Origin of the sequence: Bacillus shivajii (assembly GCF_020519665.1) — a bacterium.
In the GTDB taxonomy this organism is placed as follows: Bacteria; Bacillota; Bacilli; order Bacillales; family Salisediminibacteriaceae; genus Bacillus_CA; species Bacillus_CA shivajii.
In genome coordinates this window covers 3,748,654-3,979,339 of the sequence record NZ_CP084703.1, presented here as the reverse complement: position 1 = coordinate 3,979,339, position 230,686 = coordinate 3,748,654, and the positions used below count along the sequence as shown (strand labels likewise).

At 39.0% G+C, this 230,686-nt stretch carries 184 protein-coding genes, 22 tRNA genes, 3 rRNA genes, 2 pseudogenes and 2 riboswitches (1 of these 213 cut by a window edge); of the genes and pseudogenes, 174 read left to right on the top strand and 37 right to left on the bottom strand.

Going from position 1 to position 230,686, the window contains the following annotated elements; genetic code table 11:
* The first annotated feature begins 17 nt into the window (after window positions 1–17).
* The 3 genes from LGQ02_RS19155 to LGQ02_RS19145 all read left to right on the top strand — a co-directional run bounded on the left by LGQ02_RS19155 (window position 18) and on the right by LGQ02_RS19145 (window position 2,408).
* Complete coding sequence (locus LGQ02_RS19155) at window positions 18–914, top strand: DMT family transporter (protein ID WP_226515879.1); 897 nt, start codon at window positions 18–20, stop codon at window positions 912–914.
* Window positions 915–1,073: 159 nt separating this feature from the next.
* Window positions 1,074–1,544 (top strand): VanZ family protein, encoded by a 471-nt coding sequence (locus LGQ02_RS19150; RefSeq protein ID WP_226515878.1) that lies wholly within the window; start codon window positions 1,074–1,076, stop codon window positions 1,542–1,544.
* Window positions 1,545–1,826: 282 nt separating this feature from the next.
* Window positions 1,827–2,408, top strand: coding sequence for a hypothetical protein (locus LGQ02_RS19145; protein ID WP_226515877.1), 582 nt, complete (start codon window positions 1,827–1,829; stop codon window positions 2,406–2,408).
* Between the two features lie 154 nt (window positions 2,409–2,562).
* Here the strand turns inward: LGQ02_RS19145 and LGQ02_RS19140 are convergent, their stop codons facing one another.
* Window positions 2,563–3,558 carry an HD-GYP domain-containing protein gene (locus LGQ02_RS19140; protein ID WP_226515876.1) on the bottom strand — a complete coding sequence of 332 codons (996 nt, stop codon included), beginning with the start codon at window positions 3,556–3,558 and terminating at the stop codon, window positions 2,563–2,565.
* Between the two features lie 288 nt (window positions 3,559–3,846).
* Between LGQ02_RS19140 and LGQ02_RS19135 the strand changes: the two genes are divergently transcribed.
* The 8 genes and pseudogenes from LGQ02_RS19135 to LGQ02_RS19100 form a co-directional block, all read left to right on the top strand.
* Entirely contained in the window at window positions 3,847–4,644 is a 798-nt protein-coding gene (locus LGQ02_RS19135) for an HAD family hydrolase (RefSeq protein ID WP_226515875.1), read from the top strand.
* A gap of 466 nt (window positions 4,645–5,110) precedes the next feature.
* Window positions 5,111–5,248 (top strand): sigma-70 RNA polymerase sigma factor region 4 domain-containing protein, encoded by a 138-nt coding sequence (locus LGQ02_RS21545; RefSeq protein ID WP_404802369.1) that lies wholly within the window; start codon window positions 5,111–5,113, stop codon window positions 5,246–5,248.
* A 313-nt stretch (window positions 5,249–5,561) separates the two neighbouring features.
* Window positions 5,562–5,723 (top strand): hypothetical protein, encoded by a 162-nt coding sequence (locus LGQ02_RS19125; protein ID WP_226515874.1) that lies wholly within the window; start codon window positions 5,562–5,564, stop codon window positions 5,721–5,723.
* Between the two features lie 392 nt (window positions 5,724–6,115).
* Window positions 6,116–6,472: a response regulator gene (locus tag LGQ02_RS19120; RefSeq protein ID WP_226515873.1), complete on the top strand. Its 357-nt coding sequence runs from the start codon at window positions 6,116–6,118 to the stop codon at window positions 6,470–6,472.
* Between the two features lie 698 nt (window positions 6,473–7,170).
* Window positions 7,171–7,653: a chemotaxis protein CheX gene (locus LGQ02_RS19115; protein ID WP_226515872.1), complete on the top strand. Its 483-nt coding sequence runs from the start codon at window positions 7,171–7,173 to the stop codon at window positions 7,651–7,653.
* Window positions 7,654–7,720: 67 nt separating this feature from the next.
* Window positions 7,721–8,041: a hypothetical protein gene (locus LGQ02_RS19110; protein ID WP_226515871.1), complete on the top strand. Its 321-nt coding sequence runs from the start codon at window positions 7,721–7,723 to the stop codon at window positions 8,039–8,041.
* Between the two features lie 707 nt (window positions 8,042–8,748).
* Window positions 8,749–8,833: riboswitch (cyclic di-GMP riboswitch) on the top strand.
* A 196-nt stretch (window positions 8,834–9,029) separates the two neighbouring features.
* Complete coding sequence (locus LGQ02_RS19105; RefSeq protein WP_226515870.1) at window positions 9,030–9,311, top strand: hypothetical protein; 282 nt, start codon at window positions 9,030–9,032, stop codon at window positions 9,309–9,311.
* Window positions 9,275–9,826 (top strand): annotated as a pseudogene (locus LGQ02_RS19100) (methyl-accepting chemotaxis protein); the annotation flags it as partial. The gene LGQ02_RS19105 and the pseudogene LGQ02_RS19100, both read left to right, overlap by 37 nt.
* 257 nt (window positions 9,827–10,083) lie before the next feature.
* Here LGQ02_RS19100 and LGQ02_RS19095 read toward each other — a convergent pair.
* Window positions 10,084–11,184, bottom strand: coding sequence for a hypothetical protein (locus LGQ02_RS19095; RefSeq protein ID WP_226515869.1), 1,101 nt, complete (start codon window positions 11,182–11,184; stop codon window positions 10,084–10,086).
* Window positions 11,185–11,245: 61 nt separating this feature from the next.
* Window positions 11,246–12,313, bottom strand: a complete 1,068-nt coding sequence (locus LGQ02_RS19090) for a hypothetical protein (protein WP_226515868.1) — start codon at window positions 12,311–12,313, stop codon at window positions 11,246–11,248.
* A gap of 559 nt (window positions 12,314–12,872) precedes the next feature.
* On the opposite strand from LGQ02_RS19090, the gene LGQ02_RS19085 reads away from it, so the two are divergent.
* Complete coding sequence (locus tag LGQ02_RS19085; protein WP_404802435.1) at window positions 12,873–18,776, top strand: pullulanase; 5,904 nt, start codon at window positions 12,873–12,875, stop codon at window positions 18,774–18,776.
* 156 nt (window positions 18,777–18,932) lie between these two features.
* Here LGQ02_RS19085 and LGQ02_RS19080 read toward each other — a convergent pair whose 3' ends face one another.
* Both LGQ02_RS19080 and LGQ02_RS19075 read right to left on the bottom strand, forming a co-directional pair.
* A complete protein-coding gene (locus LGQ02_RS19080; protein ID WP_226515866.1) occupies window positions 18,933–20,225 on the bottom strand; it encodes an NCS2 family permease in 1,293 nt (430 codons plus the stop codon).
* Between the two features lie 112 nt (window positions 20,226–20,337).
* A riboswitch (purine riboswitch) is annotated at window positions 20,338–20,439 on the bottom strand.
* Between the two features lie 149 nt (window positions 20,440–20,588).
* The gene (locus LGQ02_RS19075; RefSeq protein WP_226515865.1) at window positions 20,589–21,815 is read right to left on the bottom strand and encodes an S-layer homology domain-containing protein; all 1,227 of its coding nucleotides are present in this window, start codon (window positions 21,813–21,815) and stop codon (window positions 20,589–20,591) included.
* A gap of 191 nt (window positions 21,816–22,006) precedes the next feature.
* Between LGQ02_RS19075 and LGQ02_RS19070 the strand changes: the two genes are divergently transcribed.
* The 5 genes from LGQ02_RS19070 (at window position 22,007) to LGQ02_RS19050 (ending at window position 25,898) form a co-directional block, all read left to right on the top strand.
* The gene (locus LGQ02_RS19070) at window positions 22,007–23,110 is read left to right on the top strand and encodes an NAD(P)/FAD-dependent oxidoreductase (protein ID WP_226515864.1); all 1,104 of its coding nucleotides are present in this window, start codon (window positions 22,007–22,009) and stop codon (window positions 23,108–23,110) included.
* Window positions 23,111–23,264: 154 nt separating this feature from the next.
* On the top strand, window positions 23,265–23,645 hold the full coding sequence (locus LGQ02_RS19065; RefSeq protein WP_226515863.1) for a CidA/LrgA family protein: 381 nt from the start codon (window positions 23,265–23,267) through the stop codon (window positions 23,643–23,645).
* The gene (locus LGQ02_RS19060) at window positions 23,636–24,289 is read left to right on the top strand and encodes an LrgB family protein (RefSeq protein ID WP_226515862.1); all 654 of its coding nucleotides are present in this window, start codon (window positions 23,636–23,638) and stop codon (window positions 24,287–24,289) included. The genes LGQ02_RS19065 and LGQ02_RS19060 overlap by 10 nt, the downstream gene beginning before the upstream one ends.
* 353 nt (window positions 24,290–24,642) lie before the next feature.
* Entirely contained in the window at window positions 24,643–25,431 is a 789-nt protein-coding gene (locus LGQ02_RS19055) for a SurA N-terminal domain-containing protein (protein ID WP_226515861.1), read from the top strand.
* Window positions 25,432–25,583: 152 nt separating this feature from the next.
* Window positions 25,584–25,898, top strand: coding sequence for a hypothetical protein (locus LGQ02_RS19050; RefSeq protein ID WP_226515860.1), 315 nt, complete (start codon window positions 25,584–25,586; stop codon window positions 25,896–25,898).
* 93 nt (window positions 25,899–25,991) lie between these two features.
* Here LGQ02_RS19050 and LGQ02_RS19045 read toward each other — a convergent pair whose 3' ends face one another.
* Window positions 25,992–26,177: a hypothetical protein gene (locus tag LGQ02_RS19045; RefSeq protein WP_226515859.1), complete on the bottom strand. Its 186-nt coding sequence runs from the start codon at window positions 26,175–26,177 to the stop codon at window positions 25,992–25,994.
* A gap of 191 nt (window positions 26,178–26,368) precedes the next feature.
* Between LGQ02_RS19045 and LGQ02_RS19040 the strand changes: the two genes are divergently transcribed.
* The 10 genes from LGQ02_RS19040 (at window position 26,369) to LGQ02_RS18995 (ending at window position 40,454) form a co-directional block, all read left to right on the top strand.
* Window positions 26,369–27,244, top strand: coding sequence for a hypothetical protein (locus tag LGQ02_RS19040; protein ID WP_226515858.1), 876 nt, complete (start codon window positions 26,369–26,371; stop codon window positions 27,242–27,244).
* Between the two features lie 874 nt (window positions 27,245–28,118).
* A complete protein-coding gene (gene ltrA / locus LGQ02_RS19035) occupies window positions 28,119–29,390 on the top strand; it encodes a group II intron reverse transcriptase/maturase (RefSeq protein WP_226515160.1) in 1,272 nt (423 codons plus the stop codon).
* Between the two features lie 635 nt (window positions 29,391–30,025).
* A complete protein-coding gene (locus LGQ02_RS19030) occupies window positions 30,026–31,042 on the top strand; it encodes a LacI family DNA-binding transcriptional regulator (protein ID WP_226515857.1) in 1,017 nt (338 codons plus the stop codon).
* 45 nt (window positions 31,043–31,087) lie between these two features.
* Entirely contained in the window at window positions 31,088–32,038 is a 951-nt protein-coding gene (locus LGQ02_RS19025; protein WP_226515856.1) for a nucleoside hydrolase, read from the top strand.
* 91 nt (window positions 32,039–32,129) lie between these two features.
* A complete protein-coding gene (rbsK, locus tag LGQ02_RS19020; RefSeq protein WP_226515855.1) occupies window positions 32,130–33,029 on the top strand; it encodes a ribokinase in 900 nt (299 codons plus the stop codon).
* 193 nt (window positions 33,030–33,222) lie between these two features.
* Window positions 33,223–34,563 (top strand): sugar ABC transporter substrate-binding protein, encoded by a 1,341-nt coding sequence (locus LGQ02_RS19015; RefSeq protein ID WP_226515854.1) that lies wholly within the window; start codon window positions 33,223–33,225, stop codon window positions 34,561–34,563.
* A 149-nt stretch (window positions 34,564–34,712) separates the two neighbouring features.
* Window positions 34,713–35,579, top strand: coding sequence for a carbohydrate ABC transporter permease (locus tag LGQ02_RS19010; RefSeq protein WP_226515853.1), 867 nt, complete (start codon window positions 34,713–34,715; stop codon window positions 35,577–35,579).
* Window positions 35,580–35,598: 19 nt separating this feature from the next.
* Entirely contained in the window at window positions 35,599–36,438 is an 840-nt protein-coding gene (locus LGQ02_RS19005; RefSeq protein WP_226515852.1) for a carbohydrate ABC transporter permease, read from the top strand.
* 365 nt (window positions 36,439–36,803) lie between these two features.
* Window positions 36,804–38,423: a glutathione ABC transporter substrate-binding protein gene (locus LGQ02_RS19000; RefSeq protein WP_226515851.1), complete on the top strand. Its 1,620-nt coding sequence runs from the start codon at window positions 36,804–36,806 to the stop codon at window positions 38,421–38,423.
* A 414-nt stretch (window positions 38,424–38,837) separates the two neighbouring features.
* Window positions 38,838–40,454 (top strand): glutathione ABC transporter substrate-binding protein, encoded by a 1,617-nt coding sequence (locus tag LGQ02_RS18995; protein WP_226515850.1) that lies wholly within the window; start codon window positions 38,838–38,840, stop codon window positions 40,452–40,454.
* Window positions 40,455–40,839: 385 nt separating this feature from the next.
* Here the strand turns inward: LGQ02_RS18995 and LGQ02_RS18990 are convergent, their stop codons facing one another.
* A complete protein-coding gene (locus LGQ02_RS18990) occupies window positions 40,840–42,084 on the bottom strand; it encodes a polysaccharide deacetylase family protein (RefSeq protein ID WP_226515849.1) in 1,245 nt (414 codons plus the stop codon).
* A 229-nt stretch (window positions 42,085–42,313) separates the two neighbouring features.
* Here LGQ02_RS18990 and LGQ02_RS18985 point away from each other — a divergent pair, with 229 nt between their 5' ends.
* A complete protein-coding gene (locus LGQ02_RS18985; protein WP_226515848.1) occupies window positions 42,314–43,714 on the top strand; it encodes an N-acetylmuramoyl-L-alanine amidase in 1,401 nt (466 codons plus the stop codon).
* A 388-nt stretch (window positions 43,715–44,102) separates the two neighbouring features.
* On the top strand, window positions 44,103–47,315 hold the full coding sequence (locus LGQ02_RS18980; protein WP_226515847.1) for a leucine-rich repeat domain-containing protein: 3,213 nt from the start codon (window positions 44,103–44,105) through the stop codon (window positions 47,313–47,315).
* A gap of 170 nt (window positions 47,316–47,485) precedes the next feature.
* On the opposite strand, the gene LGQ02_RS18975 is transcribed toward LGQ02_RS18980, so the two are convergent.
* Window positions 47,486–47,944 (bottom strand): hypothetical protein, encoded by a 459-nt coding sequence (locus LGQ02_RS18975; protein ID WP_226515846.1) that lies wholly within the window; start codon window positions 47,942–47,944, stop codon window positions 47,486–47,488.
* 364 nt (window positions 47,945–48,308) lie between these two features.
* On the opposite strand from LGQ02_RS18975, the gene LGQ02_RS18970 reads away from it, so the two are divergent.
* The 8 genes from LGQ02_RS18970 (at window position 48,309) to LGQ02_RS18935 (ending at window position 58,435) form a co-directional block, all read left to right on the top strand.
* A complete protein-coding gene (locus tag LGQ02_RS18970; RefSeq protein WP_226515845.1) occupies window positions 48,309–49,670 on the top strand; it encodes a glycosyltransferase family 4 protein in 1,362 nt (453 codons plus the stop codon).
* Window positions 49,671–49,720: 50 nt separating this feature from the next.
* Complete coding sequence (locus LGQ02_RS18965; protein WP_226515844.1) at window positions 49,721–50,749, top strand: LacI family DNA-binding transcriptional regulator; 1,029 nt, start codon at window positions 49,721–49,723, stop codon at window positions 50,747–50,749.
* 78 nt (window positions 50,750–50,827) lie between these two features.
* Window positions 50,828–52,153, top strand: coding sequence for an ABC transporter substrate-binding protein (locus LGQ02_RS18960; protein ID WP_226515843.1), 1,326 nt, complete (start codon window positions 50,828–50,830; stop codon window positions 52,151–52,153).
* 146 nt (window positions 52,154–52,299) lie between these two features.
* Window positions 52,300–53,208: a carbohydrate ABC transporter permease gene (locus LGQ02_RS18955; RefSeq protein WP_226515842.1), complete on the top strand. Its 909-nt coding sequence runs from the start codon at window positions 52,300–52,302 to the stop codon at window positions 53,206–53,208.
* 10 nt (window positions 53,209–53,218) lie between these two features.
* On the top strand, window positions 53,219–54,043 hold the full coding sequence (locus LGQ02_RS18950) for a carbohydrate ABC transporter permease (RefSeq protein WP_226515841.1): 825 nt from the start codon (window positions 53,219–53,221) through the stop codon (window positions 54,041–54,043).
* Between the two features lie 307 nt (window positions 54,044–54,350).
* Window positions 54,351–56,099, top strand: a complete 1,749-nt coding sequence (locus LGQ02_RS18945; RefSeq protein WP_226515840.1) for an alpha-amylase family glycosyl hydrolase — start codon at window positions 54,351–54,353, stop codon at window positions 56,097–56,099.
* Window positions 56,100–56,109: 10 nt separating this feature from the next.
* Window positions 56,110–57,237 carry a glycerate kinase gene (locus LGQ02_RS18940; RefSeq protein ID WP_226515839.1) on the top strand — a complete coding sequence of 376 codons (1,128 nt, stop codon included), beginning with the start codon at window positions 56,110–56,112 and terminating at the stop codon, window positions 57,235–57,237.
* A gap of 406 nt (window positions 57,238–57,643) precedes the next feature.
* Complete coding sequence (locus LGQ02_RS18935; RefSeq protein WP_226515838.1) at window positions 57,644–58,435, top strand: ZIP family metal transporter; 792 nt, start codon at window positions 57,644–57,646, stop codon at window positions 58,433–58,435.
* A 381-nt stretch (window positions 58,436–58,816) separates the two neighbouring features.
* Here LGQ02_RS18935 and LGQ02_RS18930 read toward each other — a convergent pair whose 3' ends face one another.
* Window positions 58,817–59,365 carry a helix-turn-helix domain-containing protein gene (locus LGQ02_RS18930; RefSeq protein ID WP_226515837.1) on the bottom strand — a complete coding sequence of 183 codons (549 nt, stop codon included), beginning with the start codon at window positions 59,363–59,365 and terminating at the stop codon, window positions 58,817–58,819.
* A gap of 767 nt (window positions 59,366–60,132) precedes the next feature.
* Here LGQ02_RS18930 and LGQ02_RS18925 point away from each other — a divergent pair.
* Window positions 60,133–60,720 carry a transposase gene (locus LGQ02_RS18925; protein ID WP_226515836.1) on the top strand — a complete coding sequence of 196 codons (588 nt, stop codon included), beginning with the start codon at window positions 60,133–60,135 and terminating at the stop codon, window positions 60,718–60,720.
* A gap of 534 nt (window positions 60,721–61,254) precedes the next feature.
* Here the strand turns inward: LGQ02_RS18925 and LGQ02_RS18920 are convergent.
* Window positions 61,255–61,578: a hypothetical protein gene (locus tag LGQ02_RS18920; RefSeq protein ID WP_226515835.1), complete on the bottom strand. Its 324-nt coding sequence runs from the start codon at window positions 61,576–61,578 to the stop codon at window positions 61,255–61,257.
* A gap of 419 nt (window positions 61,579–61,997) precedes the next feature.
* The gene (locus tag LGQ02_RS18915) at window positions 61,998–63,065 is read right to left on the bottom strand and encodes a sulfite oxidase (protein WP_226515834.1); all 1,068 of its coding nucleotides are present in this window, start codon (window positions 63,063–63,065) and stop codon (window positions 61,998–62,000) included.
* Window positions 63,066–63,426: 361 nt separating this feature from the next.
* Here LGQ02_RS18915 and LGQ02_RS18910 point away from each other — a divergent pair, with 361 nt between their 5' ends.
* From LGQ02_RS18910 to LGQ02_RS18820, 19 genes are all read left to right on the top strand, one after another.
* Complete coding sequence (locus tag LGQ02_RS18910; protein ID WP_404802368.1) at window positions 63,427–65,607, top strand: glycoside hydrolase family 3 N-terminal domain-containing protein; 2,181 nt, start codon at window positions 63,427–63,429, stop codon at window positions 65,605–65,607.
* 96 nt (window positions 65,608–65,703) lie between these two features.
* Window positions 65,704–69,048 (top strand): GH36-type glycosyl hydrolase domain-containing protein, encoded by a 3,345-nt coding sequence (locus LGQ02_RS18905; RefSeq protein WP_226515832.1) that lies wholly within the window; start codon window positions 65,704–65,706, stop codon window positions 69,046–69,048.
* Window positions 69,049–69,191: 143 nt separating this feature from the next.
* Window positions 69,192–70,190 (top strand): LacI family DNA-binding transcriptional regulator, encoded by a 999-nt coding sequence (locus LGQ02_RS18900; protein WP_226515831.1) that lies wholly within the window; start codon window positions 69,192–69,194, stop codon window positions 70,188–70,190.
* A gap of 392 nt (window positions 70,191–70,582) precedes the next feature.
* Entirely contained in the window at window positions 70,583–71,812 is a 1,230-nt protein-coding gene (locus tag LGQ02_RS18895) for a sugar ABC transporter substrate-binding protein (protein WP_226515830.1), read from the top strand.
* A gap of 122 nt (window positions 71,813–71,934) precedes the next feature.
* Window positions 71,935–72,834, top strand: a complete 900-nt coding sequence (locus LGQ02_RS18890; protein WP_226515829.1) for a carbohydrate ABC transporter permease — start codon at window positions 71,935–71,937, stop codon at window positions 72,832–72,834.
* 44 nt (window positions 72,835–72,878) lie between these two features.
* A complete protein-coding gene (locus tag LGQ02_RS18885; RefSeq protein WP_226515828.1) occupies window positions 72,879–73,706 on the top strand; it encodes a carbohydrate ABC transporter permease in 828 nt (275 codons plus the stop codon).
* A 565-nt stretch (window positions 73,707–74,271) separates the two neighbouring features.
* Complete coding sequence (locus LGQ02_RS18880) at window positions 74,272–75,327, top strand: ABC transporter substrate-binding protein (RefSeq protein ID WP_226515827.1); 1,056 nt, start codon at window positions 74,272–74,274, stop codon at window positions 75,325–75,327.
* A gap of 74 nt (window positions 75,328–75,401) precedes the next feature.
* On the top strand, window positions 75,402–77,090 hold the full coding sequence (locus tag LGQ02_RS18875) for an ABC transporter permease (protein ID WP_226515826.1): 1,689 nt from the start codon (window positions 75,402–75,404) through the stop codon (window positions 77,088–77,090).
* A gap of 2 nt (window positions 77,091–77,092) precedes the next feature.
* Entirely contained in the window at window positions 77,093–78,205 is a 1,113-nt protein-coding gene (locus tag LGQ02_RS18870; protein ID WP_226515825.1) for an ABC transporter ATP-binding protein, read from the top strand.
* 15 nt (window positions 78,206–78,220) lie between these two features.
* Window positions 78,221–79,015, top strand: coding sequence for an inositol monophosphatase family protein (locus LGQ02_RS18865; RefSeq protein ID WP_226515824.1), 795 nt, complete (start codon window positions 78,221–78,223; stop codon window positions 79,013–79,015).
* Window positions 79,016–79,028: 13 nt separating this feature from the next.
* Window positions 79,029–79,835, top strand: a complete 807-nt coding sequence (locus LGQ02_RS18860) for an HAD family hydrolase (RefSeq protein WP_226515823.1) — start codon at window positions 79,029–79,031, stop codon at window positions 79,833–79,835.
* 74 nt (window positions 79,836–79,909) lie between these two features.
* Window positions 79,910–80,740 (top strand): sugar phosphate isomerase/epimerase family protein, encoded by an 831-nt coding sequence (locus LGQ02_RS18855; RefSeq protein WP_226515822.1) that lies wholly within the window; start codon window positions 79,910–79,912, stop codon window positions 80,738–80,740.
* A 171-nt stretch (window positions 80,741–80,911) separates the two neighbouring features.
* Window positions 80,912–81,943 (top strand): inositol 2-dehydrogenase, encoded by a 1,032-nt coding sequence (gene iolG / locus LGQ02_RS18850; protein WP_226515821.1) that lies wholly within the window; start codon window positions 80,912–80,914, stop codon window positions 81,941–81,943.
* An 81-nt stretch (window positions 81,944–82,024) separates the two neighbouring features.
* A complete protein-coding gene (gene iolB, locus LGQ02_RS18845; protein WP_226515820.1) occupies window positions 82,025–82,843 on the top strand; it encodes a 5-deoxy-glucuronate isomerase in 819 nt (272 codons plus the stop codon).
* Window positions 82,844–82,922: 79 nt separating this feature from the next.
* A complete protein-coding gene (iolC, locus tag LGQ02_RS18840; RefSeq protein ID WP_226515819.1) occupies window positions 82,923–83,924 on the top strand; it encodes a 5-dehydro-2-deoxygluconokinase in 1,002 nt (333 codons plus the stop codon).
* 59 nt (window positions 83,925–83,983) lie between these two features.
* Entirely contained in the window at window positions 83,984–85,441 is a 1,458-nt protein-coding gene (locus LGQ02_RS18835; RefSeq protein ID WP_226515818.1) for a CoA-acylating methylmalonate-semialdehyde dehydrogenase, read from the top strand.
* 73 nt (window positions 85,442–85,514) lie between these two features.
* The gene (gene iolD / locus LGQ02_RS18830; RefSeq protein ID WP_226515817.1) at window positions 85,515–87,440 is read left to right on the top strand and encodes a 3D-(3,5/4)-trihydroxycyclohexane-1,2-dione acylhydrolase (decyclizing); all 1,926 of its coding nucleotides are present in this window, start codon (window positions 85,515–85,517) and stop codon (window positions 87,438–87,440) included.
* A gap of 23 nt (window positions 87,441–87,463) precedes the next feature.
* Window positions 87,464–88,360: a myo-inosose-2 dehydratase gene (iolE, locus tag LGQ02_RS18825; RefSeq protein WP_226515816.1), complete on the top strand. Its 897-nt coding sequence runs from the start codon at window positions 87,464–87,466 to the stop codon at window positions 88,358–88,360.
* 90 nt (window positions 88,361–88,450) lie between these two features.
* A complete protein-coding gene (locus LGQ02_RS18820; RefSeq protein WP_226515815.1) occupies window positions 88,451–89,437 on the top strand; it encodes a LacI family DNA-binding transcriptional regulator in 987 nt (328 codons plus the stop codon).
* A 120-nt stretch (window positions 89,438–89,557) separates the two neighbouring features.
* On the opposite strand, the gene LGQ02_RS18815 is transcribed toward LGQ02_RS18820, so the two are convergent.
* A complete protein-coding gene (locus LGQ02_RS18815; RefSeq protein WP_319003494.1) occupies window positions 89,558–90,382 on the bottom strand; it encodes a Gfo/Idh/MocA family protein in 825 nt (274 codons plus the stop codon).
* Between the two features lie 157 nt (window positions 90,383–90,539).
* Window positions 90,540–91,535, bottom strand: a complete 996-nt coding sequence (locus LGQ02_RS18810) for a Gfo/Idh/MocA family protein (protein ID WP_226515814.1) — start codon at window positions 91,533–91,535, stop codon at window positions 90,540–90,542.
* A 254-nt stretch (window positions 91,536–91,789) separates the two neighbouring features.
* On the opposite strand from LGQ02_RS18810, the gene LGQ02_RS18805 reads away from it, so the two are divergent.
* The 25 genes from LGQ02_RS18805 (at window position 91,790) to LGQ02_RS18685 (ending at window position 121,231) form a co-directional block, all read left to right on the top strand.
* Complete coding sequence (locus tag LGQ02_RS18805) at window positions 91,790–93,163, top strand: 6-phospho-beta-glucosidase (protein ID WP_226515813.1); 1,374 nt, start codon at window positions 91,790–91,792, stop codon at window positions 93,161–93,163.
* Window positions 93,156–94,082, top strand: a complete 927-nt coding sequence (locus LGQ02_RS18800) for a carbohydrate kinase family protein (protein ID WP_226515812.1) — start codon at window positions 93,156–93,158, stop codon at window positions 94,080–94,082. Before LGQ02_RS18805 ends, LGQ02_RS18800 begins: the two co-directional genes overlap by 8 nt.
* A gap of 129 nt (window positions 94,083–94,211) precedes the next feature.
* Window positions 94,212–95,141, top strand: coding sequence for an AraC family transcriptional regulator (locus LGQ02_RS18795; RefSeq protein ID WP_226515811.1), 930 nt, complete (start codon window positions 94,212–94,214; stop codon window positions 95,139–95,141).
* Complete coding sequence (locus LGQ02_RS18790; protein ID WP_226515810.1) at window positions 95,134–95,829, top strand: PIG-L deacetylase family protein; 696 nt, start codon at window positions 95,134–95,136, stop codon at window positions 95,827–95,829. Before LGQ02_RS18795 ends, LGQ02_RS18790 begins: the two co-directional genes overlap by 8 nt.
* 81 nt (window positions 95,830–95,910) lie before the next feature.
* Complete coding sequence (locus LGQ02_RS18785; RefSeq protein ID WP_226518377.1) at window positions 95,911–97,167, top strand: ABC transporter substrate-binding protein; 1,257 nt, start codon at window positions 95,911–95,913, stop codon at window positions 97,165–97,167.
* 63 nt (window positions 97,168–97,230) lie between these two features.
* The gene (locus LGQ02_RS18780; protein ID WP_226515809.1) at window positions 97,231–98,172 is read left to right on the top strand and encodes a carbohydrate ABC transporter permease; all 942 of its coding nucleotides are present in this window, start codon (window positions 97,231–97,233) and stop codon (window positions 98,170–98,172) included.
* Between the two features lie 79 nt (window positions 98,173–98,251).
* On the top strand, window positions 98,252–99,013 hold the full coding sequence (locus tag LGQ02_RS18775) for a carbohydrate ABC transporter permease (RefSeq protein WP_226518376.1): 762 nt from the start codon (window positions 98,252–98,254) through the stop codon (window positions 99,011–99,013).
* Between the two features lie 190 nt (window positions 99,014–99,203).
* The gene (locus tag LGQ02_RS18770) at window positions 99,204–100,391 is read left to right on the top strand and encodes an ROK family transcriptional regulator (RefSeq protein ID WP_226515808.1); all 1,188 of its coding nucleotides are present in this window, start codon (window positions 99,204–99,206) and stop codon (window positions 100,389–100,391) included.
* An 18-nt stretch (window positions 100,392–100,409) separates the two neighbouring features.
* The gene (locus tag LGQ02_RS18765) at window positions 100,410–101,339 is read left to right on the top strand and encodes an ROK family protein (RefSeq protein ID WP_226515807.1); all 930 of its coding nucleotides are present in this window, start codon (window positions 100,410–100,412) and stop codon (window positions 101,337–101,339) included.
* A 59-nt stretch (window positions 101,340–101,398) separates the two neighbouring features.
* A complete protein-coding gene (locus LGQ02_RS18760; RefSeq protein WP_226515806.1) occupies window positions 101,399–102,745 on the top strand; it encodes a hypothetical protein in 1,347 nt (448 codons plus the stop codon).
* A 481-nt stretch (window positions 102,746–103,226) separates the two neighbouring features.
* Window positions 103,227–104,183 carry an aldo/keto reductase gene (locus LGQ02_RS18755; protein WP_226515805.1) on the top strand — a complete coding sequence of 319 codons (957 nt, stop codon included), beginning with the start codon at window positions 103,227–103,229 and terminating at the stop codon, window positions 104,181–104,183.
* Between the two features lie 24 nt (window positions 104,184–104,207).
* Window positions 104,208–104,996, top strand: coding sequence for a sugar phosphate isomerase/epimerase family protein (locus LGQ02_RS18750; RefSeq protein ID WP_226515804.1), 789 nt, complete (start codon window positions 104,208–104,210; stop codon window positions 104,994–104,996).
* A gap of 244 nt (window positions 104,997–105,240) precedes the next feature.
* Window positions 105,241–106,608, top strand: a complete 1,368-nt coding sequence (locus LGQ02_RS18745) for an ABC transporter substrate-binding protein (RefSeq protein ID WP_226515803.1) — start codon at window positions 105,241–105,243, stop codon at window positions 106,606–106,608.
* A 74-nt stretch (window positions 106,609–106,682) separates the two neighbouring features.
* Window positions 106,683–107,618, top strand: coding sequence for a carbohydrate ABC transporter permease (locus LGQ02_RS18740; protein ID WP_226515802.1), 936 nt, complete (start codon window positions 106,683–106,685; stop codon window positions 107,616–107,618).
* 2 nt (window positions 107,619–107,620) lie between these two features.
* A complete protein-coding gene (locus LGQ02_RS18735; protein WP_226515801.1) occupies window positions 107,621–108,472 on the top strand; it encodes a carbohydrate ABC transporter permease in 852 nt (283 codons plus the stop codon).
* Complete coding sequence (locus LGQ02_RS18730) at window positions 108,469–109,767, top strand: CehA/McbA family metallohydrolase (RefSeq protein ID WP_226515800.1); 1,299 nt, start codon at window positions 108,469–108,471, stop codon at window positions 109,765–109,767. Before LGQ02_RS18735 ends, LGQ02_RS18730 begins: the two co-directional genes overlap by 4 nt.
* Before the next feature lie 6 nt (window positions 109,768–109,773).
* On the top strand, window positions 109,774–110,823 hold the full coding sequence (locus LGQ02_RS18725) for a LacI family DNA-binding transcriptional regulator (protein WP_226515799.1): 1,050 nt from the start codon (window positions 109,774–109,776) through the stop codon (window positions 110,821–110,823).
* Between the two features lie 68 nt (window positions 110,824–110,891).
* Window positions 110,892–111,707, top strand: coding sequence for a 5-deoxy-glucuronate isomerase (iolB, locus tag LGQ02_RS18720; RefSeq protein WP_226515798.1), 816 nt, complete (start codon window positions 110,892–110,894; stop codon window positions 111,705–111,707).
* Window positions 111,708–111,741: 34 nt separating this feature from the next.
* Window positions 111,742–112,743, top strand: a complete 1,002-nt coding sequence (gene iolC / locus LGQ02_RS18715; protein ID WP_404802367.1) for a 5-dehydro-2-deoxygluconokinase — start codon at window positions 111,742–111,744, stop codon at window positions 112,741–112,743.
* Between the two features lie 57 nt (window positions 112,744–112,800).
* The gene (locus LGQ02_RS18710; protein WP_226515797.1) at window positions 112,801–114,261 is read left to right on the top strand and encodes a CoA-acylating methylmalonate-semialdehyde dehydrogenase; all 1,461 of its coding nucleotides are present in this window, start codon (window positions 112,801–112,803) and stop codon (window positions 114,259–114,261) included.
* 118 nt (window positions 114,262–114,379) lie between these two features.
* Window positions 114,380–116,314, top strand: a complete 1,935-nt coding sequence (iolD, locus tag LGQ02_RS18705; protein WP_226515796.1) for a 3D-(3,5/4)-trihydroxycyclohexane-1,2-dione acylhydrolase (decyclizing) — start codon at window positions 114,380–114,382, stop codon at window positions 116,312–116,314.
* A gap of 136 nt (window positions 116,315–116,450) precedes the next feature.
* Window positions 116,451–118,559, top strand: coding sequence for a DUF5054 domain-containing protein (locus LGQ02_RS18700; protein ID WP_226515795.1), 2,109 nt, complete (start codon window positions 116,451–116,453; stop codon window positions 118,557–118,559).
* A 214-nt stretch (window positions 118,560–118,773) separates the two neighbouring features.
* Window positions 118,774–118,881 (top strand): putative holin-like toxin, encoded by a 108-nt coding sequence (locus LGQ02_RS18695; RefSeq protein WP_226515794.1) that lies wholly within the window; start codon window positions 118,774–118,776, stop codon window positions 118,879–118,881.
* A gap of 947 nt (window positions 118,882–119,828) precedes the next feature.
* Window positions 119,829–120,650, top strand: a complete 822-nt coding sequence (locus LGQ02_RS18690; protein WP_226515793.1) for an alpha/beta fold hydrolase — start codon at window positions 119,829–119,831, stop codon at window positions 120,648–120,650.
* 194 nt (window positions 120,651–120,844) lie between these two features.
* Window positions 120,845–121,231 carry a GNAT family N-acetyltransferase gene (locus tag LGQ02_RS18685; protein ID WP_226515792.1) on the top strand — a complete coding sequence of 129 codons (387 nt, stop codon included), beginning with the start codon at window positions 120,845–120,847 and terminating at the stop codon, window positions 121,229–121,231.
* Window positions 121,232–121,248: 17 nt separating this feature from the next.
* Here LGQ02_RS18685 and LGQ02_RS18680 read toward each other — a convergent pair whose 3' ends face one another.
* On the bottom strand, window positions 121,249–121,695 hold the full coding sequence (locus LGQ02_RS18680) for an NUDIX hydrolase (protein ID WP_226515791.1): 447 nt from the start codon (window positions 121,693–121,695) through the stop codon (window positions 121,249–121,251).
* 166 nt (window positions 121,696–121,861) lie between these two features.
* Between LGQ02_RS18680 and menC the strand changes: the two are divergent.
* From menC to LGQ02_RS18665, 3 genes and pseudogenes are all read left to right on the top strand, one after another.
* A pseudogene (menC, locus tag LGQ02_RS18675) lies at window positions 121,862–122,970 on the top strand (o-succinylbenzoate synthase).
* A 295-nt stretch (window positions 122,971–123,265) separates the two neighbouring features.
* Complete coding sequence (locus tag LGQ02_RS18670; RefSeq protein ID WP_226515790.1) at window positions 123,266–124,069, top strand: GNAT family N-acetyltransferase; 804 nt, start codon at window positions 123,266–123,268, stop codon at window positions 124,067–124,069.
* A complete protein-coding gene (locus LGQ02_RS18665) occupies window positions 124,062–125,216 on the top strand; it encodes a M20 peptidase aminoacylase family protein (RefSeq protein ID WP_226515789.1) in 1,155 nt (384 codons plus the stop codon). Before LGQ02_RS18670 ends, LGQ02_RS18665 begins: the two co-directional genes overlap by 8 nt.
* 67 nt (window positions 125,217–125,283) lie before the next feature.
* Here the strand turns inward: LGQ02_RS18665 and LGQ02_RS18660 are convergent, their stop codons facing one another.
* From LGQ02_RS18660 to LGQ02_RS21360, 6 genes are all read right to left on the bottom strand, one after another.
* The gene (locus LGQ02_RS18660) at window positions 125,284–125,850 is read right to left on the bottom strand and encodes a 2-oxoacid:ferredoxin oxidoreductase subunit gamma family protein (RefSeq protein WP_226515788.1); all 567 of its coding nucleotides are present in this window, start codon (window positions 125,848–125,850) and stop codon (window positions 125,284–125,286) included.
* Window positions 125,847–126,605 (bottom strand): thiamine pyrophosphate-dependent enzyme, encoded by a 759-nt coding sequence (locus LGQ02_RS18655; protein WP_226515787.1) that lies wholly within the window; start codon window positions 126,603–126,605, stop codon window positions 125,847–125,849. Before LGQ02_RS18655 ends, LGQ02_RS18660 begins: the two co-directional genes overlap by 4 nt.
* Window positions 126,602–127,669: a 3-methyl-2-oxobutanoate dehydrogenase subunit VorB gene (locus LGQ02_RS18650; protein ID WP_226515786.1), complete on the bottom strand. Its 1,068-nt coding sequence runs from the start codon at window positions 127,667–127,669 to the stop codon at window positions 126,602–126,604. The genes LGQ02_RS18655 and LGQ02_RS18650 overlap by 4 nt, the downstream gene beginning before the upstream one ends.
* A gap of 41 nt (window positions 127,670–127,710) precedes the next feature.
* The gene (locus tag LGQ02_RS18645) at window positions 127,711–127,938 is read right to left on the bottom strand and encodes a 4Fe-4S dicluster domain-containing protein (RefSeq protein ID WP_226515785.1); all 228 of its coding nucleotides are present in this window, start codon (window positions 127,936–127,938) and stop codon (window positions 127,711–127,713) included.
* Between the two features lie 16 nt (window positions 127,939–127,954).
* Window positions 127,955–128,641, bottom strand: a complete 687-nt coding sequence (locus tag LGQ02_RS18640) for a hypothetical protein (protein ID WP_226515784.1) — start codon at window positions 128,639–128,641, stop codon at window positions 127,955–127,957.
* A gap of 492 nt (window positions 128,642–129,133) precedes the next feature.
* Complete coding sequence (locus tag LGQ02_RS21360; protein ID WP_264183992.1) at window positions 129,134–129,265, bottom strand: hypothetical protein; 132 nt, start codon at window positions 129,263–129,265, stop codon at window positions 129,134–129,136.
* Window positions 129,266–129,455: 190 nt separating this feature from the next.
* Here LGQ02_RS21360 and LGQ02_RS18635 point away from each other — a divergent pair, with 190 nt between their 5' ends.
* Entirely contained in the window at window positions 129,456–130,484 is a 1,029-nt protein-coding gene (locus LGQ02_RS18635) for a polysaccharide deacetylase family protein (protein ID WP_226515783.1), read from the top strand.
* A 404-nt stretch (window positions 130,485–130,888) separates the two neighbouring features.
* Here LGQ02_RS18635 and LGQ02_RS18630 read toward each other — a convergent pair whose 3' ends face one another.
* Window positions 130,889–131,848, bottom strand: a complete 960-nt coding sequence (locus tag LGQ02_RS18630; RefSeq protein WP_226515782.1) for a dimethylarginine dimethylaminohydrolase family protein — start codon at window positions 131,846–131,848, stop codon at window positions 130,889–130,891.
* A gap of 134 nt (window positions 131,849–131,982) precedes the next feature.
* Here LGQ02_RS18630 and LGQ02_RS18625 point away from each other — a divergent pair, with 134 nt between their 5' ends.
* The 20 genes from LGQ02_RS18625 (at window position 131,983) to LGQ02_RS18530 (ending at window position 150,649) form a co-directional block, all read left to right on the top strand.
* On the top strand, window positions 131,983–133,026 hold the full coding sequence (locus tag LGQ02_RS18625; protein WP_226515781.1) for a M42 family metallopeptidase: 1,044 nt from the start codon (window positions 131,983–131,985) through the stop codon (window positions 133,024–133,026).
* 206 nt (window positions 133,027–133,232) lie between these two features.
* The gene (gene hutP / locus LGQ02_RS18620; RefSeq protein WP_226515780.1) at window positions 133,233–133,676 is read left to right on the top strand and encodes a histidine utilization transcription antiterminator HutP; all 444 of its coding nucleotides are present in this window, start codon (window positions 133,233–133,235) and stop codon (window positions 133,674–133,676) included.
* 129 nt (window positions 133,677–133,805) lie between these two features.
* On the top strand, window positions 133,806–135,323 hold the full coding sequence (gene hutH / locus LGQ02_RS18615) for a histidine ammonia-lyase (protein WP_226515779.1): 1,518 nt from the start codon (window positions 133,806–133,808) through the stop codon (window positions 135,321–135,323).
* 77 nt (window positions 135,324–135,400) lie between these two features.
* Window positions 135,401–136,702: a Na+/H+ antiporter family protein gene (locus LGQ02_RS18610; RefSeq protein WP_226515778.1), complete on the top strand. Its 1,302-nt coding sequence runs from the start codon at window positions 135,401–135,403 to the stop codon at window positions 136,700–136,702.
* Window positions 136,703–136,813: 111 nt separating this feature from the next.
* Window positions 136,814–137,011, top strand: a complete 198-nt coding sequence (locus tag LGQ02_RS18605) for a helix-turn-helix domain-containing protein (RefSeq protein WP_226515777.1) — start codon at window positions 136,814–136,816, stop codon at window positions 137,009–137,011.
* Window positions 137,012–137,856: 845 nt separating this feature from the next.
* On the top strand, window positions 137,857–138,804 hold the full coding sequence (locus LGQ02_RS18600; RefSeq protein WP_226515776.1) for a DNA-binding transcriptional repressor DeoR: 948 nt from the start codon (window positions 137,857–137,859) through the stop codon (window positions 138,802–138,804).
* A gap of 20 nt (window positions 138,805–138,824) precedes the next feature.
* The gene (locus LGQ02_RS18595) at window positions 138,825–139,478 is read left to right on the top strand and encodes a phosphate propanoyltransferase (protein ID WP_226515775.1); all 654 of its coding nucleotides are present in this window, start codon (window positions 138,825–138,827) and stop codon (window positions 139,476–139,478) included.
* Complete coding sequence (locus LGQ02_RS18590; RefSeq protein ID WP_226515774.1) at window positions 139,478–140,215, top strand: hypothetical protein; 738 nt, start codon at window positions 139,478–139,480, stop codon at window positions 140,213–140,215. Before LGQ02_RS18595 ends, LGQ02_RS18590 begins: the two co-directional genes overlap by 1 nt.
* The gene (locus LGQ02_RS18585) at window positions 140,212–140,517 is read left to right on the top strand and encodes a EutN/CcmL family microcompartment protein (RefSeq protein ID WP_226515773.1); all 306 of its coding nucleotides are present in this window, start codon (window positions 140,212–140,214) and stop codon (window positions 140,515–140,517) included. The genes LGQ02_RS18590 and LGQ02_RS18585 overlap by 4 nt, the downstream gene beginning before the upstream one ends.
* Before the next feature lie 3 nt (window positions 140,518–140,520).
* Window positions 140,521–141,945, top strand: coding sequence for an aldehyde dehydrogenase family protein (locus LGQ02_RS18580; protein ID WP_226515772.1), 1,425 nt, complete (start codon window positions 140,521–140,523; stop codon window positions 141,943–141,945).
* Between the two features lie 178 nt (window positions 141,946–142,123).
* Window positions 142,124–142,402, top strand: coding sequence for a BMC domain-containing protein (locus tag LGQ02_RS18575; protein WP_226518374.1), 279 nt, complete (start codon window positions 142,124–142,126; stop codon window positions 142,400–142,402).
* Between the two features lie 10 nt (window positions 142,403–142,412).
* Entirely contained in the window at window positions 142,413–143,264 is an 852-nt protein-coding gene (gene tpiA, locus LGQ02_RS18570; RefSeq protein WP_226515771.1) for a triose-phosphate isomerase, read from the top strand.
* A gap of 3 nt (window positions 143,265–143,267) precedes the next feature.
* Window positions 143,268–143,732, top strand: a complete 465-nt coding sequence (locus LGQ02_RS18565) for an RpiB/LacA/LacB family sugar-phosphate isomerase (RefSeq protein ID WP_226515770.1) — start codon at window positions 143,268–143,270, stop codon at window positions 143,730–143,732.
* 9 nt (window positions 143,733–143,741) lie between these two features.
* The gene (locus LGQ02_RS18560) at window positions 143,742–144,014 is read left to right on the top strand and encodes a EutN/CcmL family microcompartment protein (RefSeq protein ID WP_226515769.1); all 273 of its coding nucleotides are present in this window, start codon (window positions 143,742–143,744) and stop codon (window positions 144,012–144,014) included.
* A gap of 13 nt (window positions 144,015–144,027) precedes the next feature.
* Entirely contained in the window at window positions 144,028–144,303 is a 276-nt protein-coding gene (locus LGQ02_RS18555; protein ID WP_226515768.1) for a BMC domain-containing protein, read from the top strand.
* On the top strand, window positions 144,304–144,567 hold the full coding sequence (locus LGQ02_RS18550) for a EutN/CcmL family microcompartment protein (protein WP_226515767.1): 264 nt from the start codon (window positions 144,304–144,306) through the stop codon (window positions 144,565–144,567).
* A 588-nt stretch (window positions 144,568–145,155) separates the two neighbouring features.
* The gene (gene deoC / locus LGQ02_RS18545) at window positions 145,156–145,803 is read left to right on the top strand and encodes a deoxyribose-phosphate aldolase (RefSeq protein WP_226518373.1); all 648 of its coding nucleotides are present in this window, start codon (window positions 145,156–145,158) and stop codon (window positions 145,801–145,803) included.
* 503 nt (window positions 145,804–146,306) lie between these two features.
* Entirely contained in the window at window positions 146,307–147,533 is a 1,227-nt protein-coding gene (locus LGQ02_RS18540) for a M14 family zinc carboxypeptidase (protein ID WP_226515766.1), read from the top strand.
* Between the two features lie 272 nt (window positions 147,534–147,805).
* The gene (locus LGQ02_RS18535; RefSeq protein WP_226515765.1) at window positions 147,806–148,813 is read left to right on the top strand and encodes a BMP family ABC transporter substrate-binding protein; all 1,008 of its coding nucleotides are present in this window, start codon (window positions 147,806–147,808) and stop codon (window positions 148,811–148,813) included.
* Window positions 148,814–148,828: 15 nt separating this feature from the next.
* Window positions 148,829–150,649: a sensor histidine kinase gene (locus LGQ02_RS18530; RefSeq protein ID WP_226515764.1), complete on the top strand. Its 1,821-nt coding sequence runs from the start codon at window positions 148,829–148,831 to the stop codon at window positions 150,647–150,649.
* Between the two features lie 68 nt (window positions 150,650–150,717).
* Here LGQ02_RS18530 and LGQ02_RS18525 read toward each other — a convergent pair whose 3' ends face one another.
* A complete protein-coding gene (locus tag LGQ02_RS18525; protein ID WP_226515763.1) occupies window positions 150,718–151,191 on the bottom strand; it encodes a GNAT family N-acetyltransferase in 474 nt (157 codons plus the stop codon).
* Between the two features lie 259 nt (window positions 151,192–151,450).
* Between LGQ02_RS18525 and LGQ02_RS18520 the strand changes: the two genes are divergently transcribed.
* From LGQ02_RS18520 to LGQ02_RS18425, 20 genes are all read left to right on the top strand, one after another.
* Window positions 151,451–151,894 carry a pyridoxamine 5'-phosphate oxidase family protein gene (locus LGQ02_RS18520; protein ID WP_226515762.1) on the top strand — a complete coding sequence of 148 codons (444 nt, stop codon included), beginning with the start codon at window positions 151,451–151,453 and terminating at the stop codon, window positions 151,892–151,894.
* 156 nt (window positions 151,895–152,050) lie between these two features.
* The gene (locus LGQ02_RS18515) at window positions 152,051–153,865 is read left to right on the top strand and encodes a XylR N-terminal domain-containing protein (RefSeq protein ID WP_226515761.1); all 1,815 of its coding nucleotides are present in this window, start codon (window positions 152,051–152,053) and stop codon (window positions 153,863–153,865) included.
* 284 nt (window positions 153,866–154,149) lie between these two features.
* Window positions 154,150–155,700 (top strand): 4-hydroxyphenylacetate 3-hydroxylase family protein, encoded by a 1,551-nt coding sequence (locus tag LGQ02_RS18510; protein ID WP_226515760.1) that lies wholly within the window; start codon window positions 154,150–154,152, stop codon window positions 155,698–155,700.
* A gap of 72 nt (window positions 155,701–155,772) precedes the next feature.
* Complete coding sequence (locus LGQ02_RS18505) at window positions 155,773–156,546, top strand: dioxygenase family protein (RefSeq protein WP_226515759.1); 774 nt, start codon at window positions 155,773–155,775, stop codon at window positions 156,544–156,546.
* An 18-nt stretch (window positions 156,547–156,564) separates the two neighbouring features.
* Complete coding sequence (locus tag LGQ02_RS18500; RefSeq protein ID WP_226515758.1) at window positions 156,565–157,416, top strand: CoA transferase subunit A; 852 nt, start codon at window positions 156,565–156,567, stop codon at window positions 157,414–157,416.
* A complete protein-coding gene (locus LGQ02_RS18495) occupies window positions 157,413–158,180 on the top strand; it encodes a CoA-transferase subunit beta (RefSeq protein ID WP_226515757.1) in 768 nt (255 codons plus the stop codon). Before LGQ02_RS18500 ends, LGQ02_RS18495 begins: the two co-directional genes overlap by 4 nt.
* A gap of 28 nt (window positions 158,181–158,208) precedes the next feature.
* Complete coding sequence (locus LGQ02_RS18490; protein WP_226515756.1) at window positions 158,209–159,351, top strand: muconate/chloromuconate family cycloisomerase; 1,143 nt, start codon at window positions 158,209–158,211, stop codon at window positions 159,349–159,351.
* The gene (locus LGQ02_RS18485; protein WP_226515755.1) at window positions 159,348–160,547 is read left to right on the top strand and encodes a thiolase family protein; all 1,200 of its coding nucleotides are present in this window, start codon (window positions 159,348–159,350) and stop codon (window positions 160,545–160,547) included. The genes LGQ02_RS18490 and LGQ02_RS18485 overlap by 4 nt, the downstream gene beginning before the upstream one ends.
* A gap of 52 nt (window positions 160,548–160,599) precedes the next feature.
* Window positions 160,600–161,073 (top strand): DUF3237 domain-containing protein, encoded by a 474-nt coding sequence (locus tag LGQ02_RS18480; protein WP_226515754.1) that lies wholly within the window; start codon window positions 160,600–160,602, stop codon window positions 161,071–161,073.
* 21 nt (window positions 161,074–161,094) lie between these two features.
* Complete coding sequence (locus LGQ02_RS18475) at window positions 161,095–161,928, top strand: alpha/beta fold hydrolase (RefSeq protein WP_226515753.1); 834 nt, start codon at window positions 161,095–161,097, stop codon at window positions 161,926–161,928.
* Between the two features lie 38 nt (window positions 161,929–161,966).
* Entirely contained in the window at window positions 161,967–162,494 is a 528-nt protein-coding gene (locus tag LGQ02_RS18470; protein ID WP_226515752.1) for an FAD synthetase family protein, read from the top strand.
* 240 nt (window positions 162,495–162,734) lie between these two features.
* Window positions 162,735–163,805, top strand: a complete 1,071-nt coding sequence (locus LGQ02_RS18465) for an SDR family oxidoreductase (protein ID WP_226515751.1) — start codon at window positions 162,735–162,737, stop codon at window positions 163,803–163,805.
* A gap of 82 nt (window positions 163,806–163,887) precedes the next feature.
* The gene (locus LGQ02_RS18460; RefSeq protein ID WP_226515750.1) at window positions 163,888–164,163 is read left to right on the top strand and encodes a hypothetical protein; all 276 of its coding nucleotides are present in this window, start codon (window positions 163,888–163,890) and stop codon (window positions 164,161–164,163) included.
* A gap of 596 nt (window positions 164,164–164,759) precedes the next feature.
* Window positions 164,760–166,298 (top strand): AbgT family transporter, encoded by a 1,539-nt coding sequence (locus LGQ02_RS18455; RefSeq protein WP_226515749.1) that lies wholly within the window; start codon window positions 164,760–164,762, stop codon window positions 166,296–166,298.
* A gap of 294 nt (window positions 166,299–166,592) precedes the next feature.
* On the top strand, window positions 166,593–167,792 hold the full coding sequence (locus LGQ02_RS18450; protein WP_226515748.1) for a M20 metallopeptidase family protein: 1,200 nt from the start codon (window positions 166,593–166,595) through the stop codon (window positions 167,790–167,792).
* A gap of 5 nt (window positions 167,793–167,797) precedes the next feature.
* A complete protein-coding gene (locus LGQ02_RS18445) occupies window positions 167,798–169,105 on the top strand; it encodes an amidohydrolase (RefSeq protein WP_226515747.1) in 1,308 nt (435 codons plus the stop codon).
* Window positions 169,106–169,186: 81 nt separating this feature from the next.
* Window positions 169,187–169,363, top strand: a complete 177-nt coding sequence (locus LGQ02_RS18440) for a hypothetical protein (protein WP_226515746.1) — start codon at window positions 169,187–169,189, stop codon at window positions 169,361–169,363.
* Window positions 169,317–170,579 (top strand): M20 family metallo-hydrolase, encoded by a 1,263-nt coding sequence (locus LGQ02_RS18435; protein WP_226515745.1) that lies wholly within the window; start codon window positions 169,317–169,319, stop codon window positions 170,577–170,579. The genes LGQ02_RS18440 and LGQ02_RS18435 overlap by 47 nt, the downstream gene beginning before the upstream one ends.
* A 10-nt stretch (window positions 170,580–170,589) precedes the next feature.
* Window positions 170,590–171,912 carry a helix-turn-helix domain-containing protein gene (locus LGQ02_RS18430; RefSeq protein ID WP_226515744.1) on the top strand — a complete coding sequence of 441 codons (1,323 nt, stop codon included), beginning with the start codon at window positions 170,590–170,592 and terminating at the stop codon, window positions 171,910–171,912.
* Between the two features lie 117 nt (window positions 171,913–172,029).
* Complete coding sequence (locus LGQ02_RS18425; RefSeq protein WP_226515743.1) at window positions 172,030–172,767, top strand: sulfite exporter TauE/SafE family protein; 738 nt, start codon at window positions 172,030–172,032, stop codon at window positions 172,765–172,767.
* Window positions 172,768–172,833: 66 nt separating this feature from the next.
* Here the strand turns inward: LGQ02_RS18425 and LGQ02_RS18420 are convergent, their stop codons facing one another.
* Window positions 172,834–173,829, bottom strand: coding sequence for a peptidoglycan recognition protein family protein (locus LGQ02_RS18420; protein ID WP_226515742.1), 996 nt, complete (start codon window positions 173,827–173,829; stop codon window positions 172,834–172,836).
* Window positions 173,830–174,070: 241 nt separating this feature from the next.
* A complete protein-coding gene (locus tag LGQ02_RS18415; protein WP_226515741.1) occupies window positions 174,071–174,328 on the bottom strand; it encodes a hypothetical protein in 258 nt (85 codons plus the stop codon).
* A 58-nt stretch (window positions 174,329–174,386) separates the two neighbouring features.
* On the opposite strand from LGQ02_RS18415, the gene LGQ02_RS18410 reads away from it, so the two are divergent.
* Window positions 174,387–175,619, top strand: coding sequence for a CapA family protein (locus LGQ02_RS18410; RefSeq protein ID WP_226515740.1), 1,233 nt, complete (start codon window positions 174,387–174,389; stop codon window positions 175,617–175,619).
* 385 nt (window positions 175,620–176,004) lie between these two features.
* On the opposite strand, the gene LGQ02_RS18405 is transcribed toward LGQ02_RS18410, so the two are convergent.
* The 4 genes from LGQ02_RS18405 to LGQ02_RS18390 form a co-directional block, all read right to left on the bottom strand.
* Window positions 176,005–177,963 (bottom strand): tetratricopeptide repeat protein, encoded by a 1,959-nt coding sequence (locus LGQ02_RS18405; RefSeq protein WP_226515739.1) that lies wholly within the window; start codon window positions 177,961–177,963, stop codon window positions 176,005–176,007.
* A gap of 486 nt (window positions 177,964–178,449) precedes the next feature.
* On the bottom strand, window positions 178,450–179,892 hold the full coding sequence (locus tag LGQ02_RS18400; protein WP_226515738.1) for a zinc ribbon domain-containing protein: 1,443 nt from the start codon (window positions 179,890–179,892) through the stop codon (window positions 178,450–178,452).
* Window positions 179,893–181,371 carry a hypothetical protein gene (locus tag LGQ02_RS18395; RefSeq protein WP_226515737.1) on the bottom strand — a complete coding sequence of 493 codons (1,479 nt, stop codon included), beginning with the start codon at window positions 181,369–181,371 and terminating at the stop codon, window positions 179,893–179,895.
* A 73-nt stretch (window positions 181,372–181,444) separates the two neighbouring features.
* On the bottom strand, window positions 181,445–181,945 hold the full coding sequence (locus LGQ02_RS18390; RefSeq protein WP_226515736.1) for a zinc ribbon domain-containing protein: 501 nt from the start codon (window positions 181,943–181,945) through the stop codon (window positions 181,445–181,447).
* A 230-nt stretch (window positions 181,946–182,175) separates the two neighbouring features.
* Between LGQ02_RS18390 and LGQ02_RS18385 the strand changes: the two genes are divergently transcribed.
* Window positions 182,176–182,595, top strand: a complete 420-nt coding sequence (locus LGQ02_RS18385) for a DUF1284 domain-containing protein (protein ID WP_226518372.1) — start codon at window positions 182,176–182,178, stop codon at window positions 182,593–182,595.
* Window positions 182,596–182,764: 169 nt separating this feature from the next.
* A complete protein-coding gene (locus LGQ02_RS18380) occupies window positions 182,765–183,154 on the top strand; it encodes a hypothetical protein (RefSeq protein WP_226515735.1) in 390 nt (129 codons plus the stop codon).
* 200 nt (window positions 183,155–183,354) lie between these two features.
* On the opposite strand, the gene LGQ02_RS18375 is transcribed toward LGQ02_RS18380, so the two are convergent.
* A complete protein-coding gene (locus tag LGQ02_RS18375; RefSeq protein WP_226515734.1) occupies window positions 183,355–183,870 on the bottom strand; it encodes a hypothetical protein in 516 nt (171 codons plus the stop codon).
* Window positions 183,871–184,489: 619 nt separating this feature from the next.
* Here LGQ02_RS18375 and LGQ02_RS18370 point away from each other — a divergent pair.
* Complete coding sequence (locus tag LGQ02_RS18370) at window positions 184,490–185,320, top strand: SGNH/GDSL hydrolase family protein (protein WP_226515733.1); 831 nt, start codon at window positions 184,490–184,492, stop codon at window positions 185,318–185,320.
* Window positions 185,321–185,486: 166 nt separating this feature from the next.
* Here LGQ02_RS18370 and LGQ02_RS18365 read toward each other — a convergent pair whose 3' ends face one another.
* The gene (locus LGQ02_RS18365) at window positions 185,487–185,765 is read right to left on the bottom strand and encodes a hypothetical protein (protein WP_226515732.1); all 279 of its coding nucleotides are present in this window, start codon (window positions 185,763–185,765) and stop codon (window positions 185,487–185,489) included.
* Window positions 185,766–186,176: 411 nt separating this feature from the next.
* Window positions 186,177–188,174, bottom strand: a complete 1,998-nt coding sequence (locus LGQ02_RS18360) for an N-acetylmuramoyl-L-alanine amidase (protein WP_226515731.1) — start codon at window positions 188,172–188,174, stop codon at window positions 186,177–186,179.
* 403 nt (window positions 188,175–188,577) lie between these two features.
* Here LGQ02_RS18360 and LGQ02_RS18355 point away from each other — a divergent pair, with 403 nt between their 5' ends.
* The 5 genes from LGQ02_RS18355 to tagD (LGQ02_RS18335) all read left to right on the top strand — a co-directional run bounded on the left by LGQ02_RS18355 (window position 188,578) and on the right by tagD (LGQ02_RS18335) (window position 197,984).
* Entirely contained in the window at window positions 188,578–190,890 is a 2,313-nt protein-coding gene (locus tag LGQ02_RS18355; RefSeq protein ID WP_226515730.1) for a cell wall-binding repeat-containing protein, read from the top strand.
* A gap of 528 nt (window positions 190,891–191,418) precedes the next feature.
* On the top strand, window positions 191,419–194,451 hold the full coding sequence (locus LGQ02_RS18350; RefSeq protein WP_226515729.1) for a CDP-glycerol glycerophosphotransferase family protein: 3,033 nt from the start codon (window positions 191,419–191,421) through the stop codon (window positions 194,449–194,451).
* Window positions 194,452–194,633: 182 nt separating this feature from the next.
* Entirely contained in the window at window positions 194,634–195,086 is a 453-nt protein-coding gene (gene tnpA, locus LGQ02_RS18345; RefSeq protein ID WP_226515728.1) for an IS200/IS605 family transposase, read from the top strand.
* Window positions 195,087–195,295: 209 nt separating this feature from the next.
* Complete coding sequence (locus LGQ02_RS18340) at window positions 195,296–197,446, top strand: bifunctional glycosyltransferase/CDP-glycerol:glycerophosphate glycerophosphotransferase (protein ID WP_226515727.1); 2,151 nt, start codon at window positions 195,296–195,298, stop codon at window positions 197,444–197,446.
* A 142-nt stretch (window positions 197,447–197,588) separates the two neighbouring features.
* Window positions 197,589–197,984, top strand: coding sequence for a glycerol-3-phosphate cytidylyltransferase (gene tagD, locus LGQ02_RS18335; protein ID WP_226515726.1), 396 nt, complete (start codon window positions 197,589–197,591; stop codon window positions 197,982–197,984).
* Window positions 197,985–198,319: 335 nt separating this feature from the next.
* On the opposite strand, the gene LGQ02_RS18330 is transcribed toward tagD (LGQ02_RS18335), so the two are convergent.
* The gene (locus tag LGQ02_RS18330; protein WP_226515725.1) at window positions 198,320–201,235 is read right to left on the bottom strand and encodes a CDP-glycerol glycerophosphotransferase family protein; all 2,916 of its coding nucleotides are present in this window, start codon (window positions 201,233–201,235) and stop codon (window positions 198,320–198,322) included.
* Between the two features lie 185 nt (window positions 201,236–201,420).
* Between LGQ02_RS18330 and tagD (LGQ02_RS18325) the strand changes: the two genes are divergently transcribed.
* The 8 genes from tagD (LGQ02_RS18325) (at window position 201,421) to LGQ02_RS18290 (ending at window position 210,447) form a co-directional block, all read left to right on the top strand.
* Complete coding sequence (gene tagD, locus LGQ02_RS18325) at window positions 201,421–201,819, top strand: glycerol-3-phosphate cytidylyltransferase (protein ID WP_226515724.1); 399 nt, start codon at window positions 201,421–201,423, stop codon at window positions 201,817–201,819.
* A gap of 17 nt (window positions 201,820–201,836) precedes the next feature.
* On the top strand, window positions 201,837–203,042 hold the full coding sequence (locus LGQ02_RS18320) for a CDP-glycerol glycerophosphotransferase family protein (RefSeq protein WP_226515723.1): 1,206 nt from the start codon (window positions 201,837–201,839) through the stop codon (window positions 203,040–203,042).
* Window positions 203,014–204,195, top strand: a complete 1,182-nt coding sequence (locus LGQ02_RS18315; protein WP_226515722.1) for a CDP-glycerol glycerophosphotransferase family protein — start codon at window positions 203,014–203,016, stop codon at window positions 204,193–204,195. The genes LGQ02_RS18320 and LGQ02_RS18315 overlap by 29 nt, the downstream gene beginning before the upstream one ends.
* A 197-nt stretch (window positions 204,196–204,392) precedes the next feature.
* Window positions 204,393–205,214: an ABC transporter permease gene (locus LGQ02_RS18310; protein ID WP_226515721.1), complete on the top strand. Its 822-nt coding sequence runs from the start codon at window positions 204,393–204,395 to the stop codon at window positions 205,212–205,214.
* A gap of 17 nt (window positions 205,215–205,231) precedes the next feature.
* Window positions 205,232–206,014: a teichoic acids export ABC transporter ATP-binding subunit TagH gene (gene tagH / locus LGQ02_RS18305; RefSeq protein WP_226515720.1), complete on the top strand. Its 783-nt coding sequence runs from the start codon at window positions 205,232–205,234 to the stop codon at window positions 206,012–206,014.
* A gap of 208 nt (window positions 206,015–206,222) precedes the next feature.
* Window positions 206,223–206,960, top strand: coding sequence for a WecB/TagA/CpsF family glycosyltransferase (locus tag LGQ02_RS18300; RefSeq protein WP_226515719.1), 738 nt, complete (start codon window positions 206,223–206,225; stop codon window positions 206,958–206,960).
* Between the two features lie 236 nt (window positions 206,961–207,196).
* Window positions 207,197–208,267: a glycosyltransferase family 4 protein gene (locus LGQ02_RS18295; protein ID WP_226515718.1), complete on the top strand. Its 1,071-nt coding sequence runs from the start codon at window positions 207,197–207,199 to the stop codon at window positions 208,265–208,267.
* 128 nt (window positions 208,268–208,395) lie between these two features.
* Window positions 208,396–210,447: a S8 family serine peptidase gene (locus LGQ02_RS18290; RefSeq protein WP_226515717.1), complete on the top strand. Its 2,052-nt coding sequence runs from the start codon at window positions 208,396–208,398 to the stop codon at window positions 210,445–210,447.
* A gap of 23 nt (window positions 210,448–210,470) precedes the next feature.
* On the opposite strand, the gene LGQ02_RS18285 is transcribed toward LGQ02_RS18290, so the two are convergent.
* Window positions 210,471–211,118 carry a hypothetical protein gene (locus LGQ02_RS18285; RefSeq protein WP_226515716.1) on the bottom strand — a complete coding sequence of 216 codons (648 nt, stop codon included), beginning with the start codon at window positions 211,116–211,118 and terminating at the stop codon, window positions 210,471–210,473.
* 268 nt (window positions 211,119–211,386) lie between these two features.
* Window positions 211,387–212,403 carry an LCP family glycopolymer transferase gene (locus tag LGQ02_RS18280; protein ID WP_226515715.1) on the bottom strand — a complete coding sequence of 339 codons (1,017 nt, stop codon included), beginning with the start codon at window positions 212,401–212,403 and terminating at the stop codon, window positions 211,387–211,389.
* A 324-nt stretch (window positions 212,404–212,727) separates the two neighbouring features.
* Here LGQ02_RS18280 and LGQ02_RS18275 point away from each other — a divergent pair, with 324 nt between their 5' ends.
* On the top strand, window positions 212,728–213,660 hold the full coding sequence (locus tag LGQ02_RS18275; RefSeq protein ID WP_226515714.1) for a hypothetical protein: 933 nt from the start codon (window positions 212,728–212,730) through the stop codon (window positions 213,658–213,660).
* A gap of 233 nt (window positions 213,661–213,893) precedes the next feature.
* Here LGQ02_RS18275 and LGQ02_RS18270 read toward each other — a convergent pair whose 3' ends face one another.
* Entirely contained in the window at window positions 213,894–214,529 is a 636-nt protein-coding gene (locus LGQ02_RS18270) for a YigZ family protein (protein WP_226515713.1), read from the bottom strand.
* Between the two features lie 364 nt (window positions 214,530–214,893).
* Between LGQ02_RS18270 and LGQ02_RS18265 the strand changes: the two genes are divergently transcribed.
* From LGQ02_RS18265 to LGQ02_RS18130, 28 genes are all read left to right on the top strand, one after another.
* Window positions 214,894–216,021, top strand: a complete 1,128-nt coding sequence (locus LGQ02_RS18265) for a sensor histidine kinase (protein ID WP_226515712.1) — start codon at window positions 214,894–214,896, stop codon at window positions 216,019–216,021.
* Between the two features lie 134 nt (window positions 216,022–216,155).
* A complete protein-coding gene (locus tag LGQ02_RS18260; RefSeq protein ID WP_226515711.1) occupies window positions 216,156–216,857 on the top strand; it encodes a response regulator transcription factor in 702 nt (233 codons plus the stop codon).
* A gap of 748 nt (window positions 216,858–217,605) precedes the next feature.
* Window positions 217,606–219,160, top strand: a 16S ribosomal RNA gene (locus LGQ02_RS18255).
* A gap of 432 nt (window positions 219,161–219,592) precedes the next feature.
* Window positions 219,593–222,528 (top strand): 23S ribosomal RNA (locus LGQ02_RS18250).
* A gap of 68 nt (window positions 222,529–222,596) precedes the next feature.
* Window positions 222,597–222,713: ribosomal RNA gene (gene rrf / locus LGQ02_RS18245) — 5S ribosomal RNA — on the top strand.
* Together the 16S, 23S and 5S rRNA genes with 22 tRNA genes alongside form the textbook arrangement of a ribosomal RNA operon.
* 49 nt (window positions 222,714–222,762) lie before the next feature.
* Window positions 222,763–222,838, top strand: a tRNA-Ala gene (locus tag LGQ02_RS18240).
* Between the two features lie 35 nt (window positions 222,839–222,873).
* Window positions 222,874–222,950: transfer RNA gene (locus LGQ02_RS18235), tRNA-Met, on the top strand.
* Window positions 222,951–222,959: 9 nt separating this feature from the next.
* Window positions 222,960–223,052 (top strand) — tRNA-Ser (locus LGQ02_RS18230).
* A gap of 11 nt (window positions 223,053–223,063) precedes the next feature.
* A tRNA-Asp gene (locus LGQ02_RS18225) sits at window positions 223,064–223,139 on the top strand.
* A 170-nt stretch (window positions 223,140–223,309) separates the two neighbouring features.
* A tRNA-Tyr gene (locus LGQ02_RS18220) sits at window positions 223,310–223,394 on the top strand.
* Between the two features lie 6 nt (window positions 223,395–223,400).
* A tRNA-Trp gene (locus LGQ02_RS18215) sits at window positions 223,401–223,474 on the top strand.
* Between the two features lie 16 nt (window positions 223,475–223,490).
* Window positions 223,491–223,566 (top strand) — tRNA-His (locus LGQ02_RS18210).
* A 13-nt stretch (window positions 223,567–223,579) separates the two neighbouring features.
* Window positions 223,580–223,654: transfer RNA gene (locus LGQ02_RS18205), tRNA-Gln, on the top strand.
* Between the two features lie 5 nt (window positions 223,655–223,659).
* Window positions 223,660–223,734 (top strand) — tRNA-Gly (locus LGQ02_RS18200).
* A 16-nt stretch (window positions 223,735–223,750) separates the two neighbouring features.
* Window positions 223,751–223,825: transfer RNA gene (locus tag LGQ02_RS18195), tRNA-Cys, on the top strand.
* A 30-nt stretch (window positions 223,826–223,855) separates the two neighbouring features.
* A tRNA-Leu gene (locus LGQ02_RS18190) sits at window positions 223,856–223,944 on the top strand.
* A gap of 40 nt (window positions 223,945–223,984) precedes the next feature.
* Window positions 223,985–224,061, top strand: a tRNA-Arg gene (locus LGQ02_RS18185).
* Between the two features lie 5 nt (window positions 224,062–224,066).
* Window positions 224,067–224,143, top strand: a tRNA-Pro gene (locus LGQ02_RS18180).
* 205 nt (window positions 224,144–224,348) lie between these two features.
* Window positions 224,349–224,422 (top strand) — tRNA-Gly (locus LGQ02_RS18175).
* Window positions 224,423–224,434: 12 nt separating this feature from the next.
* Window positions 224,435–224,511, top strand: a tRNA-Ile gene (locus LGQ02_RS18170).
* Window position 224,512: 1 nt separating this feature from the next.
* Window positions 224,513–224,587, top strand: a tRNA-Asn gene (locus tag LGQ02_RS18165).
* 6 nt (window positions 224,588–224,593) lie between these two features.
* Window positions 224,594–224,668: transfer RNA gene (locus LGQ02_RS18160), tRNA-Glu, on the top strand.
* Window positions 224,669–224,730: 62 nt separating this feature from the next.
* Window positions 224,731–224,805 (top strand) — tRNA-Glu (locus tag LGQ02_RS18155).
* A 151-nt stretch (window positions 224,806–224,956) separates the two neighbouring features.
* Window positions 224,957–225,032, top strand: a tRNA-Val gene (locus tag LGQ02_RS18150).
* Window positions 225,033–225,038: 6 nt separating this feature from the next.
* Window positions 225,039–225,114, top strand: a tRNA-Thr gene (locus tag LGQ02_RS18145).
* A 229-nt stretch (window positions 225,115–225,343) separates the two neighbouring features.
* A tRNA-Lys gene (locus tag LGQ02_RS18140) sits at window positions 225,344–225,419 on the top strand.
* A gap of 7 nt (window positions 225,420–225,426) precedes the next feature.
* A tRNA-Leu gene (locus LGQ02_RS18135) sits at window positions 225,427–225,511 on the top strand.
* A 394-nt stretch (window positions 225,512–225,905) separates the two neighbouring features.
* Window positions 225,906–226,466: a DoxX family protein gene (locus LGQ02_RS18130; protein WP_226515710.1), complete on the top strand. Its 561-nt coding sequence runs from the start codon at window positions 225,906–225,908 to the stop codon at window positions 226,464–226,466.
* A 62-nt stretch (window positions 226,467–226,528) separates the two neighbouring features.
* Here the strand turns inward: LGQ02_RS18130 and LGQ02_RS18125 are convergent, their stop codons facing one another.
* Entirely contained in the window at window positions 226,529–228,571 is a 2,043-nt protein-coding gene (locus LGQ02_RS18125; RefSeq protein WP_226515709.1) for a tetratricopeptide repeat protein, read from the bottom strand.
* A 47-nt stretch (window positions 228,572–228,618) separates the two neighbouring features.
* A complete protein-coding gene (locus LGQ02_RS18120; RefSeq protein WP_226515708.1) occupies window positions 228,619–229,236 on the bottom strand; it encodes a transposase in 618 nt (205 codons plus the stop codon).
* A gap of 422 nt (window positions 229,237–229,658) precedes the next feature.
* Here LGQ02_RS18120 and LGQ02_RS18115 point away from each other — a divergent pair, with 422 nt between their 5' ends.
* Window positions 229,659–230,504, top strand: a complete 846-nt coding sequence (locus LGQ02_RS18115) for a DegV family protein (protein ID WP_226515707.1) — start codon at window positions 229,659–229,661, stop codon at window positions 230,502–230,504.
* A gap of 147 nt (window positions 230,505–230,651) precedes the next feature.
* Window positions 230,652–230,686 carry the beginning of an ATP-dependent helicase ComFA gene (locus LGQ02_RS18110; protein WP_319003491.1) on the top strand. Its footprint extends 1,732 nt past the window's final position, so the window shows 35 of its 1,767 coding nt (coding positions 1–35); the start codon lies at window positions 230,652–230,654; its stop codon lies beyond the right edge, outside the window.

Genomic DNA, 230,686 nt, shown 5'->3' with positions numbered 1-230,686 from the left:
TTGCGAGGTGGAGAAAGATGAAAATGGCATTATTATACATGATGTTAATCGTAACAATGGCTATATGGGGTTTTAATATTGTTGCTATTAAAGTTCTTGTCTCGACTTTTCCTACTTTAACGATCACAGCATTGAGAGTTTTTTCAGCTTTACTTTTCATTTTGCCTTTACTTTTCATTCGACCCTCATGGAAAAAGATCTCGAGGAGGGATGGGTTATTTTTAATCGGTATTTCTCTTACTACAATCGTAGGGCATCAAGTGTTCATGTCGGTAGGGCTAAATTACACTTCTGCTGTTAATGGCGGGCTAATACTTGGTACGGTGCCAATCGTTACATCAATAGGAGCGGCATTGTTTCTGCAAGAACGCTTTAATATACATAAAGTAACCGGTGTTATTTTAGGGTTTTGTGGTGTGGTCGTCATTATTTTAGCGGGTTCGAATTACAAGTTTACGATCTCACTAGGGGATTTGTTGTTTTGCTGCACAGTTATTGTTCAAGCGATTGGCTTTATTTTAGTCAAAAAGATATCAGATACTGTGGACACCTTTGTTATTACAGGAATCAGTCAATTTTTCGGTGGGGGCATACTATTTTTTGTAAGTGTCTTTGCTGAACCTGCCGGTATTTACCAACTTGGTCAAGGAAATTGGCAAATTTGGATGGTATTTATCTTTTCGGGAGTCATTGCAACTGGAGCGGGCCATTATTTGTATAATCTTTCAATACGAGAGATTGGTGCAGGAAAATCGGCTATTTTCTTAAACCTTACACCGTTTTTCGCCATTTTAGGATCTTACATCTTTTTAAAAGAATCGATATTACTGGGACATTGGCTTGGTTTTTTTCTAGTCGTAACAGGTGTGTTGTTTGGGACAGGGGTCATAAAGAGTATTTTTATAGCCGGGTGAGGAGTAGGATGCCAGTCACTATTAGGGGGCTTGGGCTGATTGGGTACCTGATCCCGGGACGTTGTGGGTAGGAAGCATGGGGACGGTTCTTGTGCTTCCGAAGCAGTGGAACCGTCCCCACGCTTCCCCTTAGATTTTCATGAAAAGGAATTGAGTTGTATGTTTAAAGTCATTTCTTGGGTCGCTGTCATTCTTTGGATGGCGTTGATCTTTTATTTGTCTCATCAGCCGGCGGGGGAATCAAGTGAGCTTAGTTCAGGAGTAACGGCTTTGATTCTATCAATCATTGAGGGTATTGTTCCTGCTGCCGTAAATGTGGACTTCGACATTTTTCATTTTTATATTCGAAAAGGGGCACATTTCGCCGCCTATTTTGTGCTCGGCTTATTCGTTGTCAATGCTTTGTATGCGAGCGGTGTTAAGGGCTTGCGCAGTGTATTGGTGGCCCTTCTCATTAGTGTGTTGTATGCCGCTTCGGATGAGTATCACCAGACATTTATACCGGGAAGGTCTGGAGAGGTGAGTGATGTTCTTATAGACGCAATCGGATCCGCGACAGGGATTGTTTGCTATTTGCTTGCAGTGAAACTGAAGCACTTGGGGACGGTTCGTCTGCTACGAAAACGGTGATGTCATGTTAGTACAAAACACTAATGATATGGGGAATGCTCGCAGGTGTGTTGAAGTATTAATATGCAAATTTAATATGATTTTCAAATGTGGACGAATGGGTGAGCTCATTCGTCTTTTATTTTTTAGAGAGATTGAGAGAATTGGGGTTGGAGAAGCTCATTACTAAGAAAGTTGTAAAGAGAGCTGGGATAAAATTCACATAATGTTCAAATCTACCTATACACAACAATGGTTCTATAGTATCATAATGATATTAATTTTTTCAAAAGGAGGAAAAATATGAAAGCACCTTTTAGTTCTAGATTTATTAAACGAATTCTACTATTTTTTGGTTTATATTTTGGGGTTCTTATTATTTCAAATACTATTTTCTCTTCGATAGTAGCAGTTTTCGGTATGTCGCTCTCGATGTTATTGATCCCTGGTTATCCGCTTTATTTTATTATCAAGCGTAATAAAGATCAGATGAAATGTTCTTCTTTAATAAGGGAACAGTATCAACAACAGACGAGGTATATAGCAGAAGCTTATCACCCTTCATTAGAATGGGGATATCTTACGTTAACGGACTCTTCTCTTATTTTTATTCCGAAAAAAGGGGGTATCATGAATATTGGCTTGAACAATATTAAGAATTATGGCTCTAAAGCCTTGGGTACTGGGGATTTTACTACGACAACAGCGCCTATTGGTGGAGGTATCCATATGAGTGGGACGAGTGAAAACAAGTCTCCAGTCTTCTATGTTGAAGCAAATGGTGAAACTCAATTTTGGCATTGTCAGAAAAACAGTAAAATGTTTGATAAAGTTAAAAGTTACCGTGGTGACAATAAGCCAGGTGAAGCTAAAGTTAATTTTTAATAACATAAGGTACATATAGGGTAAGAAACAATCAAGCATTGTTTCTTACCTTTTTTTATTATCCATTAGGCGTAAAGGTGCTTTATTTCAATTTTAAAAATATAAATCACGAACCTTAAACAACTTTCCCTACCATTAGACAACGATTCTACCACTACTTGATTTCGTTCGTTTCTTCTGGTAGTACTTTTTCGATCATGATCGTCGGTTGTTGATTTAATGATACTTCTTTTCCCACTTTATGTACCCGAACGACTGGACGATGTGGATTATCGATGACTTTCGTAACAATTCCATCCCCAATATTTAATTTCACATTCGTACCAGGAGGATAACTTATGATTCCGCGGTGAAAGGCTAAAACGATATCGTGGGTATACTTCCTATTAGAATAAGTCATAATTTTCTCGATAGCTTCGTCCGGGGATAAAGCTTCGTTAGAAATCGCATTTTCATAGTCGTTAGCAATACTACAAATTTGAGCGAATTCCAAAACATCCTTACCCTCTATCTTCCTTGGAAAGCCTTTGCCATCTAACGTTTCGTGATGTTGATACGCAACATGAGCAGAAATTAAACTAATTTCTCGGTTTGCTCGTATGATGTTAAAACCTGTTTCTGGATGTTCTTCCCGGTTATCAGTCTTTGCTTTTCCTATATCATGTAATAAACAGCCAAAGGCTAAGTCATGAAGTTGTAGGCCGTTATATCCTAACTTTTTACCGATTTGTAAAGCGAGTAATGTTACGTTTACCATATGTGCAAAAGGTTTGAGGGAAGCACTAACTGTTGTTGTTGGGATAAGTATAATTGCTTTATTTCTGCTAACCTCTTCTGTTAGTCGTTTTACTGACTTGTTTAGTTCAATCATTGGCAAAGGGTTATTTTCTTTAACGTCTTTAAATGTTTTTTCTACTACAGCAATGATGTCCATCCAAGTTGGCATATCCATCATTTCATCTAAAGAAATTCCCTTAGACTTAGCATCTTCTATAAATAGGTAACGAATCCCTAATTCTTTGAGTTTTGACAGATATTTTTCGTGTATTGTAGAACCTGCACCAAGTAATACTCTCCTTTTTTCATCTTGCACAGGTTTTGCTAGTTGCATGGTCTTTTCATTATAGTCATCAATATTGACCATTCTCATTATGGATCACCTTTTCTTTTTCTTTAGGTATATTAAGCTTGTTATTACATATGGGGTTTAATATATTAATATATTTATTTCGGGATATTCTGAGTAGTACTATAATACCACATACAAGTTCCTAGTTTAAGTGAATGAAGTAAATTTGAAAAAGGGGGATTGTAAATTATCCCTAGAATTTTCTAGCTTTTTGCGCTTCTATAAAATTAATAAATGAAACCAAACCTAACAGTAATTATATGGCACATTTGTTATAATTGAACGAAGTTCTATATAAGGAGTGTACATATGCCGAGCTATAAAATTTTATTTTTGGACATAGATGGAACGATTTTAACCCCTGATGATACGATTGAAGCATCGACGAAGGAAGCTGTTAAACAGGTGAAAGACAAAGGGGTAGACGTCTTTCTTGCAACTGGGCGTCCTCTCCATGAAATTCAGGAGATTGGAGAAGAACTAAACATCGAGTCATTTATTGGCTATAACGGAGCTTACGCAGTACATAGAGGAAAAGATGTATTTTTGGAACCGATGGAAGCGGAGACGATTCAATTTTTTCTCGACACCGCAAAACAAAAAGGACATGAAGCTGTCATGTATACAAACGGTAAGAATCTTTTTACGAACGGTGATTCGAAGCTGACGAAGGAATTTATCAAGACGTTTCATTTAAAACAGAATGAGCCGTTTGATGCAAAGTATATCGATGACATTTTAGGAGTGACTTTACTGAACGTAGGTAAAAACGAGCCTTCCTTGTATGAAAAAGAGGGGAGTATCCATTTATCAACGGTCAATGTTGCAGGTGTAAAAGACCATGCATATGATGTCATTCGTGATCATGTTAATAAAGGGATCGCGGTTCAACAAGTGTTGGACTTGCTTGGCATAGACAAGAGTGAGGCGATTGCTTTCGGTGATGGCATGAATGATAAAGAAATGCTTTCACTCGTTGGGGAAGGCTTTGCGATGGGGAACGCACACCCTGATTTACATGAGTTTGCGAATCGCCAAACAACGGACGTCACGGATTCAGGAGTTTATAACGGGTTGAAGGCTCTAGGAGTTGTTAGGGTAGACTAAAAAGTGGAGAAGGAATTAAAGCTGGAATTTCAACTTGATAGGAATTCTAGCTTTTTTGCATTATGTACTGAGACGGTACTTGTGCAATTAAGATGGAATGCTCGCGGAATAGAAGAGGATACTAGCAGCTAAGGTTGAGTTACTGGCAACTCGGCTCGCAGGTGCAGGTATTAGCAGTTTAGCTGAGAATACAAGCAACTTTGGAGGGAATACAAGCAACTTGGGTGCGATACGATCAACTTAACATGAAGAAATTTTCACTTTATATTTCGTATTTCCAGTCGTATAAAGAGACTTGATTTATAACTTGTGTTGAGAGCTTCACTACCTCACTATGGACTTATTTCATAGTGGGATATTTTTTTATTTCAATAATTATTTTTAACGAAACGTCAATTTTTCTATTGAAAAAAACCTTTAATGAGCCCAGCTGACACAACGGGAACGGACGTGTGCGAAAAAAGCCTTGATACACGGATATAAACCAAAGGAAATCGCTGAAAGGTACGGCCTCAGCGTCCACGCTGTAAAGCAATGGCGCAGACAAGTACTGATCAAACTGAAGCGGGAGGTGCCAGTCACTTCCCGAGATTTGTCGAACTAGGATGCAAGAGGGGGGAGGTTTAGGATACGAAGTAAGTTTGGACGGGATACTGGCAACTTTGGAGTGAATACGATCAACTTTCATGCAAATACAATCAACTTTCATGCAAATACAATCAACTTTCATGCAAATACAATCAACTTTCATGCAAATACAAGCAACTCGATTGGAAATACAAGCAACTCGATTGGAAATACAAGCAACCCTCAGAATACAATATTATATTTTCGAATAGAGGTTTAATATGCTAGAAATCCGAGGGCCGGTTACCAAAGAAGAGCTGTTATGTTAACGGGGGATCGACTTAGCGGTCGTGTTTGATCAAATGATCTATTGGTCAGGTTATGCTGCTGACCTTGACCTATGGATCGAAGAGCAGAAAAAAAGGAGAAGTAGAAACGTTAATTTAACACCGACTGACGGTTGGTTTTGTAAGACAGCAGATAATTGGTTTGTCTCCGAAAGAAATGAATGAGCTTTAAATAGATTAATAGAAGCGGGATGGCTTGAGCATAGGGGGAATCCTCGATATGAGAAGATATGGTGGTTGCTTTTGTGTTTATTAAAATCCAGTTGTTTGTTGGGGGACATTGGGTGCTTTCAAACACTTACAATATCTTTTATAGGTAATAGAATTTCACATAAAAAAACGTGCTGAGGTATTTGTTTACGGTAGCCTGTTAATAAAATAATGTTTTTGATATCCGCCCAAATAGATAGAATTTTCAGTCTAATTCGTGTATAATGGAATAGTAAAAAAGTTACATAAATAGAAGCTTAATAAGTCTAACAACCTATCCTTACTCTACATCGATTAGTGATTTGAAAGTACTAGAAAGTTATTAACATATTGAAAGGGTGATCTAATTGGCAAAAGTATTAGTAACTGATGATGCAGCCTTTATGAGAATGCATTTAAAAAATATTTTAAAGAAAATCGGACATGAGGTCGTTGGTGAAGCTGAAGATGGTCAGGAAGCTATTGAAAAGTACCGAGAATTGCAACCTGATTTAGTTACGATGGATATTACAATGCCAATTATGAATGGAATAGAAGCGATAAAAATAATTAAAAATGAAGATCCTAATGCAACTGTTATCATATGTTCAGCAATGGGGCAACAACAGATGGTTGTCGAGTCGATACAGGCTGGGGCTAAGGATTTTATCATCAAGCCGTTTTCGGATGAACGGGTTGAAGAGGCTATACAAAAGGTATTATAGGTAAAAAGTCAGGCGTAACTTTGTTGGCTTAGGTTCATCAACATCCCAATTCACTAGATACTTTTGAATACGTTTTCTCACAATGAGATATCAAAGTGCTATACATGCCCTTGAGGCGTTAATGAATTCATATGGTCACAGAGTAAATATTCTAAACAGTAGTTACACTTATTTAAGTGTAGGAGTAGCGTTAAACAATACACATTTACCACTTTTTTTACATATAAACACAATTCTCTAGAGTATGATTGTGTGAAAAACACCTGGACATTAGTACAGGTGTTTTTTTGTAGCAAATGATGTACTGATTTTTATCAGGGTGGTAGTCCTTAGAGTTACTTCGATTTAATTTGATAATATTCGTTCAACAATTAATCTAACTCTTTAATAGTCCCGTCTTTACCATTGATGTATTAATGAAAAAATTGCTGCCATCGCTTCTTGTTAAAACAAACATAAAGAATATTATGAAACACTTTTGTAGAAAAGTAGCATTGATGGTTATAAATACCTATGGTAAGATTTTTCTCGGCATATAAGTAGTTCTATATGACCATGCGCAAAGCATTAGATATATAAGAAGGAGTCACTCAAATATTTTACTTCTAAAAATGACATGACATTGGTCGATGGTGTAGTTATTACAAGTGACAAAGAAGTAATTTAGAAGGGTGAATGAAAAAAGGACGGTGGGGTAAGTGATCGAAACAATTGTGAAAAATAAGTATGATGATTCATTAAAAGAAAGTATAGATGGGATGGTGCAGAGTGTAAAAGATGTCATTCCAATTCAGGTAGAGGTAAATGAACCAACATTAACTGAAAAACCTTATTACCTACGTGAGATAGGGGTTCTTATAGGTATTACTGGTGATTTAAATGGCCAAGTCCTAATTGAGGGTGAGACATCGACATTCGGCTTAATTGCTCAAGGGATGTTCGGCTCAATAATTGAGGGAGAAATGCTAGAATCATTTATTGCTGAACTTGGCAACATGATTTCAGGTAATATGGCAACAAGTATATCTTTAAGAGACATTAGACTTGATATTTCACCACCAGCTGTAATCTCAGGTAATTCAAAATTTACAGCATTTAATCATGCTGTCAAGATTCCGATTAATGTTACAAGTGATGAAACAATCAACATCATTATGATGATGAAAAGGGAAGCATCATAATCTCAAATAGGAAAATCGCAGAATCATTGGGCATTTAGAAAAACAAAAGTGGAGTAGGGGATTAGTTATGAAATATATAACGATAGGATTTATGGTTCTCTTATGTTTAGGAGTATGGGGGTTATTTTTTTGGCTAATTTTTGGAAGTAATAATTCTAGTGAAACAGCGGTTATTAATGAAGTACATCAAGAGAAAACTTCAAGTACAGAGCGATTCATTTTAGATGAAGAAGTAAAAAAAGAAGACATCGAAAACGTTCAGGTGCAAGCAGAGGGTACAACTGAACCCAATATTCAATCTGTTCATCCATTAGAAGATAATCCGTTTATAAGTATAGGTGAAGGTGTTTCAATTTATGAATTACTAGATCAGTTGGAAAGTGAATAAGCTCCTGCTGCAAGAAGTCATAAGTTTGAACGAATCAGATTGGCCACTACTCTATGTATTATGAAATAAAGACCTACAAGAATTTTTGATAAGAAGAAAAATGACCGAAGTGACGGTTCTAAGGTTTACTTGTCAACACTTTTATACAAAATTAACGCGTGTTATCTATGCTGCGAAGGTGCTTAAGCATATTCGTGGCTTTCTTTGAGAGTAAAAAGTATAAAATTTCTCACTCTCGCTAGGTGTCTAGCTCCAGGCGCCATCGGCTCGAGGTCACTTCGCCCAGTCAATTGAAGTCTAAGAAGATCGACTTCTTCTTGCCGGCTATTCCAAAGAACGTTTCATCACGAGTAAGCTTCGAATTGCCTCGACGGATAGGACATCCTAATGCCGCGCATGCCACAGGACGTGGCGTATTGCGCGGTGGACGGATAAACTACAAAGCAGCGCTAGTAGAGAAAGAGGCAGTGCTTGTCGCCGATAGGCGGTCGCCTTGCGCTTTTCTTATATACTGCAGTTCAAATCTTCTCCCCTCTCATGACATCAAAATGCCTATACTTTACAAGGGGATGTCCTATATAAATGAGAGGAATTGTAAGGTGTCAGAATTTATTAAATTCTCCTTGAAAAATATGTCGAAATAGATAGAAATTTAGCGCGAGGATATGTATAATGAAGTAGTCAAAAAGTTTCAAATAGGTAATGTTTAACGATAATAGCAAACTTATTGAAAGATAAGGACGCAAAGCTACGAGCCTAAGGTGGAAGCACTATGGCAGTCGGGTTGCCGAAAAAACAAAAAAGATGGGTACTTTCTGTGTATCGATCTTTTTTTATGTTTATAGACCTATTGTCACGAGTCAATTATCTATTTTTTGTCTGAACTTCAGCTGATTTGATTGAAATGGGGGAGAACGACAATAGACAAGAACGATTTCGTTCAAAGATTTAGACGAGGAAGTACTAGAATATTGGAGGGGAAAATAAAATGGAGAAAAAAAGAGGGATAGGAAAGTTAAATGGAAGGAACGTCAGGCTTAATTTACAAGCGAAATTAACGATCATGATCGTCATTCTGATTTTTGTAATTACATCACTAAGTGCAACTGCCTCCGAGATTGCACAACATTATATTCAGAATGTGTTAGCGGTAAATATCGTCACAACCGGGGTTAGCATTCTATTAGGAGCACTAGGCGCATATGTCATTATTCGCTTTATTCTAAAAAAACAATTATTAATGGGATTGCTGAACAAACAAATTTATTAGCATTAAATGCTTCGATTGAAGCTGCAAGGGCTGGAGAGAATGGAAAAGGTTTTGCTGTCGTAGCTGATGAGGTAAGGAAGCTTGCAACACAGTCTAAAGATTCAACTGAACAAATTCAGGAATTAATTAGTGAGATTCAAAATGGCATCGAAGAAATTGTTGATGATACGAAAGTAAGTGGTCATGAGATTGATGGAATGGTAGAAGAAGTCGAGCATACCGAAAAGGCAATTCGAGATATTAATCAATCAACAGGTTCTATTAAGGAACAAACAGCTGAAATAACCGAAACGATCAAAGAACTTACTGAAAGTAGTGAACAGGTGAATGGATCGATTAATAACACTTCCGCTGTTGTAGAAGAATCACGAGCAAGTACAGAAGAAATTGCTGCTTCGACAGATCAACAAACCTCAGCAATGAACGACCTTACAAATATGAGTACAGAATTGCAGGATTTATCTACTCAATTGGATCAACTCGTTAAGAAATTTAAAGTAACAAATCGTACGTAATAAATGATCTTACAACAATTAGTTATAAAACCCAACAATGTTAGTATTCTGAACTTTGAAGGAAAAGATAAATATCTTTGAAGAATACTAAGGGAGATATTTACTGCTCATACATATAAAATGATTAAACTCACTATGGGACAACATCATAGTGAGTTTTTTATGCCACATAACCTCTAGAGCTAGGTGTTATGTTTATGATCTAAAAATCTTTCCATGAATAAGTTACGATAATTCGTCGAGAGAAAACACCTATTTTATTCTTCTCCATCCCGTACTCTTTGCAAATATCGATCGTCATCTTCCATATAGGACACTGACTTAGAGTCATAGGTCGGATCGTATGTCTCGTATTCTCCTGTTGCAATTTTTCTTTCGTGCTCTTGTTGGCCTAGGTCCATTAACATTCCTAATTCACTAGACACTTTTGGATACGGTTTAACACCGTTATTTTCGTGTGTGTCAGGTTTAGTCTCTTGTATTTCCCAATCTCGCACTCTCAACTCTCTCCAATCTTCTCGTTGGGGAGGGACGCAGAGATTGACTTTTTCTGCCGCTTTATGAAGACTAATATTGCTTAATACTATTTCAGTATAATAGTATTTTGTTTTTACAGCGTCTAAAGCTTGTAGATATTTGGATGACTTCTTTTTATACATCATACTAAGTGATGGGTCTGAATCATCAATCCCGAACTTGCGCTTAACATCATTTTTTTCCTTCAATATATCTTGTGGATTTCGGTCTCGAACGAGCTCATATCCACCAATATAAACGACATTTTCATATTCTCCATCAAATGGAAATAACGAATCGAATAAGTGATGGTATATAGGAGTAAAAACGTTGTCTTTGGCATTCTTCGTATTTTTTAATGCAAAACGATTGTTACTTCTCGATAAAATCATCGGCTGGTAAGCAGAAAATCGAATACTAGTCATCGGAACCTTCATTTTAACAATGGTCGGTATGTTGGATTGATTCTGTAGCTGTTCGGAAATGTCTTTCGTATCTAAATACTGCCCGTCGATGACATTGATCTTTTGGTTGAGAAAATAAGGAGTTGCCTCCTTAATAAAGTGTAATTTTATACTTAAGTAAGGATAATCCTCATAAAACTCATCTTTTCGATGAAAAACGGTTTCGGTTCGATACTGAACGTCTGTAATATAGCATTCATATTTAGTAGACTCATCAGCTAGCATACTGCTCACTTCTTCGTTCAAAGTGGTTATATAATAACCCTTCAAATGATAAACCTTGATCTGTTGATTCTCATCTTTTATGAGCACAACTCTATCATTCTCTTCTACGTGTTTTTCTGTGCTGACTGTCATTGTAAAGTTTGATAAAAACATCTCTTCACCTCTATTGTGGGAGGTGCCAGGCACTTCCCGGATTTTGTCGAAACGGCCACCCCTATCTAACATGACTAATCTCTGTTTCTAGCTTTCGAAGTTCATCAAGGCGTCGCTCTCTATATTGTTGATGGAAGGTGTTCCATGTGCTTTTATCAAAGACGCCGTCATCTACATATTGATAAATCGATTGTAAATAAAATTGGCTCTGTGTGATGTACTCATGGAACTGATTTTCTAGTGTCAGTAATGCTGGATTGTCGCTATAGAGGTGATGTACCTGTTCTAAAATGAATTCGACAATATTAAGCCCTTCGTCAATAATGATTGTTTCTTGATAGTCTTGAAGTTTGGGTTGGTTATCTAAAAACGAATCAACCGTTGTTTCATATTGAGCGATCTTATTTTCAAGTTGGTCCTTGATGTTTGTAATTCTCTGTATGTATTCGTGATCAACGGAATCTAGGTCTAGAGCGTCATCCGTATTTTTACCAAAATCACTAGTTGTTTCTTCTTCCTCTACTTCTATCGCTGCAAAAACTCTTATATCAATGCCGTCAAAACGAAGGCGGTAGTTTACATCGGTACTGCTCATACGTTCACTTTTATACAATTCTTTAAAAGATTGATAAGAGTGTCTTGCATGATAGCTTTCTGGACCTTCTAAAATTTTTGCGAGTAACTCAAACATTTCTTCCATATCGGTCATGTGAAAAGTATCATATCCATCTCCCTGTAACATTGCAGCATAACTGGAAATCGTCGAATAACCTAAATAAATACCGGGACGGACTTGAAATTTTTTCATTTCTAATAAATCAGGGTAAGCGAGCTCATCGTCTGAAACGAGTGGGACATCATATTCTGGAGCGAGAAAATTATAGATTCGCCAAAACTCTTCTGTCGTTAACCCGTTTGAACGATCAATTTCTTCTTCTTTCATCCAAGAGGATAAATCAGAGGAGTGATTCGGTTGAGCAGCAGAGGCGCTTGATATTTCGTCTTTTTCAACCAACTCTATCGATTGCCCTGTAAAGGTCAAATACATATATATCCCCATCGATATTAAGATGATGATAAAAAATGTCATCATCAATGACACACCAATAACATGTGAAGCTTTCATCATATACACCTCCTTTGTGGAAGCGTGGGGACGGTTCTTGTGCTTCCTTCGTACTATCTCAGATAAAATCATAAAACTAGTATATATTGACTAGAGTGATAGTGCCAGTCACTTCCTGAGATTTGTCGAACTTGTTAATTAAAGCATTTAAGTGTATTGGGCCTTGAAACTATTTATAAGGGGGATTTTATATTAGTGTCAAAATTAAACTTAGGTACTATAAAACCAAAAAGTTAGACAGGCGCTACTAGTACTTCTTAACTAAATTGAATTTTCTGATATATTTAATTGATTTATAAACTTACTGAATATAAAATAAATATCAAAGAAAGCGTTTGCACAAAGACTGAAATCTACTATTTTTGTCAAACGTGCTTTTTTTTACCCTTTGTGCAATCGTTTGCGCATGAAGGTTTTATAAGTAAGCTTGGTCCATGATTGCACATGAAAAGCCAAAGGAGGGGGTTGTGCCACTTTAGTTTTTACTAGTTTTAACAATAAAAACGAAAGGGAGGAAAAGGCGTTGTATAGTAGGAAAACGAAACGACGTTCAGCTTTATTTATGATTGTTGTCATGCTGCTTAGTTTATTCCCATCTACCTTATCGGTTAGTCAAGTTAGTGCGGAGGAGGAACTGACCAACGATCAAGACCAACGTGAGGTCCGCTTAACGTATGAACGGGACGATGCGGATTATGAAAACTGGGATGTCTGGGTTTGGAACACAGGTGTGCAAGACGACAATATTGATTTTACGGAGTTTGAAGACGGTTTAGCTACGGCTTACATTGATGTTGCTTCTACAACAGAAGAAATTGGTTTTATTATTCGTAAAGGGGACTGGGAGGATCGCGAACCGAATAGTCAAGAAATTGATCGCTACATTCAAGTGAACCAACAAGATCCTTTAACGAAAGTGCATGTAACAGAAGGAGAAGAGGATTTTCATCTTGTACCGGGAATTTCAAAGCCTGAAGTATCAGGGGGAACGGCTACATTTTTTTACAGAGATCAAGATCTTTATTTAGCTGACGAGATGGATGCGATTGATAGCGTTGAGCTGCAAGTTGATGGCGAAACGATTGCGATGGAATATGAGGAAATGAATGAGCGATTCGTCTACGAATATGCTGATTTTCCTGAAGGGACTTACGAATACTCGTTCCTTGTGACAAAAGATGGTGAAACAGTTGAGGTGACAGACCCTTATTATGAGGAGTCGACGATTGAAAATCATCAAGTCGAGATAGCGGTGACGGGTGAGGTGGAACCGGCAGCGATTGATTATAATGAAAACGCGGTTTTAACACTAGATATTGAAAATGAATTCGACGCTGGCATTCGTAGCATGTATGCTGATGTTTCAGCGCTGGGTGGTTCTGAACAGCTAGCAATTGATCCAGAACTTGAAGAAATTACGATTTCAGTGGCGCACGACGTAACGGCTGGGGTGAAAGAAATCCCGCTAACAGTCGTTGATGAATTTGGAAACACGCATCATGGCGTGACAGAAATTGAAGTGAAAACTCGTCAATTCGTTGGTGATGACGACTTTGATTGGGATGAAGCACTTATTTACTTTCTGTTGACAGATCGCTTTTTTGACGGAGATGAGTCGAATAACGATCCGTATGACATGGATTATGAGCAATATGATGAAAATCTGCGTGGTACATACCAAGGCGGGGACTTTAAAGGGATCACCGAGAGGCTTGATTACTTAGATGATTTAGGAATTAACACGATTTGGATTAGCCCGATTGTCGAAAACATTCGTCATGACGTGAGGTTCAATGCGGATGATGAACACCCTAGTGATCACCCGTATTTCGGTTATCACGGCTATTGGGCGTTAAACTTTGAGGAGCTCAATCCTCATTTTGGGACGATGGAAGATTTCCATGAGCTCATCGATGAAGCGGCCGATCGTGGTATGAAAATTATGGTTGATGTTGTGTTGAATCATACAGGGTATGGTTTGAAAGAAATTGATGGTGAAATTCCAGAGGAAGAACAACCACCAGGTTTTCCAACGGATGAAGAACGAGCGTTTTTCAGTGACATGCTTCGTCAAGGGGATGATGTTGGTCATGATGAAGTGACAGGCGAGCTAGCAGGGCTTCCTGATTTTATCACCGAAGATCCAGAAGTTCGTGAACAAATTATCGATTGGCAGACAAGTTGGATCGAAAAATCACGTACGGAAAAAGGCAATACAATTGATTACTTCCGTGTTGATACGGTCAAACATGTGGAAGACACGACATGGATGGCGTTTAAAAATGCGTTAACGAGAGAAATGCCTGAATTTAAAATGATTGGTGAGTCATGGGGCGCAGGACAGAGTGATGACCATGGTTACTTGGGTACTGGTATGATGGACTCGTTACTTGATTTTGAGTTTAAATATACGGCACGAGACTTTGTGACTGGTAGTCTTGAACGTGCAAATAGTCGCCTTGAAACAAGAAACAGTCAGCTTGATAACACAGTGACTCTTGGGCAGTTTTTAGGAAGTCATGATGAGGAAGGCTTTTTAGAGAGAGTCGACGGTGATTTCGGAAAACTGATGACTGCGGCTTCTTTACAAATGACTGCGAAAGGCCAGCCTGTCATTTATTACGGTGAAGAACTTGGCTTAAGTGGGGCGGACAATTACCCATATTATGATAATCGTTATGACATGGCATGGGACAAAGTCGAGGATAATGACATTCTCGAACACTATCAAAACGTTTTATCCTTTAGAGGAGATTATTCTGAAGTTTTCGCAAGAGGAGATCGTTCGAAAGTTGCAGGATCTGACGAAGAGGAGTTCTTGTTATTCGAGCGAAGCTATAACGACGAGAGTGTGTATGTTGGATTAAATGTCGCTGAAGAGACTCAAGAAGTCACATTAACGGTTGATTCAGAAGACGTTACGGTGACCGATTATTATAGCGGTGTGACATATGACGCATCCGAAGAACGTGAATTGACGCTGACAATCCCTGCAATGGCAGATGGCGGAACCGTGCTACTCTCTGCCACTGGTGGTGAGATTGTTGGTGAAGGTGATATTTCTGATAACATGTTACGCGTTCATTATGAGCGTGAGGATAATAACTTTGAAGGGCTTGGCCTATGGGTTTGGGGAGATGTCGTTGAACCGTCAGAAGATTGGCCGCACGGGGCAATCCCATTTACAGACGATCAGATGACAGACTACGGTGCCTATGTTGATGTCGCATTAATTGATGAGGCAAAAACGGTTGAAATGCTTGTAAATACCAGTGACGGTGACAACTTAACTGGAGATATTGAGGTTGACGTTACTGGCGGCGATATCGATGAAATCTGGTTGTCAGGAAGCGGCGATGTGTTTTTTGAAAAACCTATGACGGACATTCCAGAAAATACATTGCGCGTTCATTATGAAAGAGAAGACAACACCTTTGAAGGCTTTGGTCTTTGGATTTGGGAAGATGTTGCTACTCCGTCAGAGGACGTCGGAGGCTGGCCAGATGCAGCTAAGCCATTTACAGAAATGACTGACTATGGTGCTTATGTTGACGTTGAGTTGATTGATGGTGCTGAGAGAGTTGGCTTACTTGTTAATCATAGTTCCGGGGAGAACGTGACGGGCGATATTTTCGTTGACCTTCTTTCTGAAGACATGAAGGAAATTTGGTTGTCTGAAGACGGTAAGGTTTCGTTATACGAGCCGATTGACCTTTCAGAAAACACAGTACGCCTCCATTACAAAAAAGATGATGGCGCGTACGAACCTTGGGGCGTTTGGACATGGGGAGATGTTGCAGAACCAACTGAAAACTGGCCAACAGGGGCTCACCCATTCTCAAATGACCAAACGAATAAGTACGGTGCTTACGTTGACATTGAGGTAACGGAAGACGCTGATGAAATTGGATTTTTATTTGTCAATCGTGAAGATGAGGGTCAAACAGGAGACATGAGTTTTAGCGACCTAAACAACCATCAGCAAATTTTCACGCGCGAAGGAGACGAAACGGTGTACACGAATCCGTACTACGTTTTTGAAGAGGGCCTAGAGTTTGGCGAGCTTGTAAGTGAAGAGGCGATGGAACTTACTTTCACATCAACGGTTGGTTTTACTGTTGAAGAACTGACAGAAGGCTTAGAGATTGTAGATAAAAACGAGAGTGAAGTCTCAATTTACGATGTATCAAAACACGATGATGGCAAAACGGTCACGGTGGAAGGAGAATTCAGTGTTGATCAAACGCCATATGACGTTTCATTCATGGGTAGATCGATTCAAGTGATCACGAGCTGGCGATTAATCGATGAGAAGTATGGCTATGAAGGAGACCTTGGGGCAACGCTTCATGAAGACGGATCAGCGACGTTAAAACTTTGGTCGCCAAGTGCTGACAACGTGTCAGTTATTTTATACGACCGCGACGATCAGTATGAAGTTGTTACAGATGAGGTTGATATGACCTTAGGTGATCGTGGCGTTTGGGAAGTCACGTTAAATGAAGGGAATACCGGTGTTTCTGACCTCACAGGTTTTTACTATCATTACGAAATCGAGCGTGACGGTGACAAGGTGCTTGCCTTAGATCCATATGCGAAATCAATGGCAACATGGGATAGTGGCAATGTTGACGAAGTGCCGATCGGAAAAGCGGCGATTGTCGACCCTTCGGCGATTGGACCAGAACTAGATTTTGCAGAGATTGAAGGGTTTGAAAAACGAGAAGATGCGATTATTTATGAGATCCATGTTCGTGATTTTACGTCTGATCCAAGCATTGATGACGAACTAGAAGCACAGTTTGGGACATTCGCATCATTCGTTGAAAAGCTAGATTATATTGAAGATTTAGGTGTGACGCATATTCAGCTACTCCCTGTAATGAGCTATTTCTTCGCTGATGAATATAATAACGATGAAAGATTACTAGATTATTCGTCGACGCAAAACAATTACAACTGGGGTTATGACCCTCACAGTTATTTTTCACTAACGGGGATGTATTCTGAAAACCCTGATGATGCAGAAAAGCGTATTGAGGAATTTAAGCTTCTCATTGACGAGATTCATAGCCGTGGGATGGGTGTCATCTTAGATGTCGTATACAACCATACGGCTCGTGTTGAAATTTTCGAAGATTTAGAGCCAAATTATTATCACTTCATGGATGCTGATGGTACGTCAAGAACGAGTTTTGGTGGCGGACGTCTTGGTACAACGCATGAAATGGCTCGAAGAATTTTAGTCGACTCGATTATGTATTGGGTGGAAGAGTTTAAAGTCGATGGCTTCCGTTTTGATATGATGGGTGACCATGACGCAGAAAGTATTCAGATCGCTTATGACAAAGCGAAGGAGGCCAACCCGAACATCGTAATGATTGGTGAAGGGTGGAGAACGTTTGTCGGTGATGAAAACGGTGGTGACATTATGCCAGCAGACCAAGATTGGATGCAGCATACGGAAAGTGTCGGATCTTTCTCTGATGACTTCCGTAATGAGTTAAAATCTGGTTTTGGAAGTGAAGGCGAACCGCGTTTTATCACAGGTGGTGCGCGTGATATACAACGCATATATGATAACTTAACGGCAAACCCGCATAACTTTACCGCAACAAACCCAGGTGATGTTGTTCCTTATGTTGCCGCGCACGATAATTTAACGCTTCATGATGTGATTGCGCAATCGATTCAAAAGGATCCAGAGTATCATCAAGAAGAGATTCATAAACGAATTCGCCTCGGGAACACGATGGTGTTAACCGCTCAAGGAACGGCGTTTATCCATGCGGGTCAAGAGTTTGGACGAACGAAACAGTTCAGAGCGGAAACCGATGAAGCGCCGTATAAGTCGACGTATATGACAGATGAGGAAGGAAATCCATTTGAGTATCCGTATTTCATCCATGATTCGTATGATTCAACGGATGCGATTAATATGGTCGAGTGGGAAAAAGCGACAAATGAAGAGGCTTATCCAATTAATAACTTAACACGCGAATATTCAACAGGATTGATTGAGTTGCGTAGGTCGACAGATGCCTTCCGCTTAGGAACGATGGAAGAGATCGATTCGAATGTATCGATGATTGAAGCACCAGAAATAGAAGAGTGGGATTTAGTGATTGGTTATAAAGCAGAATCTACTGATGATACGGGAACGTACTATGTTTTCGTAAATGCAGATGACAAAGAGCGAACACTCACGTTAGAGGACATTGATTTGACAGAAGGAACCGTGATTGTTGATGGGAATGAAGCGGGGGTTACGGAAGTTGCGAACCCAACTGGCTTTGATATTACATCTGGTTCAATCACAATCGATGCTTTAACAGCAGTAGTCGTAAGAGTAGGTGGAGATTTCGGTCCTGGTAAAGGGAATGGAAATCCGCCGCCGCATGCAGGTGAACAAGGTCCACCACCTCACGCAGGTGAACCAGGGCGCCCACCACATTCAAGAAGGTAAGGTGCCAGGCACCTCCCGAAATATGTCGAACAAAACAAAAGGTGGGCTGCGTAATGCAGCCCACCTGTTTGTGTTTGAGAGGACCAATTAATCCCAGGTACCTGACACCTGGAAATTACTAGGGGGGAGGGGCATGTGTGAATCTGTAAAAGTTCGTTATACGATATACGCAAAATAAACGAGAAAGACGAAGGAGAGCCCGTACATAATTGGGTGGACCATCTCTCGTTTTTTTACGGCTAGCATCATGATCGGATATAAGATAAACCCGAGCGCGATACCTGTAGCGATGCTGAACGTAAGTGGCATCATAATAATTGTGACAAATGCCGGAATCGCAACTGCGTAGTCATTCCAGTTCACTAGGCGGACTTGAGAGGCCATCATGGCACCCACGATAATAAGTGCAGGAGCCGTTACATGGGCGGTAAAAGCTATTAATAATGGCGAGAAAAACAAGGCGAAAAAGAAAAAGATTGAGATGACAACGCCTGTAAATCCTGTTCGTCCTCCAGCAGCAATCCCAGCAGAAGATTCGATGAGTGATGTTGTCGTCGATGTGCCGAATACAGCCCCAGCTGTCGTTGCTGTCGAATCCGCAAACAGTGCGCGTCCAGCGTTTGGAATTTTATTATCTTTCATCAGCCCTGCCTGAGACGAGATCGCAATTAATGTTCCTGCTGTATCGAAAAAATCAATAAATAAAAACGTAAAAATAACGATGAGTAACTCAAGAGTAAAGAGGTTATGGAGTTCAGCGAACGCGGCTCCAAAAGTCGGTGTTAAACTTGGAATGCCACTTACGACTTGTGTCGGTGCATCCACGAGACCAATAGCGATACCGATCGCGGCCGTTAATACCATCCCGTAAAAAATCCCGCCTTTAAAGCCTTTCACTAAAAACACAACTGTAATGATAAAGCCAACAATCGAAAGAAGTGGTGCGCCAGTTAAACTCCCAATCCCTACAAATGTGTCTGGATTGCCGGTCACAATCTCTGCATTTTTCAGTCCGATAAAAGCGATGAAAAAACCAATACCGGCGGCCGTTGCATATTTTAAATCTTTCGGAATGACGTTAATGATTTTCTCTCGTATTTTTAGCACGGTAATTAAAATCATAATTAACCCAGATACGAATACACCGGCAAGAGCAGTCTCCCATGATATCCCCATTGTCAGTACGACGGTGTAGGTAAAAAATGAATTGACGCCAAGACTAGGAGCAAGGCCAATCGGGTAGTTGGCAAATAGCGCCATCATTAGCGTTCCAAGGATTGCAGCAAGTGCTGTCGCTGTAAAAACGGCGCCTGTATCCATCCCTGTTTCTCCTAAAATCATTGGGTTTAATGCGAGAATATATGCCATTGATAAAAATGTAGTTAAGCCAGCTACAAATTCAGTCCGATAATTTGTCCCTCGCTCCTCAAAACGGAAAAACTGCTTCACAAGAAAAACCTCCAAATTATATTAAAATAAAAAAAGCTCAGGTAAAAGTTACCTGAGCATAACGTACGAAGGAATGGAGGAATATACACAGGTGGACGAGGCCACTGCGTGATTTTCCATAAATTCCCCTCGTAGTTAAGCCATTTACGGTAGCTTAGTAGAAACTTTCAAGCCATATCCTTGAGATTATACGATGGTATATGATGTTTTTCGACAATAATATTTTCATATTCTACAAGAAGGATAGGGTGGAGTCAAGTACCAGTTTGGAAGCATGGGGACGGTTCTTGTGCTTCCTTCAAGTGCCAGGCACTTCCCGAGTTTTGTCGAACAGTGCTTAAACCGCCCCTATGATGACCATGCTCAGTAGTTTAATAGGCTGTCTTCGTCTTGGGCGATAATGATGCGGGCATGACTACCGAGCTCCTGCATAAGGTAGCGCATTTTACTTTCGGGTACAGAGACGCATCCGAGTGTTGGTGTGCTATTAGAGACGTGTAGGAAAATAGCACTTCCTTTCCCTGGAACAGGATCTTCCATGTTATAGTCGATCACAATCGCATATTTGTATTGGTCACGATATGCGATTAAGTGCTCATCATGTGGGTGAGAGGTGCTCCTCTCCTGCCATGTGTTATATTGCGGGTCATTGACATTTGATATCCAGTAGGACGTGTTTGTGATCTTCCAGTAGTCTATTTTTGTACCAGGGTTTTCTGTACCAAATGCAAACGGCATAGCGTATGAACCGGTTGGCGTTTTCCGATCCCCTTCAACTTTATTGTCGGAAACGCCGTTAGAACCGACAAAGCCTTCGACAAACATTTTTCGCTTCCATACACCATTTGTTTTCTTCCAATATTCGATGTCTGCATGACCACCACCTGTACTGACTACGGTGACAATTTGATCTGTTTCTTTCGCTGTCTTGGTTTTCGCAACGGTAGGTAAAGGTGGAGGCTGAGCAGCTTCTACTCTGAAGTCCTCATAAAGTGCTCTGGCAAGAAATAGCGCCATTTCCAAACGTGTCACGTCGTTAGAAGGTCGAAATGTATGGTCTGGATAGCCGTTTGTAATGCCTGAAGCAGCAATATTTTGGATGCTATCGTAAGCAAAGTAACCCTTATTAAGGTCGTGAAAATCTATCGTCATCCCCTCATCTCTTTTTAAATCTGGAAACGCTCTGCTAATGATTGCACTCATTTGTCCGCGGGTTAACACCTCACTTGGTTTAAACGTCCCATCAGGAAAACCTTGGATAATCCCTTGTTCTACAGCTTGCTTTATGTATCCTGAAGCATGATTTTCTTTCCTTACATCTGAAAATTCCGTTTCAGTTTGGTCACCATTTAACTGTAATGCTCTCCCGATCATTGCCGTAGCATCATCTCTTGTAACGGGATCATTTGGCTTAAATGTTCCATCTGAAAAACCCATAATAATCTCCTTCGCTATTAGAAAATTTATTTCATCCTCATATTTTTTTGGCAAGTCTGGAAAGGAACTCTCACCGAAAGCTATTTTACTAAAAGTAAACTGAACAGCTGCTACTAGGAAAACTAGAAGTATAGTGTGTTTGATTATAGACACAAAATCGCTCCTTTATGGAAAACTAATTTGTCTTCCTTTTCTACGTTTGTATCAGTATAGAATATACTTTTTGAAATATTCCCTTATGGAAAAGAGAAGTAACCTTTGTTGTATATCTTTTTAAATTTTCATAAAATTGAAGGGTAGTTAGGGAAATGATCGTAAGTTTTATCATAAATGGAGGGAATAGGATGAAGTATGTAGTCATAGGTGGGGGCATTGTTGGAGCTTGTGCAGCTTATTTTTTATCGAAAAAAGAATGTGACGTCACGTTAATCGATAAAGCGTTTGATGGGAAGGCGACATCAGCTGGAGCGGGAATCATTTGTCCATGGATTTCAACAGTGGATGACCCAGACTGGTATGCGATCGCAAGTCGTGGGGCGCTTTATTATCCAGAACTGATCGCTTCACTTAAGGAAGACGGTGAAATCGAAACAGGCTATCGTTTTACAGGGGCTTTGGCAACGAGCGAGGACCTCGCCGAGTTAAAGGAGTTAAAGGAAAAAGTTGACGAGAAAAAAGCCGTGCAATCGGAAGTAGGGGACGTTCAAATACTAGAGGCACCAGAAGCACAAAAGTTATTCCCACCACTAGATAAACACTTACATGCGTTGTACGTTTCAGGGTCTGCTAGACTTGACGGTAAGTTACTAGCAAACGCGTTAGTGGAAGGATTTAAGAAAAATGGCGGCAAGTTCTTCGAAGAAAAGGTTACGCTCTCAAAGCAAGAAGATGGCAAAATAGCGGTAGACACTTCTGAAGGGACTGTTACCGCCGACCAAGTGATTGTCGCTGGCGGAGCATGGACGAACGATTTGTTAAATCCGTTAGGGTTGAACATTAATGTGGAGGCACAACGCGGTCAAATCGCTCATTTAACTGTAGGTGAGGATACATCGAACTGGCCTGTTGTTTTGCCACAAGATAGTAGTCATTACATGGTTGCATTTGATGATAATCGAATTGCTTTTGGCGCAACACGGGAAGTCGGGAGCGGGTTTGACTATCGTTTAACTGCCGGTGGCGTTCAAGAAGTGTTAAATGAAGGACTCGGTGTGGCACCAGGTTTAGCTGATGCGACGTTGAAAGAGGTAAGAGTTGGTTTCAGACCGATGAGCCCTGACCTAAAGCCGTTATTAGGGAGAGTCCCTCAGTATAGCAATTTAATTATCGCCACGGGATTAGGTGCCTCAGGTCTGACGATGGGCCCCTACGTCGGTTCACTCGCAGCGAAACTTGCCTTAAATGAACAGATCGAACTCGATTTAGCACCATATGACCCAATGAGGTGAGAGGGGTGCCAGTCATTTCCCGGGTTATGTCGCAATTTGTCTGTGTGGGATCGTTCAAGCGAATTTCTATGACGGTCTTCGTAAAATAAATGACTTCAAGATGGATCACTATTCAATTAAGGTAGTGATTCCTTTCTTTTATGAGGTGAAAAAAATGATAGATTTTTGGAAATTAGCAAGAGGGCTGCTCTTGATTTTTGCCGTTTACATCGTTGGTATGCAAATCAATAGCCACATCCTTCCGTGGGTACCAGGCAGTATCATCGGTATGCTTCTCATGTTCACATTACTTATGATTTTTGGCGAAAAATTAAGTGTCTGGTTACAAGACGCAGCCAAACTACTAATCAAGTATATGCCTCTCTTTTTTGTACCTGTCACAGTCGGGATTATTCAGTATGAAAATTTAGCGAGTGTATTTGGTGTCTTTTTTTTCGGACTCATGATGGTAAGCTCACTACTTATGATTTTTCTTGTTAGTGTCGTACTAGATCAAGTCGAAGCGAAAAAGGAGAAGGCCGTATCATGGGATTAATTGCAACACTCATCATTTTTGCCATTGCTCAGTTTGTTTATCTTAAATATAAGCGCAATTATTTATTACCTGTTTTTACGACCACAGTGATCTTGGTTGCGATCATTCTCATGACGGATACGAATTATGAAGCGTATTACGTATCGGCGCAGTGGATTGATTGGCTGCTTGGCCCGGCGGTTGTCGCTTTAAGTTTTCCTCTCTATAAACATCGGAAAATGTTGTTTAAATATAAGAGAACCATTGTTTCGTGGGTGTTTATTGCGGCTGTTATTGGCATTGTGAGCGGGGCAGGCGTTTTAGCGCTGTTTCCGGTTGCTGATAGCTATATCGTTACGGCGATGCTAAAAAATACAACGGCACCCGTTGCGATTGAAATCGCGAATATTTACGGAGGGATTCCTGCATTAACAGCAGTCATTTGTACACTTTCTGGAATACTAGGGGCGGTCGTTGGTCCGACGATTTTCGATAAGTTTTCTGTAAAAAGCAGTCTTGCAAAAGGAATAGCGATGGGAGCGACATCGCATGCAATCGGCACGGCGAGATTAATGGAAGAAGATGATTATGCTGGTGCAATCAGTACGATCGCCTTTCTGCTCATGACGATTATTATGACAATGTTGACGCCATTGGGGGCTTGATATGGGATGTTTACTCACTGTGAAGTTGATTCATAGTGAGTATTTTTGTAAAGGGGTAGGAAAATACAAGCAACTCGGGTAAGAATACTGGCACTTCGGTGTGAATACAAGCAACTTTAGGTGGAATACAAGCAACCCGACTCAAAATACGTTCGGTTTTTATTGTATCGTACTGAAGACATAGTTTTTTGTAACTTTTACACATTTTCAAAAAAGCTTGTTCTCCTGCCTATTATGACGGTGTTCTTTTTACCATATTTTTTTACCTCGTTGTTTTTTTGCGTGGTGGCTCCATGTACAAACTTTGTGTGTATGTTAAAATGCCAACAGCACGAATAGAAAGGGGAATGACATTGAAGAAAAAATGGTTTTTAAGTTTATCACTTGCTACACTTGTGGCGGTATCAACTGCATGTGGTGATGTTGATGAGACAGAAGAAGGAAATAACGAAGGCATAGATACGCAGGAGGAAGAGCCTGCTGAAGATAGCGAAGCAGCAATAGGAGGCGCAGAGGATGAAATGCCTCAGCCCGACTTAGATGGAATTCCTGATGTTGTTGCAGAAGTAAATGGAGAAGAGATCTTGCGAGATGAGTTTGTCACTGCTTATGAAGGGCAGTATATGCAAGCGATGATGCAAGCACAAATGACAGGTCAAGAGATTGACGAAGAACAATTAAAAGCACAAATTGCTGATAGTATGGTTGGACAACAGCTTCTTATTCAAGAGGCAGAAAGATCTAGCATAGAAGTTTCAGACGAAGAGGTGAATGCCCTACTTGCTGAATTGGCTGCACAAAATGGACTTGGGTCAGAGGAAGAGTTCCTTGCTGCATTAGAGGAACAAGGCATGAGTGAAGAGGAAGTTATGACTCAAATCGAACTTCAAGTTAAAATTGACGAAGTGATTGCAAATGAAGCAGGTAACATTGAGCTAACAGACGAAGAGCTAGAAGAAGCTTATGATATGATGGTTGCACAGCAATCACAAATGGGTGAAGAAGCTGAAGCAGAAATGCCATCATTTGAAGAAATGAAGCCAGAGATTGAACAACAATTAATGATGCAAAAAGAAGCTGAAGTAACTCAAGCGCTAGTTGAAAGACTTCGTGAAGATGCTGACGTGACGGTGCATCTATAAGGTGCCAGGCACCTCCCGGATTTTTGTCGAATAAAGTTTATCATAAACCAGGTCCATTTTGGGCCTGGTTTTATCATCGTTTTTTAATAAGTCGTGGTAAAATATGTTATATTTGATTTACTAGACTTTCGGATACGTAAGGAGTTTCAAATATGGAAAACTTAAAGAGAACATTTATTGAAAATAGTTTTAAAGTAACAAAGGGGACAACAAAATCTATTGAGTTTGCGCATGTCACAAGTGGCGAAGTTATCTACTTACTGCCAAACCAAGAGATCACGATTGTCTTAGATCCACAAACAACAGAAGCAAATGAGTTGGTAGATAGGTCTTTTAGTTTGTATCATAATACTTCTCTTAAGCAGTTCCCTAAACGGCGTAATAAAGGCAAAGAAGAGATTCCTTATGGTTACTCGTTTAAATTTCAATCAAACGATGAGTTAAGTAGTTTCTTAAAGTGCTTGTAACTTCTTAATCCTATTTAGAAATAAATATGTATTGGAAAAATTTAATGGACAATAAATGAAGTCCGCCTTTACATAGGTGCGCTTGTGTTTATTTTAAAAGTAAATGAGATACCCCATAGAAAAATGGACAAAAGCGAAAGTGACGAGTGCAAATGCTAGGGCTACCTTTGCACGAGCCCCACCGTTAGGCATAAATCTTCCTATTCCAAAAATAATGCCGATAATCCCACCGATGAAAGTCACAAAATATAATATCGCAACAAATAATAGACTGATCATTTTGAAGCTCCTTTCATTTTATTAGGGAAAGTATAGCATAGATAACGTCCTTTACGTGCAATCAAGGTGGAATACGGGCAACTTAGTGTGAGAGTTTGAAAAGCAACAAGACCAAATATGAATATTTAATCCATGTGCTATGATATTACTTGAGATATTTATCAAAAATATTAAAACGAGAAGTGATTTCAATGTTGTTAAAAAAATCAGCTGTAACAGGAAAGTCTATTATTGCTTTTATTCTGTTATTGTTTTTATGGCCAGTTGTCATGAATCTTGGTAGTAGTCAGTTAGAGGGAGTCATGCCCCTTGATGAAATTTATAGCTTTGTCTTACTTTTTACTATTTATGGTGTGCCGGTTATTCTATTGATTGGCTTTCCAGTGACAATATTTGCGGGAATGATAACGAAAAGATTACGTGGCTATGTAAGGGTCACTGTCAATTTTGCCATTCATACTTTTAGTGCTGCGGTGGCTGGATATATCCTTTTTGGTGGGGTTAATGAGATTGCGGTTTTGCCAATTATCGTTGCGACATGTTTTTTTGTTTTTGACGAGTGGAAGAATGTGAACTCCACAAAGCTGAAGGCCGCATTATCTGCAGCGCCACTAGCAATGGTTGTTATAACAGTAGCACTGATATGGGTGAATAATTATCAAGTAGAACAAGATCTACAACGGCTTGATGAAGTAGGCCATCCAACCCCTGTTGTAATGATTAATGGTGAACAAGTGGAAGAGATTGATCCTGCGAGCAGCTATAGCTCGACGGAAATTGGTGACCGGAGTACAAATGCCCCTTATCTGTTACCGAAAGGGATATTGAATGATTCAGAGTATACAGTTTGGGACGTTGAAAAAGGAGACACGATTTCTGTTTACTTTGAAAATAAACCAAATGACAATTTTGAAATTGAAGTTACATACTTATTAAATGGACAGACGCAAAAGGAAACATTGTCTGGTCATGAGTTTCTCGTGCCTGAAGATCTCGAACCACAGTCGATTTTTATCACAGGTGTTTGGCAGCGTCATATGGTGTCGTTTGGAATTTTTGTTAAGTGACAAGATGGCAGAGAGTCTCATTTTTAAACGGTTACTCTAATTAAATGGGGATGGATCAATTGAATAGATAAATGGTCTATATTTTTCACCCGTATATATTTACTAATATTTCTTTAATCTCCCTTTTTACTGAAAAACGTGATTCTTATAGAATCGCGTTTTTTTTCGCGAGTGGCAGCACATGTGCTAAAGGGTGAGAGTCCCGAATGCATCGGCCAGCCGGCAAGCATTAGCTGACAGATAGTGCGTTGACTGTGAAGTAGCGTGCGGAGGATCTGAAGGCAAACCTCTGAACAGAGCTGATATCCCATGTTGGCACGAGAGTTGGATGACTGTGCAAGAGAACAGAAAGTCCGAATAGCTGGAAACTCAAAGTGTTATGAGGGCTGGATTAGAGGGAAAGTACATGATGTGACCCATTGAGATCTCCCTGCTTCCTAAAGTAGGTATTGATGTTACAAGGCTAAGCCAAGGACACAAGATGAGCTTTAAAGGGAGAAGTCAGAGATCGCCATAGTAGTGGAGAAGCTCATGCCAATGACCTACTGGCGACAGTAGCGAGGACAGCACATGAGTGAAACTGTACACAGATACAGTTGCGAACCTATACCCAAAAGGTGAGGAATCGTGCGAAGGGCGTGACCCATAGAAGAACAATGTGAGTAGGCTTACTTATGACTGCGGAAATAGACAGAAGCTGGACAAGAGCCAAGGGGGCTGATGCCAGGGTGGAACAGAAGGGTACACCGTCTATCGCCGAAATGTGAAATATAAGGTATTGCCATCGGCTACCAACCTTGATATGTTCGACATTTCATATGGAGAAGCAGAAGCAAAGGAAGAAACGAAAGCAGTGGCGTAAGGGGAATAACAGATGGAAAGACGTGTATGGTACAGTTTGTACGACAAAGTGTACAAGAAAGCGAATCTAGTAAGTGCCTTTTATCAAGTAAAGAAGAACAAAGGTGCACCAGGGGTCGATAAAGTAACAATTGAAGGATATGAAGCAAAGCTGGAGGACAATCTAGAAGTGCTCCAACAGAAGCTAAAAGGTAAACGATATCGACCCAAACCTGTTCGACGAAAGATGATCGATAAAGATAATGGGAAGAAACAACGTCCACTAGGGATACCAGCGGTGGAAGATCGCATCGTACAAGCTTCTCTACGGAATGTATTGGAACCTATCTTCGAAGAAGAGTTTCTTCCGTGTAGTTATGGTTTCCGCCCAAGGATAAGTGCTCATATGGCTCTAGACAAAGTTACTGAACACTTGAGAGCAGGATACCATTATGTCATTGATGCCGATCTACAGTCCTACTTTGATACGATTCCACATGATAAATTGGAACAACAAATAAGGAAACGAGTGACGGATGGGTCTATTATCGAACTCATTCACCGTTTTCTCAAAGCAGGTGTCATGGTAGAGGATCTTTACGAAGATACTCCCGAGGGAGCTCCGCAAGGTGGTGTGTTAAGTCCGTTACTTTCGAACATCTACTTACATCAGCTTGATCAACTGATGACCGAACGTGGTCACCGTATCGTCCGCTTTGCGGATGATTTTATCATTCTTTGTAAAAGCCCAAAAGGTGCAGAAAGAGTCATGCGAAGTGTCTCAAGATTTCTTGAGAAAGAACTAAGTTTAACTGTCAATCAAGAGAAGACTAAAGTTGTCGACGCCATGAAAGAGCCATTTACATTCTTAGGGTATGAATTCATTGGCAATATTCGAAGAATAGACCCTAAGAAAGAGGTAAAATTCAAGGAGCGAGTGAGAGAAATTACTCGTAGGAACCAAACAGTTGATATCCAACTCCTTATCCAAGACAAGCTGAACCCCTACATTCGAGGTTGGGCAAATTATTTCCGCTACGGCAATGTGAAGAACAAATTCAAAGAGTGGGATAGTTGGATAAGAAGAAGGTTAAGAATGGTACAACTTAGAAGTTGGAGACATATAAAGAACCTCCATCGCCTTCTTAGAAGGAAGGGATGGAGGGAAGAAAACCTCAGAGGAATCCGTATGTTTGCTTGGCGAAGTTCCAAAAGTCCAATGGTTCATGCGGCGTTAGACAATGAGTTCTTTTCAGAGCTGGGACTCGTAAGTTTATCATCTGTTCATGATGAACGTTATCTCTAGAAGGGATATATGGGAAGAGCCACATGCGAAGATCCGCACGTGTGTGCTCTGTGAGAGGCGTGGTCAGTAATGGCGACGCCTACTCGGTTATTAGATGAAAAAGCTTATTTGAAGGTATGGATAATCTATGGAAGTAGACTTTTTATTTTATTATGAATATTTAAACTCCTAACAGAATAGAGTCTTATTAAACGAACAAGATTCTTTCAGTGAGAGGCTTATTTCCACTCATTATAAAAAAATGAAGTACTGCAATAAAAACCGAATGGGGAGTTACTCGCTCTAACATGTAAGGAAAAACGTTAAAGTAAAACGTTAAAGTAAAACGTTAAGGTAAAACGTTAAAGTAAAACGCTAAAGTAAAACGCTAAAGTAAAACGCTAAAGTAAAACGCTAAAGTAAAACGCTAAAGTAAAACGTTAAAGTAAAACGTTAAGGTAAAACGTTAAAGTAAAACGCTAAAGTAAAACGCTAAAGTAAAACGCTAAAGTAAAACGCTAAAGTAAAACGCTAAAGTAAAACGTTAAAGTAAAACGTTAAAGTAAAACGCTAAAGTAAAACGTTAAAGTAAAACGTTAAAGTAAAACGTTAAAGTAAAACGTTAAAGTAAAACGTCAAACGATGAGGTAGAACAGATGAATATTACGATAAAAGATATTGCAAAAAGAGCTAATGTTTCTATAACTACAGTATCGAGAGTAATTAATAATCAAGATGGTATTGGTAGCGACACTCGGAGAAAAATATTAGAAATCATTGAAGAAGTAGGGTATCGTCCTAATTCGATTGCTAGAAGTATGGTAACGAAGCAAACGAAAACGATAGGGCTAATTATTCCAGATGTTCGTAACCCATTTTTTCCTGAGTTAGTCAGAGGGGTAGAAGATATTGTAAACCAATCAAATTACAGTGTGTTTTTGTACAATACTGACGGAAACGAATCGAAAGAATTGGAATCTTTAAGATTGATAAAAGAAAAAAAAGTAGACGGTATTGTATATATGTGTACTTATGGAAAAGCAAATAGGAAATTTCAAGATGTCGTGAGTCAATCTGATATACCGGTTGTTCTATTGGACCGAGGGTTAGATAACAAAATGTTTCACGGGGTATACGTGAACAATGAGAAGGCAGGATATATTGCTACAAAGCATTTAATAGATTTACATCATAATAAAATTGGATGTATTACAGGTCCTGACCATATTATGAACTCGAAAGAACGACTTAATGGATATTTGAAAGCCCTTACTGAATCCGAGATTAAAGTTGATAAGAATCTCATTGTACCTGGTGATTACCAAATGGAGGGGGGATATATAGCAGCAAAAGAATTACTAGTTCAAGAAAAAGTCACCGCCATTTTTGCATTAAATGACTTAATGGCTTTCGGTGTATATCAAGCTGCTACAGAATTAGGGGTACGAATACCAGATGATTTATCTGTTGTAGGCTTTGATAACCTCAAATATAACAAGCTATTAAACCCTAAGCTAACAACAATTGATCAGTTAGCATATCAAATGGGGGAAGTTGCTGCAAAAATGCTACTAAGACAAATAAATAAAGGTAGAGACATCGTTCAACATTCCATTTATTTAGAGCCTGAACTAATTGTTCGTAATAGCACTAAAGAGAATACGATCTGTTAAATCTAGTTTATTTCTAATTATCGAGCTATTTTAAGGGAGAGAAACATGATGAAAAGAGAATTAATCTTTGACTGTGACCCAGGTCATGATGATGCAATGGCATTGCTGTTAGCTTTATCTTCTGATGCTTTAGACGTGAAGTTGATTACGACAAGTGCGGGGAACCAAACGCAAGAGAAAACATTAAAAAATACTCAAAAGCTACTTAGTTTTATAGGATTAAATGATATTGAAATAGCGAAGGGAGCAGAAAAACCATTAGTTCGTGACCTAATCATTGCAGATAACATCCATGGAGAATCTGGCTTAGATGGAGCGGATTTAGGGGTTCCTACTTTTAATATAAGCGAACGTTCTGCACTAGACGCAATGAAGGATGTGCTTATAAAAGCTGACCAAAAGATTACGATCGTTGCAACAGGCCCACTGACCAATGTCGCTATTTTATTAACCTCTTACCCAGAGCTAAAGGGAAAAATTGATTGTATTTCCTTAATGGGAGGAGCAGGATTCGGAGGGAACTGGACTCCTACAGCTGAGTTTAATATTTTCGTGGACCCTGAAGCTGCAGATATCGTTTTTCGTTCTGGTGTACCTATTATAATGAGCGGGTTAGATGTGACATCAAATGCAAAATTGTTGCCAAAAGATATCGATAGAATTGCAGAAGTGGGAAATGAAACTAGTGAGATTATGGCTTCATTATTAAGATATTTTTCAGTACATTCACCGCCATACTATATATCTAAGGATGGTTATTTCAAAGGGGCTCACATGCATGACCCTTGTGCAGTTGCTTACCTTATTCAACCGGATTTGTTTAGTGGGGTTGAGTGTCATGTTGCCGTGGAAACGGCAGGGAAGTTAACAACAGGAGCAACCGTCGTCGATATTAATCATCGCTCAGGTAAAGATAAAAATGCTAAAGTTTTGTTCGATATTGATCGTAAGCGTTTTGTTGATTTGCTCGTGTCAGCGATCCAATACTTTAGATAATAACGGTTGGAAATATCCGAAAATACAGAAAATAAAACAGATTACAGTTCGTTTCTGGTGCGTTACACTTTTTCGGTCTGGGGGGGATCATTTGGGGAATATTCTCGTTATTGGTAGTTTGAATGTGGATCTTGTTTCAAAAGTACCACATTTGCCGAAAGTTGGTGAAACGATTTTAAGTACAGATTTTCATCAAAGTTATGGGGGAAAAGGAGCAAATCAAGCTGTAGCAGCCGCAAATCTGGGGGCTAACGTCTCTATGATCGGTAAGGTAGGTACAGATGAAAATGGTAAAGGACTTATTAATAGTTTAGTCCAAGCCGGAGTTTCAACCTATGGTTTAAAACAAGATGGTACAACAGGTATGGCTTTTATAAACGTAGATGGCAAAGGTGACAACCAGATCGTCATTGTTCCAGGTGCTAATGATCAACTAATAATCTCTGATATAGATGAGATGAAAAGCCTAATCGAACAGAGCGACTATATATTAATTCAGTTAGAAATTCCACTAGATGTCGTAGAATATTCGATTAATTTAGCAGTTGACATGGGCAAAGAAGTCATCCTTAACCCTGCACCTATGCAGGAAGTCCCAAACGAAATATTACGTAACCTATACGCACTTATTCCGAATGAAACTGAATTACAAGCCCTTACAGGCAAGCCGGTTGCAACCATACAGGAGATCGCAGTCGCTGCTAAACATTTGCAGGCAAAAGGGGTAGGGAGAATTATTGTGACGATGGGGAGTCGAGGTTCCTATTTAATTAATGATGACGAAGAAAGGTTAATCCCGGCATATCAAGTAAATGCCGTTGATGCGACTGCAGCAGGAGATGCTTATATAGCTGCATTTGCAGTTGGAAAAACAAAGGGACTGAGCGATCGAGAAGCTGCTGAGTTTGCGAATAAAACTTCAGCGATTGTTGTCACTAGAAAAGGTGCACAAACTGCATTGCCTACTTTAGAAGAAGTTGAACAGTTTTAAAAGAAGTATTTTTTATACTATATAGTTACATCGAAGGAGGTGGCTTCAAACAGGTATCCTAGTTCATCTTTTGTGTGTAACTAAGTGATTATTGGCTTCTTTTTAGAATGGAGTAAAACTTTGGTTTTAATTAGTGGTAATACGAGGGGTTTAGCAGCAGGATATTTACAAAAATTAAGGGGGTATTTCAAAGATGAAATCCACATCAAAATTCATAGTATTTTTAAGTATTTTTATGATCATCGCTCTGATCGTTGGATGTTCTGGAGGAGAAGAAGAGGTCGATAGTGGTGATTCAGAAGAAACAGCTGGAGCAAATGATTCAACTGGAACTAGTGGAGACACAGAAGAATCACAAACGGTTAACTTACTTGCGCACTCTAACTATGAAGTTGGTTTGAATGCAGTGATTGAAGCATTTGAAAATGAAAATCCTAATATTGAGGTTAACCTAGAACTTGCTCCATTTAATGAGTTAATGGAAACGATTGAAATAAGACTGTCCGCTCAATCATCAGATATCGATTTATTGTTTGTTGATGCTCCCTTAGTTGCCAATTATACACTAAAAGGCTATCTCGAGCCGTTAGATGAGTTACTAGGTTCTAGTGCAAAAGAAAATTGGGTCACTTCAGCTGTAGAGACGGTAACATATAATGACGAAATTATGGCTGCACCAATGAACAATTCAAGTCAAGTTCTCTTCTATAATAAACGCCTATTCGAAGAAAATGACATCCCGTTTCCTGGTGAAGAGGAGCGGTTAACATGGGAAGAAATTACAGATATAGCAAAACAACTGACAGATAGAGATGAAGGTGTATATGGTTTTACATTTGACCGGTTAGACCGAGCTTACCAATTACTTCCTTTAGCTGATAGTTTAGGAGCCTCTATGCTTAGTGAAGATGGACTTACTTCAAAAGGGTATACAAACTCGTCTGAAGCTGTTGAAGCATTTACTTTCTATTATAATTTGTTCAACGAATGGGGTATTAGTCCGAGGATCAATGAAGAAGAATCTATTGATTATTTTACATCAGAAAGGGTTGCGATGTTCCTGGGCTTATCTCATGGTTTACCAAGACTACTAGATAGTAACGTCGACTTTGGTGTAACGTTACACCCTTATTTTGAGGGAGGAGAAGTGGCGACTCCGACAGGGTCATGGAGCATCGGTATATCTAAATTCTCTGAGAATAAAGACCCGTCCGCAAAGTTCTTAGAGTATTTAACATTAGGTGATGGAGCAGATGTCATGTTTGAAGAAGGAGCTACGTTACCTGTACATGTTGATTTGATCAATGAAATTAATGATGACCCGATGTATGATGAGTTTCCGAATAATGTACTGCGTATGGCAGCGCGTGAATCAGAAGAAACAGCGTCACCACGACCGCTTACACCTGGATATTTGGAATGGGATACAAACATGAACAGAGCATTACAAGATATAAAGAATGGTACTGATCCGCAGGTTGCACTTGATAGCATTGTTGATGTTATAGATAATTTGCTAATTAGATACGAATAGTAACTCAACTTGTTTGATGTAGGTATTTTGTAGTGACCAATATTCCACAGACGTTATAAGCTTTATTGAAAAACAAAGTGCATTCGTTGTGGATTTTGGTCACTATATTTTTGCTATAAATATGCTGTTTATGAAATGTAGGTGATTATATGAAAATGCTAAAAAATATATCAACACCATACTTATTTTTGTTACCAGCAATTACAGGTTTAATTTTATTCAAAATTTATCCTATATTTAGTGCATTCATACAGAGTTTATACACAATGGAGTTTTTAACAGCTGAATTAAAATTTGTAGGGATTGCAAATTATCTCTCACTTTATACTGATCCTGTTTTTTGGAATTCACTAAAAGTTACTTTATGGTTTAATTTACTCATCAATCCACTTCAGATTGTTCTCGCTTTTGCTTTGGCAATCTTATTAAATTATAAAATTAGATCAATTGCATTTTTTCGTGGCGTAAATTTTATCCCTGTTTGTGTTTCAATCCCTACAGCTGCAATATTGTGGGATATTATGATGAGTCCCGAACAAGGTGTTATTAACTCAATATTAATTTCACTTAACTTGGACCCACAGCCATTTTTAGCTAGTGAATCACAGGCACTTGGTTCACTCATAGCAATTGCATCTTGGAGAGGTGTAGGATACTGGGCATTATTTTTTCTAGCTGGACTTCAAGAAGTACCTAGATCTTTATATGAAGCAGCTTCGATTGATGGAGCTAGCCGTTGGCAAAAATTTAAAAATGTTACTTATCCAATGATGAAGCGTCCATTAACGTTTGTTGTTGTATCAGTAACCGTAGCTAATATGTTACTTTTTTCCCCCATGTATATATTAACCAATGGCGGACCGAATCAAAGTACAAATGTACTTATGCTTGAGAGTTATAATAGCGCATTTCTTTACTCGAATATGGGAAGAGCTTCAGCGATCGTAGTTACAATTTTAATCTTGACTATTATCATTATTACCGTCCAATTTAAGTTATTAAGACCTAAGCATTAATAAAAAAGGAGTCACACTTATGCGTAAAAAGTCTGGGTTTCCTTGGTTGATTTATTTAATCCATGTTCTAATAGCGTTCATCGTTATAATGCCTTTAGCCTTTGGTTTTGTGTCATCATTCCGACACTTAGATGATATTTTTAGATATATGTCACCTATAACGTGGAGGACCTTTATACCTACTGATTTAACGTTGGATGCTTATATTAATCTATTTTCTGTTCGAGGTTTTGGTAGAGTCTTATTTAATACTTTTTTTGTAACGACAGCAACGATCATTTTTGGTTTGTTTGTTTGCTCCATGGCTGCGTTTGCGTTAAGTGTATTTGAGTTTAAGGGGAGAAATGTGTTATTTGTGTTAGTTTTGCTTACATTTATGATTCCAGAAGAGGTCATTGCGATTCCATTATATAGCTTAGTAAACAGCCTTGGCTGGATCAACACTTACTATGCTTTGATTGTACCAGGTATTGCAAATGGACTTGTAATCTTTTTGTATCGACAGTTTTTTATGGATATCCCCAAGCCCTTGTTAGAGGCTGCTAGAATGGATGGAGCATCATGGTTTAGGATTTACTTTAATATTGTCTTACCGTTATCAAAACCCGTCACAGTAACTGCTGCTTTACTTTTCTTTATTCAGCAATGGGAATCATTCATGTGGCCGTTAATTGCGACAAGAACGCAAGAATTCAGAGTTATTCAAGTAGCTTTAAGTGACCTGAGGACTGAGACAGGAACTTATTGGAATGAATTGTTTGCTGCAGCACTCATTTCTATTATCATTCCAGTTCTCATTTTGTTACCGTTACAACGTTATTTTGTTCAAGGGATTACCAATACAAGTACAAAAGATTAATGGTGTTGTTTAATAAACAAACGATATTGATACAAAACAGCTTGGAGGTATAGTGTGTTGTATATCCTGGGCTGTTTTTTGATGTGATTTTATAAAAAATGAAACGAATCTTTCACCAACTTTTATATTCGACAAAAAGCGGGAAGTGGATGGTCCCGTAAATGATTTTTTAAAATAATAATATAGTCCTATGTAAGCGTTTCACCACTTGTCAGCGCTAAAGGTTTTCATAATTAAATGCGTATTTCTAACAGTCTAAAAAAATGAAATTATCAAAAAATAACTTTACAAGTCTATTTGAGTATAGTAATTTGGAATACATCATTTTATTTTTTGAAAATTTTACGTATAGGGAGATGTATTGCATGTTTAAAAGTAAAGGATTAAAAGCGGGTGCTTTTTCTGCAGCATTGGCGCTTGTGCTTATAGGTTGTGCAAGTGAACCAGACGAAGAAGCTAGTACTGAAGTAGAAGCAGGGACCGAGACTGAAATAGGAACAGAAGATATTGTTGCTGGGGATAACGACCTAATCATTGGTAAGCTCTCTGATGCAACGTCACTCGATCCTCATACCTCAAGTGATATTCCATCCGGGAATATTCAGACAAATCTTTATGAAACATTAGTAAGGTATGACACGGACATGGTGCTTGAGCCTTACCTTGCAACGGAATGGGAAGCGGTCGAAGAAGATGTGTGGGAGTTTACGCTTCGTGAAGATGTTTATTTCCATGATGGTACAGAGTTTAATGCAGATGTCGTAAAAGCAAATATTGAGAGAATACTAGACCCAGATTTAGGTTCTCCACGTGCAATTTTATTAGAAATTATCGATGACGTGATCGTTGTTGATGATCATACCGTTCAGTTTGTCACAGAAGATCCTTTTGCTCCTCTTCCTGCACATTTAGCACACTATTCAATTAGTATGATTAGCCCAGATGTCATTGAAGGTGATTATGCAGCAGTTGAAGATGGTGCTCAATATGGTGACTACGTAAACGAACACCCATACGGAACTGGTTTCTTTACGTTTGACACTTGGGAGAGCGGATCTCAAATTACTTTACAACCAAATGATGAATATTGGGGCGATCATGTTCGCGTTGATTCTGTAATATTCAAAGTTGTACCAGAAGATTTAACGCGTATTGGTGAACTTGAAACAGGTGCTTCTCACATCATTGACCCAGTTAACCCGGCTGACCTTGCCCGTTTAGAAGCGTCTGATGGTGTTGCGCCGTATGTTCGTAATGCAGCGAGCATTACATATCTTGGTTTTAATGTTGAAAAAGAGCCATTTGATGATCCGAAAGTACGTCGAGCGGTTGCAAAAGTTGTTGATAAAGAAGCAATTCTTGATGGAATTGTTGAAGGTACTGGAGAAGAAGCAGTCGGGCCAGTAAACAATACTAACTTCGGATACAGTGAAAATGTTGAAAAATTAGAGCGTGACATCGAAGCTGCGAAAGAATTACTTGCTGAAGCAGGTTATGAAGATGGTTTTGAAACAACGATCTGGACAAACGATAACCGTGAGCGTATTGACATTGCTGAGCTAACACAAGCTGAACTAGCACAAATCGGTATCGATGTTGAAATTGAAGTTCTTGAGTGGGGTGCCTATTTAGATGCAACTGCTGCAGGAGAGCACGATATGTTCATCTTAGGTCTAACTCTTGGAACAGGTGACGCAGACTATCCAATGCACATGCTTTTCCACTCTGATAGTATCGGGAACGGGAACCGCTCTCAAATGAATGACCCTGTTTTTGATGAAATGCTATATGAAGCACGTATCGAACAAGACGAAGATACTCGACTAGCTTTATATGAAGATGCAACGAACTACTTGCTTGAACAATCGCCAATGGTATTCTTATACCACCCAGCACATACAATGGGAGTAAGTGATCAAGTAGAAGGATTCTGGGCAGACGCATCAGGCCTTTACCAACTACAAGACGTAGAATTAAATAATTAAGGTACCGGGGACTTCCCAAGTATTGTCGAAAAAGAGAAAAAAAGTGTGGATTTTGAAGCACCAGGCATTATGCCTGGTGCTTTTTTGAGGTGCCAGGCACCTCCCGAGTTTTGTCGAAAGGAGTGAAGGGTTCATAATTGGTGCATAATTTTTTTGAAGTTAAACGTATTTTTTACCATGACATTCTACTAATAAACTATGAATAGTCATGAATAAAAATAATGAACAGTTAAGGCGATGAGCTGGATCTATCCGCCTTTTCAACATTGTATAGTCGGATTTTAGGTAGCGCGACTCAGACTAATAATACATAAAAATGTTTAAAAATACACTTTACAATGTTCTGATAGTATAGTAAATTTGTATACATAATCATATTCGAGAATAATTATACCGATCAGGAGGATTTATCATATGTTTAAAAGTAAGACGCTAAAGGCCGGTGTTTTTTCAACAGCATTGGCACTTGTACTAATAGGGTGTGCGAGTGAACCAGAACAAGATGCTACAGCAGGGGCTGAAGGAGAAACAGAAATAGACACAGGAACAGAAGAATTAGATGTAGGAGAAAACGACCTTGTCGTCGGTGTACAATCTGATGCATCATCATTAGATCCGCATCTAACGAGTGATGTTCCTTCAGGAAACATTCAGTCGAATATTTATGAAACGTTAACAAAACATAATTCAGATATGGAGCTTGAACCGCTTCTAGCAACAGAATGGGAAGCAATCGAAGAAAATGTTTGGGAATTTACGCTTCGTGAAGATGTCTATTTCCATGATGGGTCTGAATTTAATGCAGAAGTTGTAAAAGCAAACATAGAGAGAATCTTAAGTGATGAAGTTGGCTCCCCACGTACAATTCTTGTTGGGATCATTGAAGACGTTAATGTCGTTGACGAATATACCGTGCAGTTTGTAACAGAAGATCCATTTGCACCACTTCCGGCGCACTTTGCGCACTATGGCATTAGCATGATTAGTGGCGAAGTGATTGAAGGAGACAATGAAGCTGTCGCTGATGGTGGTCAGTATGGTGACTATGTGAACGAAAACCCAGTCGGGACTGGTTACTTCACGTTTAATACGTGGGACAGCGGTTCCCAAATTGTTTTGGATAAAAATGAAGACTACTGGGGTGAAAAAGTAAGTGTTGACTCTGTCACATTTAAAGTTGTCCCAGAAGATTTAACGCGTGTTGGTGAATTAGAAACTGGCGTATCACATATCATCGATCCGGTAAACGCGAGTGACATCTCTCGTTTAGAAGGTAATGATCGTGTTAGTCCTTACATCCGTAATGCCGCGAGTATTTCTTACCTTGGTTTTAACTTAGAAAAAGAACCGTTTGATAATCCGAAAGTACGTCGCGCAATTGCAAAAGTAATTGATAAAGAGGCCATTCTTGATGGAATCTTAGAAGGTACTGGGGAAGAAGCATTCGGACCAATTAATGATACAAACTTCGGTTACAGTGAAAACGTTGATAAAATTGAGCGTGACGTTGATGCTGCGAAAGACCTTCTCGCTGAAGCAGGCTATGAAGATGGTTTTGAAGCATCATTATGGACAAACGATAGCCGCGAGCGTATTGATATTGCAGAGCTTGCGCAAGCGGAGTTAGCGCAAATTGGAATTGATGTAAGCATCGAAGTGCTTGAGTGGGGCGCGTTTCTCGATGAAACAGACGCTGGTGCACACGACATGTTAATTCTTGGCCTATCTCTTGGGACAGGTGATGCAGACTATCCGTTACACATGCTCTTCCACTCTGACAATATCGGAATTGGAAACAGTGTAAGAATGGCAGACCCTGTATTTGATGAGATGTTATACGAAGCACGTATCGAACAAGACCAGGATACTCGATTAGCTCTATATGAAGACATCACAAACTATTTAATTGAAAAAACACCAAAGGTATTCTTATATCACCCATCTCACGTGATGGGAGTGAGTGACCAAGTCGAAGGATTCTGGTCAGACGCATCAGGGATTTATCAACTGCAAGATGTAGAGTTGAACTAGGTGCCAGTCACCTCCCGAAGTTTGTCGAATGGAATAAAGAAAGTGCCGGGCATATGCCGGGCGCTTTTTTTGCCTTACCTCGTTTTCAGTTAATAAGAGATACGAGGTACCTTCGAGATATACCTCGTATAACATATAGCCACTGAAAAAGTTATTATGTCCGTTTGAAAAATCCTTCGCTTTCGGTAGGCTATGCTTCAGATTTCTTGCGGAACTACGCCACTTCCTGTGGCATGCTCGGTATTAGGATGTCCTGTCCGTCGAAATATATCGTAGAATATTTCTTGGAGTAAATACTCTTAGCTATTGTTTTTACTGCGAGAGTCTCCTGATTTTTGAAGGACATTCTTTTCTTTTATTAAATGTTTTCAGTGGCCTCTATAACTTACCTAGGTTCAGTATTCAATAATTTTTCAATTAAAGTTTTGCCTGTGAAGTACTCTGGGACGTTGATGCGATGTACAAGTTGATCATTCAATCCTTCCCGTGTATTGACATTGTAGTGGATCGTAAAAAATGTATCGTAGCCAACATTTTTAGCTACTTCAATTAATTTTTCATTATAATACCCGTAAGGGAAGGCGAGCGAATGAACAGTCGGTCCTAACTCTTCCTCGATTCGTTCTTTAGCTAGTATAAGGTCGAATTGGATCCTTGTTAAATAATCGTCAATTGATTCATTGTGTTTCCGGTTAATATAGATTGCACGTTCTATTCCATCGTACCCTTCAATGAAGTGGTGGTGATCGTAAGAGTGTGTTTGAATATTAATGACTCCAGAGGAGGTCATTTCTCTCATTTGATCCCACGTTAAGTATCTTTCATTTTCTGAATCATTCCTTTCAACATTTGGATAGATTGTTGCTCTGTACCCTAGTTCCTTTAATATTGGATAAGCGTATTCATAATTACTTCGGTAACCGTCATCGAATGTAATTAATAGGGGTTTTTGTGGTAATTTATAACTAGAATCCTCTCGATATTTTACAATGTCTTCATCGGAGATTGTCTCAAATCCTGCATCTATGAGAGCCTCGATTTGTTCAGTAAAACGTTCGGGACTAACTTGTGTATATTCTGTACTTATATTTTTTTTGGGGGCGATGTCATGGTACATCAAACAGTATATATGTTCAGGCTGATAATGATATGCGCTAGTCATAGGCTTAACGTGGATTGTCAATTCAGTTTGTTTGTTGGTGACATGAATTTTATTGTTTTTACTATCATTATGAAAAGGAATATTTAAGGAGTCGAATAAATACCTTGCCGGAATGTATAGCTGTTCATGAATTAGTACCGGCTCTGTCAGCATTTCATGAATCTCGAGATCTGTTGTATAGTACGGTTTATTAACGTAAAAGTTTACTTCTTGTTTTTCTAAGGTAATATCGACTATGCCATCAACGCGATTATATTCGAAATTAGCTTCTAAATGCTCGGAGATAGCTTGAACTGGAATGAGCGTTCGTCCATCTTTTACATATCCGTATATCGTTCTATCCCCGTCTGACTTTGTGGTTGCGTGTACAGAGTTAGCTGTACTGTCAAAAGTAAAAAAAACGATAAATGTCGAAAATATAATGAAAGCAGTAGTAAATATAGAAAAGCTCGTTTTTAGTAAAGCCATCTTTACTTTACTCCCCTCTGTCAGTAAGTTGTTCCTCCCAAATTGTATTTGTACACAAAAATTTCTTACTTATAGTATGAACAGTTTTTATCGATAAATGTAAATTGCATGTGAAGAGGATTTTTTTAGCATTTTTAAGACGTAATTACCAAAAAGTGGCCAGCGGGCTTTCTAGTGTTTAATGATAGAATTGTATCAGAGTATGCTAGAAAGTGAGGAGAACACGGTGTTGGTTAAAAAAAATCATAGTAGGATTGTTGTATTTTTCCTGTTTTTTGTTGTATCTACGATATTAATTGTGCCAAGTGCAGCAGCTAATAATTTTTCTGATGTAAATTTAGATGAGATTAATAGATTAACAGATGATGAGTTTGTAAGTGGTTTTCCAGATGGGAAGTTTCACCCTAATCGTTCGGTTACTCGTGCAGAAGCAATTGCGATGATTGCTCGTACGTTAGACCTGAATGAAGAGCAGAGAACGACACCGTTTATAGATGTGCCTGATTCTCATTATGCATCCGGGGTGATCGCTTCGGCCTATGAGACAGGCCTTGCTGTTGGAGTTTCAGCGGAATTGTTTGAGCCTGAGGCTGGACTAACAAGAGCTCAAGCTGCGGCATTCCTTACTAGGGCTTATGATATGGAATCGATTCAAAGTCGCGTATCGTTTAGAGATGTACCTAAAAGTCACTTTGCTTATGATGTTATCGGTGAATTATCAAGCAGTGGAGTGACAGTAGGTTTTACTGATGGTACGTTTCGCCCTGATGAAAACATTACGAGAAGAGATTTCGCTGTTTTATTAGCAAGAACGATTTATCCGGAATTACGAAGAGAGTATACACCTCCTAGGTTTCAACCGAATCCGAATACGATAGCTACAGCCGAGGTCGTGAACGCACCAGATGGTTTAAACATTCGTACAGGTCCAGGGGCTAGTTATGGTGTTCTTGAGAAGTTGACAAATCATACTAAAGTTCGAGTTCTAGATACAGTAAATAATTGGGCAAAGCTTGATTATAAAGATGGCGTAGCTTATGCCTCACTAAGTTACTTGCAAGTGAAATCTACAACAGATCTTGCACCACTTTTAGGAAAAACAATAGTCGTTGACCCTGGACATGGTGGAACAGACCCAGGAGCTGTCGCAAACAACTTAAGAGAAAGTGATGTCGTTCTTGATATATCCTTAGTTTTACAAAGGAAACTGCAAATGGCAGGTGCTAACGTTGTGATGATACGCGAAACAGATGTATATCCAACAATTACGCAGAGGGTTAACCTTGCAAACAGTTCGACTGCACATGCTTTTGTAAGTGTTCACGCGAATGCATCAATTTATGAATCTGCTCATGGTACAGAAACGTTCTGGAATGACAATCATCATGGTGCGGCAAGCCAGCAACTAGCTGCGTATGTACAACGGCATTTAATCGATCAACTACAAACAAGAGACCGTCGTGTTAAACACGGTGGGTTCGGTGTAATTAGTCATACCATAATGCCTAGTATCTTGGCTGAGGTTGGTTTTATTACAAATAGAGCTGAAGCTGACCGAATTCGTACCTTTGAATTTAAGGAAAAATCAGCAGAAGGTATCTATAAAGGTCTCATTGAATTTTTTAATTAAAATTTAGCAACAATAGTAACCCCCGAGTGTCAATGACACTTGGGGGTTTTATAGTAAAAAAAACAATCCATACTTATTCCCTTAAGCTTTATACCTTATAAAAGTCCTCTCATAAGAGCATACAGAAGGAACATAGCTAGTTTAGTTTAAAAGTCTACTAAGTTGCTCGTCAATGAGAAAGGGTGTTAAATTGATTTAATTGTGACGTGGGAGAGATAGACTATTTGTTATCGTTAGCAATTCTTTGATTTTGTGAGATTTGAACGTTGAGGGGCTATATTACAAATATGTTACTGATACCTTTTGATTACAGAAGTTTATATATAATTATATCCTATGATAGACTACTAAAGTCTTAATGTACGATAATTTCATAAAGGATGATACGATGTTAAAAAAGAGATTTGTAAATGTATTTTTATCATTATTACTACTATTTCCTTTTGCATTACCTGTATTAGAAGAACAGGTAAATGCTGCGGAAGGTGGGGATGACAGTGAGCAAGCTATATTGTCGGCGCAAGATATAGAAGTTGTTAATGAAGCTGTTTTTTTAGTCTGGTTCTTAAAAGGAAATAAGATTGATGCTGCAGATTTTACGATCACTATTAATGAGGAATTGATGGAGGATACTGAATCTGAGTTAAGTATTGAAAAGAATCCTGATGATGAGTATTGGCAATATACATATCAACTGAGAAGCGAGCACTTTCAAGACATAAAGAATTATGAAATGATTGTGGAAAGTGAATATCTAGAAGGCGGACAAATTGACTTTTTTTTAAGTGAGGAAGGTATTCCGTATTTATTTGGAGATAATGATGAATCAGAAAGTGAGCAAAGTACTGAGGATCAGGCAGAAATATACGATAGGTCTATTTCTTATCAAGGTGAAGAAGTTGTCCTTACGTGGAATGTGCACTTTCATAAAGAAATTAACCGTAACGATTTTCACTTAAGCTTAATGGGGGAATCACTCGATGATGAGATTTATGTAAATCATTTATCTGAAGATCATTGGGACTATACATATCATCTATCTACTGATCATTTTGAAAGCGGATGGACGTATGACGTTGTTCTTTGGAGTGAAAAGTTAGCCCAGACAGAAGTGTTTTTTGAAATCGATACTAGTTATATGGACCTTCCTGAAGAAAATACTGATTCGCAACAGCCGACAGATGCTGAAGAATATGATGAAGAGGATATTGTAACAATTCCTAATGAAGAACTTAGAGCTGCGATTTACGAACAATTAAGTATGGAAATTGGTGCAACAATAACGAAACAGCACTTAGAGCAGCTGACAAGTTTCCATTTTTACGGAAGCAACTACGATCTAACTGGTTTAGAATATGCAACTGAACTTGAAGGGCTAACTTTATATAATGAGGAGAGCTTGGACCTAAAAATACTATCGGATTTCTCGAACTTAACGTATTTGTCTATAGATGCACCTAATGTTAGCAATAAAGAAGTTATTTCTGAGTTAACGAGTCTTCAAACTTTACGTTTCTATGCCGGAGAATCATTTGATGATCTTTCTTTAGTTGAACCGTTAGAAAATTTAACGTTACTTTCTTCTCCAGGTGGATCTATTCAAGACTTAACACCACTAAGGGACTTACATAAACTGGAAAGGTTACAATTACCTAGAAATGAAATTACAAATATTGAACCCTTAAAAGATTTAGTAGAATTGGAAGTGCTGACATTGGGTTCAAATTTTATTAAAGACATTTCTGCACTTTCAAATTTAAATGGTCTTCAGCAATTATACTTAGAATCTAACGAAATTAAAGAAGTTAGTCCAATTAATGGTTTAGATAACCTATACTATTTAACCCTTGAAGATAATATGGTTTCGCAAATAGAAGACTTATCAGGTGTTTCAAACTTACAGCACTTAGACTTAAGTGAAAACAACCTTCAGGACATTTCTTTTGTTCAAGGTTTGGATCAATTAGAATCACTTTCATTAAGTGAAAATCGAATAGTTAACGTAGATGCCTTGAATGAATTAAGTCGTTTAAGTTCGGTAGTATTGGATGGCAACTATATTGAAGATATTAATTTGTTACCTAACACCCTTTTTCAATTAAGGGTTGAAAATAATTCTATATCGAATATTGAACATTTAGCTGAGTTATCAGATCTAGCTGTCCTTTCAATTTTTCATAACGACCTTGATTTATCTGATGAATCAACATCAAATTTGCTAGCTCAATTAAGTGAAAGCTTATTTTTCATAAAGTACGAAGATTACATTTATATTCAAGAAGTCACCTCTGAAAGTGTAACGATCATGATTAATGAACAAGAAGCAGAAAATATGGAAAAATTGGTTATTAGAGTAGGGGATCAAGAGAAAAAAGTATTAAAAAACGACTTCGGAAATTTTGAGTATACAATTAATGATCTTAAACCTTCAACGGATTATGACGTTGTTGTAAAAATGTACTCTTCAACGTATGGCGAAAGTGAATATTCTCGTCGTGTATCTACTTTAAGTAGTCCAAAGGAAGAAGAGCCAAAAGAAGAGGAAGAACCGAAAGAAGAAGAGCCAAAAGAAGAGGAAGAACCAAAGGAAAGTGAACCAGTAGTCATTAAGCCTGTCGTAAGCGAAGACCGTATTGCTGAGATTAGTGACGATGATGTGGCGAGTGCTGTAGAAGGGACGTCTTTTTCAGTAGATGTATCCGAGTCTGAGGCAACGTCAGAAAGAGTGGAAGTTAAGTTCTCTAATAAACAAATTGATAGTTTAAGAGAACGCAATGTTCCTACAGTTGAAGTAAATAAAGGCAGTGTAGGTATGGACATTCCCCTGAATCATCTGAATACAGATGAAGGTGAGACAAGTTTCCGTATGGAAAAAAGAGAAGCTGCAGAGCGTCCTTCATTTAAGGCAGTTGGTGACATTTATTCTTTTAATATACAAAAGTCCGGAAAAGATGTCAGTGATTTTGGAGATGAGCCAGTAACTCTTACCTTCCCTGTTAATATTGATGAAATAACAAGCAGTGGTCATTTAAGTGTCTGGTATTACAATGAAGAAACAGATGACTGGGAAGATCAAGGCGGTACGTATCAGGATGGCGTTGTTACAGCACAGGTACATCACTTCAGTACTTTTGGTGTATTTGAGTCAGCAACTTCAGAAGAAGAGGAAAAAGAGAATAAAGATTCTGAATCACAAGAGCCTGAAAAAAGTGAGGACGAATCAGCTTCTTCACCTGAAAGCGGGATTTCTGAAAGTGACTCCTCAGACGGGCAAATAGAAGATGAAGAGGAGCGTGATGTAGAGGGAGAATTCTTATCAGTGAATGATGAACGTGTCTCAAGCGACGAAGTGAACACTGATGGAGAAACCTCAGCTGAAGATGCTGACTATGATGAAAAAAACGATGATTCCACGTCAGAAAGTGATAAAACTGATAGTACACCTTCAGGTGAAACCACCCAAGAACCGGAATCTGAAGGAGCGTTATCAGCGAATGAGGAATATAATACGTCAAATGGCTTTTTGTACATTTTTGCAGTGGTCATTATGTTAGCAGCAGGAGCAGCAATATTTATCTATAAAAGAAAACAAGCAGCATAGATTTAAACGGAAGGTATGTCGTACCTTCCGTTTTTGTTTCACTAGAGGAGAATAATAATAAGGGGTTAGAAAATCATTATACTAACACTTTTGGTTCAGCTATTTAACTTAGACAGAATATAAAGATTAACGTACAAAAAGAAGTCACAATGATAAAGTGACTTCCTTTTCTATTGCCCCTTATAGTCCCAAAGGATTTTCCATTTGTTATCTTCTTTTGCAGCAAATACATCTTGGATCATACGGAAATTGCCATATTTTCCTTTATATTTTTTCGTGACCGTCACTTTATACACCGTAAGAGGCTCTGATTCCTCCATTTTTCGCCAATTATTGATTTTTTTCGCTCGGCTTAACGAATATGAGAATGTATCAACGCCAAAGTGATTCATGAAAACGTGGGAGCGGTCTTGAATATAGTGTCCTCTTGTAAAACGTTCCTTCATTTGTGGATGGAGCATATTCCATGACGATGAAAAGTCCCACTCTTGCTCTAGACTGTAGAATTTATCCACTGCATTTTTTGCTTGGTGTGATGGTGAAAAAAAGAGTACAAGCATAACGATGATCGCAATAACCATCGCAGTACCGATTACAAATAACAACTTAAAAGAAGATCTCCTGTACATACGATTTCCCTCCTTCCCTGTTAAGGGAGGGTTGTATTACATACTATTCGTCCTTATGGAGGATTATGTTATGTTGCGAAGCTAAATGAAGAAGTGGGGTTTAACTTTTTTGGATTCGTGTAAGCTTAAGTGAAGTTCGCTCAACTGTTAGTGGGAATACAAGCAACTAGAAGAATTCGCCTCGGAAACGATTCTTTTATCACTTATGAAATGCTAGTGTGGTCTTAGTTTTCCATGATTTATGAAATGTTTCAAATGTGAATTCACTAGTTTGCCATAAAAGTTTTTATATACAGAAAGCGCTTTCCATAGTATAATTGCCATCGATGGCAAAAGTTTAACACATTTAAGCTGAGGTGATAGAATGAAGGTGGCATTAGCGCATTTTCGTGTAGGGGAGACGGATGGTGTTTCTCTTGAAATGGAAAAATGGAAGTTAGTCCTTGAGCAGTTAGGACATGAAGCTTTCTTTATAGCTGGAAGTAGTGGTGAGTCAGAGGCATATGTGATTGAGGAACTTCATTACCAAAATCCAGTTAACAATAAGTTCGTGAAAAACTGTTACGATCGTCTAGAAGACTATGACACGGCCGACGGATTAAAAGAAGATATTTTAAATTATGCGAAGATTATCGAGGATAAGCTCGTTTATATGATCGAAAAAGAAAGCGTTGACATGCTTATCCCGAATAATATTTGGTCTTTAGGATGGGGCTTGCCAGCTGGCATTGCTTTTACAAATGCCGTTAAAAAGACAGGTGTAAAAGTGGTTGCGCACCACCATGATTTTCACTGGGAAAGGGAGCGCTATTCGAATCCGACGTGTGAATTTGTTAATGACTTACTAGAAGAGTACTTCCCTCCCGACTTACCACAAGTGACACACGCAGTCATTAACCGAATCGCTCAAGGTGAGCTGAGAGAACGCAAAAATATTCCTTCAAATGTCGTTCCAAACGTCTTTGATTTTACAGAAGACCCATGGGGCGAAGATGAGTATAACCGTGACTTCAAAGAAAGTATTGGTATAGGTGAGAATGATGTGTACGTTTTACAAGCAACAAGAATTGCTGAAAGAAAGGCAATTGAGCTTGGGGTTGACGTTGTTAGTGAGTTGCAAAATGAGGAAAACTTGAAGCAACTAAAAAAGTTCGGTTTATATGACGGAAGGTCGTTTAATGAAGACAGCAAGATTGTTTATGTAATGGCAGGTTTGCCTGAGGCAAGTGACGAGTACATCAAACAGCTCATTGAAAAGGCGAAAAACGCTGGTGTCGATATGCGTTTCGTAAATGATAAAATTGAGTCGGCTCGTACAACAGTTGATGGCGATAAGAAATATTCTTTATGGGATGCGTATGTTCATGCGGACTTCATCACTTACCCAAGCATTCTAGAAGGATGGGGAAACCAACTTTTAGAAGGGATTTATGCGAAAAAGCCGATGGTTATTTACGAATATCCTGTGTATGTGACTGACTTGAAAGATAAAGGGTTCCAATTTGCGTCTTTAGGTGATACGCACGAGGGTGAAGAGACTGAAATTGTTACCGTTTCTGAGGAAAAAGTACAAGAAGCAGCTAGTGAAGTTTTGAAAACATTGATCGACCCAGAGTATAGAGAAAATGCCGTTCAAAAGAACTTTGAAATTGGTAAAAAACATTTCTCGTATGCGGCTTTGAAAGACTGTGTAGAAAATTTAGTAGGTTTAACAAAAAAACATTGACTACGGGTGTTGAAAGCGTTATCATCTAATTAAATAAAGTTTTGCTATCGATGGCAAACAAAGAAGCAGAGTTGATGATAATGAAAAGAGTAACAATTAAAGACGTAGCAAAAGCGGCTTCAACATCTGAACGAACAGTCTCAAGAGTCATAAACAATGATGAGAATGTAAAAAAAGAGACTCGTGAAAGAGTGAAGCAAGTCATTGATGAGCTAGGCTTTGAAGTAAACATGGCTGCAAGAATGCTCAAAGAAAAGAAAACAAAGCAAATTGTCGTTTTCATAGACAGGCATGAAGGTTTATATTGGGGCTCCTTCCATAACGAGATCCTCCAAGAGATTCACTTGTCTGCAAGAAAACACGGGTACAGGATGCTCATATCTTCTTCATCAGCAACGAGTTTTGAAGAAGATGAAAACGATGGTTTTTACTTATTGAAAAATGGCCTTTGTGATGGGGCAATTATCTTTGATAGTAAGCCTGGAGATGAGCGGGTTAAATATCTTGCCAACAACAAAACTCCCTTTGTCATTATCGGTAAAGATAATGAAAGGTATGACAGCTCTTATGTCGACCTTGACAACGAATATGCCGGATACCTTGGCGCAAGCTATCTTCACTCAAAAGGATATAAGAAGATTAGTATGTTGCTGGGTAACAAGGACTTCGTTGTTAATAAAGAGAGAATAGCTGGGTTTTTAAAGTACTGTAATGAAAACGATATCATAAGCGAATACAATACAGGGATTTCTAGTATGGAGAGCGCTTATGAAGCGATGAAGCAAATTCTCGAAAACTCTGATCACCGCTGTATTTTTATCTCAGGTGATGAACGAGCGATGGGCATTTACAGAGCTGTATTTGAAGCAGGCTTGAAAATTCCTGACGATGTTGCTGTTCTAGGGATAGATAACATTAAATTGGGTGAATATATGTGCCCACCAATTACAACGATTGATCAACCAAAAAAGGACTTCGGCACAACAGCATTTCAAATATTACTAGATCAATTGAATGGTAGTAAAAGTGCAAAACGGGTGATAATCGCCCCTGAAATTGTGGAAAGATCTTCAGTTTAAGAAGGTCTTCACTTAATTAACTTTTTGCCATCGTTGGCAAATATTATATGTTTTACCAATTAACAAGGAGTGAGAAAAATGAAGAGATCAAAATGGTTAGCTTCCTTAGGGATGGCATCGGTTCTAATGTTAGCAGCATGTGGTGGTAATAACAACGACAATAATGAAGCTACTGCAGAGGAAATTGAAGATGTTGAAATCCGCATGCAAATTGCTTGGGCAACCGATTCAGGTCGTGGCCAAGCGATTCAACGAATTGTTGATGAGTTTGAAGCACAAAATGAAAATATTTCTGTTGACCTTGTTGGAAGTACGCAAGATAACGAACGTTTACTTACACAAATCTTAAGCGGGGATGCTCCAGAAGTTTTACAACTTGCTTATCGTGAAGTACGTAGCTTAGGTGCAGAAGGTGCATTTGTTGACTTAACAGAAGACATGGCTGACGAGCAAGAAAACTATTACGAGCAGCTTTGGGAGTTAGGTTCTGTAGGTGACACACTTTACGGCTTCCCGTGGTTAGGCCATACAATTCAACTTATTTATAACAAAGATATGTTCGAAGAAGCTGGAATTGAAAGTGCTCCAACGAACTGGGATGAGCTATATGAAACAGCAAAAGCTCTTACTTTAGACACAAATGGTGACGGCAACATTGATCAATACGGTTTAGGATTAGTTGGACGTCAATCTCATGATATTACTTGGATGGTTAATATGTTCGTTAACCAAGCTGGCGCGGACTTAGTTGAGACAGATGAAGATGGCAACCACACAGTTGCATTAAATTCACCTGAAGGAAAAGAAGCGCTAGAGTTTTATAAGAAGTTAGTTGACGAAGTTGCACCTCCAGATACTGTAAATAAAGATGGTGGAGAAGTAATGGGAGACTTCCGTAACGAGATTGTGGCAATGGAATTCCAAGGTCCTTGGGGGGTAACAGATATTTGGCAAAACGGAAATCCGTTTGAAGTAGGTACTGCAATGATGCCAGAAGGTCCTGCTGGATCTGCTTCTGAATTAGGTCCATACATGCTGTCAATCCCGACAGAGCTTGAGCCTGAAAAAGAAGTAGCTGCAAAAGAGCTAATTAAATTCTTAGGTTCTAAAGAAGCACAAGAGATGGTTATGTTAGGTGAAAAAGGTGAAGATGGTGAGTACTACCCATTCCGTGTTCCAATGAGAAAAGACTTAGCTGATATGGAATACTTCCAAGAGAACCCTGAGTTTTTAGTATTTATCGAAGGACTTGAGTACCCAAGTATCTCAACTCCAGTTGAACCTTGGTTACAAGTAGAACAAGAAATCTATCAAAGCTTACTAAACCAGCTAGTAAATGGAACAAAATCAGCTGAAGAAGTATTAGAAGAGTTAGAGGAACAAGGAAACCGCATATTAAATTAATTGAATGTCACCTGTCTCTCATTGGTGGGGGCAGGTGACTTCTTTATACTTTTCATCATCTAAATGATAGGATGGCCGCTGTTTTTCAATTAAATGTCTGATCATAAGGAAATGAAGGCTGCTATTTTCTATAAGGGGGATTTATTATGAGTAAACTTGTCCAAAAGTTCAAACAAAATGACTGGACAGGTATCGCCTTTCTTTTGCCAGCCGCAATCACTTTGCTGCTATTTTTAGTCTATCCGATCATCTGGGCTTTTCTAGTCAGTTTTCGTGATATTCGTCCCCTAGAAATGAGGGGAACAGGGTTATTTGAAATGCCGGGTCAGTTCGTCTGGCTCCAGCAATATATTGAAGTTTTTCAAAACCCGCTGTTTTTAAAATCACTAGGTAATACGCTATATTTTGGAATTATTTATATTCCTATTACATTAGTTGCATCAGCTTTGCTTGCTGTTCTTTTAAATCAGCAAATGAAGGGAGTTAACTTCTTCCGTACTGTATTATTTATCCCTTATATTATTTCTGTTGTTAGTGCCAGTTTAATCTTTATGTTCTTGTTTAATGGCGATCGAGGGATGATAAACGCTATATTAATGCAGTTTAATATTGCAGGACCGAACTGGCTTGCAGACTCGCTACTTGCGATGCCTGTTATTGCGATTATGACTGCGTGGAAAAAAATCGGGTATTTTATGCTCATCTATTTAGCAGGGTTACAAAACATTCCGCACACTTTATATGAAGCGGCAAAAATTGATGGAGCGAACGCTTTTCAACGTTTCTGGTATGTAACGTGGCCAATGCTTGGACGCATCACGCTTGTCGTTAGTGTACTGCTTATGATTGACACACTTAACGTTTTCCAAGAAGTTTACGTTATGACTGGCGGTGGACCTGCAGATTCAACAACAACCGTACCGTTTTTAATTTATAACGAAGGGTTCCAATACTTCCGATTTGGTACAGCCTCAGCGATGTCATATGTCTTATTTGTAATCGTTGTTGTAATCACTATTTTACAAAAACGCGCAGTAGATAAACGTTTAGGGTAGGAGGTAGTTAATGATGGATAAGAAAAAAAACCTTGGGTTACAAGCCATGCTTTGGACGTTATGTATAATCTTTCTGCTACCACTATATTGGCTATTCGTATCCAGTTTGAAAAGTGATTCAGAGATTACTCGTTTTCCACCAACATTTTGGCCTGAGGAATTTTATTGGAGTAACTTTGTTGAAATATGGGGTCGTTTAAACTTTACACAAACATTCATGAACTCGATTATTGTTAGTGTATCGGTGACGATTTTAATCGTTATTTTCTCGACGATGGCAGGGTACGCTTTGTCAAAAAAGAAAATTATTGGTAAAAATATGATTCTTGTTGTATTAGTTGCAACAATGACTGTACCTCCAACAGCGCTTTTGCTACCTTTATACTTTATCATCACAAAGTTTGGGATGTATGACTCGCTGCTCTCATTAATCATTCCCTTTGGGGTCACAGTTTTCGGGGTCTTCTTTATGAAGCAATATATGGATGATGTTCCAGACGAATTAATCGAAGCATCACGAATAGACGGCTGTAGTGAATTTCGGATCTTCTGGCAAATTATTGTGCCACTTGTAAAACCAGCGATTGTTACATTAGTGATTATCGAATTCGTAAACAATTGGAATTCATTCACAATGCCGTTAGTACTTCTGCAATCAGAGTCAAACTATACATTACCGCTGCAACTAGGGATCATTGCTTCTGAAAGCGTTGCTATCCCATGGTCACAAATTCTTGCAGCAAACTTATTAACTGTATTACCTGTTGTTGTTTTATTCTTAGTGCTACAAAGACAGTTTATTAAAGGAATTATGGAAGGTGCTGTTAAAGGCTAAGGCATATTTCTAATAAAGAGAGAATGTATACCCCATTAGTTGCGATACGAGCAACTAATGGGTGTTTACAAGCAACTTTGGAGTGAATACGAGCAACTTCGGTATAAATACGAGCAACTTTTGGTTGAATACGAGCAACCTCGGTATAAATACGGAGCAACTTGATGAAAAGTACGCTCAACTATCTTTTATTTTTTTCAAAAACTGTATGTCTGAAAGAGTTAATGCTCAACGGTGAGCAATGTTGTACTTGAAATTAAGAAAGTCTTAATAAAAAATGTGATGTTTACCAAGGATGGTGTTCTTAATGGAAAAACGTTGGGAAATTCCGAGCGAAATGAAAGATCAAATGGAGTCAAAGTTAGTTGCGATATACGGTGAGGAAAAAGGGAAGCAAATTTATCCTCAATTAGAAAAAAGATTACAGCAGTTTAAAGGTTCTGCTTTTCATGAAGAAGGCAAGACATGGGTCGATGAGTCTGATGTAATGCTCATTACTTACGGGGATCAAATTAAAGAAAACGATAAACCGAATTTACAAAGCTTGCATGAATTTATGAATGAGTATTTAGATGGAGTTGTTTCGGCTGTTCATATTCTCCCTTTTTATCCTTACTCTTCAGACGACGGATTTTCTGTTATCGATTACTTTGAAGTAAATCCGGAGTTAGGTGAATGGAAAGATGTTGAAAAAATGGCTGAAGACTTCGAAATTATGTTTGACGCGGTCATTAACCACATTTCTGCGAAAAGCGACTGGTTTGAAAAGTATTTAGCTGGTGATGAAACATATAAGAAGTATTTCATTGAAGCTGACCGGAATGCAGATTATAGTACAGTGACTAGACCACGCGCACTTCCGCTTTTATCTGAATTTGATACGGCAGAAGGAAAGAAGTACATTTGGACAACATTTAGTGCAGATCAAATTGATTTAAACTATGAAAATGAAGAAGTTTTATTAAAAATCGTTGAGCTTCTTCTGTTCTATGTTGAAAAAGGTGCAAAAATGCTTCGCTTAGATGCGATCGGCTATATGTGGAAAGAACTTGGCACAAGCTGTATTCATTTAGAAGAAGCGCATAAGTTAATTCAACTGTTCCGCGATATTTTCGAAACAGTGTCGCCAGAAACGATTATGATAACTGAAACAAACGTACCGCATAAAGATAATATTTCTTACTTCGGTAATGGCTATAATGAAGCACAAATGGTTTATCAATTCCCACTCCCACCATTAACGCTTCATTCTTTCCATACAGGAGATGCATCTTATTTATCAAAGTGGGCAGCTGGCTTAGAAAGAATTTCCGACCAGACTACTTACTTTAATTTTCTAGCATCACACGATGGTATTGGTGTTATGCCAGCGAAAGGTATTTTATCTGAAAAACAAGTAAATGATATGGCAGAAAAAGTTCGTTCACACGGTGGTAATGTGTCGATGAAAGCCAATGGTGACGGAACGGAAAGTCCATATGAGTTAAACATCAACTACTTTGAAGCGTTATCACATCCAGATGAAGGTCAAGAAGTGAAAGTGAAGCGATTCCTAGCATCACAAAGTGTCTTGTTGTCTTTAATCGGTGTACCAGGCATTTATGTTCATAGTTTATTAGGATCTAATAACTATCATGATGGTGTTGAGGAAACAGGTAGGTTCCGTACAATTAACCGTGAAAAACTAAACCGTGAACAATTAGAAAGTGAACTAGAAACAGATGGGTCACAAAGAAATCTAGTATTCAACCGTTATAAAGAACTAATCAAGATTCGTAGACAAGAAAAAGCGTTTGACCCGAACGGAGAGCAAGACGTCTTGTTCTTAAATGACTCTGTTTTTACTTTAAAACGTACGAGCAAGGATAAGCAGGAAGAAATCGTTGCAATGGTGAATGTATCAGAAGAGCAGCAAGATGTAACAGTTATTAATAACAACTGGAAACAAGGCACGACAGGAATGAAAGACCTAATTAGCGGTGAGACTTTCAACTGTGATGGTGACCAGCAATTTACGTTAGCCCCATACTCCTTTATGTGGCTAAAGGGAGAATAAGGAGATTGTTATGAACATTTTCATTGCGCCAGATTCATTTAAAGGTTCGATGTCGAGTATTGAAGCTGCAAATGCGATTCATAAGGGGATTGAACGCAGTTCAGTGTCCGCCAATATTCAAACATTGCCAATGGCAGATGGCGGCGAAGGCACTGTTGATGCACTTATTCATGCACTTGATTGTGAAAAAGTTGTGGAAAAATCAATTGATCCTCTTGGTAGGCAAATTGAATGCTATTATGCGTGGAATGAAAAAAGAAAGCTAGCGATCATTGAAACAGCTGCAGCTTCGGGGATAACGCTTTTAGAGGAAGGCGAATTAAATCCGTTTAAAGCATCTACTCACGGAACAGGTGATCTTGTGAAGTCTGCTTTAAATAAAGGTGCTAAGGAGATTGTTATTGGCCTTGGCGGTAGTGCGACTGTTGATGGCGGTACTGGTTTTCTTCAAGAGCTCGGTGTAAAGTTTTTAGATGAAAATGATAATGCTGTAGAGCGAGTCAACGGTGAATTATCCCGCATTCATGAAGTTGACATTTCAGGCATGGATGAACGGCTCTGCGAGGTAAAAGTAACAATCGCATCGGATGTGGAGAACCCACTACTTGGATCGAATGGGGCAGTCGCAGTTTTTGGTCCACAAAAAGGTGTTGAGCCTGATCAACTTGATCTATTTGAACGAGGAATGAAAAAATTTGCTGATTGCACAGTTCAAGCGATGCATAAAGACTATCGCGAGCATGCAGGAGCAGGGGCTGCCGGTGGATTCGGATTTGCTTTATTATCGTATTTGAACGCAGAAATGCAAAACGGTTTTGACCTTGTTGCGGAGCTTACTTCGATGGAAGAAAAAATCGAGTGGGCAGATCTCGTAATAAGTGGAGAAGGTAAGCTAGATGAACAAACGTTTTTTGGCAAAGGGCCAATGGGGGTTGTTCGTTTAGCTGAGGAAAAAAATAAGCGTGTCATTTTGTTCGCTGGTTCGATCTCAAAAGGATTTGTTGAAAAAGAAAAAGAACTTAGTCACCTCGTTGCATTCCCAATTATTCATGAGCTCATTTCATTAGAGGGGGCGATGGAACGAGGGCCAGAACTATTAGAAGAAGTCGTTTATAAAGTGATGAAGGTATGTCGATAGAACTTGATACTTTATGATAAGCTGTTGAGATTCAACAGCTTTTTTTGCAACTTGTATTAGGTGGGATACAAGTAATTTCGGAGTTAATACGAGCAACTTTGAAGTGGATACAAGCAACTTTGATGTGAATCGATCAACTTATAAAGAAATACGATCAACTTTGAAGTCGATACAGGCAACTATGGACTGAATACAATTCAACTTTATGTAGAAAACGTGCGACCAGCATACCTTGCATACCTTGTTATGAAAGGCTGTATGATTCACAGTATAATTTCCAATGATTTGCAGAAAGTAAAAGAAAATCATCTTTCTTTATTTTTGCTGCACTGTTTCAGGGCATTGCTCTAGTTTTACCCGAAAAGGTGCGGCATTTCGTCATACTTACATTTAGGAGGCATCCGCCATGTGGAATGCCCTTTTTTGGGGGACGTTTGCGGCTTCAGCGACGATGTTTGGGGCAATTATGGCACTGAAATTATCGATCCCGAAGCGAATCATTGGATATATTATGGCGCTTGGTACTGGTGCACTTATTGGTGCAACGACGTACGAGCTTTTGCAGGAGTCGCTTGAAATTAGCGGCTTTATGGAGGTGGCGATCGGCTTTTTAGGCGGAGCAATCATCTTTACGATATTAGATATCTTAATTTCGTATAAAGGCGGTGGGCACCAGCGGAAACAATCAGATCGTGCCTATAAAAAAGATGGAACGTTGTTTTCAGATTCGGGCATCGCTTCCTCAGCGTCTGGCCAAGGTGGAGGGAAAACGTCAGGAATGGGAATTTTTATCGGTTCGGTGATGGACACGTTGCCTGAGTCAGCGATGATTGGAGTGAGTTTAATTGGTGGTCAGTCTGTTAGCCTAGCGCTCGTTGTCTCGGTGTTTATTAGTAATATTCCTGAGGGCTTGTCGAGTACAGTTGGCTTAAGGAAAAGCGGTTTTTCGCGGAAAAAAATATTGATTATGTGGGCACTTGTTGTATTTTTCTCTGCGCTTAGTTCGTTAGCCGGTGCGACACTATTGGATGATGCATCGGACAGTGTGATAGCGATCGTCAGCAGTTTTACTGGCGGTGCGATCATTGCAATGGTCGCTTCGACGATGATGCCAGAAGCCTACAAAGAAGGAGGTCCAACTGTTGGTATCGTCACGTCGATGGGCGTCTTCATCGCCCTTTGGCTGCATTATATTTAGGGGGCCAGTGACCTCCCGGGTTTTGTCGAATGGCGACTAATAGATCAAATGAATAATAAGGAGATGACGTCTTCGCTCATTTTTTGTGGGTGGAACGTTTATTATGTGAGATTATTACCAATACTTCCTAAAGAAAGGTGGAGGTTGGTAAGAATGGACGATGGAAATTTCTTTAAAGGCCTCTTTTGGGGAACGCTATTGAGTCTACCGATTTGGGTAGCCATCATAGCGCTTTTCTAAGGTGCCAGTCACCTCCCCAAATATGTCGAAGACTTTGGTTGGTAAGTAAAAAAACTCCCAGCGGAACATTTCGTCCGTTGGGAGTTTTTCGATTGAAAGAGTAATTGTGAATTTAATTTTTCTTTTGAGATGCTTTTTTAGCTAATATTTCTTTTTTGTTCGTTCGGCATCTTCGTACATTTTCTCAATCACCTCATCACCTCTACCAGGTACTATTTCATCAATTGATACGTTAAGAGCACGAGCGATTAAAGATCCATCATAAACTTCGAGTTCGCTTATGCCTTCTTCAATGTTCTTCAACTTATCCTCAATTAGACATGATAAATCCGCTAATTGTTGTATTGATAGGCCTTTTTTCATTCGGTTTTTACGGATGTTGTTACCGATTATAGCGCTGTGCTCTCGTCGTAGATCTTGATCGTTCATTTTTTTACCTCCAGGTTGTTCGTTTTCTTTCAATTTACGTTGTATTATTAGATATATTTCAGGTACCTCTATCTCAAGAGCTAGGGCTTTATCGTATATATCAGAGGCGTTGGGTTCTCTCTTTCCTTGTTCTATTTCTTCTAAGTGTTTTTTATCTAACTCTGATTTATTTGCTAATTCTTTGATGGACATACCGCGTTCAGATCTTAGAGTGTGGATGGTTTGTCCGGCAATGTATAGAAGTTCTTCTCTATTTACCAATTTGAATTCACCTCAGTTTACTAAAACTTTGCATGGCTGATTATTAATACCTGAATCCGTGATAATAGATTTTGATATGCTTTCCACCTGCTCGCTTTCCGCGGGCGAACCGTGAGCCTCCTCGAACTCCACTCCGTTACGTTCTGCTGGGTCTCACCAGGCTCGCTTTTCCTGCAGGAGTCTCCCAGGTTCCTATCATATCAACGTTATTGGTATTTTATTTGTTTTCAAAATTACCAATTAAACCTTACAAAATTAATTTTTGTAAGATAGAAAATTATATAATTTTAGGTGCTTGAATCAATTTCATAATTCCGCTTTTGCGCAATGAAACCAATGATATTATAAATTTACCATTAAATGTACGTTTTATTTTGAAGTGATCGTAACGAAAGGGGGCGATTCCCAGAGGGTCAGCGACGAGCAATACTTCTTCGAACTGCTTCGAGCTGCGACGAGTAACCGCAGGAGTACTGTTTATCTGTGACGAGTAATCGCAGGAACAACGAGCTGAAGATCCACTTAGGCGAAGGGTAATCGAGCCTAAGTTAGCTGAAGACAAGCCCTCGGGAAAGCGTCCGCCAGTAACGAATTCGAGTAAAAGAATAAATTATTTCATCACTGATTCAGGTAATATATATATATTGGAAAAATATGCTATAATCATTATTACCTTTATTATCCTCATCAACAACCCTCGAGACTTACTTTTTCACTTTTATTTTTCCAAACTAACCTTAAAAATTCAATAAGAAAGGTGGATAGGCGTGGGTAGGAAACGTAGAATTTGGATTCCTAATCAGTTTGTTCATGTAGTTAGCCGTGGTGTGAGGCGTGATCCTTTGTTTTTGGATGAAAATGATCATGTTGAAGCTTTTTATATGTTAAGCGATGTGTATGAAAAGGCACCGTTTGAAATGATTTCTTATTGTTTTATGACGAATCACTTTCATTTTTTGATTCGGACGAGCGAGCAGCCAGTTTCCAAGGTGATGGCCCTTTTTAACAAACGGTACGCGAATTACTTTAATATTAAGTATTGTTTCTCTGGGTACGTGTTTGAGAGTAGGTTCCATTCGACTCCTGTCAATGATGAGCGAGGCATATTGGAAGTGAGTCGGTATATTGATCTCAATCCAGTGAAGGCGAAGATGGTGGAGTACCCAGCAGAATACCCGTGGAGTAGCTATCATTTTTATGCGTCTGACATTGGTGTCCCTCCAAAATACTTCAATCAAAATTTGATCCTAGGCTTTTTCTCAGGCGCCGAGGAAGAACAGAGAAAAGCTTACCGAGAGTGGGTGAGTGGTACCAGAGACCTCCCGAAAAATGTCGAACAACCGTTGAGTGTATGATGTAGGTATAGTTATACACAGAAATTGTGGATTGTGTGGGTATCCTGTGCACAATATGTTAATTAATTTCGATATCTGTTGATAACATTTGTGGTAATTTATAAAGATATGAATATTTTCACTCTATAGTGGCTACTTATTAACAAATTGTTGATAAGTTGTTTCAAAGTTGTGGGTAACTTGTGGACAAGACAAATTTGAAATATCTTATGTTAAATTAACTATCCTCAAACGATTTCCACACAATTTCCAGGTGTTTGACATCTGGAAAACACCTGGGAATTCACAAAAAAACATGGGGTGTTGGGTTTTTAGTGCCTTTTATAGTCTTAGACGAGCCGCTTATTTTGTGTCGGAGGCTTTTTGGTGTCTTGCATCTCGTAATAATAAAATCTTGGAAGCCCATAGTAGATCCAGTAATCATGGAGTAAGGATGTGCTGACGAAGGCGACCATTTGCAAATCTATCATTTTCATGAAAGCACCTCCTTGATTTTGGCACGGTTAGTCAAGAGTGCACCGCTATATCACTCATTTACTCGATTGTAAACGTCCCTTCTGTTAACAACTCGTCATTTACGAAAACACGAACGACATAATCACCAGTTTCTAAAATTCCGTGGTAGTTTGGCTCATGAAAGATGCCGAATGAGTGATCCCAGGTAGGATCTACTTCTTCTTTCCAACGGTCAAACAGTTGTTCACCACCGCCAGCAGAGGCTTTTAGTAAAAAGACTTCGTATGTGCTTGTTCCATAAGAGGAGCTTAGTGAAATCTCATCATAAATGGTTTCGTATTGAGAAAATGTACTTTGTTCACCAGTCACACCATCATCATTCATTCCTGTACCGAATATCATTGTCGCACCCTCACTGCAGCCTGTTATCAACAACATAGAGACAATCGCACAAAAGATAAAACTCCAGAATCTTTTATTCACAGTTATGACCAATTCCTTTCGACTAATAAGGTATTTTCTCCAATGTATGTTGTGGTGTCATTGTCCTATGCGAGGTGGGGGTGATCCTGTCAGTAATGACATGAACATTTCATATTCTCAGTTAAACTAATATCCCTACTACCGACGGCGGAACGTGGAAAATGCTGCAAATTTCTTCTCGTGAAAATCGTCGGCTCTCTATGAAATCCATTTCTGCCGGTGTTCACAATGTTTTTATGTAATGAAGAAAATCGAGCGATCGTGAAAAAAATCGTTGACCAAGTTCGCCCGATAGATTCGTTCTGTTTATCCACCGGGCTCAGGATTCATGAAGAACGTCACTCCACCTTCACTTTCACTTCATCCTGCGCGTTATAGCCAAACCCTTTTCGATTCCACATCGCTTCCTTCGGCTGTACCCTACCTGTAGAATCCGTAGCTCTTGAGAGAATGTTGTACTCTCCTTCTTCGTGGACATCCCAATCATAGTGCCAGCGTATCCAACTATATTTTTCTGGCGATGGAGTAAGCTCGCAAGGGTTCCAAGTCTTTCCGTCGTCAAAACTAACATCAACATTTGTGATATGTCCTTTGCCGGTCCAAGCGATTCCATGGACGCGGTGAGTTCCTTCGTCTAACAATTGCATATCTAAAGGCTGCTGGATCGTAGAATTGACATTCATCGTTGTGACGGGCATTTTCCCGCGGTCACTGTCTTTGTCAGGATAATAGACGTAATCGACCGTTTGGTAGGGGCCCTTAAAAGGTCGATCGACCACCGTTATTTGCTTGATCCACTTTACTGAGGCCATTGCATACCAATCAGGTACGATGAGACGCAGTGGATAACCGTGTTTAAACGTGATCGCTTCATTGTTATATTCGTAAGCAACAATCGTATCGGGATGTAGCGCCTTTTGAAGCGGTAAGCTTCTTGCAAAATAGTGGAGCTCATTTGAGTCCTCGCGTTTTCCGAAATCATACCCTTCAAAAACGACTTCCTTTGCTTCGTCCGCAATGCCAGTATGTTGTAGGAGTGTTCGTAAAGGGACGCCTCTCCAAACCCCTTGGCTAATTGCTCCTTTTCCCCATTGCTCCCCAAACACTTTTGGTTCGAAAAATTCGCGTTTATTACCAGAGCATTCTGAAACTGTTTTAATCGTTTTGGCAGGCAGTGACATCATTTCTTGTATGGAAAAAACTTTTGGTGTTTGTACAGAACCGCTAATTGGAAGCCAGTAAAAAGAGGATGTAAAGCTCGGGTATGCAAAGTGGTTCCGTCTAAAAAACAAGCTTTTATGGATGACGTTCCCTTTTAAAAACTGAATCGGTGTTTCTTGGTTTTCAGGCATCAACTTCTTAGTCGTTAAGTACGGTCTACCTTGAGGACGGTTTGAATGGTTCATAGGGCTCCTTTCATAACAAAATTTTTGCTATTCATTATATGAGTTTTACGGGGAGGGCATGACAGTTGCGACGTCAGCAGCTCTATGTTTTTTAAAATAAGGACCTTGCTTGGATTCCCTCACCCGTACTTTCTCGATCTCACATTTTTGTGATTAATTGGCACAAAATGATAAATCCATGAAAGATATTGAAATCGCTTTCTATATATTTTATACTATTAATAATTGAAACGTTTCACCACCATTCCTGTATGTATAAACAAACATATAACGAAGAACAAGACTTCGCATTATAGAAACGTTTCTTCAATAAAAATAAAACATTTTGATTACATAGATTCCATAGGGATTGAAGGGGGATATGGTTTTGCAAAGAGCAGATTTACTTTCACTATTAGATAAACTGACAGTAGAAGAAAAGATTGGCCAGTTGATTCAATTGGCTCCGCCATTTTTTGAAGGGGCGAAAAGCGAAGGAGATATTACTGGTCCACTTGCTACAATGGGTGTTACGAAAGAGGATGCTCGTTATGCTGGATCGGCGTTAGGGGTAGCTGGAGCAGATGAAGTGAAGGCGATTCAAGATGCTTACCTAGAGAAAAGCCGCCACAAAATTCCATTGCTGATGATGGCTGACGTCGTTCACGGTTATGAAACGATCTTTCCGGTTCCATTAGCGATCGGTTGTTCTTGGGATTTAGAACTTGCAAAAAAGAGTGCGGAAATTGCTGCAAAAGAAGCGACGGCTTCAGGTATTCACGTCACTTTTGCCCCGATGGTTGATTTAGTTAGAGATCCAAGGTGGGGAAGAGTGATGGAATCAACAGGGGAGGACCCACTGTTAAATAGCTTATACGCAAAAGCCTTTGTGAAAGGGTATCAAGGAGAAGATTATCCCGAGAGTCATGACCATCTTGCCGCTTGTGTGAAACATATGGCAGCTTATGGTGCACCTGAAGGCGGGCGTGATTATAATACGGTCGACATGTCAGAAAGGCAGCTTCGTGAATATTACTTGCCGGCATATAAAGCAGCATTAGATGAAGGTTGCGAAATGGTGATGACTGCTTTTAATACTGTTGATGGCATTCCGGCAACAGGCAATAAAAAGCTGATGCGTACGTTGCTTCGTGATGAATGGGGTTTTGACGGTGTCGTGATTTCTGATTGGGGCGCAGTGAAGGAAATGATTCCTCATGGCGTTGCAGCTGATGAAAAAGAAGCGGCATTAAAAGCGATCAATGCCGGTGTTGATATCGAAATGATGACAGCTTGCTACGTCAACCACTTAACAGAGTTAATTGAAAGCGGAGACATTTCAGAAACACTACTCGATGAATCGGTTTTACGAATTCTTGAGTTGAAAAATAAATTAGGATTATTTGAAGATCCGTATCGAAGTGCTACAAAAGAAAAAGAGACACAAACTGTTTTTTCAAAAGAGCATCGTAAAGTAGCACGTGAACAGGCAGAGAAATCTTGTGTCTTATTGAAAAATGAAGAAGGGGTTCTGCCTCTAGAAAAATCGAGTAAAGTGGCGGTAATCGGTCCTTTTGCAAAAGGGAAGGACATTCTTGGACCGTGGTCGATGCAAGGAAAAATTGAAAATGCAGTCCCTCTTGTAGAAGGGATGCAAACGTATTTTTCACCAGATCAACTAGTCGTTGCAGAAGGTTGTGGCATTGAAAATGGTACGCCAGAACAGCTTGAAGAAGCCCTTCATGCTGCAAAGCAAAGTGATGTCGTTGTTCTTGCCCTAGGCGAATCTTCTGATATGAGCGGGGAAGCCGGTTCATTAGCAGATATTCGCTTACCTAAAGTGCAACGTGAACTAATTAGAAAGGTCAAAGAATTAAATAAGGAGCTCGTCGTTGTTCTCTTTAACGGAAGACCACTCGACTTAGATGGGGTTATTCATGAAGCGGATGCGATTCTTGAAGCGTGGTATCCAGGTACAGAAGGTGGAGCTGCGGTTGCTGCCTTACTAACGGGTCATGCTAATCCATCTGGACGTTTATCGATGTCGATTCCTTATTCTGTCGGACAAATTCCCGTTTATTACAATTCCTTTAATACAGGGCGCCCACAAGGGGCACCGAATGCACAAGAGCGTTACGTATCACAATACTTGGACATTCCGAATGAACCGCTGTTCCCGTTCGGGTATGGAATGAGCTACACGACTTTTGAATATCGTGATGTGGCGTTATCGAGTACTACGTTAACCCAAAATGAACCAATCACGGTGACGGTGAAAGTCGCTAACACTGGAGGCGTTGAAGGGGAAGAAGTCGTTCAATTGTATGTCCGTGATGTTGCAGGAGAAGTGATTCGTCCGGTAAAAGAGCTAAAAGGGTTTGAAAAGGTCACCATTGCGCCAGGTGAAGAAGAGACAGTGGAATTCACAATTGAAGAAAAAGATTTAAGGTATCACCATAGTGATCTTGAGTTTAGTAGTGATAACGGTGAGTTTGTGGCTTATGTCGGTTCGAATAGCCGTGATACAAAGGCGTACCCGTTTACGTTAGTTTCTAGTAAATAACGAATCAAAAGTTCAGCAATCTCGCTAGAACAATGTGGATTCAAAAGAGCGTTTACGGAAAAATAAAATGAAGCAGTCATAAAATGGGGGAGACAAATGACAAAAGTGACAGTCGATCAAGTAAAACATGAAGTGAAGTCAGGGCAACATCGCTTTACATTTTTAAATAGTGGCGACCTATACAATGTGTTTTATGCAAACACAATGATTAATCAATGGTTCTCAAATCCGATTGATGGTGCGTTAAATAATCTTTATTTACGCATTTATGAGGGAGAATCGATTAAACAAGTTGAGCCGCTTTTAGGCGTTCAATCAAAAAGCGAAGTGGCTTTCGGTGAATCAACAGTTGTTTGGCAAGGAGAGGTTGACGAGCTAGCTTATACGGTAACATTCTCTTTATCAGAAAAGGGATTTTGGTTTTGGGAAGTGGAAGTGAATGCCGAAGAAGCGGTCGTGGATGTTGTTTATGGACAAGATGTCGGGTTAGGAAATCCAGGCATGGTGAGAACGAACGAAGCGTATACATCTCAATACATTGACCATACCGTTTTTAACGATGAAAAAAGAGGATATGTCGTTTGCAGCAGACAAAACCAGCCTCAAGATGGTCAATTTCCTTATTTACAGCAAGGTTCTTTAGCAAAGACAGTTGGTTTCTGTACAGATGGATTCCAGTTTTTCGGCAAGTCTTATAAAGAAACGAACAAGCCTGAGATTTTGGCAGCAGTAGAATTCCCGAACGAAACGTATCAATACGAGTTTGCTTATATCGGGCTAGTCACTGAGAAGATGATGGTGAAAGGTACAGCGGTTATCCCGTTTTACGGTTTGTTTAAAGAGGATCATCCTGAAGCAATTAACGAACTCGAGTTTCAAGATGAACTGACTGAAGCTTGGGCAGAAGTTCAAGCAAAATCTGCCGAATTTAAAAGTGAGAAGACACAAGCCGTACAAACAAAGATCGGTGAACCGGTAAAAACGTTAGACATGACAGAAGAGGAAATTGCGGAATATTTTCCTCAACGCCAGCTAGAAGAAAGAGAAAATGGGAACTTACTCGCTTTCTTTACGGACAGCTATGAACATGTCGTTTTAAAGGAAAAAGAGATGATAGTTGAACGACCACATGGGCACATTCTTATGTCAGGGAACAACCATGATCTCGACACAGATGTATTAACGTCAACGTCTTATATGTACGGAATTTTCAACGCTCAACTTGTCGTTGGAAATACGAATTTTAATAAAATGATGACAAACGTAAGAAGTCATTTAAATGTGATGAAAACATCAGGACAGCGAATTTATATCGAGGAAAATGGTTCGTATCATTTATTAACGATGCCTTCTCTTTATGAAATGGGCTTTAACTTTAACCGTTGGTATTACAAAACGGAGGATGACCTAATAATTATTACGAATTATACAGTTGTTGATTCAGCCGAACTTCATTTACATGTTCAATCGACACAAGGGAAGCAGTATCGTTTTGTCGTGACAAATCAAATAAGTTTAAACAACAACGAATATGATGCGCCATTCCATTTATCTGAACGAGACGGGAACTTTGTTTTTACTGCAGATGAAGCATCGGAAAGTTATAACATTTACCCTCGTTTACAATACAGTCTTTCGTTTGATGCTGAGAATGTAAGCGTTGGTGATGAAACGGTATTAGCGGAAAATGTCGATCAGGGTGCGGCTTCATTAGTTGTGTTTGAACTTGATCCGACTGATGAGTGGTCGCTAACTGTTGTCGGATCCCTTGATGGAGAGGCGACACCAGCTGAGAATCGTGATTTCACGACGGAAGTAAAGAGGTACCGTAACTATTATCAAAGCATGTTAAACGGGTTTGAACTTTCGTTTGGCGAGGAAACTTCTGAAGAATTGAATAAAATGAATGCTCTTGCGTGGTGGTATACGCACAATATGCTCGTACACTATTCCGTTCCTCATGGCTTAGAGCAATACGGAGGAGCGGCATGGGGCACAAGAGATGTGTGCCAAGGGCCGACGGAGTATTTCTTTGCGACGCAAAAATATGAACAAGTGAAAGACATTTTACGAAAAGTATACGCTCATCAATATGAAGATCAAGGTGACTGGCCGCAATGGTTTATGATTGATGACTATTACAAAATACAGCAAGATGACAGCCATGGCGATATTATTGTTTGGCCATTGAAGGTCGTAAGCGATTATTTAACGATCACAAAGGACTATGATTTCTTACAAGAAGAGATTCCTTATACTTCACGTGAGACATTTGGTTTTACGGAAAAGAAAGAAACATTACTCGATCATGTGAAAAAACAACTGGCTTATATTAAAAACCATTTCTTACATGATACTCACCTTTCTTCTTATGATGATGGAGATTGGGATGATACGTTACAGCCGGCCAATCAAGATTTAAAACAATATTTAGTGAGCAGCTGGACCGTTGCTTTAACGTATCAAGTCATTCATCAGTTAGGCAATGTGATGGAGGAAGCGGACCCAGCTGAATCTGCAACATTAAAAGATCTTGCTGCGGGAATTCAGAGTGACTTTGAACGTTATATTCTTGATAGTGATGTCATCCCTGGTTTTCTTTACATGGAAGACCAAGAAAAGCCGGAGAAAATGTTGCATCCAGAAGATACAAAAACAGGGATTGATTATCGTTTATTACCAATGCAGCGAAGTATTATCAGTGAGTTAATTTCTCCAGAGAAAGCAAATGCTCATTATGAATTAATTAAAGAGCACTTAGCTTGTCCAGACGGTGTTCGACTCATGAATCAACCAGCGAAATACACCGGTGGAGTGAGCAAACACTTTAAGCGTGCCGAGCAAGCGTCGAATTTCGGACGAGAAATTGGCTTACAGTATGTTCACGCACATATTCGTTTTGTGGAGGCGATGGCAAAGCTTGGAAAAACGGATGAAGTGTGGAACGGTCTGCAAACGATTAATCCAATCGGAATTAAGGATGTCGTGCCAAATGCTGAGCATCGCCAAAGCAATGCGTACTTTAGTAGTTCGGACGGGAAGTTCAATACACGATATGAAGCGGCTGAAAAGTTTGGTGAGTTGAAGAAAGGTAATGTCCAAGTGAAAGGCGGATGGAGAATTTACTCGAGCGGCCCGGGGATCTATCTAAATCAGTTAATCTCACAATGTCTTGGTATTCGTCAAGAAGGCGGAGATTTAGTGATTGATCCAGTATTGCCTGAAACCTTTGATGGGCTTACATTGAAATATGAGTTTGATGAAAAACAAGTCACGTTTGTTTATCACTTACGTGCGAGTGAGAATGAACTAACGTTAAATGGTGAAAAAGTTCATTTCGAGACGCTCGAAAATCGCTATCGTGAAGGTGGCTTTAGATTGAATAAGGATGCAGGCTTTGTTCAAGATCGTGAAAACAAGGTTGATATTTATTTGAAGTAGAAAAATAAAAGTAAAAGCGGTATAGTCGATGGAGGTTGATATGTATATGTCAGCCTCCATTTGACTTTTGAAAACGTTTTACATAAAATGAAATGAGATATTCGAAACGTTTCACCCTCTTTTGACGGGAAGGAGAAAATAAAATGGCTACGATAAAAGATGTTGCCAAATTAGCTGGAGTGGCTGTATCAACAGCATCCTATGCACTTAACGGCACGAAGAAAATTAGTGAAAATACAAGAAGAAAAGTGATGGCTGCAGCCAAAGAGCTTAACTATCAAAAGAATGGTTATGCCATGGATTTGAAAATGAATAAAACGAATATGATTGCGCTTATATTAAGCGACTTAATCGGTCCTTTCTATTCAGAGCTCATTCAAGGTGTTCAAGAGGTCGTTATGGAGCACGGATATGACTTAGTCGTATGTAGCTCTTACGGTGATGAAAGTTCAACAGCAGCAAAGTTTTTGCGTGAAAAAAGAGCCGATGGTGTCATCCTGTTAGCTCATAATATCGACACACAGTTGATTGTCGATTCTTCTAGAAAAGGGTTTCCGATTATTGTATTGGATCGTGAAATGCCTAATGAGCAGGATATCATTAGTGTCAATGTCGATAACTCAGCAGGTTCGTATTCGGCAGCAAACTATTTGGTCAATCAAGGGCATAAAAGCCTTGCTTTTATTAGTGGACCGAAAACATCACTAGATAGTCAATTAAGATTGGAAGGATTTAAAAAGGCTCTAACAGAGAACGACTTGCCGTATTATACGAAGTGGAATATAAACGGAAAGTTTACGAAACAAGGTGGATATCAGGCGACAAAGATGCTTATCCATCAAGGGGAATTACCCGAGGCTGTTTTTTACGCCAATGATGAAATGGCGATTGGCGGACTAGAAGCGTTTAAGGAAAATGAAATTGATGTGCCAAATGATATTTCAATCATTGGATTTGATGATATTCAACTCGCTCCTTATGTACAGCCACCGTTAACGACTGTTAAACAACCGATGTATGAAATGGGAAAATTATCTTCACATTTAATCTTTCAAGTCCTAGAAGGTGAAGGTGTGAAAAACGCTTATTCACTTGAGACGGATATGGTGATTCGAGACTCTGTGAAGGTTTTAAAACCGTAAGTGGTAGGTTGATCAAAACGAATAAATACGTTCTTTTCATGTGATAATGATAATGAAAGGTTTCATGAGGAAATCTTTCATTTTTCTTTTTTTTAAAAGTGTATAAAAACATATTGAAAACGGATACATGTTCATTTATAATGAATTTATCGAAACGTTTCAACTAACTTTTTTCAACGATACTGATTTCTATCAACTGATGTTGAAAAAAGAAGGGGGAGGAGCATAGGTCAAGAGATAATGAGAGAAAAACATTACATATTTAGACGTATGTAATGGAAATGACTATTGTTTTTCACATTTTTATTTTGTAATAAAATGAAACGTTTCACAGGAAGTGTAACTTTGAATGATGTAATCTAGTCAATATTATAAAAAAGGGGAGAAATACGATGTTTAAAAAGTTCCAATTACTTTCAACTTTATTGATTGGTGGAGCAATGTTGTTAACTGCATGCGGTGGTGGCTCAGAAGAAGATCAAGAGATCAGAGTCTGGGCAATGGGTGAAGAAGGAACATTACTTCCGGAATTAGCGGAAAAATTCGAAGCGGAAAACCCAGATATATCAGTAAATGTTCAAGCAATTCCATGGGGACAAGCTCATGAAAGACTATTAACAGCTGTTGCATCTGGTGAGGGGCCTGACGTTCTTCAACTAGGAACTTCATGGGTACCTGAATTTGGTGATGTAGGGATGATGCTTGATTTATCTCCTTACCTTGATGAATACCCAGAGTTTAATAAAGAGAATTACTTTGATGGTGCAGCTGAATCAATGGAATATAATGATGAGCTTGTAGGTATTCCATGGTATGTTGATACACGTGTTTTATACTACCGAACAGACTTATTAGCTGAAGTTGGTTATGATGAAGCTCCGGCAACTTGGGAAGAATTAAAAGATGCTGCAACTAAGCTTGCAGATCGTGGTGAAGACTACTACGGTTTTGACATTGACCAAAATGACCAGTTCGTTCCATTTATGTTTGCTTGGCAAAATGGTAGTGACTTCATTGATGAAAATGGAAACACTGACTTTACAAGCCCTGAATTTGTGGAAGCGATGGAATTTCACCATAGTTTCTTTGCAGAAGGTGTAACACCAACATCAGGCCAGTTAGAAATTGTCCAATCATTCAGCAGCGGTGTACAACCGATGTTCCAAAGTGGACCTTGGATGGTTAACATCCTTAATAATGAAGCTCCAGAAATTGAAGGAGACTGGGCTGTAGCGACTCTTCCTGCAAAAGAGACGAATACTTCATTTATTGGTGGATCGAACTTAACTGTTTTCCATAACACAGAAATGGTAGAAGAATCTCTAGAATTCATTTCATTCTTAGTTGATGAGCAAACGCAACTAGAGTGGTATGAAATCTCAAATACATTACCTTCTAATGTCGATGCATGGAACGACCCAGTATTAGAAGAAGATGAAATGCTCTCTGTTTTTGGTGAGCAGCTTGAAGAAACAAAAGCATCACCTCAACTTCCAGAATGGGAAGCAATTGCTCAAGAGATGATTAGATCCATGGAACGAGTAAATGTAGGTGGAGAAGATTTACATGAGGAACTGGACAAGTTCAGAGATAAAGTTGAAAATGACATCTTGTCTGAATAAACAGGTATAATCGATTAGGTGGGGAGCTGTCGATTAGTCATTGGTATCAAACCAGCTAATAGGCGGCTCTTCCCTTTATATTAAGAAAAAAATCATTGTTTAAAATGTTAGGGGGGAGAAGGTTGGGAAGCTTTTTTAAGACCCTTTATAGAGATCGACATCCATACTTATTTATAGCTCCTGCATTTCTGTTGTTACTAATGTTCAGTCTGATTCCTATCGTAGTTGCCTTTTTTATCAGTTTTACAGACATTAACTTGAGGGGATTAGCTGATTGGTCTCAAATTAGCTTTGTTGGACTTGAAAACTATATAAAGTTATTTAACGATAGCGTCTTTATCACTTCGATTTTCAATACGTTATTTTACGTAATCCTTGGTGTACCACTAGTGATTGTATCTTCACTTAGTGTTGCATTACTACTTAACTATGGAAAAGAAAAGATTTTTAATTTCTTCCGGGCAGTCTACTACATGCCGTCGATCACGAATATCGTAGCTGTTGCAGTTATTTGGGGATTTTTATATAACACGCACTATGGTCTCTTTAACTATTTTCTATCTCTTGTTGAGATCGGTAGAGTACCATGGCTTGAACAGCCTACTCTGGCCAAAATATCATTAATTCTTCTTGCCGTTTGGAAAGGGATCGGAATTAATATGATCATCTTCTTAGCTGCATTACAAGGGATTCCGAAAGAATACTATGAAGCAGCGAAAGTGGATGGGGCCAACCGTTTACAGATTTTATGGCATGTCACGATTCCACTTTTACGCTTTGCAACGTTCTTTATTACGGTAACAACGTTGATTGGATGGCTTCAGTTCTTCGAAGAGCCATACGTTATGACGAATGGTGGACCGTTAGATGGAACCTTGTCAATGGCGTTATTTATTTACAGAAGCGGTTTCCGATTAAGTGAATTTGGCTATGCAGCTGCTGCATCCTTTGTGTTATTCTTCATGATTATTATTGTGACATTAGTTCAATTTAAATTCCGAAAATCTGATGTGGAATATTAATGTTATGAAATCAGATTCGTTGCTAATGTGGGGGTGAAACGACGATGTCATCAGTAACAAAGCAGAAATTAGAAAAGGGTTTTATGATTTTCTTGTTGGTGGCAGGAGGAATTATTATTTCCATCCCATTTATGTGGATGTTATTGAGCTCCTTTAAACCATTAAATGAAGCGGTACAAATGCCGCCAACATTTTTACCACAAAATCCTACCATTGAAAATTATATCGCATTATTTACAAACTTGAACTTTGGTCTTTATTTAAGAAACACTCTCATCATTGTTTTCTTCTCATTTATCGGCCTACTCTTTAATGGTATGGCAGGGTATGCTTTTGCGAAGTATGAATTTAAGGGTAGAAAATATATTTTCTATACCATTCTTGCGACAATGATGATTCCTGGTCAAGTAACAATGATCCCAGTATATTTAATTCTTAACCAATTGGGATTAACGAATACGATGACAGGGATTATTTTACCTGGTCTTGCTGTAGCATTTAGTATCTTTTTATTCAGGCAGTTTATGATGACGATACCGGATGACTTAATTGAAGCTGCGAGGCTTGATGGGGCAGGAGAATTTTATATTTTCTTTAGACTTATCATTCCGATTGCAAAGCCAGTGTTTGCGGTACAAGCGATCTTAACATTTATCGCCGCGTGGAACAGCTTCTTATGGCCGTTAATTATTGCGAGCGATCAGCGTTTGTATACGTTATCTGTAGGTCTTGCTCTATTAGAAGGACAGCATTCTAGTAATTTTGCTCTACAAATGGCTGGTGCGGCGTTTATGGTCATACCAATTATTATCATCTTTGCGTTCTTCCAAAAGTATATTATTGAAGGCTTTACGATGTCAGGGTTGAAATAAGTATAGTATTAAAATATTAAGAACGATAATTCATGTAAAAAACTCCTAACCATTAATAAATGGTTAGGAGTTTTTTGTGATCTAGATATTGAAGAAGAAACTAGAATTAACTAAACCTTATCTGTGCTTGTTACAATACTCTTTGACAATAAACACTCTTTATTTTTTGTAAAAGTATTTATTTTTAGAAAATTGTGTGTTATCTTATTAATCAAGTAAGCGCTTTACCAAAAAAAGGTGTCATTTAGGGTGGTGGTTTTAAAAGAATTATTTCCGATATGAGAGAATCATGAGGAGGGTGCATAGGAAACATTCATGCAAACTATAAACCTTGAGTAAGAAGAAGTTAATGTTAAAGGGATTAATTGTAAGCGTTGCCATTCAATTACTCGGCTGTGAATGTTGATTAATGCAGACTCATTATTCTTTTTCTCGTAATAGATTTACTAATAAAAAACACACCTAGTCATAGCAATGATAAATATCATATTGGAGAATGTGACATTTTTTTAAAGTGTAAGGAAAGCGCTTCCCTATATTTAAACTAAAATTCAGGAGGGTAACGATGATTAAAAAGTATTTACTTATTCTAACTGCAATAATGATAGGTATTATTTTGGCCGCATGTAACTCAGAGTCAGATGCTAGTGGTGATGGAGAGGTTGAACAGTCAAATGACTTGACTGTATATGCAGCTTTCCCTGAACAAGAGTCTTTGTATTACCTTCAAGCATTTGAGGAGGAAACAGGGATTAATGTCAACTTTGTTCGTTTGTCTGCTGGGCAAATTTTAGCGCGTGTTCAAGCGGAAGAGAACAATCCACAAGCATCCGTTTGGTATGGTGGTCCTTCTGATACGTTTATCGCAGCAGCACAAGCAGGACTTTTAGATAGTTATGAGCCTGAAGGGGCGGAACTGTTGCCAGAAGAATTTGTTGACGAAGACTGGAACTGGTCTCCGTTTTATGTAGGTGCTCTAGGATTTGCATCTAACTCAGATTGGCTAGAACGTAATGACTTAGACCCTCCATCAAGCTGGGATGATTTATTAAAACCAGAGTTTGCAGACAATGTTAGTATTGCTCACCCGGCATCATCTGGAACAGCGTATTCTGTTCTTGCAACGTTAGTGCAAATGAAAGGTGAAGAAGAAGCATTCGAATATCTACACAAACTAGATGATAACATCAGACAATATACACAATCGGGATCTGCGCCTGCAAATAACGCAGGATTAGGGGAAGTTGGAGTAGGGATTGCATTTGCTCACGATATTCTCTCGCCAATGCAAGAAGGTTATCCAATAACTTTATCATTCCCTCAAGATGGAACAGGATATGAAGTTGGTGCGGTAGCATTAATTAAAAATGGCCCTGCCGATGAAGTAGACAATGCTCAGAAGTTTATTGATTGGGCAGTTAGTAAAGAATCACAAAACTTATTTGAAACTTCTGGACATTACAGATTACCAGTAAACCCAGAAGCGAATGTACCTGATGGCGCTACACCTTTATCAGAGTTAGATATCATTGATTATGATGCGGTCTGGGCAGGGGAAAAGCGTGACGAGTTAATTAATCGCTTTGATGATGAGATCAGAGGCGAGGAATCTGCACAATAAAGGGGTAATTTTTAATATGTCTTGGAAGAAGGCGTAGAGCCTTCTTCCACTTATAGAAGGGAGAAGGTGTCACTTTGCAACTTTCTACTAATGTCAAAAAAGGCTTAGAAGTTCAAAAAACGCAGTTAAAAAGGTTATTTAAACAGCCATTATTATTACTAGTTCTCGGTTTAGTTTTTACCTTCTTCTTTATCTTTGCTGTATATCCCTTATTTCAAGTATTTAAGGTTGCGGTATCTGGAGAAGAAGGGTTTAGTATCTCTCACTTTACTGGAATGTTAACGAATAATTTCTTTTTACAAACGCTATGGAATAGTGTGCGTTTAGGTTTAATGTCAGCATTCTTTGGTACTTTGATTGGCTTTATTTTTGCTTTTGCAATAACAAGAACAGAAATGAAAGGGAAGAAGTTCTTTCACCTCATTGCACTACTTCCAATTATTTCACCGCCATTTGTAATAGCGCTTTCAATGATTTTACTATTTGGAAGGAATGGTGCAATTTCTAATGGTGTGTTTGGGATCATCGATTCAAACATTTATGGGCTTGGAAGCCTTGTATTTATTCAAACATTGGCTTTCTTTCCAATTGCATACTTAAGCTTAAAAGGGGTATTAGAATCCATTGACCCAGCGTTGGAAGATGCAGCATTAAATATGGGAGCATCACGTTGGAAAGTATTTAAAACGATTACGTTCCCACTAGCATTACCGGGTGTTTTTAGTGCATTACTTCTAGTATTTATCAAGTCAATTGAAGACTTTGGAAACCCGATGGTTATAGCAGGTGATTACAATACATTAGCTGTGCAAGCTTATTTACAAATTACAGGAATGTATAACATAGGCACAGGTGCATTTTTGGCCATGGCTTTACTACTTCCATCGTTAACAGCGTTTTTAGTTCAAAAATACTGGATTAGCAAAAAATCGTATGTAACTGTAACAGGAAAACCGAGCCAATCGTCCATAAAAATTCATGAAAAATATATTGTTTATCCTCTTTATGGGTTGTGTATCGCCATTACAGGAGCGATTCTACTATTTTACGGTGCAGTTGCGTTCGGTTCATTTGTAAGAGTGTGGGGTGTCGATCATACATTTACACTTGATAACTTTATATACGTATTTACATTAGGGTTTGATTCAATTAAAAATTCACTAACTTTAGCAATTATTTCAACACCTATTACCGCTTTATTGGGGATGCTAATTGCATACCTTATCATTCGAAAGGAGTTTATCGGTAAAAAAGCTCTTGAGGTATCGACAATGTTATCGTTTGCTGTACCGGGAACGGTAATCGGTATTGGTTACATTCTTGCTTTTAATCAGCAACCACTTCTTTTAACTGGAACTGCAGCAATTTTGATTTTTGCTTTTGTTGTAAGGAATATTACGGTAGGGATTGAGGCTGGTACGAATAGTCTCAGACAAGTCGATAAATCGATTGAAGAGGCATCAACGAACCTTGGGGCAAATAACTTTACAACGTTTTGGAAAATATCTTTGCCTTTAATGCGATCTGCATTATTTTCAGGATTAGTTTATTCGTTCGTTAAATCGATGACACAAATTAGTGCAGTTATTTTCCTCGTTTCAGTAAATTGGAATTTGATGACCGTTTCAATTCTTTCACAAATTGAATCGAGTCGAATGGGTGCTGCAGCTGCTTATGTCATGATCTTGATTACGATTATTTTAGTGGCAATTGGTATATTGCAATTATTGGTAAATAGACTAGGTCCAACAGGGAGGAAGTAATCATGACTACAACAATAAAAACAACAACTTCACCAGTAAAATTAAGTCAATTATTAAAAGTATTCCCTTCACACTCTGGTGCAGCAGAGCATGTTGCGGTTGATTATATTGATTTAGACATTGAATCAGGAGAGTTAGTAACATTACTAGGTCCTTCCGGGTGCGGGAAAACGACAACATTAAGGATGCTTGCAGGGTTTGAGTACCCTAGTGATGGTAAGATCTATATTGGAAACGAAGATGTTACGAGTGTTCCTGCAAATAAACGGGATGTCGGAATGGTGTTTCAAAGCTACGCACTATTCCCTCATTTAACAATCTATGAAAATGTTGCGTACGGATTGAAAATTAAAGGTTTAGCTAAAAAAGAAGTAAAAGAAAGAGTAGAAAAAGTTTTAGAGCTCATGCACTTACAGCAATTTAGAGACCGTTCCCCTTCGCAATTATCAGGCGGACAGCAACAACGAGTTGCATTAGCTCGGGCTGTTGTTACGGAACCGAAAGTTTTACTTTTTGATGAACCGTTATCAAACCTAGACGCGAAGCTTAGAGTGTATATGAGAGAAGAGCTTAGAAAGCTGCAACAACGATTAAACATTACAAGCTTGTATGTTACACATGACCAGACAGAAGCCATGGCAATTTCTGATAAAGTTGTCATTATGAATGATGGCAGAATTGAACAAGTTGGATCCCCGATTGAAATTTATACAAAGCCTAAAAATCAATTTGTTGCAAACTTTATGGGAAAAGCTAACTTCATAGAAGGGGTTATTGAAGTAGTAGATCCACTAAATGTAACATTCGTATTTGATGGTTATTCAATCATTGTAGAAAATGACAAAGATACTGATTTTGAAGTTGGAGATAAAGTGCATTGTGTGGTTAGACCTGAATTTTGGGTGATAGAAGAAGATGGCAAATATGAAGCAGAGGTCTTAAGAACGACATACTTTGGTTCGTTCGTTGAATATGAAGTCGAAGTTGGAAACCAAACGATTATTATAGAAGATTACAATCATATCATTAATGGAATATATGAACCAGGTGATAAGGTTCGAGTGAATATTAAAGATCGTTGTGCAAAAGTACTTTCATACGATCCAGAATATTAATAAGGAAGTGGAGAAATGGGTTATATTAACTTAGCACTTCGTATGGCAAGAGAGGCCGGGGAACTAATAAGAGAATATGTTGACGGCGAATTTACCGTTGAAGAAAAGTCCTCGAAAGTTGATTTAGTTACAGAGGTTGATCAAAAATCTGAAAATTTTATAAGAAATAGAATTCATGAATACTACCCAGACCATAAGATTGTTGGAGAAGAGGGGGTTGCTGGAGGCGATGATTTAAATGTCATTGCTGAAAGTGACGATTATATTTGGATTATTGACCCGATAGATGGAACAACAAATTTTGTCCATGGCTTACCTGGTTATACGGTGTCTATCGCTTTAAGTTATAAAAAAGAGGTAATTCTTGGTGTAATATATGATCCTACACTTGATGAAATGTTCTGGGCAGAAAAAGGAAAGGGGTCGTTCTTAAATAGTAAAAGGATGACTGTATCTGAAAAGGATCATATGGAAGGTTGTGTCCTTGCTACTGGTTATCCTTCTGATGTAGAAGGAGACCGGGCAAAAGTGATCGAGAACATTCATGCGTTAGGACCTGTCTGCAGCAATATCCGTACATTTGGTTCCGCTGCATTGCATTTAGCCTATACCGCTTCTGGTAGAATGGAAGGTTTTTGGGAGCATGGCTTAAATGTTTGGGATGTGGCAGCCGGTTACCTGATCGTAAAAGAGGCAGGAGGGGCGGCAACAGCCATAACTGGAGAAGCATATAGTCTCACAACAAGAGGGATCGTTGCAAGTAACGGAAACATTCATGAAAATTTGATAGAAAGTATTAATGAAAACTAAAGGGGGATTTTCATTGAATAATAAATTAATCATTACTGACTTAGATGGAACCCTTTTAGATCCTAACCAAAAAATAAGTCCGGAGAATAAAAAGGCGATCGAAAGGTTTAAAGGTGATGGCGGGTTATTTACTTTCGCCACTGGCCGAATGGAGCATGCGGTAAAAGACTTTGTTGAACAATTAAACGTTGATATTCCTTTAATCTTATACAATGGGGCTAAGATTTACTGTCCTATATCAAACAAGATTCTCTATGAGAGAGAATATGATCTGAACATGAGTTTTTGGGAAAAATTAATAGAACTCTCAGATGATCAAGTGAGTCTGCTCTTTTACCAAAATGGTGGTATATACACTCACGAGAAAAATGCAGTGACAGAAGCTTATGAAAAAAAAGATTCTGTCCACGTAAAAGTTCGCGATGATGTTTATAACGAACCAGTTACGAAAATCCTTATCATTGCCGAAGGAAAAAAGCTCGAACAATACGAGAAATTTGTTCAAGGAAGTCCATTTGATTTTACCCTCGTTTATTCTGAAAGTAATTACTTAGAAATTTTACCGAAGGGCGTTTCAAAAGGTGAAGCGGTAAAAGAATTAAAAAAAATATTAAACCGCCCATCCATTGAAGCGATTTGTATTGGAGATAATCTCAATGATTATACGATGGTGAAAACAGCGGATAAAGGAATTGCCGTAGGGAATGCTCACCCTGAACTGAAAGATGTAGCCTCAGAAATTACGGTTCACCATGAAGAGCATGCTATCGCAAAGGTGATATCAGACTTAGTTGATGAACGGGACCCTGTTCACGAATGATGTGACCTTATTGGTGAATAAGTATAGGAGATGCTTTACCAAGAAATTATTCACTGTTATAGAAGGGGGAAGCTATGAAAATAGGTTTTAATCAAGCGACAACGTTAGATTCATCGAACTTAAAAACTGACATGCAGCTTTGTGAAAAATATGGATATGATTTTATTGAAATACGTCTTGATAAATTAAAAGAATACTTGCAAACAAATACAGTTGAGGACCTTAAGGCATTCTTTAATCAAGCAAAATTAAAGCCTTTGGCTTTTAATGCAATTGAATTTTTCACCTTTCAAAATGATACAATATTTGAAAATCAAAAAAATGACTTAAGGTTTCTGCAACGCATAGGGAAAGAAATCAATTGCGATACAATCGTCGTCGTTCCAACGTTTGAAGTACCAAACCCATCTAAAGCGGAAGTTCAACGAGAGACAGTCGACAAGCTAAAATGTTTATTAGAGGTCCTAGATTCAGATATGAGGCTTGCATTTGAATTTGTTGGCTATCCGCATTGTTCAGTTAATACATTAGAACAAGCGTACGACATCGTGAAGGAAGTCAACGATCCGAGAGTCGGACTTGTGGTCGATTGTTTTCACCTTCATGCCATGAATTCTAATATTGCTTTATTAAAGGATATTGATAAAGAAAAAATTTTCTTATTCCATATTGATGATAGTGAGGATAAAGTTCCAGGAAGCTTGAGAGATCACCATCGATTATGGCCTGGTGACGGAGTCATCGATTTAGAGATAATTTTGCATACCTTGCACGAAAAGGGGTTTAAAGGACCTGCATCATTAGAGTTATTCCGTCCAGAATATTGGTCACTTTCCCCAGATGAATGTATAAGTACAGGGATTGAAAAAACGTCGAAAATGCTAGCAAAGTGTCTCGCAAAATAAATAGAGAATTGTCCCATGAGTTTTGTTCAAAGTACAATTTAAAATGACAAAAAACTAGGAAGAGAGTACACTGTGGTTAAGCGCTTACCTGGAGTGGGGCAATAAAAAAAGACTAAAAAGGTGAGACAGCTGGTAAACGGCATGGTTTTAAAAGAAATGGAGGGGTTGTTATTGGAAAAATTAAATCTTGCAATTATAGGAGCGGGGCGAATTGGTCAATTGCACGCAAATAACATTTTACAAATGAATACAGCAAACCTTGTTGCTGTATCTGATGTGTATCTTGACCACATTAAAGGCTCGACGATAGAAAAAGCAGTAAATTATGTAACGACTGATTATACCGAAATTCTTGAAGATAAAGAAGTTGACGCAATATTGATTTGTACGTCGACAGATACTCACGTTCAAATCATTGTCGAAGCAGCTTCAGCCGGTAAGCATGTTTTCTGTGAAAAACCAATCAGCTTTAGTATTGAAGAAACGAAGAAAGCGCTTCAAGCTGTATCTGAAGCAGGGGTGAAGTTACAAATTGGTTTTAATAGGCGTTTTGATAAACACTTCCGCAAAGTCTATGAAACCGTAGATGCAGGAGTAATTGGTGATCCTCATCTATTAAAAGTTACCTCCAGAGACCCGGAGCCGCCACCAAGATCATACATTGAACGCTCAGGAGGATTGTTTATCGACATGACGATCCATGACTTCGATATGATGAGATATTTATCAGGGACGAATGTAAAAGAGGTTTTCGTAAAAGGCGCTAATTTAGTTGATCCTGAAATTGGCGAGTGCGGGGACATCGATACAGCAATCATTACATTAACATTTGAGGATGGTTCTCTTGGAGTCATTGATAATAGTCGAAAAGCGGATTACGGCTATGACCAGAGGGTTGAAGTATTCGGAAGTCAAGGTGCTGCCAGTGCAAACAATGAACGGCTGACAAATGTAGAAGTGAGTACAAACCAATCTGTCGTCATTGAAAAACCAAAGCATTTCTTCCTCGACCGTTACCATGACGCATTTGTTGAAGAACTGCACTCTTTTGTTGATGCAATTATTACAGATAAGCCAGTTCGATGCAGTGGTGAGGATGGATTCAAAGCTGAGCTGTTAGCACATGCAGCAAACCTTTCATTACGAGAAAATCGATCCGTTAAAATTAGTGAAATAGAGGATAAACTCTTTAAGACTATTTAATCTTTATAACAAGAGTACTAGATATAAAAGTTCGTACCGTAAAAAAAGAAAGATTTTTAATAAAACAGGAGGAATTCAATCATGTCTGAATTAATTGTAAAGCCTGCATCCCCAGATAAAGATGGGAAAGTTTTATCTGTCACCCCAGAATCAGCTGGCTGGGATTATGTTGGATTTGAAGTGTATTCGTTAAAACAGGGAGAGAGACTTCATAAGCAAACAGAAGGGAATGAAGTTTGTCTCGTATTATTAACTGGTAAGGCTGACGTGCATACTTCAAAGGAACAGTTTAATCAGATCGGAGAGAGAATGAGTGTTTTTGAAAAAATTCCTCCATTTTCTGTCTATGTTCCAAATGATGATGAATATGAAGTGACTGCCTTAACGGATCTAGAGTTAGCTGTTTGTGCTTCACCTGGCAAAGGGACGCACGAAGCGCGCTTAATTAAGCCACAAGATGTGGGGACAGCTGACCGCGGTTTTGGAAAAATGTCACGAAAAATCCATAACATTCTTCCTGAAGATGAACCAGCGGACTCGTTACTTGTTGTTGAAGTTTTTACGCCGGATGGAAATACGTCTAGTTATCCGCCGCATAAACACGATAAGGATAATTTCCCTCATGAAACGTATTTAGAAGAAACGTATTTCCACCAGGTTAACCCTGAACAAGGCTTTGTTTTTCAGCGAGTATACAACGATGACAGAAGTTTAAATGAAACACTCGCGGTAGAAAACAAAAATGTCGTGTTAGTTCCTGAAGGGTATCACCCTGTATCTGCTATTCCTGGGTATGAATCATATTACTTAAACGTAATGGCGGGCCTAGTAAGAAAATGGAAATTTAACAATGACCCAGACCATGAATGGTTATTTGAAAATGTGATGGAAAAGAAATAATCAGCTAATTCAAGTTCACAAATGTGCGGGGCAGGATCGTTTGATCCTCGCAAACTGAAGCAAAGGAGTGTTCGTAACGATGAATGGATTAAGTTTTGAACAAAATAGGCCTATAGATATTATTGGAATTGGCCGCTTATGTGTTGACTTAAATGCAAATGAAATACATCGTCCAATGGAAGAAACAAGAACGTTTACAAAGTATGTAGGTGGTTCTCCAGCAAACATCGCGATCGGGTCCAGTCGTCTTGGGCTTAACGCTGGTTTTATTGGGAAAGTTTCGGACGATCAAATGGGACGTTTCATAACAAATTATCTTGAAGAAAACAAAATTGATACATCAAATGTTTCAACTGATCACACTGGAGCTGTAACAGGATTAGCATTTACAGAGATTCTTAGTCCGGAAGATTGCAGTATTCTCATGTATCGTGATAATGTAGCCGATCTTAAATTATCAACAGATGATGTATCAGAAGAATATATAAAGCAGGCAAAAATTTTACTCGTCTCAGGAACAGCACTTGCTGCAAGCCCATCAAGAGAGGCAGTTTTCCTAGCACTTGAATATGCACGAAAACACAATGTCACAGTGATTTTTGATGTGGACTATCGTCCATATACGTGGAATTCTTCAAAAGAAACAGCGGTTTATTATAGTTTAGCTGCGGAAAAATGTGATGTCATTATTGGAACACGAGAAGAGTTCGATATGATGGAGCAGTTTATAAAAGATTACGAGTCTGATGACAAAAAGACAGCTCAAAGGTGGTTTGATTATCATGCTAAAATCGTCGTGATTAAACATGGATCAGAAGGGTCTATTGCCTACACGGCAGACGGATTATCGCACCGTGGCGGGATTTTTAAATCAAAAGTGCTGAAAACATTTGGTGCTGGAGACTCTTATGCATCAGCCTTTATTTACGGACTATTACAAGGCTGGGAGATTCCAAGGGCAATGGAATTTGGAAGTGCATCTGCATCCATTGTGATTTCCAAACATAGCTGTTCAGATGCAATGCCAACAGTCGATGAAATCAATGAATTTATGAAAACAGCAGAAAAAGTGCACGCATAAGCGAACAAGTCATTAATTTATAAATTTGAACGTCAACTATTATATTAGGAGGCTTTATTATGGCAGTTACATCAGTACAACACTTGAAAAACTATATCGGTGGACAGTGGGTTGATTCATCAAGCAAGACAGAAGAAGTGTACAATCCGGCTACAGGAGAAGTGATTGCCCATGTACCACTTTCAACATTTTCAGAGTTAGATCATGCAGCAGAAGTAGCAGAAAAGGCATTTGAAACATGGAGTGAGGTTCCTGTCCCAAAACGGGCAAGAATTCTTTTTAAATATCAACAGCTTCTCGTAGATCATTGGGATGAGCTCGCTGAAATTATTACAATTGAAAATGGAAAAAGCTTAAAAGAAGCTCATGGAGAAGTCCAACGTGGGATTGAGTGTGTTGAATTTGCCGCTGGAGCTCCAAGTTTAATGATGGGAAAACAGCTCCCAGACATTGCAAATGGCCTTGAGTCTGGCATGTATCGTTATCCAATCGGAGTCGTTGGCGGAATTACACCATTTAACTTTCCAATGATGGTACCATGCTGGATGTTCCCACTTGCAATTGCAGTTGGAAACACTTTCGTATTAAAGCCGTCTGAACGAACACCTCTTCTTGCTAATCGTCTTGCAGAATTATTTGCAGAAGCCGGTCTTCCAGACGGTGTACTGAATATCGTTCACGGTGCTCACGATGTCGTTAACGGCATTTTAGAAAACAAAAAAATTAAAGCCATCTCCTTCGTAGGCTCTCAGCCTGTAGCTGAATATGTTTATAAAAAAGGGACGGAAAACTTAAAACGTGTTCAAGCTCTTGCTGGTGCGAAAAACCACTCCATCGTCTTAAATGACGCTGATCTAGAAAATGCCGCAACGCAAATTGTAACGGCTGCATTTGGTTCGGCAGGAGAACGTTGTATGGCGTGCGCAGTTGTAGCTGTTGAAGAAGGAGTAGCTGATGAATTCATCGATTTATTAGTGAAAAAATCAAATGAAATTACGATTGGTAATGGATTAGAGGATGACGTATTCTTAGGTCCTGTGATTCGTGAAGATCATAAAAAGCGTACACTTCAGTACATTGAGACTGGAGAAAAAGAAGGAGCAACACTCGTCCGTGATGGTAGAAAAGACGTCGATGCTCAAGAAAAAGGATATTTTGTTGGACCAACAATTTTTGATGGAGTAACAAACGAAATGAAAATTTGGCAAGATGAGATTTTTGCTCCTGTACTGTCTGTAACAAGAGTAAAGGACTTACCTGAAGCTGTTGAACTATCAAATCAATCCCGATTTGCAAATGGTGCTTGTATTTTCACAACAAATGGGGGGCAAGTACGTCAATTCCGTGAAAAAATTGACGCAGGTATGCTTGGTGTAAATATTGGGGTGCCAGCTCCTATGGCGTTTTTCCCATTCTCAGGTTGGAAAGATTCTTTCTATGGCGATTTACATGCGAATGGAAATGACGGAGTCGAGTTCTATACTCGTAAGAAGATGTTAACATCACGCTGGACATAAAAAGTGAAAGTCGGGTAGGTTTACTATCCGGCTTTCTCTAAGTATATAAAATTCAATGAAGAGGTGACAGTGGATGCTTTTGACGACAGCTCAAGCAATTGTAAAGTTTTTAAATGAGCAATATCTTGAAGTTGATGGAAAACAACATAAAGCATTTAAAGGGATTTTTACGATTTTCGGTCACGGAAATGTCGTCGGATTAGGTCAGGCATTAGAAGAGGACCGTGGAGACTTAGAAGTATACCAAGGGCGTAATGAGCAAGGAATGGCTCATGCTGCAATCGCTTATGCAAAACAAAAACACCGAAAGCAATTTGTGGCTTGTACATCCTCTGTTGGACCGGGCTCAGCAAACATGGTAACAGCAGCTGCAACAGCTACAGCAAATAACATTCCATTATTGCTTCTTCCTGGTGATACGTTTGCAAGTAGACAGCCAGATCCTGTCTTACAGCAGATTGAACAAACGCATGATTCGACCCTCTCTACAAATGATGCCCTTCGTCCGGTGAGTAAGTACTGGGACCGGGTCAGTCGTCCTGAGCAGGTGATGTCAGCGTTAATTCATGCCATGAGAGTGCTGACGAACCAAGAGGATACAGGTGCAGTGACCATTTCATTGCCCCAAGATGTGCAAGGAGAAGCATACGACTTTCCAGAGTACTTCTTCCAAAAAAGGGTGCACCGGATCGAAAGAAGAACACCGACAGCCCTTGAGTTAGAAGATGCCCTTTCTTTAATTACAAAAAAGAAGAAACCATTTATTATTTGCGGTGGCGGTGTACGTTACTCTGAGGCTGGAGAAACGTTAAAGAACTTTGCAAACAAATACCATATTCCATTTGGCGAAACGCAGGCAGGAAAGAGTGCTGTTGAAAGTTCTAACCCAATGAATGTTGGTGGTGTAGGTGTTGCTGGAAACTTGGCAGCTAACCGGTTAGCGAAAGAGGCAGATTTAGTTATTGGCATCGGTACGCGCTTAACAGACTTTACAACTGCTTCCAAACAGCTTTTCCAAAATGAGCATGTTGATTACTTATTAATTAATGCTTCTGATTTCCATGCAGGGAAACTCGATGCTGTAAAAGTTGTCGCAGATGCTCGAGAATCATTAACCGCTCTTGATCAGCAGCTAGAGAAACATCAATATCAATCGGCTTATGAAGGAGAAATTAAACAAGCAAAAGCTGATTGGGAAACAGAATTGAACCGTCTTTATGAAGTTTCTTTTGAAAAGAAGGACTTTAAGCCGGAAGTAAGCGGCCATTTGGACGAAAAGCTTACTGAATATGCTGAAGTTCTAAACTCTGCACTGACACAAACAGAAGTGCTCGGTCATATTAACAAACAAATTGATGAAGATGCAATCGTTGTAGGGGCAGCGGGAAGCTTACCTGGTGATTTGCAGCGAATGTGGGTGAATCGTAAGCCAAACACGTACCATATGGAGTACGGCTATTCTTGCATGGGTTATGAAATATCTGGTGCCCTTGGTGTGAAAATGGCACAGCCAGAACAGGAAGTGTATGCACTAGTTGGTGATGGGAGTTATATGATGCTTCATTCAGAACTAGTGACAAGCCTGCAAGAAGGCAAAAAAATTAATGTTTTATTGCTTGATAATGCTGGATTCGGTTGTATTAATAACTTACAAATGGGAAATGGCATGGGAAGTTTTGCAACAGAATTCAGGAAACGAGATAAAGAATCAAACGCTTTAGACGGCGATATTCTTCCTGTTGACTTTGCTCAAAGCGCAGCAGGTTACGGGGTAAAAACTTACTCAGTTAAGACCGTTGATGACTTATTGTTTGCTTTAGAAGATGCGAAAAAACAAGAGGTTTCTACTTTACTCGATATTAAGGTACTCCCGAAAACGATGACAAATGGTTATGATTCATGGTGGAATGTCGGGGTAGCTGAAGTATCACAAAAGGAATCTATTGTTCAAGCTCATCATGATAGATTAGAAGAATTAAAAAAGGCACGTAAATATTAGAAAACTTAAAGAGGTGAAAAGATATGTTTAATCCAAACGAAGTCAAGTTAGGAATCGCCCCAATTGGCTGGACAAACGACGATATGCCTGAACTAGGAGGAGAAAATACGTTTGAGCAATGTATTAGTGAGATGGCATTAGCGGGATTTACAGGGACAGAAGTAGGCAATAAATATCCTCGTGATACCAAGGAACTGAAAAAAGCCCTCTCATTACGAGGGTTAGAAATTGCGAGTGCTTGGTTTAGTGCTCATTTAACTTCAGCTCCGCTTCAAACAACAGTCGATGCATTTATTAAACACCGTGATTTTCTACATGAAATGGGTTCGAAGGTCATTGTCGTTTCAGAGCAAGGCAATAGCATTCAAGGAAAGATGGAAACACCGTTGTTTCCCGAAAAGCCTCAGTTCACTGAAGAAGAATGGCAGACAGTAGCAGACGGACTAAATCACTTAGGTGAATTAGCGAATGAAAAAGATATGTCCCTCGTTTATCATCATCATATGGGAACCGGTGTCCAAACAACGGAAGAAATTGACCAGTTAATGGAAATGACAGACCCAAAACTAGTATCCTTGCTCTATGATACTGGTCATCTCGTTTTTTCTGGGGAAGAGCCTTTACATGTTTTAGAAAAACACTTCTCCCGCATTATGCATGTTCATTTAAAGGATGTAAGAGCTGATGTGGCAGAAAGAGTGAAAAGTGAAAATTGGAGTTTCTTAACTGCAGTGAAAGAAGGGGCGTTTACCGTACCAGGAGATGGTCAAATCGACTTTAAACCGATTTTTGAAGCATTAGCAAAGCGTAATTATAAAGGTTGGATGTTAGTTGAAGCTGAACAGGACCCGAAAAAGGCAAATCCCTTTGAATATGCCTTAATTGCAAGGAATTACATTAAAGAACATGCAGGAATCTAACGGCATTTATAAAGGGATACGTTTGATCTTTCCATAAAATTCTTTGATCATGTATACTTGAATGAATAACAATTCAGGAAGTGGACAAATATGAAAGTGACAATTTACCAAGTAGCTGAAAAAGCAAATGTATCAATTGCAACCGTTTCAAAAGTGATTAACAATACAGGTAGGATTGGCGAAGATACAAAAAAACGAGTATTAAAAGCAATGGAAGAATTAAATTATTATCCAAGTTTAGTTGCTTCAGCTTTAACAGGGAAAAAGACGGATACCATTGGGTTGCTGCTTCCTGATATTTCTAACCCCTTCTTTGCAGAAATTGCACGGCATATCGAGGATAGGGCTCACGAACTAGGGTTAAGTGTTATTATGTGTAGCACCGATTACAACAAAGATAAAGAGAGTAAATATATTCAATTACTTTTAAGAAAGCAAGTAGACGGCTTTATTTTATCTTCTGGTTTTCGTAATAAAGATCTTCTTAATCGGCTAGTTGAAGATGAAATTCCGCTTGCCATGATTGCTCATTATAACCCATCGATTTCAGTTCATGGTGTATCGATTGATGACTATAAGGGCGGTTATCTTGCAACGTCCCATTTACTATCTTTAGGTCACAAAAACATAGGCTTAATAGGGGAAAATGTCCGAAGTAGTAACTTACGAATTTACGGATATAGAGATGCATTTCAGGATTACGACTTGAGTGTTGATGAGGGGAATATTCTTCTGACAGATGCATCCGTTAGTAACGGGCGTAAATGTGCAGAACAATTATTAACAAGCAATGATAAGCCAAGTGCCATTTTTGCGGTCAATGATTTGCTTGCGATTGGGGCTTTTCAAGTTGCTCAGGAAAAAGGATTGAGTATTCCATCTGACTTATCCATTATCAGTTTTGATAATACCATTTTATCGAGAACGACTGTTCCGCCATTAACGACGGTTGCTCAGCCAATTGAGGAAATGGGGAAAAAAATCGTCGACCTTCTTCTGGAGGAAATTCAGCACCCGAAAAATAAAAATGAACAACTTTTATATTCTCCAGAGTTAATTATTAGAGGTTCGACTTAAAGGTACCCATCACTTTGGAATTATTTCGAAGAAATAGTATTGTATGATCACCTAGAATGACTTATGTGGTCCATTAATCAATGAGTGAGGCTGTCCCATATGTTTGGGACAGCCTTCATGTTATAGATGAATCGTTCTTACTTGGGATGCGGATTGATATGCAGCTAATGCGACACGTAATGCTTCAATCCCATCTTGAGCTGTAACGGCTGGCTTTTCCCCTTTATCGGAACGATGAATAAAGTCTTTGATCATTTCTTTATTCATATCGTCTCCCCAGAATTCCCAGCTTTCACCGTTATTCGTGTAAATTTTCATCCGTTGTCCAAAGGCATCGATTTTTAAGTTTCCTTTTGTCCCTATAATATCAAGCATGACATCACCCCAAGTAGGATAAGCTGCATTTCTTGACCAGCTGCAGTCTAAGGTGGCAAAGGCTCCATTTTTGAACTCTAGGGTCAATAATCCGCTATCTTCAGTTTCAGCTTCGTGAAATAGTCGTCCTATTTCAGCATATACCGATAATACATCACAATTGGTATACCATCTCATAATATCTGTGACATGTACGGTATGGTCCATTATTGCCCCGCCGCCAGCCAGTTTTGAATTTGCAAACCATCCTCCTGGATTTTCCCCGCGATTTGTTCCTTTCATTGCCAATATGTCGCCTAAAGAACCATCTTCAATGAATCGTTTCGCTTGTTTAATCGGCGTACTATATCGAACTGGGAATGCAGTTTGAAAAAACACCCTTTCCCTTTCACAAACCTTTGCAATTTCTTTAGCATCTTCAAGTGTGGTCGCAATTGGTTTTTCACAAAGAATATGTTTTCCAGCAAGTGCAGCCTGTTCGCTGTGTATTCGGTGGCGAGCATTTTCCGATGTAATAATAACTGCCTCGATGTCACTATTTAATAACTCTTCTATTGAATTGTAAAACACAGTCCCATATTTTTCTGCAGCTTTTCGTCCTGTATCAATGTCTTATTCATAAGCTATTCCTACTAATTGTGCTTCCGGGATTTCTATTAATGCTTTTGCATAACTATCTGCATGTACATGAGCAAAGCTAATAATCCCTACTTTCACTCAACTCACCTCAATTATGATTTAATGTAACAGGCTCTTTCGTTTTCGCTAATTCGATTGCAGCTAGTGCGATTCTCATCGCTTCATAAGCATCTTTCGCAGTTACGATTGGTGTGTGTTTGTTATTCTCACAATCTATAAAATGACGAAGTTGACGGTAATAAGGGCTTTCGTTTAATGGTGATGATGGAACGGCTACACCACTAAAAACGTTATTTTTCACACGCGGTTGTAAGTGAATGGATTGGTCAATGGAACTGTCATAATCGATGATTCCATCTGTTCCGGATATTTCCATAGCTGAAGAAAAACCTTCGTGTGCCCATGTCCCTTCTACATGGGCGATCATTCCATTCGCGAAGCGTAAGGTAACTAGCGCATAGTCTATTTTGTTTGTTATATCTTCTGATAAGCTCCTTGCATATACCCGTTCTACTTCGCCGAAACACCATCTTAAAAAATCAAAGTCATGGATGATCATATCTAATATTAATCCACCACTCTGTTCTGAATTAGAATACCAATCATTATAGCCACGTGGGAAGCTCCCGCCTCGAAGCGAACGCACCATTTTCGGTTCACCTATCATATTTCTCTCAATTTGCTGTTTAATAGAAGCAAATTCATGAAAAAAGCGTAAGACATGTCCTACATATAGGGTTGAGTTGTTATTGTTACAAAGCTGGATCATTTTTTCCGCTTCAGTCAGTGTTCTGGATAAAGGTTTTTCACATATGATTGCTTTGCAATGTTTAGTCGCCTCTGAAACTGCTTGGAAATGATGATTAGTAGGTAGACAAACATCTACAATTTGTATATTTTCGTTTTCTTGAAGTGCTTCGTTTAAATTTGGGAAATATTGTGTTTCAAATTTATTAGCCAGTGATTTTGCTTTTTCTTCATCGCTATCGACGATACCAGTAATGTGGACATCTGGCATGACTTGATAGGCGTCGGCATGAGCTTTTCCCATCGTACCTGCCCCTACAAGTAAAATGTTCTTCATTGTTATCACCTCCAAATATTCCACTATTAATCTTTCTTTTAAAATACAAACCTCTTAAAGCGTATGCAGTCTTAATAAAAATATTGATAAAAGCCTCAACGTTTCATGATAGGAAAACATCCAATTATTAGAAAATTCCACAACATAACAAGTCAAAAAATCTAAACATTTGTGAAAAACATCCTTAGTTTATTTGTAAAGAATTATATAAAATCAATGTATCATTAAGATTTTTGTTTGGAAGGAGTGGTTTTATGAAGTTGACACTCATCGGAGGAGCGGGCGTTCGAGTTCCTCTCATGGTTGAAGGCTTAATTCGTTGGAAAGGTGAAGTATGTATTGAGGAGTTAGTCCTTTATGATTCAAATGCTGAGAAACTGTCGATCATAGGTGAATTAGTAAGACACATTGTTTCAAATGAAGGTAATCCTTTTCAAGTCAAGCTAACTACAGAATTAAGGGAAGCTGTACAAGGAGCAGATTTTATTTATACAGCGATCCGGTCAGGAGGAGAAAAAGGGCGAGTCATAGATGAAAGAGTTGCGTTAAAGCATGGTGTTATTGGTCAAGAAACAACTGGTGCTGGCGGGTTTGCAATGGCTTTGCGAACGATACCGGCTATGTTAGAGATTGCTAGAGTCATTGAAGAAACTGCACCAGAAGCATGGGTTATAAATTTCACTAATCCTTCAGGATTAATTACGGAAGCATTACAAAAGTATACGAAATTAAAGATGATTGGAATATGTGATGCACCTTCTTCTATGAAAATAGGGATCGCTCACTATTTAAAGCAAAAAGAAGAGGATGTGTATATTAATTATTTTGGTCTCAACCATTTAGGCTGGGTAAACAAAGTGCTTGTAAATGGTACGAATCAAATGCTCTCGATCCTAAATAATTATGATGAGTTTATTGAAGTGTATCCGCATATGAAATGTTTTTCTAATCAACTGGTGACTTCATTAAACCTTCTGCCAAACGAGTATTTGTTTTATTACTATTATCAAAATCAAGCACTATTAAATATGAAGAATAGTACAAACACTCGTGGGGAACAAATTGTTAAGTTAAATCGGTCATTACTTGAACAACTGAAAGAAAATAAAGGAGATATGGCTAGATCACTTTGTATTTATAATGAAGTGATGAATGAAAGAAATAGTACGTATATGACTGCAGAAACTGGCAGTGATGAAAATGAAACATTAGGTGAAATGGAGTCCGAAGGTTATGAAGGATTGGCCATGTCGATTTTATCTTCAATTTTTAAAAATAAAAAGAAAGAACTAATCTTAAATGTCAAGAATAACGGTGTGATACCAGAACTAGAACATGAAGATGTCATAGAGGTGACTTGCCTTCTAGATAATAATGGGCCTAAACCTTTAGCCGTCGGAGAAGTTCCCTCGTCGGTAAAGGGTCTTCTTGTCACAATTAAAGAGTATGAACGATTAACAATAGAAGCTGCAGTTGAAGGTGATATAGAAAAAGCAGTTATGGCTCTGACTATTCACCCCTTAGTGAATTCTAATACGATTGCACGTGATGTGGTGAATGATTATCTCGCCCAGCATAAAGAATATTTACCTCAATTTGGTGATTTAGGAGAGAAAGCAAATGTCTAATCATGATGTAGTTGTTGTGGGAACCGTTTGTTGTGACATTATTTTTCATGGGTTGCCGTCTTTTCCGAAACTAGGAGAAGAAGTATGGACAGAAGGGATGGATGTCACTGCAGGAGGGGCCATTAACTCTCCCGCAGCATTATCCCGCTTAGGTATAAATGTTGGAATTGTCACACCGCTCGGAAAGGATATTTGGGGAGAGATTATTCACTCAAAAATAAAAGCGGAAGGAATATGTACGGACCTTATTTATAAGTTAGATAAATCATTACCACAAGTATCTGTCGCGATGAACTATCAAAACGATCGTGCTTTTGTTTCTTATGGTGAGAAGGTAGAAGTTAGTGATTTTCACCAGCACATTGAGAAGATCATTCGTGAAAGTAAAGCAAAGCTCTTTCACTTTTATGCCAATTCTGAGCCAGGTCACACGGAAATGATCCTTGAAGCGAAACGCAATGGGAAAATAATTAGCCTCGATACCGGATGGGACCCAGAATGGCTAACATCAGAGCGTATAAAAGAACAAATTGCATTATCAGATATTTTTCTTCCTAACTTATCTGAAGCTCGGTTAATTACAGGAAAAGATGATAAATACGAAGCACTCGATGCTTTAGCTGAGATTGTACCTAACGTCGTTATAAAACTAGGGGAAGATGGAGCAATTGCTTACACAAAAGGAAAGGTGTATGAGAGTGAGGCAGCACCTCAGGAGGTTGTAGATGCAACCGGAGCAGGGGACTGTTTTATTGCTGGTTATTTATACGGCTGGTTAAACAATAGGTCAACACTTGAATGCTTGAAGCTGGGAAATTATTGTGGAGGCGCTTGTGTTACATCGGTTGGCGGTTATACTAATGCTCCAACTGAAGCGGAGCTAAATGTATTGTTAGCAGAAACAGATGTGAAAAATTAGAAATCAAAAGTCAAAATATCTAAACTTATAATCAAAATTTCATTGGACTTGACCCCAAACTAACGCTAAAATTTACTGTATATTATAAAAATTGCGAAAAATATATACAGTGCGTTAAGGAGGGGTGGTATGGATGAGCAGCTGCCTAAATCTCTTCAAACATTTGTAGAGCCTTTTCATTTTAGAATTTTTATTGATGAGAATGAAGGGGACTGGAAAATGCCATTTGAATGGCATGAGTACTTGGAAATTTTTTATGTGTTAGATGGAGTGGGAACATATTTCATTGAAGATAAGAGATACACATTTAAAACAGGTGATTTATTTATTTTAGGAAATTATGAATTGCACAAAAGTCAATTGATTGACGGACAGCCTTTTAAAGCAATCATTCTCATGTTTGACCCACATTTAATTACAAAAACAGATAATAGTGGTGGAAAAGATTTACTCAGCTTATTTTTTGATAGGCCAGCAGATTTCTCTCACCAACTGAAGGTAAATGGAAATCTTCATAATAAAATAATGTTTCTCTTCGATCAAATGTTTGAGGAGACGGAGAATGGAGACAATCGATCAAATTATACAATCTCACTAATCATGCAGTGGCTTTTAGTTGAACTAAATAGAGCGTATAAAAATGAGCAACAAATTAACTTGATAAAAAGCCACCAAAGACTTCCGATGAAAAAAGTTGTCAGGAACATGCTTGAATTTATTGATGAACATTATAAAGAAGATATTCATTTAGAGGAGGTAGCTAAAAGCCTCAATGTAAACCCATCATACTTAAGTCGTGAATTTAAAAAAGCACTAGGTTTTTCCCTCATAGAATTCATTACTTCTAAAAGAATTCGAACTGCTCGAGAAATGCTGCGAAATACTTCACTAAGTGTAACGGAGATTGCATCAGAAATTGGTTATAACAATGTTACTCATTTTCACTGGACATTCAAGAAACTTATTGGGATCAGCCCCGGACAATTCAGAAAGGTTTCAAAGTATCATCATCAACAAAAAAGTTCTCTAAAAGATAAAAGGAGGGGTTTATTTGATTGAAAATAAAACAGTCCTAGTTGTTGTCGCTCACCCGGATGATGAAACGGCATGTGGCGGGACAATAGCGAAGTTAAGTAAAGCAAACAACCAAGTTATTCAAGTCGTCGCAACCAATGGTGATAAAGGAACACATGACCCGAATGTTACACCTTCTGAGATTACAAATACAAGGAAGAAAGAAATGGCAGATACAGCTGAGATTCTTGGGATCAGTCGTGTTATCTGGCTAGGGTTTGAAGATGGAACTCTAGAACAAAATGTGACTTCTGTAAAAGAAAAAGTGTTTAAAGTTATTCGTGAAGTAAAGCCAGATATCGTCATAAGCTTTGATCCATGGAAGAGGTGGGACCCTCACTCAGACCATCGTACAATCGGGTTCGTATCCGTTGAGGCAGCATATTTAGCTGATGGTGTATGGTATTATCCAGAACATAAAACAGAAGGGTTAGAACCACATGATGTACCAGAAACATACTTGTTCCATACCGACGAACCAAACTATGCAATCGATGTGAAAGAGACTTTCCATGTTAAAAAAGAAGCTGCTGATGCTCATAAAAGTCAAAGTCTTTCATTTGCTACGTTTGGTGAAAAGTATCTTGAAAGATTAAAACAAATGGTAGAGAAAGAAGAAGATATTTATAAAGAAAAATTTAGAAAGCTCAACCAATCAGATTTAAACCTTTAGATGTTAGCAACGAAACGCTGGTGAAGTTCCGTATGTGTTTTAGATTAAATGCTATTTAATTATTAGGGGGGAAACAAATTGATGAAAGCGTATTCAATGAAAGTGTTCGGTGTGTTCATCCTGTCAGTTCTGTTATTAGCTGGTTGCGGGGGAGATTCAGAGACAGAGGGTAGTGGTTCTACAAAGACATTAAATCTCGCTCTTTGGGATGAAGAAGTGAGTGATGTGATTGATTTGTCTATTGCAGAGTTTGAAGAGGCGAATCCTAATGTTGAAGTAAATGTAACGTATACTCCATGGTCTGATTACTGGACAAGAACAAGAACGAGCCTTGCTGGTGGGAGTGGACCAGACGTATTTTGGATTAATGGTGCTAGTTTTTATCAATACACATCAAGCGGATTTATTAAAAATTTAGAACCATTTATCGAAGAAGAAAACTTTGATAAGAGTGTCTATCCTGAGTCATTGCTAGAGCTTTACAGCTATGAGGGAGATTTACACGGAATGCCTCACTTTTTAGATTCGATCGCATTGTTTTATAACAAAAGGATGTTTGATGAGGCAGGATTAGATTATCCTGATGAAACATGGACATGGGATACAATTGAAGACGTAGGTGCTCAACTAACATCAGAAGAAGATGGTGTCTATGGATATGTCGCACAAGTTAAACGTCAAGAAGGTTATTATAACTTGATTCACCAAGCAGGTGGATATGTAATTAATGAGGATAAAACAAAATCTGGATTTGATTCCCCTGAAGCTTTAGAAGCATTTAAATGGATGGAGAACTTAATCCAACAAGGAATCTCACCAACCGCACAACAGCAAATGGAGACAGAACCAGAGCAAATTTTCGGATCTGAAAGAGCTGCCATGATTCCTCTTATCTCCGTTAATGTTCCTGCAGCATATGAAATGCTTGGAGGAGACTTAGGAGTAGCTCTATTACCTGCAGGTAAAGAACGTGCATCGATTGTCCACGGTCTTAGCTGGGTTGTTAACGAAAATACAGAAGAAGCCGAGTTAGCTTGGGAATTAGTAAATACGTTAACGAATAAGACAGCGAATGAGCACATTGCAGAATCAGGTTTTAGTATTCCAGCTTATGAAGGAACAGAAGATGAGTGGCTTGAATCTATCCCATCAGTAGATCTTCAAGTCTTTATCGACAGCCTGGAGTATGGAGTGCCATCACCTAACTCAAAAAACTCTGCTGAGTGGCAGGATGTTGAGATTAAGGAATTACAAGACGCATTTTTAGGAAGGCAAACGCTTGAAGAAGCTGTTCAAAAAATGGCAGACCATATGAATGAAGTATTAGCCAATGAATAGTGGAAGCATTATAAAGAATAGGCAGAGTACTCTGCCTATTCTTTATAAAAAGGAGTGGGAAGGTTGGGAAGCTATCAGACGGTAAAAGAAACTAATAAAAAAACAGTCGTCCTAAAAAAACAAAAAAAGAAGACATTCTCGAAGGAATCACTTCTAGCTTATTTATTTATCTCACCATTTCTGTTAGGTCTAGGTACATTTTTTCTTGTTCCAGCTGCGGCATCCTTTTATTTATCTTTTACAACATGGGATGGATTATCTGCTCCAGATTTTAGCGGTCTAGCTAATTTTATTAATCTATTACAAGACCAAACTTTTATTAGGGCGATGTTAAATACATTTGTTTTTACAATATTATCTGTTCCAGCTTCGATGGTGATTGCAACATTAATTGCAACGTTATTAAATCAAAAAATAAAAGGAATGGTCATTTACCGTACCCTTTACTTTATTCCTGTCATCACGATGCCTGTAGCTGTAGGTATGGTTTGGAGATGGTTGTATAACTCAGAATACGGTTTATTAAACTTCTCACTGAGTCTATTAAACTTACCACAGCCAGCGTGGCTTTTCGATGAGAGGTTTGCTTTAATCTCTATTGTTATTGCAAGTGTCTGGATGACTGTCGGGAATAGTACAGTCATTTTGTTGGCAGGTCTACAAGGAATTCCTCAATCATATTATGAAGCTGCTGTCATTGATGGAGCTAGTGACATCAAGAAGTTTTTTTACATAACAATACCGTTACTGTCTCCTAGCTTATTCTTTGTCCTTGTTATTTCAATGATTAACTCGTTACAAGTGTTTGATCTTGTATATATGATGATGGGTGAAAATGTTGGATTGCTATATCCGACGCGAACAATTGTTTATAGCATGTGGGAACATGGATTTAGATATTTCAATATGGGATATGCCTCAGCACAGGCACTTATGTTGTTCATCATTATTTTAGTTCTAACAATTATTCAATTATACTTCCAGAAGAAGTGGGTGCATTATTAATGGAGGGGATCGATTGAAAGCGAAAATAAATTATAAAAAACTACTTATTCATATCATTTTGATTGTTGGCGCTTTTATTATGATCATCCCTTTTCTTTGGATGATATCGACTTCGCTGAAAACCTATTCAGAATCGATGCAAGTTCCGCCGACAATTATTCCAGAAAGTTTTCAGTTTAGTAACTTTGCAGAGGTATTTGAAAAGGTGAACTTTTTAACTTATTACTGGAATACAATCCTAATGACACTTGGGAGAACGATTGGTCAGTTATTTTTCTGTTCTTTAACAGCATTTGCTTTTGCTAGAATGAACTTCAAAGGCAAGAATATCTTGTTCGTGTTAATTCTCTCTGTATTAATGGTCCCATCACAAATCGTGATGATACCTAGTTTCGTTGTTATGAGGGAATTTGGCTGGATTGATACATTTTGGGCATTAATTACTCCAGGGATTTTTAGTGCGTTTGGGGTATTCCTTCTTCGTCAGTTCTTTATGTCAATTCCTCGCGAACTGGATGAAGCCGCAAAAATTGATGGGTGCTCTTTCTTTGGAATTTATTGGAGAATCATTTTACCTCTTTCAAGACCAGCGATGATTGCTCTAGCAATATTTGCTATTATGTCAACGTGGAATGATTTTATGTGGCCATTAATCGTGACAAACTCTGATGACATGAGAGTGCTATCGATCGGGATCGCATCTTTCCAAGGGCAATATAATACTCAATACCCACTATTAATGTCAGGTGCACTAATGGCAACAGCTCCAATGATTGTTGTGTTTATGTTCTTACAGAAATACTTCATTCAAGGTATTGCGTTAACAGGGTCGAAAGGGTAAAAGGAAGATTGATCTTACTATTTGTTGAACACAATAATATGTACAAGGCCAGATACCGTTATCTATTAAAGTAAAGGGTATCTGGTCTATTATTTGCCTTTTTGGAACAACCGATTATTTAGATAATTCCATATTGAAATTAATTGTTTGGGAATCTATACTGAAATTAGTAACCGAAAGGGGTGAGGTAGTGAACATCCTTACATTTATCCAAGAGTCGGATAAGAATACAAAAGATGTTATTAAACTCGTGAGAAGAAAAGGGACAGTATCTAGAGTTGATTTGGCTAGCGAAATGGATATTCCTAAGCCGACAATGACACGCATCATTAATAAGCTTATAAAGAATCAGATCCTTAGAGAGAGCGGTCTTGCTGAATCTACAGGTGGAAGACGGCCAGTCTTACTTGAAGTAAATAAAGATTGTGCGTATTCCTTCGGGATTGACCTTGGTCGAAAGGAAGTGAGTGTTGCTTTAATTAATATTCACGGAGACTTAGTTTCATTGAGAAATAAAGTCACAAGTGAGCAGGATACGATCGGAAGTCTCGTCTCATTTATTGAATCGGCAACTAAAGATATTTTGTCAGAACAGGATGTTTCTGCTTCAAAACTGTTAGGGGTTGGTGTAGGCATGCCAGGGCCGTTAAATAAAATGAGTGAAGAAGCTTCACCACATGATTTTTACGGTGCGGAAAATTTACCACTACGCACCATGCTAGAAGATGCATTATCACTCCCGGTGACGATTGATAATGATGCAAATGTGGCTTTATTGGCTGAAAAGTGGTTTGGAAAAGCTTCAGGTTTACAGCAAGTCATCTATATTTACTCGGATGTAGGTGTTGGATGTGGAATCTTGATGAATGGAGAGATTTACCGAGGTATGTATGGCGAAGCAGGGGAAATTGGCCATTCGATTATCGATGTTCACGGCGATCGTTGTGAGTGTGGTAAATATGGATGTTTAGAAACCTTCACATCAATCAAAGCAATTGCATTACGTGCAGAGAAAAAACGAAAGGCAGCCGGAAATCACGTAGCGAGTAAGCCTGCTCATTTTTCACAAGTCATTGATGATCTAAACGAAGGGGAACCGATTGCAAGGGAAACAGCGGAGGAAGTGGCGCAATATTTAGGGATTGCAGTTGTAAATGTCATTCAATCCTTCGACCCGGAACTTGTCATCATTGGTGGACAGTTTGGGCAATCACATCCGGTTGTTGTTGAAAAGGTGTCCGAGGTTGTCAGAAGAAACACACATAAGAAGAACACATACAAAGCAGAAATTACAACTTCAGAGCTGCAGAATAGTATTGTACTCGGTGGAGCTGCTTTAGTGATAAACCATGCATTCTTGCATAAACAAACGATGTAAATGGAAGGGGAAATAGAGATGAGATATGTCATTGGTGTAGATATTGGAGGGACCAAAACAGCGATAGGAATTGTCGGAAGAGAAGGAGAGGTAAAAACGAAGAAGTTGATTCCTACAGATCAATCAATCCCTCCTCTTACAATGGTTAAAAGAATTGTAGAAAACATCAAGGAGCTACTTGAAGAAAATGCACTCTCAAAAGAAGAGGTTATTGGAGTAGGGATTGGAGCCCCAGGACCACTTGATGCTAAAAATGGACAAATGGCATGCCCTCCTAACCTTCCAAATTGGGTCAATGTTCCTGTCGTTAAAGAAGTAAGTACCGCATTGCAGTTGCCTGTTGTTTTAGAAAATGATGCAAGTGCCGCGGCTCTTGCTGAGAAATGGCTTGGAGCAGGGCAGGGAACTGATAACTTTATTTATATAACAGTAAGCACTGGGATTGGTGCAGGAATCGTTGCGGATGGAAAGTTATTTACTGGAACATATGGAAATGCAGGTGAAATTGGTCATATGGTTGTTGACCCGTCGTATGGCATATGCCACTGCGGCCAAAAAGGATGTTTTGAATTTATTGCCTCAGGTACGGCCATCTCAAGACTCGGATCTGAAGCTGTTGGTAAGACTCTTTCAACGAAGGACGTTTTCGCCCTATACAATGATCGTCACCCTGAAATAACCGAAATTGTTGATGACGTGTTTGTACGTATTGGTATGGGATGTGTGTCGCTCATTAATATTTTTGAACCTGAAAAGATCATCATAGGAGGGGGCGTATCTAATGTAGGGGATCCTCTTATAAATGCTGTTGGTGACTATGTGTCCAAACGTGCACTAAGTCCTGGAGGCAGAAAAACAGAAATCGTACGTTCTGGGTTTCATGGAGATACAGGGTTGATTGGTGCGGCGGCTTTAATTTTTATGCAGGAAAATATGATTGAACAATAAAAACGAAAATGAAAGCGTTATCTAACGTTTTATCGGAAAAAATTTGAGGAGGAACTTTCATGGAAAACTATATCACTTCTTTTTCATATTCCGATTCTCCATTTTTATTAAATAAAGTACAGCGGTTAAGTTTAACCTTTACTTTAGAAGAGAAGGGAGAAACGGTCATTGATTTTGTCAGCAAAGTACCCGGAGGAGATTGGGGGAAAGAAGGCCAAGAGTCTGCGTTTGTCACCTTGTTTGTAGATGGGGAGTATAACCAGGATTTCATTCTCTTTTACGGGGAAGAAGTGTTTACTTATGAGAGATTATTAGGAAGCTTACCACCAGGTGACCATGAGTTGACGTTTGTTTTTCAAAACGATCAGTCTTCATCTCTTATTTCTTATGCTGAAGTTCATAAAGTTGAGATTCGACATGTGAAAGAATCAGATCCGGATATTGTTTTTTATAAGAATGCCCCGTTAATTTATGGGCGTGACATAGATTCCCCTTTTGAAAGTGTAAATACGGATACACCGCTTTCATCCTTTTACTATTGTGACAAGCATGATGATGGTTCTATGATTCTTGAATACCATACAATTTTTAGTCACGAGGATGGTGGAACAGAAGCAAAGGCGTTAATGTCGAGATGGGGGCGAACGACAGATATAGAGTGGACGTACCGTGTAAGGGTTAACAGTAGTGGAGAGCCGCTTTATGACGAGGATAAAGAAGAAGTGTTTCAAGGGGCAGAGCATGTAACAACAGATTTTCGAGGTGATCGAGTACTTGGTGATCACCCGGTGTTACAAGCTGCGACAAATAATGGAAACTTTTCAGACGAAATCACATCTGATTATCGTTATTTATTAAAGCCTATTAAATGTCTTGCGCGCGATGAAAATAGAGAATCTGTGATGGATGACATCCCTTGGACATATGTCATTGCTACAAAAGAAATAAAACGTCAAATATCAATTGAAGCTCCTCACGAGCCAAAAAATGAGAAGCTTGGAGATCCGCTTCATTATTTTTATATTCAAACATGTAAATACACTTTGGGTGATATTGGAACCCACGGCAAAGTCGACATTCAAATTAAATTAGTCAATGTCGAGCATTGGTACAGTTCTGTATTTAATAATCATGAACTCGCATATGGCGGAGAAGACGGTCCTTTTTCAACAACGGTTAAACTTCCCAAAAACACAGAAATTGGAGATATTGAAGAAATACGAGCATCTTTTATTAATGACGGTCAAACAGACACAGTAGAAGTGAAAGGAATTTCTAAGGCGTTCTTTCTAGGTGTAAACATGATGCCGGAAAGGCCATTTATTACGACAGAAAGAAGCGTTGAAGTATCACGTACTGTTCAACGAGCAACATTATGGAAAGTCTCTGATAATAAAAATGGTTGATTTTTGGAGTGTTTGAAGCTTTCGAGGACGATCACACTTATACCTAGAGGTGAAAGCGAGTGGACAAAAGCGAATGGCCCATTATTAATTTTATTTTTTAAGAAGATAGCCTATGGAAAAAAGGAATAGACTTCCGCTATTAAGGCTACGTTTTTAGTAAAGGTGTAGAGTGAAAAGCGGTGTGGGTGAAGCACCGCTTTTTGTTTGCACATTAAGACTGTATAAAATCCAACTGATAATTTTTAAATGTTCGCAAAGTTTCCGTTGAAATATACTATTGCAAAAAGGTATAATATTCTTAACATTAAAATAGAAGAATCTTCAATGGTCTCTTTTTTTAGAGATTATTAAACCGGTTTAATGAATGGTGATAAAGGTTCTTCAGCTTATTAATGACTATCCTTTCATGTTTGATTTCTGTAAAGGAGGATGAATGAAAAACAATCATTAGCATATTGATGATCTAGAAGGAGGTTTTCTATTGCAACTTGTACAAATTCATAAGCCGACAGAAAAACAGAAAATACAAAAACAATGCACGAACTTGATTATGGGAACTGCGCAACTTTATCCAGACAAATTAGAGCACGCATGTGAAATGCTTGATGCTTATTTAGATGCTGGGGGGAATACTCTTGATACTGCTCACCAATATGAAGGTAGTGAAGAAGTAGTTGGAAAATGGTTAGAAAAAAGCAAAAAAAGAGATCAAATTCAACTTTTAACTAAGGGAGCTCACCCGGATGATGGTGAACCTGGAAATAGAGTGAAACGAGATTCGATAAAAAAAGATTTGTTCGAAAGCTTAGATAGACTAAAGACGGATTACGTAGATTTTTATGCCTTGCATCGTGATGATCACGAAGTTGAAGTTGGGCCAATTATGGAAGCGCTTAATGAACATATCGAAGCAGGCCGAATCCATACAATTGGTGTATCAAATTGGACTTATGAACGAATCCAAGAGGCGAATGAATATGCCTTAGCCAACGGACTTATTGGATTTACGTTTAGTAGTCCAAACCTAAGTCTGGCAAAATGCAATGAACCGAGGTGGCCTGGGTGTATCTCCTTAGACCAAAAAGGGATTGATTGGTATGCCGAAAAACAGATGCCTGTTTTTTCTTGGTCTTCACAAGCGGGAGGTTTTTTCTCAGGGAGATTTAGCCCAGAAGATCGTTCCAATGAAGAGATGGTACGTGTCTATTATAGTCAAGAAAATTGGGAGCGTTTTCAAAGGGCTTCTGTTTTGGCGGAGGAAAAGAAAGTGACACCGATTCAAATTGCTTTAGCTTATGTCGTGAATCAGTCATTCCCTACTGCGGCGATCATCGGACCAGAAACAAAAGAAGAACTCTTATCTTCCGTAGAAGCTACCAATATTGTTTTATCAAAGCATGAGATGGACTGGGTTGATTTATTAAGAGATTCAAGGTAAAGAAGTTTATACATATAGGGAGGAATGATGGAAGGGATGAAATATGCCGCGCAGTTATATACACTTCGAAACGAATTAAAAGAAGATTTTCCAGGTGTGTTAAGAGAGTTAAAGAAGAGAGGCTGGGAAGCAGTTCAGATTGATGGTTTGTTCGGGTACAGTGCTGAAGAAATTTCTGCGGTATTAAAAGAGACGGGTCTTGAATCAGCAGGAATGCATATTGGTCTCGACCGGATGAAACATGATTTGGATAATGTTATCAAAGAGGCGATATTGTTTAACACTAAAGATATCTTTTGTCACTACATGGAAGAGCCGATGCAAAATGTAGAAGGATATAAACAAGCAAAAAGAGAATTGTTGGAAACTGCTCAAAAGCTTGAATCATTAGGATTTAGAGTCGGGTACCATAATCATGATTTTGAATTTGAAACGACTGTTGACGGAAAAAATGCTCTGGATTATGTACTAGAGCCAGTAGGAAATCGTTTTATTTATCCTGAGATTGATACGTATTGGATTAAAAAAGCTGGACGTGACCCTTTATCGTTCATTAAGAAGTATACTGGGCGAACGCCATACCTTCATCTAAAGGATATGACAACAGATGGAAGAGAGTTTTTTGCTGAAGTCGGTACAGGTTCCATCGACTTTGAGGCAATTCTATCATGGGGACAAAAAAATGGTGTTGAATGGTATGTAGTGGAACAGGACTACTGTGAAGGCAGTCCGTTTGATAGTTTAAGTGTAAGCTTTAATAACTTAAAAAAAATAGAAGGAAGTTTAGAGAATAAAGGCTTAGAAATGAAATAGATCTTTCTAATCTCAGATCAGAAAAAAAAATTGAGAATTATCAAAAATCTCGTTGACTATTATCAGAATCTATAGTAAATTCTAAAAGTAACCGCTTTCATTAAACCGGTTTAAATCTATCAGCTTTAATCATGACATACTATTAAAAGCAAAAATCCATATTTTTTTACGATAACTTAAACCGGTTTAATACATGGGAAGTGGTGGTTCAAAGTAATACAAAAAAAGAGGAGGGTACGTATTTATGAAAAGGTTTTTCTATCTATCTATTGTTTTAGTTTTCAGTTTGTTATTGTTCACAGCATGCTCTGAAGCCGAAGAGAGCAGCCAAACGGATAGTGGAGATGATGAAGCTGACCAAAGTGAAGACCAAGGAGAAGATGAAGGTCAAGAATCTGCTGGTGCAGATCGCGACTTAGTTGCCGACGGTTTACCAGAGTACAATGAAGAAATTGCTAATCTTCCTGATACAACAATTGAAGTTTGGTTAGCAGCAGACTATGTTGATGAAGATCCAGTTGTGGATGCAATTAATGAGTTTATGGAAGTATATCCAAACATTACAGTAGAGACTGCAGGTCATACTTGGCAAGATATGCAAAACCAAGTTCGTTTAGCAGTAAATGGTGGAGCTCCACCTGATTTAGCACACCAGCACGCATTTGCTATGGGAAGTCAAGGTTTAGCAGAACCAGTTGATGACCTATGGGAAGCGTGGGGTGCTGAAGACGAGTTCTTGCCAGGTGCAATTGATAACGTCACTTGGGAAGGGACAAAGTACGGAGTACCGATCGACATTAATACGACGTTCTATCTTTATAACACAGAAATGTTTGAGGAAAAAGGTCTTGAACCACCGACAACTTTAGAAGAATTTACTGAAGTAACAAAAGCTGTCTCTGAAGATGGCGTTTATGGATTTGTTCCTTCAGCAAGTACATGGGGGTTACAAGGATGGATTGTTGCCCAAGGTGGAGATGTTTTAAAAGAGGTTGACGGTCAATTACAACCAGACTTAAACAACGGAACAGTCTTAGATGTTGTAAAAGCATACACTGAGGTAGCGACTTTGCACGGGGTTGCACCGATTCCGCCAGCACAAGCAAGACAATCAGATCACCCTGTAGCAATGTTTGGTAATGAACGTGCTGCAGCAATTGTTTCAGGTCCATTTGATATTTCTCGTATTGAAAATGAATTCCCTGACATGTACGACAAAGTTGGTACAGCACCAATTCCTGGAGCTGACCAAGGTTCTGTAGCAGGTGGAGGAAGTATGTTCGTACCTAGAGGTTCTGAAAATAGAGAGATTTCTTTCGAATTAATGAAGTGGATCATTTCTGACAAGTATGGAATCAGAATGGCTGCTGAAATGGGAAGACATCCAGTTGTCGAACATTTATATGAAGATGAGCTTTATGCTGATCCACTATTAGCACCATTTGTTGAGACATTACCATATGCTGAACAATATTATTTAGAGGCTTTCCCAGAAGCAAATCAAGCTCATGCGCAAGCGTTTAGAAATGTATTTGATGGTGATGACGTCGAAGAGGCATTTAATGAAGCGCAAAGGTTAGCAGAAGAAGCATTTGAAAGAGAAGCTCAATAACGGATAAAGAGATTATCTAGGAAGGGTATACAGACTTAGTCGTATACCCTCCTCTATCATTAGGAGTGACATATATGATACCAAAGCAAAATAGTTCTGCAGAAACTGTAAAGCAAGTGCCGTTGCCTGCAAAAGTGAAAAAGAAAAACAGATGGAAAGATTATCTTGGCTCTTATATGTTCGTATTTCCAGCATTATCCTTATTATTTACGTTTTCATTTGTTCCAATCATCTACCTAGTTTATCTTAGCTTTCACCGTTATCGATTACCAGAATCCCCGCAATTTGCCGGTCTGGATAATTATTCCCGTTTAATGTCTGACGGTATGTTTTGGAAAAGTATTGGAAATACGATGGTTTATACTGTTGGCTCGATGCTTTTAGGTTTATTTGCAGCATTACTTATCGCTGTTTTACTGAATAGAGCTTTTAGAGGAAAACGTTTTTATAAAGTATTTTACTTTTTACCCGCTGTAACTTCTGACGTTGTATCAGCAATGATTTTCTTATGGATCTTTGATCACAATTTAGGAATTATGAATTACATATTAACGACAATTGGGTTTAGTTCACCGCCAAATTGGCTATTGGATCCTTTTTGGGCCATGATGATTTTGATTTTTGTTGGTGCATGGCGCGGGGCCTCTTATAACATACCTATTTTCCTTGCTGGACTTGAGGGGGTGCCGAAATCGTATTACGAAGCAGCAGACATTGACGGTGCGAATGGATGGCATAAATTTTGGAGAATTACGATTCCAACGATCATGCCTATTTCCGTTTATTGTATGGTTATGTCAATTATCGGATCGTTCCAGGTTGTTGCTATTGTAGACGTATTAACAGATGGAGGACCAAGAAACAGTACACTCGTAGCGATCAAATATGTATGGCAACAGTCGTTTGAGTTTAACTATGTAGGCTATGGAGCTACACTTTCATTATTGATATTCCCATTCTTGTTCATCGTAACATGGTTGAACTTAAAGCTTTCTTCAAGGAGTGAGTAAACATGGCGAGGAAAAAACGAATAAATAAAATTATTATTTATATATTAGCAACCCTTGTTTTAATTGGGTTTGTTGGCCCATATTTATGGATGTTTACAACCGCATTAAAAAGTCAAGGTGATGTCATGGCGTGGCCACCGCAAATATTACCGAGTGAATTTCGGTGGGATAACTTTATCCGTATTTGGGAAGGGACCATTTTGCCAACAGCATTTATGAATAGTGTGATCGTTGCCACTACGGCTACAGCAATCAATGTGTTCTTTGCTTCTTTAGCAGCATTTGCTTTTGCGCGATTAGAATTCCCGGGAAGAAATGGCTTGTTCCTTGGGGTGTTAGCGACAATGATGGTTCCAGCTGGATTAATGGTTGTTCCATTATTTGCGATGATTAGAAATGTTCCATTTACAGGTCCAGCCGGCTGGTTAGACAGTTATGCAGGTCTTATTATTCCAACAGCTGTTACAGGTTTTGCGATCTTCTTATTAAGACAATATTTCCTATCAATTCCGAAAGATTTGGATGATCAAGCTGCAATTGACGGCTGTACGAAATTTCAAGTTTATTGGAAAATTATCCTTCCGTTAAGTAAACCAGCTTTAGGTCTAGTTGCGATTTTTACATTCCTAGCGAACTGGAACGAATACTTATGGCATTTGACAGTTGCTAGATCAGAATCGATGTACACAATACAAATTGCTCTAGCCAGGTTCCAAACGGAGCATAATATTGAGTGGTCACTCATTATGGCTGGTGCAACAACAGCAGCAATTCCGATGATGATTCTTTATTTCACATTACAACCCCTATTTGACAAAGGATTAGGTGGTATAGGAAGCGGGATGAAAGAATGATGAATGAAAAGTTGAAAGTAAACGATAAAGTCAGCTTGGGACTTACTGAACACATTCCAGAAGAAAAACAAGGTGAATATATCACTCTTCCATTTGATGTACCTGAATCAATTGAAGAAATCACTGTTCACTTAATGGTAGAAAATGAAGACGAAAACACAATCGACCTAGGGTTAGAAGGTCCAAATGGGATGAAAGGCTGGAGTGGAGGTGCAAGAAGAAGTATTTTTGTCCGAGAAGACCGTGCTACTCCAGGGTATTTAATCGAAGAGATTACTCCAGGAAATTGGGGAGTCGTCTTGAATGCGTATGAAGTAACAGGTATTTGTAATGTTGAAGTGAAAATTGAAATGCAGCCTAAAGCACCCCAATGGATTAAAGGTGATTTGCACATGCATTCGAACCATAGTGATTCTCCCTATTCATTATCAGAAGTGATTGACAATGCAAAAGAAGCAGGATTAGAATACATTGCTTTAACGGATCACAATACGTTTAGCCAAAATTATGCGTTCGAACCTCAGGAAGATTTAGTGATTATTCCGGCAGTTGAGCTGACTACAAACCGAGGTCATAGTAATTTTTATGGTGTTAACAAGCCGTTTTCTGACTTTAGATGTCAAACGGTTGATGATGTGAAGCGTGTCATTGCTGAAGGTGAAGAAAATGGAGCGCTTATTTCTGTTAACCACCCTCATTGCGATCATTGCTGGTGGGACTGGGGGATTGAAGCATTTGATTTTGATTTTGTTGAAATTTGGAACGGTCCATGGCGCGAGAGAAACTTGAGAGCATTAAACTGGTGGCAAGAACAGCTTACGCAAGGGAAAAGGATGATTGCACTAGGTGGTAGTGATAAACACGGTCCAGATGAATGGATCAGATATGGTGGTCCGACTACATTTATAAAAGCATCAACCCATAGCCCAGAAGGTATTTTAGATGCGATAAAGCTTGGGAAAGTCTTTATTTCGTCATCTCCAGAGGGGCCAACTCTTGATTTAGCAATAAATGATTATGAGATGGGAGATACTGTTGCCTTTAATGAGAACTCAGGTGAACTGAAATTAGAAGTTTCCATTAAGAATTTTCAGGGCGGAACGATAAAAGTTTATTCATCAAACGGATTAACAGTAGAGGATAAATTAAATGACGGTGATCATCATTTGACATATCAAGTCGATTTAAGTAATCATTTTTATCGTGTGGAATTATGGGGAGAAGATAAGCAACTACAACATTTTGCTCCTCAAGCGATAAGTAATCCTATTTTTTTGAAGAAAGCAAGGGACTGATGATTCATGGCTAAAATTGATGATGTAGCAAAAAGAGCCAACGTTTCAAAAGGAACGGTTTCAAATGTTTTTAGTCAGAAGCGACCGATCAGCGAAAAAGTGAAAAAAAGAGTACTTGAAGCAGCAAAAGAATTAAAGTATACACCAAATCATATCGCCCGCAGTTTAGTAACGAAGAAAACGATGACGATTTCTTTAAATATACCGTATTCGAAAAACCTATCTTTAAGTACATTTCATACTAATTTAATTAACGGTGTAATTACGGAAGCCTCTCTGCAAAATTATCGAATATTAATCGATACGTTGTCTCAAGACCAATTGGAACTTCCTTATATTTCAAGGGATGCGATGGATGGGGTCATTTTATTAGACCCTCGTGCAAATGATAACCGTATGGAATATCTTACACACTTTGATATCCCTTTTGTTGTTATCGGTCAGCCCTCTGAAGAGTATTTAGGCAAAGCTCCATACGTAGATAACAATAACGTTGAGATTGCTGAAGAAATCACAACGTATCTCTTGAATAAAGGCCATGAAAAGATCCTTTACTTAAACGCCCCTACACTTATGACAGTATCTAAAGTACGGGAAAAGGGGTACTTGCAAGCCTTTCATAAATTAAATAAGTCTCCTCAATTATCAAAGGTTATTTTTAAAGAAAGCTTAAAGCAAGACCCTAGTGTTTATGGCTACGAAAAGGTCATGGAGAATTTTCACAACGACAAAGAGCGTTTTACAGCGATTATTGCTGATACAGACAAAGTAGCATTAGGGGCAACAAGAGCCTTAAAGGAGCTTGACTTAACAGTGCCGGAAGATGTTTCTATCGTAGCTTTAAGTGATGATTTAGTCCTATCACATGAGCTGGATCCACCTTTGTCGACCGTGGATATGCAAGCGACACAATTAGGGTATGAATCGGTAAGGATGTTATTTTCACAAATCGGAGTAGGCGAATATGAAAAGGCTGAATCAAAAATTGTTAACGCACGATTTGATGTTCGCGGTTCATGCGATGTAGCGAAAGGTTCTGGTATTAGTAAGGTATAGGTAATTCACTTATGGGAGCTTCATTATAAATAAAAAATGCTTCCCTGTAAGGTTGAGGAGGTAAACAAATGGCTAACTTGCTCATTAAACCACATGACCGGAAAGAAAACGGAAATATATTAAAGGTAACACCTGAATCTGCGAAATGGGATTATGTTGGTTTTGAAGTCTATTCATTAAAAGAGGGAGAAGAACTCCTAAATAAAACCATTGATAAAGAAGTTTGCCTTGTTTTATTAAGTGGCAAGGCCAATGTACATACGAAAGAGCAATCTTTTACAAATATAGGGGAAAGAATGAGTGTTTTTGATGGGATACCACCATATTCTGTTTACGTACCAAATGATGATCAATATGAAGTAAAAGCACTAACAGATGTTGAATTAGCCGTATGCCTTGCTCCAGGAAAAGGGACATACGAAGCTCGTTTAATACCGCCTGCAAAAGTAGGAGTAGAAGGCCGAGGGTATGGAAAGATGGAGCGTACGATTCACAACATCCTTCCTGAAGGTGAACTAGCAGATAGTTTACTAGTAGTTGAAGTATTTACACCAGAAGGAAACACTTCAAGTTATCCCCCTCATAAGCATGACGAAAACAACTTAGATGAGGAATCTTACTTAGAAGAAACGTATTATCACGAAATAAATCCAGACAGTGGTTTTGTTTTCCAGCGTGTTTATAAGGACGACCGGACGTTGGATGAGACGATGGCAGTAGAACATCGAAATGTCGTCATGGTTCCTGAAGGATATCATCCGGTTTCAGCTGTTCCAGGGTATCATTCTTACTACTTAAATGTCATGGCCGGGCCTGTACGTACATGGAAGTTCCGTAATGATCCTGACCATGAATGGCTTTTTGAAAATGTGATGAAAAAATAAAAGCTCTTTATGTGCTGGCAAGGAGGAAGTTAACTTGAATAATAGAATTACTTTTCCAGAAAATCGTTCCCTCGATGTTATTGGTCTTGGGAGGTTATGTGTCGATTTAAATGCGAATGAAACGTTAAGACCGATGGAAAAAACAAGAACATTTACGAAATATGTTGGTGGTTCCCCGGCAAATATCGCGATTGGAACTTCTCGTCTTGGGCTTAAAACGGGTTTTGTTGGTAAAGTTTCAGACGATCAAATGGGGCGTTTTATTACAGGTTATTTAGAAGAGAACAAAATTAATACAGAGAGTGTGGTTACAGATACAACTGGAGCCATAACCGGACTTGCCTTTACAGAGATTAAAAGCCCGGAAGATTGCAGTATTTTAATGTACAGAGACAATGTTGCTGACTTGAACTTAGACACCTCAGACGTTTCTGAAGAATATATTAAGCGATCAAAATCGTTGTTAATTTCAGGAACAGCTCTAGCAAAAAGCCCTTCAAGAGAAGCGGTATTTTTAGCATTAGAATATGCGAGAAAGCACGACGTTGTTGTGTTTTTTGATCTTGATTACCGCCCTTATACTTGGGAGTCTGAAGCCGAGACGGCTGTTTACTATAACTTAGCAGCAGAAAAATGCGATGTCATTATTGGAACTCGTGAAGAATTTGACATGATGGAGAAACTATTAAACTATGAAAAATCAGATGACAAAGTGACAGCAGATAAGTGGTTTTCTTACCATGCGAAAATCGTTGTAATTAAACATGGATCAGGAGGTTCTATCGCTTATACAAAAGAAGGGGAAAGCTATCAAGGTGGGATCTTTAAAACAAAGGTATTAAAAACTTTCGGTGCTGGAGATTCATATGCCTCTGCCTTTATGTATGGGTTGATGAAAAGGTATGATGTCCCTACTGCGATGAGACTAGGCAGTGCTTCTGCTTCAATAGTGATTTCAAAGCATAGCTGTTCAGATGCAATGCCTTCAGTTGATGAGATTGAAGAGTTTTTGGAAACAGCAGAAGAAATAAACTAGTCTAACTTATTGACCATATGAATCATTCAGTTTGCAAAAGAAAAGGGGAGCTGCAAAATGGGTAAAGTCATTCAAAAAGAAACGGTAAAAAACTATGTAAATGGAGAGTGGGTAGATTCTGCTTCTTCAAATAAAGAACCAGTATATAACCCGGCAACAGGAGAAGTAGTCGCTGAGGTACCTTTATCAACAAAAGAAGATGTAGATCAAGCCGTGAAGGCAGCTGAAGAAGCATTTGAAACGTGGTCACAAGTGGCTGTACCAAAGCGTGCTCGAATCTTGTTTAAATATCAGCAATTACTCGTAGAGCATTGGGAAGAATTAGCTGAACTTATAACAGTTGAAAATGGTAAAAGTTACAGTGAGGCTTATGGTGAAGTTCAAAGAGGAATTGAGTGCGTAGAATTCGCTGCTGGAGCACCTACACTTATGATGGGAAAACAACTTCCAGATATTGCAACCGGTATTGAATCAGGGATGTACCGTTATCCAATTGGAGTAGTAGGGGGGATTACACCATTTAACTTTCCGATGATGGTCCCTTGCTGGATGTTCCCATTAGCGATTGCATGCGGAAATGCATTTGTGCTTAAGCCATCAGAGCGGACTCCTCTTTTGGCGATACGGTTAGCAGAGTTATTTGCTGAGGCAGGTTTACCAAAAGGGGTATTAAATATTGTTCATGGTGCTCATGACGTTGTTAATGGACTGCTCGATCATAAACAAATTAAGGCCATTTCATTTGTCGGGTCGCAACCAGTTGCTGAATATGTCTATAAACGAGGAACAGAAAATTTAAAGCGAGTACAAGCATTAGCCGGTGCTAAAAATCATTCTATCGTACTAAATGATGCTGACCTTGATGTAGCAGCAACACAAATTTTCAGTGCTGCATTTGGCTCTGCTGGTGAGCGTTGTATGGCAGCCGCTGTTGTTACTGTTCAAGAAGGCATCGCAGATCAATTAGTTGAGAAGCTGGAGGAAAAAGCGAATAGCATTGAAATCGGAAATGGTCTCGATGACGGTGTATTTTTAGGACCTGTCATTCGAAAAGAACATAAAGAGCGTACATTAAAATACATTGAAACAGGTGTTGAAGAAGGTGCTCGTCTTGTCCGAGATGGCAGAGAAGATAAGGCTGTAAATGACAAAGGTTATTTCGTAGGGCCAACAATTTTTGATGAAGTGACACAAGAAATGAAAATTTGGCAAGACGAAATCTTTGCTCCTGTTTTATCCATTGTGCGAGTGAAGGATATTGATGAAGCCATTGATACAGCTAATCAATCTAACTTTGCAAATGGTGCATGCATTTATACGAAAGATGGAGGCAGTGTTCGTAAGTTCCGTGAAAAAATTGATTCCGGAATGTTAGGTGTCAACATTGGTGTCCCTGCTCCGATGGCATTTTTCCCATTTTCAGGTTGGAAAGATTCATTCTATGGAGACTTGCATGCCAATGGAACAGACGGAGTAGAATTTTTTACAAGAAAGAAAATGGTTACCGCACGCTGGTAATGTATAAATGAATAGGGGAGACGCCTTTTGAAGCGTCTCTTTCTAATTGTATTTCTACTTGCAAACTTAAGGAAAAATTTATGTTTGCAAAATCCTTTATTTAGAAGGGGCTGTCGATATGCAGACAATTCGAATGACAACGGCGCAAGCGTTAGTGAAATTTTTAAATGAGCAGTATGTTGAATATGATGGTGTCGAACATAAATTCATCGACGGGGTATTTACAATCTTCGGACACGGAAATGTACTCGGTTTAGGTCAGGCTTTAGAAGAGAACCCAGGAGAGTTAAATGTCTATCAAGGAAGAAATGAGCAAGGAATGGCTCATGCGGCAATTGCTTTTGCAAAACAAAAACATCGAAAGCAAATCATGGCTTGTACGTCATCTGTTGGCCCAGGATCTGCTAATATGGTAACTGCTGCAGCGACAGCGACAGCAAATCAGATTCCTGTATTGTTACTACCTGGGGATGTATTTGCTTCAAGACAGCCTGATCCGGTTTTACAGCAAATCGAACAAACGCATGATTTAACGGTATCTACCAATGATTCCTTTAAGGCTGTCAGTAAATTTTGGGATCGTATAAATCGACCTGAGCAGTTAATGTCTGCTTTAATTAATGCGATGAGAGTATTGACAGACCAAGCTGATACAGGTGCAGTCACAATCTCTTTACCACAAGATGTTCAAGGAGAGGCGTGGGACTTCCCGGAATATTTCTTTAAAAAGAGAGTGCATCGGTTTGAACGCCGTATTCCTTCAAAGGATGCAGTTAAAGAAGCGACCGCTCTTATTAAGAAAAAGAAAAAGCCAGTTATTATAAGTGGTGGGGGAGTTCGCTATTCAGAAGCTGCAAAGACTTTAAAGAAATTCACAGAAACGTTCAACATTCCATTTGCTGAAACACAAGCCGGGAAAAGTGTGATCGAGAGTAACCACCCGTATAACCTTGGTGGTGTTGGCGTGACTGGAAACTTGGCTGCTAATAAGGTTGCTAAAGAGGCAGACTTAGTCATTGGAATTGGTACGCGATTTACAGACTTTACCACAGCTTCAAAACAGCTATTTCAAAATGAAGGTGTCGACTTTTTAACAATCAATGTCTCAGATTATCATGCTGGAAAATTAGATGCTGTAGAAGTTGCTGCTGATGCGAAACTGACATTAGAGGCTTTAGATGAGGAGTTGTCTCTGGATTCCTACCAAGCAGCGTATGGTGATGCGATTAGTAAAGTGAAAAACGAGTGGGAACAGGAACTTTCTCGCTTATACGATATTGAATATATGGAAGATGACTTTACCCCAGAAGTGGCAGGTCAACTAGATGAAGCATTAAATCAGTACAAAGAAGCTTTCCAGTCTACGTTGACACAAACAAAAGTCATCGGAGAAGTAAACAAAGCAATTGATGATGATTCGATTGTTGTGGGGGCAGCCGGCAGTTTGCCTGGTGATTTACAAAGAATGTGGGTTTCAAAACAGCCGAATACATATCACATGGAGTATGGTTATTCTTGTATGGGCTACGAGATCTCTGGTGCACTTGGTGTGAAGCTTGCTGAACAAGATAAAGAAGTGTATGTCATGGTTGGTGATGGAAGCTATTTAATGCTTCATTCTGAATTAGTGACTAGTATACAAGAAGGAAGAAAAATTAACGTCGTTTTACTAGATAATTCTGGTTTTGGTTGTATTAATAATTTACAGATGGGAAATGGGATGGGAAGTTTTAATACAGAATTCAGGTACCGAAACTCAGAAACTGGAAAGCTCGATGGTGAAATCATGACGATTGATTTTGCTCAAAGTGCTGCCGGTTATGGTGTAAAAACCTATAAAGTAAAGACAGTAGAAGAGCTGAGAGATGCATTAGAAGATGCGAAAAAACAATCGGTATCCACTCTCATAGATGTAAAAGTTTTGCCTAAAACGATGACAAATGGTTATGGTTCATGGTGGCACGTTGGAGTTGCGGAAGTATCTGAGAAACCTACTGTTCAAAAGGCATATGAGGATAAAGAAGCAAATCTGGAAAAAGCTCGTCGTTATTAATAACTGGCATTGTAAAGATCATTTATACTGTTTCATTTTATCGGAAGATGTAAGGACGGTTACATTATATAAATCCTTATAAGATGGGGTGGATCATGCACCAAACGACATTCTAAATAAAGGAGAAACTTAGACGATGATTCGAACAGTTCATGTTATTTTTAAAACTCATTTAGATATAGGATTTACAGATCTTGCGGAAAACGTTATCGATCAGTACGTGAATTTATATATTCCAAAAGCAATCGAATTAGCAGAGAAGCTAGAAGAAGCTGGCGGGAGAGAAAGGTTTTTGTGGACAACTGGTTCATGGCTCATTAACCACTATTTAAAGGTTTCCTCACAAGAAGATCGTGAAAAAATGGTTCAAGCGATTAACAATGGGCATATCGCGTGGCATGGACTGCCATTTACGACTCATACTGAATTGCTTAATCCAGATTTACTAGAGTATGGGTTATCGGTTTCGAAAAAGCTGGACGAAAAGTTTGATAAAACGACGATTGCTGCAAAGATGACAGATGTTCCTGGACATACGATTTCGATGGTACCTTATATAGTGAAATCCGGCATTAAATATTTACACCTCGGAGTGAATCCTGCTTCTAAGGTTCCGAAATTACCGAAACTATTTCGCTGGAGAGCAGAAGATGGGTCAGAAGTGATCGTCAATTATGCAGATAATTACGGGGAAGTTGTTCAGGTTGAAGGTTTAGAAGATGCATTAGTTTTTGCGCACACAGGTGATAATTGCGGGCCTTCATCACCGGATGAAATTCGTGAACAATTTGAAGAGTTAGCAGAAAAGTTTCCAGGTGCGACGATTAAAGCTTCTACGATGGATGCTTTCGCAAAGGAATTGCTTAAGGTGAAAGATAAACTCCCAGTGGTTCAAGAAGAAATTGGCGATACGTGGATTCACGGGGCAGGGACGGATCCTTATAAACTAGCAGGTTATCGGGAGTTTATTCGAAAGCGTTCTGAATGGCTTCGCGATGGGAAACTTGTTCCAGGTACTGAAGAATATGAAGAAGTAAGTGATCAGTTGTCGTTAATAGCTGAGCATACGTGGGGAATGGATTTAAAGAAATACTTGCCTGACTATACGAATTATGCAAAATCCGATTTTACTAGAGCGAGACAAAACAATAGTTTTGATACGGATATGATTCCTGATAAGTATGGTTATATAGGTGCTTTTGCCATGAACGAAATGGATGAAAACTCAAAAGAGCTTTTCCTAAAAAAAGAAAAGAATTATAGTTATGAAGTCTTTGAAAGCTCGTGGAAGGAACAAAGAGATTATTTAAATAAAGCATTGTCTGCTTTAGATGAAGAGAAACGGTCTGAGATGGAAGAGGCACTAGCTGGAATCAAAGGCGGGCCCGAACAGCTAGAAGCGACGGAAGATCTGAATTTTAGAAAGAAATATCAGCTAGGTACTTTCGACGTTGCTTTTGATTTTAACGGTTCTATTGTTTCACTACATGACAGTAAAGAGAAACAGTGGGCAGATGAACGACATGCTCTTGGACTATTTACTTATGAAACTTTCGGTCAGGAAAACTATAATCATTGGTTTGAAACGTATATGAGCAATTTAAAGCAAACACATCCTTGGTCAGATTCAGACTTCGGTAAACCAGGCTTTGAATATGCAGAGCCTAAACCAAAGCACAGTCTTTACGAACCAGTAGCTGAATCACTGGAATTACGACGTGGTGAAGCAGAAGATGTGGTTCAAGTAAGACTTGTGATGCCGAAAGAACCGGTGAAATATAATGGCTCTCCAGAAAGAGTGATTGTGGAATATAACTTCAGTAAAGTAAAAGATGATATCGAAGTTACTTTATATTGGGAGAATAAGGAAGCCAACCGTTTACCTGAAGCAAGCTGGTTTTCATTCACACCAATCGTTGATAACGCCAACCAGTGGAAACTGCATAAGGTCGGTTCTAATATCTCACCATTAAATGTTGTCAAAGATGGTAATCGTAACTTGCATGCTGTTGATAAAGGTGTAACATATCAAGGAACTGATGGAACACTTGAAATTGAAACGCTTGATGCAGCTCTAGTTTGCCCAGGGGAACGTAAACTACTTCGTTTTGATAACCATTTTGCTCCTTTAGAAGGTGGAATGCATGTAAATTTACACAATAATATTTGGGGGACAAACTTCCCAATGTGGTATGAAGAAGATGCTAAATTTCGTTTTCATCTTTCCTTTCAAGCAAATGTCTAAGAAATGTTCTAAAAACATGGAAATAAGGTTTAATAGTCAACCTCCTAAGCTATGTACGGAATAGTTAGGAGGTTTATTTTTATATCTTTTCTACCATTTATCGCCAAGCGTTCGTTTAATACTAGAAACACGAACATATGTTCGGTATAATTTGTTTAGCAACTGCAAAGGCGATGTGGCGGTTGAACTCCCTTACTGAAAGGGGGTGAGGCGAGTGACGACATACGAGGCATTTAGTTTAATCGCGCAATTTGGAGTTGTGTTCGTAGCAGTACTGACACTATTTACTACGATTGTCGTCTATATAAACAAAAAGAAATAGCCACCTTTGCCCTGGGAAAGTAAGGTGAGCTATTTCCAGCAAGAAACTTATTCTCAGCCGCTTTACGTGCGGCATGTAGTTGCTTTGACTGAGCGTTTGCCCACGCTCAGTCTTTTTTCATTGTATTTCTACTTGTTACTCATTATACAATTTTTCCCTAGGTCAAAGCAATGAAAAGAGCATAACCCTAGTATATATAACCTTTATTTGCTTTTAACATGTAATTTTATGACGGAGCTAGCGATTGAAAGTAAAACAAATAACAGAACCGCAATAATTTTACTCATCACTTATACCTCCTAATCGGTAATTCACTGAATGAAAAAAAGTTGAGTGAGGTAAACTTAATACATCTTATGCATTAACGCTGGTATATGGGACATCTTTATTACACGTTAATTTATGAAATTTTAGCGAAGAAGTAGCTCGACGTAGAGAAAGTTTATAAGGACTAAGTATATAGTTACCCGCTAAAATCGCGATGTCCTATGTCCTATGTCCTATCGCAACGGCGGTGTTAGCACGTTCTGTACGCTGAACCTGCTGTTACTCGTCGCAGTTATTAGGTACCAGTCACTTCCTGAAATATGTCGAAATTTGCATCCCTAAAGAGTGTTGAAACAAGGTTTATAGGTTACTATGTTTTCATAGATACAATGTTCTATTGATTCCATGACTAAAATATTGGTATAATTTCAAAAGAAAACGCAACCAACACGAAAGTCTACTAATAATTGTAATAAATATAAAAGATCTGGGAATTCACGGAGAAATACTGACTTTTCTCCCATTATTTTATACTATATAAATATACTATTAAGTCTTAGCAATCCTCACAAATATTCTTCCCGAAACTTTTCTAGTACCTTATGTTCATAAAATGTGTTTTCAGAAAATGGGTCATTGCAGTTTTTGTAAAATCTGTACCTAGAAAGGGAAGCATTCATTTGTCTACTTCAAACGTATTACATCATCAAGTGATTCGACATAAAGACCCGAGTGCCCCGTGGGTGACATTAGTCCACGGTTTTGGCGGGAACTCTAAAATATGGTACAAGCAGGTTGATGAATTTAAAGATCACTTTAATATCATTTCCATTGACTTACCAGGTCATCATCCGAACCAGTTCATCAAAGAGTGGGAAGAGAGCTATTCTTTTGATTTAGTTGCTAAATTAATTATTGATGTACTAGATAAATATAAGATCACGAAATCTCATTTCATTGGCATTTCGTTAGGCTCGGTTATCATCCATCAGCTGATTAAGCTTTATCCGAACAGAGTCATTACTTCCGTATTAGGCGGAGTAGTCATCCGTTTTAACAAACTATCAAAAATCCTATTGTTTTACGGAAATATATTAAAAAAGTTTCTTCCTTATATATGGATTTATCAACTTTTTGCCCACATTATGATGCCGAAAAAAAATCATAAACTTTCACGATCAATCTTTATAAGAGAAGCAAAAAAGCTAGGGAAGAAATCATTCTTCAAATGGTTTGAAATCATTAGTAACGTCGAGAAAACGTCTAAAAATATTAATAAGTCACTTGTCCCAAAGTTGTACATTTCAGGCACGGAAGACCACTTGTTCATCGATTCGTTAAGAGAACATGTAAAATCAGACGAAAACGCAGACTTAATTGAATTACCGGATTGCGGCCACGTCTGTAACATCGAAAAAAGCAGTGAATTTAATAAACACACAATCACGTATATTAAAGGTGCCAGTCACCTCCCGAACTATGTCGAAATGAGGACAAGCTAGGTAGAGGTGCCAGTCACCTCCCGCATTTTGTCGAAATCAACTAGCCAGCTTTCTTCAGCCATTGAAGAGGGCTGGCTTTTTTCTATGCTTACTGCAGCCCCTTTATTGGTGTAAAATAATCGTGAAGAAAACTATAAACACTAGAGATAATGAATAGATTGGAATGGTGAAAGCATTGGCGATTTCTTTTACAAATGAAGTACCAGCAAAACATCAATTTTTTTGAACTATACGAAACAACGGGATGGAACAAAGAGAAGTTTACAGCAGATGATTTGTTTTATGCGATAAACAATAGTTGGTACCTTGCTGCTGCTTATGAAGGAGAGCAACTAGTAGGGTTTGGTAGAATCATTTCAGACGGAATCTATCAAACGTTTATCGGGCATATGATTGTTCATCCTAGTTACCACGGCCAAGGAATTGGGAAAGAAGTAATGACAAGGCTCCTTAATAAATGCGAATCGAGTGGAATAAAGTGGGTGCAATTGACGTGTGCGCATGGGAAGTCTGGCTTTTACAAGAAGTTTAGATTTGAAGAAAGGCCGCTAGAAGGGCCTGGGATGCAAAAGTACTTGTAGACGGCCGGCTAAGAGACCTAGCCATTTTTGTATACCTCTAAAATGTTCTGCGTTGTCTTCGTAAGTTTTGGTGGGAGAGAATCAAGCGAGAAGAATTTCGCCTCCTCGATTTCTTGATGATCAACGGTTATTTTTCCAACGAACGACGAAGATGTTGTAAACATAACAATGACGCTGTATACTTGATCGCCATTTGGATACTCATGATAGAAGTCTTGTCCAGAAAAAATACGATAAAATTGTAGGTCATCTGGTATTACTTTCATCTCTTCTTTTAGTTCGCGGAACGCAGTTTCCAACACAGTTTCACCCGGTTCCATATATCCGCCTGGTAATCCCCAGTCATTTGTATCTTTTCGGTAACATAACAATACGTTATTTCCATCTTCTATGATCACTCCGGCAGAAACAAGAATAATAGGCATGTTCCCAACGCTTGCACGTATATTTTCAATGTAACCCATAAAAAGTCCTCCGTTGCTACTATTTACTTTTAAACATCTCACATAAACAAAGGAAATATGCAAATAGGCATATATTGCCTCATATATATTGCATTCTAATAAAATATCGTTTATATTCTGAAAATAATAACATTTTCGGGCGGAAAGAAGGGGGAGGGTCGGTAAGATGATCATTGAGCGAGTAGATTTGAAACAGTTAAAAATGCCGTTAAAATCACCATTTGAGACAAGCTTTGGAAAAACCGTAAATAAAGAAATGATAGTAGTCTCCGTTTTTGCAGACGGGGACGTTGGTTTTGCCGAATGTGTCGCCATGGAAGCGCCGATTTACAATGAGGAAACGAACCGAACAGCTTGGGGAGTAATGGAGGATTTCCTCATCCCACAACTTTTATCAAAAAAGATCGATCATCCTGATGACGTATCTTCGATGTTTTCCTATATTAGAAGAAACAATATGGCAAAAGCAGCCGTTGAAGGGGCTGTATGGGACTTATATAGCAAACAACGAGGAGTCTCATTATCGAAGGCGTTAGGTGGGGAGTTAGAAGAGATTGAAGTTGGCGTAAGTATCGGCATCGAAAAATCAATTGATGACTTGCTTGCCAAAGTTGAACGCTTTATTAATGAAGGGTACAAAAAAATTAAAGTGAAAATTAAACCAGGATGGGACATTGAGCCAATTCGCGCGATTAGAGAAAAATTTGGGGATGACGTGCCACTAATGGCAGATGCGAATTCGGCATATATATTAGAAGACATTCCATTATTAAAACAATTAGACGAATTTGGTTTAATGATGATTGAGCAGCCGTTAGCTCATGACGATATTATCGATCACGCAAAGCTTCAAGCCGAGTTAACGACACCAGTTTGTCTTGATGAAAGCATTCATTCTTTAGAAGATGCGGAAAAGCAGTCGAGTTAGGAAGCTGTAAAATCATTAATATCAAGGTTGGTAGAGTCGGTGGATTAACTGAGGCGAAGAAAATCCATGATTACTGCAAAGCCGAAAACATTCCTGTATGGTGCGGCGGAATGCTTGAAGCAGGGATTGGAAGAGCGCATAATATTGCGATTGCTTCGTTAACGAATTTTACGATCCCAGGAGATACGTCAGCATCGAGCAGGTACTTCGATGAAGATATTATCCAGCCAGAAGTCACGATGTCAAAGCCAGGCATCATTACGGTACCAACAGAGCCTGGAATCGGCTATAAGCCCGATGAAAATTTAATAGAAAAATATACAGTCATAGAGCAGTCATTTTCTTAATGAAAAAATAAATTGTTAGAAAAATTTTCAGTTAGGTTCTACCATATAATTTTGATGTTAATTTGTAAGCACACTTGCTTCGCTTTCACCTCTAGGCACAAGTTCGACATTCGTTCATGCTTCACTTTGCTTGCATTCACGGTGCCTACTTTGCATCTCTTGGCACGGATTTCAACTTCCCAAAGCTGACTAGTTCGTTTTGGACTAAAATTTAATATAGCTTTTAGTTGTAAAGTAGAATGAGTGGAGAAGACGAAGGAGTGACTACAAGAAAACAACGAAAGGGCGGAGTGAGATGGAGAAGAAGGTTGATATTCAATTGGTTCAAGACATCCGGGGGTTAACAGATGTTGAAGCTTTCCAACAAACGATTTGGAATAGTGTGACCGCCGTTCATCATTTAATCGCCTCCGTCAATGCTGGAGGGCACGTCATCGGTGCTTACGATGAAGACCGTTTAGTCGGTTTTTGCTACGGCTTTCCAGGGTTTAAAAACAACGAAAACGTGCTGATTTCTCATATGATGGGGGTTGATCCAGCTTATCGAAATAAAGGTATTGGGGAACAGATGAAACGATACCAAAAAGAATGGGCAATGCGTTACAGCAATGAAAAAATTCAGTGGACATACGACCCGTTAGAAGCGAGAAACGGTTATTTAAATGTACATAAGCTAGGGGGTTACGTTCAAACGTATTATCCGTCTTATTATGGTGAAATGGATAACGATGAAATTAATCATGGACTCCCGACTGACCGATTTTTACTAGAATTGGATTTAAAAGACCGACCTTGTACCAAGGTAGAAGGCCCTGTTGAAGCGAAAGAACTAGTCAGTGCTTTGGTCGAACATTCATTCGTTGTACCTGTAAAAAAGGAGCTAGCAATCAAAGAGTCTACCTATAAAATCTCCGTCCCAGCAAACATTCATGAGATGAAAAAAAGTAACCTCGATATTGCTTTAAAGTGGAGATACGCTCTTCGTGAATCTTTCAGTGATTTGTTTTCAAAGGGGTATCGAGTAGTTGACATGAATAAAAACAAAGACGAAACGGGCGTGCATCATTACATCGTTAAAAAGGAGGGCTACGATGCTTGATCAAATAAAAACTTGGGCTGAGAAAAACGAAGAAAACATTTTAGCAACATATCATGAATTACATGAAAACCCTGAAATTAGTTGGGAAGAAAAAGAGACGACATCATATATTCGTAGAGAACTAGAAAAAATGGATATAGAATGCAAAACGTTTGACGATCTGACCGGTCTTATAGGCTACTGGGGAGACCGTGATGTAGGTCCGACCGTCGCATTACGAGCAGACATGGACGCATTATGGCAAAAAGTAGATGGTCATTGGCAAGCAAACCATTCATGTGGTCATGATGCACATATGACGATGGTTCTTCACGTGATTAAATGTTTAAAGGAAACGGGCTTTCAACCGGAAGGGCTCTTGAAGATTATTTTTCAACCAGCCGAAGAAACGGGAAAAGGGGCAAAGGCAATCATTGATCAAGGTGTGGTCAAGGATGTTGATTATTTACTCGGCGTGCACGTTCGCCCAATTCAAGAAATGGCTGTTCATGAGGCGTCACCAGCAATTTATCACGGGGCTACAACATTATTAATTGGGGAAATAAATGGGGTACAAGCACATGGGGCACGTCCGCATCTAGGCGTGAACGTCGTCGATTCCTTAGCTAATGTTGTTCATGCGGTGAATTCAATTAAAATGGACCCAACTGTTCCAGCTACTGCAAAAGTGACGGTTTTAAATGCAGGAGGAAAGAACGTCAATGTGATCCCTGACTTCGGTGAGTTTGCAATTGACGTGAGAGCTCAAACGAATGAAGCGATGGAGGAGTTCATCCATAAAGTGAAAGAAACCGTGGTGAAAGCCGGATCAGCAAATGGAGCAACAGTTGAAGTCAATGTTGCTGCAGAAATGGCTGCGGCGACATCGAATAGTGAAATGGAAGAAGTATTAGGAGAGGCAATCGTTGATATTTTAGGAGCGGATGGATTAAAGGAACCTCCCGTTACCCCTGGAGGGGAAGACTTTCATTTTTATAGCAATTCATCTCCAAACCTCAAGGCAACGATGCTTGGTTTAGGAACCGACTTACAACCAGGTTTACATCACCCAAATATGACCTTTGATTTGTCGTCCCTTTCGAATGGAGTACAAATCTTAAGCTTAGCAACGAAGCGTTTGTTTGAGGTGCCAGTCACTTCTCGATAATTGTCGAAAAATAGAGCCAGGCCCTTGTAATGAAGGGAACCTGGCTTTTGTTTTTAAGTCGGCGCATCTATGCTTCGTTTAAAGATGCGAGATCTTTTCCGTTGATGATATCACTTCCAGCATTTAATGCATCCTCATTGATCGGGATAAGGTGCTTTTTATTTTCACCGAGGACGTGAATGAAAGCAGCTAGTAAACTTTCTTTCGAGAGAATCCCTGTTTGTTCAATAAAAGCACCGATCATTACCATTCCGGCCACACGGTTATTGCCGAGTTTTTCGGCAACTGTTGTTGCAGGGATGTGATGCACACCGATGTCTTCACGCTGACTCGTTTGGTCAATTAAGTCCGCGTTAATAAAAAGATGGCCCCCACCTTGAACAACCGATTCAAACTTATCAAAAGATGGTTTATTTAAGACAATCACCGATGTCGGAGAGTCAATAACAGGGGAGCCGACTTTTGTGTCACTAATGACGACAGACACGTTTGCCGTTCCACCGCGTTGTTCTGGTCCGTAAGAAGGGAGCCACGAAACTTCTTTTCCTTCTTGCATCCCTGCGTATGTGAGGAGCTGTCCCATCGACATAACCCCTTGACCACCGAATCCTGCAATGATCACTTCTTGTCTCATGAGGATCCCTCCTCAGCACGACGATCTTTATACACGCCGAGCGGGTAATATGGAACCATTTCATCCTTCACCCATTGAAGTGATTCTTCAGGATCTAACCCCCAGTTTGTCGGGCACGTTGAAAGGACTTCAACCATTGAAAAACCGAGACCTTTTCGTTGGTTCTCAAATGCTTTTTTGATCGCTTTTTTCGCTTTAGTAATATGAGGGACGTCGTGTGTTGAGACGCGCTCGATATACGTTGCACCATCTAGCGTCGCAAGCATTTCTGAAACTCTAATCGGCAAACCATTCGTTTGGACGTTTCTTCCTTCAGGAGATGTTGCTGTTTTTTGTCCAACTAAAGTGGTCGGTGCCATTTGTCCGCCAGTCATTCCGTAAATTGCGTTGTTTACGAAAATGACGGTAATGTTTTCGCCTCTTGCTGCGGCATGGACAATTTCGCCCATTCCGATAGAAGCTAAATCCCCATCACCTTGATACGTAAACACGATACGATCTTCTGGTAACACTCGTTTAAGCCCCGTTGCAACAGCAGGCGCTCGACCGTGGGCTGCTTGTGTCATGTCGCAATTAAAGTAGAGGTATGATAAGACGGAACACCCGACAGAGGCAACGCCGACAGTTTTTTCTAATACACCCATTTCTTCCAACGATTCACCAACAAGTCGGTGAATCACGCCGTGAGTACAGCCTGGGCAGTAATGCGTTTCTGCTTCGGTTAATCCTGTTGTGCGCTCAAATACTGTTTTCATGCGACCACCTCTTTTGCCATTTTTACGATTTGCTGGAAGACTTCGTCTACAGTTGGGATAACTCCGCCATTTCGTCCGTAAAATTGAACGGGTACTCTTCCTTCAACAGATAGACGGACATCTTCGACCATTTGTCCTGCACTCATCTCAACCGTTAACATTTGTTTGACTGATTTACTATATTGAGAAATCGTGTCAGTCGGGAATGGCCAAAGGGTGATCGGGCGAATCAGTCCGACGTGAATGCCGGCTTCTCTCGCTTTATCAACAGCACTTTGAACGATACGTGCGACAGTGCCATATGCAACAACGGCAAATTCAGCATCATCCATGTAGTAAGTGTCTACTTTTACTTCGTTTGCGTTGATTTCATCATATTTTTGTAAAAGGCGTGCATTTCGTTTTTCAAGGTTGACGTCATTTAAGTCGAGGGAGGTGATCGTTTTTGGTGGTCCGTCACCTTCTGTTCCGGTTGTCGCCCAAGGTTTTTCAAATGTTTGTTCATCTTCTTCGTCTTCTTTAAACTCAACAGGCTCCATCATTTGACCGAGCATTCCGTCAGCAAGCAACACAACTGGTGCGCGGTATTGGTCGGCGATGCGAAAGCTTTCTTTTGTTAAGTCGACGATTTCTTGTAACGTACTCGGAGCAAGAACTGGTGTATAATAATCCCCATGTCCGCCACCTTTCGTTACTTGAAAGTAGTCTGATTGAGCTGGCTGAATGTTGCCGAGTCCTGGGCCACCACGAACGACATTGACGACAACGGCTGGAAGTTCAGCTGCTGCTAAAAATGAGATCCCTTCTTGTTTTAAACTAAAGCCTGGGCTAGATGATGAGGTCATGACACGAACACCAGCTGATGCTGCGCCATAAACCATGTTTATTGCAGAGACTTCACTTTCTGCTTGTAAAAATAAGCCGTCAACTTCTGGCAACCTGCGTGCCATATAAGCAACGAGTTCACTTTGTGGTGTAATTGGATATCCAAAGAAGTATTTACATCCTGCTTTTACAGCAGCTTCCCCTAATACTTCGTTTCCTTTCATTAATACTTTCCCCATTGATTTTCTCCCCTTTATCGTTTAAGGTCTTGCGCGTTTCTTTAAGATGCCTTCTTTTTTTTCTTTTCTGGTCGATAAACGGTGATGACAGCATCAGGGCAAATTCTTGCGCAAGCTGTACAGCTTGTGCATTTGTCCTGTTCAAGTACTTCGGTAGGTCTATACCCTTTGTTATTCATGCGATCTGCTAAGTGAATAATTTCTTGTGGACAGACAGAAATACATAAGCTGCACCCTTTACAATAATCTTCTTCAAAATAAACCCTCATCAGTAGATTCCCCCTCTTACATGGTCCAAGGTGTTTGCAGTCTTCGGTTAAATACTTCAACGTTTTTTAATGGTGGTTGGATTCCTTCAAACTCCCAGTGGTTCCATGATTTTGATGATATAAATGAAAACATGTAAGGAATATGAAGTTTTTCTTCAGCTTCGAGCGCTAATTTTTCCCCTTTGATCACTTCATCTGCCCCAAATGTTTCATCGCCTAAGTGAGTATTGTTTATAAGTCCGGTTACTTTCAACCGAGCTGTTTGTTCAATTTCGTTAATGGTGTTTTTAATTCCAGTGACCGTTGAAACATATGGCCTGTTTGCATTTGATACAAACCAAAATTCATACGGTTGATTAGCTAGAAGTGTTGAAAATTGACCGAGTGCTAGTGCACCATCTTTATCGCCGCCAACATCAATGATCACGTGTCTCGATTGGTCTTCAATGACGGTCGAAACTTCTCCCGTGACAATTGGTAAATCAGCTTGGATAAGGTCCCCTCGTGGTGCCACTAAGTGAATCTCTTTATCTAATAACTGTTTCTCATAATCTCTTGATCTGAAATATGGATTGACAACATCGATGTCGCACAAGGATACAGGTAAGTCAGACTGCTGCTTCAATTGGGACGCTGTATGAAGTGCAAGTTCTGTTTTTCCGCTTCCAAAATGTCCTGTAATGATGATGAGTTTTCTTGTCATAACTTTCAAACCCCCTCTCCCTATTTTTATTATACTTTTGGGTGAAAACGCTTACAACGGTGTGCGGTTTTATCATTATTTTGACGGTGGTAATGGGAAGAAATTGCTCATCATGTACAAATGGCTTTGTTTCAACGGTTTTAGCGAGTTTGCCACTATGAGTCGTTCACAAAGTCTTAAAAAAGGCAAAAATCAGAAGATTCTTCCAGGTGCCTGGCACCTCCCGAAATATGTCGAATCACGAGCACTGGCCGATGTGGCTGGTTGCTTTTTGTTTGGTATACAGGATTATACATGAAGGAGAGGTTACTGGATGTGAGCATTGTTCATATCTTTGAATGTTTTAGGTGGGAAGTGGAGGCGGAGTGCAAAGTTTTTGATACGAAAGAATGTATTGAAGCAAAAGTTATTTGTATTAGTTGGAAAGTTAAATGTATTGAAGCAAAGGTTATTTTATTTACACAACAATGCACTCAATCGATTAATGGACCTTTAATTATTGGGATCATCTTCCACCTTTTGAATATAAAAGTTCCCGTCACCATCAGGTTTCTGTACCTCTGGGATCGAGCACCCCGTAACAATGAATATAACCATCAGCAAAACAAGACTAATCTTTTTCATATCATCAAACTCCTTGTCATCATGATTTCTACTTCACTTACGTTGTTTATTTTTCCAATTCATTTCCAGGTACCTGGCACCTGGAAATAACTTCCACCGATTAAACTTGTCCGGTTTTGTTATTTTGTGCAACGTGGTGTTGTTTCATACCGTCTAATTGTGTAGAAAGTATGAAAGGGGAATAACTATCATGAGAAATCGTTTTATAAAAATAACATCAGCAATGATCTTCGTTTTTGCATTGCTAGGTTCAACATATTGGATCGGCTTCGCTGGTGAGAATGGCGAGGTTGAAGCGCTAGAACAGGAGTTACAAGCTTCCCACTTAGCTGTAAAAGAGCTTGAGGAGCGAGTTTCAAAGATAGATAGACTTCATGAAGAAAACGAGATGCTTGAAAATAAACTAAATGATAAACAAGGAAAAATAACTGATTTACAAGAAACGATTGTTGAATTAGAAGACAAAATAGATGAGCTTGAAAACGAGAAGGGTCGTGAAGAAAATTCTTCAGGTTCGGGTGAAAGTAACGACGAGTCAGCAACTTACCCTGAACCAGATGGCTCAAAGACAGTGTATTTAACTTTCGACGACGGTCCAACAGCATTAACTCCACAAATTCTTGATACACTGAATGAATATGATGTGAATGCGACATTTTTTACGATCGGTAAAAGGATGGAAGCCAATCCTGAAACAACGCGTCGTACGTACGAAGAAGGAAATATGATTTTGACGCACTCTTACACACACAAATACTCAATTTACGAGAGTTTTGACACGTTTTATCATGACTTACAATTAGCAGAACAAGCGTATGAAGATGTGCTAGGTTTTGAAGCGCCAGAGATTCTTCGTTTTCCTGGAGGTTCCGCAAACCACAGTTCTTTCAACTACGGAGGCGAGCAGTTCATGCCAGCATTAACGGAAGACATCAAGGAGCGAGGCTACCATTATATCGATTGGAACGTTTCTTCAGGGGATGCAAGCGACATCTACGACCAGCCTGAGAAAATGCTGAATCAGATTAAAGCTCAATCTGCGGGAAAAAATATTGTCGTGCCTCTTTTCCATGATACGGCTCGAAACGAAGCAACAGCCGAAATTTTGCCAGATGTGATCGAGTTTTATAAAGAAGAAGGATACGAGTTCCGTACATTCCGAGATATTACAGAAGAAGAGTTAAACAAAATGATTGAAGAAGGGATCGCAAACCGGTAAGGTGCCTGTCACTTCTCGAAATATGTCGAATCACGGACAACCGGCGGGGGGGGGCTAGTTGTTTTTTTGTATACAGGGTTATACAGTCCGTGGATTTTAGGATCTAGTGGTTGTCCTTTGTGAGAGGGAGAGTGTGACGAGGTCTGATCGTCTGACCTCATGATTTCTCCTGATTACTACCATAGACTCGGAGTTTGAGTCGTACATAATTGACTCCGGGTCAGGTGAGTCAGACTCAAATTGGTATGACTCAATTCATGAATAAACACGAGAAAAACCGAATATAAAGCAATCGATAATGAATAAAAATACAACAAACCACCGCACCCAAAACAAAACCGCCGATCACGCCCCTAATCGCGGTTTCGGCGGTTCCAAATGATATTTATCAAGCTTAGCCATGCTTAACGATTTATCGGATCACGCTTTAAAAATCCTGTCATACAATGGACGGCACCCCAGCCATTCATAATTTCATCCAATTCCACTTCAATGACTTCGATCCCATGACTTTCGAGGAGGGATTTCGTTTCAGGACAACCAGTAGGTGAGACGACTTTACCTGGTTCAAGTGCGACGAAGTTCATGCCCATGCCTTGTTTTAACTCATCGATATTTGTTAACTCTATTAATTCGATGCCGAGATCTAACAATTGTTTTGCGCAATCGTATGTGACGTGCCATGGGAAGACAACTAACTTGTTTTTATCAGCCATATTCATGTATCCATCTAAATGAATTGAGCCGTACGGGATTTGCGTACGGATTATATTTTTCACCCCGATGTTACGTAGTTCAGCTTCGACTTGGTTCGCTCCAGACTCATTTGTGCGGCTACCGGTACCGATAATGACGGTGTCACGGTCTACCCACATCGCGCTTGCACCTTCAAAATAACCATCACCATTTATCGTTTTAATAATTGGTACGCCTAGTGATGCTAATGTTTTCGCGACCGCTTTTTCCTCACCGCGCCTTGAAGGAATCGCAGGACGGCAAACAATTGCACCTTCTGGGGTCATAAACATTAAATCGCGCATAAACATCGCGTTTGGTCGATCCGTTCGTTGATCGTTCACGTAATAAACGTCGACACCGTGAGCACGGTATACGTCAGCTAAAGCATCTTGCTGTTGTCTGGCACGACTTGGATTGATTGGCGCTCTAAAGCGGTACTTCTCGAAATTATCCTCCGTAATGCCTTCAATCTCTTGTCCGGGACGGTGCATGAGGACAGCTCGCAATTTGCCGACTTCTGAGTCACAATACCAGTCTCCCCATAATTCCTTTATTTCGTCTGAAAAAGTTTGTTCGGATGGAAACCAGCGTTCTCCTTGTACTTTCACTTTTGTGTTTGTAGACATGTTTTCCCCTCCAATTTGCGGTTCCAATATTATTTTTATAAGAGCAAGTGCCGGAACCTTTTCTTTTTTCTTCCACTTTAACACGTTATAATGAAAAAAGTGAAAATATTTCGAAACTATGAGGAGGAGAAAAATTGACTTACCCAAACACTCAAGAAACCGTTAACGTTATTAAAGATTTAGTATCCATTCCGAGCCCTTCAGGAAATACAAATGAAGTGATTACATTTGTCGAACAGTTTTTAGCGAAATCAAACATTGAAACGAAGCGTAATCGTAAAGGTGGATTGATTGCAACGCTTCCAGGTAAAGACGATTCACAACATCGCATGTTAACTGCGCACGTTGATACGCTTGGGGCGATGGTGAAGGAAATTAAGCCGAGCGGTCGCTTGAAGCTTGATCTCATCGGTGGGTTTAAATACAACTCGATTGAAGGTGAGTACTGCGAAATCGAAACAGCTGCTGGGGAAAAATATAGTGGAACCATTTTAATGCATCAAACGTCCGTACACGTTTATAAAGATGCTGGTAAAGCGGAGCGCAATCAAGCAAATGTGGAAGTTAGAATTGATGAAAAAGTCCATAGTGCAGACGACGTTCGTGAACGAGGGATTGAAGTCGGTGACTTTGTTTCTTTTGATCCTCGCGTAAAAGTACTTCCGAATGGTTACATAAAATCGCGTCATCTTGATGATAAAGCAAGTGTCGGCATTCTCCTTCAACTAATGAAGCAGGTGCAAGAAGACAAGCTTGAGCTTCCTTATACGACGCACTTCTTGATTTCAAATAACGAGGAAATTGGTTACGGTGGAAACTCAAATATTACTCCGGAAACCGTCGAATATCTAGCTGTTGATATGGGGGCAATGGGTGATGGCCAAGCGACAGATGAATACACGGTGTCTATTTGTGCAAAGGATGCAAGCGGGCCGTACAATTACGAACTCAGAAAAAAATTAGTTGAACTCGCTAAGCAACATGACATTGGCTATAAAATAGATATGTATCCGTATTATGGGTCTGATGCATCAGCAGCAATTCGCTCTGGAAACGATATCGTGCATGGACTCATCGGTCCTGGCATTGACTCGTCTCATGCATTCGAGCGTACACATATGGATTCAATCGACAACACGACAAAACTACTTTATCATTACCTCTTCGCGGAAATGTAAAAAAATGAAAAGCTATCAAAATCCATAAAATTCCAGGTGCCAAACACCTGGAATTTTATGGATGACACACTGCGTTAAACATACGTGGACAAATATTAAAAAATTAAAATAATTCAGTAAACCAATTGACTTGGTAGTGTGAAGCGCTTACACTTAAAATAGATAATAGTTGTTAGATTAGGAAAATTATAGAAAGAGTTGTTGTTATGACATTAAGTAAAGATCGCAGAATTGGAAGAGCAGCAATCCTTTTATTATTGAGTGATGACTCAGAGCAACAGTTTTCAGTCTTAGAGAATAATGGTTGGAAAGGTTGCACAGGAAACGTTGGTTCGATGGATGCTCATAAAGTCGTCGCAGCAATTGAGACGGCTGCAAAGAAGAATGGCATTATTCAGACTGGCGTTTATCGGGAAGTGCATGCATTATACCACGCCATTATGGAAGCACTACAAGGTGTAACGCGTGGGCAAGTACAACTTGGTTCTGTTTTACGGACCGTTGGATTAACCTTTGCGGTACTTCGAGGGCAAACATACGAAAATGAGCTTGAAGGAGAATGGATCGCCGTTTCTTTGTACGGCACGATTGGAGCACCTGTTAAAGGCTCCGAACATGAAGCGATAGGTTTAGGAATCAATCATATATAATTTCGCCCATAGTTATTAGAGATGATTTAGGGGGCTATATCAATGAAATCTTATCGAGATTTCGTGGTATAGTCCCCTTTTGTTGTTTTCACTTTATTTGGGTGAAGTAGAAGAAGGGAGAATGGGAACATGGTTACATTAACGGGTCAAACATTAAATTTCGAAGAGGTGGAGCGTGTTCTTTTTCAAAAGGAAGAGGTCGTTGCATCAGCAGAAAGTCTTGAGAAAGTAAAGGAAAGCCGACGTACAGTAGATAAGATCGTTGATGATGAAAAAATCATTTATGGCATTACAACTGGGTTTGGAAAGTTTAGTGATGTTTTTATCGATAAAGAGGATGTCGAGTCATTGCAGTTAAATTTAATTCGCTCACATGCATGTGGGGTGGGGGAGCCCTTTCCAGAAGTCGTTTCACGTGCGATGGTACTACTTAGAGCAAACACGTTATTAAAAGGTTTCTCTGGTGTTCGTACTATTGTCGTTGAGCGATTACTTCAACTCATTAATGCAAAAATTCACCCTGTCATTCCACAGCAAGGGTCGTTAGGGGCAAGCGGTGATTTGGCGCCATTATCGCATTTAGCATTAGTATTAATAGGCGAAGGTGACGTTCATTACAAAGGAGAGAGAGTTCCTGCGTTAAGAGCGTTATCGGAGGAAGGGATCTTTCCAATCACTCTTTCAGCCAAGGAAGGGTTAGCGTTAATTAACGGAACGCAAGCGATGACGGCAATGGGAATCGTTGCTTACCTTGAAGCAGAAAAACTCACTTATCAATCGGAAATAATTGCATCGATGACAATGGAAGGTTTGCAAGGCATTATGGACGCATTTGATGAAGAGATCCACTTAGCACGAGGGTATGAGGAGCAAGTCGGTGTTGCTGAGCGAATGCGCAATTACTTATCTGATAGTGAGCTAACGACAAAGCAAGGAGAGATCCGTGTCCAAGATGCGTATTCTTTACGTTGTATTCCACAAGTGCATGGAGCGACAATTCAAACGTTAAAGTATGTAAAAGAAAAATTAGAAATAGAAATGAACGCGGCAACAGATAATCCACTCATTTTTGATAACGGGGAAAAAGTGATTTCAGGTGGTAATTTCCATGGTCAGCCAATTGCATTCGCGATGGATTTTCTCGCAATTGCGATGGCAGAGCTAGCAAATATTTCAGAGCGACGAATTGAACGGTTAGTGAATCCACAGTTAAATGATTTACCGCCGTTTTTAAGTCCAGAACCAGGGCTTCAGTCTGGGGCAATGATCATGCAATATGCGGCTGCTTCACTCGTTTCTGAAAACAAGACGCTTGCTCATCCAGCTAGTGTTGACTCCATTCCTTCGTCAGCTAATCAAGAGGACCATGTCAGCATGGGGACGATTGGATCCAGACATGCGTATCAAGTTATTTCGAACACGCGAAGAGTTCTTGCGATCGAGACGATGTGTGCGACACAAGCGTGTGATATACGTGGGCGTGACCATATGGCTACAGCAACAAAACAGTTTTTAAAAGATGCGAGAGAGCATTGTGAATTTATTAAGGAAGATCGTGTGTTCTCAAAAGATATTGAAGCGGTTAATAGCTGGTTAAAAGAGGTACCGTTTTCGTTAAAAAGCTCAAAAAGAAAATCATTTAATTAAAAGGTGAAAGAGAGTCTGTTTCATCGTTGCCGTAAACCAGCGATGAAGCAGACTCTAAAAAATAAAGGGGGAAGGTTATGTTAAATGCGGTTATTATTTCTGTCGTAGTCATGATTGTTCTAAGCTTATTACGTGTCAATGTTGTATTAGCGATATTATTTGCGGCTTTAACAGCAGGGTTAACGGCTGGCATGTCATTAGTTGATACGACGAACTTACTCGTTTCAGGTATGGGTGAACAGGCAAATACGGCGTTAAGTTACATATTATTAGGGGCTTTTGCGGTGATGATTGGATACTCGGGGATTACAGGGTTTTTAGTAAGGCATTTAATTCGGGTGCTGAAAGGGAAAAAAGCATTTATGTTACTAACGATTGCGGCAGTTGCTTCACTTTCGCAAAATGTCGTACCCGTTCATATTGCTTTTATTCCGATTTTAATTCCGCCACTTCTTCATCTTTTTGACAAAATGAAATTAGATCGAAGAGGGGTAGCAGCTTCTTTAACATTTGGGCTGAAAGCGCCATATGTCATGATTCCAGCTGGTTACGGGCTCATTTTCCACGGGATTATCGCTGATGAGATGACGGCAAACGGAATGGCCATTCATGTCGGACAAGTTCCGCTTGCGATGTTAATCCCAGGGCTTGGTATGGTGTTTGGTTTATTCGTTGCGATTTTCTTCACATACCGTAAAGATCGTCAAGTCAATGAACTGACAAATGATGAGATTGCAGCGTCTGAAGAGAGTAATTTGACGTTTAACCGATACCATATTTTTACCATTGTTGCGATAATCGCAGCACTTGCTGTTCAACTGACGTCTAACTCATTAGTATTAGGGGCGTTAACAGGGATTGTCATTATGTTCCTTGCACAAGTTGTACCATTTAATGAAGGCGATAAAGTCGTTAATGACGGTATAAAGATGATGGGGATGATTGCTTTTGTTATGTTAATTGCTTCTGGTTACGCAAAAGTATTAACAGAGACAGGGGCAGTCGCAGACCTTGTTGAATCATCAGCAGAAGCACTAGGTGGCAACATGTTTTTAGGTGCGCTTATGATGCTTCTTGTAGGGATGCTCATTACGATGGGGATTGGAACATCATTCGGGACGATTCCGGTATTAGCGGCATTGTTTGTTCCACTCGCGTTGGCGCTTGGATTCTCTCCACTTGCAACAGCAGCTTTAATTGGAACTGCTGGGGCAATTGGGGACGCTGGTTCACCTGCATCAGATAGTACATTAGGACCTACTGCAGGTTTAAATGCAGATGGGAAACACAATCATATTTGGGATACATGTGTACCGACATTTATTCACTTCAATATCCCATTATTTATTTTCGGTCTTGTCGCCGCTTTGTTACTATGATGATCATAAGCTTAAAAAAGGCCGTCTAAATCTCTTAGGAATTATTTGATTTTTCGGATGATTCAATATTATAATAGGTGAAAGCGTTATCAATATAGGGGAGGTTTTTACGTGGAGATTGGGGATCAGCTAAAATCGATCATGGAAAATAGGAAAGTATCGAGAGAAGAGCTATCATCATTAACAGGTGTTTCTGAAAGTGTGCTAGAGGGTATTGAGTTAAATAGTATAGATATACCTGTTTCTGAATTAGTGAAAATTTCAACAGTATTAAATGTTTCCTTTCAAGTAGGGGATACATCAATCTAATTAATATGAGGGAAAAAATAACCATACTCTGCAAAATAAGGTGTGGTTTTTCTATATGTATAAGTTGTCGAAAATGGCTGTTGGATAATGTAGAAGTTTGTTTGGTTAGCGCTGTTTCTAGAATATGAAAAACTAGCCACCCTCGAATAATATTTTTCTATAAATGTCACAAATGAGCTAATTTCATAATTTACCTCGCAGTAGAAATACACTTCGCTTTCCGCGGGCACGGCTTCAGCTAACTTTGGAAAGAAAACTCATTCCTTTCCAAAGTGGATCTTCAGCTCGCGCTGTTCCCGCAGGAGTCTATGTGTATTTCTACTGCTTCTCGCATCTAATACCTTGTTCTTTTGAAAAAATCTTTTATAACAGTTTTCATTTTTAAGCCACTACATCTGTATTCCATTAACGATTTAACGGCTGCTTGATAGTTTCATACGGTCATTAAACATGGTAACGTTGGGGAGGTACTCCTTTTTTATGCTTTTAAACCCTTGGCTCATCAGGACCCAGATTTTTGCAATTCATTCAAATATAAAAATTCTAACAAATAGTTATTGATTTTTCTGATTTATTTGTACATAATATAATTAACAAATGTTAAAAATGGATTTAACATAATTTCACGCTTCGCCCTTGAACAAACACAACTTAGATATTATACCTTCCTAGATATAAACCACACCTTAGATTTTTCACTACACCACAGAGTTACATACATGAATTTCACCACACCTATAGATTTCTACACACGATTTTCACCACAGACATACATCTCAGATTTTTTTTACAAAAGATACACAACAAGAATCGGCTCGAAGTACAAGAAGTTAGCGAGGATTAGTATGGATGCAAGTAAAGAGCGGATTTCGAAAATTGTAAAAGCAGCGAAATTGTATTACCAGCTCGATTATAGTCAGCAGCAAGTAGCAAAAGAGCTCGGTGTCTCTCGTCCTTCGGTTTCGCGACTCCTTCAAGAAGCGAAAGAACAAGGGATTGTTCAGATCCAAATATTCGATCCCTATGAGAGCGAACAAAAAAGTGCAGAGCTTATTAAAGAAAAATACGGGCTAAAAGAATGCATCGTTGTGAACGTTCCGATGTTTGATGACGAGGTTATTAAGGAATATATTGGAAAGAAAGCTGGCGAGTATGTACACAACATCATTCAAGATGGAGATATTATCGGAGTAACTTGGGGAACAACCGTTTATGAAGTGGCCAAAAACGTAGAAGCGAAACGAGTGAATGGCGTAGAAGTCGTTCAATTAAATGGCGGTGTGAGTCATTCTGAAACGAATACATACTCGTCAGAGGTTTTACACTTATTAGGCAATGCGTTTCATAGTCCCCCTCATTTTTTACCACTGCCAGCTGTTGTTGACCATCTTGTCGTGAAAAAGGCAATTGTCGAAGACCGTCATATTCGTCGCGTGTTGGAGCTTGGAAAAAAGGCGAACATTGCGCTTTTTACAGTCGGTGATCCGAATGAAGACTCGACTCTCGTAAAGGCAGGATATTTTACAAAAGACGATTTAAACAAGCTTTATGAGAAAAAAGCTGTTGCCGATATTTGCTCTCGTTTTTTTGATATAAATGGAAACATTTGTTGTGATGAGATTGACTCACGGACGATTAGTATCGACCTCGATGAACTTAAGGAAAAAGAGACATCGCTTCTTGCAGCGGGAGGCCGTAATAAGGTTGAAGGCATTATCGGGGCGTTAAATGGTAAATTTGCAAACGTACTCGTCACTGATCAGTTTACAGCACAATTTCTCATTGATGATTAGTTCAGCAAAGGGGTGAGTAAATGGATCAACAAACGCTGAAAAAAATAATCGAAGACACAATCGCAGAAACGTTGTCGTCACAAGGGCAAACAAAAGACGAAATACCGATCGCTGTTTCAAACCGGCATGTGCACCTTTCAGAAGAAGCGTTAGAGCGTCTTTTCGGGAAAAACTATCAGCTGCGAAAATTAAAGGATTTATCTCAGCCAGGGCAATACGCATGTGAAGAAACCGTCACTGTGATTGGTCCGAAAGGTAGGATTACCAAAGTGAGAATTTTAGGGCCTGCCAGAGGAGAGTCACAAGTTGAAGTATCGCTAACAGATGGGCGCACGTTAGGGATTGACCCACCGATTCGAAATTCTGGTGATATTGAAGGGACGCCCGGTGTCACGCTACTAGGACCTCGTGGCCGCCTGCAAATGGACAAAGGGCTCATTTGTGCGAGAAGGCATATCCATATGCATCCATCTGATGCAGAAGCGTTTCAAGTGAACGATCGCGATGTCGTCAGTGTGAAAGTTGACGGTGAGCGTGGGATCACGTATGACAACACGTTAATTCGTGTCTCACCAAAGTATCGCTTGGAGATGCACATTGATTTTGATGAAGCAAATGCCGGGGCGATAGGAAAAAATCAAACAGGAAAACTGTTTAGAACGGAGTTGAGTTAATGAGGGAGAAAATTAAATCATTAGTTCAACAAGCAGTCACTGATTTTTTGAAAAGTAAAGAGAATGAAGAAAGGCGAGAGGTTATTGTCCTTTTGCACTATGAATCTATGAACCCAAAAGCTGTTATTGAGCATGTGAAGGCACTTTCTCTTGAACAAAACGTAACATTGATCTTTTCTGAACAGTGGAATGAGTTTCGTGAATCACTAAATTTTGCAAGCGTTGTCACAGCAGAAGGTGCAAAAAAACGAGACTTCGCCGCACTCATAGAAGGTGCAGATTTATTATATGTTCCGACAATTAGTCACGGATTGCTTGCAAAGGTTGCATTAACGATTGATGATGATTTGCCTGCTTGGTTTACGATTCAAACGCAGCTTGCAGGAAAAGGGATCATCTTTGCTCAAGATGAACTGCATGAGAAGAGGTATCGGCCATTTTTTGCGAAATCATCGGTTGAAAAAAGGGTGAAATCATACGTTAGACAAATTCAAACAGAAGGTGTTCATTTATTTTCCATGGACAAAGTCGCGCAATACATCGAGCGTGTCGCAGTAAAGCAAGAGAATATACGTCCGCTCGTGTTAGCTGAACATATTGAAGAACTCTCAAGAAACGGAGAAACGGAACTTGTTTTACCGAAAAAGAGCATTGTTACTCCGATGGGCAAAGATGCAGCAAGAGAGTTAGGGATTACGATCAAAGAGGCCGAAGAGGAAAAGAGGGATAACGGGTGATCATTGCAAAAGTTGTAGGAAGTGTCGTTTCAACGTCAAAGGCCGAGAAACTGCAAGGGAAAAAGATGCTGATCGTTCAGCCACTTGACATGGAGCGTATCGAACTAGACGGAAAACCGCTTGTCAGTATTGATACGGTTGGCTCTGGTGTCGGCGAGATTGTCATGGTTGTCGGCGGAAGCTCGGCACGACAGACGCTAATTACGAAAGATACGCCAGTCGATTCAGCGATTGTAGGAGTGATCGACCATATTGAGATTGAAGGAGAGACCACGTTTAAAGCACATGAAGGAGGGAGCTAACGGGTGAATATTTCTGAAAAAGATGTGAAAGCATTGGTTGAAAAAGTCGTCATGCAAATGGGTGAGACGGAACCGAAACAAGCACCTGAAGCAGGAAGTAGTACACCTTATGGACACGGCGTTTTCGCTACCGTTGATGAGGCCGTTGAAGCGGCAAAAATAGCGGAAGAGAAAATGAAGAACACGTCTTTAGCTACACGGAAAAAGATGGTTGAGAACATGCGCGAGACAAGCTTGAAGCATGCGGAAGAACTTGCACAAATGGCTGTTGAAGAAACAGGGCTTGGGCGCGCAGAAGATAAAGTCGCAAAAAATACGCTTGCTGCTGAAAAAACACCAGGTGTTGAGGATTTAAATAGTACAACGTATACAGGGGATGACGGACTCACATTAGTTGAGTTTGCACCAATTGGTATCGTTGGAGCGATTACGCCATCAACGAATCCCGGTGCTACGATGATCAACAACAGTATTTCGCTTGTAGCAGCTGGAAACGTTGTCGTATACAATCCGCACCCGAGTGCAAAACTTGTTTCGCTAAAAGCGATGCAAGTGTTAAACGAAGCGATTGTTGCAGCAGGTGGACCTGAAAACGTCCTTACTGCGGTTGCTGCACCGAACCTTGAGACGAGTAGTGAAGTGATGAAGCATCCAAGCATTCGCTCTCTCGTTGTAACAGGTGGGGGTGAAGTCGTCAAAGTGGCGATGAGCTCTGGGAAAAAGGTCATTGCCGCAGGACCAGGGAATCCACCTTGTGTTGTCGATGAAACAGCAAACATTGAAAAAGCAGCAAAGGATATCGTTACAGGCGCAAGTTTTGACAATAACGTCCTTTGTACCGCAGAAAAAGAAGTGTTTGTCGTTGATAAAGTCACTCATTCCTTAAAGTCTGAAATGAGCAAAAGCCATGCGATGGAACTGAAAGGTTTCCAATTAGAAAAAGTGTTGAAAGTAGTGCTTGTTGAAAAAAATGGGCGATATTATCCGAATCGTAAGTTTATCGGAAAAGATGCGTCGGTCATTCTCGAAGCTGCTGGACTGAAGGCAGACCCTTCCGTTCGTCTGCTTTTTGCAGAAACAAAGGCGGATCATCCGCTAGTCATGACGGAAATGCTCATGCCGATCATTCCGATTGTCAAAGTTGGTTGTGTCGATTCAGCAATTGACCATGCATTAAAAGCTGAAAAGGGCAACAGACATACAGCGGTGATGCATTCACAAAATGTCACGAACTTAACGAAAATGGCTCAAAAAATAGAAGCAACGATTTTCGTAAAAAACGGTCCATCCGTTTCAGGGCTTGGCTATAACAGTGAAGGTTTTACAACGCTAACGATTGCCGGTCCAACAGGTGAAGGTCTCACGTCAGCCCGCACATTTACGAGACAACGCCGTTGCGTGCTCGTCGATGGCTTGCGGATCATTTAAGTGATCGAGGTGACTTGCAATGAATGAAAAAGAAGAAAACCAAGCAAATCTGGAAAATGAATCGTCCGTTAATGAAGAAGTAGAAGAAGTGAAAGAAGAAAAGCAAGAAAAAGAAGCACCGAAAAAGCCGAGGCAGCGGCGAAAAAAATCAACGAAAAAAGATCAAGGAGGAGTCAACATGGTAAGAGAAGCGTTAGGAATGGTTGAAACGAAAGGGTTAGTAGGAGCAATTGAAGCAGCAGATGCAATGGTGAAAGCAGCAAACGTTCAGTTAGTCGGTAGAGAAATTGTCGGTGGAGGAATTGTGACAGTCATGGTTCGCGGAGATGTAGGTGCAGTAAAAGCAGCAACAGAAGCTGGATCAGACGCAGCTGGACGTGTTGGTGAGCTATTAGGCGTACATGTAATCCCTCGTCCAAATAGTGAAGTTGAATCGATTCTACCGAAATCAGAATAAGGCGATATAAATGATGAATGAATCAACAACGATTCAACATTACGTGAAAAACCTTGTGGAAGAAGCCGTTCATGAAGTTCTTGGAAAAGAGGCAGAGACTCCACTTCAGTTTTCACCGAGGCGAAAGCTTGTCGTTGGAAATTGGAAAATGAATATGTCGATGGAGTTAGTTGGAGATTTCGCTCGTTCGTTTCAAGTGAAGGCCGAAAACAGTGAAGTTGTGATTTGTCCACCGTTTCCGCTTATTTATCCAGCGAAGGTTGCTTTCGGTCAGAGTCATGACTCAATTTTTCTCGGGGCACAAGATGTTCACGCAGAAGACAGCGGAGCGCATACAGGTGAAGTTTCAGCAGATATGTTGACTGAGGTCGGGTGCCAGTTTGCCATTGTTGGGCATTCTGAACGACGCGAAGCTGGTGAGACGGATGAAGAAGTTGCGTTAAAAGTAAAGCAAGCTTTAAGAAAAGGAATAGAGCCGATCATCTGTGTTGGTGAAACGCTAGATGAACGAGAATTAGGGAAAACGAACGACGTTGTCGAAAACCAAGTGCTCAAAGCATTAGAAAAAGTAGACGACGTTTCAAAGGTGATTCTTGCATATGAACCTGTTTGGGCGATTGGCACAGGACTTTCTGCAACCGCAGATGAAGCACAAACCGTTCATCAGTTTATTCGCGAAACAGTGAGTGGCCGGTTTGGTGAAGTTGCTCAGAAGTTGCCGATTCTTTACGGAGGATCTGTCAAGCCTGATACAGCAGGGAATTTAGCTGCGATGAATGATATTGATGGTGTCCTTGTCGGTGGTGCAAGTTTGAAAGCGGAGGACTTCGCAGCAATTGTTGAAGCGTTTGAGAGGGGTTGATACATGGTGAAGAAAGTTGCGATTGGTAGCGACCACGGAGGCTACGAGTTAAAAGAGCATATAAAAAAAGAATTAACGAAACTAGGGTATGAATACGTCGATTTCGGTTGTCATGACGGTGAATCGGTTGATTATCCGGATGTTGCATTTCTCGTTGGAGAAAGTGTTGCCACAAACGATCACTACGTCGGGGTAATGATTGACGGCGTTGGGATCGGTAGCGGGATGACAGCGAACAAAATACCAGGTGTTCGTTGTGCGGTTTGCTGGGACCTCTCATCGGTCATTAATAGCCGCGATCACAACAATGCGAACATGTTGAGTATTGGCGGACAGACGCTCGGGCCAGGACTTGCGACGCAAATGGTGAAAACATGGCTTGAAACCGATTTTTCAGGTGGTAGACATGACCGACGAGTAACGAAAATCATGGAAGTGGAAAGTCGTTTTATTAAACGCTGGAAGTAGGTCAGTGACATGTTTATTGGCAAAGTTGTAGGAAATGTCGTTTGTACTCATAAAGATGAAAGTTTACGAGGATTGAAGTTATTAGTCGTTCAACCGCTAAACGATGATTTGACACCAAAGGGGAAGAAGATCATCGCGATCGATACGATCGGTCAATCGGGAATGGATGACGTTGTGTATTTAGCGAAAAGTAATGAATCAGGCTTACCGCTAAATCGTGACCTCGTCGCAGCGGATGCCGGGATTATGGGAATTATCGATAAATATAATGTGAATCAATAGGGAGGAATTTCAGATGAATAACGCATTAGGTATGGTAGAAACAAAAGGGTTAGTAGGAGCAGTAGAAGCAGCAGACGCAATGATGAAGGCAGCAAACGTAACATTAGTAGGTAAAGAGCAAGTAGGCGGCGGTCTAGTAACCGTATTAGTTCGCGGAGATGTAGGTGCCGTAAAAGCAGCGACAGAAGCTGGCGCAGATGCAGCAACTCGTGTTGGTGAGTTCTTATCTGTACATGTGATCCCTCGCCCGCACCAAGAAGTTGAGAAAATTTTACCTGGCCAAAAATAAATGAAACTCGCAAAAGTAATTGGTAATGTCGTTGCAACAGTGAAAACTCATAGCCATCAAGGTGAAAAGTTAATGGTTGTCGAGCCGATTGATGATCAAGGGAAGAGAATCGGTGACTCTTTTATCGCGGTTGATGGGGCGCAAGCAGGAGTTGGCGACATTGTGTTAATTATTGAAGAGGGCGGCTCAGCAAGGACAATCATGGGGAACCCAGAAGGTGCGGTTGACGCGATTATTGTTGGGATCGTCGATTATCTTGAATGATTATCCGCTCTCGGTGGACGCTTTCACCTCTAGGCACAAGCGCGACATCCGTTTATGCTTCACATTGTTCGCATTCACGGTGTCTCCTTTGCCGGGGCACGGCTTCAGCTACTATGTTTCCTGTCTCTTCCTCTGCGAGCAACGCTATGCAGCTTTGTCCGTCGAGACAACTCGTAGCTTATTCATGAAGCTACGCTCGTCGCTGGAGTCGCCACCTTCGCTCCTCAAAGCCATCAACGGCACAATAATACTTTTTATCAACATTAAGCTTAAAGAGCTAAAAAATATCTAGCAACCTACTATCGCCATTTTTTGAAACATTCGTTTTGTTATCAGGATGCAATAGTTTTGGCTATAGGGTCAGATCAGGCAGCGGACAATAAGAGAAAGCAAATAAGTAATCGGAGGTGATTTCAGGTGAATAATATGGAACAATTAGTTGAACAAATTACAAATCAAGTGATGCAGAAGATCTCAAATGCAGATGGCGCAAAGACAGAAGAAGGAAAGACTTCCGAGGCAAAGCCAGCTGCAACAGCGGCTTCTTCATATAATACGTCTTTAATCACAGGACCAGAAGTTGGAAAAATGATTGACCATACATTACTAAAGCCTGAAAGTACAAAGGAACAAATTATTAATCTTTGTAAAGAAGCGGTAGAATATAATTTTGCGACGGTTTGTGTGAACCCGTTCTGGGTACCAACCGCAGCAGAGGAACTAAAAGGTACGAAAGTGGGCATTACGACAGTTGTTGGATTTCCGTTAGGGTCTACGAGCACGTTTGTGAAGATCTCGGAAACTCGTGATGCGATCGCATCAGGTGCAACAGAAATTGATATGGTGATTAATGTAGGTGCCCTAAAGTCTGGAGAAAACGAAATCGTGAAAAAGGACATTGAAGGTGTCGTTTTAGCAGCGAAAGGCCAAGCACCAGTAAAAGTCATCATTGAAACAGGTTACTTAACAGAAGAAGAGAAGCGAAAAGCATGTATGCTCGCAAAAATGGCTGGTGCTGACTTTGTAAAAACATCGACTGGGTTTGGACCAGGCTGTGCGACACCGGAAGATATCGCGCTTATGAGAGAAACAGTCGGACCAGACATGGGTGTAAAAGCGTCTGCTTGTGTACGAGACCTTGATACTGCGAAGAAAATGATCGCAGCAGGCGCAACGAGAATTGGCGCAAGCGCAGGGAAAGAAATCGTCAAAGGCGGAGTCGGAAAAGGGTATTAAGGGGACCAGTGACCTCCCGGAATATGTCGAATAAAAGCGATGTTGCATCAAGCAGCATCGTTTTTTTGCGCAGTTCATCAGATTCCGATTTTTCCCAAATTCCAGGCGTCTGGATATTATTTACCAGGTCTCTGGCACTTGGGATTTATTTGGAAGTATGATGATCTTTTTTAATGACGTTTGTATTGTGACTTTTTATTCAAGTGAACGTTTTCTTTCTGCTCATATTTGTATGGGTAACACAACCTATTTTTTCTGTGAAGTATTTTAGTTGTTTAGCGAAAGGGGTTGAACTTAATGTTTTCCCCTCGTTTCTTGACGGTGAATCAAACAATTTCCTACTACTTCATTCCTGTTTATTTAAATATTCAGATAAATGGTAAATTGTGCTTGTATTTATTTTGATACACTAAATTTTAGGGAGGTGAAGGAAGTTAGTAAAATAACTCTTCGTATGATGACCTTCATTAGCCCGGATAAAATTCTATTAGGAGGCGGTATTGATGAAGAAAACTTTAACAATGATGTTGGCGTTTTTACTATTTATGTCACTAAGTATCTCAGTATTTGCAGAACCTCAATCAAAGCCTAATGGACCATGGATCCAACCAGAGCAAGAAGTGAAATTAGAGGCTTTGATGTCTCCTGAGGAATTAGAGAAAAAGCTATTACAGATTAACGACCGCGCACGTGATGACAGAATGGAATTGGATGTTGTCGGATATTCAGCAACTTATGAATACCCAATCTACGCTGTAAAGTTTGGAGAAGCTGATACAGACAACCCGAAAATTTTCATTCAAACGCAAATTCACGGTGATGAACAGCTAGGGACAGAAGCATCTGTTGACTTGATTCAACAGCTTGCAATGAGTAACAATAAGGACATTCGAACAATTTTAGATAATGTCACGGTCTGGTTTATCCCGATGCTTAATCCAGACGGCTCCGTTGTTTTTGAAACAGAACAGGGACAGTCTAAGCAAAGACAAAACTTACAAGTATGGGATCCAACTGAATTTGGCTTAGTAGAAGACACTGCAGCACCTTGGTATTATCGTCCAGATTTTGTGAGCGGAGAAATGGGCTTTGATGTGAACCGCGACTTTCATCCATATTTAGATTTAGAGCTCGGGCCAGACAATGCAGATGTTATTCCGCAAGATAGCTCAGAGCCAGGGGTATATGTTACACCAGAGGCACAAGCATCTAGAGATGTATTTAATGAATTGCAGCCTGATTTATTTATCGATCACCACCACCGTTACAGTAATGTTGTCTCTGAAGACGATGATCGTCTTAATACGTTACAGCTGATTGCTCAAGTTGTAGATGAAGAAACAGTTGTGAGCTACGATGGCGTCGATTATCAAGTTGATGAAGAGTCACTTAATCTATCAAAACAAGTAAACAGTTACGTTTATAAAGCGTTACAGAGAGGGAATTCACCATTCGGAGCTATCTCAAGATTCCCAGAGGTTAACTTACCAGGAACAGCTCTTGGAAGTTATTCGATGAATGGGGCAGCAATTATGCTCTATGAAACTCGTGGACAACAGCATCCATACGGCCATACTGGTCAAAAAGCGAACGGTCAATATACGCAACAATCATATGTCGGTCTCTATGAAACATTACGAGGGTTTGCAACTGGCGAAATTTATGATGTAGATCCGGTCTTTTACGATGAAGAAATCCCATACGGCAGCCCAAGAATCAGCACACCGTAAATAATCACATATACAGAACGAAATCAGATAAAAGAGTGATGTTGCATAAAGCAGCATCACTCTTTTTGAATGTATCCTTTACCTATATTTTACAAGTGCCTGGCACCTGGATAATAATTCCCAAGTGCCTGGCACTTGGTATTAAATGGTAATTTATTGAAGTTGAGTAGGTTTTTGTTTGGTGTGGTGGTTGAATGATTCTATCCTGTGTAGACCTTTGTCTTTTTTTTCGCTAGAATAAGAGAGTGTGAATAGAAAGGGAGAGTGCTTTTATGCAGCAATCAAAACAATCAAAACAAACGTATATGATTCTACTATTTGCGACATTGGTTGCTGTAGTGTTTATATTGTTAATTATCGTTCGAACAAATGGCATTTTATATGAAGCATCAAACATAGAGGCTGATCAAGACCATGTTGTCATATTAACTTCAGACAAAATCATTGATCAAAGCTGGGGAAGTCTTGCTTATAAAGGATCATTAAAAATAGAGGATGAGTTTCCTGCTTCCGTTTCTTTATTTAGTGAGGTAAATACAGAACAGTTGATGAAGGAGACGGTATTAGAGGAAATGTCTAATGATCCTTCATTGGTCATTGGTCATGGTAGAGAATTTTCTGAGGTGTTTACTGAGTTAGCTGCATCGTATCCCGATGTGCACTTTGTTACAATTCGTGGCACAGGTGTGCATGCAAATCAAACCGTCTATACACTTGATAAGTTAGATAGTGATTATTTTGCTGCACTCGTAGCTACGATGAAATCAGACACGAAGAAAATAGGGATTATCGATGCCATCGACATCCGTGATGATAAGCCTGAATTTGCAGCAGGCTTAAATCGTTATGCACCTGAAGCTGAACTTCACTATCGTTTTGTAGGAAGTAGGGATGACGGTGAAACAGCAGTTAAGCAAATGGATGAGTTGCTAAAAGAAGGCGTTGATGTCATCTATCCAAGAGGAAATGCTTACAACCGAGATGTTATTAAATATGCCAAAGACAAAGGTGTTTATGTCATTGGATTTCTGGATGATCAATCCTACTTAGCAGAAGACATTGTATTAACGAGTGTCATTGGCGATGTCCCTCAAGTTTATGTCGTTATTATGGAAGACTTTTATAGTGAAGAAGGTATGCCAGCTGGTGAAATTGTTTTAAACGAATCTCATGGTGTAAATAGATTGGCTCCATTAGGGCCGATGTTTGATGAAGAAGAGAAGGATCGAGTTAAAAAAGAAATCAACAAATATCGTCAAGGTGAAATATCTTTTGATTAAGTAAGGAGAAACGTAATGAAAACATTCATTAAAAACTTGTCCTTTCGTAGCAAAATCCTAACAGCCCTTCTCTGTACAACATTACTATTGAGTAGCTTTTCCTTTATCCTCATTCATTCCATCGAAGAAGTGAATGAGGTTAGTTATGAAATAAAGAATAAACATATTCCAGAATTAGCTTGGATATCACAATGGGAAGAAGAGTTAAAGTCTAAAGAATATATGGTAGAAAATGCAATCATCAATGATTTTTGCTGTGATTTTATCGAAAAGTACGCTTTACTTAATCATAACGCACAGCGCGAAGAAGTTATAGACAGATATGGTGACGTTCCAGAAGCGCTGAGTCATACGAAAAGAGAAATTGAACGGTTAGATTTTATGATTATGAATAACGTACAAGGTTTACTTATTATTGAAGATCACGGTGGAGCGGTACGTTTTATTGAGGAAAAATTCTATCCATCCCTAAATGAAATACAAGAAGAATTAAATGAAATGAAAATAACTACCTTTCATACATTAGATGTCCAATCTGGGAAATTCCCAACAATTGTGAAAGATGCAATTGGATTACTCATCTTGATTACGGTACTTGCTATCATTTTATCTATTATCATGTCATATCGAATTAGTAACAGCCTGACCCGTCCGGTTGAAACGGTCGTTGAAAAAGTTGGTGATATTGCTGATGGGCAATATGGGCTGTCGATTAAAGGGAGCGATCAGTTCGAAATAAGAAAACTGACGTCATCGATTAATAAAATGTCATGGCGCCTAAAAGAATCTTTCGATAAAATTTTGAATGATAAAATTTATTGGGAGCAAGTACTTAATTCATTACCTGTTGGCATTATTACAATTGAGGAAAAAACGTGTGAATGTACTTTGAATCATGCAGCGGAGGATTTATTAAGTAGTAATAAAGAAACTGTGGAAGAGGAAGCGAAGCGGAAAGGGCATCTTGAAAATGAAGCATTTTGGAAAATCCTTTCTTCAAAAAGGATGGTCAAAAATGAGAAGGTCTCCTTCCAATTAGGTGATGATGAAAAGTTTTTACTTGTTTCACAATCTGCACTTTTAAACGAAAATCAAGTGATGATCGGGAGAATCTTCTATTTCGTTGATATAACAGAAACAGAAGAACTTGAGAAACGAATGCATCAAACAGAGAAACTCGCCCTTGTTGGGGAACTTGCTGCTGGTGCAGCACATGAAATCCGTAATCCACTAGCAGTGATAGATGGCTTTCTCGCCTTAATGAACCAGTCATTTACAGATGACCAAAAAGAACAATTCTATGTACCACTCCTTATGAAAGAGCTAGAACGAATTAACTCGATCATTGAAGAGATGCTACTATTGACAAAACCTAGTGCACCGAAGATGAAAACAGCGTATATCGAAGATTTATTAAAAGATATCATCCCTTTAATTACCAAGGGCAATAAAGAGGTAAGTGTTAAAATTGATCTTGAACGTAAGCCTCTCCTTATTGATGAAAAACAGATGAAACAAGTCTTTCACAACTTAATTCGAAACAGTATCGAAGCAATGGAAAAGCAGGGTGCGATCTTGATTTACTCCAAAGTGAATCAAGGGTTTTATCAACTATATATTGAAGATTGTGGCCTAGGCATTCCAGAAAAAATGCAGGAGTCCATTTTTAAACCATTTTTAACGTCTAAAGAAAAAGGGACAGGCTTAGGACTAACGATTGTTCAACGAATTATTGAAAACCATGAAGGACGCATTCAGCTAATCTCCTCATCGGATAAAGGAACGACATTTATGATTGAATTGCCGTTAATAATAGAACGAAATGGAAAGCCTTGAGGGGGGGATTGTACGTTGAACAACCACCCAAGGCTTTTCGTTTAAAATGAATCAGATGATCATTAGAACTACTTCTTTGCTTCTACAGAATCTTCATTTATTTTTTCAAGAAAAACAAAATTTATATTTTCACGTATCATTTCTGTTTTATACTGTTTGTACCCTAAAGATTGATAAAAACGAATGTTATACACACTTTTCGAGCCAGTGTATAAATCAAAACGTTTACAATGGGAAAAATAATTTTCCAATGATCCCATGAGTTTTTTTCCGATCCCTTTCCCTTGGTGTGAAGGTGACACCATAAGCCTTTCTACATAGCATGTCTCATTTTCGACAAAACCCCTTACTGAACCAATGATTTCATCATTCCTGACAGCTTTGAATATGACTTTTGTTTCTAAGTCTTTTCGTACTTGTTCAACGGTTTCAATCAGCGGAGCAATTTGGTTGTTGTTATATGTGATAGCTTCCCTTTTATATGCTTGCTTCTGTATTTCAAGTATTTTTTCGGCATCTTGCTTTGTTGCTTTTACAATCATTTATCCTCACTCCTTTTTAAGGTGCGTATACAAATAGATATATCAAAAGAGGTTCGTTATGTTTTTCTAAAAGTCCTACCGCAAAAAAGTATAGATTTATTATCATTCACCATATTAATTTATTGTTTTAAAATATACAGAATATTGTTACAATTTATATTGGTTGTTTCTATTGCCCTAGTAAATATCATATTTACCTTGTTGAGGGGATTTTGTTAAATAAACGAAACTATATGAAAGATAGAGGAGGAGTTAGTCAATGAAAGTAAAAGATCATTTAAGTACGGAATTAGTAGAATTTTTAAGAGGGGAAACGCTTGTATCACTCATTACAATCGATGAAGAATCGAAAAAACCAACAGTTGCATGTATCTCTTGGTTGAAAGCGCTTGCAGGCGGTAAGACAATTAAGTTTGCTATCGGAGATAATGCTGAAAGCGTCAAAAATATACTTGCAAACCCTTATGTCGTTTTAAATGTGATCGGACCAGATAGTTGCTATCAAATTACTGGAACGGGAGAAGTCTCTGAAACATTTAAAGAAACGATTAAATTTAAAGTCGTCACGGTAAATGTTGAAGAGGTCGAAGATGTGATTTTTTATGGTGCGAAAATTACAACGCCCCCTGCATATGAAAAAACGTATGATCCGAATTTAGCGAAAAAAATTGATCGTGAAATTTATGAGAAATTAACAGACTGATCTTTCAAAATGGTTAATTAGATAAGTCCGGTAAAGGAAATGTTGTTTGACACGTCGTTTTTTCTATTTGAATACAAACATGAATTGAACATAATGAAAGTTTGAAGACATGGTTTGTATAATGCTACGGTTTGCTTATTGGGGGGAGGAAAAAGGGTGACGGTCAAAAGCCATCAATTATTGTTTCATAACTTAATTGACATTAATCCTCGGACAGGGACGATCATGCTGCATGATAAAAGAATGGTTTTAATGTCAGTCGAAGCATTAGGAATCTTACGCAGGGATTTAATTAATACATTAAGTATGGAACGGGCAAAAGGGTTTCTTTTAAGGTATGGCTGGGCATGCGGGTATCGTGATGGTGAACTAATGACAGGAAAGTATCAGTGGGAATCAAAAGAAGACTTGCTTTTATCTGGACCATCCCTACATACATTAGAGGGAGTTGTTACTGTTGAGCCAGATGTATTAGAAATCGATGAAGGCCATTTGTATTTTACAGGCTATTGGAGAAATTCATTTGAAGCCGAGGAACATATTTCTCATTTTGATATGAGTGATGAAACAGTATGCTGGATGCTCGTTGGATATGCGAGCGGCTTTTTAACGAAAACGTTTGGAAAAGAAGTTGTTGTTTATGAGAAATATTGTAAAGGAAAAGGGGACCCATATTGTTATTTTGTCGCCCAAACTGCAGAAGACTGTTCAGAAGAGCACATAAGGGATTTAGACTTTTACAAGACGGAATCGTTACAGTCTGTGCTAGATAGTGCATATTTAGAGATAAAACAGCTAAATGAAGACATTCTAGAATCTGAAAAAATACAGGATCAGTTAACAGAGTTACTTTTAAAAGACAAAGATGTTAATCATACAACAGAGTTAATTGGGAGTGTACTAAAACGGAGTGTGGTCATTGATCATTTAGATGAAGTGTATACATCATTTTTTCTACGTAAAGAGGATGAAGAGGTCTATCACAAATGGCGAAACGACAAATGTTCGGCATTAGACAATGTTCATATAGAAACATTTGATATTAAAAGCGACCATTTACGTTTAGGAAAATTAGTTGTTATTGGTGATCAAAAGTTAAGTCAACGAGAAGAAATGATCATTAAACGAGCTTTAATGGTTTTTACGATTCAAATGTTTCACCAACGAAAAATTACGGAGTCTATTTGGCGTAAAAAAGAGGATTTCTTTAGTGAGATAATTAATCATCGAGATCTAGATGAAGTTTCTTTAAGAAGGAAAGCTCATATTTTTGATTTTAATCCAAATGAACCTCTCCGTGTGATTACCGTGAAGGTTTCACCTAAAAATATGATCAATGACGTATTAAACCTTTTAATAGCCAAATATTCAAATACTGATATCTTTATAAAAAATGGTTATATTTTATTATTAGAAAATGAGGTCAATGCAACTGAGCAGCTTTCTAAAGACATTATACAATTAGTAAGTAAAAAACTTTCTGAGGTGAAAGTATATTTAGGTGTCGGCCGAAAAGTGGGGTGTGTTTCTAAGCTAGGTAAAAGCTACCGTGATGCGGTTCGGATTTGTGACTTTGTTCAATTAACGTACCCAATTGATAGTAAATGTGCAAAGTATGAAGAACTTGAGCCGATCATTTTATTCTTAAAAGGTGGAGATCATGAAGAGTTAATCATGTTCTATAAAGAAACGATCGGAAAGCTAGTTAAGTATGACCAAGAGAACGGGGGGAACTTCCTGATAACACTTAAGTCTTATTTAGACCATAATGGCAACCTCCAGCAAACAGCGAACGACCTCCATTTGTCGATTGCTGGATTAAGGTACAGGATCGAGAAGATAGAATCGATATGTGATATTGATTTAAAAACAGGTTCAGGAAGATTCAATTGTCAGTTAGCGATCAAGATCTTTTTTACATTAAAAATTATTAATAAAGAGGAAAGTTTTAACCGATTAGTTCTAGAGTAAAAAATAGCTGAGGAGCCTGTAATGAAACAAACGTTTCGTTACAGGCTTTTTGTACTACCAGAAGCCAAGTTTTATTTAACTATCCATTTTTCAACAGTTATATGAATCCTCCTGAAAATCAAACATTTCCACCATAACGACAGTGCGTATGTAACAAAAAGTGCTAGTCTTTTATCGTATTTTCTAATTTATTTACAGTTCAAAATATTCAAACTTATCGATACGATATAACTAGAAAGCGCTTACAAAGACTTTTCGGAAAATATTAAAGGAGGTAAAAAAAGATGTCGACAGAAGAGAAGCAATTGTTAAAAAAGCCATTGACTGGGGACGAGTATTTAGAAAGCTTAAGGGATGGACGAGAAATTTGGTTAAATGGTGAGCGGGTTGATGATGTTACCACTCATCCTGCCTTTCGAAATTCAGCCAGGTCCATCGCGAGGTTATACGATGCGTTACATGATCCTAAAACAAAAGACGTACTAACAAGAGATACAGATACAGGAAATGGAGGATTCACACAGCGCTTCTTCCAAAATGATTATACTGCAGAGGACTTGTTTAAGACACGAGACGCAATCGCGGAGTGGTCAAAGCTAACATACGGTCAAATGGGTCGATCACCGGATTATAAGGCTGCATTTTTAGCAACTTTAGGCGCAAACCCAGAATACTATGCTCCTTATCAAGACAATGCAAAAAGATGGTATAAAGAAGCACAAGAAAGAAACTGGTACTTCAACCATGCGATTATTAACCCTCCGGTTGATCGAAATAAACCGATCGACGAAGTGTCTGATGTCTTTGTCAAAGTCGTCGGAGAAACAGATGAAGGGATCATTGTAAGTGGAGCGAAAATGGTTGCAACAGGTTCTGCCTTAACGAACTATAACTTTGTTGCTCATTACGGTCCGATGCCAATTCAAAAAGAAGAGTTTGCTCTCGTATTCGTCGCTAAGATGGATACACCTGGAGTAAAACTTGTTTCAAGACCGTCTTATGAAATGAATGCAGCGGTAATGGGAAGTCCGTTTGATTATCCATTAAGCAGCCGTTTTGATGAAAACGATGCCGTACTCATTTTTGATAAAGCAGTTATTCCTTGGGAGAATGTCCTCATTTATAAGGATTTAGAAAAAGCGAATGGATTTTTCCCGGAGAGTGGATTTTTACACCGTTTCACATTCCATGGTGTAACAAGGTTAGCGGTGAAATTAGACTTTATTACAGGGTTGTTATTAAAAGCATTAAAGGCGAATGGTACCGATCAATTCCGAGGCGTGCAAGCAAATATCGGTGAAGTCATTGCTTGGAGGAATATGTTCTGGTCGATGAGTGATGCGATGGCACTCAATCCGAACACTGGGGCAAATGGTACGGTCTTGCCAAACATAAACTATGGTCTCTCTTATCGCGTATTTATGGCACAAGGTTGGCCGAGAGTGAAAGAAATTATCGAGCAAGTCGTTGCAGGAAGCTTGATTGTGCAGCCTTCAAGTGCGAGTGACTTTAAGAATCCAGAGCTCCGTGACTACATCGATCAGCTTTACAGAGGATCTAATGACATAGAAGCAGAAGAAAAAATAAAGGTCATTAAACTACTATGGGATGCGATTGGAACGGATTACGGTGGCAGACATGAACTTTATGAGAGGAACTATTCCGGTAATCATGAGAATACGAGAATCGAAAACTTAGTCGTAGCTAACATGAGTGGGGATGCACAATCATTCGAAGATTTTGCCCAACAGTGTATGGATGATTATGATCTAGATGGCTGGACGAACTCAACATGGATCAATCCAGATGACGTTAGTTATTTCAAGAAAAAATAATACGATTATGAAGAGAGTAACTCTACATTTTCATCATAAATAATCAAAGATTTTAAATAGGGAGGATTCAAAATGGCGAATCAAAGAGTAGTTGAAATTTTCGAGGCATTTTCAGAGAAGGCGAAAGAGTTAATTGAAGAACAGAAAATTACGCATGAAGAGTATCGACAGTTTTGCTTATGGTTTGATGAATTAGGTCGTTCTGGTGAAATTCCACTATTTATGGATGTGTTCTTTGAATCTCACGTATTACGAGGAATGTACGGGGATATGCCAGGGACAGAACCGTCATTGTTAGGACCTTACTATGTTGATAATGAGCCTGAATTAAAGGAACCTTTTGAACTTCCTATGCGCCCGGATGAAAAAGGAGAAGTTTTCTACTTTACTGGAATCGTGAAGTCTCTTGATGGAAAGCCACTAGGCAATACAGAAGTATGCATGTGGCAAGCGGATGCTGACGGTGAATATTCCCATTTTGCTGACGGTATACCCGAATATAACTTACGTGGGAAGTTTAAAACAGATGATCAAGGCAAGTTTACGGTAAAAACAGTGATTCCTGCGCCGTATCAAATTCCAACAGGTGGGCCTACTGGGCAGTTCTTAGATTATATTGACTCTCATCCATATCGTCCTGCTCACTTGCATTTCATTATTCGAGCTGAAGGTCACGATGAACTAATTACACAAGTATTCTTCGACGGGGACAAATGGTTAGATACGGATGTTGCTGATGGTGTTAGAAACTCCTTGATTAGTAATTTACAAAAGCAAGGGGATCATACGACAGGAGCACTCGAGTTTGAACTAAGACCTGTATCAGTTCCTGCAAAGAATAAATAAAGATAGGCGGTGGAAGTTTTGGGTGAAGTCATGACGTTACGTGAAGCGGTTCAAACATACATTCAAGATGGAGATGCGATAGCTTTAGAAGGTTTCACTCATCTCATTCCACATGGTGCAGCCCATGAAATTATTCGGCAGCAAAAGCGGGATTTAACATTGATTCGGTTAACGCCTGACATCATTTATGATCAAATGGTCGGTATGGGGATTGTAAAGGAAATGGTTTATTCATGGGGCGGGAACCCAGGTGTGGGTTCCCTCCACCGTTTTCGTGATGCTGTTGAGAACCATTGGCCAAAAACCCTAGAGATTGAAGAGCATACACATGCTGGGCTTGCGAACCGTTATGTCGCAGGTGCTCAGAGACTACCGTTCACGGTTCTCAAAGGGTACGTTGGGACAGACCTCATCAAAAACACGAAACATGTATCGATCGTTAAATGTCCCTTCACTGGAGAGGAAGTGACGGCTGTTAAGGCGATTCATCCGGATGTAACTGTTATTCATGCGCAACAAGCTGATCGAAAAGGGAATGTACAAATGTGGGGGATTGTTGGCATACAAAAAGAGGCAGTATTTGCCGCTAAACGAGTGATTGTCACAGTTGAAGAAATAGTCGATGAGTTCACTCCGAAACCAAATGCTATGTTTCTACCTGCTTCAATGATTCATGCGGTTTCGGTCGTACCGAATGGGACGTATCCATCGTATGCACTTGATTACTCTACAAGAGACAATGAATTCTATAAAAAGTGGGACGACATTAGCCGAAATCGTCAAACGTATGAAGAGTGGATGGAGCGATTTGTGCTTAACTCAGAGGATTTTTCAGAGTTTCTTAATAAGCTCAAGGGTGTGATCTCATGAACGAATATACGCCTGATGAAATGATGGCGATAGCTGCTGCTAGGCAATTAAATGATCGAATCACTTGTTTTGTGGGGATTGGCTTACCTAGTACTGCAGCGAATTTAGCTCGGCAAATGCATGCACCAAATGCAACACTTATCTATGAATCTGGCACAATTGGAGCAAAACCAGAGACGTTGCCTTTATCCATCGGTGATGATGAACTTGCTGAAACGGCCGATACAATTGTTCCTCTACCAGAAATCTTTAATTACTGGCTGCAAGGTGGCAGAGTGGACATCGGGTTTTTAGGAGGAGCGCAAATTGATAAGTTTGGGAATTTAAATACGACGGTTATTGGTGAATACGATGAACCGAAAGTGAGACTACCGGGGGCAGGAGGAGCTCCAGAAATTGCTGCGTTAGCGAAAGAAGTATTCATTGTCATGTCCTTTAAAAAACGAGCCTTTGTTGAAAGTCTTGAATTTATTACTTCTGTTGGTTACTACAAAGGAAATGATACGCGAGAGAAACTCGGCTTTACAGGGAAAGGGCCTACAAAAGTCATCACTGATTTAGGGATTCTAAGTCCAGATCCAAAAACGAAAGAATTGGTGTTAACGGAGGTTTATCCAGGCGTTTCAATCGAAGACGTAAAAGCGAATTGCGGGTGGGAATTAAATGTTTCAGATCGTGTCATAACAACCGCGCCACCAGAACACAAAGAATTAGAACAATTAAGGAGATTGAAAGAAAAAACAAGGTCAATGAAAAATGTTTAGCCAGTAGGTGCAGAGGAGCGGATTGCAATTGAAAATAAAAATAACGAGGATAACGGCAGATATTGTTGATATCCCATTAAAAAGGTCGCATCAATTTTCTGCGGCAAAAATAGATGCAAAGCCTTTTCTCATCCTTCAAATGGAAACAAATGAAGGGGTTATCGGAATTGGAGAAGGAACGACACCTGGAATTTGGTGGGGAGGAGAAAGTGTTGAAACAATGAAGCTTGTCATTGATCAATATTTTTCTCCTCTTTTATATGATGAAGATCCGAGACAAATTGAACGGATCCTCGGACGAATGGATCGTCAAGTGTTTGGAAATGAGTTTGCAAAGGCTACGGTAGAAATGGCTTTGTATGACATTGTTGGAAAGCTTGCAGGTGTTCCTGTCTATCAATTGTTTGGAGGACAGTATTATGAAAAACTACCAACACGTTGGGCTCTAGCCATCGGTAAAGTGGAGGAAGACGTTGAAGAAGCAAAAGTGAAAATGGAAGGGAACGTCCACCATCAATTTAAAATGAAAGCTGGTAACCTTCCCACAGCAGAAGATGCGGATAGAGCAATTAAAGTTGCGGAAAAGTTAAAAGGACTTACAACCGTTGGGGTTGACCCGAATGGATCTTGGGATGAATTAACAACAAGAAAGTGGATGGACCGCCTTTATAAAGCTGGGATCGCATTTTTAGAACAGCCATTGCCAAAGTGGGATATTGATGGCCTTGCTAGATTAAAAGAGATGAAAAAGGTCCCCATTATGGCTGACGAAAGTGCTAGTACACTTTCAGAAGTAGATCAGCTCATTAAGAGAGAAGCTGTAGACATTATCTCTTTAAAGGTCCATAAATCTGGCGGAATGAGTCGAGTGAAAAAAATCGCAGCAATGGCTGAAGCAGCAGGGGTTCCTTGCTTTGGTGGTACATCTTTAGAGAGCTCAATAGGGACAACGGCTGCACTACATGTATACAGTACAATTCCTAATTTAACGGAAGGGTGCGAACTATTTGGTCCAATTTGGCTTGCTGATGATATCGTAGACCAACCACTCAAGTTAAGTGGTGGTCATATTTTCTTACCAGAAGAATCGGGGCTGGGGGTAACCATTTCACAAGAAAAATTGAACAAATATCGCCGTAAAAATGTGATGTCAGCAGGTGGGACGCAATGAGTGAAGCAGTGATTGTTTCCGCAGTAAGAACACCAATTGGGCGTCATGGCGGAGTACTATCTTCTATACGCCCTGATGATTTAGCAGCGATTGCGATTAAAGAGGCGGTTGATAAAGCGAACATCGATCCAGAGCTGATTGAAGATGTCATTCTTGGTTGTGCTAATCAAGCCGGTGAGGATAATCGAAATGTTGCGAGAATGGGTCTTCTCCTAGCTCAGTTACCCGAAACTGTTGGAGGTGTTACAGTTAACCGTTTATGTGGTTCTGGAATGGAAGCCATCATCCAAGCAGCTCGTGCGATTAAGAGCGATGAAGGAGATGTGTTTGTCGTCGGTGGTGTTGAGAGCATGAGCCGAGCACCGTGGGTCATGCCAAAACCTGATAGCAGTTTTCCGCGTGGACATTCTGAAATGTTTGATACGACGCTAGGATGGCGGTTTATTAATCCAAAAATGAATGAGATTTTTCCAATAGAAGCACTTGGTGAAACAGCTGAAAATGTTGCGGAAAAGTATCGTGTTTCTCGTCAAACACAAGACGAATTCGCTTATGAAAGTCAAAGAAAATATTCATTGGCAAATGAAAACAACATATGGAAAGATGAAATCATTAAAGTACCTGTAAAGACTAAGCAAGGAGAAACGGTGTTAATTTCTGAAGACGAACACCCTCGTCCAAATGTGACAGTTGGAAAACTTTCAAAACTGAAACCAGTCTTTCGTAGTGGTGGGACGGTGACTGCTGGAAATTCTTCAGGTCTTAACGATGGAGCCTCTGCGTTAGTTGTCATGTCTGAGACGAAAGCAGAAGAGTTAGGTCTTGAGCCACTCGCTAAAGTCGTTACTGGTGCAGTAGCGGGGGTTAGCCCAAGCTATATGGGGATTGGACCAGTTCCATCTTCGATTAAAGCATTAAAACAAGCAGGCTGGTCTATTGATGAGTTAGGAATAGTAGAAGTAAATGAAGCGTTTGCAGCACAGGCAGTTGCATCAATTCAGGAATTGAACATTGAAATGAGTAAAGTGAATGTCAATGGTGGAGCAATTGCTCTTGGTCATCCCTTAGGCTGCAGTGGGGCAAGGGTTATCACAACAATGGTGCATGAAATGAGAAGAAGAGAGGCAAAAAAAGGACTAGCGACGATGTGTATAGGTGTAGGTCAAGGAATTTCACTTTGTGTGGAATCTTTGTAAATAGGAGCAAATATGTGGATATATATAGGGGTAACGATAAGGAGGGGGATAAATGAGCTTCGAACATTTGCCACAACCAAAAATGGAGTTTTTATGTGATTTATATGTAGATATTGGCGCACCATTTTTTGCGGGAGAAACCCCTGTAGGCAATCGCAGAATTATTCAAGTGTCAGGTGGAGCATTCCACGGCCCAGAATTCAAAGGAAGAGTCATTCCTGGTGGTGATGATTGGATTACAGAAAGAAATGATGGAACGGTTATACAAGATGTTCGTATTGTGCTAGAAACAGACGATGAACAATTGGTGTTAATGACATACAAAGGAATTCGCCATGGCCCTAAAGAGGTCATAGAAAGGCTTAATAATAATGAACCTGTCGATCAGTCGGAATATTATTTTCGTTCATCCCCTGTTTTTGAAACGTCATCTGAAAAATATGATTGGCTAAATAAAACGGTGATCATTTCAACAGGAAAGCGAGTCCCAGGGAAGGCAGTTTACACACTATACAAAGTACTCTAATACCGGGAGGAAAAAGTCTTTATGGAAATGGATATGCAACAATTAGGTAACCGCACTTTGCATTATGCAAGAAGTTCTGGGGGAATAGGGACAGTTATTGGCATTCATGGGCTGACAGGCAATCATAAAAATTTGCATTATTACCAAGCAGCATTAACACAAGACTACGAGTTTATTAGTTATGATTTAAGAGGTAGAGGAAATAGTTCGGAAGCTGATATGAATACTTCGATTGAGAGTCATGCCAAAGACCTTATCGATTTTTTAGAGGCATTAAATATTAAACGGCCTATTTTTATCGGACATTCAATGGGAGCGTATATTGCAGCAACGGTGGCCGCAAAGAGAAAGGATACGAGAGGGCTCGTTCTTCTTGATGGTGTTGCTGAAGCGACAGAACATCAACGTGATATTGTTGTCCCCTCCTTAAGTCGGTTGAGCAAACGGTACGATTCACCAAGTAATTATGTAAATGAGTTAAAGAAGATATATATCGGCTTAGGAATTGACTGGAATCCAACAATCGAAGATATTGCCAAGTATGAAATAGAAAAGGACCATGGTGTGTGGAAACATAAATCAGACCCTGAGAAAATTCGAAAAGATTTTGAAAGCTTTTATCATTTTAATCTTAAAGAAATCTGTTCTCAGATATCATGTAAAACGTTATTAGTTCAAGCGACAGGAAACATAGGTAAGTATCCTCCGTTATTTTTAGAAAAAGATTTCGATTTAACGACGAAATATATTCGTAAATTAAAAACGATAGAATCTGATTGTAATCATTACACGATGGTTTTTCAAAATCAGCCTTATATTAATAGAGAGATTAAGAAGTTCCTACAAGAAGTGTAATTGGTGGTTGATAGACTGCGATGATAAGGAGATGAATAATGAACGTTTACAAGAATGATCAGCTTGAGTTAAATCAATCAATTGTAACAGTTGGGGCCTTCGATGGTATCCATCGGGGTCATCGGGCACTTATACATAAAGCTAAGGCTCAAGCTGACAAATATAGTGTCCCCTTAGTCGTATATACATTTGATCGTCCACCAAGAGTCTATTTCCAAAATCAAATGATGTTAATGACACAGGAAGAAAAGATGACTCATTTCCAACAGTTGGGAGTAACACATGTTATTTTTGCGTCGTTTACCCGTGACTATGCTTCAAGATCTGTGGATGACTTTATCAAAGAGTTGAATCGATTAACGCCATTAGAAATTTGGGTGGGACCAGACTTTCAGTTTGGGAAAGGGAAGAGTGGTACGCTTGAGGATTTAAAGCAGCATTTTAATGCGTACAAATTTCCAGCAGTGAAATGCGCAGAAGGAGAGGTCATTTCATCGACAAGAATTCGGAAGCTAATCTTTGATGAAGATTATGAAAAAGCCGCCCTTTTATTAGGGAAGTCATAATACAGCGGTAAAGGGAAACACTATTTTCCGTTTACTCTATATTGTAGTTTAAAGAGGTCATTCGAAGTGAATGACCTCTCTTTTTTGTCATTTTATGAATATGTCTATCATTACGGTTTAATTACACTATTAAACTTATGTTAATAGGAGATGATTACTAGTGTTTCGACAAAAACTTCTATGTTATGATATATAAGTGGAAGTTAGATTACTCAGCTTATAATGTAAGGAGTATAGATAATGAATATATTTGTTACTGGCGGTACTGGTTTTTTAGGGTCGTCGTTAGTTAAAAGGTTAATAGAGGAAAGTCACAATGTTTTTGTTTTAGTCAGAAGTATAAAAAAAGCCGAGGCTTTGTTAGCAAGGCTTGAAAGTCATGAAAAGGATTTTCTTCATATTGTTGAAGGTGATTTATCGTTAGAAGGAGCGGGAGTTGCCGAAAACGACTTAACTAGGCTTATCGGTAAAATCGATGTTTTCTATCATAGTGCAGCTTATTTATCATTTGATGAAAACGAACGTGAAAAGCTGTTTCATATTAACGTTGGTGGAACGAAAAACGTTCTCGAACTAGCTGAAGCGTTACAAGTGAAAAAGTTCATTCATGTAAGTACAGCTTATACGCTTGGCAACCGAAATAACGGTGTCGAAGCGTTGTATCCTCTTGAAGAGACAACCTTCTTGAATGCTTATGAGGAAAGTAAATGTACAGCTGAGCATACGGTCATGTCTTATCAAGACGTCTTTGATGTTGTCATTATGCGCCCGGGAATTATTATCGGCGACTCACGAACAGGTGAAGCAGATACGACATTTGGTCTTTATGGTATTTTGAAGGCGGTAGAACTATTGAAGCGTAGAACAATGAGAATGGCTCAACCACGTCTTGAAAACTACCGTTTAATGATGGACCAGCATACAAAGTCAAACCTTATCCCTGTCGATTATGTTACGAATTTACTCATGCTTGGTTTAGATTATGGTGAGAAAAACACAGTATACAACTTAACGAATCACATGCCACCGTCTAATGACAGTATCATGAAAATGATTAGAGAAGTATTTGATTTTCCTACAATTGAACTTATTTCTCCAGATAAAGCAGGTGAACTTACGCAAGAAGAAGTGAAAATTAATCAAGCCCTGGCGATCTTTAAGGATTACTTGAACCGTACGATTACATTTGATGATAAAAATACTAGAAAACTATTGGAACAAGCAGGTTTACCAATATTAAATATGGATGGTCAAATGTTACGGACGATTATTGAAGGGTTTCTTACTAGAAAACAATTAATTACAAACTAGTATACACCTTATCTTCTATGTTGTATAAAATATGACGAGAGTTAGTGAGTGACTTTATTTTTGTAATGAAAGGGAGAAAACTATGCAACATATAAGTGAAAACTCTAATATAGAGTCTTATGTGTATGAACAGACAGATGGAACGTTATTAATACTTGGATTTGTTTATCATGAGAATTTAGAGCAAACTGTTCAACTTGAACTAAAAGATTCTGGTGGTAACATTGTAGAATTATATGAAACGAAAGCAGATGAATTTGGTTACTTTGAATTACATCGAGTGAAAAATGTTGCAGGAAGTACTTATGACATTTTTTGCGTTAATCATGTAAATAGGTCAGATCAAGTTGCAGGTTAAAAAATCATATGATTAATTTTTGGATATGGAAGAGCTCTTAGTAGCTTTTCCATATTTTTTTATTGGATATGTAAAATTTCAGTGTTGATTTCTTCTTATAAGGCTGCCCTTTTGCTTATAGGTACAAACCCGATATCAGTACTGTAAACCGCTATGTGTAAGTCTGTCGATATAGAGCATAGCAAAATCGAAGAAGTATCGTTCGTTGCTCCTTCATCGATGGACTTTCTGATGCAAGGAAAACCTTGTTTTCCCTCTGGAGTCTCTCCTTTTCACTCATCAAACTCTCTCGCAATCAAAATGTCCTTTAACAGTGGCTATATTAAAAGATTGAAATTATAAGTGTTTTTATGCGAAACCTCTTAAATATGAAGTTAGGTCAACGATGCTTTGTTTGTAACATTAAAGGCCTTTGTCATTCGGACTTAATTTGAAGATATGTTCAATGTGAATAATAAGAAAATTTTTAATTTTTAGGGCAATTTATAAATTTATAAAGACAATTTATATAATGTATGATATTTTAGTTAATAACGGAATAATTAAGGATATTTTCCTTAATGCCGAAAATTATTTTTTAGAAGGAAGGTGTTTGTATGACTGATCCAGGATTACAGCCAAATGGTACTGAAAAGAAAGGACTTTTCATGCGATTTTTGGATGGAGTAGAGAAAGTAGGGAATAAACTACCTCATCCATTTATGTTATTTGTTTACTTAGCACTATTTGTTATCGGTTTGTCGGCAGTCGTAAACTTATTTGGTGTAACGGTTGTCCACCCAGGGACAGAAGAAGAAATGGCGATCCAAAGCTTAATCTCAGCGGAAGGACTTCGCTTTATTATTGATTCGATGCTCGATAACTTTGTCGGCTTCGCACCACTTGGGCTCGTACTAGTGATGATGTTAGGTATCGGACTTGCCCAAAAGGTAGGCTTGATCCAAGCATTTATGAGAAAATCGATCCTTAATGCACCACCAGCGTTAGTGACGTATGCCGTGCTTTTTGCAGGAGTTATTGGAAACTTAGCTTCAGATGCAGCATTTATTATCGTACCGCCACTTGCGGCGATGGTGTTTTACGGTTTAGGAAGACATCCATTAGCAGGTCTAGCAGCTGGTTTTGCCGGTGCAGGTGCTGGGTTTACAGCGAACGTGTTTATCGCCGGAACTGACGCATTGTTATCAGGGATTTCAACGGAAGTCGCTCAAACGATTGATCCAAATATCGTCGTTACACCAGTTGATAACTGGTTCTTCATGATTTTCTCTGTCTTGATGCTCATGGTTGTTGGTGCTTTTGTTACGGAAAAAATCATTGAGCCAAAGCTTGGAAATTATGAAGGCGATGCAGAAAGAAGTCTTGAAAAAGTAACAGATGAAGAAAATCGCGGTCTTCGTAACGCAATGATTGCTGGCCTTGTTTACATTGGGTTAATTGCACTCGTCGTTTTACCAGCTGGCGCTCCGTTAAGAGGGGAAGATGGCGGAATCGTTCCATCACCATTTTTAAGCGGAATCATTCCAATCATTTTATTCTTCTTTATTACTGTTGCCGTTGCTTACGGTTTAACAGTTGGAAAAATTAAAGGAACAAGTGACATTCCAAATTACATGGCTGAATCAATGAAGGATATGTCTGCATACATCGTCCTTATTTTCGCAGCGGCTCAGTTTATCGCATATTTCAACTGGAGTAACCTCGGAATCTGGATTGCGGTAAACAGTGCACAATTTTTACAAGAAGCAAACTTAACTGGAGTTGGCGTTATCGTCGGTTTCACATTATTAACAGCCGTACTTAACTTATTTATTTTCAGTGGTTCAGCACAATGGGCATTGATGGCACCAATCTTTATCCCGATGTTTATGCTATTAAACTATGATCCGGCGATCGTTCAGCTAGCATATCGTCTCGGTGATTCATCAACAAACATTATTACGCCACTTAACCCATACATGCTCGTTGTTCTCGCTTTCATGCGTGAATACGATAAAAAAGCAGGATTCGGAACACTCTTTTCGATCATGCTTCCATACACAATCTTCTTCCTTGCTTTCTGGATTGTCATCTTCGTCGTTTGGACGATGATCGGTATCCCAATCGGCCCAGGAGTAGAGATGTTTTTAAACTAACGTTTGCTGATTGATAGAAAACTAGAGTCGAGCGACGTGTGATAGAGTAAATGTAAGGGAGTGGGTCTAGGGCTACTCCCTTTCTTTTTAATAGGTCGACAGGTGTGCATAGAGCGGTGAATTGCGCGCATAGAAAGCGAAATTCTGCGCATAGAGCGGTGAATTGTGCGCATAGGAAGTGAGATTCTGCGCATAGAAGGGTAGATTGCGCGCATAGGAAGTGAGATTCTGCGCATAGAACAGAATAGAATATCTAATCCAAGTAAATAACCATTACACCACGGAGTGATTTAAATGAAACCAACAGTAAAAGGTCAAGGAGAACAAGTTTTTCAGGAAGTTTTAGAGATTCGTAGACATTTTCATCAGCATCCTGAGCTGAGTGGTGAAGAATATGAAACATCGAAAAAAGTTCAGGAAACGCTCGATAGCTACGGAATTCCGTACAAGACAGGTTACGCGAAAACGGGGGTACTTGGCGTTATTGAAGGTGGAAAGCCAGGCAAAACGGTTGCGCTTCGAGCGGATATGGATGCTCTGCCCATTGAAGAAGAAAACACGCACGAGTTTGTATCCAAAGTAACAGGGAAAATGCATGCGTGTGGGCATGATGCTCATACGGCGATGCTACTTGGAGCGGGAAAAATCCTCAATGAAATGAAAGACGAGATTCCGGGAAAAGTGCTTCTTGTTTTTCAACCGTCAGAAGAGATTACGCCAATTGGTGGCGCGAAACCGATGATGGAGGATGGCGTTTTTGATGAGCATCAGCCTGACGCGATTTTTGCCCAGCACGTGTGGCCGGACTTGCCAGTGGGACAAATTGGTGCGCTGCCAGGACCGATGATGGGTGCGTCTGACCGTTTTAAAATTGTCATTGAAGGTGCCGGTGGTCATGCGAGCATGCCACACCAAACGGTAGATGCCATCATCGTCGCCAATGCGGTGATGACGAACTTGCAAACAATCGTTAGTCGAAACGTCGATCCGGTCGACTCCGCTGTGTTAACGATTGGAAAAATTGAAGGTGGCTCTCGCTACAACGTCATTGCTGACAAGGTCGTAATTGAAGGAACAATCAGGACGTACAAGCCGAAAACGAAGGAAATGGTGAAAAATAGATTCCACCAAATCGTAAACGGTGTTACGGAAGCGATGGACGCGAAAGCGACAATTGAATATTATGATGGCTATCCTGCTACGGTGAACGATCCGACATGGGCAGAACACATTCAGCAAACCGCTGTCAGTATGTATGGCACAGAGGCTACCCCAGAAGTGGAACCATCCCTTGGGGGAGAGGACTTCAGCCGCTTTTTACTGAAGTACCCAGGTGCTTACTTTTGGCTTGGGACAGCCCTTCCTGGTGTCGAAAAACAAAAGCCGCTTCACGATCCAGAATTTAAAATTGATGAAAACGCACTTTCTTACGGAACAGAATTCATGGTGCAAGTCGCGATCGACGCCTTATATAAATTACAAAAAGGAGAATAAACGTCATGTGTGATAGAGACTTCAATCATTTTTTCACAAAAATAAAATCGGAACTCAAATCACTGAGGCGAAAGCTTCATCAATATCCTGAGGTTGGCTGGACCGAATATTACACGACGTACGTCATTGTCGAGGAACTAGCTGACCTCGGCTTTACGCTTACGGTTGGTAAAGATGTACTCGTCTCGGAAAAACGAATGGGTGTACCAGAGGATCAAGTTTTAACGAATGCAGAAGAACGTGCACGCGAGCTAGGTGTTCCCGAAAACTATATCGAAAAAATGTCAGGTGGCCATACTGGACTCGTCGCGGAGTTTGATTCAGGGATTGAAGGGCCACATGTTGCCTTCCGTTTTGATATCGATGCACTTCCAATCAAGGAAGCAGACACGAACGACCACTTGCCTGCTTCTGATAATTTCACGTCGAAAAACTTCGGTCAAATGCACGCGTGCGCACATGACGGTCATACAACGATCGGTATCGGTCTTGCGAAATGGATTTCAGAAATGAAAGACGAGTTGACCGGAAAAATCACGTTACTCTTCCAACCAGCTGAAGAAGGCAGCCGCGGAGCATTATCGATGGTTGAAAAAGGCTGGCTTGATGATGTCGATCATTTTTTAACCGGGCACATCGGCATTCAACACTTACAAGTCGGTGACATTGCCGCTACAACGACGGGATTTTTAGCGACATCGAAAATCAATGTTCAGTTTCGCGGTAAATCAGCGCATGCTGGTGTCGAACCTCAAGAAGGGAAGAACGCCTTACTTGCTGCATCAGCAGCCGCTGTTCATTTACATGCAATCCCGCGTCACTCAAATGGTGCAACGAGAATCAATGTTGGAAAAATGGAAGCTGGCAGCGGACGAAATATCATTGCTGATTTCGGACGACTTGAACTTGAAACACGCGGGGAAACGACGGAGTTAAACGAATACATGGCAAATGAAGCGATTCGCATCATTGAATCGGTTGCAACGATGCACGATGTTGAAGTCGAAATCGAACGAGTTGGTGAAGGGATTAACGTAGAATGTGACCCAGAGTGGATCGATGTCGTCGAAAACGCGTGCCATGAGAGCGAATCAATTACTCGCGTCATTCCGAAAGCGAGTCTTGGTGGGTCTGAGGATGCAACATATATGATCAGACGAGTGCAAGAATGCGGTGGGAAAGCAACATATATGCTATTTGGAACACCACTGCCAGCAGGTCACCACCACCCGAAGTTTGATTATGACGAAGACGTGCTGGGTATTGGTGTGGAAACGTACGCAAGATTATTGTGGCACTTAGCGAAAAAATAATGTCGAATGTGTCCGATGTTGGTTATTTATACGTGTTGTATATAACGGATAGGGGAGGTGCCTGGCATCGGAGTGACAGGTATGAATCTACCAGGTATGAATATACCAGGTATGGATCTACCAGGTATGGATCTACCAGGTATAAATCCACCAGGCATAAACCGACCTGGCACACCCAATGACCAACTAAAAACAAGGGGGAGGAACTCACATGCAACAATGGTTAGATCAACAACTAAAAGCATTAAACCTCGTTGATTCAATGAATCAAAAAGACGGTTTTACTAGACTCGGATATAGTGATGAAGAACTCAAATCGATGGCGGTATTTCGTGAAATTGCTGAAAGCCTTGGATTAACAGTTAGAGGAGATGAAGCTGGCAACTTGATCGCACGCTGGGACCCACAAGATGAGCACTTAAGCAAACCAGCGATCGTGCTCGGCTCCCACGTCGATACCGTAACACAAGGTGGTGGTTATGATGGAGTAGCTGGTGTCCTATGTGCGCTAGGTGCAATGAAAGCACTGAAAGATGAAAAGTTCGAGCCAGATCACCCAATTGAAGTCATTTGTTTTGCTTCAGAAGAATCTGCGCGCTTCGGGATTTCAACGATTGGAAGTAAGGCAATCTCAGGACTTCTCGAGCCAAACAATTTAGCAGATGTACAAGATGAAAATGGCGTGACGATTAAGGAAGCTGTTGAACAAACAGGACTATCATGGAGCACGATCGAACAAGCTGAACGGAAAAAAGACGAGATTAAAAGTTTCGTAGAACTACATATTGAACAAGGCACAGTCATTGAAAATGCTGGTGCACAATTTGGAGCCGTGTCTGCTGTTGCTTGCCCGATTCGCTTAAAGGTTACGGTCCGCGGGAAAATGAGTCACACGGGAACGACACCGATGGGGATGCGTCAAGATGCCCTTGTCGCAGCAGCTCCACTTATTTCCTATATTTCAGAACAAGGTGAGAAACTTTCAAACGACTCGGAACATGCAATTGTGGCGACGGTGAGTACAATTAGTGCAAAACCAAACGCGATGAATGTCATTCCGGGAACTGTTGAGCTTGGCATTGATATTCGTAGTGTTGATGACGGGTTGAAGGAACAAATGGCTGCGATGATCAAAGAAAAATGTCAGGAAATCGAAGAGCAGCACACTGTTTCAATCGATATCGAAACACTCGTCAATAACCCTTCGGTGAAGCTTGATGCTGAACTGATGGAAACATTATGCGAGTTAGGGGAGGCAGAAGGTTACCGTGGCCATATAATGATTAGCGGAGCGGGACATGACGTCATGAACATGGCAAAAAAATGGCCGTCTGGGCTTTTCTTTATTCCATGTCAAGACGGGTTAAGCCACCACCCAGAAGAACATGCAACCCTTGAAGATTTACACATGGGTGTTAAACTATTAATGGCTTATATAAAGTGCCAGGCACTTGTCGAAAAATCTTTAGAGTAGGTGAACGAAAGTGAAAGTAAGAATCGGAGTAGTCGGCCCGTCTGACTCAGTGAACAGAATTATTGAGGTAGCTAGTAGTTTTTCAGAATATGAAATGCTAGAAATCATTCCGTTTTCGTATGAAAAAACAGAAGAAGCTGAACAAATCGTTCGGGAAAATCGAAATAGGGTCGACCAATGGTTATTCTCCGGTCAAGCACCATATTATTACGTGGAATCAAAAGGGCTACTCGAAGACCTAGAAGTGAGTTTCCCACCATTATATGGATCGAGCTTATTAGGAACGCTTTTGGAACTGATCATGGAAAAAGGGCGCGATGTGACAAACATCAGTCTCGACACGATCAAAGAATCCGAGGTAGCCTTTATTAACAAAGCCCATTCGCTCGACGACTTTACGTTTTATACGTATTCTTATGGTGGTTATAGAGAAGCAGATGAGATCATCGCTTTTCATGAAAAGCTTTATGATGAAGGGAAAACGCAAGTGGCACTCACTTGTATTAAGGAAGTCCATAAACGACTTACTGAGCGGAATATTCCTTGCTACAGAATTATTCCTTCACAGCTTGCATTCAAACTCGTCCTTCGTTATATAAAAGAACGTGGTGAGTCGACGTTGTATCGTAAGTCACAAATTGCGGTCCTCGGTATCGAAGTGAATCACTCTTCAACAACCGAAGAAGGTCAATACTACTCTTATGAAATAAAAAGACAGTCACTCGATTTAAAGCATATGCTTCTTGATCAAGCGGAAAACTTGCAAGGATCTTTCGTTCAAATTGGAGATGGACTATTCTTCATTTATACAACCCGTGGCGAAGTAGATATGCATTTCGATGATAAATCGATTTTTTATAAGCTGTCAGAAATGAAAATGAAAAGTGAGCTGAAGTTTCGCGTCGGGATCGGCTATGGCATTACGGCACTTGGCGCTGAACAAAACTTGCGCCTAGCATTGCAGTATGCCCGCGACGAAGATGAAGCCATTTTAATTAGTGTGAATGAAGAAAAAGAAGTTCACCAATATACAGAGCAAGATGTAAACTCAGCAATTAGCTTCCAACCAAGAAATTGGGGGGCAGATTGGGAAGATAAATTTAAAGATGCGCATATTAGTCCGTCCGTCGTGTCAAAACTTCAATCGTTCTCCTTTCATTATAAAACGAATGCTGTTACGGTAAAAGAAGTTGCAAGCTGGTTGAAAGGAACGGAACGAAACGCACGACGAATTTTAAGTGAAATGGAACGATTAGGATTGGCGAAAGTGCGCGGAATGGAACAACCAGGCAATGCCGGGCGCCCTCGAAAAGTATACGAACTGTTGTTTTAACATGTTCCCTGAACCTTTAAGCAGAATTTGTTTATTGGTTTTGGGAACTTTCGTATGTTCGTCGAGTCGTCAATTTAGTTTTTCACGGGTCCATTAAAACAGAAAGGTCTTTAATCTATGTTCATAGAACTTCTCATTATTTTTCTCATATTGCTTGCCGGAAGCTTTGTGCAAGGGGTTAGTGGCTTCGGCTTTGGGCTCATTGCGATGAGTTTTTTACCGTTTTTTTTCACAATTAAAGAAAGTACGTTACTCGTTGTCTCGTTAGCGTTAGTGACATGTATGAGCATTGTCGCACAGCTGTATCGCCATATACAATGGAAGCAGCTCATCGTTTTGTTAAGTGCGGCGTTAATCGGTCGAATCGGTGCGTTTTTTGTTCTTCATTTTTATGGTGAAATGAACATAATGAAAGATATTCTCGGTGTTTTTCTTATCGGCGTTGTCATTTACTTGTTTCGTAGTAAAGGGCCGAAGGAAGGTCGAGTCGTCAACCGAACGTGGCTTCCGATTTCACTAGGATTACTTGGTGGATTCGTCGGTGGAGTATTTGCGGTTGGTGGACCGTTCTTTGTTTTTTACTTAATGCTCATTTTCAGTGACAACAAATATGCGTATAGCGCGAATTTACAAGTGACGTTTCTTTTTACCAACTCGATGACGATTTTGCTGCACGGCTTTAATGGTGACTTTACAACCGATTATGTGATTTATTTCATCGTCGGTGTCGCGACGGTTTTAATTGGCTCAAGGCTTGGGGTTCTTTGTTTTAACTATATTTCACAAGAAAATATGAAGAAGCTAGCAGGCATTGTGGTAGCGATTGCTGCGGTGAATTTGATTCTGTTTGGGTAAAGGAAACTAGGCGATCTTTACAAATAGTGAAAAAACGAGCTTGGATAAAGCTCGTTTTTTTCGTCTTTAAGATCTATCCATCGTTGCTAAAATTTCCTCCATTTTCTGTGACACGAGTGGATAAAAATGATTATTTGCACTATCTGTAGAATTGCCTCCAAAAAATCCAGTGCCGGGACAAGTTTTCACCGAGTATCCTTCACTTTTATCCAATACTCTTTCACCTGTGTTCATATCCCACCAGCGATGGTACGTGATGCTGTCAATGGATGGTTTTAGACCGAACTTGATACAAAGCAGTGCTGTAATATAAACGATCGTTTCTTTATGTTCCTCTGTCATTTCATCTTGACCTTTGTCAAAGTCGCCAATATGCTCGATGTTCAATCCAATAGAGTTTGCCTTTTCCCCAATTGTCCCGTCAGGAGCACTATTAAAGGGTCTGGACACGGCAACGCTTCCATCTGGAAAGGTCGTTATATTTTGCGCGATGTTGTCCCATCCGACCTCATTAACATGAAAATATTCCATCCCCTTTAAGAGCGTGAAATGATCGGACTGATGAAACCTTTCATAATCAGGCCTCCACGTGTGATGTTGTTGGATGAGCGTAATTTCTCGTTGAAATTCATGGTTGAATAGCCATTCTTTAAACTCATCTCTCGACATCAGGACATATTGCCCTTCCATTCTCAATTTTTTAGGAGGAATTTTCAATTTTTGTCCAACGTAGATTTGATCGGATGTAAGTCCGTTTTTCGTTTTGATGTCTTGAACGGTCGAGTTATACTCTCTTGCTAGACTCCAAAGTGTATCACCAGGAGCCACTTCATAGGCCATTGGCACAAACAACCTTTGACCAATAGATAATAAGTCGGATTGTAATCCATTTGATAACTTTAAATCTTCAACAGTCGTCCCATATTTATTAGCAATGCTCCATAGCGTATCACCAGGCTGTATGTCGTAAAGATTGCTATAGTTTTTGGCTGCTGCAAGGTTTGGCGCTATGCTCATCAGTATAATGAAAATACTAAAGACAGCGATAAGTTTTCGTCTCATTTTTTTTACGTCCTTTCAGAAAAAGCTCGTTTTTGGTACCAACATCGCTTTTTCATAGCTTGTAAATCAGCAGGGTAAACTATTCGAATCATCGATTGTAAAAATTTAGGGTTGTTTTGAGGGGCCATGAAGACGTAAGTCGGAGATAAATTGAGGAGAAAGGTAACTATCGAAGGGATTGGTCACGTTGCGGAGATAAATCGAAAAGAGGCTGTGGAGGCACTTACCTAAAAGTCAGTACCTAGCTATTTAAAATTACGTTCAGGTCAATGTCATCATAATCGTCGTCGCTAGCAATTTCTCCACAATCTGGGCAAGATATATAGACATCATTTGTGTGAAAACCGACGTAACCATGCGTACATTCTTGAATATCAAAAATCGTTTGCCATTCTACATCAAATTCTTTTTCACACGTTTTGCAATAAAAGGTACATGATCCAAAGTCCTCCGTATGAACATCCTTTTTTGCTTTTCGCTGTTTCTTCTTTTTTCCCATTTCATTCCCTCCAAACTTTCTTGATGATAACACTTCTTGTTTAAATAATGTGGATAAATTGGGGGGAGATAATGAAAAAGTAAAGGTATTACATAGAAAAAAAGCGGGGAATGAGAGTGAAAAACAAACACGTATTATTGATCGTAGGATTTGTTTTTCTTATCGTATCGTTTACCACCACGTCCCATTGTCAACAATAACTGCGCCAGTCGTTAACAAATTCACCTCACAAGAGTTAACGGCGAAATCTCATGTTGCCAATCGTGCGTTTACAGGTGGGAGTAGACAAGGAACAACACAACGGCAATTAATTTATGAAGCAGATATTGGTGCGATAGGTGACGTCTTGTTACATGCTATAGTCTATAATGATGCAAAAACTGCGGATGGCTATAACTTTTTACCGATGCTAGAAAAAATCGAGCCGTATTTGTCGGAACTCGATTTTACAATGGCAAATCAAGAATCGATGCCTGGTGGAACAGAAATTGGCTTGTCAACATACCCTGCTTTTAATAGCCCAAGTCAAATCATCGATAATCTTCAGACAGTAGGCATCGATCTGTTATCGATGGCGAACAATCATTCACTGGACAGAGGTCTCAACGGTTTAAACAGTGCAATTTCCCATCTAAAAAGAGTTGGTATGCCTTATGTCGGCGTATACGAAAATGAAGGTGATCGCAACGAAAAGCGAATCTTTGACGTGAATGACATCTTGATTGGGGTTTTATCTTATACATATGGAACAAATGGAATTCCAATCCCACATGGACATGAGTATGCCGTCGCACTACTCGACAGGGAAAAGGTAGTTGCAGATATTAAAGGTATGCGTGAAGAGGTAGATATTGTTGTTGTCCATGCGCACTGGGGTGATGAGTATGCGAGAACCCCCAATCATGGGCAGAGATCATTGGCTCAGGAGTTTGTCGAAGCAGGAGCAGATATTATCTTCGGCCACCACCCACATGTTATACAACCGATTGAAAGGTTAAAGGATCGCTATGGACGAGAGGCGATCGTTTTTTACTCATTAGGGAACTTTTTATCTGGTCAGCAATTTGAGTATAAGGATATAGGAGGGATAGGCAAAGTAAAGGTGCAAAAAATTGTTCAAGGGGAGGACGAGCAATTGAAATTAACGTCCCCGTCGATTTTGCCAACCTATGTTCATCACCGTAACCATACGAACTATCAAGTCATGCTATTAGAGGAAGCATATGAAAAAGGATATATTCATAAATCGGCTGACATGATGAAGCAACATACGGAAAAAATGATGCAATAATGTCAGCAATCAGAGCAAAAACGTGCGGGCTCAGTGGGATCCGCACGCTTTTGCTTGCCCGAGTAGCAGGAGGGGGATTCCTCCGAAGTTGGTTGTATTGGTAATGAGGTTGATTGTATTAAAAGAAAAGTTGCTTGTATTAGCAAAAAGTTGATTGTATTAGAAAGGGAGTAGCTCGTATTTTGCAAGGTTGCCTGTATTTCAATTGAAGTTGCCTGTATTTAGAAAGAGGTTGACCGTATTTTGCAAAAAGTTGACTGTAATAGTAAGGAGTTGATCGTATTCCACCCAGAGTTGATCGTATTGCCCCCAAAATAATCGTATTTGTAAGAAAGTGTAACGACACCAAAAAAGCTAGAAGCTCGATAGCTTCTAGCTTAGGGCATCAAATATTGATGTTTGCGGCGCTGTGTCTTAAAAAGTCCATCAACGGTACGTGGTCTTCCCATAAGTGCTTTGATTTGAGGGCATAATCATAAGCTTCCGTTTCATCACCGTAACCAATATAACCATTGTTCACTGGTGGAGTGTTATAAAGGTCTAGCAAATAAATGGGGACTTTATAATTTTGTCTGAGCGCTTTTTCCATCAGTTTATCCAATTTTTTTGTTTGGCCATTCGATAAATATTCGATGAGTACTCGTTGATAGTTAAAGTGAGCGGTTTCATCATCTTTATATTGATCAAGTAGCTTCTTTGCTTGCGTTAATTGGTTTTCCTCGATGTAGACCGTACATAGTAAATACCTAATTCCTTGATTGTCATTCGGGTTTAGCGCAAGCATCTCTTCAAATTCGGAGATCGCTTTTTTCATTTGACCAATAGAATATAAGGTTTCAGCATAACCTAGTTTTGCACGCATGTAAGGTCTTGTTGAAACGAATCCCCAGAAATGACCTTTGTTTTCTTCAAATTCTTCTTGTCCGATTTTTTCATAGGCTAAATCCATTGCCTTTTTGAAACAAGAAAGGGCTTCAATCGGATCGGTCATTTCTTCAGCTAACATGGTGTAAGCATCAGGTGATGCTGGATCAAGCTCTAACGCTTGTTCGATGAGCTTCTCCCTTAGTTCTCCAAACGTGTCCATCGCGTCAAATAACAGATCTTGCGCTTTTTCTTCGTCCGTCTGTTTGTCAGATGGTGCCATTGGCTTGTTTAATTGATTGTTTAAAAACTCGTGTAGGTCCTCCTCTGTCTCAAATTCCTGCGATTGTAACAGTTGTTCTACTTCTCGCAAGGTCCGTTCGGGATTCATGCTCCCTGGAGGAGGGGGAGTTGAACCATCATAGTTGCCACTTACTATCTGATGAATTTCGTCTTTAATGGCGTTTTCCATCTCGCGAAAACGGCTTGAAACAGTGCCAGGACTTACTTCATACCTTTCAGCAACTTCTTTTTGTGTAAACGACGGTGAGTTCGTTGGTAATTGCCCAACTAAGTATTCAACCGCAGCGGCATATCCTCCTAATTTTCTAGGCGCTGGCATTGTTTTTCGACAATACACATGCCAAAGGTGTTCGGCAAGGACGATATGCTCAGGAAGGAAATGTTCACTCATTTTTTGCGCTAAAAGCTGGCCGACCATTTCATGGCGTGGGTCATCCCATTGGATTTCATTTTCAAGTACTGCTGGCTCATCATCAAAGATGGTCATCAAATATTGCGGGAAGTTTTCTGTTAGGTATTCGTGCGCAGTAAGAGACGGATCCTCCTCTTGTTGAACCAATTGTACTTCTTCTTCAACTCGACCCAAACAAGCATTTGCTACTTGATGAGGGATGTGTATGTAAGACGTGAAAACTTCAGTTGTTCCTTGGATATCAATAGGGAAGAAGATCATCAAGTCTTTTTCGGCCGGTATATCATGGGCATGTAAATCTAGATTATATGTTTCATTCGTATAGACACTCGCCACTTCAGCGTTCGTACCGTTAATCGTTTTTACTCGACCGATTACAGGCGTTAACGAATGCCATTTCGAAATCGTTTCTACTGTTTGCGGACGTTTAAATTGCTTTGCTTTCTTATTCATAAAAACGTCAAAGATCGTCTCTTTATCTTGAACGAGCGGATAGTTGAAAATCGCCCAAATCGTCGTATGAAACATAATGGCATCATTCAAGTCCTCGTTATCAGTTAACGGTCCAAGCTCGATGGTGGTGAATTTCATGAGCTCATTATCATATTCTGTAAAGGCAAAGTGCAAGATTTTTTCTTGTGCTTCAATGACTTCCTCTCGAACAAGGTGTGTAGGAAAAGATATAACATTACTGTTGGCACAGCACTTTTTATACTTCTTTCCACTACCGCAAGGACAAGGGTCATTGCGTTTTACTTTTGACATGGTGGTTCCTCCTAACTCATTCTTACCGTCATCATATCAAAAAAGTGACAATATGTTTATTGATGATTCGTCAAAGTGATTTATATGGGGAGTGAAATTTTCAGGAAAATGTAGAAATACGTTGAATCGTTTGTTTTAAATAAACGTTTGTTTAACTAAATTTCAAGCTTTTATGACATATTTTTATTCTATGAAACTAGTCGTTACTATTATGGTCTAAATAACTAGATCGCATACGTATGTTAAAATAGTGGAAATAATTGAGAAAGGGTGTAGGTCTGCTGGAGCGAATTTTGCCGTTAAGAGTCAAATAACTGGCACTATTGTAGCCATAAAATGTTAAAAGGTAAACGATATAGGTGAAGATAACATCAAATTTTTAGCTTGTGCAAGGATGGCGCCATACAGATAAAGAAACGATGAATGACATAAATCTGGCACCCTTCGATAGATAATCATAAGGGTGCCAGTTGGTATTTACACAAATTAAAATTGATATTCAAAATCGATGGTCTCTGCTGGTGAGAAGGAGCTAAACCAGCCAGACCATGGATTGTGCATGTCATCAATGAGCCATTTGTCCTCGTTGGCATCATATATGAGCCCATAACGCCATGTTGATGTACTCCAATCGTGTTCGACTTCATCTAACGAATCCTCTTCATCGTAGTAAATCGATAGAAAATCAACTTGCAGATCAACATGTGCATTCCATTCCTGATCGCTATCAAGAAAAACGTCGAACCCATCAGCATCATAGGAACGTATCATTTCTAGCACATCGTAAAGGCGCTCATCTTCAATCATGGACTCGATCGTTTCTTCCCGTTCAGCAAGCAGATTATGCGTCGCATTTTCGATTAAACTAGAATCTCTTTCCATGGTTGCCAAAGCAGATGTATGACCATAATTGTTGATAGTTTCAATAAGTGTTTCTTGAACATCACTATCCATCACGTCAATTTCGAAATAATAGCCCCCAGGTGATTCAATAGCAATCGTTTCACTTTGTGCTGTTCCCCAAGGAAGGTCTAAAGAAGTGAAGATCTCTAAGGAACCATCTGTCGGAACTGGACCGAGTTCATATAACTCAGATAGTGTTGCTCCTGTTGACTCCCCGTTCAAATACACTTCAGCTTCTGAGAAGTTACCTTCGACACGAATGTATTCTCCACTTAAATAGATCCCAGCATCTACTGGATTTGGATAATCACCTGGAACATAAAGAGAAATGTTTTGTGAGTCTGATAGTGTCGTGTATTCACCTTCAAATATTGCTTCAATTTCATAAATTCCAGGAACAAGAGGTCCATATTCAGTATACTCGGAGTCAATAGACGTCGTGTGCACATGTTCACCATTGACTGAGATCTCTGTACCTTCATAATTTGATGATAAATTTAAGTATTGAGGCTCGATGACAAAATGATAACCACCGAACAAACCATCTTTTTCCTCTAAAGAAAACATGGTCCCGTATTGAGAAAATACCTCTTCAGCCTCACTAGCATAAGCACCATTGATGGATGTTAATTGAGCATTTAAATCTCGTTCAATATGGTCTATCGTCGCCGTTTCATTTTTTATTAGTTTTATTAACGGAGGTATAGTTTCTTCTGTCACTTCTAATGATGAAGTGGCAGGCTTTAACAACGCTGCTAGTTCCACACTGTCTTCTTCGTTAATAGCAGTAATGAGCTGATCAACGGCACGCTCAGGGCTTGTAAGAGACGAAATCACTTGATTAGCAACAAAGCCTAAGAGAAGTACACCGGCTAAAATACCTCCAATCACTTTCTGCTTTTTTGAAAAAGAAAAGGTCTTACCTGTGTTTTTATTTTCTATTTTTGTATTTAGTTTGTTTCCGCAACTGGGACATTCATCTAGCCCCGTAGATTTCGTCCCACATTGCGTACAAAATCTTTCCATTTATTTTTCACCCTCTACATTTAAAGTCTTCATACCAACAAAAGTAAAGATAGCAGCAAACAAGAAGCTAATAATAAATGTTCTAATTATAGGGAAGCCGGCCGAAATATTTCCGTCCAATCCACCGCCTAAAATGCCTAAGCCGCCACTCAGCTCAACTTTCGTTAGCATCGCAAATGTACCCATACAAACTGCATAAGTCACACTTGCTATAAGAAGGGCTTGAATGTTTTCACTTCGGTAAACTTCTTTTAATTTCCGACCAAGTAAAACGAAGATCGCTATAGGCACAAGGAACATCATCATTAACGGTATGTCAAACCGTGCAAGTCCCAATTCAGCAAGCATCTCATTACGACTTTCCGAAGAGAAAAGCCAAATTGATTTGGCATGTTCTTCAATACCGAAAATATTAAGTTGAAATGGGCTGAAATGAGCCAATGAGACCATATAAGCAGCAAACTGAGTAGCTATTAAAAAGGCTAAGCCGCTACCCTCAAATTCTCTTAATTCAGTAATTGCTTCTGAGTTCCAAGCATAAATTGTAGTAAATAGTAGAATTACCGCAAAACTAATCGAAAAGGCAATAACTGATAATTTAATAGGAAAACTTACGTTGTCTGAGCTGCTCACACCACTGGTTACTCTTTTCTCGATTGAAGCACCTAAGAAGGTAAAGAAGGTAAAAAGGATAAAACCAAAGAATAGCGATGCGAAGAAGGAAAACGAAAAACTCACTTCCATACTAAAGTCTCCCATTGATCCACCGTGAGATTGACTGACAAACAGGGATAAAATCGCAAGGAAAAGGCCGTAAAATGCTGCCCCTAATAATGTCGTTTGGATAAGTGACAATTGACTCATTGATGCTTGGAATTTTGATACAATAAACCCAGCAATCATCAACATTAAGCCAACAAGTAAAATGGCAATAATTAAGCCAATGCGAAAGCTCATACTCATACTTCCACCAAAGAAGTCTAATGCTTCGCCCCAAAATGAAAAAGGAACGGTGTGTAAAATAAGTAAGGTATTTAGAAGTTGGGGCTCAATAAATGCGTCCATCATTGGATCACCCGTCTGTACTGCAGAGGCGATTCGATTAGATACAATAAGACTTAAAATGAAGACAAAAATAACAGATACACCAGCTAATATTCCCGCAGGTTTTAAGTGAGACATCCACGAGCTGATGTTAGAAAGTTCTTGGAAGTTTACTTGGTCAGACATAGCTGCCTGTCGTTTTTCATGAGTTGTCCCTGAAGTTTTAGATGTTTGGATCTTTTGTGTATATGAAGAAGTTCCACAGTCGGTACAATAATTTTCTTGATTCGACAAACTTGTTCCACATGATCTGCAATGAGAAGCTTGGTGAGCTTGGACGGCTGTTTTTCCTTGATTTTTTCTTAACAAATACCCGTCATTTGGGCAATATTGCGTGTTTGGACTAAATGCATTTCCGCAATGAACACAATGCATGAATACAACTCCTTTGTAGAGAATTAAATAGTATTTCTTATAAATTGTTTTTTGCTAAGATAACAGATGGGTATTATGTATGGACAGCTGCCGATACAAATTTCATTCCACAGCACACACAAAAAGCGTGCGATCCATTGTTTTCTGTTTCGCAAGTAGGGCACACCTTTTGCTCTTCGTCATTTTCCGCAGAAGGTTGTTGTACTTCTTTTCCACAGCTTCCACAGAATTTATCTGTTTCTTGAACCGCCGAACCGCATTCACACCTATGCTCTTCTTGTTGTGCTTGAAGCTCTTCCACTTGTAATCCTAATTGATATAAAGAATGATCTCTTTCTACAATTGAATTAACTTGGTTTTCGTAAGGTGTTTTCTCATTATCACCTCGGCGAATGTTACGGTAAACTTCTTCTCCTAGTTGTAAGAGAAGATCGGCCTTTTCATTCGTTATTTTTTGTTGTTCTTGCTTAAGCTTATGAATTTGTTGGGCAGTTTGAAGCTTTTGTTTCCCTTGCTCAATTCCTCCTTGAAGTTTTGATAACCCTTCTCCCATTTTTGATTGTAAATCTGACATGGGCTAACCCTCCTATGTGTATTTGACTAATAAAAAAGAGGTATTCGCTATGCGGATACCACTTTATACCATAATTATAGAACATATTTCATATTTTACAACAAGAGTTTACATTATTTCGACAGTAAATATGAAAATGGTAGTGTAATAAATATATAGATAAAAAGAGAAAAATAAAATGGTTGTATGTTAAAATGGTATAAATTGTAATTGAAGGGGGTAGGTGTTTGATGGAGCGAACGTTGCGCGGCCACCACCTGTTATGTGTGCATGGATTCCAAGGAATGGGGTATAGTCCTGGTTTTGTCCGGAAAATGCAAGAGATTGTAGATGACATTCGTGATGAAGAGAAAGACTTTGCGATAAGGGTGCGTGTCGACTTAGACGAAGCATGTGGCGCTTGCCCCCACAATGGCGAGACAAAGTGCATTGCAAGTGAACAATCAGATGAACATGTAAAGGCGATGGATAGGAGGGGTATTGATCACCTTCAGTTAGAAAAGGATAAGCTTTATCGGAAGAGTAAGTTGGTAGAATGGACAGCTCAAAGAGTGAAACCAGATGATTTAGATACGTTATGTAAAGGGTGCAGCTGGTTGTCTTATGGTGTATGTAAGGCTGGAATTCAAAGGTTAAGAGAGAAATTGTAGGGGAAAATAATAGATAGCCTTGTTTTACGTTGTTTTTTACCAAAAATTATCATTTTTGTTACATTTATTTTGCTAAATTAGTACTATAGTATTATAATTGATGTCGTAAGTACTAGTATATTTAGCCTAAACGTAGCAATGCAATGATATTTTTGGGGAGGGACTTTTCTTGAGGAAAGAAGAGTTAGCATTAGAAATCCAGGGTAGAATAGAAGGATATTTCGGTAGCTATACAGAACCATCGAAAAAGAAAGAGAATGGATTTATAGTGTTTAACAGACATAGCGTAGAAATTGGGGAGGTAGATGTAACAAAATCTAAATTGTACATAAAGTTATATGTTAATAATAATTTATATCAGATGGAAGAACTGATGTATCGGTTACATTTACCTGAGCGAAAGAATGGTTCGCGCTACTCAGGGCTATATATCAAGAGCCTAGAGAAGCATGATAAGATTCAAGTTTTTCTTTACGCCGATTATTTCAGTCCAGTAAATTCAGTGAATTTAAGAGAGTTATATAAGTTTATAGAAGAAGCAGCAAGAATCTCAACATAAAGTGAATGACTGGATTTAAGCGTAATTGGAGCGTGACCCAGTCGCATAAAAAAACACCCCCAAGCATAACGGTGCCAGGCACCATTATGCTTGGGGGTGTATGTACAATCATGATCATATTGTTATGATAGGGGTCAGACTTGTTTTTGTTGATTGTTTATACACCGCATGCATGGCTGATCACTGTTTCATTCAACCGGTTACATATATTCCAACACTTTATCTAATAACCCGTTTAAATACTCAGATTTGAATTGTTCATATTTTTCTTTTGTGATGTCCGCTTGTTCAGATGAGTGGCCATTTTTTTGTAAGGTTTTTGCAAAGAGAGCGTATTTCTCCTCGAACCGATCGTCGATCTCGCTTTCTAACGATCTCGCTTCATTATAGTAGTTTCGATATAATGACAATAATGATAAAGTTCCGCCATCTTTGGTTTGTTCTTGTATGTCATTTATAGCTGTTTGAACAAATTTGGCAAGTTGTTCTTCTGCTTCGACTTGAAGAGTAGAGAATTTCACTTCAAATGCTTGAGTAATTTCGTGTTCGGATAAATGTATGTGACTCCCCGAATTTACATTGTTATCGTAGGTATCATGTAAAGCTATATCATCAGAACTTGGTTGATACTGTTTATTAATAATGAACTGACTTCCTCCAATAAATAAAATAGCAAAGATTAATATTGCTGTTAATGAGATGATTAATTGTTTCATGAAGATACATTCCTTCCTATAAAAATATATTCACATTGTTGACAAAGTATAGAATGTATATACTGAAACAAGGCTGTTTGCCATTGTAAAAGTTAAGAATTCTGCTTCTCATACGAGAATTTAGCTTAAATTGGACGTATGATTAGTTGGCATGGGTATCGTTTCGTTATGGTGTCATTAGCTTACTCGAAAGCCTGAAGCATTTGTAGAGTTTTTTCTGAGAAAAAGAGCACTCGTTTTATTTGTTGAAGGTGTTAGCTGTTTTTACATTTAGAATAGCCCATTTGTATCTGAAGAAGCGTGTTTTTTTGAAGCTTTATTAGCGGGAGATTGTTACTACTTATGCTCTATTAATGAATATACCCAGTTTTTACATCCGAACTATTCTGGAATATTAAAGGATGTAATTTTTGATTCATGAATATATGGGAGAGTTAATTGTTTTATTATGATGAGGGGGAAGGAAGCAGCAATGAATAGATTAAGGTTGAATAGGCACGATTGGTTTTTGGAACCTATGAATCTGTTAAATTTTGTAGTAAAATAGTGAATGGTTGGTAAACGATTTATGAGAAATTGGAAGTCTCCAGTTTAAAATTGTATAAGAGGAGTATCAAATATGTCTAAATGGTTAGTCATGATTGTTGTAATTATTTCCATCGTAGCTATTATTAGTGGACGTACTTATTATCAAAACAAGTTATCTAATATTTCAACAGACGCACAAGCAAGCATAAGCAATGATACGAATACTAAACAAGGATTAGAAGAAAGTGAAGCGTTTGATGATTTGCCAGAAGGAACAGAAGAAGATAGTGAATTGTCGTTTTTAACGAAAAATTTACCTGAAGAAATGACATCACTTATCAATCAAAAGTATGAGGCGAATGAACTTATTAAAGTTGCGACTTTTGGCTCTCGTGCATTAGTTGATTCTCAAGATGAAGAGGTCACTCCATGGCCTGAATTATTAGAAGAAAATTTAAATGAAGTTTATGGTCAAAAATTATTTCAAGTGGAGACATTTTCATATGGGTATAACAGTAGTACTGATGTGATCCTTAATAATGAGCATGTTGAAGCTGCAACAAATCAACCGGATATCTTAATCATCGAATCGTTTAATTGGAATGATAATAATTCGCAAGTTCATTTTAGTACGGGGTTCGATAATATACTAATGATAAAAGAAGCGTTTAAGTCAGAAAATCCAGATACTATTGTGATTATTCAGCCTTCACACCCGATTCCTAGTAATTATTATCCTGGTCAAGTAGATGATTTTTTACAGTTAGCAATAGAGCGTGGTTTGACTGTTATTGATCATTGGGAGAAATGGCCAGGAATTGATGATGAAGAGCTATTAACTTACGTAAGTGACTGGATGCCTACTCAAGCAGGACATGAGTTGTGGAGTGATGTAGTAGCTTCACAATTTTATGGCGAGTGATAGTAAAATAAAATAAGGCAACAACGTAAATCCCCCCTATATAATAGGGGGAATTTATAGTTCTTTTTATCATGATGTTGTCATTTTTCTACGATGTAATAGGAAGTGAGTGCTTGCAGTTTTTCAGTAATCACTAATTAAGCTAACCTACTATGTTAAAGTATGGTTATCTTGAGACTTGATAAGCTTCAAGTTCTTCATTTCTTTCTTTATTCCCAACAAAGTGTAGCTTGTGAGCGGAATAACCAGTATTGCACTCTGGGCATTGATATGGAAAGGTGTTGCTTTTGTTTGTTGCAGAAAGACGAACATCTGGAGATTGAGGCCCATAAACGTCTTTTACAATTTTGTTCCATTCGTCAACAGCAGTTGTTGCTTCGCATTGAGGGCACTCAATGTGCGTTGCATATTGTAGTTTTCTTTTTCGTAACATATTAAAGACCATAAACTTTTGCCACCTTTGTAACAAGAATTGGATATGTATAACAACCTATACAACTATTATCGTTAAAAAGACATGAAAATACATAGTACTATTTCCTATAAAAAAATAGGAGAATAGTATCTCAAAATGTCGAATTACAATAATTATATTATATCACTTTTTGATGAATTATGTTATATTTAAAAAAATGTTCACAAACTTTCAAAAAATATGTGTTATATATTTTAACCGTCTGATGATTCTTATAAACATAGGTTAGCTGTAATGATTGAAGAAGTATAGAACAGCAGTGGAAGTCGATATGTTTTAGATTTAGTCAGTAGGGTCATAACCAATAGCTCTATATAGATGAAGAAAAAAACGTCCTTGCACAATTGTACAAGGACGTTTTTTGTTTAAAGCATTATGAACCTATTTAAAGTAATTTAGCACACCTTCATAAATCCCTTCAGCTGCTCTTTGTCTATAACTGCTTTGTTTAAGCTTTGCTGCATCATCTGGGTGATCCATAAAGGCTACTTCTAATAGTGTACTTGGAATCTTTGTTTCTCTAACGACATGGAAATTTCCTTCAGCAACTCTACGGTAACGAGTGCCCATTTTTTCAACAACACTATCTTGAATAGAGTTGGCTAAACTAATACTTCTTGATCTTTCATACCTTCCGTGCCAAAAAGTTTCAGTACCTTGTACTACCCCATTAAATAAGTTGGCGTGAACACTGATGAAAATATCAGCACTTGAGCTGTTTGCTAAAGTTGATCGTTGTGACAAGGTTAAATAAGTATCATCTGTCCTTGTCATTATTACTGTAGCACCAGCGTCTTCTAAGATTTGTCTAGCTTTTAAAGAGATATCTAGCACTAAATCTTTTTCAATAATTCCATTTCCAATACCGCCTGGGTCAGATCCCCCGTGACCTGGGTCAAGGATTATTTTTTTCCCTTCAAGAGATCCATCTGAAGGTATCACCAACTCTACAAATTGTGCAGATACATAACCAATTTTACCGTCATATCCAATCTTATGCCAATCGTTACTCGTTGTCTCTAAAATTTCTACTTTCGTATTGTTAGATAATGAATCAATAATACTATAACTTGTACCTGGACCACTTCTAACATTTAAGGTAGTTGAGACTGAGACATAACCATAAGTTTTTTGGTTAGAAACTGCCTCTCTTAAAGTTGAGAATGTCTGTGGACCAGCAACCCCATCAACTGTAATTCCACTATCTCGTTGGAAGTCTGTGACTGCTGTTCGAGTACTTGGGCCAAAGTAGTTTTTTGGTTGGTCACTCGTAGAATATCCTGCATCAGCTAGTGAATTCCTTAACTCTATAACTTTACTATGGTAGTCTCCCAATCTAAAAACTGTTTTAGTGGGGTCTTCTAAGATCGTGTGCAGATCCCCGTAAACTTTAGAATTGACTGCAAGTTCACCACCAAGGACGAAAAGGTCACGATAACTTTTAGATAATAAGTGATTTTCTGTTGTTTGATGAATATTGTCTCCAACGAGAACGACGTCAGCTCGTTGTTTGGCTGCTAACGCTCCACCTGAAAGGCCATCTGGGAATCGGTCAGACGTAGCGATATAAGCTTTGTTTGAATTTAAGTTAAACCTATTAAGTACTTTAGTGTTTGTATCGAACCGTGTTTGTCCGTATATTCTTTCATAGTCAACATTTATTTGACTTAATGCACTTTCACTTATTACTAGGTCTCCCCCTAATGCATAGACTTTTTCAACATCTAGCTCTGATAAAGCTTGGCTTGTTTGTTGAGGGAGTGAATCTTTTTCTGTTAAAAGAATTGGAATCTCATTAACACCTGCATATGAAGCGATCGATAGAGCATCTTCAAATCTCGAATCGGTCACAATAAAAGCTTTTTCTGAACCGTTGGGAGCTACCTCATTGGCTATGAGCTCGGCTGTATCATGCATATTGTTGCCTGCTAATCTTTCTACTTGAATATTTAAAGCTCTTATGTCGTTTTCAACACTTTCTTCAATTGCTAGGTGTCCCCCTAAAATGATTACTTTTTTTGGACTTAATCGCTGAAGTTCATTTTTTGTAAATGAATCTAAGCGGTTATTTCTTGATAAAAGTAAAGGGGCATCGTATTTGGCAGCTAATGGAACTCCTGCTAATGCGTCTGAAAAGCGATCTCCTCTTGCAATGATTACAGTGTCGGCTTGAGACCAACCTTTGGATGAAATCAAGGCTGAGGTTTCGTATAGATTAGCTCCATCAATCCTTGATATTGAAGCTGGGTTCGCGACACTTTGTGCATTAACTGTATTATCAGAATCGTTAGTAGAGTTTGCTTTAGTTTCAATAGGGATTAGCCCAAGCGCCAACAAAAATATTAAGGAAATCTTAAAAAAGATTATAAACTTTTGCATATTGCATATTTTCTCTCCTCTCCACCTCTAAAATCAATAATTCTTACATTATACATTATACTTCAACAAAATAGTTTATAAATAGTACGAATATAGTAATATTAAGTAGAAATTTATCGAATGGTTTATATTTCCGATTATGACAACAATTATAGCATTTTTTACAATTTCATTACATGCTATATACCTATTTGAAATTGTAAAAAAATGATATAAAATGTGGATTATAGTAATTTCAGTTGCATTAATAGATAAGCAAAACATATGAACTAATAATGACCACTAGTATATTTATAAATTTTTGGGTTGTTAGATTGCTAGAATAAGAGACGGTAAGGGAGGTGCGGTTTAAATATTCATGTAGAACGCGTTTATGGAATTTTAGTTAGGAGGCAATATTATAATGAAGAATATTAATTTATTATTTATTCTGTCAATGGTGATCATTTTCACAACTTCTTTTGCGACTTTACAGGAAGCGTCTAGTGGGAGTGATTGGAATGTCAATAAAGAAAAAAGTTATGATCGTGTAGTAAGCGACACGTTTGATACACATTCTATTGAAAAGCAATTTTTAATAGAAAATAGTGACGAAGTAAGTTATGTGAAGCAAAATAACGAGGTTGTAAGCGAAATTGAATATGGTTACGTTGAAAAAATAACAGAATTCACTGTAGACAATCGTACATATTTATTAATTGAAAATCGTTATGATGGTAGTGCTAGTACATTAAAGTATGTCGTTGTCAATGTTTCAGAAGAAGACTTAGAGGTTATCTACAGTTCAGAACCGTTATCAAGAGGATTGGTGAAATTTGATGAAGAAAATGGGAATTTTCATATTTCAACACCCGTTTACTCAGAAAATGATAGTTTAGCAGAACCGAGCAAGGTAGGTGTTTCTTATTTTGATTTGGCTTCATCATCACTGAATGAAATCAAGTCTGAAGAAATGAGTATAGCTGAATATACTAAAACTTTTAAACAAGAAGAGCCAGAGTTTGGGATTTTTTCATCAGCAGAGTCGTATTCAAACCCTAGCTGGGATGAGGTTAATCGATTATTAACTGAAACAGCAATAGAATACAACATTCCTCCAGAAGTCTTTAAAGCTATTGCTTGGCAGGAAAGTAGATGGAGACAGTTTGATACAAATGGTGATCCAGTAATAGGCTTTGATGGTAGAGGTCTAGGGATTATGCAAATTACACATACAAAAGAATATCTAGAAAATAATCCTGATGAAGAGCGTAAATTGAAGTATGATATCGAATATAATATAAAAAAAGGTGCAGAAATTCTAATAGATAAATGGAACTGGACAAATAATTTGCTTCCAGTTGTAAATGATGGAGATTGGAAGACAATCGATAATTGGTATTTTGCAATCGTTGCTTATAACGGCATTGGAATTATTAATGATCCAAGTAACCCCGAATCACCAGCAGGGTACCCATATCAAAACCGAATTTATGACCATATGAAAAACCATGGTTTGTTGCATGTTTATCAAATTCCTGACGGACAGTTAAATATCGGTGTTAGAAAAGATAATCCTAATGTAATGGATTTCCGTGCCAACATGCATTATGAAACTCCAAAGCCTCACGATCGAACAAAGCATCTTTATGAGAAAGGGGATCGTGTGAAAACGACGGCTAATTCTTTAACCTTAAGGAATGAGCCAGGTGGAAGTAATATTGGGACTATTCCATGGGGATCAGAATTAACGATTACTGGAGGAAGAAAATACCAAAACAATGCAAATAACCATTTCGTGTGGTATCCGGTCGAATATAATGGGCAGAATGGATATGTTGCATCTAGTTATTTAACAGATAGCAATGAAACGATTCGAAAATATGGTCAGACTCGTTTTTCGACGGCTGCAAAAATTTCTCAGCAAGGTTGGAGAACATCAGATACAGTTGTACTTGTTAGAGGAGACGAGTTTCCTGATGCATTAGCTGGAGCACCGTTAGCTTATCAATTGGATGCACCAATGTTAGTAACTAGAACTAATACGTTACGCCCTGAGACGAAGCAGGAAATTAAACGCTTAGGGGCAAAAAATGTCGTAATTTTAGGTGGCCACCTTGCTATTGATGATAGTGTCGAAAAAGTACTAGAGCAGGATATGGGATTAAATGTTGACCGTATTGATGGTCGTACGCGCTTTGACACAGCAAGGATGATTGCAGACAGACTTGGTGATGGAAATCATGAAGAAGCAATTGTTATTAATGTTGATGCTTTTGCTGACGCTATGGCGATTGCACCATATGCATCTAAGAATGGAATTCCAATTCTCTTGACAAATAAAAGTAATATTCCAGATGTAACAAAAGAGGTTTTAGATAATGTGGAACGTACGATTTTACTTGGTGGGGACCTCGTTATATCAGATTCTATAGCAAATGATATGCCAAATGCTCAGCGTTTTGAAGGTCGTACGAGATATGATACAACAGAAATGATTGTAAGTGAGTTAAATTCAAACCGTGACCATGCTTATGTTGTTAGCGGGGAAGATTTTGTAGATGGACTCACTGGGTCAGTATTAGCAGCTAAAAGAGGACATTCAATCATACTTACTGATACAGATAAGTTACCACCTGTATCAAAGAATTTAATGAACGACTTTAACAGGGTTACTATTGTAGGAGGTCCTTTAGCAATTGCTGAAAATGTGGTAAATGAAATAAAAAACAGGTAAAAAGTGTGGCCGATTGGCCATGCTTTTTTTGTGGTCTAGGAAATTATAAAATATGTCCTTGTGGATAAGTAATAGCTAGTTGTTACTTCTAAGAGAAAGGCACAACGGTGGACGACTTGACTCCTGCGTTACTTCGTTTTACTCGTCGCAAAGCTGCAAGGAAACAAACTCAATGCTGCAGCTTCGCTCGAGGTTGCTTCGCCCCGTCATTTGAAGTATTGAGCGACTTATTCATGCCAGTTAATCCAAAGAGCGTTTACATTACAAGTAATCTACGGTTTGCCTCAAAGGATACACTTCGAAGCAATGCTTGCAGAGGAAGAGGCAGCACTTGACGCTCGTGTACAACGTGCTTGCACTTTTGTTCTAAAAATTAATCATATATACCTAGGGGGAAAAGGTTTTTTTGGACTAGCCATAAGGGTATAGTTAAAAACGAACTTTTTTATTACTTTCATGCACAGTGTTCATGGTAAGAAAATTCCAGAATATCTAGTGAGGTTTTCTTGCCATTAAAGGAGGTAAATCATGATTGAAGTGATAAAGGAGAAAAACTTCCCCTTTTTAAAACGAAGTGATATCATTAGACGCATTTATAGGAAAGTTGTTCATCAATTGAATGAAAGGCGAAAAAAATATAAATTTCAATTAGTTGACACTCTTATTAATGATAATGAAATGGAGTTGACTTGTATACTTCCTTCATTACCACGGAAGCTGCAATTAAATAAAGTAGAACAGTTCTCTTACATAGAGGTTGTTAACCATGAGCAAGGGAGTAATAAGGAAACCGACAACCATTTAATGGAAAGTGTTGATTGCATCGTTGATAGATCAACAAAGGAAATTAAGGTCATTTCTTCTTTAAAGTTTGATTTTAAACACTTAACAGAAGAGGACTTCTTAAGGAAATGGAAAATATATATCGTTCTTTCTGATGGAAATAGGGAAATCAAGTATCGTACTCGTGTATACCATCCTAATTTACTCGATTATTCGAAGTTTTATTATGATCGGAACAATAAAGAACTTATATACCCCTTTATAACTAGGAATGGGAAACTAAGTTTAGAAGCAACACGGGTAGAGAAACTTTCTTACATTCACTCATTTCCTAACTGTGTTACACATATTGAAAAGACAGAAACAGGGTATATGGTACATGGAACTGTCCATTATCCAATTTTACAAGATATGGTAGATGTGGAGGAGATAGGAATAGTTATAAAAGAAAGGAAGGGGAGGTTCGTAAAAAAAATCCCGCTAAATTTAAACTTAAACGGTAAGTGGCATGTTCATATTTCAACTGATAGTTTTGCATATTCGTCCGGTTTATCTAACGTTTATTTTTATTTAAGAGACGCCCATGATGAAAAGTTGTTTAAGGCAGCAACTTCGGGTGGCTCATTAATGGAAAGTGACTCACAAATAATAACGGATGATAGAAAAGGTGTAATTAAGCTATTTCCTTTTAAAACTTCAAAAAATGTGCTTTCTATACGGACTCAAACTGAAACGTTGAAAATACATCACTTTCATGTGATTAGGGAACAAACACGTTTGATCATGAAAGGGGAGGTAGAACTCCCAGAATATGTAGGTGCAGACAGTAACTTTGAAGTGCTCTTTAGAGAACGTAACTCTGAAAAGAAGATATACGTGCCGACAAACATTAAGGAATTTAAAGGTAGGGAGGGGAGAATTGCTGTTGAATGTATATTAAATGAAGAGGATTTATTTAATGTCGATAAAGCCCATAATAAAATTAACGATGTTTATTTACAAGTCACTTCAAAAGGGAGATCCTTGCATTATAGATTTCGCACTCGAGATAAAATGATAGCCGAAAGTACAAAGAAAGAACATAAAACAAACAATTCTATTTATCATTCCTACTTTTATTCTACTGTGCATAATAGACTATCATTTACATTTAGGGAAGTTCCATTACAAAGGGATGTTACGAACATATTTTTTGAAAGTGGTTATTTGCATTTGTCGGGGAGCGCATTTGCGACAGGTTTGTCTTATAGTAGGGTTAAAAATCAAGAAACATATATTATTGCTAAAGGGAGAAATAATGAAAAAGAAATATATTTTCCCGTTCATAAGCGTAACCCTTTATCGAAATTTATTTTCAAACATAAACATCAATTTAAAGTTTCTATCCCTTTAAATATACTGGATGGACTCCGCGATATAGATAAAGATATTATTGATTTTTACATTATGATAAGAACGCATGAAGTTACAAAGAAGAGGAAATTAGGTTGTCAACATTTTGAATACAATAAAGACGGTATTACCGGATCATATGTCGATAGAGGAAAGGAATTCGCGAAAGGATATTATGCAACATTTACTCCTCGAGGGAATATAAAAATTGAAACTTATTGTTATACAAATCATCAGCTTCATTTGTTAGATGAAGCTAATGAAAAATGGAGGCGGCATGAATTATCAAAAGATATTTGGATCGTAGGTGAGAGACCGGATACAGCTCAAGATACAGGATATCATTTTTTTAAATATTTGAGAGAGAACTACCCAAATAAAGAGGTGTACTATGTTATTAATTCAAGTTCAAAAGATATTAGGAATATCGAACCTCTAGGGAATGTTTTATTTATTGGCAGTGATGAACATATAGAAAAATGTTTATATGCAACAGCTTTTTTCGGTTCACATGATCTAGAGTATTTGCTCCCGTTTAAGGGAGTTGCGATGGAGTCCTATAAAAATGCTTTAAAGGTATTCCTACAACATGGTGTACTAGGCCGTAAAAATGTTGAGTATCATAAAAAATATTATGATTACCCTTTCGATTTGTTTTGTGTGAGTTCATCTGGGGAAAAACAAATGGTTGTTGAAAAGATGGGGTATCACCAGAGTGATGTCAAAGTGACTGGATTATCTAGGTTTGATAATTTATTAACCAACCATGAGACGGAACCAACGATATTACTTATTCCGACTTGGAGAGAGTGGCTAAGTACAGAAGAGGACTTCTTACAATCAGACTACTTTGAGAGGTTTAAGTCATTATTAATGAATAAAGATCTTCACTCGGTTCTAGAAAATAATAATGTGAAGTTAAAATTTTATCCTCACTATCGGATGCAACACTATCTTGACCATTTTTGTCTTATTGATCATGACAACATTGAAGTAATTGGCTTAGGGGAAGAGAACGTCCAAGACTTATTGAAATCCACCAGTCTCATGATCACTGATTATTCTAGCGTGACATTCGACTACACATTTATGTCTAAGCCAGTCATTTATTATCACTTTGACCGAGAGAGCTTTTTTAAAAATGGGATTCTTCGGCCAGTTAGTGAAACTTTTTTAGGTGAGATTGTAAATAATGAAAATGAATTAATTGTCGAGATTGAAAAGGCAATATTAAATGATTTTAAAGAAAAAGATGATGTTAAAAATAATAAGCATACTATTTTTGATAAAGTAGATAGTAAAAATTGCGAGAGAATAGTAAAAGTTACAAATGATTATATTTTAGAACATAAAAACACTAGAATTGATAGTAATATTACTGAATAACAATAAGAGAATTGCCGTTAAAAAGGCGATTCTCTTATTGTTTAATTAAAGTCTTTTTAAACCACAGGATCTGCCTGTGTGAAAATAAACCTTTAAGGGTTGTAATAGGAAAAAATCCCCTCTCGTTTATATAATAGAAGTGGCCGCCAAACCAACTTCATAAAACGAGAGGGGATATGCTCATGTCGAGCGACAATAGTTTATCACACACAAGGTGGAATTGTAAGTACCACATTGTGTTTATACCAAAGTATCGAAGGAAGATCATATACGGCAAGTTAAGAAGAGATATCGGAGCAATATTACGCAGACTATGTGATATGAAAGATGTTGAAATCATTGAAGCACATGCGATGCCAGACCACATTCACATGTTAGTAAGGATCCCTCCCAAAATGTCTGTTTTGTATTTCATGGGATACTTAAAAGGAAAAAGCTCGTTAATGATCCATGATAGACATGGGAATTTAAAATATAATCATGGGAATCGAACATTCTGGGCTAAAGGATATTACGTAAGTACCGTAGGCTTGAATCAAAAGGCTGTTGCAAAATATATCAGAGAACAAGAAGCAGAAGACCGCTTGCGAGACAATATGAGCAAGCGAGAATACGTAGATCCGTTTAAAAAATAAAGTGTGGAGATAAACGGTTGGCGGTTAATTCAAAGGCTCCCTTTAGGGAGTGTGGTTGGTAAAGTGCCCTTATAGGGCGAAATTAAAACCGCCCGTTCTACGGGCGGATAGTTATTTATTCTTGTCAATAATATTATTGACAAGAATAAATATTACTTCTATGTTAAAATTACAATTAATTAGATAAAAGACGATATATGAGGTGTACTATGAGTAAAGTGTCAGTAATTGTACCAGTATATAATGATGAGGAAAATATTGGACGGTGTTTACATTCCATTTCAGAACAAACACATTCTGATATCGAAGTAATTATAATAGATGATGGGTCAAATGATGGAACGCATAAAGTTATTGAGAAATATTTAAAGGATGATAATCGCTTTTATTATATTAATAATGACAATAATCAAGGTGTAGCTTCAGCTAGAAATACAGGTATAAAAAAGGCAACTGGTGATTTCCTTTATTTTATTGATAGTGATGACTTCATCGCACCATATTCGATTGAAGTGCTTGTAAATCATATAAAAGATCACCTAATGATTGTTGGCCCAATTCATAAATATAATTCAGCAGTCGAATTCACCCAACCAGATATTAATGCAGTCAAAGTAAAAAAAATAAAGGCTAAATCGAAAAAATTTGCTTCACGTACAAGAAGTGTTGCGAATATACTATTTAATGCAGAGTTTATTCGTGAACAAGACGTGTTCTTTGAAGAGAATGTAAAACATTACTCGGATCTATCATTTAATATCTCGTTATTTCAACAATTAAGTGAATTACCACAAGTAAATACGCCTACTTATATGAGAGGACCTTATGATGATCCGATTAATAAGCCTAGACTTCATCAATTAACAGATGACCAGAAAATTTATGATTTTCTTTATGTATATAATCAATTAGCTGAAAACTTTGTTGGAAATTCAGCAATAAAAAAAGATATGGATAACAGGCTTTTAGATCTCTATTTTAATACTGTTGTTAATAGGGTATTGGATGATGAGGATGTATTAGGTGAATGGATCGCTTCACTTACTAAAGCAGTACAGCATGTTAATAAAAAAGAAATAGCTAGACGCGGTTCAATCGGGAGTAAAGAAATTTTAGCGATAAAAAGTGGCAACCTAAAACTTACACTGAAGCGTATGAAAATGAGAACATTCGTTTCAAGGGTGAAAAAAGTATTTAAGAGTAAACAGAACCTATATAAAGAACTATATCAATCGTTATTTCAAAAGCTCCCTCTCAAAAAAAATAGAGTCGTTTTTGAAAGTTTTGGAGGTAAAAGCTACTCTTGTAACCCGAAATATATTTATGAAGAATTACTAAAAGAAAATGATAACAAATATAAGTTTATATGGATATATGAGGGTGAAAAAGAGGTGATCCCAGGAAATCCAATTGTTATCAAAAGGTTCAGTTTAAAATACTATTATTATTTAGCTACATCAAAGTATTGGGTATTCAATGCAAGAACGCCTAACTTTTTAACTAAAAGAGAAGGGATTGTTTACTTGCAAACTTGGCATGGTACGCCACTAAAGAAATTGGGTGTTGATATTAAGGAAGTTCAAATGCCAGGTACTACAACAGAGAAATATAAGTGGAACTTTTATAATGAATCTAGGAAATGGGACTACTTAATTTCTCCAAATTCATATTCGACTACCATCTTTAAGAGAGCATTCCATTTTGATAAGCACATGCTGGAGTTTGGCTATCCAAGAAATGATGCATTATATTTAGAAAACGACCAATTAGAGAAGAAAAAGAAGGAAGTTATTGCAAAATCAAATTTGCCGACGAATAAAAAAGTTATATTATATGCTCCTACTTGGAGAGATGATGAATTTTTTGGGAAAGGTAAATATAAATTTGATATTAAATTAAACTTAGAAGAAATGAAAAAACAGCTTGGGAATGAGTATGTTGTAGTTCTACGTATGCATTATTTAATCTCCAATAATTTAAACATCGATGGATTAGAAGGTTTTGCATATAACCTCTCAGATTACGAAGATATAGCAGAGCTTTACCTAATTTCTGATATTCTTATAACAGATTATTCCTCTGTCTTTTTTGATTATGCTAATTTAAAAAGACCTATGATTTTTTATGCGTATGATATTGATAAATATCGCGAAAATTTAAGGGGCTTTTATATGGACTATGAGAATGAATTGCCTGGTCCAATTATTAAATCGACAGATGAGGTCATTCGTGTAGTTAAGGATATTGGCCATATTCAAGAAGATTATAAGGAAAAAATGCATTCGTTTTATAACAAATTTTGTAATTTTGATGATGGTAAGGCGGCAAGAAATGTTATTAATGCTGTAGTTAAGAAGTGATATCTAGAAAATGGAAAGTATCATAATAAAAAAATGGTTATTACAGCAATGAGTTTGTGTTATAATCAAAGGTGTTGTAGTAAATGACTTTTAATCAATACAGACATATAAATTCGATATAAATATTTAAGGAGGCTGTATCGTGAAAAAAGTAATTACTTATGGTACCTTTGATTTATTGCACTGGGGCCATATTAATATATTAAAACGAGCAAAAGCTTTAGGCGATTATCTAATAGTTGCAATTTCATCTGACCAGTTTAATGAAATAAAAGGGAAGAAAGCTTATCATAATTATGAACACCGTAAAATGATCCTTGAGGCAATTAGATATGTAGATGAAGTTATCCCTGAACACACCTGGGATCAAAAAGTACAAGATGTTAATAACCACGACGTCGATATTTTTGTGATGGGTGATGATTGGGAAGGGGAATTTGATTTCTTAAAAGAACATTGTGAAGTCATCTATCTCCCGAGAACTGAAGGGATTTCAACAACGAAAATAAAAGAAGAGTTAATGTTAGTTAAAAATTAAAAAGTTCAAGAGGCTGTCATTTAAGTGACAGCCTCTTTTTTGCGAGTGGCAGCACATGTGCTAAAGGGTGAGAGTCCCGAATGCATCGGCCAGCCGGCAAGCATTAGCTGACAGATAGTGCGTTGACTGTGAAGTAGCGTGCGGAGGATCTGAAGGCAAACCTCTGAACAGAGCTGGGACTCGTAAGTTTATCATCTGTTTATGATGAACGTTATCTCTAAAAGGGATATATGGGAAGAGCCACATGCGAAGGTCCGCACGTGTGTGCTCTGTGAGAGGCGTGGTCAGTAATGGCGACGCCTACTCGGTTATTCTTGCCTTTAAATGAAGGTTGCTCATTTCGATTTTGTCAGATTACGAGTATTTAATACTTCTTTGAAAATTCGCTCTGAATTATTTTGGTCTTGGTATTTGAAGATGTTATGTTTTTGATCACTAAAAGTTGTTTTCTCATCAAATGACTTACTTGCGTAATCACCTAAGTAGTTAATGAGCTCATGTTCTTCAGTTAAAATGTCCCCAAGAAATGTTTCTTCAATAGGTCTTAATATTCCTTTATTAAAAAATCTACTTTCATCAAAGTGATAAAAAATTACTGGCTTATTTAAGTAATTAAAATCGAAAGATACGCTTGAATAATCAGTAATCATTAATTTACTCTCGATTAGCAGACTTTGTAAGTCTGTCTCCCCAGTACTGTGAATTGTAATAAGAGGGTGTGTTTTTATGTTTTTGCTCTTAAAAAAATGTTGCATACGATAATGTGGATAAAAAACTAGCTCCATTTTATATTTTTCAAGTAATTGATGTAGCTGTTTATTTTGAAGAAGAGACTTATACTTCATGAAATACTCAGACTCATCGAATTTATTTTGCGTTGTAATCCAGTCCCGCCAAGTAGGGATAAGTAAAATTTGGTGCTTTTCCTTTACATGATCTTTTGTTAACGTATCGAACCTTGAAAGACCGGTTATAAATACTTCCTCTTCTTTGTAACCAAATTCTTCAATTAATAATTGCTTCTCGCCTTCCGAACTAACACAAATGAAATTATAGGGCATTTTATAAAACTTTTTATAATACTCAACTTTCTTCCTACCGAGTATACCGTGTTGAAGAAAGACTCGTAATGCGTTGTCGTAGTTCTTTAAATGTTGCCCTTTAATAGGAAGAAGATAGTCGATATCATGGGATGAGAAAAATGCAGTTGCTTTCATGCACATTTCAGCATGCTTGGCACTACCAATATAAAGGATGTTTCCATAATCTTTTAATCTCTCCTCATCTTTTGATCCAGGTAAGATAGCGTAATAAACATCAAGATCTGGATGATGGTCACGGCAATATTTAAAGAAGTAATAACCATTATCTTGTGCTGTATCCGGCCTCTCTCCTATAATCCAAACTTCACCTTCGTTATTGTTGAATTGAATATTTCTTTCTTTCTCTTCAATCAACGCTAAGTTTTCAGGTGATTGTAAGATTGTTTCAACCTTGAGGTTTCCTTTTGGAGTGAGTGTTGTATACAACAAAATTCTTTTATTATTATAGGTGAGTGTTTTCGTATCGAGATAGCCATCTTTAAAGTAATCAAACTCTTTGAAGCCTAATTTCCGTTTCTTTTTATAAGTGCCAAAGTCTGCTTCAATATAAAGCTCTAATATGTCTTTATTTTTTTGGATGAGCGTTATTATGTCTTTAAGGAAAAAGCCCGCCCTAAATGTGTACTTGTCTTTTTTCGTTGATGAATCTGGGTTTACTAGTACTTCAGCAGGTGCTTCCAATGACATTCCAGAGACACGGTTCAGTATTAGTAGTTTTACTAGAGGCTGTTCTTTTTCTATGCTTTTAATCTTTTGTAAATTTGTTGTACCTTCAATGATAAACCTCTCTTGATCAATCGACACATTCTCGATATTTCGAAAGAACTCCATTGCTTTCTTATGGAAAGTTAATTCACCATCTTCGGATATATTAAAGTAACAATGGAAAGCTTCTTCATCTTTTATCAATTCTCTTCCTACTAATTTATTTGTTTCACTGATTGCTGACTTAATAGAAATTTCATTTGATACTTCGTGGAATAATACTGCATACTCAGTGTTACTCTTAATCAAATCGACTTTCTCAATTTGTAGAGCCGCTCTTATTACACCTTTACTCTCTTTTTTTATTTTGACTGGATATGTTATTTGAGATGGTAAATCCTGATTTTCTAAAGTTATTGAACAAGGCTTCTCCAGGGCTACTGGTGACTGAAGATGAAAGTTTACTTCTAATGTTTCTTGTGAAATTTTATTTAGTATAATATCTGTCAAAGTGAGATATAAAGGGAACAACTTCAAGGATAATGACCCTTTTTTGGTTGTATAGGAAGAGCAAACAAAAGAGTTATAATCCGTACGGTAAAAGCCCTTTTTAAAGTGGTTTATAGGGTTTAATTGATTTTCGATATTCATTCGATAGACAATTTCTTGCCCGTTATTTTTCTGAAGAAAAAAGTAAAAATCAATGATTCCATCTTGGTTTGGTAGGTCTTCTAACAGAACTGTTCTTGACCAATAATTAGAGGGGGCTCGCTCAACGGTTAACTTTATTAATTGATCGGTTCCTCTTTTCTTAAGGATAATCCCTATACTGTTTAAGTGTTCTGTACTAATTTTTAAATCAGGTAATAACTGTCCCCTTAATGTAACGGCTTCATTACTTTCTGTTAACTCGGTAGAAGAGTTATTATCAATTTCCAATTCATTGATCGCAGAATGATGGAATTTTTTTATACTGAAGTTCCCGTTGATTGTTTTATATGGTTGATACAAATAGGGCCCTTTAGAAAATATATCATTTTCACATGTGAAGGTTGCATCTTCGGAAATTGCAGCCCTGTAATACTTGGATTGGTCGAGTGATGTATTCAATACGACATAAAATGCCCATTTCGTATACAGTTGTTCTTCACTATCATTAAGTGATGCTAAATTGTAATAAGCTGTACCTTCAATATTTTTTCTAAATAATGTATTTTCGACTGATATTTCATCGATAGGTATTCTTGTATACTGATCTTTATTATCCATGCGACGGATTTCGACAAAAAGATTTGTTTTGAGGTTTTCAATTTTAAAATACTTCGGTAAGTTTTTAAGTGTGAAACGCAACTTTAAAAAAGCTTCATCGTGCGCTATTTCTGATAATGAGCAGCTTTCTTGTATTAGGGAAGTTGGTTTAAAGGAAATTTTGTTCAGTTTCATGTCTTCCACCCTTTAATAAATCTATTCTTGAACGATGAGTAAAATATTTAACTACACTAATTTCAATGATATTGTATATTGTATACTTTATATAATATCATTAAACCAGCATCAATGAAGGATGCTATTGGTCATATTTCTAATAAGGACTTTTTGGTAATTTTTTTATTGGGGGGATGGACGTTATGATTAAAGTAATTACGTATGGAACGTTTGATTTGTTGCATTGGGGACATATAAACATTTTAAAACGGGCAAAGGAGTATGGTGATTATTTAATTGTAGCAATTTCAACGGATGAATTTAATCAATTGAAGAATAAAAAAGCATACTACACTTATGAACATCGAAAGGTAATATTAGAAGCTGTAAAGTATGTTGATGAAGTCATTCCAGAAAAAACGTGGGACCAAAAAGTGGAAGATGTTAAGAAACATCATGTTGATGTGTTTGTTATGGGGGATGACTGGCAAGGGAAGTTTGACTTTTTGAAGGAATACTGTGAAGTCATTTATTTGCCAAGAACTGAAGGAATCTCAACGACAAAAATAAAAAAAGAACTAATGGGTAATGACCCGAGTTAACTTGAAAGGTGTATGTAATGTTCATTAAGGACTTATTAGGTGAGTTATATTCGTATGCAGTTTTTTTATTAACGTCGATCTTTAAATTGTTCCCTACGAAGAAAAAAGTGACTTATGTTTCTAGTTTTGGGGATAATTATTTCTATTTATATAAGGAAGCAAATGAAAAATTTTCGGAATATGAACATGTTCTTGTCGTGAAGCCTAGAGTTAAAAAAGATTACGATGAAAGAGGGATTAAGTACCATTTATTTGAAACGAAAAATTTGAAAGATTGGATAGTATCTTTTTATCATATTACGACCTCAGAGTATGTGATTGTTGATAATTACTTTGCATTTTTGAGTGGCATGAATTTTAAAAAGGGAACAGAGTGTGTTCAAATTTGGCATGCAGCAGGAGCGGTAAAAAAGTTTGGCTTAGAGTCGAGTGAGAATAAAGAACGGTCAGCTATTGCTAAAAGAAGATTCAGAAAAGTATACAGTAAATTTCACAAAATCGTAATAGGTTCAGAGAACATGAAGGAAGTATATAAAGGTGCTTTTGAAGTTGAAGGGGATCGTTTTTTAAAGACGGGCATTCCGAGGACTGATCTTTTTTTTAATGAAGACGAGATCAAATATTATCAGCAAGTACTGTATAAAAAATATCCAATTCTTAAAGAGAAAAAGGTATTATTGTATGCCCCAACATTTCGAAGTGGAAAATTGGATGATCAAAAAATTCCTCTCGATATCGAATTAATGCATAAATGGTTAAAGGATAGGTATGTACTGGCAGTTAAACTTCATCCGTCAGTACAGCACATTCATACTCCGTCTAATGACTTTATAATGGACTTATCAACAGAAAACATAAACCATTTACTACTAGTGACAGATATGCTCATTACAGATTATTCTTCATTACCTTTTGAATTTGCTTTAAGAAATAAACCGATGATCTTTTATCCTTATGATTTTGAGCAGTATAGTGAAGATATAGGGTTTTGTTTTGATTATCATGAAGAAGTACCAGGACCGGTTGTAAAAAGTACCGAGGAATTATTAGTGAAGATTCATGAATTAGAGGACAATGTAAACTTAAGTAATATAAAATCATTTTCTGATGCGTGGAATGAATACTCTACAGGGGATGCATCGAAGAAATTAATTTCTTATATGAAAGATGAACCTTATGAAATGAAAGGGATTTATGATGAAAAAGTTTCTGCAAAAAATTAAAAGAAGTGCAATAATTAAAGCTGCTTATAAATTATTATTTATATTTGCGGGAATGTTACCAAAGAAGAGACATGTCGTTATTTTCGAAAGCTTCTTAGGTAAGCAATATAGCTGTAACCCTAGAGCAATTTATGAATATTTACAAAAGAAATATCCTAAATATGAATGTTATTGGAGTATTGACCCCCGGTATTCAAAGAACTTTGAAGGATTTCAATTAAAAGTCCTTAACCGTTTCTCATTAAAGTGGTTATATCTAATGGCTAGATCTAAATATTGGGTATCTAACAGCAGATTGCCTATATGGATTCCGAAACCAAAGAAGACAACTTATCTCCAAACTTGGCATGGTACCCCTTTAAAAAAATTAGGTATTGATATTGATGAAGTGCATATGCCTGGAACAAAAACGGAAAAATATAAAAAGAACTTCCAAAATGAATCAAGTCGTTGGGACTATCTTGTTTCACCAAATCCATACTCATCAAGTATTTTCCCTAGGGCTTTTGGCTTTAATGGTACATTAATTGAAAGTGGTTATCCAAGGAATGATTTCTTATTGAATCATACGACACAAGATATTGAAACCATACGAAATAAAATAGGAATACCTGACAACAAAAAAGTGCTGTTATATGCGCCTACATGGAGAGATGATGAATATCATTCTGTAGGAAAGTACAAATTTTTACTACAGCTTGACCTTGAGAAAATGAAAAAACAAATAGGGGAAGAATGGGTTATTGTGTTAAGGTTACATTATTTAGTTGCAGATAGGCTTGATATTTCTTCGTACGGCGATTTTATCATTGATGCATCCAATCATACTGATATTCGCGAATTATATGTCATCGCTGACATGTTAATGACTGATTACTCCTCTGTATTTTTTGATTACGCAATTTTACAAAGGCCGATATTATTTTTCGTTTATGACTTACAAAAGTACAAAGACAAGCTGAGAGGGTTTTATTTTGATTTTGAAAGCCAAGCACCTGGACCGCTATTAAAATCAACAGATGAAGTTTTGGAACATATAAATAAAAATAAAGATGATCTGTTAGATGGATTTGACAGCAATTTTAGCCAACAGTTTATTTCATTAGAAGATGGACAAGCTTCTAGGCGTGTCGTTGATCAAATTTTTAAATAAAGTATTTTAGGGAATTAAAGTAAGGTCATCCTGAGCTATGATGATCTTCTTTTTCATGGCTACTTTGCTAAATGAAAGGGTATACTATTATGGTGAATTATTCTATTGCATCTCCTATTGTTTTTGTAGGCAAGAGTTTAGTATAATTTTAGAGTGTTTGTAGTAGCGGAAGCAGACTTACTAGAAAGGAATTGCTTATGAAATCTGCATTATTAGTGATTCAAGAACAGGTAAAGCATTTTTATTTGATCCGGAGATTATCCTTATATGAAATGAAGAGTTCAAACAATAATAACTACTTAGGAATGGCATGGGAGGTCATAAACCCTCTTATACAAATTCTTATTTACTGGTTTGTCTTTGGTTACGGTATTAGACAAAGAGAAGCTATAGAAGTAGCAGAAGGAATGCAAGTGCCTTTTTTACAGTGGATGCTACCAGGTATCATTGTTTGGTTTTTCTTTTTTCAATCGACAATACAAGGGTCCAAGTCGATTTACACTCGTTTGAGGATGTTATCTAAGATGAACTTTCCAATGAGTGTTATACCTAACATTGTGATATTTTCTCAATTTTATATTCATTTAGTGTTAATTTTTATTACGATTATCGTGCTGAACTTAACAGGGTATACGATAAGTGTTTACTATTTACAAACTATATACTTCATTTTTGCAACATTTGCTTTTACTTATGCTTTGTCATTAATTATGTCGACTCTCGCGACAATCATTCGAGATGTACAAATGTTTTTACAGGCGACATTAAGGTTATTATTATATTTGTCAGCAATTCTATGGCCGCTTACAATGCTGCCAGAAAATGTACAAACATTGATGAAGATAAACCCTTTATATTATTTAGTTGAAGGGTATCGTACAAGCTTTTTAGGTGTAGAATGGTATTTTATTGTTCATTGGCAGTATACGCTGTATTTTTGGTCCCTAACGATTGTACTCTTTATCATTGGCGCGAGTTTACACATTAAATTTAGAAGACATTTTATTGATTTTATATAAGTTTGGATGGGACAATTATGGATAAAGCAATTATTATTAAAAACCTAACAAAGAAATATAAATTATACTCGAAGTCGTCAGAAAGAGTCCTTGATATTATTCTTCCTAAGAGCTACGGGAAAGACTTTTATGCATTAAACAATGTGGATTTCGAAGCGAATAAGGGCGATGTTGTCGGCTTTGTTGGAATTAATGGTTCAGGAAAATCCACATTATCCAATATTATTGCGGGGATTATTCCAGAGACCTTTGGAAAGGTACAAATAAATGGGAAATCTGCACTTATTGCTGTAGCTTCAGGATTAAAGGGAGATTTATCAGGGCGTGATAATATTGAGCTAAAATGTTTGATGCTTGGATTTTCAAAAAAGGAAATCAAAACGATGGAAGATGATATTATAGAGTTTGCAGAGCTCGAAGAATTTATTGACCAGCCTGTTAAATCATATTCAAGCGGGATGAAATCGAGGTTAGGATTTGCTATTTCTGTAAATATTAATCCGGACATTTTAGTTATTGATGAGGCCCTGTCGGTGGGAGATAAGTCATTTGCTGAAAAGTGTTTGAATAAAATGAATGAGTTTAAAGCACAAGGAAAAACGATGATTTTTGTCAGCCATTCACTAGGTCAAATGAAAGAGTTTTGTGATCAAATTCTTTGGTTAGAATTTGGACAAGTGAAAGAATATGGTCCCGTCGAGGAAGTTTTGCCACAATATAAAGCCTTTTTAAAGGAATATAAAGACATGTCCAAAAAGGAAAGGAAAGCCTACCGTAAAAAAGCGATAAGCGGATCTTAATTCTTATTGTATAGGTTTAGTTGGAGGGTACATGCGCTACCGTCGATTTGGGAAACTCCCCTCGTAACATAATGGTAGTAATTTAAAATCCTGTTAAAGTGGAAAGAATATAGTGATAGAAGAAATTACCTTTATATTTCCTTGTCAAATTGTTATATGATTAGACGAGATGATTTGATTGTAAAATATAATTAAAGAGATGGTATTCATGGAAAGTATTAATATTCTAGGACTGAAAATCTCTAAACTAACACAACAGCAAACGGTGATGAAGATTTTATCATCTGTTCAAAGGAAAAAACGTATGTTTGTAGTTACAGCTAATCCCGAAATTGTTATGTGTGCTCATGAAGAAGAAGATTACTACCGTATTCTCCAAACTGCAGACATCATCACCCCTGATGGAATAGGGGTTGTGAAGGGAGCAAGGATACTGGGGGAAAGAATTCCCGAACGCGTCGCAGGGTATGATTTGTTTCTGAAGCTTTTAAAAGAAGCAAATGAAAAAGAATTATCGATTTATTTATTAGGTGCCAAAGAGATTGTTTTGGCTAAATCTGTTGATGTGATAAAAAAGGACTTTCCGAATGTAAATATCGTGGGACATCATCATGGTTATTTCAATTTACACGATGAGACAATTGTCAACGAAATTAAGGATAAAAATCCTGATTTTGTGTTTGTAGCATTAGGCTTCCCGAGACAAGAGGAGTGGATTTCGAGACATATATCCAACTTTGAGAAGGGAGTCTTTATTGGACTAGGTGGAAGCTTTGATGTGATTGCAGGTGAAACGTTGCGTGCACCAGATATTTGGATTAAGTTAAATGTAGAGTGGTTGTACAGGTTAATAAAACAGCCATCAAGGTGGCGAAGGATGCTGTCTCTTCCGCATTTTATTATTAAAGTTTTAGGACAAAAGTTAAAAAATCAGAAAAATCATTAGGCGCAATTAGAAAAAGAAAACAGTAACCTCAAGTTTTGGGGTTACTGTTAATTATTGTGGACCTCAGTTGAATTTTTTCGCTTTATGTTATAAAACAATGAAACATTTCTGATAGATAGATCGTCTAATAGTATGTAAATGTAAAATATATGTAGATTGTTAAGTTTTTGTTTTGTATAATTAGTATTTGGGTAAAGTTTTTTAACGTTTTTAAATGTACGGTTAGAGGTGAGCCGATGAGTTTGATATTTGCTATTATTATGACCTTAATTTTATCTTTAACAATAACACCATTAATTATAAAAGTTGCACTAAAATTAGGCGCAGTGGATCAGCCGTCTAGCCGGAAAGTTCATCAAAAAGCGATGCCAAGGTTAGGTGGTTTAGCAATTTTCCTTAGTTTTGTAGCTGGGATAAGTTTTATTCACCCTTATGATCCTTTTCACTATTCCATTATTGTTGGGGCAACTATTATTATTGCAATTGGTATATTAGACGACTTCATTGAGTTATCGGCAAAAATGAAAGTCGTTGGTCAGCTTGTTGCAGCATTGACGGTAGTTGCTTATGGAGGATTAAAGATTGAATTTGTAAACCTTCCATTCGGTGGAGTGTGGGAATTTGGAATTTTTAGTATCCCAATTACGATTTTTTGGATTTTAACATTGACAAATGCGATTAATCTTATTGATGGTTTAGATGGTTTAGCTGGAGGCGTTTCAGCAATTGGACTTGTTTCCTTATCTGTTATGGCCTTTATGATGGGGAACGAGTATGTCATGATTGTTTCTTTAATACTATTATTTAGTGTTTTAGGCTTCCTTGTTTTTAATTTTTATCCAGCTAAGATATTTATGGGAGATACAGGAGCATTATTTTTAGGCTACATGTTTGCAGTCTTATCAATATTAGGTTTTAAAAATGTAACAGTGATTTCTTTTATTATCCCAATCCTTATTTTAGGATTGCCGCTTTCTGATACAATTTTTGCTATTATCCGGCGTGTGAAAAATAAAACTCCTTTTTACGTTCCAGACCGATCACATATTCATCATTGTTTTCTCGACTTAGGATTTTCGCACAGACAAACTGTTTTAATTATATATGGAGTAAGTGCATTTTTTGGATCGATTGCGATTTTATTCTCAATGGCGACGATTACAGGAGCGATTATCATTGCTCTTTTAGTCATCCTAATGATTGAAGTTTTTGCGGAAGCCCTTGGTTTAGTGAGTAATAACTATAGACCACTGTTAAACTTTTGGTCTCATAATATCGTAAAAAACAAACGGAAAGATACGATTTAGCATAAAGCATAATTTGCTTTATGCTTTTTTTTTTTTACTTTTCTATTAATTATATATTTTTTCATGTATTCTACTAATAGATCGGATTTTCTATAAATTTGTCAAAGAGGGAAGAGAGTTGTTGAGAAATGCTAGATGTTAAGCGGTTATGGACAATCGTTTTCGGTGTATTGCTATTCCTATTTGCTTCTCCATTAAATGTTTTTGGAGAAAACTCACAAATGGATGAGGTATTTGTTGTTTATAAAAATGAAGCTGGTAAAAACCTCATAAAAGAAGTGGTAGATGAGATTTTATATGAATTTGAATCAATTTCTGCACTAATGGTATCTATAGACAAAGAGTTAATTTATGAAGTTTTATTAGATCCAAATATTGCGCATGTTGAACAAAATAGTGAAGTTAAAGTAAATGAAGGTGACATTCATGTTTTGCCTAAATCACAAATCATAAATGAGCCTTCACATAGTGGTTTGCAATGGAATTTAAAAGCAATTAATGCAGAGAATGCATGGGAAGATCAACTCTCAGGCGAGGGTGTTAAAGTTGCCGTTGTTGATACTGGTATAATGGACCATTCAGACTTAGAGGTGAGTGGCGGAATTTCAACTGTTGGTTATACGAATTCATGGACAGATGATAACGGACATGGAACGCATGTTGCTGGGATCATTGGAGCAGCGGATAATTATGGGATTGGAGGAATTGCACCCAATGCAGAGTTATTTGCTGTCAAAGCTTTAGATCAATCAGGAAATGGGAACCTTGGAAGTATATTAGAAGGTATCGACTGGTCAATTAGTAACGGGATGGATATTATAAATTTTAGTATAGGCAGTGAAAAGTCATCTATCGTTTTAGAAGAAATGTTAAAAACTGCATATAATGAAGGGGTTTTGCTCGTATCTTCGAGTGGAAACAGTGGAACTGAAGAAGGAGACGACAATAATGTCAAATATCCGGCAAAGGACGAATCAGTGATTGCCGTCGGAGCAGTAGATAATCATTTAAAACGTGCAAGTTTTTCTTCAACAGGTGGAGAGGTAGAATTCTCTGCACCAGGAGTCGATATTATTAGTACATACTTATGGAACCAATATGCTTCTGCTAATGGTACTTCTTTCGCTGCACCGCATGTTTCTAGCATGTTAGCTTTATTAGTAGAAAAGTATCCCCAAAAAAATAATAAAGAACTTCGTGATCTTTTAAAAAATTATATGCTCGATTTAGGTGAGAAGGGTAAGGACAGTTTGTATGGCTATGGCTTTCCAAGGTATACTCCAAATATATCGCGAATTGACGGTGCGAATTTATATGAAACGTCAGCGTTAATCAGTAGTAAGGGCTGGGATCACTCCGAAGTTGTTATCTTAGCTCGAGGTGATCGTTTTTCAGATGCATTAGCTGGTGTTCCTCTTGCTGCTCTATACGATGCTCCAGTCATTTTAACTCGTAATGATCGACTTGATCCTGTTACAAGAAAAGAAATAGAAAGACTGGATGCTAAGGAAGTAATTATTTTGGGAGGACATCTTGCAATTGAGGATGATGTAGAAGAGTCTTTAAAGGAGATTAATGGATTATCTGTCAGAAGGATTGCTGGAGACAACCTTCATGTTACTGCTGAAATGATCGCTCATGAAGTTGCGCCTGGTGGGTCTAGTAAGGCAATCATTGTTAGTGATAATAGGTTCCAAGATGCACTCTCAGTTGCGTCATATGCTGGCGCAGGAGGAATCCCGATCTTGTTAGCTAATACCAATGAGCTTCCCCAAGCGACTATAAGAGCATTGCAGGAATTAAATGTACAAGAAACCCTCGTAATTGGCGGTGAGATGGCTATCTCAGAAGAAGTGTTTGAAAAACTACCAGTCACTCATAAAACACGTTTAGGTGGAAAAACGATGTATGATACAAATGTGTTGTCGTTTGAATACTTTAAACCAAACAAGAATAATACATTTATCGCTACTTCAGAGCGTTTTCCAGATGGATTATCGGGGGCAGCTCTTGCAGCAAGAGACAATACTAGTGTTATTATTGTTGGCGATTCGGTAAGAGATATCACTCAAAATAAACTATCTACCATCCCGTTTGGACAAATAAATGTGTTAGGTGGAGAGCTAGCAATTAATGACCATGTATTTAGCGAAGTTAAAAGGACATTAAATATAGAATAATATGAAAAACAGCTGATAACTTGTCAGCTGTTTTTCTCCAATTTTATTAACTCTTTATATTTTATCCTTTTCTCTAGGGAATTTTGCTCCCATTTTATGAGACCGATTTCTTCAGCGATATAGAAGTAATCCGTTTCAATTTCTTCATGGTCATAAGATCTTTTTATTTTATAAACATGATCAAGTGTTCCGAAAGGGGCTCTGTAATTTTCTATAATATCTAATACTTCGTATGTTTCTGTTAAAGATGAACTTAGGGCAGCATCTAAGCTAGTGACTGTCCATGTTTTTCCTTCGTTTAAAGGTTTTTGCAATTCAATTTGATTTCTATTGTTGGTAACTAATCGAAGAATTGTCAGATCAGCGCCCTCGGCTGATACAAATGGTACTTCTCCACCGGATTCGAATGTCGCTATTCCTTGTAAAAAACTTTCAGACTCTTCAACTTTTCCTACTAATTCTTCCTCTGCTTCAGATGAATCGATAGATCGGAATTGGATATCAATTGTTAACTCAGTACTTGGATAATTATATGTGTATATAGAGCCGGGTTGTGGGAGGAATCTTTTGTTATTTTTATCTGAATTTATTAGCTCTAATACGACTACCCCTAATATAACAGCTAATGCAACAAACAGTGTTGCAAGTTTCACATTATTAATATGAATCACTTCTTTCTTGAATAATAGGTTCCGTTCGAAGAAAATAACTATACTATTAGCTCTACTAGTCTAATGTACATTATTTATCGAAAATAACCCTTATTTTATGTCAAGGTTGCTTTCAAAAAAATGAATTTATGGAATGAACTTTATAATTTATATTCGAATTAAATTGAAAATCGTAGGGAATCGTTTACTTGAGAAAAAAAGTTCAAATAAGAACTTTATGAAAAAGCTCCCTGATATCATTCTAACACCAAGGAGCTTTCTGTTAATTTTAATTGTTATTTTTGCTTTCGGTGTCTGCATTACTGTCTGCTGGATTTTCGAGGTCTAGATGCTGACGTAATTCCTTACTTATTGTGTTAACCGATTCTTCTCTTAACTGATAATAAAAAATTCCATTTAGCCTTGTATTATCACCTTCAAAGCTAAGCTGATCAATGTTATTTAATTTCGGAGCATAGCTATGAAGACTCACTAAATCAGTAAATGATAAGTTCATTTTCATATGATTTTCAATACTATCTAGGATATCATTGAACCTTGTAATGGAACTAAATGATGCCCCTTTATTAATAAGTGCTTCTAAAATTTGTTTTTGACGATCGCCACGACCTAAGTCACCTCTAGGATCTTGCTTCCTCATACGAGCGTATGCAAGGGCTTCTTCACCGCTTAAAGTTTGAATCCCTTCTTCTATTGCAATGGCTCCTTTACGGTCTTCGCTATCCATTTCTGTAAATGAGAATGGAACATCTACTTCAACACCACCAAGTGTATTAATGATTTCCATAAAAGCTGTAAAGTTGAGTGTTACGAAGTAATCGACTGGAACATTTAATAAATTTTCAACAGTGTCAATTGTAAGGTCAATTCCCCCGAAGGCGTGAGCGTGATTGATCTTGTCTTGTCCTCGGCCTGGAATTTCAACTAGTGAATCACGAGGGATGTTTAGTAACTTGACTGTGCCTTCTTCTTCATTAAAAGTTGCTAAAAGCATAGCATCTGTTCTACCACTTAAGTTTCCTGTGCGATCATCTACACCGAGGAAAAGGATGGAAATACTATCTTTACTTGGAGTAACTGCTTCTTCTCGTATATCAGAACGATCGCCTCGCTCAAGGTCTAATTGAGCACTGCTTGTAACATCGTGCATTTTATGAGCCATATATGCTGCTACTGAACCTAATACTAAAAAAGTAACAAAGAAGAAAATACCGAATGTTTTCCACGTTCGCCTAAAACGAGATGTTTGTTTCTTCTTTTTTAGCTCTGTTCTTGAGTTAGTCATTCCAAAACTCCTTATAATAATGAATTCCCCGATGGGGTTATTATTCTATTATGTTATTAGACGAATTATTCAAATTTGAGGTTACACATTTCTCGAATAATCGCGTTTGTAACAGTATTATTTTACATTAGAATACAAGTTTCGTAAACGAAAAGGTGAGAAAAGTAAAAAAGTGTCATATGTGCTATCTTTTTTCTTTTTAAGTTTCTTTAAATTAAAATAAATTTATGTTTTAAAAGTTTTAAAAGTAGGGTAATTAAGGTTTGAATAGGATTTCGCTTTATTTTGAGTATATGAAATTGTTGTGCCAAGCGGAGGGATTCGATGAGTGAAAAAAATGGCACTATTATTACCCAAGTAGATGAGGACGCTGAAGGTATTAAAGTGGGGGATTGTGACCATACGGGAGTAGGGCGTCAATGTATGAGGTTTCGATCGCGATTGGTGAATAAAGACATTGAAATGAACATTACCTGTAATCGCTCAAAGATTCTGCGGGAACTTCCCCTACCCTGCTGGTATCATCAAGAAGTCGTTCATAATCAATATAATCAACAGTCAAGTGAAATGATGAGTCACTCAATCTTCAATTCTTTAAATGGAATAGTATCAAATTTTGCTAAAAATGCTAATGATCGCTCTTGGGATAAAAATACCGAAAGGCTCATGCAGCAAGTGAGTATGCGTTACGCCGATGAAGTGTTAAATGCTTTGACGCCTGTTTCAGGTATGCTTCAACTAATGAAAGAAGACGAGTTGTCAGTTCATGATTTTGAAAATTTGATTAAAGAATCTCAAAAAGAAGTCGCAAAAAGTAAAAGCTACATTCAAGATTTTCTAATCCTGAACCATCCGAGTTCGACAGAAAAAGACTGGATATGTGTTTGCGAGCTTTATGGTTTCGTAAAACAGTCAGTTCAAGAGCATACCCCGGAATTTATAACACATATTCAATGGGAAGTGACGTATGAAGACCGTGAGCCCATTTTCGTTGATAAAAATAAAGTTCGGATGATTACCCAACTAATTGTGAAAAAATGGATGGATTTTATCGATCATACGAGTCCTCTAAAGATCAGTTTCTTAAAGAGAGAAGTTGGGAAACTGGAAATACGAATTAGCTCTGAGGCGAACCAATCCACCCAATCTATCGTAGATGATGAATTCGACTTTTACTGTCACCTTGTTGAGCGCCATTTAAAAGAAAACGACGGGAAACTCAAAGTGCACTGGCCAACCTTAACACTTGTATTATAAAAAGTTTTAACGGACACATCCCGCACAATTTTGTGAACATAATTGACATTCTGCATACTGCAGTTTAATGAAAATTTCATAGTAAAACGCTAAAGACAAATATGAGCTTGTCAGATGAGGATGGTTTTACGCATAAAAACAAATCAAAGTTTTGCACATAAGCTTTCGAAAAAAAGATAAGAGGATTACTTATTGCCTGACTGTCTTGGCACTTAAAGTTATCCTCTTCACTTTTATTTAACATCAACTTCTAAATAAGTAACGCCGTCTTGCTTTAATTCAGCTTGACCGCTTGTTAAGTTTGTCATGAATTCCTCAAAGGCTTCTTCTTCGCCTGTATTCACATACACTTCGATTTGTACATTTTCTAAGTAATGAATGTTTTCGATTAAATATGATGACGAACGGAGTGCATTTTCCACTTTTCCTAAAAAGTGATAATCCATTGACGCGATATATTTTTGCATTAACTTCCGTTCCACTACACCTGTTGCTGAAATTCCTTCAGAGGTAGCTGAGCCATATGCACGAATTAACCCGCCTGCACCTAACTTAATTCCACCAAAATAACGGGTGACAACAACAACAGTATCTTTGAGTTGGCGCTTCTTTAATACTTCAAGCATCGGAACCCCAGCTGTACCTGATGGTTCACCATCATCGTTTGCTTTTTGAATTTGGTCGTTTTCGCCAATCATATATGCCGAACAGTTGTGAGCTGCATTCCAATGCTCTTTTTTAATTTTTTCTATAAAAGTTTGGGCCTCTTCTTCTGTTGTGACGCGGTTCACATAAGCGATAAATCGTGACCTCTGGATAGATATTTCGTGTTCTCCATAACCTTTTACTGTGAAATAAGATGAAAGCATAACATCGCTCCTTATCTATGCGAAGACTAAGTATTTAAGATTTTGTGAAAATGACAAAAATTGTGCAAAATAAGTGGTTATTCGATATTTTTAGGGTATGATGGATATATAATACTGTCAAGAATGATGGGCTTTCGGGAAAAGTAGAGCAATTTTTCGACAAACTTAGGGAAATCCTTTATGATATTAACGAGGACAAGCTTACCAAAGTCCTATCCAATAATGAAATTTTCCCGAAAAAATCCGGGATTACCCCCATAATTAAGAACGATTGAACGATTCATATGGTGTGGAGGGTCAATAGGAGTAGGGCTCAAGTGAGAAAAAACGATTATCGAAATCAAAAGCGGGGATTCTAAATAACATGGATAAAACTTTAGAAACCATTGTAGAAAAAATGATAGAGACCGTTGACTCTAGTAAAGAGCAAATTTTCGAAATTGGAGAAGAGTCCCGTTTAGAATATGATCAACTAAAAAGTGAACTCCAGCAAGTGCAATCAAAAGTAGTTGAAGTGATTGATAAGCTGGAGAGGATGGAGCTCCACTCTCGTTTTGCCCGTAACCGCCTTGCTGAAGTAAGCAAAAACTTCAGTAAGTACTCTGATAAAGAAGTACGCGAAGCCTACGAGCAAGCAAATGATTACCAAGTACAATTAGCGGTTCTATCGCAAGAAGAAACGCAGCTTCGTCAGCGCAGAGATCAAATTGAACGGCGACTCATGAAATTAAAGGATACGGTTGAACGTTCAGAGGCACTTGTAAACCAAATCAATGTTGTCATGCATTATTTAACGGGTGACTTAAAGCAAGTTTCTGAAATGGTTGCAGATGCCGTTGAAATGCAAAAGCTAGGACTAAAAATTATCCAGGCACAAGAAGAAGAGCGTAAGCGGTTATCTAGAGAAATACATGATGGTCCAGCACAAATGATGGCGAACGTCATGCTTCGGTCTGAGCTTGTAGAAAAAATTTATGATGAAAAAGGAATAAACGCAGCGTTACAAGAGATTTCAGACTTGAGAAAAATGGTGAAAGATTCACTCGCTGAAGTCCGTCGTATCATATACGACCTGCGTCCGATGGCGCTTGATGATTTAGGTCTTATTCCAACACTTAGAAAGTATTTAACGAACTTTGCTGAACATACAGGCTTAAACATCTCCTTTAAAAATATGGGCAAAGAAAGAAGGTTGCCTTCAGAAATGGAAGTAGCTCTCTTTCGCTTTGTGCAAGAAGCTGCACAAAATGCTCATAAACATGCAAACCCAACAGAGTTACTTGTCAAAGTAGAACTGAAACCATCTCATGCGATCGTTATTATTAAAGACGACGGGAAAGGGTTTGATCCTTCGGTGAAAAAAGAAGGTTCGTTTGGGTTAATTGGAATGAAAGAGCGAGTGAATATGTTAGATGGGCAAATGAGTATTGATTCAAAACCTAACCGAGGGACCTTAATCATTGTTCAAATCCCAATAACGAGCAACGAGTAGTACGAAAGACCCAGAAGAAAAAAGCGATTTGACTTATGGACGAATCGAATGAATGTTCTGGTAAAATGAAAGGGTAAATACCCCTTAAGTCGAGCTGAATTTTTCAGGAACGCTATCCTGGAGGAGGAGAAAACATGAGTGAAGTAGAGAATCAAATCAAAATCGTATTAATTGATGACCACCAATTGTTTCGTGAAGGCGTAAAACGAATACTGTCTTTAGAGAAAAACATTGAAGTCGTTGCAGAAGGTAGTGACGGCGATGAGGTCCTTGACCTTGTTCGTGAACACCAGCCTGATGTCGTTTTAATGGATATTAATATGCCGAATGTGAATGGAGTCGAAGCAACAAAAACCTTAGTTGAAACATTTCCGAATGTAAAAGTACTGATTCTCTCTATTCATGACGATGAGGCATACGTGACACACGTTTTAAAAACAGGAGCTTCTGGTTACTTGTTGAAAGAGATGGATACAGAAGCGCTGCTAGAAGCAGTGAAAGTTGTAGGTGAAGGTGGAGCTTATATTCACCCGAAAGTAACGCATAACCTCATCTCTGAATATCGTCGTCTTGCTAATGATGATAAACCAGAAACAGAAGTCGGTTTCCGTGAAGTAGAATACCGTAGACCTCTACATTTACTAACTCGTCGTGAGTGTGAAGTGTTACAACTGATGACAGACGGTAAAAGTAATCGTTCGATTGGCGAGACGTTATATATTAGCGAAAAAACAGTGAAAAACCATGTAAGTAACATTTTGCAAAAAATGAATATGAATGACCGAACTCAAGCAGTTGTTGACGCAATTAAAAACGGCTGGGTAAAAGTGAATTAATATTATATAGAAGAAACTAAGTAAAAACACCTTAAGAGATCTCTAAGTACAGATAATCGTGTATTTAGAGATTTTCTTATTGGAATACATTATATAAGCGCTATACGATAGCGGGAAGACCCTTAAGGAGTAGTGAATTCTAAAAATAAATAGTACCCCGTAAATTTAGTTTCTTCTATTATATATGCGAGTAGTGATCGTCTAATATAAAATGTAGATAATGATTATTTGGTCTTTCCGTACCTAAAATGCCACTTGTCATTTAGAGGGTTCTGTGCTAAATTAATAAATCCCACGTGATTGAAGTGTTGTAGATAATTCAGTCAGAAGCTGATTGTCACTCCGTATCACATCGGGATAAAAAGAATAAATTATATCACAAAAATAGTTGCGTAGAATTTTACGTTATGATATGATTGTTCTTGTCGTTAAGGAAACAAACTTGTTCCTTTTCGATAAGGTAAATGATTTCATCTTTTTTTTGAAAAAAAGGTGTTGCATTTAAAGAGATAAGGCGTTATAATAAATTTTGTCGCTAACGAAGTGAAACACAATCTTCTGAAGTCGACAAAAAAACTTTTAAAAAGTTGTTGCGCAGAATTGATTATAGTGATACAATAATTCTTGTCGCTAAAACAGACAACAACGAAATGTTCCTTGAAAACTAAACAAAAAGCCAAGCGAAATGGGATATGAAAATATCCCGTCAATGAAATTTTTAAATGATGTCAGAGACATCAAACTCACTTTATTGGAGAGTTTGATCCTGGCTCAGGACGAACGCTGGCGGCGTGCCTAATACATGCAAGTCGAGCGGGCCAATTAAAAGTTTACTTTTATGAGGTCAGCGGCGGACGGGTGAGTAACACGTGGGCAACCTGCCTTACAGACTGGGATAACTCCGGGAAACCGGGGCTAATACCAGATGACCAATAGAGTCGCATGACTCTGTTGTAAAAGTTGGGATTTATCCTAACACTGTAAGATGGGCCCGCGGCGCATTAGCTAGTTGGTGAGGTAAGAGCTCACCAAGGCGACGATGCGTAGCCGACCTGAGAGGGTGATCGGCCACACTGGAACTGAGACACGGTCCAGACTCCTACGGGAGGCAGCAGTAGGGAATCATCCGCAATGGGCGAAAGCCTGACGGTGCAACGCCGCGTGAGTGATGACGGTCTTCGGATTGTAAAGCTCTGTTGTTAGGGAAGAACAAGTGCCGTTCGAATAGGGCGGCACCTTGACGGTACCTAACCAGAAAGCCCCGGCTAACTACGTGCCAGCAGCCGCGGTAATACGTAGGGGGCAAGCGTTGTCCGGAATTATTGGGCGTAAAGCGCGCGCAGGCGGTCTCTTAAGTCTGATGTGAAAGCCCACGGCTCAACCGTGGAGGGTCATTGGAAACTGGGGGACTTGAGTGTAGGAGAGGAAAGTGGAATTCCACGTGTAGCGGTGAAATGCGTAGATATGTGGAGGAACACCAGTGGCGAAGGCGACTTTCTGGCCTACAACTGACGCTGAGGCGCGAAAGCGTGGGGAGCAAACAGGATTAGATACCCTGGTAGTCCACGCCGTAAACGTTGAGTGCTAGGTGTTAGGGGTTTCGATGCCCTTAGTGCCGAAGTTAACACATTAAGCACTCCGCCTGGGGAGTACGGCCGCAAGGCTGAAACTCAAAGGAATTGACGGGGGCCCGCACAAGCAGTGGAGCATGTGGTTTAATTCGAAGCAACGCGAAGAACCTTACCAGGTCTTGACATCCTCTGACAACCCTAGAGATAGGGCTTTCCCCTTCGGGGGACAGAGTGACAGGTGGTGCATGGTTGTCGTCAGCTCGTGTCGTGAGATGTTGGGTTAAGTCCCGCAACGAGCGCAACCCTTGACCTTAGTTGCCAGCATTTAGTTGGGCACTCTAAGGTGACTGCCGGTGACAAACCGGAGGAAGGTGGGGATGACGTCAAATCATCATGCCCCTTATGACCTGGGCTACACACGTGCTACAATGGATGGTACAAAGGGCAGCGAGACCGCGAGGTTGAGCGAATCCCATAAAGCCATTCTCAGTTCGGATTGCAGGCTGCAACTCGCCTGCATGAAGCCGGAATTGCTAGTAATCGCGGATCAGCATGCCGCGGTGAATACGTTCCCGGGCCTTGTACACACCGCCCGTCACACCACGAGAGCTTGTAACACCCGAAGTCGGTGCGGTAACCTTTTGGAGCCAGCCGCCGAAGGTGGGACAGGTGATTGGGGTGAAGTCGTAACAAGGTATCCCTACCGGAAGGTGGGGATGGATCACCTCCTTTCTAAGGAGCTATTAGCTCATTACTTTATCGATCGTTTGCGCTTTTTGTTTAGTTTTGAGAGGTTATTTTTTATCTCTCAAGACGTAAGGATTTTAAGGAACTTCGGCTAAAGACATCGCGTCCTGCGATAACGCCGAAGCTAGCACATCCTGTGCGTCGTTGTTCTTTGAAAACTAGATAACAGATATAGACTGATTGATCTTCACCGGTTGTTTGAAACGAATTCAGTAATGGATTCGACAGAGTACAACCGAGTGTCTTAGAAGGTTAATATGACGCCATACGTGGTAAAACCAATTATGATATTGGTTTGCAAAGAGAACCGAGGAGTTCAAGGAAGCAAGTGATGAGAGGCCACAGCGTACAACATGTACGTGAGGATCTCGAAGATCGCAGCTGACGCAGAAATCCGATGGTTATCTGCCGCAAAGTGGTTAAGCTAGAAAGGGCGCACGGCGAATGCCTTGGCACTAGGAGCCGAAGAAGGACGGGACGAACACCGATATGCTCCGGGGAGCTGTAAGTAAGCTTTGATCCGGAGATTTCCGAATGGGGGAACCCACCACCTGTAATGAGGTGGTATCCATACCTGAATACATAGGGTATGAGAAGGCAGACCTGGGGAACTGAAACATCTTAGTACCCAGAGGAAGAGAAAGCAAATGCGATTTCCTGAGTAGCGGCGAGCGAAACGGAACTAGCCCAAACCAAGAGGCTTGCCTCTTGGGGTTGTAGGACACTCCATACGGAGTTACAAAGAAACGGAGTAGATGAAGCGACCTGGAAAGGTCCGCGGGACAAGGTAAAAGCCCTGTAGTCGAAACTTCGTTTCCTCCGGAGTGGATCCTGAGTACGGCGGGACACGTGAAACCCCGTCGGAATCTGGGAGGACCATCTCCCAAGGCTAAATACTCCCTAGTGACCGATAGTGAACCAGTACCGTGAGGGAAAGGTGAAAAGCACCCCGGGAGGGGAGTGAAAGAGATCTTGAAACCGTGTGCCTACAAGTAGTCGGAGCCCGTTAATGGGTGACGGCGTGCCTTTTGTAGAATGAACCGGCGAGTTACGATTACGTGCAAGGTTAAGTTGAAGAGACGGAGCCGCAGCGAAAGCGAGTCTGAATAGGGCGAATGAGTACGTGGTTGTAGACCCGAAACCGTGTGATCTACCCATGTCCAGGGTGAAGTCCAGGTAACACTGGATGGAGGCCCGAACCCACTCACGTTGAAAAGTGAGGGGATGAGGTGTGGGTAGGGGTGAAATGCCAATCGAACTCGGAAATAGCTGGTTCTCCCCGAAATAGCTTTAGGGCTAGCCTCGAGGGAAGAGTATTGGAGGTAGAGCACTGATTGGACTAGGGGTCCCCACAGGATTACCGAATTCAGTCAAACTCCGAATGCCAAATACTTATCCTCGGGAGTCAGACTGCGAGTGCTAAGATCCGTAGTCAAGAGGGAAACAGCCCAGACCATCAGCTAAGGTCCCCAAGTATACGTTAAGTGGAAAAGGATGTGGAGTTGCTTAGACAACCAGGATGTTGGCTTAGAAGCAGCCACCATTGAAAGAGTGCGTAATAGCTCACTGGTCGAGTGACTCTGCGCCGAAAATGTACCGGGGCTAAACGTATCACCGAAGCTATGGATTGTCCTTACGGACAGTGGTAGGGGAGCGTTCCAAGGGCGTTGAAGCTCAACCGAGAGGATGGGTGGAGCGCTTGGAAGTGAGAATGCCGGTATGAGTAGCGAAAAGAGGGGTGAGAATCCCCTCCGTCGAAAGCCTAAGGTTTCCTGAGGAAGGCTCGTCCGCTCAGGGTTAGTCGGGACCTAAGCCGAGGCCGAAAGGCGTAGGCGATGGAAAACAGGTTGAAATTCCTGTACCACCACGTCACCATTTGAGCAATGGGGGGACGCAGGAAGGTAGGGTAAGCACGGCATTGGATGTCCGTGTCCAAGCAGTTAGGCTGGTAAGTAGGTAAATCCGCTTACCGTAAGGCTGAGCTGTGATGGCGAGCGAAATTTTAGTAGCGAAGTTCCTGATCCTACACTGCCTAGAAAAGCCTCTAGCGAGGTGACTGGTGCCCGTACCGCAAACCGACACAGGTAGGCGGGAAGAGAATTCTAAGACGCGCGGGAGAACTCTCGTTAAGGAACTCGGCAAAATGACCCCGTAACTTCGGGAGAAGGGGTGCTCTATTAGGGTTTACGCCCGAGAGAGCCGCAGTGAATAGGCCCAAACGACTGTTTATCAAAAACACAGGTCTCTGCCAAGCCGCAAGGCGAAGTATAGGGGCTGACACCTGCCCGGTGCTGGAAGGTTAAGAGGAGGGGTTATCCCATTAGGGAGAAGCTCTGAATTGAAGCCCCAGTAAACGGCGGCCGTAACTATAACGGTCCTAAGGTAGCGAAATTCCTTGTCGGGTAAGTTCCGACCCGCACGAAAGGTGCAACGATTTGGGCACTGTCTCAACGAGAGACCCGGTGAAATTATATTACCTGTGAAGATGCAGGTTACCCGCGACAGGACGGAAAGACCCCATGGAGCTTTACTGTAGCTTGATATTGGATTTTGGTACAGCTTGTACAGGATAGGTAGGAGCCTTGGAAGCCGGAGCGCTAGCTTCGGTGGAGGCGTCGGTGGGATACTACCCTGGCTGTACTGGAATTCTAACCTCGGACCGTGATCCGGTTCAGGGACAGTGTCAGGTGGGCAGTTTGACTGGGGCGGTCGCCTCCTAAAAAGTAACGGAGGCGCCCAAAGGTTCCCTCAGAATGGTTGGAAATCATTCGCAGAGTGCAAAGGCATAAGGGAGCTTGACTGCGAGACATACAGGTCGAGCAGGGACGAAAGTCGGGCTTAGTGATCCGGCGGCACCGTATGGAAGGGCCGTCGCTCAACGGATAAAAGCTACCCTGGGGATAACAGGCTAATCTCTCCCAAGAGTCCACATCGACGGGGAGGTTTGGCACCTCGATGTCGGCTCATCGCATCCTGGGGCTGAAGTAGGTCCCAAGGGTTGGGCTGTTCGCCCATTAAAGCGGTACGCGAGCTGGGTTCAGAACGTCGTGAGACAGTTCGGTCCCTATCCGTCGCGGGCGTAGGAAATTTGAGAGGAGCTGTCCTTAGTACGAGAGGACCGGGATGGACACACCGCTGGTGTACCAGTTGTTCTGCCAAGAGCATAGCTGGGTAGCTACGTGTGGACGGGATAAGTGCTGAAAGCATCTAAGCATGAAGCCCCCCTCAAGATGAGATTTCCCATCACGTCAAGTGAGTAAGATCCCTCAGAGATGATGAGGTTGATAGGTCTCATGTGGAAGCGTGGCAACACGTGGAGCTGAGAGATACTAATCGATCGAGGGCTTAACCAAAGTATTACATTAACCTTCAGACCGAAGGTCGTCAGTCAAATGTTATCTAGTTTTGAAGGAATAAAAAGTCTGGTGGCGATAGCGAAGAGGTCACACCCGTACCCATGCCGAACACGGAAGTTAAGCTCTTCAGCGCCGATGGTAGTTGGGGGCTCTCCCCCTGTGAGAGTAGGACGCTGCCAGGCGAGGGAATGGGGCTAACATAGTTAGTCCCATTAACTTTGTGACATTTTTGGGGCCTTAGCTCAGATGGGAGAGCGCCTGCTTTGCACGCAGGAGGTCAGCGGTTCGATCCCGCTAGGCTCCACCAATTGATTTTTATCATTATCTTTGTTTTTATATTGTGGCGGTGTAGCTCAGCTGGCTAGAGCGTACGGTTCATACCCGTGAGGTCGTGGGTTCGACTCCCTCCGCCGCTACCAATATTATACGGAGGAGTACCCAAGTCCGGCTGAAGGGATCGGTCTTGAAAACCGACAGGGGCTTCACGGCCCGCGGGGGTTCGAATCCCTCCTCCTCCGCCATATATTTACCTGGTCCCGTGGTGTAGCGGTTAACATGCCTGCCTGTCACGCAGGAGATCGCGGGTTCGATTCCCGTCGGGACCGCCATTAAATTTATATTAAACTATTAAAAGATTCGTAGTATAATAATTTGGATTATTGTCTAGAATCAAGAAGGTAAGAAAGCAAGTGAAACAACGTATGAATGCACTTTAGTTCATGGGAAAAATGGAATCATAATTAGCTGACGAAAACAATTGCGGCTTATCCAAAAACGTGGAGGGGTAGCGAAGTGGCTAAACGCGGCGGACTGTAAATCCGCTCCCTCAGGGTTCGGGAGTTCGAATCTCTCCCCCTCCACCATTTTATAGGGGTATAGTTTAATGGTAAAACGAAGGTCTCCAAAACCTTTGATGTGGGTTCGATTCCTACTACCCCTGCCAATTTTTTAATTTTGTGGCGGTTGTGGCGAAGTGGTTAACGCACCGGATTGTGGTTCCGGCATTCGTGGGTTCGATTCCCATCAGCCGCCCCATATCATATATTAAAGGGCTATAGCCAAGCGGTAAGGCATCGGATTTTGATTCCGTGATTCGCAGGTTCGAATCCTGCTAGCCCTGCCATTTATGCGGAAGTAGTTCAGTGGTAGAACACCACCTTGCCAAGGTGGGGGTCGCGAGTTCGAATCTCGTCTTCCGCTCCATAAAAATTTTGAACTTGGCGGCATAGCCAAGTGGTAAGGCATGGGTCTGCAAAACCCTGATTCCCCGGTTCGAATCCGGGTGCCGCCTCCAAAACTTTAAAATTAGTCCTTTATACCTCATGCCGGGGTGGTGGAATTGGCAGACACACAGGACTTAAAATCCTGCGGTAGGTGACTATCGTGCCGGTTCAAGTCCGGCCCTCGGCACCATTTATAAATTCTAATGATTTTTGCGTAGTAAAAATCATTGGCGCCCGTAGCTCAATTGGATAGAGCGTTTGACTACGGATCAAAAGGTTAGGGGTTCGACTCCTCTCGGGCGCGCCATAGAACGGGAAGTAGCTCAGCTTGGCAGAGCACTTGGTTTGGGACCAAGGGGTCGCAGGTTCAAATCCTGTCTTCCCGACCATTTGAAATATGTACAAGGATAAAATTAGTAACCTTAATAGGTTTATATGCGGGTGTAGTTTAGTGGTAAAACCTCAGCCACGAGCAACAACATCGTCGAAATATCTACGAGTTGTCTCGACGGAAACAGCTACGATAGCTTAGCTAGTAGAGGAAGAGACATGGTAGAGCGTGGTAAGCAATTGAAGTCTTAACAAAAATCATACGCGGGTGTAGTTTAGTGGTAAAACCTCAGCCTTCCAAGCTGATGTCGTGAGTTCGATTCTCATCACCCGCTCCATTTTTTTAAAATGGGCCTGTAGCTCAGCTGGTTAGAGCGCACGCCTGATAAGCGTGAGGTCGGTGGTTCGAGTCCACTCAGGCCCACCATTCCACAGTAGCTCAGTGGTAGAGCAATCGGCTGTTAACCGATCGGTCGTAGGTTCGAGTCCTACCTGTGGAGCCATATTGTGGCCCGTTGGTCAAGTGGTTAAGACACCGCCCTTTCACGGCGGTAACAGGGGTTCGAATCCCCTACGGGTCACCATTTTTGTTTAACAAGTTCGTAGTTTAATAGTAGGAATTACTTCTGCTAATCAATTATATATAGGCCCATTGGTCAAGTGGTTAAGACACCGCCCTTTCACGGCGGTAACAGGGGTTCGAATCCCCTATGGGTCACCATTCTTCTAATCAGTAATTTTAATATTGTTTTGTTTGGAAGAAGCAAGAAGGTCGAGGAAGTAAGGGGATGAGCATTGGAGCGTATAACACATACGTGAGGATGTGAGTGAGCGCATCTGACGAAGAGATTCACTGCTTATTTCAAACAAATGGAGGATTAGCTCAGTTGGGAGAGCACTTGCCTTACAAGCAAGGGGTCGGTGGTTCGAGCCCGCCATCCTCCACCATTTTATGCTGGCCTAGCTCAATTGGTAGAGCAACTGACTTGTAATCAGTAGGTTGGGGGTTCAAGTCCTCTGGCCAGCACCATTTATTTTTACTACGAAGCATTACATCGACCGTAAGCTTCATGAAATATCATCATTGATATTGCTGCGAGCCATTAGCTCAGTTACGTGCGTTTACATCACGAAACCGCTGCGAGTTGTTTCGACGCATCAAGCATCGAAGGACAAGCTAGCAGAGGAAGAAACAGGTACGAGGACGAAGCGTTACATCGTCCGTAAGCTTCATGAAATATCATCATCGCAATTACTGCGAGCCATTAGCTCAGTTGGTAGAGCATCTGACTTTTAATCAGAGGGTCGAAGGTTCGAGTCCTTCATGGCTCACCATTTTTATGCGGGTGTGGCGGAATTGGCAGACGCGCTAGACTTAGGATCTAGTGCCTTCGGGCGTGGGGGTTCGACTCCCTCCACCCGCACCATAAAATACATAACTAAGTGATTAAGGCCAACAATTGTTGGTCTTTTTTTTATTTGGCTGTATTCACAAACTTTGGTTCTGTATCAAATGTGAGGGGAGGGCAGTGATCCTCCTACTCTTTTATCCTAATTGAACACTCAAATGTGTATACTGATGATGTAATAAAATCAGGTTCTATACTGAATGTTGTGGTCATCATTATTAATGAATGCTTATTATTGGTTCAAATAACTTTACTAAAAGGTTTGAGCTCTTTTCTATCATAAACACTCAGTTTAAAAGCTGAGTGTTTTTTAATGGATTCATTAGTGTGCAGTGTCAAACTGAGCTATCCCTTGTTTAAAAATATACAAGAATGGAATAGTAAAAGTAGAATATGACATGGAGGTGTCTAAATGGTTGAAGTTAAACGTGGGACGTTTGGTAAAGAAGTGATTGTTGGAGAAAATCCATTGTCTCGGTTTTTGTTTACGAATACTCGTTCAGCGTGGATATGGTTAATATTACGACTTTATCTAGGTTATTCTTGGTTAACAGCTGGATGGGGAAAAGTTGGTGAAGAAGGTTGGACTGGAGCAAATGCTGGTGCTGCAATTGAAGGTTATATGGGAGGAGCATTAGCACGTGCTGGTGAAGGAGATGTCGCAGCTTGGTATGCTTGGTTTCTTGAAAATGTCGTCATTCCTAATGCGACACCATTTGCTTATATGGTCGCATGGGGCGAAGTTCTCGTCGGTCTCGGACTTATCGTCGGATTTTTAACAGGGATTGCAGCGTTTTTTGGAGCAGTTATGAATATCTCTTTTTTACTTGCTGGAACGATTAGTACGAACCCTGTGATGTTTATGATTGCAGTATTACTTATTTTAGCTTGGAAAGTAGCAGGTTGGTATGGTGTTGACCGCTGGGCATTACCGTATTTAGGTACACCTTGGAAAGAAGTAAAAAAGGAATAAATTCTTCTTGAATAAAGTTGTAATCCACTAGGTACTTGGTACTTAGTGGATTTTTTGGATTGTTATTGAGTGTGGAGTTCTTTTAATATCTTTAGTAGTTTCGGGGAACTTATCCACTTTTCACCGATCGATTGTGCATAATATTGAGCTTCATTTTTTTTCCCAACGTCGACGTGTGTAAAATGATTGTTTGTTAATTGATCGTATAGAGTAAGTTCGTCATACACATAAGGGTTTTCATCGATGGCTTTTAAGAGGAGTGTTTTTAAATAGCGGCTGTTACCGTTGGTAAGGTATTCAATGAGCGCTTGATTATATAAAAGTGGGGCAGTTAAGCGAAAGCTCGTGGTACGAATTGTTCGAAGCGCTTCTTTATATTTTCCACAATTTATTAACAGGGTGATGTATTCATAGTGAGCATTTATTGGATCGTATTCGTTTTCGCTATCTTTATATGAAATAACCTCTTTATATAATTGAAGTGCCTTTGTTACATCTCCTTCTTTCGAATAAATGCGTGCTAAACCAACTTTTGCACGTAAATATGGTTTTATTATCTTTTGAAAAAAGGAAATTTCATCGTCATATTCATTGTGTGAGCGTTGAGAGATGAGATCTTCAGCAAGTTTTAATGCTTTTTCAAGACATGCCTTTGATGTTCGATCGGTCGGAGCAATTTCTGCTGCGAGCGTGTAAGCATATATACAAGTTGGATCGAGTTTAAGTGCTTCTACGATCGCTTTTATTTTTTCTTCTTTTGAGGAATCCATAACGTCAAAAATGGTGTTTACTGCTACTTCCTCATCTGTTTTAGGTTCCCAAATCAGTTCTTCGGAATAGATTAGTTTTCCATTATCGTTTTTAAGCCTTTCTTCGAGAGCAAATTGTTCCTTCTCTGAAGATGGATTGATAGAGAGGGGATCGACACCATATTGAATGAGGTTCCCGAAGTCATCATTCAACTCTTTCGGCACGGTTGTACGCCTCACTATTTCTCCATGATAGTCTTCAATTAATTCATCAAGATTTTCTCCGAGAGTCGTTTCGACTTTTTTCCATAAGTGACTCACTTCAAATGCGTTTGTGTTTAATTGCTCACTCACCTTTTCGATCGTTAAAGAGCTGTCTTCAAAGTGCAATCGTTCATTCGCTAAGTAAATGACAGATGCGGCATATGCTTCCGGGGTAGAGATGTTGGGAGTAGCTACATCGTAGTAAAGTTTGAAAAGGTTTTTCTCGATAATCGTATAGTTTTGGTGATCACGGTAGTTTACCTGGTAGTTTTCGATGAGCTTGGCCACTTCGTTTGCCTTCGGATCGGTCCAAGTATAATAGGTGTTGTTATATATTCGATCGGTGAAAAACTGAAAAATAACCGTTGCGATACTAGGGAATTCTTGGTTGAAAAGAGATTGAATAGAGGTCGACCTATCACCGGTGTTTTGTTCGTAAAAAAGTTTAAAATGATCGATGTGTACAAGAATCTCATCAAGGTCTTCGCGGTCGAATTGGAATGGAATGTCATAAAAAATATAGTTTTGTCCGGCAGGAAGTAGAAACGTTAACAGCATTTCACCTCCTGTTACTTTTTCTTCATATATGTTTGAAACGGTAAAGGTATCGTTGCTGAAATAGTCTGTTACGGTAATGGAATGACTAGAGACGTTTTCTACTTTATAGAAGGAAGGCTTTACCGTAGGCCAAGTTTTTACGGATGAACGCGTTTGTTCATGTGCGATTGTGTCGTTTTTTCCTTCAAAAAATTCGTTGAAAATTGATCCGGATTCTGTCACTTGATCGTCATTTAAGGCAACCCAAGAACTGATTAAAGAACTAAATGTTGATAAAAGCTGAGAGGTGCTAGAAATACTTGTTGGAATTTCAAATAGACCAGAAGCGATATACATCATATCTTGCATATAAATTGATAATTCAAAAGGATATTCATTGTGCGTTTTTTCAACAAGTTTATCTTGAAGATGAAGACATTCCTTTTCAACCAGTCTTTGCAACATATTCGCAGGTTCAGCGTGGTGGGCATTTGGAGCTTGCTGCTTTTTGTTTGGATTGTGCTTCTCCTTGTTCAGCTTCTCTAATGTAATCATTAAACATCACCTCATTATGATTTTCTTGCGGCACAAATTACAACTTATTACCAGGTGCCAGGCACCTGGATGGAATCCCCATTTACTTGGCGGGTTGTATAGTCGGTGTGGGCTTGTTTGCACCATTGGTTGTATTGGATTTTTTGGCTCGTTGTGTTCCCCTGAAAAATGGATAAGATGGGAGCGGTTGAAAGGTATTGTGGCGGTTCTTCAGAAGTTGGGCAATCTAATGAATAGTATTTGAAGCTACTCCATTCATAGTTTAGTGGGGAATTGACCATATAGGCGTTTACTGGATTGTAATGAACGTAGTAACTCGCTCTTTGAATGTTGTAATAGGAGGAAAGGGGATCAGCAAAGAAACGATCTTCAAAGACGTGTCCGGTTAAATTGTATTTCTTATTGTAGTAATCGGCATAACGCTTTTTTATTAAGCCGATGATTTTTGAGAGGGGTTCGTCAGTTGATTTTATAATAAAGTGGTAGTGGTTGGACATGAAACAATAGGCGCAGACTTCGAATGGGTATTTTTCGTAGACATAATCTAAGACATTTTGAAACGTTAAAAAATCGGATTTCTCATAAAACAACGTTTGCTTTTGGTTCCCACGGTCTGTGACGTGATAAAACGTGTCAGGAAGCCAAATTCTTTTTCTTCTAGGCATCGCATCACCTCGATCTAAGATTTTCCGTTATTACTAGTGTAGGAATAAAAACTGAAGAGTGAGTAAAACGCTGGGGAAAAAGTAGTTGGCAATATTATACAATAAATATTGCGATTGGACAACAGAAAATTTGACAAAGGATTAGGTAATAAAATACCAGATCTTTACCAAGTGCCAGGCACCTGGAATTTTATTTCCATGTGCCTGGCACTTGGTAATTGAATTCCAATTTGTTTTAAGGAGTTTCGGTTTTGTATGGACAAGGCCGTACGACTCTTGGTAGTATTAATGGATGAGGAAATCTATTAAATTTGACGTTATAGTAGCCGTGCATAAGGGTAAATGAATTGTTTGTTTTCCATCGTTTTTAACGTACAAGTTTTAATCGTACAATCATTAAAAAAATGGAAGAAGTGAAAAATATGAGTAAAATTGCAATAGTTACGGATAGTACAGCTTACATACCAAAAGAAATACGAGATGATAAGAACATCACGATGGTACCGCTTAATGTGATTTTTGGCGAAGAAGCATATAAAGAAGAGTGGGAAATCACAACTGAGCAATTTTATGAAGAAATGAAAAATGCGGAAAAGCTACCGAAGACGTCGCAACCTGCAGTTGGATTGTTTGAAGAGACGTTTACTGAGCTAGGGAAAAATCATGATGAAATCATTGTTATTACACTTTCAAGTGGTATTAGTGGCACTTACCAGACAGCTGTTAGTGCTGCGGCAATGGTGGACGATGTGAAAGTACACATATTCGACTCTGAAATTAGTTGCATGATTCAAGGCTACTATGTACTAAAAGCTGCGCAATTAGCAGAAGATGGCAAATCGTCGGAAGAGATATTAGATACATTAAAGATTATGAAAGAAAGTACGGAGGCTTACTTTATGGCAGATGATTTAAGCCACCTTCACCGTGGCGGCCGTTTGAACGGAGCACAACTTGTTGTTGGAAGTTTACTCCAAATCAAGCCGGTTCTTCACTTTGAAGACAAAGTGATTGTCCCGTTTGAAAAAGTCCGTACCGAGAAAAAAGCGATGAAGCGTATCCTCGGTCTTCTCGATGATGCAGCACAAGATCGCGCACCAATCGATATTACGGTGATCCACGCAAACCGCCCTGAAAAAGCAGAGCAGCTAGCTGAAGAACTTCGTGAAAAGTATGATCACGCCAATGTATCAGTAAGCTACTTTGGACCAGTCATCGGTACCCACCTAGGAGAAGGAAGCATGGGGATCGGCTGGGTAAAATCATAAACAAACGTAACAAAAAGGGCGGTCTTCTGCATCGAATGCGGAAACCGCCTTTTCTTTAAGGTGCCAGGCACCTTTATTAGTGGGTTTGTATATTTATTATATATTTCATTATATAAGGCGATAACTGTTTTGTTAGGAGGTATTTTTATGCGGTTTTATTCAGTGGGGATGAAGGACTTTCA

Bases quoted from the DNA above. Each gene is read 5' to 3' on its own strand.
- LGQ02_RS19155 (WP_226515879.1), top strand. From the start codon at position 18: ATGAAAATGGCATTATTATACATGATGTTAATCGTAACAATGGCTATA.
- LGQ02_RS19150 (WP_226515878.1), top strand. From the start codon at position 1,074: ATGTTTAAAGTCATTTCTTGGGTCGCTGTCATTCTTTGGATGGCGTTG.
- LGQ02_RS19145 (WP_226515877.1), top strand. From the start codon at position 1,827: ATGAAAGCACCTTTTAGTTCTAGATTTATTAAACGAATTCTACTATTT.
- LGQ02_RS19140 (WP_226515876.1), bottom strand. From the start codon at position 3,558: ATGAGAATGGTCAATATTGATGACTATAATGAAAAGACCATGCAACTA.
- LGQ02_RS19135 (WP_226515875.1), top strand. From the start codon at position 3,847: ATGCCGAGCTATAAAATTTTATTTTTGGACATAGATGGAACGATTTTA.
- LGQ02_RS19110 (WP_226515871.1), top strand. From the start codon at position 7,721: ATGAAATATATAACGATAGGATTTATGGTTCTCTTATGTTTAGGAGTA.
- LGQ02_RS19105 (WP_226515870.1), top strand. From the start codon at position 9,030: ATGGAGAAAAAAAGAGGGATAGGAAAGTTAAATGGAAGGAACGTCAGG.
- LGQ02_RS19095 (WP_226515869.1), bottom strand. From the start codon at position 11,184: ATGTTTTTATCAAACTTTACAATGACAGTCAGCACAGAAAAACACGTA.
- LGQ02_RS19090 (WP_226515868.1), bottom strand. From the start codon at position 12,313: ATGATGAAAGCTTCACATGTTATTGGTGTGTCATTGATGATGACATTT.
- LGQ02_RS19085 (WP_404802435.1), top strand. From the start codon at position 12,873: ATGATTGTTGTCATGCTGCTTAGTTTATTCCCATCTACCTTATCGGTT.
- LGQ02_RS19070 (WP_226515864.1), top strand. From the start codon at position 22,007: ATGAAGTATGTAGTCATAGGTGGGGGCATTGTTGGAGCTTGTGCAGCT.
- LGQ02_RS19065 (WP_226515863.1), top strand. From the start codon at position 23,265: ATGATAGATTTTTGGAAATTAGCAAGAGGGCTGCTCTTGATTTTTGCC.
- LGQ02_RS19060 (WP_226515862.1), top strand. From the start codon at position 23,636: ATGGGATTAATTGCAACACTCATCATTTTTGCCATTGCTCAGTTTGTT.
- LGQ02_RS19050 (WP_226515860.1), top strand. From the start codon at position 25,584: ATGGAAAACTTAAAGAGAACATTTATTGAAAATAGTTTTAAAGTAACA.
- LGQ02_RS19045 (WP_226515859.1), bottom strand. From the start codon at position 26,177: ATGATCAGTCTATTATTTGTTGCGATATTATATTTTGTGACTTTCATC.
- LGQ02_RS19040 (WP_226515858.1), top strand. From the start codon at position 26,369: ATGTTGTTAAAAAAATCAGCTGTAACAGGAAAGTCTATTATTGCTTTT.
- ltrA (WP_226515160.1), top strand. From the start codon at position 28,119: ATGGAAAGACGTGTATGGTACAGTTTGTACGACAAAGTGTACAAGAAA.
- LGQ02_RS19030 (WP_226515857.1), top strand. From the start codon at position 30,026: ATGAATATTACGATAAAAGATATTGCAAAAAGAGCTAATGTTTCTATA.
- LGQ02_RS19025 (WP_226515856.1), top strand. From the start codon at position 31,088: ATGATGAAAAGAGAATTAATCTTTGACTGTGACCCAGGTCATGATGAT.
- LGQ02_RS19015 (WP_226515854.1), top strand. From the start codon at position 33,223: ATGAAATCCACATCAAAATTCATAGTATTTTTAAGTATTTTTATGATC.
- LGQ02_RS19010 (WP_226515853.1), top strand. From the start codon at position 34,713: ATGAAAATGCTAAAAAATATATCAACACCATACTTATTTTTGTTACCA.
- LGQ02_RS19005 (WP_226515852.1), top strand. From the start codon at position 35,599: ATGCGTAAAAAGTCTGGGTTTCCTTGGTTGATTTATTTAATCCATGTT.
- LGQ02_RS19000 (WP_226515851.1), top strand. From the start codon at position 36,804: ATGTTTAAAAGTAAAGGATTAAAAGCGGGTGCTTTTTCTGCAGCATTG.
- LGQ02_RS18995 (WP_226515850.1), top strand. From the start codon at position 38,838: ATGTTTAAAAGTAAGACGCTAAAGGCCGGTGTTTTTTCAACAGCATTG.
- LGQ02_RS18990 (WP_226515849.1), bottom strand. From the start codon at position 42,084: ATGGCTTTACTAAAAACGAGCTTTTCTATATTTACTACTGCTTTCATT.
- LGQ02_RS18980 (WP_226515847.1), top strand. From the start codon at position 44,103: ATGTTAAAAAAGAGATTTGTAAATGTATTTTTATCATTATTACTACTA.
- LGQ02_RS18975 (WP_226515846.1), bottom strand. From the start codon at position 47,944: ATGTACAGGAGATCTTCTTTTAAGTTGTTATTTGTAATCGGTACTGCG.
- LGQ02_RS18970 (WP_226515845.1), top strand. From the start codon at position 48,309: ATGAAGGTGGCATTAGCGCATTTTCGTGTAGGGGAGACGGATGGTGTT.
- LGQ02_RS18965 (WP_226515844.1), top strand. From the start codon at position 49,721: ATGGCAAACAAAGAAGCAGAGTTGATGATAATGAAAAGAGTAACAATT.
- LGQ02_RS18960 (WP_226515843.1), top strand. From the start codon at position 50,828: ATGAAGAGATCAAAATGGTTAGCTTCCTTAGGGATGGCATCGGTTCTA.
- LGQ02_RS18955 (WP_226515842.1), top strand. From the start codon at position 52,300: ATGAGTAAACTTGTCCAAAAGTTCAAACAAAATGACTGGACAGGTATC.
- LGQ02_RS18950 (WP_226515841.1), top strand. From the start codon at position 53,219: ATGATGGATAAGAAAAAAAACCTTGGGTTACAAGCCATGCTTTGGACG.
- LGQ02_RS18945 (WP_226515840.1), top strand. From the start codon at position 54,351: ATGGAAAAACGTTGGGAAATTCCGAGCGAAATGAAAGATCAAATGGAG.
- LGQ02_RS18940 (WP_226515839.1), top strand. From the start codon at position 56,110: ATGAACATTTTCATTGCGCCAGATTCATTTAAAGGTTCGATGTCGAGT.
- LGQ02_RS18935 (WP_226515838.1), top strand. From the start codon at position 57,644: ATGTGGAATGCCCTTTTTTGGGGGACGTTTGCGGCTTCAGCGACGATG.
- LGQ02_RS18920 (WP_226515835.1), bottom strand. From the start codon at position 61,578: ATGATATTCGGTACAGGAATGAATGATGATGGTGTGACTGGTGAACAA.
- LGQ02_RS18915 (WP_226515834.1), bottom strand. From the start codon at position 63,065: ATGAACCATTCAAACCGTCCTCAAGGTAGACCGTACTTAACGACTAAG.
- LGQ02_RS18910 (WP_404802368.1), top strand. From the start codon at position 63,427: ATGGTTTTGCAAAGAGCAGATTTACTTTCACTATTAGATAAACTGACA.
- LGQ02_RS18905 (WP_226515832.1), top strand. From the start codon at position 65,704: ATGACAAAAGTGACAGTCGATCAAGTAAAACATGAAGTGAAGTCAGGG.
- LGQ02_RS18900 (WP_226515831.1), top strand. From the start codon at position 69,192: ATGGCTACGATAAAAGATGTTGCCAAATTAGCTGGAGTGGCTGTATCA.
- LGQ02_RS18895 (WP_226515830.1), top strand. From the start codon at position 70,583: ATGTTTAAAAAGTTCCAATTACTTTCAACTTTATTGATTGGTGGAGCA.
- LGQ02_RS18885 (WP_226515828.1), top strand. From the start codon at position 72,879: ATGTCATCAGTAACAAAGCAGAAATTAGAAAAGGGTTTTATGATTTTC.
- LGQ02_RS18880 (WP_226515827.1), top strand. From the start codon at position 74,272: ATGATTAAAAAGTATTTACTTATTCTAACTGCAATAATGATAGGTATT.
- LGQ02_RS18870 (WP_226515825.1), top strand. From the start codon at position 77,093: ATGACTACAACAATAAAAACAACAACTTCACCAGTAAAATTAAGTCAA.
- LGQ02_RS18865 (WP_226515824.1), top strand. From the start codon at position 78,221: ATGGGTTATATTAACTTAGCACTTCGTATGGCAAGAGAGGCCGGGGAA.
- LGQ02_RS18855 (WP_226515822.1), top strand. From the start codon at position 79,910: ATGAAAATAGGTTTTAATCAAGCGACAACGTTAGATTCATCGAACTTA.
- iolB (WP_226515820.1), top strand. From the start codon at position 82,025: ATGTCTGAATTAATTGTAAAGCCTGCATCCCCAGATAAAGATGGGAAA.
- iolC (WP_226515819.1), top strand. From the start codon at position 82,923: ATGAATGGATTAAGTTTTGAACAAAATAGGCCTATAGATATTATTGGA.
- LGQ02_RS18835 (WP_226515818.1), top strand. From the start codon at position 83,984: ATGGCAGTTACATCAGTACAACACTTGAAAAACTATATCGGTGGACAG.
- iolD (WP_226515817.1), top strand. From the start codon at position 85,515: ATGCTTTTGACGACAGCTCAAGCAATTGTAAAGTTTTTAAATGAGCAA.
- iolE (WP_226515816.1), top strand. From the start codon at position 87,464: ATGTTTAATCCAAACGAAGTCAAGTTAGGAATCGCCCCAATTGGCTGG.
- LGQ02_RS18820 (WP_226515815.1), top strand. From the start codon at position 88,451: ATGAAAGTGACAATTTACCAAGTAGCTGAAAAAGCAAATGTATCAATT.
- LGQ02_RS18810 (WP_226515814.1), bottom strand. From the start codon at position 91,535: ATGAAGAACATTTTACTTGTAGGGGCAGGTACGATGGGAAAAGCTCAT.
- LGQ02_RS18805 (WP_226515813.1), top strand. From the start codon at position 91,790: ATGAAGTTGACACTCATCGGAGGAGCGGGCGTTCGAGTTCCTCTCATG.
- LGQ02_RS18800 (WP_226515812.1), top strand. From the start codon at position 93,156: ATGTCTAATCATGATGTAGTTGTTGTGGGAACCGTTTGTTGTGACATT.
- LGQ02_RS18795 (WP_226515811.1), top strand. From the start codon at position 94,212: ATGGATGAGCAGCTGCCTAAATCTCTTCAAACATTTGTAGAGCCTTTT.
- LGQ02_RS18785 (WP_226518377.1), top strand. From the start codon at position 95,911: ATGAAAGCGTATTCAATGAAAGTGTTCGGTGTGTTCATCCTGTCAGTT.
- LGQ02_RS18775 (WP_226518376.1), top strand. From the start codon at position 98,252: ATGATCATCCCTTTTCTTTGGATGATATCGACTTCGCTGAAAACCTAT.
- LGQ02_RS18765 (WP_226515807.1), top strand. From the start codon at position 100,410: ATGAGATATGTCATTGGTGTAGATATTGGAGGGACCAAAACAGCGATA.
- LGQ02_RS18760 (WP_226515806.1), top strand. From the start codon at position 101,399: ATGGAAAACTATATCACTTCTTTTTCATATTCCGATTCTCCATTTTTA.
- LGQ02_RS18750 (WP_226515804.1), top strand. From the start codon at position 104,208: ATGATGGAAGGGATGAAATATGCCGCGCAGTTATATACACTTCGAAAC.
- LGQ02_RS18745 (WP_226515803.1), top strand. From the start codon at position 105,241: ATGAAAAGGTTTTTCTATCTATCTATTGTTTTAGTTTTCAGTTTGTTA.
- LGQ02_RS18740 (WP_226515802.1), top strand. From the start codon at position 106,683: ATGATACCAAAGCAAAATAGTTCTGCAGAAACTGTAAAGCAAGTGCCG.
- LGQ02_RS18735 (WP_226515801.1), top strand. From the start codon at position 107,621: ATGGCGAGGAAAAAACGAATAAATAAAATTATTATTTATATATTAGCA.
- LGQ02_RS18730 (WP_226515800.1), top strand. From the start codon at position 108,469: ATGATGAATGAAAAGTTGAAAGTAAACGATAAAGTCAGCTTGGGACTT.
- LGQ02_RS18725 (WP_226515799.1), top strand. From the start codon at position 109,774: ATGGCTAAAATTGATGATGTAGCAAAAAGAGCCAACGTTTCAAAAGGA.
- iolB (WP_226515798.1), top strand. From the start codon at position 110,892: ATGGCTAACTTGCTCATTAAACCACATGACCGGAAAGAAAACGGAAAT.
- LGQ02_RS18710 (WP_226515797.1), top strand. From the start codon at position 112,801: ATGGGTAAAGTCATTCAAAAAGAAACGGTAAAAAACTATGTAAATGGA.
- iolD (WP_226515796.1), top strand. From the start codon at position 114,380: ATGCAGACAATTCGAATGACAACGGCGCAAGCGTTAGTGAAATTTTTA.
- LGQ02_RS18700 (WP_226515795.1), top strand. From the start codon at position 116,451: ATGATTCGAACAGTTCATGTTATTTTTAAAACTCATTTAGATATAGGA.
- LGQ02_RS18685 (WP_226515792.1), top strand. From the start codon at position 120,845: ATGAAGTACCAGCAAAACATCAATTTTTTTGAACTATACGAAACAACG.
- LGQ02_RS18680 (WP_226515791.1), bottom strand. From the start codon at position 121,695: ATGGGTTACATTGAAAATATACGTGCAAGCGTTGGGAACATGCCTATT.
- LGQ02_RS18670 (WP_226515790.1), top strand. From the start codon at position 123,266: ATGGAGAAGAAGGTTGATATTCAATTGGTTCAAGACATCCGGGGGTTA.
- LGQ02_RS18665 (WP_226515789.1), top strand. From the start codon at position 124,062: ATGCTTGATCAAATAAAAACTTGGGCTGAGAAAAACGAAGAAAACATT.
- LGQ02_RS18660 (WP_226515788.1), bottom strand. From the start codon at position 125,850: ATGAGACAAGAAGTGATCATTGCAGGATTCGGTGGTCAAGGGGTTATG.
- LGQ02_RS18655 (WP_226515787.1), bottom strand. From the start codon at position 126,605: ATGAAAACAGTATTTGAGCGCACAACAGGATTAACCGAAGCAGAAACG.
- LGQ02_RS18650 (WP_226515786.1), bottom strand. From the start codon at position 127,669: ATGGGGAAAGTATTAATGAAAGGAAACGAAGTATTAGGGGAAGCTGCT.
- LGQ02_RS18645 (WP_226515785.1), bottom strand. From the start codon at position 127,938: ATGAGGGTTTATTTTGAAGAAGATTATTGTAAAGGGTGCAGCTTATGT.
- LGQ02_RS18640 (WP_226515784.1), bottom strand. From the start codon at position 128,641: ATGACAAGAAAACTCATCATCATTACAGGACATTTTGGAAGCGGAAAA.
- LGQ02_RS21360 (WP_264183992.1), bottom strand. From the start codon at position 129,265: ATGAAAAAGATTAGTCTTGTTTTGCTGATGGTTATATTCATTGTTACG.
- LGQ02_RS18635 (WP_226515783.1), top strand. From the start codon at position 129,456: ATGAGAAATCGTTTTATAAAAATAACATCAGCAATGATCTTCGTTTTT.
- LGQ02_RS18630 (WP_226515782.1), bottom strand. From the start codon at position 131,848: ATGTCTACAAACACAAAAGTGAAAGTACAAGGAGAACGCTGGTTTCCA.
- hutP (WP_226515780.1), top strand. From the start codon at position 133,233: ATGACATTAAGTAAAGATCGCAGAATTGGAAGAGCAGCAATCCTTTTA.
- hutH (WP_226515779.1), top strand. From the start codon at position 133,806: ATGGTTACATTAACGGGTCAAACATTAAATTTCGAAGAGGTGGAGCGT.
- LGQ02_RS18610 (WP_226515778.1), top strand. From the start codon at position 135,401: ATGTTAAATGCGGTTATTATTTCTGTCGTAGTCATGATTGTTCTAAGC.
- LGQ02_RS18600 (WP_226515776.1), top strand. From the start codon at position 137,857: ATGGATGCAAGTAAAGAGCGGATTTCGAAAATTGTAAAAGCAGCGAAA.
- LGQ02_RS18595 (WP_226515775.1), top strand. From the start codon at position 138,825: ATGGATCAACAAACGCTGAAAAAAATAATCGAAGACACAATCGCAGAA.
- LGQ02_RS18590 (WP_226515774.1), top strand. From the start codon at position 139,478: ATGAGGGAGAAAATTAAATCATTAGTTCAACAAGCAGTCACTGATTTT.
- LGQ02_RS18575 (WP_226518374.1), top strand. From the start codon at position 142,124: ATGGTAAGAGAAGCGTTAGGAATGGTTGAAACGAAAGGGTTAGTAGGA.
- tpiA (WP_226515771.1), top strand. From the start codon at position 142,413: ATGATGAATGAATCAACAACGATTCAACATTACGTGAAAAACCTTGTG.
- LGQ02_RS18565 (WP_226515770.1), top strand. From the start codon at position 143,268: ATGGTGAAGAAAGTTGCGATTGGTAGCGACCACGGAGGCTACGAGTTA.
- LGQ02_RS18560 (WP_226515769.1), top strand. From the start codon at position 143,742: ATGTTTATTGGCAAAGTTGTAGGAAATGTCGTTTGTACTCATAAAGAT.
- LGQ02_RS18555 (WP_226515768.1), top strand. From the start codon at position 144,028: ATGAATAACGCATTAGGTATGGTAGAAACAAAAGGGTTAGTAGGAGCA.
- LGQ02_RS18550 (WP_226515767.1), top strand. From the start codon at position 144,304: ATGAAACTCGCAAAAGTAATTGGTAATGTCGTTGCAACAGTGAAAACT.
- deoC (WP_226518373.1), top strand. From the start codon at position 145,156: ATGATTGACCATACATTACTAAAGCCTGAAAGTACAAAGGAACAAATT.
- LGQ02_RS18540 (WP_226515766.1), top strand. From the start codon at position 146,307: ATGAAGAAAACTTTAACAATGATGTTGGCGTTTTTACTATTTATGTCA.
- LGQ02_RS18535 (WP_226515765.1), top strand. From the start codon at position 147,806: ATGCAGCAATCAAAACAATCAAAACAAACGTATATGATTCTACTATTT.
- LGQ02_RS18530 (WP_226515764.1), top strand. From the start codon at position 148,829: ATGAAAACATTCATTAAAAACTTGTCCTTTCGTAGCAAAATCCTAACA.
- LGQ02_RS18525 (WP_226515763.1), bottom strand. From the start codon at position 151,191: ATGATTGTAAAAGCAACAAAGCAAGATGCCGAAAAAATACTTGAAATA.
- LGQ02_RS18520 (WP_226515762.1), top strand. From the start codon at position 151,451: ATGAAAGTAAAAGATCATTTAAGTACGGAATTAGTAGAATTTTTAAGA.
- LGQ02_RS18510 (WP_226515760.1), top strand. From the start codon at position 154,150: ATGTCGACAGAAGAGAAGCAATTGTTAAAAAAGCCATTGACTGGGGAC.
- LGQ02_RS18505 (WP_226515759.1), top strand. From the start codon at position 155,773: ATGGCGAATCAAAGAGTAGTTGAAATTTTCGAGGCATTTTCAGAGAAG.
- LGQ02_RS18495 (WP_226515757.1), top strand. From the start codon at position 157,413: ATGAACGAATATACGCCTGATGAAATGATGGCGATAGCTGCTGCTAGG.
- LGQ02_RS18485 (WP_226515755.1), top strand. From the start codon at position 159,348: ATGAGTGAAGCAGTGATTGTTTCCGCAGTAAGAACACCAATTGGGCGT.
- LGQ02_RS18480 (WP_226515754.1), top strand. From the start codon at position 160,600: ATGAGCTTCGAACATTTGCCACAACCAAAAATGGAGTTTTTATGTGAT.
- LGQ02_RS18475 (WP_226515753.1), top strand. From the start codon at position 161,095: ATGGAAATGGATATGCAACAATTAGGTAACCGCACTTTGCATTATGCA.
- LGQ02_RS18470 (WP_226515752.1), top strand. From the start codon at position 161,967: ATGAACGTTTACAAGAATGATCAGCTTGAGTTAAATCAATCAATTGTA.
- LGQ02_RS18465 (WP_226515751.1), top strand. From the start codon at position 162,735: ATGAATATATTTGTTACTGGCGGTACTGGTTTTTTAGGGTCGTCGTTA.
- LGQ02_RS18460 (WP_226515750.1), top strand. From the start codon at position 163,888: ATGCAACATATAAGTGAAAACTCTAATATAGAGTCTTATGTGTATGAA.
- LGQ02_RS18455 (WP_226515749.1), top strand. From the start codon at position 164,760: ATGACTGATCCAGGATTACAGCCAAATGGTACTGAAAAGAAAGGACTT.
- LGQ02_RS18450 (WP_226515748.1), top strand. From the start codon at position 166,593: ATGAAACCAACAGTAAAAGGTCAAGGAGAACAAGTTTTTCAGGAAGTT.
- LGQ02_RS18445 (WP_226515747.1), top strand. From the start codon at position 167,798: ATGTGTGATAGAGACTTCAATCATTTTTTCACAAAAATAAAATCGGAA.
- LGQ02_RS18440 (WP_226515746.1), top strand. From the start codon at position 169,187: ATGAATCTACCAGGTATGAATATACCAGGTATGGATCTACCAGGTATG.
- LGQ02_RS18435 (WP_226515745.1), top strand. From the start codon at position 169,317: ATGCAACAATGGTTAGATCAACAACTAAAAGCATTAAACCTCGTTGAT.
- LGQ02_RS18425 (WP_226515743.1), top strand. From the start codon at position 172,030: ATGTTCATAGAACTTCTCATTATTTTTCTCATATTGCTTGCCGGAAGC.
- LGQ02_RS18420 (WP_226515742.1), bottom strand. From the start codon at position 173,829: ATGAGACGAAAACTTATCGCTGTCTTTAGTATTTTCATTATACTGATG.
- LGQ02_RS18415 (WP_226515741.1), bottom strand. From the start codon at position 174,328: ATGGGAAAAAAGAAGAAACAGCGAAAAGCAAAAAAGGATGTTCATACG.
- LGQ02_RS18405 (WP_226515739.1), bottom strand. From the start codon at position 177,963: ATGTCAAAAGTAAAACGCAATGACCCTTGTCCTTGCGGTAGTGGAAAG.
- LGQ02_RS18400 (WP_226515738.1), bottom strand. From the start codon at position 179,892: ATGGAAAGATTTTGTACGCAATGTGGGACGAAATCTACGGGGCTAGAT.
- LGQ02_RS18395 (WP_226515737.1), bottom strand. From the start codon at position 181,371: ATGCATTGTGTTCATTGCGGAAATGCATTTAGTCCAAACACGCAATAT.
- LGQ02_RS18390 (WP_226515736.1), bottom strand. From the start codon at position 181,945: ATGTCAGATTTACAATCAAAAATGGGAGAAGGGTTATCAAAACTTCAA.
- LGQ02_RS18385 (WP_226518372.1), top strand. From the start codon at position 182,176: ATGGAGCGAACGTTGCGCGGCCACCACCTGTTATGTGTGCATGGATTC.
- LGQ02_RS18375 (WP_226515734.1), bottom strand. From the start codon at position 183,870: ATGAAACAATTAATCATCTCATTAACAGCAATATTAATCTTTGCTATT.
- LGQ02_RS18370 (WP_226515733.1), top strand. From the start codon at position 184,490: ATGTCTAAATGGTTAGTCATGATTGTTGTAATTATTTCCATCGTAGCT.
- LGQ02_RS18365 (WP_226515732.1), bottom strand. From the start codon at position 185,765: ATGGTCTTTAATATGTTACGAAAAAGAAAACTACAATATGCAACGCAC.
- LGQ02_RS18360 (WP_226515731.1), bottom strand. From the start codon at position 188,174: ATGCAAAAGTTTATAATCTTTTTTAAGATTTCCTTAATATTTTTGTTG.
- LGQ02_RS18355 (WP_226515730.1), top strand. From the start codon at position 188,578: ATGAAGAATATTAATTTATTATTTATTCTGTCAATGGTGATCATTTTC.
- LGQ02_RS18350 (WP_226515729.1), top strand. From the start codon at position 191,419: ATGATTGAAGTGATAAAGGAGAAAAACTTCCCCTTTTTAAAACGAAGT.
- tnpA (WP_226515728.1), top strand. From the start codon at position 194,634: ATGTCGAGCGACAATAGTTTATCACACACAAGGTGGAATTGTAAGTAC.
- LGQ02_RS18340 (WP_226515727.1), top strand. From the start codon at position 195,296: ATGAGTAAAGTGTCAGTAATTGTACCAGTATATAATGATGAGGAAAAT.
- LGQ02_RS18330 (WP_226515725.1), bottom strand. From the start codon at position 201,235: ATGAAACTGAACAAAATTTCCTTTAAACCAACTTCCCTAATACAAGAA.
- tagD (WP_226515724.1), top strand. From the start codon at position 201,421: ATGATTAAAGTAATTACGTATGGAACGTTTGATTTGTTGCATTGGGGA.
- LGQ02_RS18320 (WP_226515723.1), top strand. From the start codon at position 201,837: ATGTTCATTAAGGACTTATTAGGTGAGTTATATTCGTATGCAGTTTTT.
- LGQ02_RS18315 (WP_226515722.1), top strand. From the start codon at position 203,014: ATGATGAAAAAGTTTCTGCAAAAAATTAAAAGAAGTGCAATAATTAAA.
- LGQ02_RS18310 (WP_226515721.1), top strand. From the start codon at position 204,393: ATGAAATCTGCATTATTAGTGATTCAAGAACAGGTAAAGCATTTTTAT.
- tagH (WP_226515720.1), top strand. From the start codon at position 205,232: ATGGATAAAGCAATTATTATTAAAAACCTAACAAAGAAATATAAATTA.
- LGQ02_RS18300 (WP_226515719.1), top strand. From the start codon at position 206,223: ATGGAAAGTATTAATATTCTAGGACTGAAAATCTCTAAACTAACACAA.
- LGQ02_RS18295 (WP_226515718.1), top strand. From the start codon at position 207,197: ATGAGTTTGATATTTGCTATTATTATGACCTTAATTTTATCTTTAACA.
- LGQ02_RS18290 (WP_226515717.1), top strand. From the start codon at position 208,396: ATGCTAGATGTTAAGCGGTTATGGACAATCGTTTTCGGTGTATTGCTA.
- LGQ02_RS18280 (WP_226515715.1), bottom strand. From the start codon at position 212,403: ATGACTAACTCAAGAACAGAGCTAAAAAAGAAGAAACAAACATCTCGT.
- LGQ02_RS18275 (WP_226515714.1), top strand. From the start codon at position 212,728: ATGAGTGAAAAAAATGGCACTATTATTACCCAAGTAGATGAGGACGCT.
- LGQ02_RS18270 (WP_226515713.1), bottom strand. From the start codon at position 214,529: ATGCTTTCATCTTATTTCACAGTAAAAGGTTATGGAGAACACGAAATA.
- LGQ02_RS18265 (WP_226515712.1), top strand. From the start codon at position 214,894: ATGGATAAAACTTTAGAAACCATTGTAGAAAAAATGATAGAGACCGTT.
- LGQ02_RS18260 (WP_226515711.1), top strand. From the start codon at position 216,156: ATGAGTGAAGTAGAGAATCAAATCAAAATCGTATTAATTGATGACCAC.
- LGQ02_RS18130 (WP_226515710.1), top strand. From the start codon at position 225,906: ATGGTTGAAGTTAAACGTGGGACGTTTGGTAAAGAAGTGATTGTTGGA.
- LGQ02_RS18125 (WP_226515709.1), bottom strand. From the start codon at position 228,571: ATGATTACATTAGAGAAGCTGAACAAGGAGAAGCACAATCCAAACAAA.
- LGQ02_RS18120 (WP_226515708.1), bottom strand. From the start codon at position 229,236: ATGCCTAGAAGAAAAAGAATTTGGCTTCCTGACACGTTTTATCACGTC.
- LGQ02_RS18115 (WP_226515707.1), top strand. From the start codon at position 229,659: ATGAGTAAAATTGCAATAGTTACGGATAGTACAGCTTACATACCAAAA.